The 230,686-nt window shown below is 55.5% G+C and carries 218 protein-coding genes, 1 tRNA gene, 3 pseudogenes and 1 riboswitch (2 of these 223 only partly in view); of the genes and pseudogenes, 106 read left to right on the top strand and 116 right to left on the bottom strand.

Going from position 1 to position 230,686, the window contains the following annotated elements; translation table 11 throughout:
• The 7 genes from paaK to paaZ form a co-directional block, all read left to right on the top strand.
• Window positions 1-878 carry the 3' portion of a phenylacetate--CoA ligase PaaK gene (gene paaK / locus FFI95_RS04500; RefSeq protein WP_144821181.1) on the top strand. 430 nt of this gene lie to the left of the window's left edge, so 878 of the gene's 1,308 nt are visible here — the last part of the coding sequence; the start codon falls outside the window, past its left edge; its stop codon occupies window positions 876-878.
• A gap of 282 nt (window positions 879-1,160) precedes the next feature.
• Complete coding sequence (gene paaA, locus FFI95_RS04495; RefSeq protein ID WP_144821180.1) at window positions 1,161-2,150, top strand: 1,2-phenylacetyl-CoA epoxidase subunit PaaA; 990 nt, start codon at window positions 1,161-1,163, stop codon at window positions 2,148-2,150.
• 14 nt (window positions 2,151-2,164) lie between these two features.
• A complete protein-coding gene (gene paaB / locus FFI95_RS04490; protein ID WP_144821179.1) occupies window positions 2,165-2,446 on the top strand; it encodes a 1,2-phenylacetyl-CoA epoxidase subunit PaaB in 282 nt (93 codons plus the stop codon).
• 10 nt (window positions 2,447-2,456) lie between these two features.
• Window positions 2,457-3,221, top strand: a complete 765-nt coding sequence (paaC, locus tag FFI95_RS04485; protein ID WP_144821178.1) for a 1,2-phenylacetyl-CoA epoxidase subunit PaaC — start codon at window positions 2,457-2,459, stop codon at window positions 3,219-3,221.
• A 32-nt stretch (window positions 3,222-3,253) separates the two neighbouring features.
• Entirely contained in the window at window positions 3,254-3,811 is a 558-nt protein-coding gene (gene paaD / locus FFI95_RS04480; RefSeq protein ID WP_144821177.1) for a 1,2-phenylacetyl-CoA epoxidase subunit PaaD, read from the top strand.
• A gap of 13 nt (window positions 3,812-3,824) precedes the next feature.
• A complete protein-coding gene (gene paaE / locus FFI95_RS04475) occupies window positions 3,825-4,901 on the top strand; it encodes a 1,2-phenylacetyl-CoA epoxidase subunit PaaE (protein WP_144821176.1) in 1,077 nt (358 codons plus the stop codon).
• A 20-nt stretch (window positions 4,902-4,921) separates the two neighbouring features.
• Window positions 4,922-6,967, top strand: a complete 2,046-nt coding sequence (paaZ, locus tag FFI95_RS04470) for a phenylacetic acid degradation bifunctional protein PaaZ (protein ID WP_144821175.1) — start codon at window positions 4,922-4,924, stop codon at window positions 6,965-6,967.
• 65 nt (window positions 6,968-7,032) lie between these two features.
• Here paaZ and FFI95_RS15450 read toward each other — a convergent pair whose 3' ends face one another.
• From FFI95_RS15450 to FFI95_RS04445, 6 genes and pseudogenes are all read right to left on the bottom strand, one after another.
• Window positions 7,033-7,737 carry an ABC transporter ATP-binding protein gene (locus FFI95_RS15450; protein WP_246069420.1) on the bottom strand — a complete coding sequence of 235 codons (705 nt, stop codon included), beginning with the start codon at window positions 7,735-7,737 and terminating at the stop codon, window positions 7,033-7,035.
• A gap of 210 nt (window positions 7,738-7,947) precedes the next feature.
• Window positions 7,948-8,397, bottom strand: a pseudogene (locus FFI95_RS15445) (hemerythrin domain-containing protein); the annotation flags it as partial.
• A 22-nt stretch (window positions 8,398-8,419) separates the two neighbouring features.
• Window positions 8,420-9,178 carry an ABC transporter ATP-binding protein gene (locus FFI95_RS04460; RefSeq protein ID WP_144821173.1) on the bottom strand — a complete coding sequence of 253 codons (759 nt, stop codon included), beginning with the start codon at window positions 9,176-9,178 and terminating at the stop codon, window positions 8,420-8,422.
• On the bottom strand, window positions 9,175-10,179 hold the full coding sequence (locus FFI95_RS04455; RefSeq protein WP_246069384.1) for a branched-chain amino acid ABC transporter permease: 1,005 nt from the start codon (window positions 10,177-10,179) through the stop codon (window positions 9,175-9,177). The genes FFI95_RS04460 and FFI95_RS04455 overlap by 4 nt, the downstream gene beginning before the upstream one ends.
• A gap of 2 nt (window positions 10,180-10,181) precedes the next feature.
• Window positions 10,182-11,057 carry a branched-chain amino acid ABC transporter permease gene (locus FFI95_RS04450; protein ID WP_144821172.1) on the bottom strand — a complete coding sequence of 292 codons (876 nt, stop codon included), beginning with the start codon at window positions 11,055-11,057 and terminating at the stop codon, window positions 10,182-10,184.
• Window positions 11,058-11,134: 77 nt separating this feature from the next.
• A complete protein-coding gene (locus FFI95_RS04445) occupies window positions 11,135-12,295 on the bottom strand; it encodes an ABC transporter substrate-binding protein (protein WP_144821171.1) in 1,161 nt (386 codons plus the stop codon).
• A 449-nt stretch (window positions 12,296-12,744) separates the two neighbouring features.
• On the opposite strand from FFI95_RS04445, the gene paaX reads away from it, so the two are divergent.
• The 5 genes from paaX (at window position 12,745) to FFI95_RS04420 (ending at window position 19,070) form a co-directional block, all read left to right on the top strand.
• Window positions 12,745-13,722 carry a phenylacetic acid degradation operon negative regulatory protein PaaX gene (gene paaX / locus FFI95_RS04440; RefSeq protein WP_144821170.1) on the top strand — a complete coding sequence of 326 codons (978 nt, stop codon included), beginning with the start codon at window positions 12,745-12,747 and terminating at the stop codon, window positions 13,720-13,722.
• Between the two features lie 222 nt (window positions 13,723-13,944).
• Window positions 13,945-15,561 carry a cbb3-type cytochrome c oxidase subunit I gene (locus FFI95_RS04435; RefSeq protein ID WP_144821169.1) on the top strand — a complete coding sequence of 539 codons (1,617 nt, stop codon included), beginning with the start codon at window positions 13,945-13,947 and terminating at the stop codon, window positions 15,559-15,561.
• Complete coding sequence (locus tag FFI95_RS04430; protein ID WP_144821168.1) at window positions 15,558-16,163, top strand: cbb3-type cytochrome c oxidase subunit II; 606 nt, start codon at window positions 15,558-15,560, stop codon at window positions 16,161-16,163. The genes FFI95_RS04435 and FFI95_RS04430 overlap by 4 nt, the downstream gene beginning before the upstream one ends.
• A gap of 8 nt (window positions 16,164-16,171) precedes the next feature.
• A complete protein-coding gene (locus FFI95_RS04425) occupies window positions 16,172-16,828 on the top strand; it encodes a c-type cytochrome (protein ID WP_144821167.1) in 657 nt (218 codons plus the stop codon).
• A 55-nt stretch (window positions 16,829-16,883) separates the two neighbouring features.
• On the top strand, window positions 16,884-19,070 hold the full coding sequence (locus FFI95_RS04420) for a heavy metal translocating P-type ATPase (RefSeq protein WP_246069383.1): 2,187 nt from the start codon (window positions 16,884-16,886) through the stop codon (window positions 19,068-19,070).
• Here the strand turns inward: FFI95_RS04420 and FFI95_RS04415 are convergent.
• Window positions 19,045-20,070 (bottom strand): tellurite resistance/C4-dicarboxylate transporter family protein, encoded by a 1,026-nt coding sequence (locus tag FFI95_RS04415; protein ID WP_144821165.1) that lies wholly within the window; start codon window positions 20,068-20,070, stop codon window positions 19,045-19,047. The genes FFI95_RS04420 and FFI95_RS04415 overlap by 26 nt on opposite strands.
• A gap of 238 nt (window positions 20,071-20,308) precedes the next feature.
• Between FFI95_RS04415 and FFI95_RS04410 the strand changes: the two genes are divergently transcribed.
• A complete protein-coding gene (locus tag FFI95_RS04410) occupies window positions 20,309-20,650 on the top strand; it encodes a GreA/GreB family elongation factor (RefSeq protein ID WP_144821164.1) in 342 nt (113 codons plus the stop codon).
• Window positions 20,651-20,710: 60 nt separating this feature from the next.
• Here FFI95_RS04410 and FFI95_RS04405 read toward each other — a convergent pair whose 3' ends face one another.
• Window positions 20,711-21,220: a hypothetical protein gene (locus FFI95_RS04405; RefSeq protein WP_246069381.1), complete on the bottom strand. Its 510-nt coding sequence runs from the start codon at window positions 21,218-21,220 to the stop codon at window positions 20,711-20,713.
• 188 nt (window positions 21,221-21,408) lie between these two features.
• Here FFI95_RS04405 and FFI95_RS04400 point away from each other — a divergent pair, with 188 nt between their 5' ends.
• A complete protein-coding gene (locus tag FFI95_RS04400) occupies window positions 21,409-22,116 on the top strand; it encodes an EAL domain-containing protein (protein ID WP_281288513.1) in 708 nt (235 codons plus the stop codon).
• Window positions 22,117-22,147: 31 nt separating this feature from the next.
• On the opposite strand, the gene nhaD is transcribed toward FFI95_RS04400, so the two are convergent.
• Both nhaD and FFI95_RS04390 read right to left on the bottom strand, forming a co-directional pair.
• Window positions 22,148-23,470: a sodium:proton antiporter NhaD gene (gene nhaD, locus FFI95_RS04395; RefSeq protein WP_246069380.1), complete on the bottom strand. Its 1,323-nt coding sequence runs from the start codon at window positions 23,468-23,470 to the stop codon at window positions 22,148-22,150.
• A gap of 351 nt (window positions 23,471-23,821) precedes the next feature.
• Window positions 23,822-24,580 (bottom strand): putative 4-mercaptohistidine N1-methyltransferase, encoded by a 759-nt coding sequence (locus tag FFI95_RS04390; protein ID WP_144821161.1) that lies wholly within the window; start codon window positions 24,578-24,580, stop codon window positions 23,822-23,824.
• A gap of 71 nt (window positions 24,581-24,651) precedes the next feature.
• Here FFI95_RS04390 and FFI95_RS04385 point away from each other — a divergent pair, with 71 nt between their 5' ends.
• The 5 genes from FFI95_RS04385 to FFI95_RS04365 all read left to right on the top strand — a co-directional run bounded on the left by FFI95_RS04385 (window position 24,652) and on the right by FFI95_RS04365 (window position 28,991).
• A complete protein-coding gene (locus FFI95_RS04385; protein WP_144821160.1) occupies window positions 24,652-25,281 on the top strand; it encodes a metallophosphatase domain-containing protein in 630 nt (209 codons plus the stop codon).
• Between the two features lie 32 nt (window positions 25,282-25,313).
• On the top strand, window positions 25,314-26,306 hold the full coding sequence (locus FFI95_RS04380) for an LLM class flavin-dependent oxidoreductase (RefSeq protein WP_144821159.1): 993 nt from the start codon (window positions 25,314-25,316) through the stop codon (window positions 26,304-26,306).
• A 6-nt stretch (window positions 26,307-26,312) separates the two neighbouring features.
• On the top strand, window positions 26,313-26,858 hold the full coding sequence (locus FFI95_RS04375; RefSeq protein ID WP_144821158.1) for an alpha/beta fold hydrolase: 546 nt from the start codon (window positions 26,313-26,315) through the stop codon (window positions 26,856-26,858).
• Window positions 26,859-27,011: 153 nt separating this feature from the next.
• Window positions 27,012-27,644, top strand: a complete 633-nt coding sequence (locus tag FFI95_RS04370) for a TRAP transporter small permease (protein ID WP_144821157.1) — start codon at window positions 27,012-27,014, stop codon at window positions 27,642-27,644.
• Window positions 27,645-27,707: 63 nt separating this feature from the next.
• Window positions 27,708-28,991, top strand: coding sequence for a TRAP transporter large permease (locus FFI95_RS04365; RefSeq protein WP_144821156.1), 1,284 nt, complete (start codon window positions 27,708-27,710; stop codon window positions 28,989-28,991).
• 111 nt (window positions 28,992-29,102) lie between these two features.
• Here the strand turns inward: FFI95_RS04365 and dctP are convergent, their stop codons facing one another.
• The 9 genes from dctP to FFI95_RS04320 all read right to left on the bottom strand — a co-directional run bounded on the left by dctP (window position 29,103) and on the right by FFI95_RS04320 (window position 38,346).
• The gene (dctP, locus tag FFI95_RS04360) at window positions 29,103-30,119 is read right to left on the bottom strand and encodes a TRAP transporter substrate-binding protein DctP (protein ID WP_144821155.1); all 1,017 of its coding nucleotides are present in this window, start codon (window positions 30,117-30,119) and stop codon (window positions 29,103-29,105) included.
• 254 nt (window positions 30,120-30,373) lie between these two features.
• Entirely contained in the window at window positions 30,374-31,414 is a 1,041-nt protein-coding gene (locus FFI95_RS04355) for an extracellular solute-binding protein (RefSeq protein WP_144821154.1), read from the bottom strand.
• On the bottom strand, window positions 31,411-32,178 hold the full coding sequence (potC, locus tag FFI95_RS04350; RefSeq protein WP_144821153.1) for a spermidine/putrescine ABC transporter permease PotC: 768 nt from the start codon (window positions 32,176-32,178) through the stop codon (window positions 31,411-31,413). Before potC ends, FFI95_RS04355 begins: the two co-directional genes overlap by 4 nt.
• The gene (gene potB, locus FFI95_RS04345) at window positions 32,178-33,038 is read right to left on the bottom strand and encodes a spermidine/putrescine ABC transporter permease PotB (RefSeq protein WP_144821152.1); all 861 of its coding nucleotides are present in this window, start codon (window positions 33,036-33,038) and stop codon (window positions 32,178-32,180) included. Before potB ends, potC begins: the two co-directional genes overlap by 1 nt.
• Complete coding sequence (gene potA / locus FFI95_RS04340; RefSeq protein WP_144821151.1) at window positions 33,022-34,158, bottom strand: spermidine/putrescine ABC transporter ATP-binding protein PotA; 1,137 nt, start codon at window positions 34,156-34,158, stop codon at window positions 33,022-33,024. The genes potB and potA overlap by 17 nt, the downstream gene beginning before the upstream one ends.
• 150 nt (window positions 34,159-34,308) lie before the next feature.
• Entirely contained in the window at window positions 34,309-35,376 is a 1,068-nt protein-coding gene (locus FFI95_RS04335) for a TRAP transporter substrate-binding protein (RefSeq protein ID WP_144821150.1), read from the bottom strand.
• A gap of 118 nt (window positions 35,377-35,494) precedes the next feature.
• Window positions 35,495-37,171, bottom strand: a complete 1,677-nt coding sequence (locus tag FFI95_RS04330) for a methyl-accepting chemotaxis protein (RefSeq protein ID WP_144821149.1) — start codon at window positions 37,169-37,171, stop codon at window positions 35,495-35,497.
• A gap of 94 nt (window positions 37,172-37,265) precedes the next feature.
• Complete coding sequence (locus FFI95_RS04325) at window positions 37,266-37,466, bottom strand: DUF3565 domain-containing protein (RefSeq protein ID WP_144821148.1); 201 nt, start codon at window positions 37,464-37,466, stop codon at window positions 37,266-37,268.
• Between the two features lie 10 nt (window positions 37,467-37,476).
• A complete protein-coding gene (locus FFI95_RS04320; RefSeq protein WP_144821147.1) occupies window positions 37,477-38,346 on the bottom strand; it encodes a cation efflux transmembrane domain-containing protein in 870 nt (289 codons plus the stop codon).
• A 95-nt stretch (window positions 38,347-38,441) separates the two neighbouring features.
• Between FFI95_RS04320 and FFI95_RS04315 the strand changes: the two genes are divergently transcribed.
• Window positions 38,442-39,323, top strand: coding sequence for a LysR family transcriptional regulator (locus tag FFI95_RS04315; RefSeq protein ID WP_144821146.1), 882 nt, complete (start codon window positions 38,442-38,444; stop codon window positions 39,321-39,323).
• A 3-nt stretch (window positions 39,324-39,326) separates the two neighbouring features.
• Here FFI95_RS04315 and rarD read toward each other — a convergent pair whose 3' ends face one another.
• Window positions 39,327-40,217, bottom strand: coding sequence for an EamA family transporter RarD (gene rarD, locus FFI95_RS04310; protein WP_144821145.1), 891 nt, complete (start codon window positions 40,215-40,217; stop codon window positions 39,327-39,329).
• A gap of 112 nt (window positions 40,218-40,329) precedes the next feature.
• On the opposite strand from rarD, the gene FFI95_RS04305 reads away from it, so the two are divergent.
• The gene (locus FFI95_RS04305) at window positions 40,330-40,710 is read left to right on the top strand and encodes a rhodanese-like domain-containing protein (protein ID WP_144821144.1); all 381 of its coding nucleotides are present in this window, start codon (window positions 40,330-40,332) and stop codon (window positions 40,708-40,710) included.
• Window positions 40,711-40,770: 60 nt separating this feature from the next.
• On the opposite strand, the gene FFI95_RS04300 is transcribed toward FFI95_RS04305, so the two are convergent.
• Entirely contained in the window at window positions 40,771-41,196 is a 426-nt protein-coding gene (locus FFI95_RS04300) for a hotdog fold thioesterase (RefSeq protein ID WP_144821143.1), read from the bottom strand.
• A gap of 112 nt (window positions 41,197-41,308) precedes the next feature.
• Here FFI95_RS04300 and FFI95_RS04295 point away from each other — a divergent pair, with 112 nt between their 5' ends.
• Together FFI95_RS04295 and FFI95_RS04290 are read left to right on the top strand one after the other, a co-directional pair.
• Window positions 41,309-41,992, top strand: a complete 684-nt coding sequence (locus FFI95_RS04295) for a type 1 glutamine amidotransferase domain-containing protein (protein WP_144821142.1) — start codon at window positions 41,309-41,311, stop codon at window positions 41,990-41,992.
• 186 nt (window positions 41,993-42,178) lie between these two features.
• The gene (locus FFI95_RS04290) at window positions 42,179-43,078 is read left to right on the top strand and encodes an aspartyl/asparaginyl beta-hydroxylase domain-containing protein (RefSeq protein ID WP_144821141.1); all 900 of its coding nucleotides are present in this window, start codon (window positions 42,179-42,181) and stop codon (window positions 43,076-43,078) included.
• Window positions 43,079-43,142: 64 nt separating this feature from the next.
• Here the strand turns inward: FFI95_RS04290 and FFI95_RS04285 are convergent, their stop codons facing one another.
• On the bottom strand, window positions 43,143-44,255 hold the full coding sequence (locus FFI95_RS04285; RefSeq protein WP_144821140.1) for an S-(hydroxymethyl)glutathione dehydrogenase/class III alcohol dehydrogenase: 1,113 nt from the start codon (window positions 44,253-44,255) through the stop codon (window positions 43,143-43,145).
• A 125-nt stretch (window positions 44,256-44,380) separates the two neighbouring features.
• Here FFI95_RS04285 and FFI95_RS04280 point away from each other — a divergent pair, with 125 nt between their 5' ends.
• A complete protein-coding gene (locus tag FFI95_RS04280; protein ID WP_144821139.1) occupies window positions 44,381-44,800 on the top strand; it encodes a YkvA family protein in 420 nt (139 codons plus the stop codon).
• On the opposite strand, the gene FFI95_RS04275 is transcribed toward FFI95_RS04280, so the two are convergent.
• From FFI95_RS04275 to FFI95_RS04250, 6 genes are all read right to left on the bottom strand, one after another.
• On the bottom strand, window positions 44,788-45,885 hold the full coding sequence (locus FFI95_RS04275; protein ID WP_186311957.1) for a lipocalin-like domain-containing protein: 1,098 nt from the start codon (window positions 45,883-45,885) through the stop codon (window positions 44,788-44,790). The two genes, FFI95_RS04280 and FFI95_RS04275, sit on opposite strands and share 13 nt — an antisense overlap.
• Window positions 45,882-48,197 (bottom strand): FtsX-like permease family protein, encoded by a 2,316-nt coding sequence (locus tag FFI95_RS04270; protein ID WP_144821138.1) that lies wholly within the window; start codon window positions 48,195-48,197, stop codon window positions 45,882-45,884. The genes FFI95_RS04275 and FFI95_RS04270 overlap by 4 nt, the downstream gene beginning before the upstream one ends.
• Window positions 48,194-48,874 carry an ABC transporter ATP-binding protein gene (locus tag FFI95_RS04265; protein WP_144821137.1) on the bottom strand — a complete coding sequence of 227 codons (681 nt, stop codon included), beginning with the start codon at window positions 48,872-48,874 and terminating at the stop codon, window positions 48,194-48,196. The genes FFI95_RS04270 and FFI95_RS04265 overlap by 4 nt, the downstream gene beginning before the upstream one ends.
• 30 nt (window positions 48,875-48,904) lie before the next feature.
• The gene (locus tag FFI95_RS04260) at window positions 48,905-52,135 is read right to left on the bottom strand and encodes an efflux RND transporter permease subunit (protein ID WP_144821136.1); all 3,231 of its coding nucleotides are present in this window, start codon (window positions 52,133-52,135) and stop codon (window positions 48,905-48,907) included.
• On the bottom strand, window positions 52,132-53,220 hold the full coding sequence (locus tag FFI95_RS04255; RefSeq protein WP_246069378.1) for an efflux RND transporter periplasmic adaptor subunit: 1,089 nt from the start codon (window positions 53,218-53,220) through the stop codon (window positions 52,132-52,134). The genes FFI95_RS04260 and FFI95_RS04255 overlap by 4 nt, the downstream gene beginning before the upstream one ends.
• A 182-nt stretch (window positions 53,221-53,402) precedes the next feature.
• Window positions 53,403-55,397, bottom strand: a complete 1,995-nt coding sequence (locus FFI95_RS04250; protein WP_144821135.1) for a TonB-dependent receptor domain-containing protein — start codon at window positions 55,395-55,397, stop codon at window positions 53,403-53,405.
• 236 nt (window positions 55,398-55,633) lie between these two features.
• Between FFI95_RS04250 and gdhA the strand changes: the two genes are divergently transcribed.
• From gdhA to FFI95_RS04230, 4 genes are all read left to right on the top strand, one after another.
• Entirely contained in the window at window positions 55,634-56,983 is a 1,350-nt protein-coding gene (gene gdhA / locus FFI95_RS04245; RefSeq protein ID WP_144821134.1) for an NADP-specific glutamate dehydrogenase, read from the top strand.
• A 69-nt stretch (window positions 56,984-57,052) separates the two neighbouring features.
• On the top strand, window positions 57,053-58,303 hold the full coding sequence (locus FFI95_RS04240; protein WP_144821133.1) for a sensor histidine kinase: 1,251 nt from the start codon (window positions 57,053-57,055) through the stop codon (window positions 58,301-58,303).
• Entirely contained in the window at window positions 58,290-58,823 is a 534-nt protein-coding gene (locus FFI95_RS04235) for a response regulator transcription factor (protein WP_144821132.1), read from the top strand. The genes FFI95_RS04240 and FFI95_RS04235 overlap by 14 nt, the downstream gene beginning before the upstream one ends.
• A 90-nt stretch (window positions 58,824-58,913) precedes the next feature.
• Window positions 58,914-61,043 (top strand): sensor domain-containing protein, encoded by a 2,130-nt coding sequence (locus FFI95_RS04230; protein ID WP_144821131.1) that lies wholly within the window; start codon window positions 58,914-58,916, stop codon window positions 61,041-61,043.
• Here FFI95_RS04230 and FFI95_RS04225 read toward each other — a convergent pair.
• From FFI95_RS04225 to FFI95_RS04215, 3 genes are read right to left on the bottom strand one after another with little or no spacing between them, the layout of a single operon-like run.
• Window positions 60,979-61,638 (bottom strand): energy-coupling factor ABC transporter permease, encoded by a 660-nt coding sequence (locus tag FFI95_RS04225; RefSeq protein ID WP_144821130.1) that lies wholly within the window; start codon window positions 61,636-61,638, stop codon window positions 60,979-60,981. The two genes, FFI95_RS04230 and FFI95_RS04225, sit on opposite strands and share 65 nt — an antisense overlap.
• 58 nt (window positions 61,639-61,696) lie before the next feature.
• A complete protein-coding gene (locus FFI95_RS04220) occupies window positions 61,697-63,430 on the bottom strand; it encodes a SulP family inorganic anion transporter (RefSeq protein ID WP_144821129.1) in 1,734 nt (577 codons plus the stop codon).
• Between the two features lie 7 nt (window positions 63,431-63,437).
• Complete coding sequence (locus tag FFI95_RS04215) at window positions 63,438-64,304, bottom strand: MBL fold metallo-hydrolase (RefSeq protein WP_144821128.1); 867 nt, start codon at window positions 64,302-64,304, stop codon at window positions 63,438-63,440.
• Window positions 64,305-64,508: 204 nt separating this feature from the next.
• On the opposite strand from FFI95_RS04215, the gene cobS reads away from it, so the two are divergent.
• Entirely contained in the window at window positions 64,509-65,279 is a 771-nt protein-coding gene (gene cobS / locus FFI95_RS04210; protein ID WP_144821127.1) for an adenosylcobinamide-GDP ribazoletransferase, read from the top strand.
• A 25-nt stretch (window positions 65,280-65,304) separates the two neighbouring features.
• Here cobS and FFI95_RS04205 read toward each other — a convergent pair whose 3' ends face one another.
• Window positions 65,305-65,973 carry a DNA-3-methyladenine glycosylase I gene (locus FFI95_RS04205; protein ID WP_144821126.1) on the bottom strand — a complete coding sequence of 223 codons (669 nt, stop codon included), beginning with the start codon at window positions 65,971-65,973 and terminating at the stop codon, window positions 65,305-65,307.
• A gap of 227 nt (window positions 65,974-66,200) precedes the next feature.
• Here FFI95_RS04205 and FFI95_RS04200 point away from each other — a divergent pair, with 227 nt between their 5' ends.
• The 13 genes from FFI95_RS04200 to FFI95_RS04140 are packed head-to-tail and all read left to right on the top strand — an operon-like array spanning window position 66,201 to window position 77,533.
• Window positions 66,201-67,685: a YfcC family protein gene (locus FFI95_RS04200; protein ID WP_144821125.1), complete on the top strand. Its 1,485-nt coding sequence runs from the start codon at window positions 66,201-66,203 to the stop codon at window positions 67,683-67,685.
• A gap of 14 nt (window positions 67,686-67,699) precedes the next feature.
• On the top strand, window positions 67,700-68,929 hold the full coding sequence (locus FFI95_RS04195) for an arginine deiminase (protein WP_144821124.1): 1,230 nt from the start codon (window positions 67,700-67,702) through the stop codon (window positions 68,927-68,929).
• 18 nt (window positions 68,930-68,947) lie between these two features.
• The gene (locus FFI95_RS04190; RefSeq protein WP_144821123.1) at window positions 68,948-69,949 is read left to right on the top strand and encodes an ornithine carbamoyltransferase; all 1,002 of its coding nucleotides are present in this window, start codon (window positions 68,948-68,950) and stop codon (window positions 69,947-69,949) included.
• A gap of 35 nt (window positions 69,950-69,984) precedes the next feature.
• A complete protein-coding gene (arcC, locus tag FFI95_RS04185) occupies window positions 69,985-70,908 on the top strand; it encodes a carbamate kinase (RefSeq protein ID WP_144821122.1) in 924 nt (307 codons plus the stop codon).
• 34 nt (window positions 70,909-70,942) lie between these two features.
• Window positions 70,943-72,304 carry a F0F1 ATP synthase subunit beta gene (atpD, locus tag FFI95_RS04180; protein WP_246069417.1) on the top strand — a complete coding sequence of 454 codons (1,362 nt, stop codon included), beginning with the start codon at window positions 70,943-70,945 and terminating at the stop codon, window positions 72,302-72,304.
• Window positions 72,301-72,711, top strand: coding sequence for an ATPase (locus FFI95_RS04175; protein ID WP_144821120.1), 411 nt, complete (start codon window positions 72,301-72,303; stop codon window positions 72,709-72,711). The genes atpD and FFI95_RS04175 overlap by 4 nt, the downstream gene beginning before the upstream one ends.
• Window positions 72,708-73,010 (top strand): AtpZ/AtpI family protein, encoded by a 303-nt coding sequence (locus FFI95_RS04170; protein WP_144821119.1) that lies wholly within the window; start codon window positions 72,708-72,710, stop codon window positions 73,008-73,010. Before FFI95_RS04175 ends, FFI95_RS04170 begins: the two co-directional genes overlap by 4 nt.
• Entirely contained in the window at window positions 73,007-73,321 is a 315-nt protein-coding gene (locus tag FFI95_RS04165) for an N-ATPase subunit AtpR (RefSeq protein WP_246069376.1), read from the top strand. The genes FFI95_RS04170 and FFI95_RS04165 overlap by 4 nt, the downstream gene beginning before the upstream one ends.
• Window positions 73,321-74,019 carry a F0F1 ATP synthase subunit A gene (locus tag FFI95_RS04160; protein ID WP_144821118.1) on the top strand — a complete coding sequence of 233 codons (699 nt, stop codon included), beginning with the start codon at window positions 73,321-73,323 and terminating at the stop codon, window positions 74,017-74,019. The genes FFI95_RS04165 and FFI95_RS04160 overlap by 1 nt, the downstream gene beginning before the upstream one ends.
• Window positions 74,016-74,294 (top strand): F0F1 ATP synthase subunit C, encoded by a 279-nt coding sequence (locus FFI95_RS04155; RefSeq protein WP_144821117.1) that lies wholly within the window; start codon window positions 74,016-74,018, stop codon window positions 74,292-74,294. Before FFI95_RS04160 ends, FFI95_RS04155 begins: the two co-directional genes overlap by 4 nt.
• An 8-nt stretch (window positions 74,295-74,302) precedes the next feature.
• Entirely contained in the window at window positions 74,303-75,058 is a 756-nt protein-coding gene (locus FFI95_RS04150) for a F0F1 ATP synthase subunit B family protein (protein ID WP_144821116.1), read from the top strand.
• 47 nt (window positions 75,059-75,105) lie between these two features.
• Entirely contained in the window at window positions 75,106-76,659 is a 1,554-nt protein-coding gene (locus tag FFI95_RS04145) for a F0F1 ATP synthase subunit alpha (protein ID WP_144821115.1), read from the top strand.
• Window positions 76,643-77,533, top strand: a complete 891-nt coding sequence (locus tag FFI95_RS04140; protein ID WP_144821114.1) for a F0F1 ATP synthase subunit gamma — start codon at window positions 76,643-76,645, stop codon at window positions 77,531-77,533. The genes FFI95_RS04145 and FFI95_RS04140 overlap by 17 nt, the downstream gene beginning before the upstream one ends.
• Window positions 77,534-77,576: 43 nt before the next feature.
• Here FFI95_RS04140 and FFI95_RS04135 read toward each other — a convergent pair whose 3' ends face one another.
• From FFI95_RS04135 to cbiB, 15 genes are all read right to left on the bottom strand, one after another.
• Window positions 77,577-78,560: a hypothetical protein gene (locus FFI95_RS04135; RefSeq protein WP_144821113.1), complete on the bottom strand. Its 984-nt coding sequence runs from the start codon at window positions 78,558-78,560 to the stop codon at window positions 77,577-77,579.
• A 45-nt stretch (window positions 78,561-78,605) separates the two neighbouring features.
• Window positions 78,606-79,616 carry an LPP20 family lipoprotein gene (locus FFI95_RS04130; protein ID WP_186311956.1) on the bottom strand — a complete coding sequence of 337 codons (1,011 nt, stop codon included), beginning with the start codon at window positions 79,614-79,616 and terminating at the stop codon, window positions 78,606-78,608.
• Entirely contained in the window at window positions 79,609-81,003 is a 1,395-nt protein-coding gene (locus FFI95_RS04125) for a transglycosylase SLT domain-containing protein (RefSeq protein WP_144821111.1), read from the bottom strand. The genes FFI95_RS04130 and FFI95_RS04125 overlap by 8 nt, the downstream gene beginning before the upstream one ends.
• Before the next feature lie 3 nt (window positions 81,004-81,006).
• On the bottom strand, window positions 81,007-81,594 hold the full coding sequence (locus tag FFI95_RS04120; protein WP_144821110.1) for a hypothetical protein: 588 nt from the start codon (window positions 81,592-81,594) through the stop codon (window positions 81,007-81,009).
• 25 nt (window positions 81,595-81,619) lie between these two features.
• On the bottom strand, window positions 81,620-82,378 hold the full coding sequence (locus FFI95_RS04115; RefSeq protein ID WP_144821109.1) for an ETEC_3214 domain-containing protein: 759 nt from the start codon (window positions 82,376-82,378) through the stop codon (window positions 81,620-81,622).
• A gap of 263 nt (window positions 82,379-82,641) precedes the next feature.
• Entirely contained in the window at window positions 82,642-83,340 is a 699-nt protein-coding gene (gene bluB, locus FFI95_RS04110) for a 5,6-dimethylbenzimidazole synthase (protein WP_144821108.1), read from the bottom strand.
• A 27-nt stretch (window positions 83,341-83,367) separates the two neighbouring features.
• Window positions 83,368-84,837, bottom strand: coding sequence for a cobyric acid synthase (locus FFI95_RS04105; RefSeq protein WP_144821107.1), 1,470 nt, complete (start codon window positions 84,835-84,837; stop codon window positions 83,368-83,370).
• A gap of 3 nt (window positions 84,838-84,840) precedes the next feature.
• Complete coding sequence (cobO, locus tag FFI95_RS04100; RefSeq protein WP_144821106.1) at window positions 84,841-85,452, bottom strand: cob(I)yrinic acid a,c-diamide adenosyltransferase; 612 nt, start codon at window positions 85,450-85,452, stop codon at window positions 84,841-84,843.
• Window positions 85,449-86,774, bottom strand: coding sequence for a cobyrinic acid a,c-diamide synthase CobB (locus tag FFI95_RS04095; protein ID WP_144821105.1), 1,326 nt, complete (start codon window positions 86,772-86,774; stop codon window positions 85,449-85,451). The genes cobO and FFI95_RS04095 overlap by 4 nt, the downstream gene beginning before the upstream one ends.
• 27 nt (window positions 86,775-86,801) lie before the next feature.
• Complete coding sequence (locus tag FFI95_RS04090) at window positions 86,802-87,569, bottom strand: ABC transporter ATP-binding protein (RefSeq protein WP_144821104.1); 768 nt, start codon at window positions 87,567-87,569, stop codon at window positions 86,802-86,804.
• Window positions 87,569-88,528 carry a FecCD family ABC transporter permease gene (locus FFI95_RS04085; RefSeq protein WP_144821103.1) on the bottom strand — a complete coding sequence of 320 codons (960 nt, stop codon included), beginning with the start codon at window positions 88,526-88,528 and terminating at the stop codon, window positions 87,569-87,571. The genes FFI95_RS04090 and FFI95_RS04085 overlap by 1 nt, the downstream gene beginning before the upstream one ends.
• A gap of 33 nt (window positions 88,529-88,561) precedes the next feature.
• Window positions 88,562-89,422, bottom strand: a complete 861-nt coding sequence (locus FFI95_RS04080; RefSeq protein WP_144821459.1) for a cobalamin-binding protein — start codon at window positions 89,420-89,422, stop codon at window positions 88,562-88,564.
• Window positions 89,423-89,487: 65 nt separating this feature from the next.
• Complete coding sequence (locus tag FFI95_RS04075; protein ID WP_144821458.1) at window positions 89,488-91,308, bottom strand: TonB-dependent receptor domain-containing protein; 1,821 nt, start codon at window positions 91,306-91,308, stop codon at window positions 89,488-89,490.
• Between the two features lie 162 nt (window positions 91,309-91,470).
• Window positions 91,471-91,678: riboswitch (cobalamin riboswitch) on the bottom strand.
• Between the two features lie 29 nt (window positions 91,679-91,707).
• Window positions 91,708-92,730, bottom strand: a complete 1,023-nt coding sequence (cobD, locus tag FFI95_RS04070) for a threonine-phosphate decarboxylase CobD (protein ID WP_246069372.1) — start codon at window positions 92,728-92,730, stop codon at window positions 91,708-91,710.
• Between the two features lie 2 nt (window positions 92,731-92,732).
• Complete coding sequence (gene cbiB / locus FFI95_RS04065; RefSeq protein WP_144821457.1) at window positions 92,733-93,668, bottom strand: adenosylcobinamide-phosphate synthase CbiB; 936 nt, start codon at window positions 93,666-93,668, stop codon at window positions 92,733-92,735.
• A 126-nt stretch (window positions 93,669-93,794) separates the two neighbouring features.
• On the opposite strand from cbiB, the gene cobT reads away from it, so the two are divergent.
• Entirely contained in the window at window positions 93,795-94,874 is a 1,080-nt protein-coding gene (gene cobT / locus FFI95_RS04060) for a nicotinate-nucleotide--dimethylbenzimidazole phosphoribosyltransferase (RefSeq protein WP_144821101.1), read from the top strand.
• Window positions 94,867-95,490, top strand: coding sequence for a histidine phosphatase family protein (locus FFI95_RS04055; RefSeq protein ID WP_144821100.1), 624 nt, complete (start codon window positions 94,867-94,869; stop codon window positions 95,488-95,490). The genes cobT and FFI95_RS04055 overlap by 8 nt, the downstream gene beginning before the upstream one ends.
• Here the strand turns inward: FFI95_RS04055 and cobU are convergent.
• Window positions 95,471-95,986, bottom strand: coding sequence for a bifunctional adenosylcobinamide kinase/adenosylcobinamide-phosphate guanylyltransferase (gene cobU, locus FFI95_RS04050; protein ID WP_144821099.1), 516 nt, complete (start codon window positions 95,984-95,986; stop codon window positions 95,471-95,473). The genes FFI95_RS04055 and cobU overlap by 20 nt on opposite strands.
• 112 nt (window positions 95,987-96,098) lie before the next feature.
• On the bottom strand, window positions 96,099-97,217 hold the full coding sequence (locus FFI95_RS04045) for a porin (protein WP_178975797.1): 1,119 nt from the start codon (window positions 97,215-97,217) through the stop codon (window positions 96,099-96,101).
• Window positions 97,218-97,420: 203 nt separating this feature from the next.
• Between FFI95_RS04045 and FFI95_RS04040 the strand changes: the two genes are divergently transcribed.
• A complete protein-coding gene (locus FFI95_RS04040; RefSeq protein ID WP_144821097.1) occupies window positions 97,421-99,295 on the top strand; it encodes a putative nucleotidyltransferase substrate binding domain-containing protein in 1,875 nt (624 codons plus the stop codon).
• The gene (locus FFI95_RS04035) at window positions 99,288-100,016 is read left to right on the top strand and encodes a 3'-5' exonuclease (RefSeq protein WP_144821096.1); all 729 of its coding nucleotides are present in this window, start codon (window positions 99,288-99,290) and stop codon (window positions 100,014-100,016) included. The genes FFI95_RS04040 and FFI95_RS04035 overlap by 8 nt, the downstream gene beginning before the upstream one ends.
• Window positions 100,017-100,024: 8 nt before the next feature.
• Here the strand turns inward: FFI95_RS04035 and msrB are convergent, their stop codons facing one another.
• The 3 genes from msrB to FFI95_RS04020 all read right to left on the bottom strand — a co-directional run bounded on the left by msrB (window position 100,025) and on the right by FFI95_RS04020 (window position 103,724).
• Window positions 100,025-101,188, bottom strand: coding sequence for a peptide-methionine (R)-S-oxide reductase MsrB (gene msrB, locus FFI95_RS04030; RefSeq protein WP_144821095.1), 1,164 nt, complete (start codon window positions 101,186-101,188; stop codon window positions 100,025-100,027).
• A gap of 111 nt (window positions 101,189-101,299) precedes the next feature.
• Window positions 101,300-102,697, bottom strand: coding sequence for a sodium-dependent transporter (locus FFI95_RS04025; protein WP_144821094.1), 1,398 nt, complete (start codon window positions 102,695-102,697; stop codon window positions 101,300-101,302).
• 154 nt (window positions 102,698-102,851) lie between these two features.
• On the bottom strand, window positions 102,852-103,724 hold the full coding sequence (locus FFI95_RS04020; RefSeq protein WP_144821093.1) for a carboxylate/amino acid/amine transporter: 873 nt from the start codon (window positions 103,722-103,724) through the stop codon (window positions 102,852-102,854).
• A 142-nt stretch (window positions 103,725-103,866) separates the two neighbouring features.
• Here FFI95_RS04020 and FFI95_RS04015 point away from each other — a divergent pair, with 142 nt between their 5' ends.
• Window positions 103,867-105,258: an MATE family efflux transporter gene (locus FFI95_RS04015; RefSeq protein WP_144821092.1), complete on the top strand. Its 1,392-nt coding sequence runs from the start codon at window positions 103,867-103,869 to the stop codon at window positions 105,256-105,258.
• Between the two features lie 34 nt (window positions 105,259-105,292).
• On the opposite strand, the gene fghA is transcribed toward FFI95_RS04015, so the two are convergent.
• Both fghA and FFI95_RS04005 read right to left on the bottom strand, forming a co-directional pair.
• Window positions 105,293-106,138: an S-formylglutathione hydrolase gene (gene fghA / locus FFI95_RS04010; RefSeq protein ID WP_144821091.1), complete on the bottom strand. Its 846-nt coding sequence runs from the start codon at window positions 106,136-106,138 to the stop codon at window positions 105,293-105,295.
• A 29-nt stretch (window positions 106,139-106,167) separates the two neighbouring features.
• Window positions 106,168-106,599: a CBS domain-containing protein gene (locus FFI95_RS04005; RefSeq protein WP_144821090.1), complete on the bottom strand. Its 432-nt coding sequence runs from the start codon at window positions 106,597-106,599 to the stop codon at window positions 106,168-106,170.
• A gap of 213 nt (window positions 106,600-106,812) precedes the next feature.
• Between FFI95_RS04005 and FFI95_RS04000 the strand changes: the two genes are divergently transcribed.
• Both FFI95_RS04000 and FFI95_RS03995 read left to right on the top strand, forming a co-directional pair.
• Window positions 106,813-108,165: an alanine/glycine:cation symporter family protein gene (locus FFI95_RS04000; protein WP_144821089.1), complete on the top strand. Its 1,353-nt coding sequence runs from the start codon at window positions 106,813-106,815 to the stop codon at window positions 108,163-108,165.
• Between the two features lie 140 nt (window positions 108,166-108,305).
• Window positions 108,306-108,959 (top strand): peroxiredoxin, encoded by a 654-nt coding sequence (locus FFI95_RS03995; protein WP_144821088.1) that lies wholly within the window; start codon window positions 108,306-108,308, stop codon window positions 108,957-108,959.
• Between the two features lie 85 nt (window positions 108,960-109,044).
• On the opposite strand, the gene FFI95_RS03990 is transcribed toward FFI95_RS03995, so the two are convergent.
• The 5 genes from FFI95_RS03990 to FFI95_RS03970 form a co-directional block, all read right to left on the bottom strand.
• Entirely contained in the window at window positions 109,045-109,827 is a 783-nt protein-coding gene (locus tag FFI95_RS03990; RefSeq protein ID WP_144821087.1) for a MetQ/NlpA family ABC transporter substrate-binding protein, read from the bottom strand.
• 24 nt (window positions 109,828-109,851) lie between these two features.
• Window positions 109,852-110,517 (bottom strand): methionine ABC transporter permease, encoded by a 666-nt coding sequence (locus tag FFI95_RS03985; RefSeq protein WP_144821086.1) that lies wholly within the window; start codon window positions 110,515-110,517, stop codon window positions 109,852-109,854.
• Complete coding sequence (locus FFI95_RS03980; RefSeq protein ID WP_144821085.1) at window positions 110,517-111,524, bottom strand: methionine ABC transporter ATP-binding protein; 1,008 nt, start codon at window positions 111,522-111,524, stop codon at window positions 110,517-110,519. The genes FFI95_RS03985 and FFI95_RS03980 overlap by 1 nt, the downstream gene beginning before the upstream one ends.
• Window positions 111,525-111,635: 111 nt before the next feature.
• The gene (locus FFI95_RS03975; protein WP_144821084.1) at window positions 111,636-112,250 is read right to left on the bottom strand and encodes a hypothetical protein; all 615 of its coding nucleotides are present in this window, start codon (window positions 112,248-112,250) and stop codon (window positions 111,636-111,638) included.
• Between the two features lie 107 nt (window positions 112,251-112,357).
• A complete protein-coding gene (locus FFI95_RS03970; RefSeq protein WP_186311955.1) occupies window positions 112,358-113,860 on the bottom strand; it encodes an amidase in 1,503 nt (500 codons plus the stop codon).
• Window positions 113,861-113,903: 43 nt separating this feature from the next.
• Here FFI95_RS03970 and FFI95_RS03965 point away from each other — a divergent pair, with 43 nt between their 5' ends.
• Window positions 113,904-115,052: a lysozyme family protein gene (locus tag FFI95_RS03965; RefSeq protein ID WP_306821735.1), complete on the top strand. Its 1,149-nt coding sequence runs from the start codon at window positions 113,904-113,906 to the stop codon at window positions 115,050-115,052.
• Between the two features lie 2 nt (window positions 115,053-115,054).
• Here the strand turns inward: FFI95_RS03965 and FFI95_RS03960 are convergent, their stop codons facing one another.
• A complete protein-coding gene (locus FFI95_RS03960; protein WP_144821455.1) occupies window positions 115,055-117,400 on the bottom strand; it encodes a sensor domain-containing diguanylate cyclase in 2,346 nt (781 codons plus the stop codon).
• Between the two features lie 165 nt (window positions 117,401-117,565).
• Here FFI95_RS03960 and FFI95_RS03955 point away from each other — a divergent pair, with 165 nt between their 5' ends.
• The 7 genes from FFI95_RS03955 (at window position 117,566) to FFI95_RS03925 (ending at window position 121,608) form a co-directional block, all read left to right on the top strand.
• Window positions 117,566-118,396 (top strand): MotA/TolQ/ExbB proton channel family protein, encoded by an 831-nt coding sequence (locus FFI95_RS03955; protein ID WP_246069370.1) that lies wholly within the window; start codon window positions 117,566-117,568, stop codon window positions 118,394-118,396.
• Window positions 118,383-118,778: an ExbD/TolR family protein gene (locus FFI95_RS03950; RefSeq protein ID WP_144821454.1), complete on the top strand. Its 396-nt coding sequence runs from the start codon at window positions 118,383-118,385 to the stop codon at window positions 118,776-118,778. The genes FFI95_RS03955 and FFI95_RS03950 overlap by 14 nt, the downstream gene beginning before the upstream one ends.
• Window positions 118,775-119,185, top strand: a complete 411-nt coding sequence (locus FFI95_RS03945; protein WP_144821082.1) for an ExbD/TolR family protein — start codon at window positions 118,775-118,777, stop codon at window positions 119,183-119,185. Before FFI95_RS03950 ends, FFI95_RS03945 begins: the two co-directional genes overlap by 4 nt.
• Window positions 119,182-119,994 (top strand): energy transducer TonB, encoded by an 813-nt coding sequence (locus tag FFI95_RS03940; protein ID WP_144821081.1) that lies wholly within the window; start codon window positions 119,182-119,184, stop codon window positions 119,992-119,994. The genes FFI95_RS03945 and FFI95_RS03940 overlap by 4 nt, the downstream gene beginning before the upstream one ends.
• Before the next feature lie 212 nt (window positions 119,995-120,206).
• The gene (locus FFI95_RS03935; protein ID WP_144821080.1) at window positions 120,207-120,725 is read left to right on the top strand and encodes an Hcp family type VI secretion system effector; all 519 of its coding nucleotides are present in this window, start codon (window positions 120,207-120,209) and stop codon (window positions 120,723-120,725) included.
• A gap of 74 nt (window positions 120,726-120,799) precedes the next feature.
• The gene (locus FFI95_RS03930) at window positions 120,800-121,150 is read left to right on the top strand and encodes a hypothetical protein (protein ID WP_144821079.1); all 351 of its coding nucleotides are present in this window, start codon (window positions 120,800-120,802) and stop codon (window positions 121,148-121,150) included.
• A 20-nt stretch (window positions 121,151-121,170) separates the two neighbouring features.
• Window positions 121,171-121,608: a hypothetical protein gene (locus tag FFI95_RS03925; RefSeq protein ID WP_144821078.1), complete on the top strand. Its 438-nt coding sequence runs from the start codon at window positions 121,171-121,173 to the stop codon at window positions 121,606-121,608.
• 216 nt (window positions 121,609-121,824) lie between these two features.
• On the opposite strand, the gene FFI95_RS03920 is transcribed toward FFI95_RS03925, so the two are convergent.
• Both FFI95_RS03920 and FFI95_RS03915 read right to left on the bottom strand, forming a co-directional pair.
• Window positions 121,825-122,475, bottom strand: coding sequence for a nucleotidyl transferase AbiEii/AbiGii toxin family protein (locus tag FFI95_RS03920; protein ID WP_246069368.1), 651 nt, complete (start codon window positions 122,473-122,475; stop codon window positions 121,825-121,827).
• Window positions 122,476-123,096 (bottom strand): type IV toxin-antitoxin system AbiEi family antitoxin domain-containing protein, encoded by a 621-nt coding sequence (locus FFI95_RS03915; protein WP_246069361.1) that lies wholly within the window; start codon window positions 123,094-123,096, stop codon window positions 122,476-122,478. It lies immediately after the preceding gene.
• A gap of 255 nt (window positions 123,097-123,351) precedes the next feature.
• On the opposite strand from FFI95_RS03915, the gene FFI95_RS03910 reads away from it, so the two are divergent.
• Window positions 123,352-124,056: a hypothetical protein gene (locus FFI95_RS03910; protein ID WP_144821077.1), complete on the top strand. Its 705-nt coding sequence runs from the start codon at window positions 123,352-123,354 to the stop codon at window positions 124,054-124,056.
• On the opposite strand, the gene FFI95_RS03905 is transcribed toward FFI95_RS03910, so the two are convergent.
• From FFI95_RS03905 to FFI95_RS03890, 4 genes are read right to left on the bottom strand one after another with little or no spacing between them, the layout of a single operon-like run.
• Window positions 124,049-124,456 carry an NINE protein gene (locus tag FFI95_RS03905; protein ID WP_144821076.1) on the bottom strand — a complete coding sequence of 136 codons (408 nt, stop codon included), beginning with the start codon at window positions 124,454-124,456 and terminating at the stop codon, window positions 124,049-124,051. The two genes, FFI95_RS03910 and FFI95_RS03905, sit on opposite strands and share 8 nt — an antisense overlap.
• A 42-nt stretch (window positions 124,457-124,498) precedes the next feature.
• The gene (locus FFI95_RS03900) at window positions 124,499-125,266 is read right to left on the bottom strand and encodes a class II glutamine amidotransferase (RefSeq protein ID WP_144821075.1); all 768 of its coding nucleotides are present in this window, start codon (window positions 125,264-125,266) and stop codon (window positions 124,499-124,501) included.
• Window positions 125,267-125,309: 43 nt separating this feature from the next.
• The gene (yfbR, locus tag FFI95_RS03895) at window positions 125,310-125,903 is read right to left on the bottom strand and encodes a 5'-deoxynucleotidase (protein WP_144821451.1); all 594 of its coding nucleotides are present in this window, start codon (window positions 125,901-125,903) and stop codon (window positions 125,310-125,312) included.
• Window positions 125,904-125,908: 5 nt separating this feature from the next.
• Complete coding sequence (locus tag FFI95_RS03890; protein WP_144821074.1) at window positions 125,909-128,737, bottom strand: DUF748 domain-containing protein; 2,829 nt, start codon at window positions 128,735-128,737, stop codon at window positions 125,909-125,911.
• Between the two features lie 203 nt (window positions 128,738-128,940).
• Between FFI95_RS03890 and pdxH the strand changes: the two genes are divergently transcribed.
• The 3 genes from pdxH to FFI95_RS03875 are packed head-to-tail and all read left to right on the top strand — an operon-like array spanning window position 128,941 to window position 130,956.
• Window positions 128,941-129,576, top strand: coding sequence for a pyridoxamine 5'-phosphate oxidase (gene pdxH, locus FFI95_RS03885; protein ID WP_144821450.1), 636 nt, complete (start codon window positions 128,941-128,943; stop codon window positions 129,574-129,576).
• Complete coding sequence (locus FFI95_RS03880) at window positions 129,545-130,336, top strand: 4'-phosphopantetheinyl transferase family protein (protein ID WP_144821073.1); 792 nt, start codon at window positions 129,545-129,547, stop codon at window positions 130,334-130,336. The genes pdxH and FFI95_RS03880 overlap by 32 nt, the downstream gene beginning before the upstream one ends.
• A gap of 14 nt (window positions 130,337-130,350) precedes the next feature.
• Entirely contained in the window at window positions 130,351-130,956 is a 606-nt protein-coding gene (locus FFI95_RS03875; protein ID WP_144821072.1) for a DNA-3-methyladenine glycosylase I, read from the top strand.
• 27 nt (window positions 130,957-130,983) lie between these two features.
• On the opposite strand, the gene FFI95_RS03870 is transcribed toward FFI95_RS03875, so the two are convergent.
• The 3 genes from FFI95_RS03870 to ectA all read right to left on the bottom strand — a co-directional run bounded on the left by FFI95_RS03870 (window position 130,984) and on the right by ectA (window position 134,386).
• Window positions 130,984-132,450, bottom strand: coding sequence for an aspartate kinase (locus FFI95_RS03870; RefSeq protein WP_144821071.1), 1,467 nt, complete (start codon window positions 132,448-132,450; stop codon window positions 130,984-130,986).
• Between the two features lie 51 nt (window positions 132,451-132,501).
• Window positions 132,502-133,770 (bottom strand): diaminobutyrate--2-oxoglutarate transaminase, encoded by a 1,269-nt coding sequence (ectB, locus tag FFI95_RS03865; protein WP_144821070.1) that lies wholly within the window; start codon window positions 133,768-133,770, stop codon window positions 132,502-132,504.
• 100 nt (window positions 133,771-133,870) lie between these two features.
• Window positions 133,871-134,386, bottom strand: coding sequence for a diaminobutyrate acetyltransferase (gene ectA, locus FFI95_RS03860; RefSeq protein ID WP_144821069.1), 516 nt, complete (start codon window positions 134,384-134,386; stop codon window positions 133,871-133,873).
• Between the two features lie 307 nt (window positions 134,387-134,693).
• Between ectA and FFI95_RS03855 the strand changes: the two genes are divergently transcribed.
• Window positions 134,694-135,449 (top strand): C40 family peptidase, encoded by a 756-nt coding sequence (locus FFI95_RS03855; RefSeq protein WP_144821068.1) that lies wholly within the window; start codon window positions 134,694-134,696, stop codon window positions 135,447-135,449.
• A 6-nt stretch (window positions 135,450-135,455) separates the two neighbouring features.
• On the opposite strand, the gene FFI95_RS03850 is transcribed toward FFI95_RS03855, so the two are convergent.
• Both FFI95_RS03850 and FFI95_RS03845 read right to left on the bottom strand, forming a co-directional pair.
• Complete coding sequence (locus tag FFI95_RS03850) at window positions 135,456-135,650, bottom strand: hypothetical protein (RefSeq protein ID WP_144821067.1); 195 nt, start codon at window positions 135,648-135,650, stop codon at window positions 135,456-135,458.
• A 115-nt stretch (window positions 135,651-135,765) separates the two neighbouring features.
• On the bottom strand, window positions 135,766-136,389 hold the full coding sequence (locus FFI95_RS03845; RefSeq protein WP_144821066.1) for a YbhB/YbcL family Raf kinase inhibitor-like protein: 624 nt from the start codon (window positions 136,387-136,389) through the stop codon (window positions 135,766-135,768).
• A gap of 142 nt (window positions 136,390-136,531) precedes the next feature.
• Here FFI95_RS03845 and FFI95_RS03840 point away from each other — a divergent pair, with 142 nt between their 5' ends.
• From FFI95_RS03840 to FFI95_RS03795, 10 genes are all read left to right on the top strand, one after another.
• Entirely contained in the window at window positions 136,532-136,864 is a 333-nt protein-coding gene (locus FFI95_RS03840) for an ankyrin repeat domain-containing protein (RefSeq protein ID WP_144821065.1), read from the top strand.
• Between the two features lie 24 nt (window positions 136,865-136,888).
• The gene (locus FFI95_RS03835) at window positions 136,889-137,629 is read left to right on the top strand and encodes a spermidine synthase (RefSeq protein ID WP_144821064.1); all 741 of its coding nucleotides are present in this window, start codon (window positions 136,889-136,891) and stop codon (window positions 137,627-137,629) included.
• Between the two features lie 163 nt (window positions 137,630-137,792).
• A complete protein-coding gene (locus FFI95_RS03830) occupies window positions 137,793-139,103 on the top strand; it encodes an NAD(P)/FAD-dependent oxidoreductase (protein ID WP_144821063.1) in 1,311 nt (436 codons plus the stop codon).
• A gap of 177 nt (window positions 139,104-139,280) precedes the next feature.
• The gene (locus tag FFI95_RS03825; RefSeq protein WP_144821062.1) at window positions 139,281-139,688 is read left to right on the top strand and encodes a hypothetical protein; all 408 of its coding nucleotides are present in this window, start codon (window positions 139,281-139,283) and stop codon (window positions 139,686-139,688) included.
• 274 nt (window positions 139,689-139,962) lie between these two features.
• Window positions 139,963-141,318, top strand: coding sequence for a DNA (cytosine-5-)-methyltransferase (dcm, locus tag FFI95_RS03820; RefSeq protein WP_144821061.1), 1,356 nt, complete (start codon window positions 139,963-139,965; stop codon window positions 141,316-141,318).
• 2 nt (window positions 141,319-141,320) lie between these two features.
• Complete coding sequence (locus FFI95_RS03815) at window positions 141,321-141,794, top strand: very short patch repair endonuclease (protein ID WP_144821060.1); 474 nt, start codon at window positions 141,321-141,323, stop codon at window positions 141,792-141,794.
• A 143-nt stretch (window positions 141,795-141,937) separates the two neighbouring features.
• On the top strand, window positions 141,938-143,842 hold the full coding sequence (locus tag FFI95_RS03810; RefSeq protein ID WP_144821059.1) for a hypothetical protein: 1,905 nt from the start codon (window positions 141,938-141,940) through the stop codon (window positions 143,840-143,842).
• Entirely contained in the window at window positions 143,826-144,656 is an 831-nt protein-coding gene (locus tag FFI95_RS03805) for a hypothetical protein (RefSeq protein ID WP_144821058.1), read from the top strand. Before FFI95_RS03810 ends, FFI95_RS03805 begins: the two co-directional genes overlap by 17 nt.
• Window positions 144,656-145,402, top strand: coding sequence for a DUF6339 family protein (locus tag FFI95_RS03800; protein ID WP_144821057.1), 747 nt, complete (start codon window positions 144,656-144,658; stop codon window positions 145,400-145,402). Before FFI95_RS03805 ends, FFI95_RS03800 begins: the two co-directional genes overlap by 1 nt.
• A 66-nt stretch (window positions 145,403-145,468) precedes the next feature.
• Window positions 145,469-146,695: a type II restriction endonuclease gene (locus tag FFI95_RS03795; protein WP_144821056.1), complete on the top strand. Its 1,227-nt coding sequence runs from the start codon at window positions 145,469-145,471 to the stop codon at window positions 146,693-146,695.
• Window positions 146,696-146,810: 115 nt separating this feature from the next.
• Here the strand turns inward: FFI95_RS03795 and FFI95_RS03790 are convergent, their stop codons facing one another.
• The 4 genes and pseudogenes from FFI95_RS03790 to FFI95_RS15355 form a co-directional block, all read right to left on the bottom strand.
• Window positions 146,811-147,056: a formate dehydrogenase subunit delta gene (locus tag FFI95_RS03790; RefSeq protein WP_144821055.1), complete on the bottom strand. Its 246-nt coding sequence runs from the start codon at window positions 147,054-147,056 to the stop codon at window positions 146,811-146,813.
• A complete protein-coding gene (gene fdhD, locus FFI95_RS03785; RefSeq protein WP_144821054.1) occupies window positions 147,056-147,928 on the bottom strand; it encodes a formate dehydrogenase accessory sulfurtransferase FdhD in 873 nt (290 codons plus the stop codon). Before fdhD ends, FFI95_RS03790 begins: the two co-directional genes overlap by 1 nt.
• Window positions 147,909-149,095 (bottom strand): annotated as a pseudogene (locus tag FFI95_RS03780) (molybdopterin oxidoreductase family protein); the annotation flags it as partial. The gene fdhD and the pseudogene FFI95_RS03780, both read right to left, overlap by 20 nt.
• A pseudogene (locus FFI95_RS15355) lies at window positions 149,071-149,439 on the bottom strand (hypothetical protein); the annotation flags it as partial. The pseudogenes FFI95_RS03780 and FFI95_RS15355, both read right to left, overlap by 25 nt.
• Between FFI95_RS15355 and FFI95_RS03775 the strand changes: the two are divergent.
• The 4 genes from FFI95_RS03775 to FFI95_RS03760 all read left to right on the top strand — a co-directional run bounded on the left by FFI95_RS03775 (window position 149,379) and on the right by FFI95_RS03760 (window position 152,733).
• Window positions 149,379-149,771 (top strand): substrate-binding domain-containing protein, encoded by a 393-nt coding sequence (locus tag FFI95_RS03775; protein ID WP_144821053.1) that lies wholly within the window; start codon window positions 149,379-149,381, stop codon window positions 149,769-149,771. The pseudogene FFI95_RS15355 and the gene FFI95_RS03775 sit on opposite strands and share 61 nt — an antisense overlap.
• Window positions 149,772-149,869: 98 nt before the next feature.
• The gene (locus tag FFI95_RS03770) at window positions 149,870-151,582 is read left to right on the top strand and encodes a potassium/proton antiporter (protein ID WP_144821052.1); all 1,713 of its coding nucleotides are present in this window, start codon (window positions 149,870-149,872) and stop codon (window positions 151,580-151,582) included.
• 103 nt (window positions 151,583-151,685) lie between these two features.
• Window positions 151,686-152,246: a L,D-transpeptidase family protein gene (locus FFI95_RS03765; RefSeq protein WP_144821051.1), complete on the top strand. Its 561-nt coding sequence runs from the start codon at window positions 151,686-151,688 to the stop codon at window positions 152,244-152,246.
• A 205-nt stretch (window positions 152,247-152,451) separates the two neighbouring features.
• Window positions 152,452-152,733 carry an Lpp/OprI family alanine-zipper lipoprotein gene (locus FFI95_RS03760; protein ID WP_144821050.1) on the top strand — a complete coding sequence of 94 codons (282 nt, stop codon included), beginning with the start codon at window positions 152,452-152,454 and terminating at the stop codon, window positions 152,731-152,733.
• A 43-nt stretch (window positions 152,734-152,776) separates the two neighbouring features.
• Here FFI95_RS03760 and FFI95_RS03755 read toward each other — a convergent pair whose 3' ends face one another.
• From FFI95_RS03755 to FFI95_RS03735, 5 genes are all read right to left on the bottom strand, one after another.
• On the bottom strand, window positions 152,777-153,577 hold the full coding sequence (locus tag FFI95_RS03755; protein WP_144821049.1) for a slipin family protein: 801 nt from the start codon (window positions 153,575-153,577) through the stop codon (window positions 152,777-152,779).
• Window positions 153,574-155,034 carry an NfeD family protein gene (locus tag FFI95_RS03750; RefSeq protein WP_144821048.1) on the bottom strand — a complete coding sequence of 487 codons (1,461 nt, stop codon included), beginning with the start codon at window positions 155,032-155,034 and terminating at the stop codon, window positions 153,574-153,576. Before FFI95_RS03750 ends, FFI95_RS03755 begins: the two co-directional genes overlap by 4 nt.
• A gap of 33 nt (window positions 155,035-155,067) precedes the next feature.
• A complete protein-coding gene (locus FFI95_RS03745) occupies window positions 155,068-156,120 on the bottom strand; it encodes a L,D-transpeptidase family protein (RefSeq protein WP_144821047.1) in 1,053 nt (350 codons plus the stop codon).
• Window positions 156,121-156,206: 86 nt separating this feature from the next.
• The gene (locus FFI95_RS03740; RefSeq protein ID WP_144821046.1) at window positions 156,207-156,632 is read right to left on the bottom strand and encodes a MarR family transcriptional regulator; all 426 of its coding nucleotides are present in this window, start codon (window positions 156,630-156,632) and stop codon (window positions 156,207-156,209) included.
• Window positions 156,633-156,767: 135 nt separating this feature from the next.
• Window positions 156,768-158,042 carry an MFS transporter gene (locus FFI95_RS03735; protein WP_144821045.1) on the bottom strand — a complete coding sequence of 425 codons (1,275 nt, stop codon included), beginning with the start codon at window positions 158,040-158,042 and terminating at the stop codon, window positions 156,768-156,770.
• Between the two features lie 206 nt (window positions 158,043-158,248).
• On the opposite strand from FFI95_RS03735, the gene FFI95_RS03730 reads away from it, so the two are divergent.
• From FFI95_RS03730 to FFI95_RS03720, 3 genes are all read left to right on the top strand, one after another.
• Window positions 158,249-159,151, top strand: coding sequence for a helix-turn-helix transcriptional regulator (locus FFI95_RS03730; protein WP_144821044.1), 903 nt, complete (start codon window positions 158,249-158,251; stop codon window positions 159,149-159,151).
• A gap of 16 nt (window positions 159,152-159,167) precedes the next feature.
• Entirely contained in the window at window positions 159,168-160,931 is a 1,764-nt protein-coding gene (locus tag FFI95_RS03725) for an ExeM/NucH family extracellular endonuclease (protein WP_246069359.1), read from the top strand.
• Window positions 160,932-161,057: 126 nt separating this feature from the next.
• On the top strand, window positions 161,058-162,083 hold the full coding sequence (locus tag FFI95_RS03720) for an AraC family transcriptional regulator (RefSeq protein WP_144821043.1): 1,026 nt from the start codon (window positions 161,058-161,060) through the stop codon (window positions 162,081-162,083).
• Here FFI95_RS03720 and queE read toward each other — a convergent pair whose 3' ends face one another.
• The 3 genes from queE to FFI95_RS03705 all read right to left on the bottom strand — a co-directional run bounded on the left by queE (window position 162,084) and on the right by FFI95_RS03705 (window position 163,733).
• Window positions 162,084-162,743: a 7-carboxy-7-deazaguanine synthase gene (queE, locus tag FFI95_RS03715; protein ID WP_144821042.1), complete on the bottom strand. Its 660-nt coding sequence runs from the start codon at window positions 162,741-162,743 to the stop codon at window positions 162,084-162,086.
• Window positions 162,743-163,408 (bottom strand): 7-cyano-7-deazaguanine synthase QueC, encoded by a 666-nt coding sequence (gene queC, locus FFI95_RS03710; protein WP_144821041.1) that lies wholly within the window; start codon window positions 163,406-163,408, stop codon window positions 162,743-162,745. The genes queE and queC overlap by 1 nt, the downstream gene beginning before the upstream one ends.
• A 70-nt stretch (window positions 163,409-163,478) precedes the next feature.
• Window positions 163,479-163,733 carry a hypothetical protein gene (locus tag FFI95_RS03705; RefSeq protein WP_246069357.1) on the bottom strand — a complete coding sequence of 85 codons (255 nt, stop codon included), beginning with the start codon at window positions 163,731-163,733 and terminating at the stop codon, window positions 163,479-163,481.
• A 533-nt stretch (window positions 163,734-164,266) separates the two neighbouring features.
• On the opposite strand from FFI95_RS03705, the gene FFI95_RS03700 reads away from it, so the two are divergent.
• Window positions 164,267-164,539: a hypothetical protein gene (locus tag FFI95_RS03700; RefSeq protein WP_144821040.1), complete on the top strand. Its 273-nt coding sequence runs from the start codon at window positions 164,267-164,269 to the stop codon at window positions 164,537-164,539.
• A gap of 37 nt (window positions 164,540-164,576) precedes the next feature.
• On the opposite strand, the gene FFI95_RS03695 is transcribed toward FFI95_RS03700, so the two are convergent.
• The 3 genes from FFI95_RS03695 to FFI95_RS03685 are packed head-to-tail and all read right to left on the bottom strand — an operon-like array spanning window position 164,577 to window position 169,057.
• Complete coding sequence (locus tag FFI95_RS03695) at window positions 164,577-164,987, bottom strand: response regulator (RefSeq protein WP_144821039.1); 411 nt, start codon at window positions 164,985-164,987, stop codon at window positions 164,577-164,579.
• 34 nt (window positions 164,988-165,021) lie between these two features.
• Complete coding sequence (locus tag FFI95_RS03690; protein WP_144821038.1) at window positions 165,022-165,564, bottom strand: hypothetical protein; 543 nt, start codon at window positions 165,562-165,564, stop codon at window positions 165,022-165,024.
• Window positions 165,565-165,568: 4 nt separating this feature from the next.
• The gene (locus FFI95_RS03685) at window positions 165,569-169,057 is read right to left on the bottom strand and encodes a response regulator (protein ID WP_144821037.1); all 3,489 of its coding nucleotides are present in this window, start codon (window positions 169,055-169,057) and stop codon (window positions 165,569-165,571) included.
• Window positions 169,058-169,220: 163 nt separating this feature from the next.
• On the opposite strand from FFI95_RS03685, the gene FFI95_RS03680 reads away from it, so the two are divergent.
• Window positions 169,221-170,186 carry a hypothetical protein gene (locus FFI95_RS03680; protein ID WP_144821036.1) on the top strand — a complete coding sequence of 322 codons (966 nt, stop codon included), beginning with the start codon at window positions 169,221-169,223 and terminating at the stop codon, window positions 170,184-170,186.
• Window positions 170,187-170,291: 105 nt separating this feature from the next.
• Window positions 170,292-170,636, top strand: coding sequence for a hypothetical protein (locus FFI95_RS03675; RefSeq protein WP_144821035.1), 345 nt, complete (start codon window positions 170,292-170,294; stop codon window positions 170,634-170,636).
• 9 nt (window positions 170,637-170,645) lie between these two features.
• Here the strand turns inward: FFI95_RS03675 and FFI95_RS03670 are convergent, their stop codons facing one another.
• Complete coding sequence (locus tag FFI95_RS03670) at window positions 170,646-171,932, bottom strand: serine hydrolase domain-containing protein (RefSeq protein WP_144821447.1); 1,287 nt, start codon at window positions 171,930-171,932, stop codon at window positions 170,646-170,648.
• An 87-nt stretch (window positions 171,933-172,019) separates the two neighbouring features.
• Here FFI95_RS03670 and ybaK point away from each other — a divergent pair, with 87 nt between their 5' ends.
• Window positions 172,020-172,490, top strand: coding sequence for a Cys-tRNA(Pro) deacylase (gene ybaK, locus FFI95_RS03665; protein WP_144821034.1), 471 nt, complete (start codon window positions 172,020-172,022; stop codon window positions 172,488-172,490).
• Window positions 172,491-172,570: 80 nt separating this feature from the next.
• On the opposite strand, the gene FFI95_RS03660 is transcribed toward ybaK, so the two are convergent.
• The 3 genes from FFI95_RS03660 to FFI95_RS03650 all read right to left on the bottom strand — a co-directional run bounded on the left by FFI95_RS03660 (window position 172,571) and on the right by FFI95_RS03650 (window position 177,715).
• Window positions 172,571-174,814 carry an NADP-dependent isocitrate dehydrogenase gene (locus FFI95_RS03660; RefSeq protein ID WP_144821033.1) on the bottom strand — a complete coding sequence of 748 codons (2,244 nt, stop codon included), beginning with the start codon at window positions 174,812-174,814 and terminating at the stop codon, window positions 172,571-172,573.
• 428 nt (window positions 174,815-175,242) lie between these two features.
• A complete protein-coding gene (locus FFI95_RS03655; RefSeq protein ID WP_425463051.1) occupies window positions 175,243-177,243 on the bottom strand; it encodes an acetoacetate--CoA ligase in 2,001 nt (666 codons plus the stop codon).
• Between the two features lie 109 nt (window positions 177,244-177,352).
• Complete coding sequence (locus FFI95_RS03650) at window positions 177,353-177,715, bottom strand: DUF6164 family protein (protein ID WP_144821032.1); 363 nt, start codon at window positions 177,713-177,715, stop codon at window positions 177,353-177,355.
• Between the two features lie 87 nt (window positions 177,716-177,802).
• On the opposite strand from FFI95_RS03650, the gene FFI95_RS03645 reads away from it, so the two are divergent.
• From FFI95_RS03645 to FFI95_RS03630, 4 genes are read left to right on the top strand one after another with little or no spacing between them, the layout of a single operon-like run.
• Complete coding sequence (locus FFI95_RS03645) at window positions 177,803-179,215, top strand: DUF2868 domain-containing protein (protein WP_144821031.1); 1,413 nt, start codon at window positions 177,803-177,805, stop codon at window positions 179,213-179,215.
• Window positions 179,212-180,642, top strand: a complete 1,431-nt coding sequence (locus FFI95_RS03640; protein ID WP_144821030.1) for a GTPase/DUF3482 domain-containing protein — start codon at window positions 179,212-179,214, stop codon at window positions 180,640-180,642. Before FFI95_RS03645 ends, FFI95_RS03640 begins: the two co-directional genes overlap by 4 nt.
• Before the next feature lie 51 nt (window positions 180,643-180,693).
• The gene (locus tag FFI95_RS03635) at window positions 180,694-181,089 is read left to right on the top strand and encodes an ectoine synthase (RefSeq protein ID WP_144821029.1); all 396 of its coding nucleotides are present in this window, start codon (window positions 180,694-180,696) and stop codon (window positions 181,087-181,089) included.
• A 6-nt stretch (window positions 181,090-181,095) separates the two neighbouring features.
• A complete protein-coding gene (locus FFI95_RS03630; protein WP_144821028.1) occupies window positions 181,096-182,286 on the top strand; it encodes an MFS transporter in 1,191 nt (396 codons plus the stop codon).
• Here FFI95_RS03630 and FFI95_RS03625 read toward each other — a convergent pair.
• Window positions 182,261-183,100, bottom strand: a complete 840-nt coding sequence (locus FFI95_RS03625) for an ATP-grasp domain-containing protein (RefSeq protein WP_144821027.1) — start codon at window positions 183,098-183,100, stop codon at window positions 182,261-182,263. The two genes, FFI95_RS03630 and FFI95_RS03625, sit on opposite strands and share 26 nt — an antisense overlap.
• Window positions 183,101-183,259: 159 nt before the next feature.
• Between FFI95_RS03625 and FFI95_RS03620 the strand changes: the two genes are divergently transcribed.
• Window positions 183,260-183,628 carry a DUF6746 family protein gene (locus tag FFI95_RS03620; protein ID WP_144821026.1) on the top strand — a complete coding sequence of 123 codons (369 nt, stop codon included), beginning with the start codon at window positions 183,260-183,262 and terminating at the stop codon, window positions 183,626-183,628.
• Between the two features lie 3 nt (window positions 183,629-183,631).
• Here the strand turns inward: FFI95_RS03620 and hrpB are convergent, their stop codons facing one another.
• The 7 genes from hrpB to FFI95_RS03585 all read right to left on the bottom strand — a co-directional run bounded on the left by hrpB (window position 183,632) and on the right by FFI95_RS03585 (window position 191,517).
• Window positions 183,632-186,127, bottom strand: coding sequence for an ATP-dependent helicase HrpB (hrpB, locus tag FFI95_RS03615; protein WP_144821025.1), 2,496 nt, complete (start codon window positions 186,125-186,127; stop codon window positions 183,632-183,634).
• Window positions 186,128-186,133: 6 nt separating this feature from the next.
• Window positions 186,134-187,348: a YbfB/YjiJ family MFS transporter gene (locus tag FFI95_RS03610; RefSeq protein ID WP_144821024.1), complete on the bottom strand. Its 1,215-nt coding sequence runs from the start codon at window positions 187,346-187,348 to the stop codon at window positions 186,134-186,136.
• Between the two features lie 13 nt (window positions 187,349-187,361).
• The gene (locus FFI95_RS03605; protein WP_144821023.1) at window positions 187,362-188,027 is read right to left on the bottom strand and encodes an SCO family protein; all 666 of its coding nucleotides are present in this window, start codon (window positions 188,025-188,027) and stop codon (window positions 187,362-187,364) included.
• A 48-nt stretch (window positions 188,028-188,075) separates the two neighbouring features.
• Entirely contained in the window at window positions 188,076-188,996 is a 921-nt protein-coding gene (cyoE, locus tag FFI95_RS03600) for a heme o synthase (RefSeq protein ID WP_144821022.1), read from the bottom strand.
• Window positions 188,993-190,084 carry a COX15/CtaA family protein gene (locus FFI95_RS03595; RefSeq protein ID WP_144821021.1) on the bottom strand — a complete coding sequence of 364 codons (1,092 nt, stop codon included), beginning with the start codon at window positions 190,082-190,084 and terminating at the stop codon, window positions 188,993-188,995. The genes cyoE and FFI95_RS03595 overlap by 4 nt, the downstream gene beginning before the upstream one ends.
• A 64-nt stretch (window positions 190,085-190,148) precedes the next feature.
• Entirely contained in the window at window positions 190,149-190,799 is a 651-nt protein-coding gene (locus FFI95_RS03590; protein ID WP_246069355.1) for a hypothetical protein, read from the bottom strand.
• Window positions 190,780-191,517, bottom strand: a complete 738-nt coding sequence (locus FFI95_RS03585; RefSeq protein WP_144821020.1) for an SURF1 family protein — start codon at window positions 191,515-191,517, stop codon at window positions 190,780-190,782. The genes FFI95_RS03590 and FFI95_RS03585 overlap by 20 nt, the downstream gene beginning before the upstream one ends.
• 53 nt (window positions 191,518-191,570) lie before the next feature.
• On the opposite strand from FFI95_RS03585, the gene FFI95_RS03580 reads away from it, so the two are divergent.
• Window positions 191,571-191,774 carry a twin transmembrane helix small protein gene (locus FFI95_RS03580; protein ID WP_144821019.1) on the top strand — a complete coding sequence of 68 codons (204 nt, stop codon included), beginning with the start codon at window positions 191,571-191,573 and terminating at the stop codon, window positions 191,772-191,774.
• A 22-nt stretch (window positions 191,775-191,796) separates the two neighbouring features.
• On the opposite strand, the gene FFI95_RS03575 is transcribed toward FFI95_RS03580, so the two are convergent.
• The 4 genes from FFI95_RS03575 to coxB are packed head-to-tail and all read right to left on the bottom strand — an operon-like array spanning window position 191,797 to window position 196,070.
• Window positions 191,797-192,684 (bottom strand): cytochrome c oxidase subunit 3, encoded by an 888-nt coding sequence (locus tag FFI95_RS03575; protein ID WP_144821018.1) that lies wholly within the window; start codon window positions 192,682-192,684, stop codon window positions 191,797-191,799.
• Window positions 192,685-192,700: 16 nt separating this feature from the next.
• Window positions 192,701-193,291 (bottom strand): cytochrome c oxidase assembly protein, encoded by a 591-nt coding sequence (locus FFI95_RS03570; protein ID WP_144821017.1) that lies wholly within the window; start codon window positions 193,289-193,291, stop codon window positions 192,701-192,703.
• Window positions 193,292-193,304: 13 nt separating this feature from the next.
• Entirely contained in the window at window positions 193,305-194,888 is a 1,584-nt protein-coding gene (ctaD, locus tag FFI95_RS03565; RefSeq protein WP_144821016.1) for a cytochrome c oxidase subunit I, read from the bottom strand.
• Window positions 194,889-194,945: 57 nt separating this feature from the next.
• Window positions 194,946-196,070: a cytochrome c oxidase subunit II gene (gene coxB / locus FFI95_RS03560; protein ID WP_144821015.1), complete on the bottom strand. Its 1,125-nt coding sequence runs from the start codon at window positions 196,068-196,070 to the stop codon at window positions 194,946-194,948.
• A gap of 205 nt (window positions 196,071-196,275) precedes the next feature.
• Here coxB and FFI95_RS03555 point away from each other — a divergent pair, with 205 nt between their 5' ends.
• From FFI95_RS03555 to FFI95_RS03540, 4 genes are all read left to right on the top strand, one after another.
• On the top strand, window positions 196,276-197,604 hold the full coding sequence (locus FFI95_RS03555) for an MATE family efflux transporter (protein WP_144821014.1): 1,329 nt from the start codon (window positions 196,276-196,278) through the stop codon (window positions 197,602-197,604).
• Between the two features lie 199 nt (window positions 197,605-197,803).
• Window positions 197,804-198,457, top strand: coding sequence for a hypothetical protein (locus FFI95_RS03550; RefSeq protein ID WP_144821013.1), 654 nt, complete (start codon window positions 197,804-197,806; stop codon window positions 198,455-198,457).
• A gap of 39 nt (window positions 198,458-198,496) precedes the next feature.
• Window positions 198,497-198,724 (top strand): DUF1653 domain-containing protein, encoded by a 228-nt coding sequence (locus FFI95_RS03545; RefSeq protein ID WP_144821012.1) that lies wholly within the window; start codon window positions 198,497-198,499, stop codon window positions 198,722-198,724.
• Window positions 198,725-198,841: 117 nt separating this feature from the next.
• On the top strand, window positions 198,842-200,164 hold the full coding sequence (locus tag FFI95_RS03540) for a Na+/H+ antiporter family protein (RefSeq protein ID WP_144821011.1): 1,323 nt from the start codon (window positions 198,842-198,844) through the stop codon (window positions 200,162-200,164).
• Window positions 200,165-200,198: 34 nt separating this feature from the next.
• Here the strand turns inward: FFI95_RS03540 and FFI95_RS03535 are convergent, their stop codons facing one another.
• Together FFI95_RS03535 and prlC are read right to left on the bottom strand one after the other, a co-directional pair.
• Window positions 200,199-200,450 (bottom strand): YheV family putative zinc ribbon protein, encoded by a 252-nt coding sequence (locus FFI95_RS03535; protein WP_144821010.1) that lies wholly within the window; start codon window positions 200,448-200,450, stop codon window positions 200,199-200,201.
• 57 nt (window positions 200,451-200,507) lie between these two features.
• Window positions 200,508-202,553, bottom strand: a complete 2,046-nt coding sequence (gene prlC, locus FFI95_RS03530) for an oligopeptidase A (protein ID WP_144821009.1) — start codon at window positions 202,551-202,553, stop codon at window positions 200,508-200,510.
• Window positions 202,554-202,765: 212 nt separating this feature from the next.
• Between prlC and FFI95_RS03525 the strand changes: the two genes are divergently transcribed.
• Both FFI95_RS03525 and FFI95_RS03520 read left to right on the top strand, forming a co-directional pair.
• The gene (locus tag FFI95_RS03525; RefSeq protein ID WP_144821008.1) at window positions 202,766-203,305 is read left to right on the top strand and encodes a gamma carbonic anhydrase family protein; all 540 of its coding nucleotides are present in this window, start codon (window positions 202,766-202,768) and stop codon (window positions 203,303-203,305) included.
• 164 nt (window positions 203,306-203,469) lie between these two features.
• Window positions 203,470-203,919 (top strand): Hsp20/alpha crystallin family protein, encoded by a 450-nt coding sequence (locus FFI95_RS03520; RefSeq protein WP_144821007.1) that lies wholly within the window; start codon window positions 203,470-203,472, stop codon window positions 203,917-203,919.
• An 83-nt stretch (window positions 203,920-204,002) separates the two neighbouring features.
• On the opposite strand, the gene FFI95_RS03515 is transcribed toward FFI95_RS03520, so the two are convergent.
• The 7 genes from FFI95_RS03515 to FFI95_RS03485 all read right to left on the bottom strand — a co-directional run bounded on the left by FFI95_RS03515 (window position 204,003) and on the right by FFI95_RS03485 (window position 210,277).
• The gene (locus tag FFI95_RS03515; protein ID WP_246069354.1) at window positions 204,003-204,776 is read right to left on the bottom strand and encodes an OmpA family protein; all 774 of its coding nucleotides are present in this window, start codon (window positions 204,774-204,776) and stop codon (window positions 204,003-204,005) included.
• A 64-nt stretch (window positions 204,777-204,840) separates the two neighbouring features.
• Window positions 204,841-205,614 carry a MotA/TolQ/ExbB proton channel family protein gene (locus FFI95_RS03510; protein WP_144821005.1) on the bottom strand — a complete coding sequence of 258 codons (774 nt, stop codon included), beginning with the start codon at window positions 205,612-205,614 and terminating at the stop codon, window positions 204,841-204,843.
• A 62-nt stretch (window positions 205,615-205,676) separates the two neighbouring features.
• Entirely contained in the window at window positions 205,677-206,504 is an 828-nt protein-coding gene (gene aroE, locus FFI95_RS03505) for a shikimate dehydrogenase (protein ID WP_144821004.1), read from the bottom strand.
• Between the two features lie 13 nt (window positions 206,505-206,517).
• Window positions 206,518-207,444: an oxygen-dependent coproporphyrinogen oxidase gene (gene hemF / locus FFI95_RS03500; protein WP_144821003.1), complete on the bottom strand. Its 927-nt coding sequence runs from the start codon at window positions 207,442-207,444 to the stop codon at window positions 206,518-206,520.
• Window positions 207,445-207,452: 8 nt separating this feature from the next.
• Window positions 207,453-208,025, bottom strand: coding sequence for an L-threonylcarbamoyladenylate synthase type 1 TsaC (gene tsaC / locus FFI95_RS03495; RefSeq protein WP_144821002.1), 573 nt, complete (start codon window positions 208,023-208,025; stop codon window positions 207,453-207,455).
• Between the two features lie 45 nt (window positions 208,026-208,070).
• On the bottom strand, window positions 208,071-209,195 hold the full coding sequence (gene dprA, locus FFI95_RS03490) for a DNA-processing protein DprA (RefSeq protein WP_144821001.1): 1,125 nt from the start codon (window positions 209,193-209,195) through the stop codon (window positions 208,071-208,073).
• Window positions 209,196-209,257: 62 nt separating this feature from the next.
• A complete protein-coding gene (locus FFI95_RS03485) occupies window positions 209,258-210,277 on the bottom strand; it encodes a LysM peptidoglycan-binding domain-containing protein (protein WP_144821000.1) in 1,020 nt (339 codons plus the stop codon).
• Window positions 210,278-210,605: 328 nt separating this feature from the next.
• Between FFI95_RS03485 and def the strand changes: the two genes are divergently transcribed.
• The 7 genes from def (at window position 210,606) to FFI95_RS03450 (ending at window position 218,309) form a co-directional block, all read left to right on the top strand.
• A complete protein-coding gene (gene def / locus FFI95_RS03480) occupies window positions 210,606-211,109 on the top strand; it encodes a peptide deformylase (protein WP_144820999.1) in 504 nt (167 codons plus the stop codon).
• Between the two features lie 94 nt (window positions 211,110-211,203).
• On the top strand, window positions 211,204-212,139 hold the full coding sequence (gene fmt, locus FFI95_RS03475) for a methionyl-tRNA formyltransferase (protein WP_144820998.1): 936 nt from the start codon (window positions 211,204-211,206) through the stop codon (window positions 212,137-212,139).
• Between the two features lies 1 nt (window position 212,140).
• The gene (gene rsmB / locus FFI95_RS03470; protein ID WP_144820997.1) at window positions 212,141-213,442 is read left to right on the top strand and encodes a 16S rRNA (cytosine(967)-C(5))-methyltransferase RsmB; all 1,302 of its coding nucleotides are present in this window, start codon (window positions 212,141-212,143) and stop codon (window positions 213,440-213,442) included.
• Window positions 213,439-214,815 (top strand): Trk system potassium transporter TrkA, encoded by a 1,377-nt coding sequence (gene trkA / locus FFI95_RS03465; RefSeq protein ID WP_144820996.1) that lies wholly within the window; start codon window positions 213,439-213,441, stop codon window positions 214,813-214,815. Before rsmB ends, trkA begins: the two co-directional genes overlap by 4 nt.
• A gap of 158 nt (window positions 214,816-214,973) precedes the next feature.
• Complete coding sequence (gene glyQ / locus FFI95_RS03460; RefSeq protein WP_144820995.1) at window positions 214,974-216,011, top strand: glycine--tRNA ligase subunit alpha; 1,038 nt, start codon at window positions 214,974-214,976, stop codon at window positions 216,009-216,011.
• Window positions 216,012-216,013: 2 nt separating this feature from the next.
• Entirely contained in the window at window positions 216,014-218,095 is a 2,082-nt protein-coding gene (glyS, locus tag FFI95_RS03455; protein WP_144820994.1) for a glycine--tRNA ligase subunit beta, read from the top strand.
• A gap of 137 nt (window positions 218,096-218,232) precedes the next feature.
• Window positions 218,233-218,309: transfer RNA gene (locus FFI95_RS03450), tRNA-Pro, on the top strand.
• A gap of 75 nt (window positions 218,310-218,384) precedes the next feature.
• Here FFI95_RS03450 and FFI95_RS03445 read toward each other — a convergent pair.
• The 4 genes from FFI95_RS03445 to FFI95_RS03430 form a co-directional block, all read right to left on the bottom strand.
• Window positions 218,385-219,503 carry an ABC transporter permease gene (locus tag FFI95_RS03445; RefSeq protein WP_144821444.1) on the bottom strand — a complete coding sequence of 373 codons (1,119 nt, stop codon included), beginning with the start codon at window positions 219,501-219,503 and terminating at the stop codon, window positions 218,385-218,387.
• 2 nt (window positions 219,504-219,505) lie between these two features.
• Complete coding sequence (gene rbbA, locus FFI95_RS03440; RefSeq protein ID WP_144820993.1) at window positions 219,506-222,286, bottom strand: ribosome-associated ATPase/putative transporter RbbA; 2,781 nt, start codon at window positions 222,284-222,286, stop codon at window positions 219,506-219,508.
• Window positions 222,279-223,277 carry an HlyD family secretion protein gene (locus FFI95_RS03435; RefSeq protein ID WP_144820992.1) on the bottom strand — a complete coding sequence of 333 codons (999 nt, stop codon included), beginning with the start codon at window positions 223,275-223,277 and terminating at the stop codon, window positions 222,279-222,281. The genes rbbA and FFI95_RS03435 overlap by 8 nt, the downstream gene beginning before the upstream one ends.
• Before the next feature lie 111 nt (window positions 223,278-223,388).
• On the bottom strand, window positions 223,389-224,954 hold the full coding sequence (locus FFI95_RS03430) for a phospholipase D family protein (RefSeq protein ID WP_246069352.1): 1,566 nt from the start codon (window positions 224,952-224,954) through the stop codon (window positions 223,389-223,391).
• A gap of 164 nt (window positions 224,955-225,118) precedes the next feature.
• Here FFI95_RS03430 and FFI95_RS03425 point away from each other — a divergent pair, with 164 nt between their 5' ends.
• From FFI95_RS03425 to FFI95_RS03415, 3 genes are all read left to right on the top strand, one after another.
• Window positions 225,119-225,667: a rhodanese-like domain-containing protein gene (locus FFI95_RS03425; protein WP_144820991.1), complete on the top strand. Its 549-nt coding sequence runs from the start codon at window positions 225,119-225,121 to the stop codon at window positions 225,665-225,667.
• Window positions 225,668-225,730: 63 nt separating this feature from the next.
• Window positions 225,731-227,341, top strand: a complete 1,611-nt coding sequence (locus FFI95_RS03420; protein WP_144820990.1) for a tetrathionate reductase family octaheme c-type cytochrome — start codon at window positions 225,731-225,733, stop codon at window positions 227,339-227,341.
• Complete coding sequence (locus FFI95_RS03415; RefSeq protein WP_144820989.1) at window positions 227,338-227,949, top strand: cytochrome b/b6 domain-containing protein; 612 nt, start codon at window positions 227,338-227,340, stop codon at window positions 227,947-227,949. Before FFI95_RS03420 ends, FFI95_RS03415 begins: the two co-directional genes overlap by 4 nt.
• Before the next feature lie 84 nt (window positions 227,950-228,033).
• Here the strand turns inward: FFI95_RS03415 and FFI95_RS03410 are convergent, their stop codons facing one another.
• Window positions 228,034-228,477 (bottom strand): DsrE family protein, encoded by a 444-nt coding sequence (locus FFI95_RS03410; protein WP_144820988.1) that lies wholly within the window; start codon window positions 228,475-228,477, stop codon window positions 228,034-228,036.
• 181 nt (window positions 228,478-228,658) lie between these two features.
• Between FFI95_RS03410 and FFI95_RS03405 the strand changes: the two genes are divergently transcribed.
• Window positions 228,659-230,686 carry the 5' portion of a sensor domain-containing phosphodiesterase gene (locus tag FFI95_RS03405; RefSeq protein WP_144820987.1) on the top strand. The gene runs 324 nt beyond the window's last position, so only the first 2,028 of its 2,352 coding nucleotides appear in the window; it begins with the start codon at window positions 228,659-228,661; its stop codon lies off the right edge, out of view.

The raw sequence follows: 230,686 nt of genomic DNA, 5'->3' as shown, positions 1-230,686 counted from the left end.
TGTTCACGGGTGGCCTGGGTGCCCACTATGGCGCTGAGCGCCTCGGCTGCACGGTTATTCCCATGTCAGGTGGACAGACGGAAAAGCAGGTACAGTTGATCAGTGATTTTGAGCCCGACCTTATTATGGTCACGCCTTCCTATATGCTGAACATTGCCGACGAGCTGGACCGCCAGGGCATTGACCCCAAAAAACTGCCATTGCGGCTGGGTATTTTTGGTGCTGAGCCCTGGACCGACAGCATGCGTTCGGAGCTTGAAGAGCGCCTGGGTATCCAGGCACTGGATATCTATGGCCTGTCCGAAGTCATGGGCCCGGGTGTGGGTATGGAATGCCTGGAAACCAAAGACGGTCCTACCATCTGGGAAGACCACTTCTACCCGGAAATCATCAATCCGGACACGGGCGAAGTATTGCCCGATGGTGAGTACGGCGAACTGGTATTCACCTCACTCACCAAGGTAGCCATGCCGGTTCTGCGCTACCGTACCCGCGATCTTACCCGTTTGCTGCCGGGCACTGCCCGCCCGATGCGCCGCATCGACAAAATCACAGGTCGCAGCGACGACATGCTGATTGTTCGCGGGGTCAACCTGTTCCCCAGCCAGATTGAAGAACAGGTACTGAAGTGCCGTGCCCTGGCACCTTACTATGAAATTGAAGTGTACAAGAAAGGCAACCTGGACTTCGTGGATATCCGGGTTGAACTGAAGCCGGGAGCAGAGGGCGAAATCACCAAAGAGAATGCGGCCAAAGAGTTGAGCCATCACATCAAATCCTACATTGGCATCAGCACCCGCGTGCAGGTTATGGACTCAGGGACCCTGAGCCGCTCTGAGGGCAAGGCCAAGCACGTATTTGACCGTCGTAAAGACTAAAGCCTTCAGCTGGTAAGGGGTGTACACAACACCTCTTACCAACGATTTATTTTTTCTTCCCTTTTAGAAAACTCAAAAGCATTTCTTAATACCATAACCAGTTTGTTTAATTTTCAATCACTTAAAGATACGACAAAAGTCTTAAACCTCAACATGATACAGAATAGCTTTCATTGATATTTATTCAGTATCATATACTATGAAGTTAATGCCTGTGACAGTTCACAGTGCACTGCTATGCGCCTAGAGCAGATTAAAAACAAGCCAGACTCGGAGAGAGTTATGTACGCACAAATGGTTGATACCGGTACAAAGCGCCTCAAAACCCTGGAAGAAATGTCTCCCGAAGAGAGAGATTTCCAGGAGAAAATTGATGCCGAAACGAAAATTGAAGCCAAGAACTGGATGCCGGAAGGCTACCGCAAAACACTGGTTCGCCAGATCTCCCAGCATGCCCACTCAGAAATTGTCGGCATGCTGCCGGAAGGCAACTGGGTTACCCGTGCGCCTACCCTGAAGCGCAAACTGCAGCTGATGGCCAAGATCCAGGACGAAGCAGGCCACGGCCTGTACCTGTACAGCGCCATGGAAACTCTGGGCGCCGATCGCGACGAAGAAATCCAGAAGCTGCACGATGGCAAAGCCAAGTACTCAAGCATCTTTAACTATCCGACGCTCAACTGGGCCGACATGGGCGCAGTGGGCTGGCTGGTTGATGGCGCAGCCATTGTGAACCAGGTGGTACTGCAGCGTACTTCCTATGGCCCCTATTCCCGCGCCATGGTCCGCATCTGTAAGGAAGAGAGCTTCCACCAGCGCCAGGGTTACCAGATTCTTCTGGACATGATGCGTGAAGGCACGCAGGAGCAGAAGGATATGGTACAGGATGCCATTAACCGTCTTTGGTGGCCGGCGCTGATGATGTTCGGTCCCCATGATGACGAGTCCCCCAACTCGCAACAGTCCATGGTCTGGAAAATCAAGCGCAAGAGTAACGACGAGCTGCGCCAGATGTTTATTGACCAGACAGTACCTCAGCTGGAGTTCCTGGGCTGCACAGCACCAGACCCGGATCTGAAGTGGAACGAAGAAACCGGCCACTACGACTTTGGCGAGATCAACTGGAAAGAGTTTTACGACGTTCTTAAAGGCAACGGCCCCTGTAACCGTGAACGTATCGGTACTCGCCGCAAAGCCATTGATGAAGGTGCTTGGGTACGGGATGCAGCCGTTGCCTATGCCGCCAAAAAACAACAGCGCGACGCCGCATAACAGGAGAGAGAGCAATGTCTGAATGGCGCCTTTACGAAGTTTTCGTTCGCAGTAAGCACGGCCTTAACCACAAACATGTCGGCAGCGTACACGCTGCCGACAACGAAATGGCCATGGAGAACGCCCGTGAGCTGTACACCCGTCGTAACGAAGGGGTAAGTATCTGGGTTGTCCCTTCCGAAACCATTACGGCCTCGGCGTCGGATGAGAAAGAAATCCTGTTCGATCCATCCGAAGACAAAATTTACCGGCACGCTTCGTTCTACAAGCTGCCTGACGAAGTCGGGCACATGTAAGGAGCACCCAATGACACAGCAACAAGCATTACAGGAATATCTGCTCCGCCTTGCCGACTCCGACATCATTCTGGGTCAGCGCCTGAGTGAGCTGGTTGGCAAGGCCCCGGCCCTGGAAGAAGAGCTGGCGTCAACCAACGTAGCGCTTGACCTGATCGGTCAGGCGCGGAACTGGTATGAGTACGCCGCCGAACTGATCAACGACGGCCGCGATGCGGACAACCTGGTTTTTCTGCGGGATGCGCACGAGTATCGCAACCTGTTGATGGTAGAACAGCCTAATGAAGACTACGCCGTTACGATCGCGCGCCAGTTTTTCTTTGATGTCTGGCACTACTTCACCCTGAAAGCTCTGGTGAACGCCAGTGATGAGCGTATCGCTACCATTGCTGCCAAGGCCGTTAAAGAAGCCACTTACCATCTGCGCCGCTCTTCCGAGTGGGTCAAGCGTATGGGTGACGGCACAGAAGAAAGTCACCGTCGCATGCAGGATGCCTTCGATATTCTGTGGCGTTTCACCGGCGAACTGATTACTCCGGATGAGGTTGACCACGCCATGTTCAAGGCGGGTATCGGCCCGGATCCTGAGCAACTGAAACAGGATTGGCTCGGCATGGTGCGTGAAGTCGCCGCTCAGGCCACCGTCACACCTGGCGCTGAAGACGCCTGGATGTATATGGGTGGTAAGCGTGGTGAGCACACCGAACACCTGGGCCACCTCCTGGCCGTGATGCAGTTTCTGCCTCGCGCCTATCCGGATGCGACAACCTGGTAAGCCGGTCTGACTGATATAGAGGAGTACCTCCGGTGATTGAACGTGAACCATCGTCTGTAGACATACTGATCGCCAGCGACCGGGTACCGGCAAACGCCCGGCCCGAACTGCTGACAGAGGAAGCAATCTGGGAATTGCTGGATAACGTCAAAGACCCGGAGGTGCCCGCCGTCAGTGTGGTCGAGCTTGGCATTATTCGCCGCGTGGACTGGGACGGCAAACATCTGACCATAGACGTTACGCCTACCTACTCCGGCTGCCCGGCAACCGAGCTTATTGAAGAGCTGGTTGTCGAAGCCATGCGTGCTGCCGGCATCCGCGACCCACAGATTAACCGGGTGCTGACGCCGGCCTGGACCACAGACTGGATAACCGAAGAAGGCCGGGAAAAACTCCGGGCATTTGGCATAGCTCCGCCCAAGGGCAATGCCAGCAAAATGAGCCTGCTGGGTGTCGATGAGGTCATCGCCTGCCCACTCTGCGGCAGCGAACACACTGAACGCATCAGCGAATTCGGCTCAACTGCCTGTAAGGCGCTTTATCGCTGCCTTGATTGCCGGGAGCCTTTCGACTACTTCAAATGCATATAGAGCCGATACGATCATGAACAAATTCTACTCGCTGCCTCTCAAAGAGGTTACGCCAGAAACAAGAAACGCCGTATCCCTGTGCTTTGATCTGCCCGAAGATGTGGCAGATAAATTCAAGTACAAGCAAGGTCAGCACATTGTGGTGCGGACCAAGATGGACGGTGAAGAGGTGCGTCGCACCTATTCCATTTGCTCCAGTGTGAATGATGAAGAACTGCGCATTGCTGTTAAGCGTGTACCAGGTGGCGTCTTCTCCAATTTTGCCAACGAACAGCTGAAGCCCGGGGCCACGCTCGAAGTGATGCCGCCCCAGGGCACCTTCGGAATTGACCTGGATCCTGAGCGTGAAGGTCACTACCTGGCTGTGGCAGCCGGCAGTGGGATCACTCCGATTCTGTCGATTATAAAAACCACGCTGGAAACCGAACCCAAAAGCCAGTTCACCCTGTTCTACGGCAACAAGGGTACTGCCAGCACCATGTTCCGCGACCAGCTGCAGGACCTGAAGAACGAATACATGACCCGCTTCAACCTGGTGTACATATTTACCCGGGAAGAGCAGGACATCGATTTGTACAACGGTCGTATCGACGCCGAAAAATGTGATCAGCTGTTTGATCACTGGATCGATGCCAAAAATCTGACCAGCGCCTTTTTGTGCGGCCCGCAGATGCTGACAGAAACCGTGCGTGACTCTCTGGTCCGCCACGGCCTGGACAAGTCAAAGGTTCACTACGAACTCTTTACCCCCGCCGGGGGTGTACCTCAGTCCCGTAAAGACCGCGCAGAAACCAAGGTTGACCCGCAGGCTGTCAGTGTCGTCACGGTCAAAGCCGACGGCCGGTCAATGACCTTCGACCTGGTACGAGATACCAAGAGCATCCTTGATGCCGGTAATGAAGAAGGGGCCGACCTGCCCTTCTCCTGCAAGGCCGGCGTATGCTCTACCTGCCGTGCCAAAGTGGTGGAAGGGGAAGTGGAAATGGACCAGAACTTTGCGCTGGAAGACTACGAAGTGGAAGCAGGCTATGTACTGTCATGCCAGTGCTACCCCGTCAGTGACAAGGTAACCCTCGACTACGACGAATAGTAATACTGGAGTTTTTGTAGATGTCAGTTCTTAAAAGCTTTATTGCCGGTGAATGGATTGGCGAGCAGCAGGCAAAAGCGCTGCCCAGTGCCATCAACGGCGAGATCGTTGCGCATACCCACGACGATACTCTGGATTTCAAAAAGGCCGTTGAATACGGCCGCACGGTTGGCGGCAAAAACCTGAAAGACATGGATTTTCAGGAACGTGCCCTGGCACTGAAAGCCATGGCCATCTATCTGCAGGAGCACAAGAAAGAGCTCTACGCTCTTTCAATGCATACAGGCTCCAGCAAATCCGATAATGGTATCGACATCGATGGTGGCTTCGGCACACTGTTCTCCTACTCCAGCATGGGGCGTCGGGAACTGCCCTCAGGCAACGTGGTACACGAAGGCCCCGTCCTGCCACTGGGTAAAAACAATCACTTTGCGGGTACCCACATCATGGTGCCCCGCAACGGTGTAGCCATTCATATCGACGCCTATAACTTCCCGGTGTGGGGTATGCTGGAAAAGTTCGCCCCCACCTTCCTGGCGGGTATGCCTTCGATTGTGAAGCCTGCTACGTCCACCAGTTATGTGACAGAACTGGCCGTACGCCTCATGCACGAATCAGGTGCCCTGCCAGAAGGCAGTCTGCAGCTGATTATCGGTAGCACCGGCGACCTGTTTGACCATCTGGAAGAGCAGGACGTGGTTACCTTCACTGGCTCAGCCAAAACCGCACGGATGCTGCGCAACCATCCCAACATCGTTCATCGCTCCATACCGTTCAACGCCGAGGCCGACTCACTGAACAGTGCGGTTCTGGCACCGGACGTGACCCCGGATCATGAAGAGTTTGATCTTTTTGTGCGAGAAATCGGCCGCGAAATGGTTGCCAAGGCGGGTCAGAAGTGTACAGCGATCCGCCGGGTGATGGTGCCGCAGGAGCAGGTTGAGGCTGTGTGCGACAAGCTCAAGGCGCGACTGAGCAAAATCACCACCGGTGATCCGTCTGTTGAAGGCGTTCGCATGGGGGCACTTGCATCCATCGATCAGCTGGAAGACGTCAAGGGAAGTATCCAGGAACTGCTGAAAACCAGTGAGCTGGTCTTTGGGGGTGACGGTACCTTCAAGCCCACCGGCGAAGGCACCGAGAACGGCGCATTCATCGAGCCGCATCTTCTGCTATGCCGCAATCCCGAGAACGGCTGCGGCGCCCACGACATCGAGGCCTTTGGCCCGGTGGCCACAATCATTCCTTACAACACGCTGGACGAAGCCGTTGAGCTTGTTGCCAAAGGTCGTGGCTCACTGGTAACCACAGTGACTACCCGTGATCCGGCTATTGTTGCCGAACTGGCACCGGCGCTGGCGTCTTACCACGGTCGTCTGCATCTGCTGGATGCGGAAGCTGCCAAAGAGTCTACCGGCCATGGTTCTCCCCTGCCGATGCTGAAGCACGGTGGCCCGGGTCGCGCCGGTGGTGGCGAAGAGCTGGGTGGTATCCGTGCGGTATTCCATTACCTGCAGCGCACGGCTATCCAGGGCTCACCCACCATGCTGGCTGCGGTTACCCGTGAGTATGTCCGCGGCGCCAAAGTCTTCGAGACAGATAAGCACCCGTTCCGTTATCACTTTGAAGACCTGCAGATTAACCAGTCATTGCTGACGCACCGCCGTACGGTGACCGAGGCAGACCTGGTGAACTTTGGCTGCCTCTCAGGCGACCATTTCTACATGCACTTTGATGAAATTGCTGCGCAAAACAGTCAGTTCGGCAAGCGCATTGCCCACGGCTATTTCGTGCTGTCTGCAGCCGCCGGCATGTTCATCCACCCTGCCGAAGGGCCGGTACTGGCCAACTACGGTCTGGACACACTGCGCTTTATCGAGCCGGTCGCACCGGGGGACACCATCCGTGCCCGCCTGACCTGTAAGCGCAAGATTGACCAGGGCCGGACATCGCCGGACGGTCATCCACAGGGCGTTGTGGCCTGGGATGTTGAAGTCACCAACCAGCACGACGAGCTGGTTGCCAGCTACGACATTCTGACACTGGTTGCCAAGAAGCCGGAATAATTTTTCCGGCCATAAAAAAACCGCCAGCAGCTTAGGCCCTGGCGGTTTTTTTGTATCTGGTGTTTTTACATGCCCAGATACGCCTCGCGCACCTTCTCATTGCTCAGCAGTTCACGGCCAGAACCTTCCACGACCACATTGCCCGTTTCCAGTACATAGCCACGATCGGCAAGAGCCAGGGCCTGTGACGCATTCTGTTCCACCAGAAATATCGTCATCCCTTCGTTTTTCAATTCTTTGATGATGTTGAAAATTTCTTCAATTATCAGGGGGGCCAGCCCCATACTGGGCTCATCCAGTAGCAACAGCCGGGGCCTGGCCATCAGGGCGCGCCCCATAGCCAGCATCTGTTGCTGACCACCGGATAACTCACCTGCCAGGTTACGGCGCTTTTGCCTCAATATGGGGAACTTCTCGTACATACGGTCGAGATCGTCTTCCACTTCCGGGCCGCGCCCGCGTGTGTAAGCCCCCAGCAACAGGTTGTCCTCCACACTCAGGTCCTTGAAGACCTGTCGGCCCTCTGGCACCTGTACAATGCCTTTGGCAACCCTCTGGTCGGCACTGACCTTCTTCAGGTCCTTACCTTCAAAGGTAATGCTGCCGCTGTCGACGGGCTGCAGGCCAGAGATGGTCATCAGCAGGGTCGACTTTCCCGCGCCGTTGGCTCCCACCAGGGACACAATTTCCCCGCTATTGATCTGGATATCCACGCCATGAAGCGCTTCGATCTGTCCATAAGACGTCGTCAGCCCACTGATAGTGAGCATCTCTTCTGTTGCATGGGGGGCCGTCCTGCGCGGTGCATGCTGAAGGCCCAGCCCTCCGAGGCGCTCAGGGGTGAAGCTGACAATCCGGTGCCGTAGCTCACGGAACTCATCCCGCACGCGTTCGCCAAACAGCGGGTCATTGGCGAGGTCACGGGATTCCGTGATTAACTGCCAGTCGTCTTCACTCAGGCATTTTCTGGCCCGGGGAATCACCACCCCCTCTTCCTTTTTAATGTGCTTGCGCAAAGCTTCCGTAAAGCGCGCCAGGGCATGGCTCAGCTCTTCCCGTCCATCCGGCCAGTGCTCCATGCATAGCCGGAGGAGTTCACGCAATTCATTGATCTTCTGGTCACCAATTTCATATCCGTGCGCCAGTTTGTCCAGCAACGGTTTTGTTTCCGGAGACTTTTCTCCCAGCAGGCGGTACAGCACAATCTCATCCGGTGAGCTGTGTACACTCCGCGCAAAGTGCTGAATGTAATCGAATATTGTGCTGTACAGCGTTTCATCGGGCTGCTGTTCATTGATGTTCATATCATGCTGGAGCTGATCCAGCAGATCGAGTACGCGCCAAAGCGCCTGGTGCTCCTGAACGATGGTACTGATGGCTTGCGAGCTATAGCTGTCTTCAGGCGCTACGTTGGTCGGTGTCTGTGTCATTGTCGTTATTTCCTCACTCCGTTTAACCGCCCAGGTAGGCTGCAATCACATCCGGGTTTGAGCGAATCTGTTCCGGCGTGCCTTCCGCCAGTACCCGCCCGTAATTGAGCACCAGCAAACGATCGGAGATTCCCATCACCAGCTTCATATCGTGCTCCACCAGCATGACGGTAATACCCTGTGCTGCAATCTTGCGGATCAGCTCTTCCAGAGCTGCGGTTTCTACCGCGTTCAGGCCGGCTGCCGGCTCATCCAGCAATACAATTTTAGGCTCTGCAGCCAGCGCCCGGGCGATCTCCAGGCGCTTCAGGGCGCCATAAGACATGGCCGAGGCTTCCGCATTGAGGTACTCCCCACAGCCCACAAACTCCATCAGCTCGGTGGCTTTTTCTCTGGCCGCCTTTTCATCCCGTGTGAGTGCAGGCAAACGGAACAACGTGGTTAATAGATTGCTCTTCAGCGTCAGGTGCCGGCCAAGCATGACGTTTTCCATGGCCGTCATGTTCATGCAGATCTGCATCTGCTGGAACGTCCGGCACATGCCCCGCTCCGCAAGCTCATTCGGCTGCAGCCTGACCGTGCTTTCGCCGTTCAGCTTCACGTCACCACTGGTGGGGGTATAAAGACCGGTAATCAGATTAAACAGTGTGGTTTTGCCAGCGCCGTTCGGCCCGATCACCGAGTACACCTGCCCGGCCTCCACTGAAAAACTGACGTCCTCAACTGCGTGTACGCCGCCGAAGGCCTTGGACAGATTGTTAACTTCCACCAGAGCAGTCATACGTCACCTCCGGCGGATTTCTTGCGTCGTTTGGCCAGCAGGTTAGCTGCAGTAGGCAACAACCCTTTAGGCATAAAAATCATGGTCAGCATCAGAATCAACCCGAACAGCACCATCTCCATATCCTGAAAATCCGCCAGCAATTGCGGCAGAAGCTCCAGCACAACGGCACCAATAATGACGCCAATGGTCGAACCCATTCCTCCGAGAACAACCATGGTTATCAATATGATGGAGAAGTCAAAACCGGCGATAGCAGGGGTTACAAATCCCTGATAGTGCGCGTAGAGCGCCCCCATCACACTGGCGTAGACTGCAGAAATCACAAAAACCAGGCTTTTATACTTTGCTGTGTTCACACCAACCACACTGGCGGCCACCTCGGAACCATGCACAGAGCGCAACGCCCGGCCAATGGGCGAGTCAATCAGGTTCTGTGCCAGCCACACAGCCACCAGGAGGATAACCCCGGCAAACAGATACCAGGCCAGGTCACCGCTGATTTCCATGCCAAACAAGGTGTACTGACCGAAGGGGCTGAGCTCCCAGCCAAAGACATCAAAGGGCACGACAGGCATACCGTCCGGCCCGCCCGTAATTTCCCGCTCATTATTGAGAATAATCGCGATGATGAAGCCCACCGCCAGGGTGGCCATGGAGAGGTAATGCCCCTTCAGACGCAAGATCGGGCGTCCCACAACCCAGGCAATGATCGCCACGCCTATGGCACCCACGACCAGGGCGGGTATGGCAGACCAGCCATAAGTACTGGTTGTGATGGCGCTGAAATACGCACCCAGCCCGAAAAAGCCGGCATGCCCCAGACTGATCTGACCGGCAAAACCCACCAACAGATTAAGACCGACCACAGCGCCGGCGATCAACGCTATTTGGGTCGCCAGGCCATAGTGAAAAGGGTTGGTAATAAACAGCGGCACAGCGAATATCACAATGGCCAGAATAAGCAGGCCTTTAAGACGAAACTGAGAAAGTTGAGCCATGATCACACCCGCTCCACAACTTTGGCGCCAAACAGGCCCCGGGGCAGGAAGAACAACACCAGCAGAATCATTGAAAAGGCCACTGCATCTTTGTAATCCGAAGACAGGTAGCCGGCGGCCATGGCCTCAACAACCCCGAGTGCCAGGCCACCTACGACAGCACCCATGCCGCTGCCCAGGCCACCAATGGCGGCAGCAACAAACCCTTTAAGGCCCAGAATGATGCCAATGTCATAGGAGGTAAAAGTAATAGGCGCCACCACAATTCCGGCGATTGACCCCAGCAGTGCCGACACCATGAACGCCAGCATCAGTACAACCTGGGTCCGGATACCTACAAGTCGGGCAGCGTCTTTATTCATCGAGGTGGCAAGAATGGCCTTGCCGGTCAGTGTGCGCGTAAAGAAGTACACCAGTACTGCAACGAGAATGGCCCCCACACCCAACACCCAGAGACTTTGGGTATTCAGTACGGCTCCGAACACCTGTATGGGCTCATCGCTGCTGAAGTTGGCCATAACGTGGTATTCCTTGCCCCAGACCAGCTGAGCCAGACCACGAATGAAAATGGACGCACCAATCGTGATTATGATCAGCGTTACGACATCCGCATTTTTAGCCGGCGCGATGGCCAGACGCTGAAGGGCAATGCCCAGCACACCCGCCAGAATGACAGCAAGCACAACCGCAAGCAGCATGGGAACACCCATTGCTGTCAGAGAAACCGTTGCCATACCGCCAACCATCAGGAATTCGCCCTGAGCAAAGTTGATGACGTGGCTGGCGTTATAAATAAGAGTAAAGCCCAGGGCGATCAGGGCATAAGTGGCACCAATGGTGATGCCGGTAAACAGGTACTGCAGAAATTCAGAGAACATAATCAGGTCCGCTCGCGCAGGGGCCGGCAGCAGTCTCTAGTTCCTGCTGCCGGCCTGTGGTACGGATGGGTACAGGCTTAGTTAATCAGCTTCCAGCTACCATCCCGGACTTCCAGGATGCGGAAAGAGTCCGCTTTCAGGCCATTGTGATCATCGGCCGACATGTTAAAGGTGCCGGTAACACCTACATGTCCCTGAATGCTTTCCAGAGCCTCGCGGACTGCGGCTTTGTCAGTTGTGCCTGCTTTTTCGATAGCCGCAACTGCCAGCATCAGGCCGTCATAAGCGTAGGCACCAAAGGTGGACACCTTGGCGTCCCAGCGCTCTTCATACTCACTCTTGTAAGCTTCGACCACTGGCTTCTGGGGATCAGACTCCGGCAGTGACTCGGGGACCAGCAACGGTGACGCAGGCAACCTGAGACCTTCGGCACTGTCACCGGCCAGTTCCAGAAAGCCGTCGGAGGCTACGCCGTGGGACTGGTAAAACGGAAGCTCGATACCCAGCTGATCATAGTTGCGGGTAACAATCGCCGGCCCCTGACCAAAACCGAAGTTAAGAATGGTATCGACACCCTTAACATTCCGCAGGTTGGTCAGCTGTGCCGTCATATCGGTGTCAGAACCGCTGTAGGTTTCATCCCCGACAACCTCGATACCACCAATTTCCTTGACCGCTTTAAGCGTTTGTTCACGCCCGGAGCTGCCAAAACCACCGGTACCGGAAATCAGGCCAACCTTACTCAGCCCCTGGGTCTTCATGTCATTAAGGATACGCACGGCCGCCATATAATCCGATTGCGGTGTTTTGAAAACCCATTCTTTTACCGGCGTGGTTATGACGACCGCACCGGCCAGTGATATGAAGGGAATCCGCGCCTGCTCAACCATTGGTACCGCTGCCATGGTGGCGCCTGTGGTACTGCCGCCGACTATAATGTCGACCCGGTCTGAACGAATCAGCCGGCTGGCAAAGTTTCGGGCTTTGGACGCATTTCCAGCATCATCGTAGTGGACAAGTTCAAGCTGGCGGCCGAGTACACCGCCTTTTTCGTTGATTTTCTCAACGTACATTTGCAGGGTTTTCAGTTCCGGATCACCCAGAAACGAGGCCGGCCCGGTGACTGAAAGAAAGGATCCGATGCGTATGGGGTCAGCAGCATGGACGTTCATTGCGAGCAGACTAACCGCCGCAATGGCCACAAACTTGCTGGCGCAGCGCGTGATTGTTTTGAACATTGTTGTTGTTCTCCCGGTTGTAATCAGGGTGTTTTGGTTTTATTGACCTTTGAACTTCCAAAAACAGAACGCTTTTTCAGCAAAGGCTTATTTTTTTGTGTCACGTTACCTTTTACCGCATTCTGCCTTTAGCGCAGTGTGACAGACATTAGTCTATCTGAGCCATTACTGGCTATCCGTCAAGCCAATAATACGATACCGTTGACAGATATCAACGAAAAATATTGTATCACCAGCCCAGTGTCAACACAGAGAGGCTTCAGGTCTACCGGTTTCAGCGCAATCCATACCAATGTCTTAGTACATTTTTATGGCAGCGCCACAACCACCGGCCTATTGTCTCGTTGGCAAGCGGCTTTACCCGGTGGCTGTAACAAGGATAATGGCGCCCGTGCGCCGCAGCTTCAGTTTACTGATACTGCGAAACCCTGATAGAGAACAAGAGTGTTATGTCTGCAAAACATCAGCTTGAGAGCCTGGTTCAGGATTTCCAGAAGAAACGCCCTTTGCGGGCCGGATCTCTGATCATTACCACCTATGGCGACATTCTTCACCCCCGCGGCGGTAATGTGTGGCTGGGCAGTCTGATGAAACTGCTGAAGCCCATGGGCATAAGTGAGCGACTGGTGCGCACCTCGGTTTACCGGCTGGTTCAGGAAGGCTGGCTACAGACAGAAAAGGTTGGAAGATGCAGCTATTACAGCATCACCGGCTCAGGCCTCAGACGCTTCCAGCAGGCATTCGAACACGTATACTCGCTTGGTACCGATGACTGGAACGGCAGCTGGTGCCTGGTCTTTCTCAACCAGCTGGACCCGGACACTCGCAGCCGGGTACGCGAAGAGCTCAAGTGGCTGAGTTTCGGCAGCATGGCCACCGGTGTCATGGAGCACCCGCGTTTCACTTACCATGAGCTGGTGCCACTGTTACAGGAGTGGGGTGCCCTGGACGACACCATTGTGATGCAGACCCAGCCTCTGGCACAACGAAGTCCAAAGGCCCTGCGCAGGCAGGTGAAAGAGAGCTGGAATCTGGATGAGCTGGGCTTTCGCTACAAACGTTTTCTGGAGCAGTTCCGGCCCTTGTGGCGGGAGCTCGAAACCAACGACAACCTGAGCCCCCAGGACTGTATTTCAGCGCGTATTCTGCTCATTCATGAATACCGGAAAATACTCCTTCGGGACCCTTTGCTACCTGACGAACTGCTTCCAGGCGACTGGGAGGGCCGTAGTGCAAAACAACTCTGCCGTAACCTCTATCGGGTGATATACAGCCGTGCAGATGAGCACCTGGCAACACTGCTGGAAAACGCCTCCGGCCCCTTACCCGGACCCAGCCAGGGTTTTTACCGCCGCTTTGGAGGCCTGCTTGATGACGCCCCGGCATTCACTGCCCCTGCCTCAACCCCTGCCATAGAAACCGCTTGATACAACGCAGCCACAAAAGCTGGCTGCGTTATCACTTTTACGCCCGGACTTGACTTAGAACAACGACAACCATCGTCCAATCAGGTCTGTCGCGTTACTGTATTGTGACTTCTCGTAATCTTCCAAACGAATACAAATACTGCTTTAAAGGACCAACACTCTTTTGTGCACTAACATGGCCTTGTCAGAAGATGTATTTGTAATAAACCAACAGGATGAACTATGACGCCTACCATCGCCATCCTCCTGATCATAACCTTCGTGCTTTCTACCGTTGGTTTGCTGTTGCTGATCTGGTCTATTGCCAACAATCAGTTCAGCCATGGCCAGGCTGCGGCACGCACTATTTTTACTCCTGGTGAGGAGGGTCACAGTGAGGACCCGGCACGCCCGGACGACCAGACCTTCACCGGCGATAACCATGAACAGGCTGCCGCCATAAAAGCCCGGTGGACAGCCGACCAGTCGTCCCGGGCCGCTGTCCTCACCTGGATCAGTTCCTCGGTTTTCTGGCTACTTCTGGGCTCGTTGTTCGGCCTTATGTCTTCGCTGAAAATGCACCTGCCAGAGTTTCTGGTTGCCAGTGAGTTTCTCACATTTGGCCGGGTGCGCCCGGTGCACCTGAACGCCGTCACCTACGGCTGGGCGTCCATGGCAGGTATTGGCGTAGCGTTATTCCTGATTCCGAGACTGTTTAAAACCTCACTCGTCGGCGGCACCTACGCCGTTCTTGGCAGCGTTATCTGGAATATCGGTCTGATTCTAGGGCTGGGAGCCATTACCCTGGGGCTGTCCGATGGTGAGGAATGGCTGGAGTTCCCATGGCAGATCGACCTTCTGTTTGTTGCGGGCGGTGCTCTTTGCGCGATTCCATTACTGTTAACCGCCGCTAACCGGAAAGTTGAACATCTTTATGTCACAAGCTGGTACCTGATGGCGGCGCTGGTGTGGTTTCCGATCCTGTTCCTTATTGCCAATCTGCCCTTTGTTTTCCCCGGCGCCTCCGGCGCGACGGTTAACTGGTGGTTTGCTCATAACGTACTTGGCCTCTGGGTAACGCCCATCGGCATTGGTATTGCCTATTACATGATTCCGAAAATCCTCGGCAAACCGATTATTTCCTATCAGCTATCGCTGATCGGCTTCTGGTCACTGGCGCTGTTTTACAGCCAGGTAGGCATTCACCATCTGGTCGGTGGGCCGGTCCCGACCTGGCTGGTCACTCTTTCCATTGTCCACAGTGTGATGATGTCGGTGCCTGTGATTACCGTTGCCATCAACCACCACGGCACCATGGTAGGCAACTTCGGACGCCTGAAAGACTCACCCACCCTGCGCTTTGTGTGGATTGGTGCACTCATGTACACAGTGTCGTCACTGCAGGGCTCGATGGAGGCCCTGCGCAGCGTTAACGTGATCACCCACTTTACCCATTACACCGTGGGCCATGCGCATCTGGGTATGTACGCCTTCCTCAGCTTCATCCTGTTTGGTGCGGTTTACTTTATTATGCCGCGCCTCACTAATCTGGAATGGCCCTGGCGTAAGCTGATCAGCCTCCACTTCTGGCTGGTAAGCGCCGGCATCCTGATCTATGTGGTAGCGCTGACCGTTGGTGGCTGGAAGCAGGGTCTGGCATTGCTCGATGCGGAAATGCCCTTTATGGACATTGTTCGCATGACACTCCCGGCACTACAGGCCCGGACCGTCGGCGGCGCCCTGATGACACTGGGGCACGTGGTGTTTGCTTTCCACTTTATCGTCATGCTGCTGCATCGCGGTAAAGCCAGCGACCAACCAACACTCTTTCGCCCTGCTGCCAAGGAGGCCTCACAATGAAACGCGCACTCGCAATTATGGTCGGCGCGGCGCTTATTCTGCTGCTGGCCACTCTGACCCTGGTAGTGATGCCCTATCTGCAAATGTCAGCAGAGCAGGTTCCGGCCGACCTTGAACCCTACACGGAACAGCAGCAGCGCGGCCGGCAGGTGTACATAGCCAACGGTTGTGTTTACTGCCACAGCCAGCAACCCAGGGATCCGGGGTTTGCCCCCGGCGATAAAGACCGGGGCTGGGGCCGCCCGTCCGTACCCGGTGATTACGCCTACGACCAGCCACACCTGCTGGGCACCATGCGTACCGGTCCGGATCTGTTCAACATAGGGGCGCGCCAGCCCAGTATCGACTGGCAACTGATGCACCTTTATAACCCGAGGGCCATTATCAAAGGCAGCATCATGCCGTCGTACCCCTTCCTGTTCCGCCATGTGGATGAACCGGAAGAGGGCGATAAAGTGGTAAACGTACCACCGCCGTATGGTCCGGAATCCGGAAAAATTGTGGCCACAGACGATGCGCTTGCACTTGCTGAATACATGCTGGCGCTCGACCACACGTATCCGGCCCCTACCCTGCCGAAAACTGACAAACCCGAGGAGTAATGTGCGCCATGAACCCGACTGATCATCGCGCTCAGCACCGAGAAGCGCCTGAACCCGAAGAAGGCACACGTGCCACTCCGAAAATCGTCCTGGCCTGGATTGTCATACTGATTATCTGGGGGGTAGGCTATTACGCCTGGCAGGTTGGTAAGCCCTTGCTGGGTGGTGACAGCCGCACACCCGTGGCAGAAGCATCGGCGCCGCAGACCTCTGTGTCTGAAGACAGCTCCGGCTCCGAGACCTCCGGCACTGCCGGCGGGTCTGACACAGGAGGCTCGGAGGCCAAACCGGATGGGGCCAGCATTTACAGTGCTCAGTGCAGCACCTGCCATCAGGCTAATGGACAAGGAGTGCCAGGCGCTTTCCCGCCACTGGCCGGTAGTGAATGGCTGCAGGCAGATGCTGAAATTCCGGTGGCTATCGTCCATGATGGCCTGCAGGGTCAGATTGAAGTAGCCGGCAACACCTTTGAAGGTGTTATGCCTGGCCTCGGTGCCCAGCTCTCTGACGCCGAACTGGCGGCTGTCCTGAGTTACGCCCGCAGCCAATGGGGTAATGATGCCAGCGAGATCAGCCCTGAAACCGTAAGCGAACACAAAGAGCGCTTCGGCGAGCGTGGAAGCTGGACAGCCGAAGAGCTGACGGAGGTTTTCGGAGAACCCTGAGATGCCCGGCAATCATGAGAGTACAGCGCAGGAGTCCCCACATCAGGAAATTCTGATGATCGAGGGGATGCGCTGTGGCAGTTGTGCGATTGCCGTTGAAGCTCTGCTGAAAAAACAGCCGGGCGTTACAGACGCTGCGGTTAATTTTGCAGCCGATGTGGCCATGATCTGCTGGGACAAGGACAAGCCCCGGCTTGCCAGTCTCCAACAGGCGGTCGCCCGTTTGGGGTATCGCCTGCACGACTCTGTCGACCCGGACCGGAGCCAGCACCAGGCAGACATGGCTCGCAAACTCCTGCAAAGACGCCTGGCAGTCGCTGTTGTCTTTGGTATGTGGAGCATGATGCCGGCCTTGCTGCTTTATCTGGCCCCCCTCGGAGCCGTTGAGCCGGGAATGCTCTGGCCGCTGGCAGTTGCAAGCGGCCTGTTCGCGGTGCCGGTGCTGGCTTACTCTGGCTCCCACTTCTACCGCGTGGGCTGGCGCACACTTATAGCCGGCGCCCCCGGCCTCGACAGCCTGATATTTCTGGCAGTATTTGCCGCTGCCATGATCTCGGTTTGGCAACTTGCCTCAGGCAACCACCATGTTTACTTTGATGCGGCCGTTATGCTGATCACCTTTCAGCTGGTGGCACGACTGCTGGATACCACGGTACGTCGCCGCGCCTCGGAGATTGTGCGCCGTTATCTTCAGGAAGTGCCCGATGAAGTCACTCTTAAAACGCCTGATGGCACCCTGGAAACCTGTGCTGCCCGTGACATCCAAACCGGCGACCGCATTGTCCTCCGGGCCGGTGAACAAGTGGCTCTGGATGGCCAGGTTATACACGGCCAGGGCCAGGCCGACTTATCGATGCTCACCGGAGAGCACCTGCCCCAGCCCCTCAAGCCAGGTGCAGAGTTACTTGCGGGTTGCCAGCTGGTGGAAGGTGAAGTAGAGCTGGCAATAACCGCGGGAATCGGCCAGCGGCGCATCGACAGTCTGTCACGATCGATAAGCGCCCTGCTCAGCCGTAAAACGACATTGCAACGGTTGACCGACCGCATTGCCCGGATTCTTTTGCCTGTCATTCTGGTGGCGGCTGCCATAGCTACATGCCTTGCCCTTTTCCAGGGCGCTCCAGTGCCCGAAGCCGCCGCCCGTGGGCTGGCGGTGATGATTATCAGTTGCCCCTGTGCGCTCAGTCTCGCCATTCCACTGGTTATTACCATGGGTCATGCCCACATGGTTAATCACGGTATTGTCCTGCGCGACCCGGCGGCCATGGAAGCCGCAGCCGAAGTGGGGGCGGTTATTTTCGATAAAACCGGAACTCTGACCACAGGCACGCCCACCGTGAGCTCTGTCGCCCCTAAAGCTCCATGGCACAACAACACCCTGTTGCAACTGGCCCGGACCATTCTCGGGGAGTCCTCACACCCAGTCGCCCAGGGACTGTGGGCGCAGGGTTCTGAGCAGTTGCCCGGTACGACCGGAGGCACCTGGGAAAGCATTCCCGGTGCCGGAACCCGCTGGGTACGCGGCGCCGATACCGCGTTAGCCGGACGGGCGGAGTGGCTGCGCGAGCAAGGAATTAACGTGCCTGTTACAGAAGATACAGGCATGAACATTCACATCGCTCACAATGGCCAGTACGCCGGGAAAGTCAGCTTTGAGGAATCCCTGAGGCCTGAAGCTGGCCCGACGGTGCGCACGCTGATTCATCAGGGTTACGCGGTGTATCTGCTCAGTGGCGACACCCGCAATGCGTGCCTGAAACTGGCAGAACGTCTGGGTATACCCGGAAAACACGTGCTCTCGGGCTATTCCCCGGAAGCAAAGCAACGCTTTGTTGAGACCCTTGAAAAGCAGGTGAATGCGGTATTCGTGGGTGACGGCCTGAACGACGGCCTGGCGCTGGCAGGCGCCAGACTCGGTATCGCCGTCGGCAGTGCCGCACCAGCCACTGGTGAAGCGGCGGCGGTTTACCTGACCGAAAGCATTGCCGCCGTACCGGCGACCCTGCAACTGGCGCAGCGGGCGCGCAAGCTGATGCACCAGAACCTGTTCTGGGCAATCAGTTACAACACCCTGGTGATACCTCTGGCTGTGATGGGCTGGATTCAGCCGGTTATAGCAGCCATTGCGATGTCTCTGAGCAGCCTCTGCGTGCTGCTCAACAGCCTGCGCATTCAAAACAAAATTCCCGGGACTGTCGCCGAAGATTCTGAAAACATTACCCCTTCAGTTGCGACGGCCTGAGGGATCGCAGGAGCCCGAAAAAGGTCACCGCCCAGGCCACAAGCGCCAGATAGAAGAAACTGACCGGGAGGAAATCGAGAAAGTGAAAGCCCAGGGCTTTGGCCATTTCGTGGGTGCAGGCCGCATACATACCTAAGGGAAACACCGCCCCCCAATATAATGGATCGTATTCCAGCGGAAAACGCTTATACACATGCCGCCAGATACCCAGAATGAACAGCATGGGTATCCACCAGGTTCCGGTTGCCCAGTAAAACACTGAAAAACCTTTCAGAAACGGCAGCAACGAATCCAGAAAAGGTGCGTCCTTTACGTTCATAATAAGCAAGGAGCCGGCCAGGGTGGAAATGGCCATAGCCCCCATATTAATCCAGTAAGGAGGCGCCAGATCGCCTGGCGAGAACCTGAAAAAGGTATAGCGGTAAAAAATCAGCGACATCATCCATATATACAGCATGCCGCCCCAGAGCCACATGGAGAGCGCCAGAAAGTTCACCCCCAGTTTATAGGGCTGCGGCATGTCTAGCGCAACCAGCGCACTCAGTACGGCAATCGATTGAGTGGCCACCACTGCCAGTAACCACCCTCCGGTAATGCCTTTATCCAGAGACGGCTTCTCTTCTTTTACCGTAAATGCTGTAAAAATGGTGTAGGTCAGTGCCAGCCAGAGCACAATGGCAAGAACCCAGAGGGCCCGGCCCAGCGTGGTGTAATCAGTCAGTATAATAAACTGACTGCCGAGAACACTGGAGCCCGCCGGAAGGGTGAAAAACCCCGGGCCCCGGAGATGATCGATAACATCAAGCAGAAATTCGCGCCGGTATAACCAGAACCGAGCCACTGTGGCGACCCACAACAGCACATAAAAGGCCAGATTCAGATAAAACAGACCCTTCTCAATACCATCAAAACCCAGCAGGTGGGCAGTAATAGAGATGATTCCGGTCGCCATCACCATGCCGAAGTAAGCCGGTGATAAACTCTCCAGATTATGCGTCATACCCACCCCGTTATGGCTTTCTTTCTAAGAGTAGCCGCCCTCTTTACCTTTCACAGCCACCGTCCAAAAATCAGATTGCAGTTTAGTCTGCCGTAGCGCCTCTTCATAGGTAACGACTTGCGCTGGCTCATGTGCAGATAAGCGCCTTCAGGCCCTGCTTGTCTTTATTTACAAAGGTGCTATGGTGCCGGCGATTCAAGCGAAGGGGCTGTTTATCTAACCAGACTGAGTAAATGACATGATGATGAATGCGGGCTTTAACCTGGGTTCACGTGATATCGATACGCTTAATGCCAAACTGGGAAGAATTTACAGAGATCCCGTTGCGCCACTGGAAAATACAGCCAGGATCAACAGTACGGTCACACTGATCAACTGCCTGGACTCTTCAGTGCTTACATTCCGACTGACAGACAACAGCGCCTGCCCCGAGGCGGGCAAAGAAGACGTGTGCATTGGCTCGCCCTTCGGGCTTGTGTTGCTGGGCACCAAGCCAGGTAGTGTGGTAAAGCTTGGAGCCAGCAACGAAGAAGGCCATGCCGTAGTGCTGAAAGTCTCGAACGCCGCTCGCCCGGTTTAACCGGGCGAGCAACCTGCCGCAGGCAAAAGATCAATCCAGTTGTTGATCAACGCGACTCCCTCATGGTGCTGGGTGTTCCGGGCAAGCTCCGGCATCTTGTGGCGACTGTCTATCGTTTTCATGCGGAACAACAGATACGAGTCGTCCGGATTGCCAGGGATCACTGGCAAAGTCCCGGTTATACTCTAACTGCACACCATTGCTGCCTGCCGGTCCGGCATAGTCCGCTGGAAGCGTCAGATCTGACCCGCGATGGCAATGGGCACAGTTGATGTCCAGATACGCCCGCGCGGCGTCATTCAACTCGTCAGCACTGAGAGCTGCAAGTGACACTTCATCATTGAACACTGGCGTTTTTTCAATTCGCTGAAAGTCAGAAGGCAAGCCCGCCAGCAAGCCACCTTCTGCCATGTATTGCAGCTGGTTGTATACGGTGCCGTTCGCATACGTATGGTCTTTGTTGAGATAGCGCGCCTTGGGGCCGATGGGGAGAAAGATCTGCCCGCGGGTATCATCTCCGCCTTCCAGATCAGGAGGAACGGGTCTTTCGCGATGACAGTCTGGGCACACACGCTGCCTTCGGCGACACTGGAGTATTCCGTAATCTCAATAAAAGCCCGGGGCAGGTCCTGTCTCCAACCACGGTTTACTCTGAGGCATGCAGCAACACCACACCCTACTGCGCGGGTACAGAAACACGGCTTCCAGATGTCATTAGTCGCAACATTGGAGTTGTCACCTTTCTGGTTCTGATTGGGTTGGCGCTAGCTGCTGGTTCCGGCCTTGTCGCCTGGCTGATCCTGACAAATCGGCTCACCCCGCAATTCCGAATCCGCAAAGGTCTTGTGCAAAACGCTTTCTACCCTTTGTACCAACCCATTGTGGATCTGGAGAGTGGTAAGGTAGTCGGATGCGAAGTGCTGGCTAGATTTCGGGACTCAAATGGTGACCTGCCTAACGGCTTCAAGGTAAGTATTAACCTGTTCCCTTCCGATATTGCTCAGAGCCGGTTACAAAACGCGGATAGCACCCTGAATCTCGCTGCCTCCCGGTTCCACATTGTGCTTGAAGTGACCGAAAGCGAGGAGCTGGATACCAGGGCTGCAAAGGAATGCATTGATTGGCTATGCGAACAGGGCTTTGAGCTGGCCATTGACGACTTTGGCACCGGCTACTCCAACCTATCCAAAGTCCGGGATTTAGGCGCCGGTATTCTGAAAATCGATCAGGCATTTATCTTTGATATTGAAACCGGTGGCCTAGGAGCCACCCTGGTTCCATTGATGATACAAATCGCGAACGAGCTAGGCATGAGAGTGGTTGCTGAGGGTGTGGAAACAACCGCTCAGGCATCTGTTGTACGATCAATGGGAATCAAGAGAGCCCAGGGATGGGCTTTCGGAAAGCCTATGCCTGCAAAGGCGTTGCAAAACCTTTTCCACTCCACGAATCAGCCAGCACCATAATGCTGGCTGAATTGCAGGAGCGGGCAAATGGTTAGAACAGACCCGCGTTAAGCCACATATGCGCAGCGATTGAGGCCACATACCCAAGAGCAATAACCGGCGTCCAGCGCAGATGCGACATCATAGTGTAATAACCCCGGGCCTGCCCCATAAGAGCCACACCAGCAGCAGAGCCTACAGACAACATTGAGCCACCCACACCGGCTGTCAGTGTGACCAACAACCACTGCCCATGAGACATGTCGGGCTCCATGGAAAGTACGGCAAACATCACCGGAATGTTGTCGACAATGGCCGATAGCACCCCAACCACAATATTGGCTCCGGTTGCGTTCCAGTCGTTATACAGAATCTGAGATACTTCCGACAAATAGCCGATATAGCCAAGCCCGCCGACACACAACACAATGCCATAGAAAAACAACAGAGTGTCCCACTCGGCGCGGGCCATAGGGTTGAACACGTCAAAGGGGACAGCAGTGTCAAGCCGCTTAAGCAGACGGGTGTTTTGATGGCTTTCTGCCCACACCCGCTCACGGGCCACGCCACGCTTGAAGCTGACGCGCAGGTAATATCCCAGAAACTGCAGGTATGCCAGCCCCATCATCATGCCAACCACCGCAGGAAGGTGCAGGAAATTATGCCCCAGAACTGCTGTGGTGATGGTTAGCAGAAACAGTGCCACCGTGCGGCGGGCGCCGCGTTTCATAACCACTGGCTCAGAGGCTTTCTTCGGGGGCACGTTTGGAATGGCGAAGCTCATGATAATAGCAGGTACAAGGTAGTTGACGGCTGAGGGAACAAACAGCCGGAAGAACTCGGTAAACTCCACCACACCCTTCTGCCAGACCATCAGGGTGGTAATATCACCAAACGGTGAAAAAGCGCCTCCGGCGTTTGCTGCAACGACAATATTAATACAGCCAAGACCAATAAAACGGGGGGTGTTCTCGCCCACTTTCATCAGTACCGCACACATCAATAAAGCGGTGGTCAGGTTATCGGCAATGGGGGAGATAAAGAATGCCAGTATGCCGGTAATCCAGAACAGGCTGAGGTAGCTGAAGCCTTTACTCACCAACCAGGCGCGCAGTGCATCAAAAAGCTGTCGCTCCTCCATAGCATTTATATACGTCATGGCAACCAGCAAAAACAACAGAAGCTCAGAATACTCGAGTAAGTTATGCTGTAGCGCTGCGTTTGCGCTTTCCGTATCACCAGTCATAGCGGCTGCACCCGCCACCAGAAACCAGATCAGACCCGCTGCCAGTAATACAGGTTTTGATTTGCGCAGATGCAACTTTTCCTCAAGCATTACAAACAGATAGGCAATTACGAATATCGTAAGGGCCATGTAGCCAACCGGGTGGTGGATAAATCGCTGAACAGTGGATTCAGCAGCACTTGCAAAGGGACTGAATCCAGCTATGAATATTGCGAAAAGGCTCATTATTACTGTTGTGAGGATCCCCTTGGGGATAACGGCGGGCTTGTGGTTTCGCCGGACGGGTAATTTTTCCGAACTGCTGTTTTCTGTCATGGTTCCTGCTCAAAAGTTTGGGGGAAAGTATTATTAATCGGGATAGGTACAGCAGAACATACTTTTGGTCAGAGGGACTTGATCCAGATCTGCCGCAAGCCATTATTGTTCAATAATTACCCGTACTTCCGGCTATTCAAGCCTTCCCCCGCCAGCTTTCCCTGACTAACCCGCTCGTCTTTTCTCCCAGACTGTCAGCTCAGAAAAGCTGTACTGAAATTTGTTGCGGGTTTCCCGAATCACAAAAGGCAGTGTTCGGGGCTCTATCAGCAACGTAAAGTGAGGCGCCAGCAGATCACACAGGCCATCAAATGTGGTGTAATCCTCACCCTCCTTCTGAAAGCCGCCTACCCATTTCTCCCGCGGCGTATACTCTTCCAGCCACGTATAGGGAGAGGCGACCAATAGTAACCCGTCATCGTTCAAACGCTCATGAATACGGGTCAGAAAAAGTGAAGGGTCGTAAAGCCGGTCAATAAGGTTGCCGGCAAGCACCAGGTCATAACCGGTAAACTCAGCCCCGAGGTCGCAGGCATCGCCCTGATGAAAAGCTACCCGCTCGGCCGTGTGCTCCAGACCCAGGGACTCCAGCGAACGCTCCTGGGGGGTTACCAGCGCGCCCTCTTCAGTTCGCGCGTAGCGAACCATCTTGTCCCGGGCCATTTTCTGGCACTGCTCTATAAATTTGCCGGAGAAATCGATGCCATCAACCTGCGCAAATGCCCGGGCAAGCTCAAAACTGCTGCGGCCACAACCACAGCCGATATCCAAAGCCCGGTTCAGCGCCCGGCCATCCATGGCATCGATTGCCGCCAGGGCCAGCGCTCTCGGGAAGTTAGCTTCACCATGCCACTGCTCACCATAATGGAACTCCAGGTACTGGGTCAGGGTTCCATCGTCTTCATAAAAGGCGCTTTTCTGCACAATGGTTTCCTTTATAGTCGTGTTCGTTATCATAACATGCCACAGAGACACCGAAAGCCGGGTACCCAACTATGAGAATAGTCTGCATTTCCGACACCCACAGTATGCACCGACAGGTTGATGTACCGGATGGAGATCTGCTGATACACGCCGGAGACAGCCTCGGCACTGGCAGCCTGAGAGAGCTGGAAGACCTGGACCAGTGGTTTGCGGAATTGCCCCATGCCAACAAAATTCTGATCGCCGGCAATCATGATTGGTGCTTTGAGGACGACCCCGAAGAGGCTCGCTCCCGGGTGCGTCATGCCCACTACCTTGAAGACAGCGCCATTGAGCTGGAAGGCCTGACCTTCTGGGGCAGCCCCTGGACCCCGGTGTTCTTCAACTGGGCTTTTAACCTGAAGCGTGGCAAACCTCTGGCTAAACGCTGGGCGAAAATTCCGGAGGCGACCGATATACTGATCACCCACGGGCCTCCGGCAGGAATTCTCGACCGGGTCGACACCCAAAAAGGAACCCTGAGGCCCGGCTGTGAAGATCTGGCGGCAAAGGTTGAAACTCTGGAGCTTAAACTCCATATTTTCGGACATATACACGAAGGTCACGGCCAGGAGATCATCGATGACTGCCGGTACATCAATGCCAGTACCTGTAATGGCCAATTCAAACCTCTGAACCCTCCGATTGTTGTTGATCTCTGAGCAGCAACACGAGGGCGTACTTCTGGAGCACCATGTCCAACTATCCTGAATTCTCATTACTGGAACTCGCTTCGGTTCGCGAAGGTGACTCGGTAGGCACGACGCTGGCCAACAGCGTGGCCTATGCCCAGCACGCCGAGAAACTTGGCTTCACCCGGTTCTGGCTGGCTGAGCACCACAATATGGAAGGCATCAGCAGCTCGGCCACGTCGGTTCTTATCGGCCACATCGCCGGCAATACGCACAGCATGCGGGTCGGCTCCGGTGGCGTGATGCTGCCTAACCATCCGCCATTGGTAATCGCAGAGCAATTCGGAACCCTGGAAAGTCTCTACCCGGGCCGTATTGATCTGGGCCTGGGGCGGGCCCCTGGTACCGACCAGGTTACCGCTCGTGCCCTGCGCCGTGATGGACTGGGGGCAGAACAGTTTCCCGACGACGTAGCACGCCTGCAATCCCTGCTGGGACCTTTACAGCCCGGGCAGCCTGTAAAAGCGATTCCCGGCGCCGGCACCAATGTACCTGTATGGTTGCTCGGCTCCAGTCTGTACAGTGCACAACTGGCCGCCATGCGTGGCCTGCCCTACTCCTTTGCCGGGCACTTTGCACCGCGGCTGTATCGCGAAGCCATCAAGGTTTACCAGGATAACTTTCAGCCCTCAGCGCAATTAAAACAGCCCTATACCATGCTGGCCGTTCCGGCTGTCGCTGCCGATTCGGTGCCTGAAGCTGAATATCTGGCGACAACCAGTTACCAGCGCATATTGTCACTCTTCCGGGGACAACCTCTGTGGATGAAGCCCCCCGTAGACTCCATGGACGGACTCTGGAGCGCGGGAGAGAAAGCGACTGTGCAGGACTTTCTGGGTCTGCAGCTACTCGGCGACGCAGCCACCATTAAAAGCCAGCTTGATGAACTACTGGCAAGCGTCAGTGTCGACGAGCTGATGTTCACTGTGGATATCTACGACCCTGAAAAGCGCCGCCACGCCCTGGATATTCTCAACCAGGCCCGGCAGGACTGACAGACCATGAGCCAGGTAACAACGCATATTTTTCTCTCCCATGGCCTTGAGAGTGGCCCCGGCGGCACCAAGGTTCAGGCTTTAAAGACTCTGGCCGAACGGTTTGATAACGTTCAGGCGCACGCCATTGACCACAGAAGCACCAAGGACCCTTCAGTGCGCCTTGCCCAGATGGAAGAAGCCATCCGTCAAAGCGGCGCCGCGCCGGAAAACGTGATTCTGGCGGGGTCGAGCATGGGCGGCTGGGTATGCGCGCAAGCCAGTGCAAACACCCCGGTTCTCGGATGTTTCCTCCTGGCGCCGGCCCTGGCTATGCCGGCTTACCCTCAATCCAGCCCGCATATTCAGGCTACACATACACAGCTTGTGCACGGCTGGGATGACGACGTTGTCCCCCCAGGGCCGGTTATAGAGCTGGCTCAACAGCAGGCAATCCCGATGTTGCTGCTGCCTGATGGTCATCGCCTGGCAGACAGTCTGGACAGGGTTCTGGATGAGTTTGCGGCGTTCCTCTCCAGAGCTGGCATTGGCCAGCAGGCGTACTATCATTAAATGCAAGGTGGCGAAGGGATCCGGATGCCTGTACCCTAAAAGTACGTACAAGCCGAAGCCGGGGCTATTGCTCAGCCCTGCCCTTGGCTTCCTTAGCGGCGCAGCCCGCCACAATGGCAGCGCTAATGGCCGTCGAACAAAACGGGACGAGACATGGTGGAAACGGACAAAGCCGGTCAGCAAGACACACCCAAGAAACACAACGCTTTCCTTTCAGCACTTAACTCCATTGACAAGAGCCTTGGCTGGATAGAAAAAACCGTCATATCCGTATGCGTTCTGGCAATGGCGTTGCTCATGAGTGCGCACGTGGTAGGGAGCCTCCTGTTCAACCGGGGAATTCCAGGCACCTACGAAGTCACGGAGATGCTCATTATCATCATCACCTTTGTGGGGGTCGGATACGCCGCTCGTTGCGCACGGCATATCCGGATGTCGGCGATTTACGACATGCTCGGCGATCGCCCACGTAAGATCCTGATGATTACCCTGTGTATAGGCACAGCTATTCTCATGTTCTACTTTGCCTATAAATCAGCCCAATACGATATGGCGCTGTACGGGCGAGGACGTGTCAGCTCTTCTCTGAATATCCCCCTCTGGACCATTAACCTGGCTCTGCCTATTGGTTTTACGCTTGCCGGTATTCAGTATGTTCTCACTACGTTGCGCAACCTGTTCAGCGAAGGTATTTACCGCTCGTTCAGTGAAAAAGAAGAGTTTTCTGAACTGCCGCTGGATGACAGTGGTGAAACCCATACGCCCGACGGCCCGATGGGTCCCTGACGGTCTGGTTATCAATAACCACTATGTATATTAAGCGCACAAAGGACTGATCCGGGGGAGATAATGCTGACTCTGCTAATAATAACGATGGTTGTACTGCTGCTTCTGGGGTTTCCGATGATGGTCCCCCTTGCAGTCGGCACACTGTTCATGATGTTTACGGACATGACGTTTTTCGGCCCGGACCAGGCCATCAGCTGGATGGTGTCGGGCGTAGGAAGCTGGGTGCTTGCAGCAGTGCCCATGTTCATATTCGCCGCCGACATTCTGACAAAAGGTCACACAGCCAACCGGTTGCTTGATCTGGTTGATTCATTTACACGTCACGTACGTGGCGGCCTGCCTATAACAACCGCTGCCTCCTGCGCCCTTTTTGGTGCGGTTTCCGGCTCCACTCAGGCGACAGTGGTTGCCATGGGCGGGCCCATGCGTCCGCGATTACTGGCAAAAGGCTATTCCGACAGTTTTGCGCTGGCCCTGATTATTAACGCCAGTGATATCGCTTTGCTGATTCCGCCCAGTATCGGATTTATTATTTATGGCGTGGTGATGAAAGCCTCAATCGGCGACCTGTTTCTTGCAGGGATCCTGCCAGGCATTCTTATTCTCCTGATGTTTTCAATCTACTGCTATATTGGTGCACGCATCAAAGGCATTGAGCCGGATCCCCGTGCTTCCTGGGGAGAGCGCTTCCGCGCTCTGCGTAAAGCCATTCTGCCTATGGGCTTCCCGGTTCTTGTGGTTGGCGGCATTTATGGCGGCTATTTCAGTGCGGTTGAAGCGTCAGCGGTGGCCGTGGCCTACGCCCTGCTCCTCGAGGTAGTGATTTATCGTAAGGTCGCCATCAGTGAACTCCCGGGCCTGGCCTTGTCTACCGGGCTGATTACTGCTGTTGTGTTCATACTGGTGTCGATCGGTGCCGCGTTTTCTCAGGCACTGGGAACAGCCGGTGTTCCCGAGCAGCTTCTTGGGCCGGTTATCGAAAGTGTCGGTGACAACCAGATCCTTGCACTGCTGCTGATTGCGCTCGCGTTCTTTGTGGGCTGCATGTTTGTGGACCCGATCGTCGTGATTCTCATCCTGGTGCCTATCTTTAAGCCCCTGGTGGTTTCTACCGGCCTGGACCCGATTCATGTGGGTGTGATCGTAACCCTGCAGGCCGCCATTGGCTCTGCAACACCACCTTTTGGCTGTGATATCTTCACCGCCATCGCCGTGTTCCGCCGTCCTTATCTGGATGTGATTCGTGGCACTCCGCCTTTCGTGTTCATTCTGCTGCTGGCCACGTTCCTGCTGATCTGGTTCCCGCAGATATCGTTGTTCCTGCCGTCAATCGGTGGTGATTGACGGCCAGCAAACTGCCTGAACGCCAGCAATAAAAAAACCCCGGCATGAATAACCGGGGTTTTTATTTAACGGCTCCAGCTGTCTGTAGGCGCGGGAGCCTTGGGGGTATTATTAAGACTCGGCGTCGCCGTAGGCCTCCAGAAGAATGTCCAGGGACTTCTTGGCGTTCTCCCCGACTTCATCAATAAAGGTCTGACGAACCGGCTTCACCAGTTCACGGAATTTTTCCCGCTGCTCGTCTGTGAGCTCAACAATCTTGATATCACTATCCGCCTTGATCTTATCCAGGCGCTTTTCGTTAAACTCGCTCTGGATCTCGTGGCCTGTTTCGACCAGATCAGCGGTCACTTCCTTGATCATCTCACGGTGTTCATCCGAAAGACCTTCGTACCAGTCGAGGTTGCCCATCATGGTAGCGACAAACTGGGCCTGCTTGGCAAAGATCATGTAATCCTGAACTTCATAGAAGCCCATTTCTTCATGCGCAAACACCGGCTGGATGTTGGCATCGGCCTGACCCTGCTGCAACGCGCTGTAGAGCTCGCCATAAGCAATTGTGATCGGTGAGGCGCCATACGCCTGGTAAGTTGAACGCAGCAGGCTGTTATCCATTACACGAATATTGAGGTTGTCCATGTCTTCAGGCGTCTCAATGGACTGGTTCGATGTCCACACCTGGTAACCCTCGGCCAGCTCTGACAGTGGCACCAGACCGCGCTGGCGGAATGATTGCTGCCACGCGTCACTCTCCAGGAACTCGGGCGAGTTCAGCACCTTAACCGCTTCAAGCTGGTCTGCCGGCATTACAAAGTTCAGGCTGAGTAGCTGGCTTTCCGGCACAGTGCCGCCCAAAGCGCCCGACCCGAAGGCAAGCTGCAGTGACCCGCTCTGTACGGCGTCATACAGGACGGAGTAAGAAGACCCCCACTTACCGTATGGAAGCAGTTGCACCGTCACGTCGCCGTCTGTTTTGTCTTCAATGGCTTCTTTGAATGCTTCTGCATACCTGGCCTGCACACTGCCCTCGATTTCTTCGAGGCCAAAGCGCCAGGTTTCTGCGTTTGCAGCCGTTGCCGCTGACGCAAGACCTACTGCGGTTGCAAGACACAATGTTTTATAGAGTTTCATAGTTGCTCCTTCTGGAAACCGGGATAGTTATTATTGATACAGAACGTCAGCACACTCCGCGTGGCTCTCTTTCCATTTCCGTATCCCCGTTGGCCCCGTTTTACCCCGCCCATTAAGAGTCAGGCCATGTCCGGTCTGTATTTTGGGCTCATTGGCCGCCGTCTGTGGGCGGCTGTCCTGTTAGCATAGCACTAACAAAAGGCTACACACTGTTTACAATGGCAAAAGCTGCCACGTATGGCAAGAAAGACACATTAGCGGCCAGACTTGAGCTTTTCCCAATACTTTGCATAAACCTGCAGGGCATCGTCGCCAATGTCTGTCTGGAACTCAGCATTCACCATGTCGTCCCGCGTGGGGTAACTGGCGCGGTCATCCGCCACATCCTCACCAAGCAGCTCTCTCGCCGGCAGGACCGGTGTGGCGTAACCAATGTCTTCGCTGATCAGTGCGGCAATCTCAGGCTGAAGTATAAAACTGATGAACTGGTGCGCAGCGTCCGGATTTTTGGCATTCTTCGGGATCACAAAGCTGTCCAGCCAGGCAATCACGCCTTCTTCCGGGTATACGTACTCCAGGGATTCCATGCTGTCCTTTCCCATAACGGCTTCGCCGTTCCAGATCATGCCGACGTCTGCCTCACCTTCGAGAAACGGCATGCGTGGCGCGTCGGAATTAAAGGTGCGCACTGAGGGCATCAGCTCGGTCAGTTTTTCATAGGCTTCTTCAATTTGCTGCGGATCCGTACTGTTGCCGGGGTACCCCAGTACTCGCAGGCTCATGTGGAATACTTCCCGCATATCATTGGTGAGGTTCACCCGGCCCTCAAAACGCTCGTCCCAGAGATCTTTCCAGGCGGTTACCGGATCCCCTTCTATATCGGCTGTATCTACCCCTATGCCGGTTGTGCCCCAGAGAAAAGGCACGCTGTACTGGTTATCCGGATCGATATCCAGAGATGTCAGTTCAGGATCCAGCTGGTCAAAGCCACTGATTTTGCTCTGATCAATCGGCATCAGCAGGCCTTCGTTTCGCATTTTGCTCACGTAATAGGTAGACGGCACGGCAAGATCATAGGCTGCACTTTCGTCCAGCAATTTCAGCCGCGCATACATGGCCTCATTACTGTCGTAGGTGGTGTAGACCACCTCGATACCTGTTTCTTCCTGGAAACGGGTCAGTACCTCCTGGGGCATATACTCCGACCAGTTATAGAGGTTCAGTACCTGTGAATCCTCTGAGCTGCAGCCCGTCAGTCCCAGGGCCAAAAGGCCCGCCAGTGCGATTTTCTTCATTGTTTGCTCCTTGAAAGAATCCATTGCGACAGCATCAGCATCACCAGTGAAAACACCAGCAACAGGGAACCCAATGCGTTAACTTCGGGTTTAAGCCCTACACGCACCATTGAGTAAATGCGCAGAGGAAGAATCTCATAACCGGGACCACTGACAAATGTGCTCACCACAACATCGTCCATGGAAAGCGTAAAGCCCAGCAACCAGCCTGCCATTAATGCCGGCATAATAACGGGGATCAGAACTGTGCGGGTTACGGTGAACTCACTGGCACCCAGATCCCGCGCCGCCTCCGGCAAGCGCTCATCAAAGCCGCTCAGTCGTGCCATAACGGTGATCACTACGAAGGGGAGACAAAAGGTAACGTGGGCCAGCAGCAGCGATACATACCCAAGCTTCAACCCTACCAGCATAAACAGCCCCAGCAGTGAAATTGCCAGTACAATTTCCGGCGACATCATCACCACGAACAGCATGCCGTTCAACACCTTCTTGCCCCGGAAACGATAGCGGTGCAGTGCCAGGGCAGTGAGTGCCCCGATGATGGTCGATACCGTCGCCGCGGTCAGCGCCAGCCACAGTGAATTCCACATGGCCTGCACCATAGCGTGGTTACTGAACAGCGACTCGTACCAGCGCAGACTGAACCCGCCCCAATTGTAGCCGGTACGGGAGTCGTTGAATGAAAACACCACAAGCACCAGTATGGGCACATACAAGAGCAGATAGACCAGCGCAAGATAGCTGCGGGAAAGCCAGCGCATTACGCCCCCTCCTCGCCCAGATGACGTTTGCTCAGACGATGGGCAAAAATCAGCAGTGCCATGGTGAGGGTCAGAACAATACTGGCCGCCGCACCAAAGGGCCAGTTACGGGCATCCAGAAACTGATTCTTGATGACATTGCCCACCAGCAGGTTTCGGGAACCGCCCAGTATATCCGGGACAAAAAACAGCCCCATAGCCGGCAGCAAAACCAGCATAACCCCGGCCAGCACACCTGGCAGAGTCAGGGGAACAATCACATTTTTAAAGGTGGCCAGACGGCCGGCGCCCAGGTCGTGGGACGCAAGCAGAACGTCCTGGCGCAAATCCTCGAACACGGAATACAACGGCAGAATCATGAAGGGTAGCAGCAAATACACCAGCCCGATGATAACGGCACCTTCTGTGTACAAAAGCCGGGCCGGCTCATCAATGACCCCCAGCGACATAAGCGCGCTGTTGAGCAGGCCATTGGTTGCCAGGATCAGTTTGAGGGCGTAGGTACGTACCAGTGAATTGGTCCAGAAAGGTACAATCAACAGAAAAATCAGCAAGGTCTGACGGCGCTTTCCGACGTGAGACAACGCCCAGGCGAACGGGTAGCCAATCAGCAAACAGACCAGGGTGGTCATGGCTGCCATGTACAGCGAATGCAGAAATACATCCAGGTACAAAGGGTTAAACAGTTGTCGGTAAGCGTCCAGGTTCAGGGGCAGGGAAATGAAGGTTGAAGGATCCCGTGTCATCACACTGGCGCCCACCACCAGCATGTTGGGAGCAAGCACAAGGAACAGCAGCCAGCCCCATACCAGCATCAGAACAGCTGCCCGGAAGGGCTGTTGCTTAATGCTCTGCAACATCAGCCGCAAGCTCCTCTTCGTCGGTCAAGGGCTCATCGCTCTCTTCTGCCAGTAACCATTCCCAGCCATCAACCCAGCTTACCCGCACACGCTCGCCCAGACTGTAATCAAAAGCCGGATCGTCCTCGTCAAAGAACTCACTGGCCATTACTTCCCGACCATCTTCAAGTTCAATTACCGAATCCAGAGTACTGCCCTTATAGTTACGCTCGATAATTTTTCCAGGCACACCTTCAGTATCCTCCGGCGCCAGCACCCGTATGTCTTCCGGGCGCAGCAAAACATGCAGTAACTGGTTCACTGAAACACGAAAAGACGGCGTATTCAGCTCCCGATTCAGGCCAAGTACATCCACGCTGATACGCTTGCCATCAACCCTGGTTACCCGGCCCGGGAAAAAGTTGGTCTGCCCGATGAAACGAGCCGTAAATACGTTCGCCGGGCGCTCATAAACTTCTCTGGGTGTGCCCAGCTGCTGAATATACCCATCCTTGAGCACAACAATGCGGTCCGACATGGACAACGCCTCTTCCTGATCGTGGGTCACAAACACAAACGTGATTCCCAACTCCCGCTGCAGCCGCTTGAGTTCTACCTGCATGGTGCGGCGCAGTTTGTAGTCGAGTGCAGACAGAGGCTCATCCAGCAAAAGCATCTTTGGTCGCTTGACAACGGCCCGGGCGATTGCAACCCGCTGCTGCTGACCACCCGAAAGCTGATGCGGCTTACGTCCGGAAAAATCCTCGAGCTGCACCATGGCAAGCGCTTCTTCAACCCGTTCGCGTATTTCCGTTTTGGGCCGCTTTTCCATCTTCAGGCCATACGCTACATTGTCGAACACAGACATGTGAGGAAACAGCGCATAGTTCTGAAACACCGTATTGAGCGGGCGCCTCTCCGGCGGGGTCTGCGTAATATCTGTGCCGGACAATGTCACCGAGCCCCGGTCCGGGTGCTCAAAACCCGCCATCATCCGCAACAAGGTGGTTTTCCCGCAGCCGGACGGCCCCAGAAGCGTAATAAACTCACCATCACCAATCGTAAGGCTGAGCTCATTCAGTATGGTTTTACCATCAAACTGCTTACTGATCCCGCTCAGCGTTAAGAGTGCTTTAGTCATCAGCTCTGCCCAAAGAGTAAGCGGCGTATTTTTTCAGAAAGCGCGCTGCATAAAAAGAGTTATGCAGGGTTTCTACGCGATAATATTGAAGGTTTTTTGCGATGGATGCACCCCGGCTAAATCAATAGCCGGGGTGCAAGTAGCGGGGACTCAATCGTTCGCAATGCTGTTCAGGTAGGCTTTATCTGAAATATTGGTCCACTGACGCACCTGTTTCAGATAGTCATGCTGGGAGTTGATGATTTCTTTAGCCAGATCATCTTCTTCAGCCGCCTCGGCCAACAGTTTGCTGGTCGCGTCACGCATGGCATCGATTACATCCGGCGGGAACGTCTTGTGGGTCACGTCCGGGTAATTCTCTTTCATACGATCCCAGGCCGCACCGCTTTCGTGGGTAATCTGAATGTACATATCATAGGCCGCCGTTCGCATGGCAACGCGCAGGATTGCCTGCAGGTCTTCAGGCAGCTCTTCCCAGGACTTCTGATTAATCAGGAACTGAACCTCGGCTCCCGGCTCCTGCCAGCCTGAGTAGTAATATTTGGCAATCTGGTGGAAACCCATGGGGAAGTCGAGGGCCGGACCAACCCACTCCACCGCATCAACGGTGCCACGCTCCAGCGCTGTATACAGCTCCCCGGGGGGCAGGTTGGTCACCGCAGCGCCCAGTTCAGACATGACCTCGCCCGCGAATCCGGGGGTACGTATTTTCAGGCCTTTAAGGTCGTCTACCGAGTTGATTTCCTTGTTGAACCAGCCACCCATCTGGTTGCCCGTGTTGCCTCCTGGAAACGACAACAGACCGAAAGGCTCATACACTTTCTGCATCAGCTCCATGCCTTCGTCATGGTAAAACCAGGCGTACATTTCCGGTGCAATCATGCCAAAGGGAATGGTGGTGAAGTACATGGCATTGGGGATGGTGCCCTTGTAGTAATAAGAGGCGGTATGTCCCATATCGTACTGACCGTTACGTACCAGGTCGAAAATGCCAAACGGCGCCTTGTGTTTATTGGAGCTGTCGATACGGATCCTCAGACGGCCGTCGGACATCTCTTTAACCATTTGCGCCAGATTTTCCGTGGTTTCACCCAGAACCGGCGCGTTAGGGCCCCAGGTCTGTGCCAGCCGCAACGTATATTTTTCTGCCGCCACGCCGGACGTGCTGATAGCAAACAGCAGCGTCAATGCAGCCATTCTGAACAGGCGAGTTGTCATAGTTCGCACCATCTATGGTTTTTGTATCGGGTTGTTTTGTTATACGTGCGTAATAGTAGCCTGCTGCCAGCTTAACGCCAACAGCGGCCTGAAAATAAGGGTAAGGGCGCTTGCGCCCTCACACTTTGAACTGACCGACCAGACCCCGCAGGCTCTCGCCCAGCCTGGCCAGTTCCTGGCTGGCCTCGTTGGTCTGAGTAACACTGGTATTGCTGTGCTGGGCTGCATCAACAATGCGCACCACGTTCTGGTTAATCTCTTCAGCCACCTGGCTTTGCTGCTCCGCAGCTGTTGCGATCTGGGCCACCTGGTCGTGTATCTGCCCAACAGATGTTTCTATGGTTGTCAGCGCATCAGTTGCATGGTTTATCCGCTCTACAGTCTCCGTTGACCCCTCACGAGAGCTATTCATACGATCAACCGCCAGCCTGGACTCGCTTACAAACCCTTCAATCATTTCACGAATCTGGTCCGCAGACTCGGCACTGCGCTGAGCTAACTGGCGCACCTCATCGGCCACCACTGAGAATCCCCGTCCATGTTCTCCGGCACGAGCCGCTTCAATTGCAGCGTTCAGTGCCAGCAAATTCGTTTGCTCTGTCACGGCATGAATAACATCCAGAATTTTCTGGATATCATCGGACTTCTCTGCAAGTGCATTAATACTGTGGGCACTTTCCTGTATCTCATCAGAAAGCCGGTTAACCGCGCCCTGTGCGTTGGCAATGGTCTGGCCACCATCTTTAGCCATGCGATCAGCATCTGAAGCCGCCCCTTCCACTTCGCTGGCGTTGCCCGAAATCTGCTGAACCGTTGCCGCCATTTCGTTGATGGCCGAAGCGATCTGATCGGTTTCTGTACCTTGTGCCTGTACTGAGGCATGGGTATCACTGGCTACCCGACTCAGTTCTTCAGCTGCAGATGCAACCTGGTCTGTCGTTGAGCCCACTTCACGGATTGTCTCCTGTATTTTGATGACAAACCCATTAAAACGACGCCCAAGCTCTGATAGCTCATCATTGCCATCTTCCGGAAGGCGCTGACGCAAGTCACCATCTCCATCAGCAATCTCCTGCATCATATTACTGACATTATCCAGTGGGCGCGTCACTGTTCGCCCGGCAAATACGCCGATCAATACTGAAGCGACCACCACAACAAGGGTCACCAGAATGCTAAACCGGAGGGTATCAGCGATGCTCTCTTCAATGTTTGTACGAGCAGAAGCCACCTGCTGCTGTATGTCGGTTACATAAACACCTGCAGAGATCACCCAGTCCCATTCCGGTATAACGGTCGCATAACTCACTTTGGGCTCCTCATTGCCCGAGGCCGGATTGGGCCAGTCATAGGCGTAATAGCCATCCGACTCTGCTGCACGGAACAGTTGCCTCAATACTCTGATGAACTCAGGTCCGGCGCTTTTGCCTTCGATAGATGGATCCGGCGAGTAGGAAACAGCCTCCCCTGACCGGTGGAAAGCAAACACATAGTTAGTTCCTTCAAAGCGGATGGTCCGCAGCCTGTCCGCAGCCGCCTTTTTGGCCTGGCGCTCTGTCAGTCCGGGATTATTCCTGGCCTCCACCGCTACAGCTTTCGCTGCTTCAACCAGGTTTTTGAGGCCATCTTTGCGGGACTCCATAAGACTTGATTCAAGGCGTTCCAGCTCGGCTTCCCCGCCTGCTTTTATCTGCGCTACAGAAACCCAGGAAACGATGACGGCCGTTACCAACACAGGGATCAAAACCGCTAATAGCAGCCGGGTCCGTATACGCAGGCGATTTATAATATTCATTGTTGCAGATCCTTGGGGGCTCTTTGGTTTCGTGTTCTATCTTTATCGACAGGCCGCCTGATATCTTGAACACAAATTCATGTGCGGCACGCCGTTAGTCAACAGGCGCCCCCTCATCACACTTAACGCAATCAAGCTCAAACCCCAGCATGGAGCGTCTCCCGGCTTCCGTTGTTACCCAGGGTCGGTTAACCCAGGGTGGAGTGTGGCGTACATGCTGATTGTGACCACAGGCAAGCCGGGCTACCCAGTGGTCTTCTTCGTCTTTATGGTAAGCAATAATTGGCTGTTTCATGCCGCCCAAGTTAACCGACCAGGCTGCGAATGAAAATCGCCGGCCGCACGGGCAGGCCAGTAAGCTGCCTTAAAAGGCGCCATTTCAGACGCTGGGTACCTCCAGTCCAGTCAGCCGGCAGGCTCACTTCCATCATCAGATCCGGGCCCAGCTTGACCATCCTCACCTGCTCCGGCACAAGCCCTACTGCGTGCAAGGCCCGATGAACCTCCTCTGTGACCTCCGCCGAAGGGGCCGCAAGCATCAACTCGCGCACCGCGCCAACGGTCATTTTTACCGGTACAACTATGAAGTAAACGGAAATGGCAATCATCATGGCCGGGTCGGCATAAACAGCCCAGCCAGACCAGGTGCTCTGTTCCATTCCCCAGGCCACTCCAAACCCCAGCAAAACCGCAGCGCTAAGAACAGAGTCCATAAACCACTGGCGCTGCTCTGCAACCACAAGGCCAGAGGGCTCACGCCCCTCCGCCCACTTCAGATACAGCCACACCAGAGCACAGCCCAGAACACTGACACCGGCAAACACCAGAGCTTTATCGGCACTGACCGCACGGCCGCCCTCAAGCACGGCTGCAACGGCAGACGCCAGAGACAGCACACACACCAGAGTAATCACCATCCCTTTAACGGCAATCACCAGAGGCTGAACCGCGCCACGACCAAGCGGGTATTTCTCGTTCGCCGGGCGCCGGACAATCCTCGCCGCGTACAGTGACAATAGCGATAACAACAGGCTTACCAGTGAATACGCACCGTCAAACAGAATAACCAGTGAATCAATCCACAACCCCCAGGTTATCCCAGCGACAGCGAACAGAGCGGCAGCAACCGCAGACACACCCAGCGCCATATTTTCCCGCGCTATCAACTTGAACATTTTAAACCCCCGTGAATTACCGGCATATTATCGCTGTATACTGAGCAGGACGAGTCGGTGAGCGACGGAAAACCCGTCACCAGAGGAGGTCTTTTATGAAAACGTCACAGATCCGGGTGTTCCTGGCGGTGGTGCGCCATGGCACGATTGCTGCCGCCGCACGGGAGCTGGGAAGAAGCCGGACAACCATCAGTACCGCTCTGGCAGCACTGGAAGATCAGCTAGGCGTCGCGTTGTTTGAACGCAGCGGCAATCAGCTTCAGCTGACGACCATCGGCCATGCCATTGTGACTGATTGCCGGCGCTTTGATCAGGTAGCAGGGCAGATTTTTGCCCGATGCCAGCACCACCTCAGCGGCGCTGAATCTGTACTTCGGATCGCCCGGGATGATTCCATTCCAGAACCTGTGTGGCGAGATCTACTGCGCCGGCTTAAAATCCGGTTCCCGCAAACCAGCCTCTCCGTGTACCTGGGCACACCCCGCGAGCTTCCAACGCTGGTCCGGAACCAATCGGTCGATGTCGCTTATGGCCTGATGCCGGAACCCCTGAGCGAAGGCTATCACTGGTTTCGTGAACTTGCGGATGTGCGCATGCTCACTGTTGCTGCGCCGGATCACCCTCTGAGCCAGTTGAAACGGGTAACTCAGGACGACCTCATCGGCTATACAGAAGTCACACTGGCTTTTTTGCAGAACGACCGGCTGGAAGCCGAGTCCCCGGAAACGGCCAATTACCTGGCCTTCACCCTCTATGAACTGATCCGGGATGCAGTGATTGATGGCGCCGGCTGGGCTGACCTGCCATTACCGCTAATTGCAGAGGCCCTGGAACAGGAGAAACTCAGCATTGTCCACCATCGCAGCGCTCGCTGGTGGAAGGTGTTCAGCGCTCTGGAATCTGAACAGGCACAGGGCGGTGCGGTTGTGGGCTGGCTGGCAGAGGAGCTTGAGCAGTACCTTACAACGGTAGAATAAGTCTTATTGTGCCGCTGTCTTACTGCGACCATTCCAGGCTGACCATGAATAAATCGCCAGAGCGGTCCATATCATGATGAAGCTCGTCAGTTTTTCCGGGCTCAGAGGCTCACTGAACACCAGCAGCGCAATCAGGAACTGGATCGTCGGGTTGATATACATAAGAAACCCCACAGTCGACAGACGCAGTCTGCGGGCAGCCCCTGCAAACGCCAGCAGAGGAATCGCCGTGACAATGCCGGAAGAAATCAGCAAGAGCATGGTGGCTGTGTTTTCTGTGAAATGAGAAAGGCCGGCATAGCTTAACGCTGCCAGTGCAAGCATGCCCACCGGGAACAAAAGCAGCGTTTCTACAAATAAACCGGAAAGGCCGTCCAGAGCCACCTTTTTGCGGAGCAATCCGTAGGTTCCAAAACTGAATGCCAGTACCAGGGTTATCCAGGGCACAACACCCAGCAAAAATAACTGGTAAAGAATGGCGATGGTAGCCAGTGTTACCGCAACTATCTGCAACCGGCTGATCGTCTCTTTCAGAACCAGCATTCCCAGACCCACGTTTACCAAAGGCGTCAGGAAATAGCCCAGGCTGGCCTGAAGCACCTGCCGGCTTTCCACGGCGTAAATATAAACACCCCAGTTCACCGCAATCAGCACCGCACACCCCAACACAAATCCCAGCTTTTCCGGATGCGCCAGAGCCATTTTCACCGGCTGCCAGCGCTTAAGAAACGTTATAACAATCGCCAGAAAAACACTTGACCAGAGCACCCGGTGAATCAACACTTCCCAGGCCGGCACCCCGTCAAACAAGGCAAAATACAACGGGAAGCAGCCCCACATAATATAGGCGGACAAGCCATACATAACGCCCTTACGGGCTTCCTGCTGGGCCATTTACAAGCTTCCTTCTTACGCGGTGAGTTAAACGTGGCGCACCTGGCAGGTGACGCGCCCGGGCAATATGGCTTAATCTGGGCAAACATCCATAAACAACGGAGCATCACACATGAAAACAGTCCAGGATTTTGTTGCCGATGCGAAGCAGCATATTCAGGAAGTCCCGCTGGAAAAGGCTGAGAGTGCCATTCAGGCCGCGGACCTGCTACTGGATGTTCGTGATGGAGACGAGTATCGCCAGAGCCACATTCCCCAGGCCACTAATATTTCACGCGGCCTGCTGGAATTCAAATTCAGTAACGATCCGGCTCTGGCAGACCGGAGCATGAATATTGTGCTTTACTGCAAAAACTCGGGTCGCTCAGCACTGAGTGCGAAGGCCTTGCAGGAGATGGGCTATCAACACGTCCAGTCAATTGAAGGCGGCTTCGACGCCTGGCAGGAAGCTGGCAAACCAGTAACAAAGCGGGAACTGCCACCGTTCGGATAAATCTTCTAAAACGTCCGGAAACCGGGCCGGACAGGTTTTACCCCCCGGCCCGGCCAAAAGCTATGGACGCTTTGTCACGGCCATAGTCAAGCGGGAGATGCAGGTCGTTTTACCTTCCTCATTTTCAACTCGGATTTCCCACACCTGGGTGGCACTGCCAATATGAATGGGCCTGGCTGTTCCGTACACCCAGCCCTTGGTAGCCGGCCGGATGTGGTTCGCATTAACTTCCAGCCCCACAGCAACTGTGCCCGGATCTTTCAGGCAGCAGTTTGCCGCCATACTGCCCAGGGTTTCTGCGAGAACGACAGAAGCACCGCCATGGAGGATGCCAAAAGGCTGAACCGTGCGTTCATCAACCGGCATACGACCTGTTACGTAATCATCACCGATTTCAGTGTACTCAATGCCCAAATGGTTAACGGCCGTATTCTCACTGGCTTTGGCCAGGTTCTCAAGATCCGGTTTACGGGTCCAGATTGTCATGTCGGAAAAACTCCCTGTGAGGTTGAATTAATGCGCAAACAGCACCAGAGAGAATAACAGGTCTGGTAAAAACAGGTGACCCTCATTTCCCAACGACAGAAGGACAGGCACTATGAAGATCCTGATGGTTCTTACTTCCCACGACCAAATGGGCGATACCGGACAAAAAACCGGCTTCTGGCTGGAAGAGTTTACTGCACCTTACTATGTGTTCCTCGATGCCGGGGCGAATATAACCATTGCCTCGCCTAAGGGTGGCCAGCCTCCGGTTGATCCGAACAGCGAGGCCAACGAGGCTCTGACAGAGACCACGCGCCGTTTTGAGTCAGACGCCCACGCCCGGGAAGCACTCGCCAGCACTAAAAAACTGGCGGATGTTGATATGAATGAATTTGATGCCGTGTTCTATCCGGGTGGCCACGGACCGCTGTGGGATCTGGTTAACAACGACACATCCATGGCGCTGATCAAAGCCGCTTACGAGCAAGACAAGGTGATTGGTGCCGTGTGTCACGCACCCGCTGTTTTCAAAAATGTTGAAATCAAACCAGGTCAGAACCTGGTTGGTGGCCGCGAAGTCACCGGCTTCAGTAACAGTGAGGAGGAAGCTGCCGGCCTTACACAGATCGTCCCTTTCCTGCTTGAGGACATGCTAAAGGACAACACTGCCACTTACTCAAAGGGCAACGACTGGGAACCTCATATTGTGGTGGATGGCAGGCTGATAACCGGTCAGAACCCCGCATCATCAGAAGGTACAGCTAAAGCCGTTCTGCAGGCCTTGCAACAAGACTAACCAGCGCTCCTGCTACCTCGGCCGGGCTTTCTTATCTGGCCGAGGAAACTCTTTCCCGTATTTCTGACGACCATGGCGGCATTTCTGTATTTGAATCACCCTAACGCCTTCCATATACTTCGCCTCCTATTTTAATAGCGCCATCAGCGGCAAATCATTAGCCAGACATTGGAGGAACATCCCGCTATGGGGCCCGTCGTACTTTTAATTTTTATCGTGTGTGCCGTTTACGTTCAAAATCGTGGCGAACTCCACCATGAACGGCTAACGCGCAAGATCACGGATCACTCCAACCTGCTTGCACCAGTTAATTGTCTGTTTTATCTCTTCTCCGATGTTGGCAATAAACCGTTTATCAATACTCGTCAGTTTTCCCAGCTAAAAGTGTTTGAGGATCATTGGGAGGAGATACGCGATGAAGCTGTCAGCCTGAATGCTCAGACTCACATCAAAGCATCTGACGAGCTGGACGACCTGGGCTTCAACTCGTTCTTCAAAACCGGTTGGAAGCGCTTTTATCTAAAATGGTATGGCGCCAGTCTGCCCTCGGCAAACCTACTTTGCCCACGAACGGTGGAATTGATCAATGAGGTACCGGATGTAAAAGGGGCCATGTTTACCATGCTGCCGCCCGGTGCCAAACTGGTCAGGCATCGCGACCCTTATGCAGGTTCGTTGCGTTACCATCTGGGACTGGTGACGCCCAACTCTGACAACTGTTATATCAATGTAGATGGCCAGAAGTATGCCTGGCGCGACGGCGAGGCTGTAATGTTTGATGAGACCTATCTGCATTATGCCGCCAATAATACCGACAGCAATCGCATCATTTTGTTTCTTGATATCCGTCGTCCAGTCACCTTTGCTCCAGTCGACTGGTTTAATCAGCTGTTTTCAAAGATAGTACTGGCAGCATCAGCAACAAAAAACATCGAGGGCGACAAGGTAGGCCTGCTCAATCGCATGTTTGCCAGCGTGCAAAAAGTACGCAACCAGGGTAAGAAGCTGAAACGCTTTAACCGCACGCTGTATTATGCAGTGCAATACATTCTGTATCTGCTACTGATTTACTGGATCTTTTTCTGATAGATGCCTGCAGGGACGCGGTGGAACCTGTGCCCCTGCAGGGTTTGAAATTGTGCCAACAACCTCAGTAGTGCACCACAGACCGAATGCTCTTACCCTCATCCATCAGATCAAACGCCTCGTTGATGTCTTCCAGCTTCATTTCGTGGGTAATGAACACATCCAGCGGAATCTCACCCTTCTCGGCTTTTTCCACATAACCCGGCAACTCTGTACGGCCTTTCACACCGCCGAACGCAGAGCCTTTCCAGACCCGACCGGTCACCAGCTGGAATGGACGTGTGCTGATTTCTTCGCCAGCACCTGCAACCCCGATAATGATGGATTCACCCCAGCCCTTGTGGCAGCACTCCAGTGCTGAACGCATAAGCTGAACGTTGCCCACACACTCGAACGAGTAATCCACACCGCCGTCGGTCATGTCGACAATAACTTCCTGAATCGGCTTATCATAGTCGTTCGGGTTAACTACGTCGGTGGCACCCAGCTGCTCGGCAATCTCGAATTTACCCGGGTTTATGTCGATGGCAATGATACGGCCGGCCTTGGCCATTTTGGCGCCAATGATCGCGGCCAGCCCGATACCACCCAGGCCAAAGATAGCAACGGTTGCGCCTTCTTCGACTTTAGCAGTGTTCAGGACGGCGCCAATACCCGTGGTGACGCCACAGCCCAACAGGCACACTTTATCCAGGGGTGCTTCTTTCGGGATTTTTGCCAGAGAAACTTCGGGCAGAACCGTGTATTCAGAGAAGGTGGAACACCCCATGTAGTGGTACAGCGGCTCGCCTTTGTATGAAAACCGTGATGTGCCATCCGGCATCACACCCTTACCCTGGGTTTCACGCACAGAGCCGCACAGGTTGGTCTTTCCGGAGGTACAGAATTTACACTTGCCACATTCAGCGGTATACAGTGGAATGACGTGATCCCCGACCTCAAGGCCGGTGACACCTTCACCCAGGGCTTCAACAATGCCGCCCCCTTCATGCCCGAGAATGGTTGGGAAAAGGCCTTCCGGATCGGCACCGGACAGGGTGTAGGCGTCTGTATGGCAGACGCCCGTTGCCACAATGCGAACCAAAACTTCACCCTTCTGGGGCGGTGCGACATCAACCTCAACGATTTCCAGCGGTTTGTTGGCTTCAAAAGCTACGGCAGCACGGGATTTAATCATTCTGAATCTCCTCTGATTCGTTTTGGCAAAGGCGTTACAGGCCTTATAATCGTTACTGTATCATTGAACAACAGCGCCGGCCTGCCTGCCGCCTGACCTGTTTCATCAAGAGAGGACACTGGTTTATGGCCTTTTTCAGCCAAAAGTATGCCCGGAAACAGTTAAGCGCTGAAGCAGCCAGAGTAAGCCCTGCCGACCTGAAAACACTGCTGGAACGGCAACAGGCTATTGAGGACAAGGTCAAAGGCAGCGGCAAACTGAAACGCTTCAGTGCCGATATAAAGCTGATGTTCTCCATGCTCCGGGATTACTGGAATGGCAGCTACAGGGACATCCCCTGGAAAAGCATTGCCGCCGTGGCGGGCACACTTATTTATGTAATGAACCCTCTGGATTTAATCCCCGACCTGATTATTGGCGTGGGTTTTCTGGACGATGCCGGTGTGGTTGCCCTGTGTCTGAAATGGGTTGAATCCGACCTGCACCGGTATGCGGCCTGGAAAGAACTGGAAGAGTCGAAGAGACAAACCGCTCAGTCACTGTAGCCGGTCAGTTCCATATAGCCGACACCCTGATGACTGCCGGAAATGTCGACAGCACTCTCCCAGTACGGGTATAGCCCCGGGTTGGTGTAATTACCCGGGGGTGCCAGCAACTCCAGGTTGACCTGATACGCAGGGACCCGTAGCTGCCAGCGCACAGGTACACCCTCCCGTGTTTCCAGCATTTTCAGATTCAGCTTGTCTGCCGTTAAAGGCGCCGGAGTGCCTTCTGCCGGAATCCAGGTACCAGACCGGAAGCTGCCGCTGTCATCCCGCAGACGAAACGCCATCAGTTTATCGCCACTGTCCAGGTGCAGCGCAAACCAGTCCCAGCCCTTCTGCCCGGTTTTCAACAGCTGGCTGCTCCACTCCCGGTCAAACCAGCCTTTGCCGCTGACGGCCAGGGTTTCATTATTCATTGTTACCTCACCGGTAATGGCGATATCGACCAGGCTGAAGTACATCGAGCCTTCGCCACCGGCAGACTTGGCACTGAACCCCTGCTCCCCATGGCCTATGGGCGCGCCTTTGATCCGCAGGGTCAGGTCGTAGCTCAAATCATCATCGCTGACCTGAAGCCGCCAAAGGTTGCTGTCGGGTTGTCCGCTCAGGCGCCAGTTATCCAGCCACACCTGAAACGGAACGGCCGTGGCACCTGCATGTCCTATATCGCCACGGGCCAGCTTTTCGGCAAAGTGATGGCTTCCTCTCCAGCTCACGGCTGCGTGCGCCATCCAGGCAGCCTGCAGTGGCCAGTCTGCGGCCGCAGGGGCAGATTCGGCTTTGGCTCTGGGCTGAAGCGCCTGACGGAATTGTGTCCACTGTAATCCTAGGGGCTCTCCCGACTCGGTTTTCAGGTTTGCCGTGAGGTACCACCATTCAATGCGGTGCTGGGGGTGTGGACCGAAATCCTCAGGAAAATTCAACGACGTTTCCGGGCCCGGCTGCAAATAGTCCACTTCGGCGGAAGCGTTTGCTCCACCCCCTCGCTCAAGTCCCGCCAGACCGGCAAAACCGTCATCTCCGGCATCGCCGGAGCAGCCTGCGAGCAGGCCTGAAAGCAGTATGAAACCCATGTACCGGATCATCGCTCACCTCCAGCCAGAGTGTTGGCAGACACAGGGGCAACGCCTGGCCGGCCAAGCTGCCGGCGCATAAGTACAGCAATACTTAGCCCGATAATCAGGCTGAGAAGGCCAAGCTCAAGCCAGAATACCGGGTACACCGCCATGGGTAACGACCAGCCAAACGCCAGAGGGTTAATCCGGTGTACCAACACCCAGGTCAACCAGATACCCAAAGGCAGTGCCAGCACGGCAATACCACCTGTCAGCATCAGCGATAACCGTACCAGTTGAGCTGCAACCTGAGGTTTTGGCATTCCCCAAACCTCAAGCAGCCGGAAATACCAGGCCCGGGCAGAGAAAAACACCCATCCCATCATCAGCAAGGACGATGCTGCCAGCACCAGGGTCAGCAGCGTCATTGCACGTGTGAGTGCAAATGTCTGGTCAAACACACCAGTAGCCAGCTCCCGGACCGTATCACTGTCGCGCATGGGTAAGCTCTGTACACCCCAGATCTGATGAAATGCCTCGACCACCGGGCCGATGCCGGGCACCCCCGGCGTTATGGCGTAACTTTCTGAACGGGGGGTGAATTGGTCGGGCAAGCTGTCAGCATTCAGCAGGACCTCGCCCACTGGGCGACCATAGTCCGGATAAACACCCACCACCGGCAGGGTTAAGGACTGCCCGCCAAAGTCCAGCTGTATGGTGCGGCCCGCCCCGACCTCTTCCCGGCGCGCCAGCTGCTCATTAATCAGCGCCCCCTCACCGGCAGCCAGGTGTTCCCAGGGCCGTGCTGTTGCCTCCAGAAACTCCCACCCGCGAACCAGTGAACTGACCGGGGCGAGCGCATATACGTCGACTTGCTGACCATCCGCCTTGCCAGCGTCGACAAAATCCGCGTGGCCACGAACAACCCGATGCCACTCCATGCCGGGCGTCTCTGTTTGCTGGCCTGCAAGCCAGTTGGCAACTTCATCGCTGTCGCTGCCTGCAGGCACATCAATGTAATAGGCAGCTGCGAGCCGTTGCTCCAGCCAGTGATCAAAGGTGTCTTCAAATGTGGTGACCAGCGCCTGAACCGCCAGCACCATGGCTAAAGCAAACTGCAGGGCGACCAGCGGTAGGGTCAGGCGCCGGACCAGAACCGCAAGCTCCCGGTATCGCCACCGCACGAGAGGCGCCTCTGAGCGAAACGCCTGCCAGTGCGCAAGACGCGCAACGGCCACCGGAGTCAGCCAGCCAACCCCGGCAAACACCAGAGCAACGGCTGCAAATACCCAGAACAGGGACGGACCCAGCCACGCCAGAACCAGGCCCGCCAGCAACAGCATCGCTGCCACACCCGCCCATACAGGTGCCGGGACAAAAAGGCGCTGGCGAAATCTGAGCCATAGCCAATCCCCCAGAGAGGCGACCTTCACCACCGCCAGCATAACCAAGGCCGGCGTTAACCAACTCTGACCCTGGCCGGCATAAAGAGGAATATCAAACAGGTTGTCCAGGGCTTCTCCGAAACCACTGCCCAGTCCCGCAGCCAGCCAGCGCCCCAGCCAGACGCCAGGCACAACGCATATCAGCGCCAGCACAAACGTCTCGAGCATTAGCCAACGCTGGACCCGATCCGGCGACACACCAAAACGGTGCAACAAGGCAAAACTGTTCCGGCGCTGCGTCAGACCCAGCAGGTACACACTCCGCAATAGCAGCGCTGCGATCAGTAACACCAGTATGCCCAGGGCTTCGAGATTGAGCAGAAAACTGTCTCCCAGTTCGCCGGTATCCGGACCTGCGGAAAAACGTCGCAACTGGTAAGCCGGGGGAAGAGCTTCCGCCCGGGTGGTGTCGGACACCAGCAGAGATAGCTGGCTTTCCCTGATTCCGTCAGTAGTGGCGGCAGCGTGAATATCCACAAAGGGTCTGCCATCCAGAGGCTGCTCCCAGCTGCCCGGCGCTTCGGCCCCGTCACCAAAACAGCGGGCGGCCAGTGGGTCTATCCCAATCAGGCGGTTTCCGGCTTCCGGCGTAACCTCCAGCCAGGGCATAACACACACGCCCGCCAGGCGCAGTGACACAAAATCGTCTGTTCGCAGCGCCTGACCATCATGCCGGACCACCTGTTGCCGCTCCGCGACGGCCTGCTCACTCTGATCCAGGCTTGCCCGGGCCTGACTGGTCAGGTGGCTTACTCCGGTCCACAACATGGTGGCAACAAGGATCATGACGGCCAGCGCAGCCAGCTGCCAGGGATGCCGACGGTAATGACTGAGTAAGGCCCAGGGCAATAACAACGTACGGCAGAAGCGCTGATAAAGTGACCGGATACCCGTCATACGCCACTCAGGTGGCCAAGATCCAGGTGGTGCTGGCAGCTGTCCGCCAGCTCGGCATCGTGAGTTGCCAGAACCAGACTGCAGCCATAGCGGACCTGAAGACTGAACAGCTCCCGGATAACCTCATCGGATGTGTGGCGATCAAGACTCCCGGTAGGTTCGTCTGCCAGAATCAACGCCGGTTCCATGGCAAACACCATTGCCAGCGCCGCACGCTGACGCTGGCCCCCGGATACCTGGTCCGGATAACGCCCGGCCAGCTCACTTATATCCAGGCGCGTAAGCCAGTCTTCGCTGTTTTTCGGGTCCCGGCCTGCAAGCCGGGCCCGGAACCGCACATTGTCCAGCAGCGACAGGGCGGGCATCAGGTTCGCTTCCTGAAATACCACACCAATATGTTGCCGGCGCAAGGCCGACCAGGCCTCGGTGGTGCCTCGCCCTCGCGCGCGGCCAGCATCAAACACCTGCTCCTGCATAACAATGGTGCCGGTATCCGGCCACTCAAGACCACACAGCAGATTCAGCAGCGTGCTTTTCCCGGAGCCGGAACGGCCAGTCAGTGCCAGTGACTGGCCCTGTCCGAGCGTAAACGACAGCTTCTCAATTACCGGAACCGTCTCATTGCCACTGATAAAATGCTTGCTCAGGCCACGCACAGCCAGTAGTGAATCTGTCACTTATGCGCCCTCCTTTTGGTACTGGTGATACTAGACCCATTTCCGCCGGGCAAGCGAGTAATACAGCAATGGCACCACTACAACAGTCAGCAGTGTAGAGAGAGCTAGCCCGAACACCAGCGAGATGGCAAGGCCGTTGAAGATCGGGTCGTCCAGAATAAAGTAAGCGCCTACCATTGCCGACACAGCCGTCAGAGCTATCGGCTTGATACGCACAGCAGCCGCCAGAACCACCGCACGGTCCAGCTCAACACCCTCTTCCAGAAGCTGTCGGATAAAAACCACCAGCAAAATGGAGTTACGCACGATAATGCCTGCCAGAGCAATCATGCCAATCATGCTGGTCGCGGTAAACTCCCGGCCAAGCAGCGCATGCCCGGGCATAATACCAATCAGGGTCAACGGAATAGGTGCCATAATGACCAATGGCAGGATGTATGAGCGGAACTGCGCCACCAGCAATACAAATATCATGAAGACTCCCACACTGTAGGCGGCGCCCATGTCGCGGAAAGTCTCATAGGTAATCTGCCACTCGCCGTCCCATTTGAGTGTACCTTTCTCGGGTACCGGCGGCTGATCAATAAAGTACTGCTCCGGCGCGCTTTCCTGTTGCTTCAGGCGTGAAACCATGGCGAACATGCCGTACAGGGGCGAATCCACCTCACCCGCCATATCAGCGGTTACGTAAGTCACCGGCAGCAGGTTCTTGTGGTAAATGGCCCCCATCCAGTCCGCTTCACGTACCCGGGCAATACTGGCCAGAGAGACCAGATTACCGTTGCGGCTGCGCACCTTCAAAGACATAAGTACCGATGGCTGAGCCTTGCCTGCATCATCAAGCGTGACCCGGATAGGCACCGGGTATTTAGCGTGATCATCGTGCAGAAAGCTGACATTCATGCCCCCGAGCGCCATCTGTAAAGCGTCTACAACCTGGGCCTGAGAGACGCCAAAGCGAGCTGCCCGGGCGCGATCCACTTCAATTTCCCATTGCCGGGTAGGCGCTTCCAGCGTGGTATCAATGTCCACCAGCCCCTGCACCTCAGCCATCCCGGCCGCGACCGAGCGCGCCAGGCTGGCTCGCTGCTCTGCATCTGCACCGTAAATTTCCGCCACCACAGGTGACAATACCGGCGGCCCGGGCGGCACTTCGACAATTTTAACGCTGGCATCGTAACGATTACCGATGGCAGTCAGCGGAGCCCGTAATGCCTGAGCTATGTCGTGGGATGGCCGGGATCTGTTTTCTTCACTGCTGAGATTGATCTGGATATCGCCCTGATACGGATCACTGCGCAGGTAATACTGGCGCACCAGGCCATTGAAGTTTATAGGCGCAGCAGTACCGGCATAGGTCTGCCAGCTGGTTACCTCTTCAACGCTTTCCAGATAATGCCCCATTTCCATCAGCACCCGCTGAGTCTGCTCAACCGGTGCCCGCTCCGGCATATCCACTACAACCTGCATTTCCGATTTATTATCAAAAGGCAGCATTTTCATGATAACTGCCTGAAACACCGGCAAAGAGGCGGCTGCCAGCGTCAGCAGGAGTACACCCAGCGCAAGCACGCGGCGACGCCAGCGGTGATCGCCTAAAAATGGCGTAATGATGCTCCCGAAAATTTTCAGCGGTATGGAGCCGACGCCATCTGCAGAGCTGCCTGCTTCGTCTGACTCAGTGGCCGCTTCACCCTTTCTTCGCTTCAGCAGCCGGAATGCCAGCCAGGGCGCAACGACAAAGGCAACGATCTGGGACCACACCATGCCAGCGGAGGCGTTGATGGGTATCGGGCTCATGTAGGGACCCATAAGGCCGGTTACAAAAGCCATGGGTAGCAGAGCCGCCATTATTGTAAGGCTGGCCATGATCGTAGGGGTACCTACTTCATCTACAGCAACCGGAATAATGTCTTTCAAAGCGTGGCTGGAAGTACGAATCCGGCGGTTGATGTTCTCGGTAATCACAATGCCGTCATCCACCAGAATGCCGATGGAGAAAATCAATGCGAAAAGCGATACCCGGTTTAATGTAAAGCCCCAGGCCCATGAGAACACCAGTGTCAGCAGCAGTGTTATCAATACGGCGATGCCGACAATCAGGGCCTGGCGCCACCCCATTGCCAACAGCACCAGCAACACAACGCTCAGTGTGGCGGATATCAGGTCGGTAATAAGCTTGCGGGCCTTGGCAGAGGCTGTGTCGCCGTAATCCCGGGTCACGATCACCTCTATACCTTCCGGCAGAGCACGGTTGCGAATCTGCTCCAGCCGCTCCGCAATTGCTGTGGTAATATCCACAGCGTTTTGTCCGGACTTTTTCGCCACGGCCAGCGTCACCGCCGGAAACACTTCTCCGGGCCTGCCGGCGCCTTCTGCCTTTGCCGCTGGCCCGAAACCCGTCATTACACTCTGGTCGGGTGCCGTGCCGCCGCGGCGGACCCGGGCCACATCATCCAGATAAACGGCCGCGCCGTTCTGCATGCCTACAACCAGCTGGCGAACATCTTCGACGCTTTCCAGCAACGTTCCCGCCTGAACCGGGATAGAGAGGTTATCGCGAGTAACGCGGACTTCCTGACTGCTTGCATTTGCCGCTTTCAGGGCATCACGAATATCACTCAGGGTCAGGTTGAATCCTGCCAGCAGAGCCGGGTCAAACTGAATATCCACCCGATCCGGAATACCACCCACGGTGTAAACATCCCGGGTTCCGGGCACCCGTTTAAGTGCCACCTCAAGCATATGGGCCAACCGGGTCAGCTCTTCTCCGGTATGCCCGTTAACCGGATCATATAAAGTCAGTGTCATAACCGGCACATCATCAATGCCCTTGGGCTTGACGACCGGTTGCGTAGCGCCAAGATCCCGGGGCAGCCAATCCTGATTGGAATACACCTGGTTATAAAGTCGCACAAGCGCTTCCTGCCGCGGAATGCCGACTTCAAACTGCACGGTAATCACCGCCTGCCCCTGACGGGATACAGAAAATACGTGCTCAACCCCGGAAATCTCACTCATCACCTGCTCAGCCGGGGTGCTAATAGCGCTTTCCACTTCCTGGGTACTGGCTCCGGGAAAGGCCACCATGATATCCGCCATGGTCACGTCGATCTGTGGCTCTTCTTCTTTCGGTGTTACAACCACGGCAAGCACACCAAGAATAATGGCCAGCAGAGCCAACAGAGGCGTTAAATGATTATCCTGAAAAACCCGGGCAATAGCACCAGAGGGGCCGACCGGAGGCAGTTTACGACTCAATTCCCTGCCTCCTCATCCGAATGACCATCCGCTTCTGAGGCAGCTGAAAGGTTCAGGCGTTCTGAACCGACCAGTTTGCCCGGGTAAAGAACCACTTTTTCGCCCTCGTTCAGGCCAGCCAGCACTTCCAGCCGGCCGTCCTGATGCGTTCCGGTACGCACCTGGCGCAGTCGTGGCTGGCCGTTGTCATCCAGCACAAACACCGCCCTCAGCTCACTGCGCTGCACCAGACTGCCTTCTGGTATCCAGAGTGCCTCCCGCCAGGCAACCGGAATGTCGACTTTCACCAACATGCCCGGAAACAAGGATCCGTTTGGTTCATTGAGGCGCATTCGTAACCGGAAGGTATGGGTGGCAGGGTCGGCGTACGGGTAAAACGTCATCGCACCCGTTTGCAGTACCCGGCCATCGGCTAGGGTAACTTTCGCCTGACGGTCACGCCGGGCAAGGTCCGCGTATTGTTGCGGCAAATCCACAACAACGCGAAGCTGCTCCAGGGTCAGACCACTGAGCAAAGGCTGCCCCGGACTGACAGACTCGCCAAGTTCCACGTGGCGCTCAGTCAGTATGCCGCCATAGGGTGCAACTATCCGGGTATAGCTCAGCTGCTCTCTGGCTTCTGCCAGAGCCGCTTCTGCACGCTCAAGACGCGCCCTGGCACCCGCCAGGTTATTCCGGGCACGGTCAAGCTCCTGCCGGGAAACCAGTGCACGCTCATGTAACGTGCTCACCCGTTCAAACTGCTGCCGGGCATCGTCAAGAGAGGCCTGCGCTTCATCCCGGCCACCCTGTGCCTGGTTAACCCGGGAGCGCTGTTCACTGCTTTCCAGCTGAACAATCAGATCTCCTGCGGCTACCGAATCATCTACATCGAACGGCAGTTTCTGCACTGTGCCACTGGTCTGGGCGGACACGGTGCTCTGCTGAACTGCCTCGATCAGGCCATCAAGAACCAGCGTTTCCGGTAATGCCAGGCGCTCAACAGACACAGTTTCCGGGGTGACTGCTGCCTCTGTTGCCAATGCTGGTTCCGAAAAAATAACCAGGAGCAGGAGCGCACCCAGCACAGCCTTAGGTTTCATCATCAGTCACCCCCGAAAAACAGTTATTAGTTAATAACACCAGATTATCAATATACCCTGGTGTAAGACAGACCAACGCGAGCACCCTGAAAACAAAAAAACCCTGTGCAGGGATGTAATCCTGCACAGGGCAAAGTGCTACCCGCCGGCTATGAGAAGCGGGCAACCGCTATTACAGGGTTTGCTTACCACCTGGCCGTCAGTGCCGCGCGCAGCATGCGCCCCGGCTCATTGACGCGCACCGCATCTGCATTAAACGGATCCGTATTTCTGCGGCTCACATGGGGCGCCCAGGTATTATCAAACAGGTTTTCCAGTGCCCAGCTGAAGGTGAAGTATTCCATCAGCGGGTGGCTGCCAGACAGGTTGAACACACCATATCCAGGTGAAGTCCCTGCATCGAGCCCGGATTGTGGATCAATCCGGTCCTGGCGGCGGGCCAGCTGCCACTCTGCCTCAACCTGGTGGCCGCGGCGCTGCCAGCCCAGTGTCTGTACAAACTGCACAGGAGGAATCTGCGGCAGCGCCTTGTCATCATCACGGTTCTCGCCACGAACAGTGGCCAGCGCACTGCTGCTGTTCCATGTGCCATCTGTCCAGCCGATCTTCACCTCAACACCCAGCAGCCGCGCGTCAATATTCTTGTGGCGAGTATCCGTCGGTGTTTCTTTATAGCGCAGCACAAAATCATCCACCTGATCGACCCAGACCGTCGGCTTCCAGCTCCACTGATCCCTACTACCACTCAGGGCAAGCTCCAACTTGTGGTGTTTTTCGGTCTCCAGACCGGGGTTACCAATCCAGCTATCATTCATGGTGTTCCGTGCCAGGTAGCGCTCAGTGACCGCCGGGCTGCGCACGCTGCGGCTGGCTGTGAACGTCAGCGCCTTATTCTGCGGCAGGCGCCACTCACCGGTGACAAATCCGCTGATATTGTTATCTTCTGTTTCTACATCTGTGCTCCCGTACGCACTCCGATAAAGCATGGCCGGGGTCATGCTCATGCTCGCGGCTTCACCTGCCTTGGTGGCGTCCATTTCCACACGGTCATACCGCAGGCCAGCTCCAACTTTTACGTCGCGACCCAGGCGCCGGAAAACCTCGGCAAAAAACCCGGCACGCTCACGTTCCACACCTGGCCACATGAGTGAAACGGCCATTGGCATAGGGTTGGTGACGTTGAATAATGTGGCATCCCAGTCGTTGGTCTCCACATCGGCACCTATGGCCCAATCCGTTGAACTGTTTGGGCTCTGATCGAGCGTAAAACGCAGGCCACGGGTTTCGGTAATGGAATCTGTCTGCATTTTCATCATGCCTGCCGGGCGCAGGCTGAAGTTGTCCATAATGTGATCCACATCCGCCTGCCAGGCCAGCAGGCTCCACTCGCCCCTGGCCACCGGAGAGCCAATCTCCATGCGGTAAATATCCGTGTCGGTTTGTGGTGCGTCCATACCAGAACCGGCGTATTTGACATCACTTTCTTCCTGGCGACTGATCATGCCTTTGATGAAAAGCCCGTTCTCCGCCGTCCAGGCAGCGTCAACACGGCCTTCCGCATTTTCATAGGCGCTGCGCACTTTATTACCGTCGCCGTCTTCATAATCGTTAGCTTCGTCATAGCCGCCAGATAACCTTAACCAGGCCGCCTCACTTCCGACAGCCGCCGCAGCATTCACCAGTTTACCGTTACCGTTATCGGATCCACTCATCGTCACCTGGCCAGTGGTTGCATTACCGTTGAATTGCGGATCAGCTGTGGTGGCAATCACCTGCCCACCTGCAATGGGCCCCCAGCGCAGGGTGCGGTTATTGGTTCTGACTTCCAGAGCTGGCACCAACGCACTGCTCAAACGGCTGGTTGGTGGATCCATCCGGTTGGGGCAAGCGCCCTCCACACGGATACCATCCAGTAATACGTCCACTCTTTCCTGACTTTGCCCGCGTACCACAGGCTCAAGGCCACGACCGCCCATCCGGGACAGGGAGACCGAAGGATCAGACGCCAGCCGGCTGACCGGCTCACTGGCCAGCACCGCTTCAGGGTTGCCTGTCACGCGCCCTTCCGTTACCCGAATGAACACACTTTCTTCAGCAGCCTGAGCGGATACCAATGCAGGCAACCCTGCAAGACCAAAAACAGCAGCGCGTGCACAGCCGGTTAATATTTGCTCTTTCATGCCACTTTTTTCTCCGGGGCGGAAATATCTGAACTTCAACACCCGTGAATGATAAACAGCACGGCACCAGCGCGCGTGAGACACAATGCCGCATCTCTACCGGGGTAGCTCTGCAGGCATTGACAGACAGTATCTCTTGCCAAACTGGCCACAATGTGCTCAAATCACCGCCCCATTTTTGCAAGCACCCTTTTCACTGTCCTGCAATAAGCAAGATCCGAAACGAGGAAGACCCTATGGCTGCCCGACTTGATGAGAAACTGGAACTGATTTACGACGATGTTCTGCACCGCAATCCGGGTGAAACCGAGTTCCACCAGGCCGTACACGAGGTTCTGGAAACCCTGGGGCCCGTTCTGGTGAAGTACCCTGAGTTTGCCGAAAAGAAAATTATTCAGCGCATTTGCGAACCCGAGCGCCAGATTATTTTCCGGGTACCCTGGCAGGATGATAATGGTGAGATACACATCAACCGCGCCTTCCGGGTGGAGTTCAACAGCGCCCTTGGCCCCTACAAAGGCGGCATGCGCTTTCATCCATCCGTCTATCTGGGCATCATCAAGTTTCTGGGCTTTGAGCAGATCTTTAAAAACGCCCTGACCGGCCTACCCATCGGCGGCGGCAAGGGCGGCAGCGACTTTGATCCCAAAGGCCGCTCCGACGATGAAATCATGCGCTTCTGTCAAAGCCTGATGACCGAGCTGAGTCGCCACATTGGCGAATACACCGATGTTCCGGCCGGCGATATTGGCGTAGGGCAACGGGAAATTGGCTATATGTTCGGCCAGTACAAGCGCATTACCAATCGCTACGAATCCGGCGTACTCACCGGCAAAGGCCTGGACTGGGGGGGCAGCCGTGCCCGTACCGAGGCCACCGGCTACGGCACCGTGTTCTTCACCAACGAGATGCTGAAAGCCAGGGGCGATTCCATCGAGGGCAAGAAGGTGGTTGTTTCCGGTTCGGGCAATGTGGCCATATACGCCATCGCCAAGGCCCATGAGCTCGGCGCTACCGTGATTGCCTGCTCAGATTCTGCCGGCTTTATTATTGATGAAAAAGGCATTGATCTGGCAGCCCTCAAACAAATCAAGCTGACCGAGCGTCGTCGCATCTGTGACTACACAGAGTTCCACAAAGACGCCAAATACGTCGAAGGCGGAAGCTTGTGGTCTATTCCCTGCGATATCGCACTGCCCTGCGCTACCCAGAATGAACTGAATGCCAACGACGCCAAGGCACTGATTGAGAATGGATGCATTGCCGTAGCCGAGGGTGCAAACATGCCAACCACCCCGGAAGGCATTGCGCTGTTCCAGCAATCAAGCCTGCTCTATGCGCCAGGGAAAGCCGCCAACGCCGGCGGTGTGGCAACCTCGGCGCTGGAAATGCAACAAAATGCCAGCCGTGATTCCTGGACATTCGACTACACCCAGAAACGCCTTGAAGACATCATGATTGATATTCATAAGAGCTGCTACGAAACGGCGGCTGAGTTTGGTGCTGAAGGCAACTACGTGCTGGGCGCCAACGTCACCGGCTTCATCAAAGTCGCACGCGCCATGGAGGCTATGGGCGTTATCTGATTACCAGAGGCCAATGAAAACCGGCAGAAATTTCCCCTCTGCCGGTACCTCCCTGCTAATATCCGTGCCATGGAATGGCTCACACACTCACAAACCGGTTTTCAACAGGCTGCCCGTTATCTTCTGGGGATGCGGCTGGCTATTGCCGGCCTCCAGCTTATAGCCATCGCTGCTGCAGAGATGGTTGTCACCCTGGCTTACCGCGCGGAAGCCCTGCTTCTTTGCTTACTTTACGGCATTCTTGCAGCTTTGGGCTGGCTCTGGTTTACCCGGCGGCCACCGCGCTTCCCCATCAGTGTCAGCGTTGGCCTCGCACTTGACCTTGCCCTGATAGGCGCCTGGCTGTTCCTCACCGGAGGCTACACCAACCCACTGGTTTCCTTATTACTCCTGCCGATTTCCGTGGCAATCATTCTGGTTCCACTGCGCCAGAGTATTGCTCTGACCCTGACCGGCATTGGCGTATACACCGCCCTGGTCATCTGGCATACCCCCGTAACCCGGGGCGGACATGATGCCAACCTGGCCCAGTTACACCTGGCTGGCATGTGGGTTACGTTTGCGATGACCGCTGTTATTCTGCTTCTGGTTGTGGGCGCACTCGCGCGACGGATACACCTGCAACAGTCACAACTATCCACGATCCGTGAAACCCGGCTGCGCGATGAACAGATTATTGCGCTTGGGCTTTCGGCGGCGGCTGTGGCCCACCGTCTGGGCACCCCCCTCAATACCATGACTCTGCTTGTTGATGAAATACGCTCCGCCTTTCCCGACCCTGAGCTGGCTGAAGACCTGAATTTGATGGACCAGCAGCTTGATCTGTGCAGCCAGCACCTGCAGCAGTTATCCAGTGCGGCAACACAGGCAAAAACGGCACAACTGGAAGACCTCCCGCTTCGGGACTGGATTGCACGCCTGAGAGAATCAGCAACGTTGCTGTGGCCATCCGCTCCCATTCAGTGGTCGGCTGAGGCGCCGGATTGCCGGCTTGCGGTAGACGCCACCCTGGACCAGGCCATTCTGAACCTTTTGGCCAATGCCTTGACCGCCAGCCCGTCCTGGGTCGCTGTCAGTGTACGAAGAGCAGAAAGCAGCCGCATAGAAGTCATTGTGGAAGACCATGGTGACGGGCTGGAAGATGCTTTCCAGGCCACTCCGGGTGAGCAGATTGTCGGATCGGAGCATGGTCTGGGCGTTGGCCTTTTCCTGTCCAACGCAACCATTCAGCGGCTTGGCGGCACCCTCAAAGCACGTGTTGACCACCAAGGAACAACCATGATCATCGACTTGCCGGAGGTTACAAGTGACGACCCATGAACACTGGCTGCTTATCGACGACGACGCGGCTTTTCTGGATGTGCTTCAACGCGCATTGAGTCGCCGGGATATAGAAGCAACAGGGGTATACAGCCAACGTGAAGCGCTTGAGGCTCTGCATGCTGAACGGTTCAGGAAGTGTGTTCTGGATCTTAACCTTGCAGGTGAAAGCGGCCTGCAGCTTCTGCCGGAACTGCTTGCTCTGCAGCCGGACATGGAGATTCTGGTACTCACAGGTTATGGCAGCATCGCCACCGCCGTTGAAGCTATGCGCCGTGGTGCCGTCAATTATCTGTGTAAACCCGTAACGGTTCACCAGCTCATCAATGGTTTTGAAGCCCTGGCCACAATGCCCGAGCTTCGGCCGGAACCGCCTTCTGTCGAAGAAATGGAATGGGAACATATCCAGCGGGTACTGAGCGAGCACGAAGGCAATGTGTCGGCAACAGCCAGGGCTTTGCACATGCACCGGCGCACGCTTCAGCGCAAGCTGCAGAAACACTCCCGCTGGCGAGAGTAATAACACACAGAAAATTGATTCTGGTCAAGTCTGAGCTTTTCAGGTCGTATACTTTAACTCGCCGCGCCAGCAGCCTCAGGATAGCAATGGATGGAACGTAAAACGCCAGCTACGCAGATCAGCCTCAAACAATTATCCCTGGTGGCACGTGTTACCCGCAACATGATCCTGGTTCTTGATGAGACCGGAGCCATCCAATGGACCAATCCCGGCTTTGAAAAGCACACCGGATACCATCTACGGGATATATATCAAAGCAGACCCAAAGCCCTCCTAAGCGGCCCTGGCACAGACCCGAAAACACTAAGCCGGATAACGCAAAAGCTCTATCAGACAGAACAGTTCAATGAAGAGATCCTGCTTTACACTCGCGCGGGCAACCCTTTCTGGGCACACCTCACTTGCATACCGACGGGTACCGAGCAAGACATGGAACCCGGATTTGTCTGTATCATGTCGAATATCTCAGACACCAAGGAGAACGAGCGCAACCTGCGCATTGCTGCAAGCGTCTTCGATCGCAGCCACGAAGCCATCCTGATTTCAGACCAATGCAACCGGATACTGGATGTAAACCCTGCATTTTCCCGCATTACTGGCTACAGTCGCAGCGACGTTCTGGGGCTCACCCCGTCTATTCTCAGCTCAGGCCGCCACTCCCCTGCATTTTACCAATCCATGTGGCGAAGCCTTGAAGAGTCAGACTACTGGCGTGGCGAAATCTTTAATAAACGCAAAAATGGTGAAGAGTTCATTCAACTACAGACCATCACACGGGTACATACGGATGAACCCGGCAAATACCATCACGTTGCTACATTCACCGATATAACAGAACTGAAAAACCACGCAAAAGAACTGGACCTCGCAGCCAACTATGATGAACTCACAGGGCTACCCAACCTTTACTTACTGAAAGAGCGCCTGCACCAGGCACAGCTACATGCGGACCGCCAACGCACCACCCTGTCCGTGTGCTACCTTGACCTGGATGGTTTCAGCTATGTTAACCGGGATCTGAGTCGCGATGCCGGCAATCAGGCTCTTCAAATTCTGGCCAGACGCCTGACACAGAATTTGCACAGTGGTGATATTGCCGCCCGGGTAGGAGGTGATGAGTTTGTCATTGTTCTGCATGATAAAGACTGCGTGCAAGCCTACGAGCGGATGCAGTCGACCATCAGTCAACCCGTTAACCTTGGGCCCGGCACAACTCCGTTGGCCATCACAGCAAGTCTTGGCGTTACCCGATACCCTGAAGACAGATCAGAAGCAGAAGCCCTGATTCGCCATGCGGACCAGGCCATGTACGCTGCCAAAGAAAAAGGAAGGAACCAGATACATTTTTTTGATCCGGAACTGAGCCGGCACAGGCAGCAAAAACGCGAGCAACTGACGGAAATCTCAAAGGCGCTGGAGCGAGGAGAGTTTGAGCTTCATTTTCAGCCGCAGGTAAAGATGGCAGACTGCAAAGTCACTGGCGTTGAAGCACTCATTCGCTGGAATCACCCTCATAAAGGAATGCTTTATCCGGATTCGTTTCTTCCCGCACTAAAAGACAGCCACCTGGAGGCGCCCCTTGGTGAGTGGGTTTTACAAAACGCCATTAACCAGATCAACCTGTGGCAAAGCGCTGGAGAGGAGCTTTCTGTCAGCGTAAACATCAGTGCCCGGCACCTTATGAGCCCGGGTTTTACGCATTTTCTTGAGCGCCAGCTGCGGGACACTGCAACCGTCCAACCGGAAAAGATCACTCTGGAGGTGCTTGAGTCAACTGCGCTCGAAGACGTTCGCCATGCGGGCAGTGTGCTTGCCAAGTGTCAGGCTCTCGGGGTTCAGGTTGCGCTGGACGATTTCGGCACAGGTTTTTCATCACTCACCTATCTTCGCACCTTACCGGTTGACCTGGTCAAAATTGATAAAAGCTTTGTTATCAGAATGCTGGAAGATCCCAGCGACAGGGCCATTGTCGAGAGCATCATTTTCCTGGGCCAGAGGTTTGAATACCCGGTTCTGGCAGAAGGTGTCGAAACCATGGCACATGCCCGGGCCATGCATGAGCTGGGCTGCGAGTTTATCCAGGGTTACGGGGTTGCCCGGCCGATGCCTGCCAGCGAGGTACCAGGCTGGCTGAAGCAGTGGCGCAAGAAGGTAACTACCGATAACGACGCTGATCCAGCGTTGTCAGTCTGTCCGGGTGAAACACCATCATCCCGGTAACAAAAACGCCGTTCACAAAGCCTTCAGGAAGCATGAACAAGGGCAGATAACGCAAGTAATCATGCACCAGTTCTGAAAACTCATAGGCGCCACTGAACCAGAGCATCAGGCACATCACCAGGCCTGCAGCCGCCACCGAAATACCTGCGCCGAAGAAACCACAAAAAAAGATATAGGCAAAGAAATTGCTGAAGTTCCGATGCCGCTCCCAAAGCATGATGCCCTGAGTGACAAGGGCAGGAATCATCACGGTCACCAGCCCATTAGCGGCGAACATGGTAACCGGTTCACGGCCGGTGATTACAGTCAGAACCAGTGCCAGGAGACCAGCGAATACTGCCAGCCCCCAGCCCAGCATCAAAGTGGCTGCGGTTATGCCAAAGATGTGTATGGCCAGACCGGGATAGATACCCGCACGCAACTGCCAGATAAAGCCCAACGCAACGGCAGCACCAAAAAAAGAGTGCTGTAACGCATTGTCCGCAAACAGTGCATGCCAGCGCACGGTGCGGGCTGCCTGTAGCAACACAAGCAAAAACAGCACAAATGTTAAAAGCCACTGGCCGGTTGATAACAGGTTATCGGTCATTCCCATGTTTAAAGGCACTCATGAAGCCTGAAAAGGACTACATGATAGCGAGGTTACCTGCCCCTCAGGCAAGCCCTTTTGATAGCTCGCAGTCACCGGCAAGCACCTGCCAGGCCTCATAGGTGCTGAGAAAAACCTGCCCGCCGAGATGGGAAAGAAACTCGGTACGTTGCAAACGATCCATTACCGGCCCTTTTACTTCTGAGAGATGCAGGCGCACACCCGCATCCTGCAGGCGTTCGTTAATAGCTTCCAGGCTTTCAAGAGCCGACGCATCCACCAGGTTAACCGCCGGGCATACCAGCACAAAATCGGTCAGCTCGGGTTCACAGGCAGCCAGGTCCATCACTGTCTCTTCAAGAAAACGGGCATTGGCAAAATACAGGCTTTCATCGACACGTAAAAAAGCAACCTGTGGGCAGATCTCAACCTTGTGCCGACGTATATTACGAAAATGCTCAGTGCCCGGAACCCGGCCGACAACCGCACTGTGCGGGCGGCTTGTGCGGTAGAGAAACAGCCCTAAAGACAGTACTACTCCCGCGATAATGCCCGCTTCCACGCTGTGTGCGAGCGTAAGCACAATAGTGGCCAGCATGGCCCCGAAGTCAGGCCGGGAGTACCGCCACGTGCGGCCCAGTGCCGGCAAATCAACCAAGGAACTCACCGCAACAATAATCGTCGCGGCGAGCGTTGCCTGCGGCAAATACGCAATCGCCGGTGTCAGAAACAACGTTGCCAGAGCAATTCCAACCGCTGTGTAGGCGCCTGCAGCCGGTGTTTCAGCGCCCGCATCAAAGTTCACAACCGAGCGGGAAAACCCGCCTGTGACCGGCATGCCGCCGGAGAGGCCGGCGCCCAGGTTAGCTGTCCCCAGACCAATCAGTTCCTGATCGGGGTCAATCCTCTGGCGTCGTTTGGCGGCCAGTGTCTGGCCTACCGACACAGATTCCACGAAGCCAACAACACTGATCAACAAGGCGCTCACCGCCAGTTGCTGCCACAGTTCCCAGTCCAGGGACGGCAGGGTCAGGTCCGGAAGACCGGATGGCACAATGCCAACCAGGCGCACCCCTTGCTGATCAAGCTGAAACTGCCAGGCCACCAGCGTCGTGACCAGAACGGCCAGAATCGGGGCTGTTTTAGTCAGAATATCGGCGATTCCTGAACTCACGCCAAACCGCACCAGCAGCGGCTTTAGTTGTTTCCGGGCAAACACCAGGAACAGGAGCGCCCCTGCACCAATGGCCAGCGTCGGCAGGTTTATGTCACTTGCGGACCGAATCAATGACTGGCCGATTGTCAGAAGGTTCTGACCGGACGCCTGCACCCCCAACACATGCTTGAGCTGACTGGCCGCGATAACAATCCCGGAGGCACTGATAAAACCCGAGATAACCGGATGACTGAGAAAATTGGCCAGAAACCCCAGCCGCAAAAACCCCATCAACGTCAGCATGAGTCCGGATATAACCGCCAACAAAACAGCGCCGGCCATATATTCCGGGCTTCCGGCATCTGCCAGCGGTGCCAGGGCAGCCGCAGTCATCAAAGAGACAACGGCGACAGGCCCCACAGAGAGTGTCCGGCTGGTACCAAAAACGGCATAGATCACCAGCGGCAGAATACTGGCATACAGGCCCACCTGCGCAGGCAGGCCCGCCAGCAGCGCATACGCCAGCGACTGGGGAATCAGCATTACGGTGACAATAACCGCGGCTACCAGGTCACTGGTGGCCTGGCTACGACCGTACTGAGGCGCCCACTGAAGAATGGGCAAATAGCGTTTCAGGTTCATGCAGTGCTCAGAACAGGTTGACCGGTATTTTCAGGTATACCTGGCCATTGTTTTCTGCTGGTGGCATTTCACCGGCACGCATATTCACCTGCACCGAAGGCAGAATCAGCCGCGGCATACCAAGCGTTGCATCCCGCTCGGTGCGCATCTTTACAAACGCCTCTTCGCTGACGCCTTCGTGTACATGAACATTCGCCTCACGCTGCTGTGCAACCGTGGTCTGATGCTCATACTCCTCTCGCCCCGGGGCCTTGTAGTCATGGCACAGGAACAGGCGAGTTTCCGGAGGCAATGCCAGCACCTTCTGGATTGACTGATAAAGCACCCGGGCATCCCCCCCCGGAAAGTCGCAGCGTGCGGTGCCGTAATCCGGCATGAACAAGGTATCACCCACAAAGGCTGCGTCACCGATTACATAGGTCAGGCAGGCCGGGGTATGACCCGGAGTGTGCATTACGCGACATTCAAGCCCGCCAATAGTGAACACATCACCGTCTCTGAAAAGACGATCAAACTGGCTGCCATCACGGGCAAACTCTGTGCCGGCATTGAACGCCTTGCCGAAAATCTCCTGCACATCGCGGATGTAGGCACCAATGCCGGTTTTACCCCCCAGTTTTTCATGCAGATAAGGCGCCGCTGATAAATGGTCTGCATGCACATGGGTCTCCAGCACCCACTCAACCTTCAGGTCATTGGCGTGTACGTATTCGATAATCTCATCTGCCGAACGCACATCCGTCGCACCGGAGGCATAATCAAAATCCAGTACGGAATCAACAATTGCACATGCCTGACTGGCTGGGTCGCGCACCACATAGCTGAATGTATTGGTGGGCTCATCAAAAAAATGCTGAACGATCGGATTGCTCATCGCACTCACCTCCCCTGGGGTGGAAACTCAATTTAATTCTAAGGATATACCAAAACAGAATATAAGGTGAAATTCTCTTTTAAAATATGGGCGAGCCTTCTTTAGTACACTCATCACTTTCTTCGCTTTATTATTGCGAATGACTGTGACCATTATGGCACCAGGTTCGACTCTAAACATTATTGGTATAAGGAACACACAAGAATGAACGGAGAACACACCAGCACTACTGTGTCCCGTGAATGGCAGGCATTCTGGCTGGCAGTGGGCTTTCTTACCCGCATTCCCATGCTGGCGCAAATTGACTATTCCCAAAAACTGATGAACCAATGCAGCCTGTACTTCCCGGTGGTGGGCCTGCTGCTGGGCGTCCTCTATGCGGCCCTGTTTGCTTTGTTGGGCCTGGCCTGGAATCCACTGGTCTGTGTGCTGCTGGTGCTGTGTTTTCATTTGTTTATTACCGGCGCCTTTCATGAGGATGGTCTGGCTGACAGCGTGGATGCCCTGGGTGGGGGCTACACGGTTGAAAAACGTCTGGCGATCATGAAAGACAGCCGTATAGGCACCTACGGCACAGTCGCTCTGGTGCTGGCGCTAGGCCTGAAAGTGGCTCTGTTGATGGACGCGAAAAACATCGGACTGGCATTGCTGATAGCACCTGCGGTCAGCCGCCTGACGCCGTTGCTACTGATGGCTTACATGCCCTATGTGACCGACCCGGATACAAGTAAAAGCAAACCGGTAGCTGAGGCTTTCTCTCGCCATAGGCTGCTGGTGAGCGTCCTGTTCACGGCATTGGTCTCACTGGCTTTCAGCCTTTGGGTGCCGGGCCTGTGGTTGGCAGCACTCACTGCAACCATTGCTGTTGCGCTATTGTGGGGCGGATATTTACAGCGGCAATTGGGCGGTTACACCGGTGATGCCCTGGGGGCGAGCGTGGTATTCAGTGAACTGGTTTTTCTGATGATGCTGTAACGTCATCAAACTCACTCACACCGCCTTACCCTTCTATTGAACACGACAGAATCCGCGACAGCTGGCTGTATGCCAGCCCGGTTTCCTGGTGCCAGGCGGTAAAGGCTGCCTGCGCCTGCTGCAGTCCCTTTTTGCTCCCAGGCGATGCATCCAGAAGCCCGGCGAGGCGCAAACCGGCGACCACATCGTGAGACATAATAAAACCATCCCAGCCGACACGGCGCAGGAAATACTGGGCACTGTTTCCGCCCAGACGGGAGCCATTACGCTTAAGCCACAGTAACAGCCCGACCTGATCTTCCGACGGCCACTGATTCAGAAACCTGCCAAAACTGCCGTACTCCCGGGCTGCATCCATAATCATGCGGGCGTTCTCCGGAACGGTACGAATTTTCTGCATGTTGCGCACAATTCGCTCATCACTGGCCAGTTCTTCCAGAACCTCCGGTGACACCTGCTGCCAGTAGGCGGGCACAAACCCGTGAAAGGCCGCCTCAAAACCCGCCCATTTATTGTCAATAACCCGCCAGACAAAGCCGGCCTTGAACACACAGCGGGTAATCTCGGCAAGATAACGATCATCGGTTCTTGCTTCCAGCTCACTGCGTGGGGGCAATTGCGGCAGCAGGGCGTTCAGCTCTTCAATACCGCCTTTGCGGACAATTGCACGTTCATGAATGTCTGAAAAACGCATAGTACCTCTTAATTGGAGTGTTGCCCGGGCCGGTGAACACCCTGATAGTTTCCTTACGAATAGTGATATAGCTCAATTGTAACCTGATACTTATCAACTACACTCGAAAACAACGATCTGGAAATCGTGCCCCTATTCCGACCAAGCAAAAATACAATTCCAAGTCGGAGTTGGAACCTTTCACTAGCTATCAGCTTAGCTGTGAGTGCGAATCAAGGAGAAGCGCAGTGGACGAAAGCAACCGTTCCCCCAACACCCAACCAGAACACCCTTCAGATAACACATCCGACAACCCTGAACACGATTTGGCAACGCGGTTTCCCACCGCTTATACCATTCTCTTTCTGCTGATCATTCTTGTTGCAGCTCTGACCTGGATTATACCCGCCGGCCAGTACGACCGGGCAATGAATGAGGAGGTCGGGCGTGAGGTCGCTGTGCCCGGCACCTACCAGGCGGTTGACCCTAACCCTCAAGGTTTCATGGATATCCTGCTCGCGCCTACCGCCGGGTTTTATGATCCTGACAGCTATGTGGCTAATGCTATCGATGTGGCCTTGTTTGTGCTCTTTCTCGGCGGTTTTCTGGGGGTCATGAATGCGACGGGGGCCATAGATACCGGAATACGCAGCGCCATGCGACACCTCAAGGGTCGAGAGGTCTGGATGATCCCGATCCTGATGAGTTTATTTGCCATCGGCGGTACCACCTATGGCATGGCTGAGGAGACCCTGGCTTTTTATGCCATTCTGATTCCGGTCATGATGGCCGCCGGGTACGATGTCATAACCGGCGTGGCCATTATCCTGATCGGGGCCGGCATTGGCGTTCTGGGCTCTACCATCAACCCGTTTGCGACAGTTATCGCCGCCAACGCAGCGCAAATTCCGTTTACAGACGGTATTGTCGTGCGCTTTATTCTGCTCATTGGCGGCCTGCTGATTTGCGCGGGCTACGTTATGCGTTATGCCGTTCGCGTAAAGTCAGACCCATCTCACTCTGTCGTCTCCAAACAATGGGATGCACATCGCCGGCTATTTCTGGGCAAGCATGCCGACGAGGTTCAGGCTTCCACTCTGACCAGAACACAGATTGTCGCGCTGCTGATCTTTGCTGCCACCTTCGTTGTGATGATCTGGGGCGTATCGTCTCAGGACTGGTGGATGGCGCGCATGGGGGCACTGTTCTTTGGCTCTGCGCTTGTCATCGGCATCATTGCCCGCCTGGGCGAGAAAGAGCTGACCGGCAGCTTTGTGGATGGTGCCCGTGATCTCCTGGGCGTTGCTCTGGTAGTAGGGCTTGCAAGAGGCATCGTGGTGATCATGGATCAGGGCATGATTGCAGACACCATTTTGCACAGCGCCGAAACGTCCCTGGGTGGATTACCTGAGCTGGCATTCATCAACCTGATGTTCTGGATCGAGGTAGGCATGAGTTTCTTTGTGCCATCGTCATCCGGACTGGCAGTTCTGTCGATGCCAATTCTGGCACCACTCGCAGACTTCGCTCATGTAGGCCGGGATCTGGTGGTCACCGCGTACCAGTCAGCCAACGGGCTCGTAAACCTGATCAACCCGACGTTTGCAGTCGTCGTCGGTGGTTTGGCAATTGGTCGCGTGTCTTATGACCGCTGGATCGCGTTTATCTGGCCTTTGCTTCTGATCCTGACCATCTTCATTTCAATCGTTATCAGCATAGCTGCACTCATTTAACGGAGGTTTAAACCATGTCCGAACAAAAGCTTGGCGTACATTCAGAAACCGGAAAACTGCGGCAGGTGGTTGTATGCCGACCTGGCCTGGCCCACCGCAGACTCACTCCATCCAACTGCGACGCCCTGTTGTTTGACGACGTTTTCTGGGTCAAACAGGCTCAGAAAGATCACGATGTGTTTGCCAGCGTGATGCGGGATCGAGGGGTCGAGGTGGTGGATGTCAACGATTTGCTGGCCGAAACCCTCGACATTCCGGAAGCCCGCAAGTGGATCCTGGATCACCGGATTACCTGGAACGATATAGGCGTAGGAATGATCTCTGACCTGCGTGCCTGGATGGACGAACTGCCAGGCAACAAGTTGTCGGAGTACCTGATTGGTGGCCTGGAAGTAGGCGACCTGCCATTTGATCCCACCGGGCTTTTCGGCAACCAGCTGGGGCACTACGGCTTTGTACTGCCACCATTGCCGAACTACCTGTTTACCCGGGATAACAGCTCCTGGATTTACGGTGGTGTCACCCTTAACCCCATGTACTGGGCCGCGCGCAAGCCCGAAACCCTGTTGATGGCCGCTGTGTATAACTTTCACCCGAAGTTCGCCGGCAAGGTGGATGTCCTCTGGGGCGCCCCCACAAAAGACCACAGCCTTGCCACACTGGAAGGCGGTGATGTCATGCCTGTCGGCAACGGCACGGTTCTTGTTGGCATGGGCGAGCGCTCCTCACCCCAGGCCGTGGGACAGCTGGCCAATGCTCTGTTCAAGAGGGGCACTGCAGAGCGGGTCATTGCCTGCCAGATCCCAAAATCCCGAGCAGCCATGCACCTGGATACCTTCTTTACCTTCTGCGGTGGCAACGTCGTTACAGCCTTCAAAGAAGTCGCAGAGGAGCTGATTTGCTACGACCTGCGCCCGGGTGAAGGCGGGAAACACCTGTCTTTCCGGCAGGACCCCAGACCCTTGTTCGATGTGGTCGCAGACGTGCTTGGCTATAAATCCCTGGAGGTTGTTCCAACCGGAGGCGATAACCCGGCCGAACGTGAGCGGGAACAGTGGAACGACGGCAACAACGTACTGGCCCTGAGCCCGGGTGTGGTTATCGGCTACGACCGCAACGACGACACCAACGCCGCTCTTGAGGCAGCCGGTATCGAAGTGCTGGCGATTCCCGGCGCCGAACTGGGCCGTGGCCGCGGTGGTGGGCGTTGCATGAGCTGCCCCACAATGCGTGATCCCGTTTGACCGGAGAGGGTCCAGACCATGGCTTTTAATCTGAAAAATCGTCATTTCCTCACCTTGCGGGACTTTTCGCCGCAAGAGATCAGTTTTCTGCTGAAGCTGGCCAAAGACCTGAAAGCGGCCAAATACGCCGGCACTGAAGTGCCCCAGCTAACCGGCAAGGAACTCGCGCTGATCTTTGAAAAGAACTCCACCCGGACACGGGTGGGGTTCGAGGTGGCCGCTTACGATCAGGGGGCCCGGGTGACCTACCTGGGACCCTCAGGCACCCATATTGGCCACAAAGAATCGGTAAAAGATACCGCCCGGGTGCTGGGCCGTGTTTATGACGGCATTGAGTACCGGGGCTTCGGCCAGAAAATTGTTGAGGAACTGGCAGAGTTTGCAGGTGTACCGGTTTTTAACGGCCTGACCGATGAGTTCCACCCAACCCAGATTCTTGCCGACTTTCTGACTATGCAGGAACACGTTGAAAAGCCACTGCATGAGGTGGCTTATATCTATCTCGGCGATGCCGCTAACAACATGGGCGACAGCCTGTTGATCGGGGGCGCCAAAATGGGCATGGATGTACGCCTGTGTGCCCCAAAGACCTGCTGGCCAGATCAGTCTGTACAGAAGGAGGCTCAGGCTATTGCCTCAGAAACCGGCGCCCGGATCACCATTACTGAAGACATTGACGCTGCTGTAGCAGGGGTCGACTTCGTCTACACCGATGTGTGGGTGTCCATGGGTGAGCCGAAAGAAAAATGGGATGAGCGAATCAAGTTATTGATGCCTTATCAGGTAAACGCTGCCCTGATGGAAAAAACCGGCAACCCGCGAGCGCGCTTTATGCATTGTCTGCCGGCCTTTCATAACACTGAGACCACAGTGGGCAAGGAAATAGAAGCCGAGTTCGGCATTACTGCGATGGAGGTGACGGACGACGTTTTCGAAAGCCCTGCATCCATCGTGTTTGATCAGGCGGAAAACCGCATGCACACCATCAAGGCGGTGCTGGTAGCCACACTCGGAGCCTGATACTGGCTCCGACTGCTGAAAAAAGGATGCACAGGATGCTGATTGTTGCAGCTCTGGGCGGTAACGCCCTTTTAAAACGCGGCGAGCCGTTAACCGCCAAAACCCAGCGCACCAATGTGAAAATCGCTGCGAAATCACTGGCTAAACTGGTAGAGGCCGGACATGAGCTGGTGATTACTCACGGCAACGGCCCCCAGGTGGGGTTGCTGGCATTGCAAGGCGCGGCATACAAGCCTGAGGAAGCCTACCCGCTGGATGTGCTGGGTGCGGAAACCGGCGGCATGATCGGGTACATGATCGAACAGGAGATGGAAAACGCCCTCAACCATAGCCGCCCTGTGGCAACACTGCTCACCCAGGTGGTGGTTGACCGGGAGGATCCTGCCTTCAAAAACCCCACCAAGTTTATCGGCCCGGTCTACGATAAGGCAGAAGCCGAATCCCGGGCAGCGGCAGCCGGATGGCACATTGCGGCTGACGGCGATAAATGGCGCAGAGTCGTTCCCTCGCCTGCACCCAAAGAAATACCCGATATGCGGGTGCTGAAGCTGCTGCTGGATCAGGGGGTAGTTGTCATCTGTACCGGAGGTGGCGGTATTCCGGTGCTACGCCGTAACGACGGCAGTATGACCGGTGTAGAAGCCGTGATCGACAAGGATGCGGCCAGTGCCTTACTGGCACAAGAGCTGCGGGCTGATGCACTACTGCTGTTAACCGATGTGGACGCGGTATATCGTGACTTTGGTACACCTGCTGCCGCACCTGTTCGAAAAGTAACCCCCGAACAAGGACGGAAGCTGGATGTTCCTGCCGGCTCCATGGGACCAAAGGTGGCGGCAGCCTGCGATTTCGCCGACACCGGAGGTGTCAGTGGCATTGGCCGGCTGGAAGATGCACTCGATATTCTGGATGGGCGCGCAGGCACACTCATCAGCAAAGGCGCTACTCATAACTCTTAATCACTCGGGCCCGTTATTCATGTCAAATCAGGTCATTGATATTGGGCAGGTTGTAGGCATTCGCGGCGGCGTTGTGGACGTACAGTTTCCGGCCACCTCGCCCCGTATTCAGGATCTGGTTTACGCGGGTAACCTGGCACTGGAGGTAACCTCTCTTCTGGATAATGGCGCCGTGCGCTGTATGGCGCTGGCGCCGGTGCGTGGGCTGGGGCTGGGAATGCCAGTGCAAGCCACCAGCGCGCCCATTCAGGTGCCGGTGGGCGATACTGTGCTGGGGCGGATGCTCAATGTGTTTGGCGAACCTATTGATGACAAACCAGCCCCTGCCGCTAAAGTGCGGCGCTCTATCCACCAACCACCTCCGGCTCTGGAAGACCGCGTTATACACAGCGACATTCTGGAAACCGGCATCAAGGCCATCGATCTGCTCTCACCTATTGAGCGCGGCGGCAAAACCGGGCTATTCGGTGGTGCTGGCGTGGGTAAAACCGTGCTGATTACAGAACTGATCAACAATACAGTTCAGCACTACCAGGGCGTGAGCCTGTTCTGCGGCATTGGTGAGCGCTCGCGGGAAGCTGAAGAGCTCTACCGCGAGATGGGCGACGCCGGTGTGCGGGACAAGACAGTGATGCTGTTCGGACAGATGAACGAAGCCCCGGGAGTGCGGTTTCTGGTGGGAAAGACCGCACTCACCATGGCCGAATATTTCCGCGATGAGCAAAAACAGGATGTATTGCTGCTCATCGACAATATTTTCCGCTTCGTGCAGGCGGGTTCAGAGGTCTCCGGATTGATGGGGCGCATGCCCTCCCGGGTTGGCTATCAGCCGACGCTGGCCACGGAGCTGGCGACACTGCAGGAGCGCATTACCTCCACGCGCAACGGCGCCATCACCTCTATTCAGGCGGTTTACGTGCCAGCCGATGATTTTACTGACCCCGCCGCAGCCCATATTTTTTCACACCTTTCCGCCTCGGTGGTGCTCTCGCGCAAGCGCGCCAGTGAGGGTCTCTATCCGGCAGTAGACCCGCTGGGCTCTGCCTCCGTAATGCTGACCCCCGCAATTGTCGGGCAGCGCCATTACGACATTGCCCGGGCGGTAAGGCGCACCCTGGCCGAATACGAAGATCTGCGCGATATTATTGCCATGCTGGGCATGGAAGAGCTCTCAGCCGCAGACCGGGCTACAGTGGCGCGGGCACGGCGGCTTGAACGCTTCCTCACTCAGCCGTTTTTCACCGTCGATGCCCTGACCGGCGACAGCGGCAGGCGCGTGTCCATCAAGGATACGCTGGACGGTTGCGAAACCATCCTGAACCAGATGGAATTTCACGATAACGAAACCGACTACTACATGATTGGTTCCTTGCAGGATCTGGAGAAAAAACCATGAGCCTCGCCGAATCCATGCAGGTAACGCTGCGACTGCCCACTCGTACACTGTTCGAAGGCAGCGTGCAGCGGTTGTTTGCCACCGCGCAAAACGGCGCTTTCGGCATGCTTCCGAACCACACGGATTTCGTTACCGCGTTGGTACCCTCGGTTTTGATTCTCACCTCAACCGACGGCACTGAAACATTTTTTGGCGTCGACGAAGGCATGCTGATGAAAACCGGCCACCAGGTCGATATCGCCATACGCCGCGGTGTTCAGGGCAAAGACCTGGAAACCCTGAACGAAACCATACAAGCCGCGTTTATCGAAGTGGACGAAGAAGAACGGGTGGCTCGCTCAGCCCTGTCCCGCCTGGAAGCGGGCATAGTGCGGCGTTTTGGCGACTTAAGGAAACCCACGGTATGAGCACGAATAATGATCGCTCTGCAGAAAACATCCGGCGCAGTGCCGAGCGTATGAAGCGCGCGCGCAATGAGCCAGGCGTCAGTCCCCTGCGTGGGCTGGGCGCATTCGGCATCATCGGCTGGTCGATCGCTGTGCCCACTGTGGGTGGTGCCTTCCTGGGATTATGGTTGAACAAGGTGGCACCTCAGAACTTTTCCTGGCCCATTGCGTTGATTCTGGGCGGGGTCGTTGTAGGAGGCATCATTGCCTGGAGCTGGATCGAACGAGAAGGCCCGGATCACAAGGAGGATAAGCGGTGATAACAGTCGACTGGCATGCGGTACTGCTGGGGTTTTCGTTTGGCTTACCCGTCAGCGCGTTATTTTTTCTGGGGCTGGCCTGGGGCATGGGGCGCGCTTTGCGTTCTGGTCGCCCCGGTCTCTGGTTGATGGCCAGCTCTTTTTGCCGGATGGCAATACTGCTTGGCATTGGCGCTCTGGTAACCGCTTACGCGAGCAGTAACTGGGCCATAGCTGGCTACGCTCTGGCGTTTTTCCTGGCACGGCTTATTGCCGTGCTCTGGGCAAGAATCGGCAAAACACCCACCACGGCCACGCAGGAGGGCACATAATGCAGCTGACCCCCGATGACATTGTTGTGTTCACACTGGCAGGCTGGGAGGTCAACGCCACCATCGTCAACACCTGGATTGTAATGGCACTTCTGGTGGGTATTTCCATGCTGATTACCCGCAACCTGCGCCCGGACGTGCCGCCCAACCGCTGGCGCACCACGCTGGAGGTAATCGTAAAACTGATTCAGGGCCAGATTGAGGAAGTTACCCGCAACTCGGCGCGCCATGTCATGTACTTTGCCGGTACCCTGTTCCTGTTCATAGCTTTGTCGAACCTGATGCTGGTAATCCCCGGGTTTTCGCCGCCCACATCGTCACTATCCACTACGGCAGCACTGGCGTTATCTGTGCTGGTGGCGGTACCGATTTTCGGCATAGCCAGCGGCGGCGTCGGGCATTACCTGAAAACCTTTATCGAGCCCTCGATCATCATGTTGCCGTTCAATATTATCGGCGAGTTCTCCCGGGGTATTTCGCTGGCTATTCGCCTTTATGGCAACGTAATGAGTGGGGCCGTCATAGCGGCCATTCTGCTGACGGTCGCACCGTTTTTCTTCCCGGTCATCATGGACATGCTCGGCTTACTGACCGGCATGATCCAGGCCTACATATTTGCCATTCTCGCCACTGTTTATATTTCATCTGCCACCGCAGAACCAGACCACCCAGTGCTCAAGAAAGAGGATAAACCATGACCGATCTTGCCATTATTGCGGCCATTTCCATATTTACCGCCGGCTTGACCATTGCTATTGGTGCTATCGGCCCGGCATTAGGCGAAGGGCGGGCTGCCGCAGCTGCGATTGCCGCGATTGCACAGCAACCCGACGCGGCACCAACCCTGTCACGAACCCTGTTTGTGAGTCTGGCGATGATCGAATCCACCGCCATTTACTGCTTTGTGGTGGCGATGATTCTTATTTTCGCCAACCCGTTCTGGGATACCATGCAGGTTGCCGCAGGAGGCTAGAACCAATCATGTCCATTGACTGGGTTACTGTTATTGCGCAGATTGCCAACTTTCTGGTTCTGGTGTGGCTGTTGAAGCGTTTTCTCTACCGCCCGATTCTTGAGGGCATTGATGCCCGTGAGGCAGAAATCACCCGCCGCATGGCCGAGGCCGGGGAAGCCGAGAAAAAAGCCCAGGCCGCCGAAGCGGAATTCCGCCAACAGAAAAAACAACTGTTGTCTGACCAGGATGCCATGGTCAAACAGGCGTTAAAGGAATCGCAAGACCAGCGCGACAACATTCTGGCCGAGGCCCGGGCAAGACTGGAGCAGGAACAGCAAGACTGGCACAAACACCTTGAGCGTGAGCACCAGAAGTTCACCACCCGACTGCAGCGGGCAGGCGAAGAAACCCTGCTGGAGCTCACCCGCAAAGCCCTGCGGGATCTCGCGGACGAGCCCCTGGAAGAAGCCATTGCTCGCCACGTCAGCGCACGCCTACGGCCCATTGCCAGTGAGCTCACAGACGCGGCGGGCGACAGTAAAAAGGCTGTTGCAACCACTCGCGACCCTTTGCCCGAGCCGGCACAAGCACTGATGCGAGCCGATATTAAAGATCTGCTCCCCGCCATCAGCCTGGACTTTGAAACTGATCCACAGCAGGCGCCAGGCCTGGTTTTGCGGATCGGCGGCGCCCAGGTGGCCTGGACAGTGGACAGTTATACTGACGAATTTGACGCTTTATTAAGTGAGCGCATGGCGACCGGTACCTCCGGGCGAATATAGCCCGGCGGTATATAAATCCGATTGTGTGAAAGGATAAATAAAACACTATGTTGCATTCAGCCGAGCAGTTCGAGGCATGGCGGGAATCCCTGCTGGCAACACCTGCACCAACGCCGGTAATAACCGAAGTGGGCAAGGTAACCGAAGTCGGCGACGGTGTGGCAGTGGTCACCGGCCTCGCCCGCGCCCTGGCGGATGAACTGCTGTTGTTCGAGAGCGGTGTGCGCGGCATAGTGCTGGATCTGGAACCTGGCAGGCTCGGTGTGATTCTGCTCGGTCCCTCGGAGCGCATTTCTCTGGGGGAAGATGTACGCCGCACCCGCAAGGTGGTGAGCGTGCCCGTTGGCCCGGCCTTGCTCGGGCGGGTAGTGGATGCCATGGGCCGCCCGAGAGACGGCCTTGGGGACATCGCCGCGGTGGCTGAAACCCCCATTGAAGCAGAAGCTCCAGGCGTTCTCAGCCGCTCAGCCATATTCCGCCCCCTGGCGACCGGCATCAAAGCCATAGACGCCGCCGTACCCGTAGGCCTCGGCCAGCGTGAGTTGATCATAGGTGATCGGCAAACCGGCAAAACCTCTATCGCCATAGACACCATGCTTAATCAGGCACGATCAGACGTGACCTGTATCTATTGCGCCATTGGCCAGCGTGGTGATGCGGTCTCACGAGTCATCGCTGCCCTGAAAAAAGACAACATGCTGGACCGCTGTATCGTGATGTCGGCGGGAGACGAAGAAACACCGGGGCTGGCTTACATTGCACCTTATGCCGCCATGGCCATGGCAGAGTATTTTTCCGATCAGGGCCGGGATGTGTTGGTGATTTTTGATGACCTTACCCACCACGCCCGCTCTTACCGGGAGCTGTCATTACTTTTGCGCCGGCCACCGGGGCGAGAAGCCTTCCCCGGGGATATCTTTTACGTTCATGCCCGCCTTCTCGAGCGGGCCGGCCAGTTTACCCGGGAAACCGGGGGCGGCTCGATCACCGCCTTGCCGGTGGTGGAAACCCAGGCGGAAAACCTGTCGGCTTACATTCCTACCAACCTGATCTCCATCACCGATGGGCAAATCTACCTGTCGCCACGGCTGGTGCGCCGAAATCAGTTTCCGGCCGTGGATCTGGGTTTGTCCGTTTCCCGCGTGGGCGGTAAAGCGCAGAGCCGCACCCTGCGGGAAGTCGCCGGTAACTTGCGGGTTACCCTGTCGCAGTTTGAAGAGCTGGAAGACTTTGCACGCTTCGGCACACGGTTGGACGACACCACCCGCGCCCGCCTCACCCGTGGTGCTGCGGTTCGCACCGCGTTACGTCAGGCCGAGCGTGATCCCATGCCTGCCGCCGAACAACTGGCAGTTTTGATTGCCGCAATGGAAGGGCTTTTCGACGCCTTGTCTGAAGAACAACTGGGCGATGCAATGGACCGCATTCGTGCTGCTGCCCGCAAGCATTTCCAGTTTATCGATGAACGCATCAGTGAAAACAAGGCGCTGAGCCAGGAAGATCGCGCACAGATTATTACAACTGCCCGCACCGCAGTATCTGCAAACAACAGGGGGCAGGTGCCAGGCTCTGACGAGGACAGCCATGGCCCAGACGCTTGAAGCACTCACCCGGCAGAGCGATACCCTGACCAGTATTCGTGGCATCGTTCACACTATGAAAACCCTGTCGGCGATAAACGCAACGCCTTATGAACACGCAGCCCGCTCAATCGAAGCCTATCATCAGGCCATACTGCGGGGCTTTGCAGCCTTCGCTTATCGAACCGGTGGTATCAGCCTGCACCAGGAAGAGGCGCTTGAGCACCTGGTGATTGTATTCGGCTCCGACCATGGCCTCTGCGGCAACTATAATGAAGTGCTCGCCGAAGTGGTGCAGCAGCACTGCCAAAGCCAGGGTAAAGGCAAACACCGTCTGCTCTGCATCGGCGCACAAATGAACGATGCCCTGGATGATCAGGGGCTGATGCCAGAAGCAGTTCTGCTGCCACCTGCCTCAGCTGATGGCATAGGTCGCCTCGCTGGCGATATTGTTACCCGCATCGACCGCTTTAGCCGGGGCCAGCCGCTGCATCACCTGGCCGTTACCCTCGCCTTTACCAGGCGCGGTGACCACGGCGCCCGGGAGCCAACGATACAGGGACTTCTCCCGCTGTCATCTTCCCTGCTTCAACCAGCGAAGAACTGGAGTTCACGCTCACTTCCGGATTACACCATGGAGGCGGATGCCCTGCTGTCGTCCCTGATCCGCAGCCATATCTTCGCCAGTGTGTTCCGCGCCTCCGCAGAAGCCATGGTGACCGAAAACTCCGCTCGACTGGCGCTGATGCAACAGGCTGAGCAGTCAGTAGATGAGCGTATTGAGGGGGTGGAAGGCGAACTGAGATCGGTACGGCAGGATGAAATCACCAACGAACTGATGGATGTGATTATTGGGTTTGAGGCGTTGAAGAAGCGGCGAAAACCGCAGCCCTGAGGCTGCGGCAATAATAACTTTTATAGGATGACTTATTGAATTCTCAATTCAGCCCAAGGACAGCATCCATATTACAGCCCATAAATGAACAGCTATGATCAATACGCACTTCATCGCCGATGCGAACTCTTGAAATCACTTCATCGTCTACAACAACAAAAGCGCCACTGCGAACAACCGGGTCACCGATTCTGCCTTTGCCAATCGGATAGCGGTCGCCATCTTTGGTCACATTAACCAGGTTAACATTACCACCTGCCTTTGCGCCCAGATCGGCTGTTAAAGAGGTTTTCAATACAAACTTGCCTTCAGAGGTTTCATAGCCTTCAAGGACATAACCGGTCGGCGAGAAGAATGCTTTCAACTCTTCCTGAACTTCATAAACGGAGTCTTTGGCAGCTGCCCGGACCAGGTTACCGCCGTTCGCCGGACAGTTGGAGTTGCGGGTTTCTTCAGAGCTGCTCGCACTTCCCTGACTGCGAAATGATTTGACACGGGTTAGCTCCGGAACCGTGTAAACATCGATGCTGATATCAACCTTGCTGGCATAGCTGCACTTCGGAGGTGTGGTATGCCGCTTGCCATCGTCGTCTACCCAACTACTGGCCTCACTGAAACTTGAACCGAAGCTTGCCTGTGCCACTGTGGTTTTAATAGCATAATCAGCGATCGGAGCACCTTTGTAAGCGCCAGCTCCACCCATTTCCGCACGCTCTACTTCGTCTTTCAGCTGAGCCGCCAGTGCACGGTCAACCATTTCTGCACCTGCATCGTTAAGATAGCCATCGATAGCATAGCGAATTGGCTCCCCAGCCTGGGCCTTGTCCGCCGTGACCGATTTCGATGTATCGATATCAAAAATAACAACTTTACTAACATCAGCGCCGCGCGGAGCCGGGTTCGACTCGGAAACCGGCAACTCCATCATATTTGTCAGATGTTCCTGTGTTACCTTTGGCGTTGATGCGCAACCTGCAGCCAACAAACCAGCAGCAACAACACCCAGCGTTAATGTTTTTCTTAGCATGAAACTCTCTCCCAGTTTTCCTGTGTTTAAATCATCGCCCCGTAATCAGGGCTCTTCGTGCATATTCAAAGCACGCCAAATACCGCGCTCACGAATGTCCTCAGCAACCAACCGGTTTGTCGTCTTTAATGCCAGGTCAAAGCTGGTCAGCGAGCTGGCAGCCGCGTTGTAACGCGCAGACGAGATCTCATTACCTTTACTGTCCTGAAGCGAAATCATGGTTTTCAGCTGAACATGATACTCGTTGAACATCTCACGTTCCGAAGGCGCGCCCGTCACTGCAATCACGCCATCGTAATGCCCGCCGGGGCGGCCAGCTTCCGCGCGCAAACCCAGCTCCAGCAGCATTGTTAAAAGCTTTTCACCCACGCCTGAGGTGTAAGGGTCCCAGGTTACCGCCAGGTTCAGGGATTGCTGCATTCGCTCTCCCTCTTCCAGTAATGATTGGTAACGAGCTAAAGCCCTCTGCCTCAGGCTGTCGCTCTGGCCCGCCGACTGCACCAATAAGATCTTATCGATAGCCTCTGTAATCTGGCTTCGGGCAAGAGTAAGGCGATACAGGTATTTCACGCGGGTGCTGCTTTCGGCATCCGCCAGGCGGGCTTCAATGTCCCGTCCCAACTGGTCAATATCCTTAAGGAGTGAGTCAACCAGGGTTTGACGGTTCACAGACAAAAGCACGAATAACCGATTACCAGCCTGGGCGCTGCTGACTGTCCGAAATTCTGATAATTTCAGTGAGTCTGTGGTGGTGCGGACGCGGTTTCGCGTTTTGGATGTCTCCTGGCCGTCCGCCAGCACGGTTTCGGTTTGAACATCAGACGTTACGCGGGTTTCAAGCTTTCCCGCGATCACTGCCAGAGCATCATCCCGAGCCCCGCGCAGGGCGACGCCTTCACCCACACCGTAAATTGTTGACTCCGTATCCTCAGGAGGGCTGAGTACCCACTCAGGCAGCACCCCCGATGCACTGTTGCTTGTTGCACAGCCACTTAACACAAAACTCAGTAAAAAAATTATTAGCAGAGCCGGCTTCTCAAGATGAACATTACTCACTTGATAACGCCTCCTCATACTTGGCTAAACGACTGGTCACTTTGCGCAGATAGTTAACGGTTTCCTCATAAGGTAAGTTGCTCATCAAGTGGGAGTGAACTTCTGAGGGAGACATGGTGTTGGCTATGCGCGTAGCCGGGCGCAGAGCCATGGAATTACCGGTCAGTGCCTTGGATACGTTGCCTGGCCCGGTGTTATAGGCTGCAATGGAGCAGTACAGACGGGAAAGCGGGTTCTCAATCCCACGGAAATACCGGTAGTAAAGAATATTGAAGTAGGCTGCGCCAACCTGGATATTGTTTTCAGGGTTGTATAGATAAGAGGGTGCCAGCAACCGCGGCTTGCCAAACAGCTTTTCAGTCGCATCTTGTCCTGCGCTGGCCGGTACTATTTGCATAAGGCCAAAGGCGGGAATCGGTGACTTTGCCATCGGGTTAAACGCCGATTCAGTCTCCATGATGGCCAGCAACAGCTCTGCTGAAAGATCGAACTTTACGTTTTCACGATTAATGGATGAAACGAATGGGCGAGCCCGGGCAGGAAGACGGTCAAACCGGTCAGCTTCGATAGATTTTGTCTTCCATACTTCCCCCGTGCCTACCACAGGTGCCGGGGCCACCTTGGGTTCGGGCATGGGCGCCGGCTTAGCCTTCGGTTTTGCCGTAGGCTCAGGCTCAGGCACTGCAACCACTGGCGGCTCGACTGCGCCCTCATCAATAGCCATCGGGAAAGTCCAGACAACAATCGTTTGTCCCTTCTGGCTAACTTTGCTCTTCTCAGCCGAGGCAAGCATGGCTTGCATTACCCCATCAACCCGCGACTGGGTCACCGTGCTTTCGCCAAACAGGAAGGCAGGCAAAACAGGTTTATTATCCAACTCCGCCGTTTCCAGGTGATCGAACCGGGCCCGACTCCTGGATTCAATTTCACTGGCCACTTCGTCCTGCTCAAAGGCTTGCCGGCGGGTGAGCGACATTAATTCCGCAAGCATCGCTTTGGCGCCAGACAGATCAAAGCCAGAATCCACATAGTGTTCAGGCGTAGACCACTGGATAACGCCCTTCTCAAAATCCACAACGCGTTTGCGTTTATACTCGTCTTCGTAAAGCACCCAGCGGGTTTGAGACGACTGCTCGGGGCTGGCCCAGACATCAGCGATCCGGTTTTCATAACCCGCCGACACCTGTTCATGAAGCGCTGCGAACTCACGCGCCTCTTTCTGCACCTCATCCCGGTAGGACACGTAGCCCTGCTGCACCTCTTTTTTGTAAGCTGCAAAACCCGAGTCACTGGATTTATACTCGGTTTTTGCAGCCAGGTGGTAACTGCCCAGTGCAAGCGGGGAACCGATGACCAGTACCGTTATCGCTCTACGAAGACGACTCATTTCTTATCCTTCCAGGGCTTCGTCTAACTCTTCAGCCGCACGCTTTGCACGATATTCCTGATACAGCAGGGCTTCGTTATTGGGATTCAGCTGACGGTTGGATTTGTCGATTATTTGCTCGAAAATCTTGCGATTTTTTTCCGGAGCCAACACCACCATGCTGCAGAACAACATCTTGTCGCCCGGGCCTTTCAGATAATCAACACGCTCAGGAATCGCACCATTGAGCATTTGCTCTGTTACCTGCTTCGAGACGCTCTCAAATGTGGAGCCCGATCCCGCCTCATCACCATTCTCGGTGAGTGTCTGATAGGTCTTGTCCATCGCCTGAACGTTCACCCGGATCTGCTGAGCCAGCCCCGCGCGCGCCAGGGCAACCGATTTGGCCTTGAGAATGCTCATGTTGGCGTTATCAGGTACACATTCGGTGGCGGCGAGGGCGCCTTCTCCGGCCAGGCTGGACGGAGTCATCACCCAGGCTGGCAGGCCACTGTCAGAACTTGGCTGTTCGGGAGACTGGTTACTGGCACAACCAGCCACCAGACCTGCAGCCAGTACGGCAGTGATTAATTTAATCTTTGAATGGATCATTCTTCGCTCCTTGATTGTCGTTTTATTACTGATAGGCAGAAAGATAATGTCCCAAGTCTATCGGGCTCAGGATGGAGGCCGTCAGGTCGCTCAGGGGGAGGTCTCCCCAGCCGTAAAAATTGGGTTTGGTCGAGCCACGCAAGGTCTTGCGTATGGTTTCGGAATCGCCATCCTGCAAAACGCTCTGGTAAAGTTTTGCCAACCCATGCACGCTGCTGCCATCGCCATAGTTAACCCAGCCGGCAAAGGCTTTCTGGTTCAGCGATCCGCCTCCGAGATTGACGGACTCAAGGTAAGACGCACTGTTTTTAGTCCAGTCCGCAACAAAGTCACCGGGTATGCCCTTGAGTTCCGAAAAGGTAAATTCGCCAAGATTGCCGCCCCACTTTCCAAAAACCGGCGGAGCAAAGCCCTCCTGAAGGCTGATCACGGTATACCCCATGACTTCACCTGACCTGACAAGCAACGTCAGAAGATACTTTTCATCAAAAAAATACTCAGCGCTTAACCCTTGTTCCAGGTTCCGGCTAACCTGCGGCATCCCGAATATTTCGCGGGCAAAATCCAGGTTAATACCAGACCTGAGGTAGCCCAGATCTTTATATTCCGGAATGTTCGTGAAGGTTGATATTGCCCGGTCAATCGCGCTTTCAACAATCATGACCGCTTCAGAAAAATTACCCAGAGCAATGACAGGCAAGGTAATTGCAGCGACCCAGCTCACAGTCTTTTGACGAAAAGTGAAGCTTTTCTCACGGGCATTCTGAACGCTGGCGTCAGTCACAATTTAAGGCTCACAATGTTTTATTTGCGGTATTATCAGGGTTGGACGCCTTGCCCCGGCCAAGTTAATAAACGCGGTCGATGACTAAAAGCAATCGCAATTTCGGAGCGGATAGTCGCAACATTAACTTGTGTTAACAACCCCAAGATTGTAAATCTTCGTCAATTCTTCAACCGCTAACGATGCAACAGAGGGCTGGCCGTGAGCCAGGAAGATGGAGTGAGATAAATGTGGGGTGGGGAAAATACGAAAAAACTGCAGATTCAGCGCCTTAACTGCTCCAGCAAAGCCTCGTCGTCCGGATTGGCGCCCCAACGATTACTGTGCACCAGATCCTCCAGTGGCAGCCGTGAGCGCCAGCCTTTGGTCTCCAGCTCAGGCTTGTCGAGAAACTCACTGACGTAACCGAGGCACAGGTAAGCCAGCGGATAGACGTTCTCCGGCAAGTTGAGGATGCTCGCCAGTCTGGACTGGTCAATGATACTCACCCAACCCACGCCAATACCCTCGGCCCGCGCTGCCAGCCACAAATTCTGCACCGCCAGGCAGGTACTGAACAGGTCCATTTCCACAACCGAATTACGGCCCAGTACATGGTCACCACCGCGGCTGCGGTTACAGGTGATACACAGATTCATCGGACTTTCGGTAATGCCCTGCAGTTTCAAACTACGATAGGTCTGTTGACGCTCACCCGTATAATTCTTCGCCGCTTTGGCGTTCTCTTCATTAAAACTGGCCAACACCTGCTCACGGATCTCGGGGCTGTCGATCAGTATGAAATCCCAGGGCTGCATAAAGCCTACTGAAGGCGCATGGTGGGCTGCATTCAGAAGGCGCGCCAGCACGGGACGTGGAATAGGATCTGGCAGGAATTGCGAGCGCACATCGCGGCGCTCGTATATAGCCCGATAGAGACCTGCACGCTCGTCGTCACTGAAGTCATGTCCCGAATTATGCATGATGTTTGATGCCTCCTGAGTTGGCTGTTAATACTCTAGCAGCTCACGCAGCCAGTCTGTGTCCAGGCACTGCTCAACCTGATCTGCCAGCCGCTCGAGCTGTTCAAGACGATGCTGTTGGTAGTCCACTGCTGTGCCTGCGTGATCGAGCCCGGCCCATTCAAGAAGAGCGTCGCATGCCGCAGGTTCGTCGAAAATTCCGTGTACATAGGTGCCTGCAATCTGCCTGTCGGCACTTATCGCACCTTCGGGCTTGCCGTCTATCTGCCCGAGAGGCCTTGCGAAGGCTTCGCCCTGGCTCACGCCGTTGTGCATTTCATAACCGCTGAAAACTGCACCATCGCCGCCCGCCCTGTCTGTCTGAAAGGCGAGAGTGCCTTTGACGTTCCTCAGCTGTTTACCAGCCACCATGGTGGTGGTCATTTCCAACAAACCCAGACCGCCTGCAGAACCGGCATCGCCTTCCAGTCCGTCAGGATCATCCACCTGCTCGCCCAGCATCTGGAAACCACCGCATAGACCAAACACTTTACCGCCGTAACGCAGGTGTTTACGAATGGCCTGCGCCCACCCCTGAGAATGTAGCCAGACTATGTCGGTACGGGTGCTTTTGCTACCGGGCAGAATAATAAGATCTGCCGCCGGAATGGGCTGATCCGGGCCAACAAACCGAAGGTTTACGCCCGGGTGCAGGCGCAAAGGATCAAAGTCATTGTGATTGCTGATGCGGGGTAAAACGGGAACAATCACGTTGAGGGCGCCGGCCTCACTAGTGCCAGACGTACCTATACTGTCCTCGGAATCCACAACCAGGCCATGCAGATAAGGCAATACGCCCATCACCGGTTTGCCAGTACGCTCAGTTAGCCAGTCCAGACCCGGTTCCAGCAAACTGATATCGCCACGGAAACGATTGATAATAAACCCTGCTGTGCGCGTTTGTTCGCTGTGGGAGATCAGCTCCAGAGTGCCTACAAGCTGGGCAAACACGCCGCCCCGGTCGATATCCCCAACCAACAGCACCGGGCAATCTGCCGCTTCAGCAAAGCCCATGTTGGCGATATCATTAGCCCGCAGATTCACCTCCGCCGGGCTGCCGGCGCCCTCCGCAATGATTACATCATAACGCTCGCTGAGTGAGCGCCAGGCTTCCATTACTGCGCTCATGGCCTCGGCTTTATAGGCATGATAATCCAGCGCCTCCATATTGCCGTGCACCTGGCCGCGCAGAATAACCTGAGCGCCACAGTCGCTTTGAGGCTTCAGCAATACCGGATTCATGTCGCTGTGGGGTTCAACACCACAGGCCAGCGCTTGCAGTGCCGTGGAGCGACCAATTTCACCGCCATCCACGGTAATGGCGCTGTTCAATGCCATGTTCTGGGGCTTGAACGGCGCGACGGATACACCCTGGCGCGCCAGCCAGCGACACAGGGCAGCGACAACCGTGGTTTTCCCGGCGTCGGAGGTGGTGCCCTGAATCATCAGCGTGGTCATGGCTTAAAGCTCAACACCCTTCTGAGCCTTGATACCCTGATCCGCAAAGGCGTGTTTTACTACGCCCATTTCAGTCACTGTGTCTGCGATATCAACCAGCTCTTTTGGGGCGCTTCTGCCAGTGACAACCACGTGCTGCATTTCCGGCCGGGCCTGCAGGTCGTCCAGAACACGATCCAGATCTATGTAGTCGTACTTCAATGCGATATTGAGTTCATCCAATAAAATCAAATCGTAGCTGTCGTCTTGCAGCATGCCTGCAACAATGTCCCAGGCCGCATTGGCGGATTCCACATCCTGCTCCCGGTTCTGGGTCTCCCAGGTGTACCCTTCCCCCATCACGTGGTAATCCACATTGGGCAGATCCCGGAAGAAGGCTTCTTCGCCGGTGCTGAATGCACCTTTGATAAACTGCACAATGCCTACTTTCATGCCATGACCCAGGGAGCGCGCCACCATGCCAAAGCCAGAGCTGCTTTTGCCTTTGCCCGGGCCGGTCAGCACCAATAATACGCCCTGCTCTTTCTGGGCATTGGCGATGCGTTCCTGCATGATTTTCTGTTTGGCAGCCATGCGCTTGGCATGGCGTTCAGGGTCTTTTGCGCGTTCCTTCATGATGTACCCTCGTCGTCATTATGGAATGTCAGCGGCTGGCCTTTGAAAATAGCGGCAACAACGCTCGGTGCTGATGGAAAATAGCTGTAAAACAGGCTGGCGACCAAGCCTTTGTCACCAAACACAAGCTCACTACCGGTGCCTGCCTGTTTTTTGGTGTGGGCCACGGCCTCCCAGTGTGTGCCAAGGGTAAACCGATGGAATGTATGGCCTCGCAGTTCACCCTGTGTTGTCGCAAGGCTGTGCATGCCGATGCCCTGAAGGCGCCTGGCAATAGTTGCCTGCCCCGGCACGATCCCGAATAGCGGGTGGGTTATGCCGTCTTTATCCGTGAACTCCTCCATGCAAGCGATTAAGCCACCACATTCCGCAAGTATTGGCTTGCCGGAGTTGTAAAACGCCTTGATAGCTGTCCTCATGGACTCATTCCCTGCGAGGATGCCGCCATGAAGATCAGGGTAGCCACCCGGAATCCACAGGGCGTCGGCTGATGGTATCTCTGCATCTTCGAGGGGCGAGAAATAGTGCAGCTCCGCCCCCATAGCACGAAGCAACTCCATGTTTGCACGGTAAATAAAACTGAAGGCAGCATCCCGGGCAATTGCAATGCGCACTCCGGCCAGCAACGCTTCCGGCCTGGCCGGCTCGGTTGTCCTGACAGTCACCGCTTTTGGTAGCTCTTCAAGGCCAGCAGCTTTGAGAACTTCGGCGGCTTTATCCAACTGCCGGTCAAGATTCTCCAACTCTGCCGGCTGAACCAGCCCAAGGTGCCTATCAGGAATGCTCATTGCCTCATCACGGGGGATGGCACCCAGCAGGCTGATACCTTCAGGCAACCCGTCGCGCAGCATGTCGCCGTGGCGCGGGCTACCAATTTTGTTCGCAACAACTTGATATACAGCGAGCCCAGGATCAAAGTTAGCCAGTCCCAAGGCGACAGCACCAAAGGTTTGCGCCATGCCTCCGGCGTCAATCACCGGCAACGCCGGAATACCCATCAGCTTGGCCAAGTCGGCGCTTGATGGATCGCCGTCGAACAACCCCATAGCGCCTTCGATCAGAACAAGGTCTGCCGTTTTCGCGGCCTCTGCCAATCGCCACCGACACTCATCTTCGCCGGTCATCCAGGGGTGGAGTTGGTAAACAGGGTTCCCTGAGGCAACCTCCAGCACCATCGGGTCCAGATAGTCCGGGCCATGTTTGAACACCCGAACCTCACGCCCGGCATTGCGGTGCAAGCGTGCCAGTGCTGCCGTTACCATGGATTTCCCCTGCCCGGAGGCGGGAGCGGTAATCATTACTGCGGGGACAGATCTATTCATAACTTAGCCATTTAAACAACGAAATTATTAGCGCACCGGTATAAAAACAGGGGCGCCATCTGCTTCCACTGTAATCAGCCTCTGGTTGTATAATTGCTCCAGAGCCGTTGGCTCCAGCATGGCGTCAACCGCCCCCCAGCATGCGTCGCCATTGGTATAAAGAAGCAACACATGACTACACCAACGGGCCGCCAGATTCAGGTCGTGCAGGCACATAAAAACAGCTTTCCCTGCAGTCGCTTGATCCCGAAGCAAGTTCATAACACTGACTTGATGATGCAGGTCGAGGTGGTTGGTAGGCTCATCCAGCAGCCATACACTTGGGTCCTGGGTCATTAACGTAGCGATAGCAACACGTTGCCGTTCCCCGCCAGAAAGCGTGTTCAACAGGCGGTCCGACAGATGATCAACATCCAGCATGGCAAGAGCACTCCGGGCACGAGCCTGATCCTCACTTTGCTCGCTCTCCCACGGCGATAACCATGGATGCCTGCCGATCAGTGCAGTTTCCAGGACGGTTGCCGGAAAACTGTCCTGACGCTCCTGAAAGACCAGGCCAAGATGCTGAGCTATCTCGCGGCGCTTCATGAGTTTTAAAGGCTGTTCGTTTAACAGCACCTGGCCGTTACGGGGACGGAGCAGCCCTGCAAGTGTGTGGAGCAATGTAGTTTTACCCGCACCGTTCGGGCCGAGAACCCCCCAGGTCTGGCCAGGCTCTATTTCTATATTCAGTGGGTAGCCATCCGGCCTTCCTGGCACATTGATCACCAAATCCCGGGTACGCAGCCTGCTCATCAACGGCTCCGGTGTAACAAAAAGAGAAATGTGGGCACACCCAACAAAGCCGTAATCACGCCAACCGGCAATTGCTCAGGCGCAATCACGGTTCGAGCCAGTGTATCCGCCAGCACCAGCAGCGTACCGCCTGCCAAAGCGCAGGCGGGAAGAATGATGCGCTGATCATTACCCAGCACCAGCCGAAGCATGTGAGGCACAATCAGGCCAACGAAACCAACGCTGCCGGCGGTGGTCACTGCGGTCGCTGTTAACAGGCTGGCCAGAACGTAGATCGTCCACTCCAGCGGTCGCACAGACACCCCAAGAGCTGCAGCCTGCATGGGTCCGCGCGCCAGCACATTCAGGTTACGGGCAAGAGGTAGAATAAAAAGAACCGAAAGCCCCAGAATAATTAGTGGCGGCCAGGGTGTTCGGGCATAGGAAACGTCACCCATAAGCCAGTAAAGCATACCCGGGAGCTTGTGCGATGGCGTAATGGCCAGCATAAGCGTAATGACAGCGCCCCAGCCAGCCGCGACTACCACCCCTGTCAGCAAAAGGCGCGATGGAGTCCAACTGCCCGTGCCGTGCGCAAGTCCGAATACCAGAACAGTAGCCAACATTGCGCCCGCAAAAGCAGAACCTGAAACCAGCAGGGTTCCCAACCCGGTCAGCATGGCCAGAAGTGCGCCTACAGCAGCACCCCCAGATAAGCCCAGTACGTACGGATCAGCCAATGGATTACGCAGCAGGATCTGCATAAGAGCACCCGCTACGGCCAAAAGCCCTCCTGTCGCGAATGCAGACAGCGTGCGCGGCATACGCAGATCCCAAAGCAGTGTCCGATGCAAAGAAGTGCCGTCGCCTTGTACCGCCTCCAAAAGACCAAGGGGCGGAATGGTCACGCTTCCCATAGCCAATGCCAGCAATATGGCAGCAAGAGCTGCTATTCCCAATCCGAGCAAAGAGCGAATCATTGATTATTGATCCACAAATATAAGCTTTTATTATTAGCGGGCACGGGCAGTATCCAGCTTTTGACAGATTGATTTGCTGGCTTCAAGAAGCCTGGGAGTGGGTCTGGAAATGGGGGAGGCTGGAATAAAAAATAAATTATTACGGGCGACAGCACTGAGTTCCGGATACTTTTTCCAATGATCCAGCTCATCATCTGCTGTACCCTCAACACTGCCGGTCAGGATGGCATGAGGGTCAGCCTCCAGAACAACCTCAGCGCTGATTCGCGGGACCAGTCGTGGCATGTCACCAAACACGTTCACCCCGCCACACAGCTGCAAAACCTTGCCAATCAGGTGTTCGTTATTAATTGTCATTAAAGGTGTTTCCCACACCTGATAAAAAACCGGTATGGGTTCAGCATGTTGATACTGCTTCGAAACCTTCGCCATACCTTTTCGGAAGCGCTCCGCTTCTGCGTAACCTTGGTTTTCGGTTCCTGCCAGCCTGGATAACAGTTCAATGGTGCGTGAAACCCCTTCAAACGTTCGGGGCTCAATGGCAAACGTAGGCAACCCAAGCTCCTGCAACATTTCTATCTGCGCAGGTGGATTGCCCGTCACCCAGGTGATCACCAAGTCCGGCTTTAAAGCCAGCAATGCCTCAAGATCAATGCGTGTGTGATTACCCACTAGTGGCAATTCCAATGCTTCTGGCGGGTAGTCGCTGTGATTAACCACAGCGACTACTTTATCGCCGGCGCCAGCGGCAAACATAAGCTCGGTTGCACCGGGCGAAAGAGTGGCTATACGCTTGGCCGGAGCATGCAGGCACAGTTCGTCACCGGTACCGTCGGTAACACAGCGTTGCGCCTCGCCGGCTGACAAAGGGGAGACCGCAAGCAGTGCCAACATCGCCCACAGCGCAAAACCTAAAGACAGCCGGCATGAAACCACGCTAGCCCTCCTGTTTCTTCAAGTTATTGAATATCATAACGAACCGTCAGCATGGCAGTCCGGCCGGCAGCAATATAATTTCGGCCATCGAAATATTTCGCGGTCGAATATTTCTTGTCGGTCACATTAGCCAGCGTCAGACGGCTGCTCCAGTTTGGCGCAAAGTGCCAGCCGGCGCGAAGATCCAGTGTTCCGAATCCAGCCAGACGATCGACTTCGTCAGCCTTGTCATAACGATGGCCTTCCGCGATTACCGAACCGCCGAACACAAAATTACTGATCGTTTTGTCCAGATCAAAGCTGGCCGTCTGCCGGGGTCGGCGTGCCAATTGATTCTTTGTGTCACGATCTTCCGGATCCATGTACGTTAACGTAATGCCCGTCCGCCAACCGTTATGTTCATAACCACCGGCAAACTCCGCTCCACGGATTCGCGCTTCATCTACGTTAACGGGCATATCAACACCGCCGACACTTCCGGAACTGATCAGGTTATCAATCTCCATCTGGTACAGTGCCAGATCCCAGAACCATCTTTCGTAGTTCCCGCTGGCACCCAGTTCGTAGCTTTTGGATTCCTCAGCGTCCAGGTCCGGGTTGCCCTGATAGTTGAATGATAACGGCCAATAAAGATCATTAAACGTCGGCGCCCGGAAAGCGGTACCGTAGCTGGCACGGATACGGTGTGAACGGTCAAAACTGTAACCCAATGCCACACCACCTGTTTCTTTGTTGCCATAGGCTTCGTTGTCATCACTGCGGAGACTCAGCTGCACATCCGTTGGGCCAAAATTCAGACGCAACTGACTGAAAACGGCGGTATTGGTACGACTGTTTTCACTGTAATCCTGGGTACTGCTGACCTCATCTTGCTGTAGTTCAGCGCCAACAACCATTTCATGAACGCTGTAAGAGAAAGTGTTTTCCCACCGGGCCTGGCGCAGCCGCGTATTGTAAGTGGAGTCACCAGTGTCGGCGAATGTATCCGACTCATCCCTTGATTCCGAAAACTGAATACCCGTTTGCCAGTTATCATTGACTGGCGTCACCAGCCCAAGCCCCACAGTACGAAGCATGTAATCAATATTGCCGCCCTCGTATTCGGTATTTCCCTCCGACTGCATCAGCACAACACTGGCTTCACCACCATTGTCCAGATCATGCACAATCCGCCCGAGTCCGGCAGTATTGCGGAAGCCCTTGTCGTCACCATTCTCGACAATCGCGGTGCCATCGGTGTCTTTGTGCAGACCGCTCAGGCTGAAACGTGTGTTGCCAACCGAGCCGGAAGCACCCGCGCTGGCCTTCTGGGTATCAAAACTACCGGCTCCCGCCTCGACCCAGCCGCGGTTTCCGTATTTCGGATCCAGCGTAAACGCCTGCACCACACCGCCCATGGCATCGGCGCCATAAAGCGAGCTGCGGGGGCCGCGCACAATTTCAACACGCTCGATGAGCTCAGTCGGAAAGTACTGCCAGGAAGCGCCACCGCCGGTTGCCGAATGCAGCTTTATACCGTCGACCAGAAAAACGGTTCCCGCATTTTTGACACCACGGGTATACACACTCGTAGTTTTCCCAAAAGAGCCGTTGCCTGTGACGTTAATACCTGGCTGACCACGCAAAAGCTCAGAAAACTCAGCTGGGGCCTTTGAGCGAATATCTTCCTCTTCAATAACCGTAACGGACGCCAGACTCTCACCCACAGTTTTCGGGCCAAGTGTGGCAGTGACAACAATAGGGTCTAGCTGCGAGGTTTCTGCATCTTGTGCAAAAGCAATAGAGAGGGGGCTGAGGGCAAAAGGAACAACCAGAGCTCGGGTAACTGACCGGGAAACTTTCATTAAACGCACTCACATACACTCCATGCGCACCCGCACGGAAAGTTTTCAGGTACTGCAGAGGGAGGCAGGTTTTGGCGCGATACCAAACCGGGGTATTTTAAAATGGTGGGAAAATTCCGTAAGGCAGGCCGGCTCTTTACCCACCGCAACTGCCCTCCGCAGCGTTCGGTGTGTTTACAGGCCGGTCTCCGGACTCATGAGCGTATACTGATCGGCGTAAACCTTCCCATGCTTATGCACAGTGGCATCTTTCTTCGCCAATCACTCACTTACCGTTGCGGGGGCAGTGCCGGACTTTAACCGGCTTCCCGTTTCACTGTTGTAACGTTGATGATGACGCGACAACAACACCTGCAAACGCGGAGCAAGGCTAACAACGGGTTAATGTCCGGTCAATGACTAATCACAAGTCCTTTCCGCTAATGCAGCCGCCAACCTGCGCCAACCGTCCTCATCTTTCGCCAGACCAAAGCGCAGCATTCCCGGTTGCTCAAAGGCTCTGACCAGGACCGCCCGGACAGCCAGCTGGCCCTGTAATGACGATGGATTATCAAGGCGAACGGTCTGGAAAAGTGCGCTGCCACCCACAAGTGTTAACCCTGCTGAGTGCAACAGTTCATGTAGCCTGGTCACACTGTCTGAAAGGCGTATGCGGGTTTGCTGCTGCCACGCTGTATCTTTTAACGCCTGAGCCATCACATAACGAGCCGGCCCACTTAGCGGCCAGGGGCCAAGCACTGCCTTTAATGACTCTGCAACAACCCGATCTGAAAGCACTGCTCCCGCTCGCACACCCGCCAGACCAAAAAACTTTCCCAGGGAGCGAAGAACGACCAGTCCCGGGCGCCCGGTATGGGTGCACAGACTGAATGCCGGTGTGGCATCCATAAAGGCCTCATCAACAATCAACCAGCCACCACGTTTTTGCAGCCGCTGATGCCAACGCAGCAGAGTAGAAGGTGGGATTATCTCTCCCGTGGGGTTGTTGGGATTGATCCAGACCAGCACATCCAGCTGATCCAGCCAACGATCATCGTAGCCAGACGCCCCACCACCGGTTTGCTCCGGCCCAACAGGAGCAACCGTATGGCCCGCTTCACGCCAGCTGTGCCCATGCTCACGATAACCAGGCACAGGTATACCAACACGGCAGGGTTTGCGTAATCGCGGCAGCGCCATAATGGCCGCCTGACTGCCCGGCACGGGTATACACGCCGCTAATGGTGGCGCCCCGGCCCACTGACGGATAATTGTTTCCAGCCCGTCATCAGCTTCAGGCAACCGTTGCCAGACTTCCGTCGGTATTTCCGGCACCGGCCAGCCGATCGGGTTTATGCCGGTAGACAAATCCAGCCATTCCGAACGGGGAATACCCCAGTGTTCTGCCGCTTTGTTCAAGCGCCCGCCATGCTCTAACGTCACAATTAATTCACCACCAAAGATAAAAGCACTGCTCCCATCAGGACAACGCCAAGCCACAGCCAAACTCCCCGCCATACCAGCCTGATCGCCGCCTCCACACTGGCCGAACCGGCTGCCTGAAAGCCTCCCAGAACCGGGCGATGCTTCAACCCGGAAGGATAAGGCGAGGGCCCACCAATGCGCACACCCAACGCTCCTGCTCCCGCTGCCATAACCGGCCCTGCGTTCGGGCTGTCCCATTGTGGCGCCTGGTTTCGCCAGCACCGCCAGGCCAGTTTGCGGTCGCCCAGCAACATGTAGGTGAGCGCTGTCAGTCGGGCAGGCACCCATCCCATCAGGTCGTCCAGTCGCGCGGCGGCCCGGCCAAAATACAGGAACCGCGGGTTGCGGTAGCCCCACATGGCATCCAGCGTGTTTATCATTCGATGCAGCACCACCCCCGGAATGCCGGCCACCAGAAACCAGAACAGGCTGGCAAACACTGCATCTGCGCCATTCTCTAGCATAGATTCAGTGGCCGCAGCGGCCACGCCTTGCTCATCCAGTGCACTGGCCTCTCGACTGACAATACGGCTAACCTGCTCCTGAGCGACTTCAAGATCGCCTTTACGTAATGGTTCGGCCACAGCTCTGCCGTGTTCTGTCAGGCCTCGAAGCGAGATGGCCAGCCAGAGTGTTATTGCCTCTGCAGCCACCCTCAATACGCCATTGAGGGTGGCAGAAACCCATAGTGCAACGCCCAGCACAGGCGCCATGAGCAGGAGTACGGAAAACCAGCCTGTGAACAAGCTTTTCCAGGCCTTGTCTGGCGCGGTGTTGAACCTCTTTTCCACAGCCGTGGCTAACTGACCAAACCCGACAACCGGATGCAGACGGCCTGGCTCGCCCAGCACATAATCAAGCACAAGAGCCAGTACACAGGCCATCCAGAGAGTTATTAAAGACACACGCGATTCCAGGTCAGTCAGAAAGTGAAGCCGTCAAGCCTACCTGATTCCCTCCAGTCGGAGTATGATCCTGCTCCACGCTGCATTACAGTCTTTTGATGTATTAAGGTAGGTAACATGTCGTTTCCCAGTAGTTGGATCACCCCACCCCGGCAACCCGATGCCCGTTTTTTTGGGCAGGCTGCGCGACGGCAGAGTGTGCTGACAAAACCCGCTGGGTCTCTGGGTCGGCTGGAAAATGTGGCGATTCAGCTTGCCGGGCTGCAAGGCACCGATAAACCAACACTCAAACGCATTCATATCAGTGTGTTTGTGGGCGATCATGGTATTTGTGAAGAAGGCATCTCTGCCTACCCCCAGTCGGTCACCGCCCAGATGATAGCCAACTTTGCCAACGGCGGTGCGGCGATCAGTGTGCTGGCAAAATCCATGGGGGCAGCGCTGGAAGTTGTTAACCTGGGCACAGTTGCCGACATTGCACCGGATTTGCCCGGTGTTATCGATGCTCGCATCGCGCCCTGCACCCGTAATTTTGCGGAAGAAGATGCTATGACCACAGAGCAGGTGAGTACAGCACTTGCACATGGGGATGCCGCTGCGCAGCGGGCGGCGGATTCTGGCTGTCAGTTATTCATTGGCGGTGAAATGGGCATAGGCAACACCACCTCAGCAACGGCCATTGCCTGTTCCCTGATGGGCAAAAACCCGTTGAAACTGGCTGGCCCCGGCACAGGCCTGAGTATGGCGGGCGTACGCCACAAGGCAGAGGTGATTATCAGCGCTGTGCAACGCCACGATAACGATGACGACGGCGAGGATGCGCTGGCCGTTCTCAAAGCCTTTGGCGGCTTTGAAATTGCGGCTCTGGCCGGGGCCATTGCCGGCTGTGCGGCACGCTCCATTCCAGTGCTGATTGATGGTTATATCGTATCTGTAGCCGCCTTGATTGCCGTCACTCACCAGCCGGACATCCGGCCCTGGCTGCTGTTTGCGCACCGCTCCGCCGAGCCCGGTCACCAGGCCATTCTGGCGGCGCTTAACGCCGAGCCGCTGCTGGATCTGGGCATGCATCTCGGTGAAGGCAGTGGTGCCGCTGCTGCGGTTCCCTTGCTTAAAATGGCTTGTGAACTGCACAACGGCATGGCCAGCTTTGAAGACGCTGGTGTCAGCACCCGTGAGGAGCATCGGGATGAGTGATCAAACAACGGTGTTCGACCTTATCCGCCATGGCGAGCCCGAAGGCGGTCCTATGTACCGGGGCAGCAAAGACGACCCTCTGAGTGCTGCTGGCTGGCAGCAAATGCGTGATGCTGTCGCCGAAACGGATCACTGGGATGCCATCGTCACCTCTCCCATGCTGCGCTGCGTCCATTTTGCCCGGGAGCTGGCAGATCGCTACGGAGTCCCCCTGCATAAGGACGAACGTTTACGGGAAATCAATTTTGGAAAATGGGAAGGACGCACCGCTGAAGACGTAATGGCCAGCGATGGCGAACGGCTCAGCCAGTTCTGGGCAAACCCGGCAGCCAACACTCCACCCGGCGGCGAAGCAACCCGGGATTTCAACAATCGTGTGGTTGAGAGCTGGCATCACTGGCAACATGAGCTTGCGGGCCAGAATGTACTCATTGTGTGCCATGGCGGGGTTATCAGGATGATCGTGGCGGATGTCATGAACATCCCGCTGGAACACGCGTTTGCAGGGCTCATGACACCTTACGCATGCCGCAGCAGAATACAGGTCAACACCTCAGAACACGGGCGCTTTCAGAGCCTTGCCGCACACGGAACACTCAGGGCTTTAACGTCATAGGCAAGCCAGCAACACTCATCACCACCTTGTCACTCACAGCTGCCAGAGCCTGATTCAGCCAGCCCAGCTCATCCGCAAAGCGACGGGTGAGCGGGTCCATTCCAATGGTGCCCAAGCCGACTTCATTACTGACGATCACCAGTTCGCCGGGATAATGGCTTATCTGAACCAAAAACGCTTCCCGCTCGCGGTTAAAGACCTCATCCCCTGCGTGCAACAGATTGCTCAGCCACAGGCTCATGCAGTCAATCAGAATGCAGGGCGGATGCTCGACCTTTGCCTGGCGGGCAAGCACCTGAGCCAGAGCCAGAGGCTCTTCCGCAAGCCCCCAGCCAGACGGGCGCTGTTGCTGGTGACGCTGAATACGTGCCCGCATCTCATCGTCCCCGGCTGTGGCGGTAGCCAGATACACTACGGGGCTGCTCGTATCTGAAGCCAGGCTCTCTGCCAGCGCAGTTTTACCGGAGCGGATACCACCAAGAACCAAAGTATGCATGTCGTTTTGTCTCCGGGACTCAAGGACTGCATGCTAACTGGCGGCCCGACTGAAAAGCAAAAAAGCCCCGCGAACGGGGCAAAGTCGGAGAGAGTGACTTCCGAAGTACAGATCAGAACTTGACGCGTGCACCGGTCATGGCAATGTCTACGTTATCGTAGTTGCGCTCTTTTGCGCTCAACTGATAATTGTTGAACGACGCGTACATGTCCAGCCATTTGGCCGGTGCGTATACGTAGCTGATACCGTAGGCCTTAACCTCACTGTCGGTTATTGCTGCCGGAGTGTATTCAGTGCGGTCTTCACCCATGGCATGGTGAATGGCAACAGAATGCTTGCCGGTTTTATAGCCGGTTTTCACCATGAAAAAATCCGATGCAGTCCTGCCACTGCTATCCTGATTGGAATACACACCAGTCAGGTTAAAGCCGCTGGTGTGCAGCCAGGATGCAGAACCACCAAACACTTCAACCTTGTCCGCAACACCGCCCACATCCTTGCGCGAGTATCCAACGCCGGCAACCAGTTTACCAGCCAGCGGCAGGCTTACTTTTGCGGCCAACTCACTGACGTCATCACTGCCGTTACCACTGGCTTTGTCTTTGTATCCCTGACTCACTGAGAATGTCATCGGACCGAAGCTGGGGCTGTCATAGCGCACCCGGTCGTACCTCTGTTCAAAGTCCTGATTATGCAGGGCCTGAATCAGCTTCACATCGTTACCTGAGCCATCTTTCGCCACAAACGGCAGCGCGCCGCCCATCAGCCCCAGGTTGGAGAACGCCGCTACCTTGGTGCCAGAAATATCAATTTCCGTATAGCCATCCGCAGCGCCGGAACCCTGCCCGATCGAAACCTGGCCAAAATCACCGGCAACAAACAGGTTGATATGGCGCTCTTCCAGCTCGCCGTCTTCGGAACGATTATCAGGAGTTACAACGTTTGAGGGGTTGTGCTGATACTCAAACTCAACATGGGTACCGATCCGCACCCCCAGATCTTCCACCTCTTTACTGATCTTTGCGCCAAGACGGCTGGAGGCGTATTTGTTGTCCACAATGTAGGTTTCAGAGCCATTACCTGTATCGCCATACATGGCCGCCATGTTTACCCAGCCGTAGGTATTAATATCCAGATCCGGCACTTCAACCGTTTTGGCCTGCACGGGCGCGGCGGCCAGGCTGCCACTGACCAACGCAATAGCGAGATAGAGTTTGTGTTTTTGCGTCATAAAGGATGCTCCTGCATAGCGATGACCGAAAGTAGGTTCATTCTGAATAAGTACTAAACTAACTTTATCGGGATCCGCTGATTGAGGTTTGATCCTTATCAAGTTGTGATGGCTTAATGGCATTTGAACCGGGAATGCCCGCGCAACCCCGGGTTTCTGCTATAGTTTTGCGAAGGTATTATTTATTCCATTCGGGAGACAGCATGCAGGCTGAACTGATCGATATCCGTAACCATCTGGTCCAGCATCCGCCGTTCAAGGACATGCCGGAGGAGCTGGTTAATCAGCTCACCGCCAGCATAGAGATTGTCTACGTCCGGGCCGGAACCCAGGTGCTGGAAATCGGACAGCCCAGCACTGAGATGTACTACATTCGCAGTGGCGCGGCCGAGATTTACCGGCGCTCCGGCGAACTCTACAACCGGGTGGGTGAAGGTGAAATATTTGGCCAGTTTGGCCTTCTGATGCAGCGCCCGGTGCGTTTCCCCGCGAAGGCCCTGGAGGACAGTCTGCTTTACCGTGTGCCAGCCGAAACATTTCATTATCTGTTTGAGCAGGATGAAAACTTTGCTGATTTTGTAGAGATAGAAGACCGCAGTCGTTTACGCTCGGCACTCTCCCGCCGGGAAAAATCCAACGCACTAATGACGTCCCGCGTGACCCGGCTGATTTCCCGCAAAACCGTGTCAGCCCCCACAACTGTAAGGCTGCAGGAAGCGGCGCGTATTATGACTGACAACGGCGTATCGGCTTTATTGCTGATGGAAGGTGAAGGCGACAATGCGCGTCTTAAAGGCATTATCACCGACCGTGACTTGCGCACACGGGCAGTTATTGACGCACTGCCTTCCGAGACCCCTGTCCGGGAAATCATGACGGAAGACCTGACCACTATTCGTGCCAGCAGTTATATTTTTGAAGCCATGCTCTCAATGCTGCACAACAATGTTCACCATCTTCCGGTTATGGACGGTCATGAAGTGCGGGGTGTGGTTGCGCTTTCTGACATTGTTAAATACGAAAGCCAGAGCAGCCTGTACCTGGTGAGTAACATTTATCACCAACAGCATGTACATGGTCTGAAGAAAATCAGTTACGACGTGCGCGACAGCTTTGTGCGCATGGTTAATGAAGACGCCAACTCACACATGATCGGCAGTGCTATGGCCGGCATTGGCCGCAGTTTCACCCATCGCTTACTGGAGCTGGGAGAGGAGAAACTGGGTCCGCCGCCCGTGCCTTACTGCTTTATGGCACTGGGTTCCATGGCCCGTGACGAGCAGCTCGTAGTAACCGACCAGGACAATGCTATGATCCTGGACGACAGCTTCGTACCCGAAGAGCACGATGAATACTTTCTGGCACTGGCCAAATTCGTGTCCGACGGGCTTGCCGAGTGTGGCTATACGTACTGCACCGGTGACATCATGGCCACCAACCCGAAATGGCGACAGCCCCTGAGAGTATGGCGGGACTACTTTACCGACTGGATTGAGAACCCCAAGGCCGAAGCTCTGCTGAACAGCAGTATTTTCTTTGATCTTGATGGTATCTACGGTCGTACTGATTTTGCGGAGGAGCTCAAGACACTGGTGGCGGAAAAAGCCAGCCACAGCCAACACTTCCTGACGCTGATGGCGCGTAATGCGCTCAACCGCACACCGCCTCTTGGTTTTTTCCGAACCTTTGTCCTTGAGGAAGACGGTAAGCATAAAAAAACATTTAACCTGAAACGCCGGGGCACCGCGCCCTTGTCCGATCTCATCCGGGTCCATGCACTGGCTTCGGGCTCACGGGCGCAAAACTCCTTTGAGCGCCTGAAGAGCATTGCCAAGACCAGTCTCATCGTCGAAGACGATCTGGACAACCTGCGGGATGCGCTTGAGTTTATCTCAATCGTTCGTATCCGCCACCAGGCTCTGTCGCTCCAGGCCGGGCAAGAGCCTGATAACAACGTGCGCCCACAGGATCTGTCACCGTTTGAGCGCAGCCACCTTAAAGATGCTTTTCAGGTAGTCAGCAACGCCCAGAAGTTTTTGCGCTTCCGCTACTATAACCAGGCTGCGCGGTATGTCTGAAACCTCTCCCGTTACCGACGCCATAAAACAACTGCCCTGGCCCGAGCAATATCAGGCTCTGGCCGACACCGCCAAAGCCCCCGTTCTGGCTGCCTTTTACCAGGCCGGCTGCGTGCCTGCGGAAACCCCGATTTCCAGAGTGCCTTTGGTGGCACTGGACTTTGAAACAACCGGTCTGGATGTCGACGCGCACTCAATCGTGAGTATCGGGCTGGTTCCTTTTACTCTGGATGGCATTCAGCTCGGTCAGGCAAAACACTGGGTTGTCCGTCCGAGATTACCATTGCATCAGGAGTCAGTTACCTTCCACGGCATCACCCATGCGGATATCCATGAAGCTCCGGATTTGTCCGACATACTCGAAGACGTGTTTGCCAGCCTGAACGGCCGTATTCCTGTGGTGCATTTCCGGTATATCGAGCGCCCGTTCCTGAATACGGCACTCAAGGCCAGGCTTGATGAGGGCATTCGCTTTCCCGTAATCGACACCATGGCCATTGAAGCGCACCTGCACCCTGACCGGAAACCGTCGTTCCTGCAGCGCCTGATGGGTAAAAGGCCGGTTTCCATTCGTTTGCCGGACAGCAGAAGGCGCTATGGCCTGCCTCACTATGCATCCCATAACGCGCTGATTGATTCCATTGCCACTGCCGAGCTACTGCAAGCCCAGATACACCATCACTTCAGCCCGGACACGCCGATCGGGGACTTATGGCTTTGAGTGTGGCGTCACTGAGACGCCTTTACCTCTGAAACCCAGTCGCCGTAACCTGCCGCCGCCATTTCTTCCAGTGGAATAAACCTGAGCGCGGCAGAGTTCATGCAGTAACGCTGCCCAGTGGGGTCCGGACCATCATTAAAGACATGCCCTAAGTGAGAATCGGCAAAGCGACTGCGAATCTCGGTACGGGTCACAAAGAAGCCCTTGTCTTCTTTTTCAACAACCATATCGGAGCTCAGCGGGCGGGTAAAACTCGGCCACCCGGTCCCCGACTTGTACTGGTCGCGGGACGAAAACAGGGGCTCGCCCGACACAATGTCCACATAGATGCCAGGACGGGTGTTGTCCCAATACGCATTGCTGAAGGCACGCTCGGTGTCGTCTTTCTGCGTAACCTCATACTGAATGCTGCTCAGGCGTTTTTTAAGCGTGGCCGGATCCGGTTTGGTGAAGGCGTCCGGATCAAAGCCTTTGCTGGCGCTGGCCTGATCATCCACCGGTGGTTTGAACTGGCTGAAATCCAGCTCGTAGTCGTCGCCGTAAACCTCTTCGATAAACTGGTAACGGCCAGAGTTGAAGGTATAGAACTTGTAGCGCAGCGGGTTTTTCCTGTAATAATCCTGATGGTATTTTTCGGCCGCATAAAAAGTATCCAGCGGCACAATTTCAATCACCACCGGTTTGCTGTAGATACCCGACGCCTGCAGCTGCTTTTTGGCGGTTTGCGCCAGCCGTTTTTGTGCGGCGTTGTGATAAAAAATGGCAGGACGATACTGCTTGCCCCGATCCACAAACTGGCCGTCTGCGTCGGTTGGGTCCATCATTCGCCACAGCCCCTGTAGCAAACCTTCATAGGTGATCCTTTCCGGATCATAGTAAACCTGTACGGCCTCGGTATGGCCGGTTTTACCAGCCGACACCTGATCGTAGGTGGGGTCCGGCTCATCGCCCCCGGCGTAGCCGGAAACAGCCTCCACCACTCCGGGGATTTTTTCAAACCCGGCTTCCACACACCAGAAACAGCCGCCAGCAACGGTCGCAACCTCCAGGCCTGGGTCAGAAGGCGCGTACTCACTTGCGCTGTCTGTACCTGCCATGGCACTAACACTATAGAAAGTACTGAGCACTGCAAAAAGCACAGTGGTAACCATCGCTGATATTTTTCGACTCATCCTCTCTCTCCCGGAAGGTCAGGCTGTTTTGACAGCTTATCTGTTTTCCGGTTCCATAAAAAAAGCCCGGAGTGCAGTGGTGCACTCCGGGCTTTTTTGTTTAGCCGTGATTTATACAAGCAGGTTGTACAGAAAGACAATAACAACCGCGACCGGAGTGATAAAGCGCAGCATGTTCAGCCACAGGCTGAAGGCGCCACTGCTCAGCTTCAGATCATCCTTCAGGGACTCTTTAGCAACAAACCAGCCGACAAAAATTGCCGTTAACAGGCCAGACAGCGGCAGCATGATGTTGGCGGTAAAGAAGTCCAGAAGATCGAAGATTGTTTGCCCTTCAAAGCGCTCAAACATAGCCAGCGGAGTAACGTCGGACCAGACGTTCAGCGATAGTATTGTGGTAATACCCAGCAGCCAGCACAAAAAGCCAACCGAAAGAGCGCTGCCGGAACGGCCCATACTTGTGTTTTCCTCTACCCACTCTACAACCGGCTCCAGCAATGAAATACCGGATGTCCAGGCCGCAAACACAAGAAGTATGAAGAACAGAGTGCCAAACAGGCTGCCCATGGGCATATTGCCGAAGGCCAGTGGCAAAGTCTGGAAAATCAACCCTGGTCCGGCTCCGGCCTCGAGCCCGTTGGCAAATACCACCGGAAAAATGGCGAGACCGGCAAGCAGGGCAACAACGGTATCCATCAGGCCAATGCTGACAGCCGTGCGCCCGACGGCAATATCACGCCCCAGATACGAGCCGTACGCCATCATAATAGCCATACCCAGGCTCAGCGTGAAAAACGCGTGGCCGAGCGCAACCAGGACACCATTAATTGTCAGCGCGCTGAAATCGGGGGTAAACAGGAAGCTCACCGCCTCACCAAAATGGCCGGTGGTGGTAGCGTAACCCACGGTGATTAACAACAGCACAAACAGTGCCGGCATAAGAATGGTCACAGCCCGCTCCAGGCCATGTTTGAGACCTCGGGATACCACCAGTACCACCAGGGCCATAAACAATGTGTGCCAGGCCAGCAGCTGCATAGGGCTTGCCAGCAGGCCACTGAACAGGTTGCCGACAGACTCGGCTGTACCGCCGGTAAAGTCTCCCATGGCGGCATGGCTTACATAGGATGCCGCCCAGCCGCCGATAACGGAGTAAAAGGACAAAATTGCAAAGGCAGCGAGCATACCGATCACAGCGGAAATCCGCCACGCTGGCGACCTGAGGTTGCGCTCAGCTACCAGCTTCATACTGCCGATGGGGTTATGCCGGCCACTGCGGCCGATGAATATTTCCGCCATCATGATCGGCACGCCAATAATAGCGATACACAGGAGATACACCAGAACGAAGGCTCCGCCCCCGTTTTCACCGGTTACATAAGGGAATTTCCAGATGTTGCCGAGGCCGACAGCTGAACCTGTGGCCGCTAGAATAAACGCAAAACGGGAAGACCAGAGGCCTCGCGCTCTCCCAGGGTCTTGGTCCGGGGCAGGGTTATACTGAGTCATTTTATTGTTCCTGTGCTTTTGGCTGAGGAATCACAAGTTGAGGATGCCACAGACATTTTCCGGGCAACTGGGTGAGGATTCTGCCAGTACTGGCGCCGGGATGCCAGCCGTAAGGGCAGTCTCCTGTACCATCCGACCGGAGCGCACCTGTGGGTCAGGCTGCTCCCGCCAGCCGGGCCCGGGGGTGAAGGCGGGCATTGATCCAGAGTGAAAAGGCGATAACCGCACCACCTGTAGCCAGTCGCTGCAGGTCTGCATCCTGATTCCAGATCAGAAGATTCACTAACAACCCCGCCGGGACCAGGACATTATTCATAATGGCCAGTGTGCCGGCATCGACTTTACAACCTCCCCGGTTCCACAAAAACAAACCAAGCCCGGAGGCGGCTACGCCCAGCCACGTCAGTATGCCCCATTGCAAAGCGGTTGTTGGCAGGCGCTCTGCGCTGCCAAAAATCATGAAGGAAGGCAGGGCAATCAACAGTCCCCCCATAAAGAAATACCCGAAGGTGCGGTGCGCAGGTATATCCACCGGGTAACGACCCATAACGTGCTTATAACCCACCTGGCCGCCAGCAAACGCAAGGTTGGCCACCTGCAGTAACAGGAAGCCGGTAATAAAATCTTCGCTCAGGCCATCATAACGAATAATGCCCGCACCAAAGGTGGCGATGGCGGCAGCCACAAGCGCAATGGGAGAAAACCGCCGGGACAGGGCATCGTCAATCAGAGTGACATAAAGTGGCGTAAATATAGTGAATAACAACACTTCCGGCACGGTCAGATAACTGAAAGAACGGTAAAGGCACAGATAGGTCACCCCGAACTGCAGCATGCCTGCCACTAAAATCCCCAGCCGGAGGCCTCCGGGCACACCCCGCCAGCGTGTAAACGGCAGGAAAATGAGCGTTGCCAGCAGGACCCGGCTCAAAACGGCGAAGTCACTGTCTACCTGTCCGGCGAGAAACTCGCCAATCAGACTGAAAGAAAAAGCCCAGAGTACGGTTACAAAAACCAGTAGTCCCATATGCACTGCCACCCGGAAAATTGGACGAATACTGTAGCGGTTTTCAGTGCTGTTTTCAGTATCTTTGCGCGCAATTCCCTATGACGTACTCCATCACACTCAGGTAAGCTGTTCTGCGCCCTGCAACCCGGATCAGTATTTTATGGATGAAGTTCACCAGCCTTTGCCCGAAGTTCGTAAATCTCTGGTTTCACGAACTCTGACCGAGTGGAAAACCCTGGCTATTCTTGGCGGACCAATCCTGATTGCCCAGATCGCCCAGATAGCCAATGGCGTGATCGATACGGTGATGTCTGGCCATGCCAGCGCAGAAGACCTGGCCGGCGTAGGCATAGGCAGCAGTCTCTGGACGCCCCTGTTCCTGTTTTTTATGGGCACACTGGGGGCGTTGCAGCCCATTATTTCTGGTTACAATGGCGCCCGCAGAACAGAAAAAGTAATGCCTGCTACCTGGCAGGGCCTGTACATTGCCGGTACTGGCTCCATTATTATGATTCTGCTACTCACCAATGTGCACCCGATTCTGAAAGGGCTGAACCTCGAAGCCGATACGGCACGCATCACCCAGGGTTACCTGAATGCGTTTGTCTGGGGGATTCCGGCTCTGCTTTTAATGGCTGCGCTCCGGGGCCTGACCGACGGCCTGGGGCATACACGGGTGATTATGGTGTTTGCCGTACTGAGCACCTTGTTAAACCTGCCGCTGAATTATATTTTTATTTACGGAAAACTCGGGCTCCCGGCCATGGGCGGTGTTGGCTGTGGCTGGGCAACGTCTCTTTCCAACGGGGTTGCGGCCATCGCAATGCTCATCTATCTGAGCCGCAGCAAACTGTACAAACAGTTTAATCTGATTGCAGCCCGTGCCAGGCCGGACACAGCCCTGATTCGCTATATCCTGAGCGTTGGTCTGCCCATCGGGTCCACCATTTTTGTGGAAGTCAGCGTTTTTTCCGTAATTGCATTATTTCTTGCGCCGCTTGGCCCTGTTGTGGTGGCGGGCCACCAGATTGCGCTGAACGTGGTCTCCCTGCTGTTCATGCTGCCCCTGAGTATCGGAATGGCGCTGACATTAAGAGTCAGTTTTCTTATGGGGGCGGGTGCTCCTGACACGGCTCGCCTGATTGCCCGCAGCTCTCTGATTCTTTCTGCGGCGACAGCGCTGGTGTTTGCCACCTTCCTGTTCACCTTTTCGCACAGTATCTCCGCCTTATACACCAGCGACACAGAGGTACAGGCAGTGACCGTAAGCCTGTTGATGTTTGCGGCTCTCTTTCAGGTTGCCGATGTGATCCAGGTTACCTGCATCAGCGCACTGAGAGGCTATAAAGATACAGGCATCCCTATGGTGATCATGCTGTTCTCATTCTGGGGCGTGGGGTTACCGCTGGGCTATACGCTCACGTTCACTGACCTGCTTGCCCCTGCCATGGGGGCCGCAGGGTTCTGGGTAGGACTGACCGGAGGGCTGGTCTGTGCCAGCGTGTTGCTGGGGTGGAGACTGTTTCATTACCGCCCGGAGACAGGCCTTTAGCGCAATCGCCGGCCGGTGTCAGGCGGTAAAGCACTCAGCTCTGGCCCAAAGCCCGGGAGTGGTGGTTCAGATGATCATCGATAAACGAAGCGATAAAGAAATAGCTATGATCGTAGCCCTTTTGCATTCGCAGATTTATCGGATGGTCATGCTGCTTACAGGCCTCCACCAACGCATCCGGATTCAGCTGGGTTTCCAGAAACTGATCCTCCGTACCCTGATCAATCAGCAGAGGCAGACGCTCTGTAGCTTTCGGGATCAGCAGGGTTGCATCCCATTCTTCCCACTTTGCCGTATCATCACCCAGGTAGCCCTTGAATGCCTTCTGGCCCCAGGGGCATTCAGTCGGATGTGCAACGGGCGCAAACGCAGATACAGACGCATAGCGTCCCGGATTGTGAAGCGCACAGATCAGTGCTCCATGACCGCCCATGGAGTGGCCGCTGATGCTGCGTTTGTCGGTTAGCGGCAACTCATTCTCAAGCAACTGGGGCAACTCCTTAACCACATAATCGTACATGCGATAATGAGGCGCCCAGGGTTGCTCGGTGGCATTGACATAAAAACCGGCGCCACTGCCGAAGTCGTAGCTGTCGTCCTCTCCGGGCAGGTTAACGCCGCGGGGGCTGGTGTCCGGACATATAATCGCGATGCCCAGTTCCGCTGCCTTTTTATGGGCGCCCGCTTTTTCCATAAAGTTTTTATCGGTGCAGGTAAGCCCTGACAGCCACCACAGAGCCGGCACGCGTTGGGGGTTTGCTCCCACTGCAACCGGCGGCAGGTACACAGCAAACTCCATTGTGCACTCAAGCGTCGCAGATGTGTGGCGGTAGCGACGATGCTCTCCGTCAAAACTGACGTTAGTGGATAACAGTTCCATAGCGCCCTCTCAAGAAAGTAACGGCTTGATCAGTTATTGGCACCGCTGCGCTTTGAAAGCTCCAGCCCGCAACCAATCCGGGCAAGCTCAGCCAGCACGGCGGTGCGCGTGACAATGCCAATGAGTTTTTCGTTTTCAACCACAGGATACACTTTTGGCTTACCAGAGCCGAGCTTCTGGGCCAGGTCCACGATCGCCATGTCGGGATCAACCGGTAAGGGTTCGTGGAACATAACATCGTCTACCACCGGGTCACCTTCGCAGTGATAGTTACTGACCAGAAGTGCGTGGATGCAGTCCTGCTCAGACACAAACCCCACCACATGTCGTTTGTCATCAACCACCGGCAGCCCGGTGATATGGTTTTCCAGTAATGTCCGGACCACTTCCGTAAGTGGTGTTCCACACCTCAGTGGCGCAATATGATTGGACATTATATCGGACACTCTGAGCGCACTCATCGCTGACTCCTCGACTGGTTGATCAACCCGGCAACCATAGCCGGGCCAGAAAGCCTTACTGTACTCTAAAACAATAGGCAATCGGCCCCGTTTCCTCAATTTCCTTTATCAGACAGTTTACACATGCTCAGATCTGACTAAACTCGTTCCGCTGAACCCCTTACCTGAATCAACACCGCATCAGGGCCAGGCACACACAAAGAAAGGAAGCCCATGGAAGCCATTGAAAACATCATAGGTACAGTCAACGAACTGGTCTGGGGCCCTCCCATGCTGGTCCTTATTCTTGGCGTAGGACTGTTTCTGAGCCTGGGTCTGAAACTGATGCCGATGCTGAACATCGGGTCCGGTTTCCGGCAGATGTGGAAAGGCCGCAGCGGCGCCGGCTCAGAGGGCGAGATTCCGCCCTTCCAGGCACTGATGACCGCCCTGTCCGCCACAGTCGGAACCGGCAACATTGCCGGCGTGGCAACGGCGGTTTTCTTAGGCGGCCCCGGCGCCTTGTTCTGGATGTGGCTCACGGCACTGGTGGGTATGGCCACAAAATACTCAGAAGCTGTGCTTGCGGTGCGCTTCCGGGAAATTGGCGAGGGCGGCTCCTACGTGGGCGGCCCCATGTATTACATCCGTAACGGCCTTGGTAAAAAATGGGCGTGGCTGGGCATATTGTTTGCGACCTTCGCCGCCATTGCCGGCTTCGGTATCGGCAATACCGTTCAGGCCAACTCGGTTGCCGACGTTATGGAAGCCACGTTTGGCCTGCCACACTGGATTACCGGTATTATTCTGATGGTGCTGGTCGCGCTGGTTCTGATCGGCGGCATTCGACGCATCGGACAGGTGGCCAGTGCCCTTGTACCGCTGATGGCCATCTCCTATCTGATTGCCGGGCTCGCGGTTCTGGCGGTGAACCTCACCAGCATCCCTGAAGCCTTTACCCTGATCTTCAGACATGCCTTCAGCTCTGCCGCCGCCGAAGGCGGGTTTGCCGGCGCGGCCGTCTGGGCCGCTATCCGGTTTGGTGTAGCCCGGGGGATCTTCTCCAACGAAGCAGGTCTGGGCTCTGCGCCAATCGCCCATGCCGCTGCCCAGACCCAAAACCCGATCCATCAGGGTATGGTTGCCATGCTGGGTACGTTTATTGACACCATTATCATTTGCACCATCACCGGACTAGTCATTATAACATCGGGGGTCTGGACCTCCGGTGAGTCCGGCGCGGCACTCACCTCCATGGCCTTCTCAGAGACCCTGCCAGGTGTTGGAGGCTACGTGGTTACTATCGCTCTGGCCGTGTTCGCATTTACAACCCTGCTCGGCTGGTCTTTTTATGGCGAACGTAGTGTTGAGTTTCTGTTCGGAGGCAAGGCCATTGTGCCTTACCGGGTTGCGTGGATCCTCGCCATTCCGCTGGGTGCTACGGTAAACCTCGGGCTGATCTGGCTTGTGGCTGACACCCTGAACGCCATGATGGCTCTGCCTAACCTGATCGCTCTTATGCTCCTCAGTCCGGTTGTGTTCAGACTGACCAAAATCCATTTTGAACAGAGTAAAGCGGCGGGTTAAATGAGCTGGGTCAACACCCCCCTTGTAATACTGTGGTTTGGCACCAATGATTCTTGTATATACTCATTAAACTGGCCCGGTAGCATGACTGCCGGATAATCAAATAAGATCGTAAAAAGCAGCATCAAAGGAGAGTAAATATGACTTTACGACTAGGCGATACCGCACCGGACTTCGAACAGGATTCCAGTGCAGGCAGGATTTCCTTCCACGACTGGCTGGGTGATGGCTGGGGAGTGTTGTTTTCCCACCCGGCAGACTTTACGCCTGTGTGCACAACCGAACTGGGGCTGACAGCAAAGCTCAAAGACGAATTTGCCCAGCGCAACGTTAAAGCACTGGCATTAAGCGTCGACCCGGTTGACTCCCACCATGAGTGGATCAAGGACATCAACGAAACCCAGGGTTGCACGGTGAACTTTCCGATTATTGCAGACCACGACGGAAAAGTTGCCGAACTGTACGACATGATCCACCCCAATGCCGACAGCACACTTACGGTACGCTCGCTGTTCGTGATTGATCCGAACAAAAAAGTTCGCCTGATCATCACCTATCCGGCCAGCACCGGCCGTAATTTCAATGAAATTCTGCGGGTGATTGATTCTCTGCAGCTGACCGATGACCACAAAGTCGCCACCCCGGGCAACTGGGAACGCGGCGGGGATGTGGTAATTGTGCCGTCGCTGCAGGACGAAGATGAAATCAAGCAGCGCTTCCCGAAAGGCTACAAAGAGGTGAAGTCTTACCTGCGGATGACACCAGACCCGAGTACCAACTGGGGCGGTGACTGATAAACCACAGGCACTGAATGCAAAAGCCGGACAGTTGCGAGCAACTGTCCGGCTTTTTTCGTTTTATATGTCTGCCTGACTGTGATCAGAAGGCCGGGACAACCGCACCTTCATACTTCTCTTTGATAAAGTCCCGCACAGCATCAGACTTCAGCGTCTGGGCCAGTTTCTGCATAGCCTCGCTGTCCTTGTTGTCAGGCCGCGCGACCAGAATGTTCACATACGGTGACTCGGAGCCTTCAATGATCAGAGCGTCTTCAGACGGATTCAATCCGGCTTCCAGGGCATAGTTGGTGTTGATAAGGGCCACATCTACCTGACCGAGAATCCGGGGCAGTGTTGCCGCTTCCAGCTCTTTAAAGTCGAGGTTTTTGGGGTTCTCGGCAATGTCACGGGGAGTTGCCGTAATCTTGCTGTCTTCTTTCAGGGTAATCAGCCCTGCTTTTTGTAGCAGCAACAGCGCCCGGCCACCGTTGGTGGGATCATTGGGAATAGCGATAACCGCGCCTTCCTGAAGCTCATCCAGAGAATCTACCTTGTTGGAGTAGGCACCAAACGGTTCAATATGAATACCGGCAACGGTCACCAGGTTTGTGCCCCGGCCTTCATTGAACTCGTCCAGGTACGGCTGGTGCTGGAAGAAGTTGGCATCCATACGCTTCTGGTCTACCTGAACGTTTGGCTGAATATAGTCGGTGAAGACTTTCACATCCAGCTCCACGCCCTGCTCTGCCAGCTTTGGCTTCACAAATTCCAGCAGTTCCGCATGGGGTACAGGTGTTGCGGCGACCGATAGGTTCTCTGCGGACACTGCGGCAGAGAAAACGGAGGCGGCAGCGAGTGCTACCAGGGCTTTCTTGAGGTTCATTCAATTCTCTCCTGTTAATTTCTGTTATTTGCGGCTGAAATACAGCACAAGACGGTCACCAATCATCTGCAGTACCTGCACGAAAATCACCAGCAGCGCGACCGTGATGACCATGACATCGGTCTGAAAGCGCTGGTAACCAAACCGGATCGCCAGATCACCCAGACCACCGCCGCCGATAACACCCGACATGGCTGCATAAGACACCAGCGTGATCGCCGTAACCGTTATACCGGCGATAATGCCCGGAAGCGCCTCGGGCAGCAAGGCACCGAAGACAATCTGCCGCACATTGGCGCCCATGGCCTGAGTCGCTTCAATGATACCCCGGTCGACTTCCCGCAGAGAGGTTTCCACCAAGCGGGCAAAAAAGGGCGCCCCGCCGGCAACCAGGGGAGGAATGGCACCCGCAACGCCCAGAGACGTGCCAATCAGCATCACGGTAAACGGTATCATCACGATCAGCAAAATAATAAAAGGTATGGAGCGCAGTACGTTGACCACAAACGACAGTACTGCATAGGCAACCGGCTGCTCCAGCAGCTGACGCTTGCCGGTCAGAAACAGCAACACACCGACAGGCAAGCCTGCCAGAACACTGAACAGCAGCGACATGCCGACCATCACAAGGGTGTCCCAGCTTGCAACGCCGATTTCCGGCCAGTCCACGTTACTCAGTAAAATATCCATCAGCGCACCACCTCTACGTGAACATCGGCTGCTTCCAGAGCCTCCATGGCAACCTCAAGGTCACCACCAACCAGCGACAGGGTCAGCTGACCATAGGGCGTGTCCTTGATGTGATCAATACGGCCGGAAAGAATGCTGAAATCAACACCCGAAGCGCGAGCTACACTGCCCAGCAACGGCTGGTAGGTGGACTCGCCCCTGAATGTCAGTCGCAGGATACGACCGCTGGCTTTTTGCAGGTCTTGCTGACGTTCCTGGCTGTCGACGCTCTCGCTCTCAAACACAAAATCCCGGGTGGTCGGGTGCTGGGGATGCAGAAACACATCGCTGACCGCGCCCATTTCCACTACCCGGCCCCCGTCCATAACCGCAACCCGGTCGCACACCCGGCGCACGACATCCATCTCATGGGTGATCAGCACAATGGTAAGGCCAAGCTCTTTGTTGAGGTCGCCAAGCAGGCGTAAGACAGACTGTGTGGTTTGCGGATCCAGGGCGCTGGTCGCTTCATCGCACAAGAGGATTGTGGGCCGGCAGGCCAATGCCCGCGCAATCCCAACTCGCTGCTTCTGGCCACCGGAAAGCTGGGACGGGTACTTATCGGCCTGATCGGTCAGGCTCACACGGGCAAGCAACTCTTGCACACGCTCGCGGATCTCAGCTTTGCTGTAAATGCCCGCCAGTTTCATCGGGAAGGCAATGTTGTCAGCAACGGTTTTCGAAGACAGCAGATTGAAGTGCTGGAAGATCATTCCGACTTTGCGGCGAAAGGCCCGAAGTTCCGCGGCGCTGTAGCCGGTAATATTCTCATCATCAATCAGAATGTCGCCGCCGGTAGGGGGCTCCAGCAAGTTGATCAGGCGCACCAGGGTGGACTTTCCCGCCCCTGAGTGCCCGACAATACCGAACACTTCGCCGGTTTCAATGGTCATATCTGTCGGAAGCAGCGCGGGGATCGCCCGGCCGCCTACCTGATACGACTTCTGTACCTGGTTAAATACAATCACGGTCAGCGCCTTGTGGGTGCAGGAATAAAGCAGGCGATTATAAACTATTCGCCTGCCAAACCCGAATCCGGGTTTTCCTCAGACCCCAGGGTTATGACCGCTCGGGCAAACTCAGTGCAGAGCCCGCAGTTGCCGTGGGTACAACGCGGCACTGACCTCCGGCTCTTCAAGAAGATCAGCCAGCTCCATGTCTACCGCTGTTTCCTCGCCATGCTCCGGCAAAGGCTCAAACAACGTGCTTAGCCAGGATGCAATCGACGGTTCTTCATCGCGCTTGTAGTCCGTAGACAGCGCCTTGATACGACGAAAGCCGACAATACGCCGGTGCTTCGGATCCCGGATCTGCTCAAACCCGCGCCAATACACATGATCCCGGGTATGCAGCTGCACGAACAGTGTGTCTATAGGGTGGGTGGTGTCCTCCTCGGTACTGTCTTCTACGGTCTCGATACTGCGTTCGTCTTCTTCGGCGTCGGCCTTTTTCTCCCGGATGGTGGTCCAGGCGGGGTAGAGCACCGCCACCGCATCTGCTTCAACATGCTCACGGGCAGCGCGTATGATCAGCCCCCAGCGCGCCTTGTCGGCATCGGTTTCAAGTGAGTTGATGGGCAAGTCGTAGCTTTGTTCACTGGCCAGAACAATCGCCATCATCGGAGCGTCAAGCTCTCCCATGGCTTCTGCCTGTGCTACGGATACCAGTTCATCGATTGCCATCGGTTGGTTCATAATACGCTCGCCTCCTCGATGCCATCAGGGTATATCAGGGAAATGCCCCTGATATACAGCATAGCCTGTTACGCGTTGAAAGATAAACGTGGGGCTGAATCAGCGAATCACAAGCCCTGTCCCGGGAATGCCGCATCAAGGCGCTGGTAATGACCCTGCCAGGGAGAAGCCGCTTCAAGCTGCGCTGCCAGCTGAAGCAATACACCCTCACCGCCGTGCGCTGCACCGAACTGTACCCCCACAGGTAAGCCTTCGGTTGTCCAGTGAACGGGCACTGACATGGCGGGTGTACCGGTCAGGTTGGCCAGCTGGGTAAACGGTGTCCGGGCCAGGCTTTCCAGAGCCATCTGATCCGCCTGGCCACTGCGATGCACCGTTTTTCCAGCCTTCAGAGCCAGCATTATTTTTGCCGCTATTTTCAGGTGCGCGGGTGTTTCCAGCTCGCCTATCCGGGCAGGCATCTGGCCGGTCGTGGGGCTGAGGTATAAATCATAATCCGTGAAGAACGCCCCCAGTGCCCGGGCAAATTCGTTCCACTGCTGGCGCAGGAGCACATAATCCGACAACGGCAGAGTCTCTCCCAGCATGCCCAGCAGGCGGGTATCCAGCTCAAAATCCCGATCACTCGCTCCCTGTTCTTTCCGGGCTTTAGCAATCATGGCAGACACTTCGCCAAAATAAAGGCCAAGATAACAGCGCGCCATCGCCATCCCGTCGAACTCCGGCTGGGCGTACTCAACAGTGTGTCCCAGGTTTTCCAGTATTCGCGCGGTTTCCTCAACAGCTGCGACGCACTCGGGCGCCACGTCTGTGTCATAAGGGGATGACGTAAACATACCAATTTTCAGGTGGCCAGGTGCTTTGTGCACCAGGCTGGCATAGGGTTCGGCGGGCGCCGGAATCACAAAAGGATCACCCGAAGCGGGCCCGCTAAGTAAGTCAAGCATGGCAGCGCTGTCCCGCACGGTGCGGGTAACCACATGGTCCGATGAGGCCCCTGTCCAGGCCTCGCCCAGCATAGGGCCACTGGGAATACGCCCACGGGATGGCTTAAGCCCGAACAGTCCGTTATACGCGGCCGGGATACGGATTGAGCCTCCACCGTCATTGGCGCCTGCCATGGGGACAACGCCCGCAGCCGTCGCCGCACCCGAGCCTCCACTGGAGCCTCCGGGCGTCAGGCTGGTATCCCAGGGGTTACGTGTGGGCCCCCAGAGTTCAGACTCGGTAATTGCCTTAAGGCCGAATTCCGGTGTTGCCGTCCGCCCCAGAAAAACCAGTCCACCCTCACGGGCGCGGTGTACAAACTCTGAATCCCGGGCTGCTATGTTGTTGCGAAAGCCACGGCTGCCATAGGTGCAGGGTTGCCCCGCCTGCTCCTGAGCCAGATCCTTGAGAAGCAAGGGAACACCGGCAAACGTGCCCTGCTCTGGGAACTCTTGGGCCAGGGCTTCGGAAAACCGGGGAAGGCAGATGGCATTGAGGGAAGCATTCACAGAGCTTGCCCGTTCCACGGCTGCCTCGCATACTTCTCTGGAACTTACCTCACCACGGCGGATAAGATCTGCCAGTGCAGTGGCGTCATAACGAAGATATTCAGATTGCTTCATAAAGGCGTCCATTTGTTATTGTAATGCCCGGAGTGCCGCGGACATGTCGCTTATGATTTCAAGATTTGCCAGCTTACGTCAGCTTACCCTGTTTTTCATCCTGACCGTCCTGGCTCAACCCTCTGCTTTGGCAGAGGAAAACCAGGCAGAGAGTGAAACGGCTGAATCCGAAGGCTGGAAGGCTATCGTGCGAAGCTCGCCGTACTGGGTCAGCCAGGGCGTTTACCGGAACATCCTGACTATTCGCCGCTGGGTGCTGGCCGAAAACGGTTACTGCTCAAATCCCGAGCGCCACATTCTGTTTGATATGCGCGGGCAGTTTCTGGGCTGGATCAGCAACGACGCCGACCGGGAAGTCACCCAGAAACGCCTGAACGACACCCGTCAGTCCCTTTACCAGGAAGAGCGCGCCCAGGAGTGGATTGCCGGTGACGCCGGTACCAGGGGCTACCCCTTCGCTCTTGCCTGCGATCAGCCCCATGTGGACCTTGATGCCTCCATCAGTCGCTATCTGGGCAAAAGTGACGAAGATCGCCTGTGGGGAGCCTGGGACGACCTTTCCTTCGGCAGCAAAGAACGCCCGGGGTCGCTGCATGAAGCGCTGATGCATGTCACTGAAACCCGCCAACAGCAGGGCCGTCTGACACTGCCTGATAATCTGCCAAGGTACCTGGCCGGGCAACTTTTGATTGAAAGTGGCGCCCGGGTTCGGGCGCATTCCAGCGCCAATGCCAGGGGGATCCTTCAGCTGTCACCGCCCGCCCTGAAAGACTGCCGGATCCGGCCCAGAAATTACTGGAACCGGCTGGCGCAATTTGATTGCGCCTTGCGCCTGACGCATCAGAATGCCCGCAACCTGCAACCCGTTTTCGACGAGCGCTTTGGGCACCTGCCTGAAAGCAAGCAGAATGAGCTTTTTCTGCTTTTACTGGTTCAGGCCTATCATGGGGGTGCCGGCCGTGTGCAGGCACTTCTCGATGACGAAACTCTGGCAAAACCGGCGGAGTATTTTGCAGTACATCACGAACGCTATTCAGCAGGTGATATCGCGTTCGGCATGGTCTTCCACAATCTGGGCCGGGACAGGCTTGGGCTGGCGTCATTGTATTACGTGGCCGATGTGCAACTGGCAACGGAGGCCCTGTGCCAGACAGCTGGGCTCAAGTCCACGGCGCTTTGCGACCGGGAGTAGTCCTACACCGGGTTGCCAGGAGGGGGCATTACCACAACCTGGTTACGCCCTTGTGATTTCGCAAGGTAGGTGCCCTCATCGGCCCTTGCGACCACGTGTTTGGAATCATGATCTTCAGGCACCAACTCCGTCACACCAATACTGACCGTAACGCCGAATTTCCGGCCCTTCTGCTCCAGCTTGCACGCTTCAACACGGGCCCGGATTCCCTCTGCCAGGGTTATTGCCCGGTCTAGCCCGCACCCGGGGAGTATAATCCCGAACTCGTCACCGCCTATACGAGCAACAGTATCGGACTGGCGCACCGATTCTTTGAACACTCCCGCAAGGCACTGCAACAACTCGTCGCCGAGCAGGTGACCGCCCTCATCATTCACCGGTTTAAAGCCATCAAGATCAATCATCAACAGCACAGAACGCGTATCTTCATCCGCCGGCTCTGTCAGGCATTTAGTCAATGCAGCATTGAATGCGCGACGGTTCAGCAGTTGTGTCAGGGGGTCGTGGGCCGCTTCCCAGGATAGCCGCTCCTTCTCACGCCGGCGCTCAGTATCGTCCCGCAGCACAAGCACCAGGCGCTCGTTTTCTTTGCCATGGCGAATGTGAATCATGCTCAGATCCACATCCAGAATCTCGCCGCTGTGATTACGGAGGGTGGCATAAAGGCTGTACAGCCGGTCCTGCTCCAGAAACCACTCCCTGGGAAGTACCTTCTCTTCATGCTCAATAGCGATCAGTTCAAACACATTTTCACCCAGAAACTCTTCGCTGGTGCCCAGAAACCGCCCCACGGCGTGATTCGCATACCGGATACGACCGCTGGTATCTGCCATCAACACCCCTTCCCGAATCACTTCAAGTATGCTTTCTGCGCGCCTTTGCTCATCCCGGAGTGTTGCCTCCACTTCCAGTTCCCGGGAAATGTCGCGCACAATGGTGATGGTTCCCATGACCTTTTCCGGCGTGGCCATTGGCGCAGTGGTTATCTGACACCAGACCGGATGATCAATATCCACACCCTGCAACCGGAACCGGTTCCTGAAAACCTTCTGTTTCTGGCGGGCCTGCTGCCAGCCTTTAATCACCGCATCACGATCGTCGGGCAAGATACAATCGAACAGGTGCGAACCACTCACCTCCTCCTGTGTCAGGCCGCTGATACTTTCGAACGCCGGGTTTACAAACTCAATACGACCCAGCACATCGGCCTGGACAATACCCACAGGTGCACCCTGGGTAAGCGAGCGGAAAAACGCCTCTCTTTCAGCCAGAATACTCATCGCATGGTCGCGTTCATCCATGACCGTGTTGAATATATCAGCCACCTGGTTAATTTCTGACCATCCGGAACTGCCTACAGGGTCACTTCTCAGGCCCAGGTGACGTTCATACACCTGTGTTCCCAGTGTCTGCAGGGGCGCCATAAGACGCCGGAAGCGCCACATGGCAACCGGAACAACCAACAGAAGCACTGCCAGCAAGACCCACAGAAACGCATCTTTAATCCGGATTGTGGAGGCGTAGGCTTCACGGGCTGGCCAGACAGCGGCTACAAACCAGGGTACCTGCGCCATCTGCCTGATCGACAGAATAATTTTTTCCCCTTGGCTGTTGCGTGTCTGAGCCGTTCCCTCAAAGCCGTCCATAGCATCAGCCACAATCGGATTGGCGCCTCTCAGTGGCTGCATAACTTCACCATTCCGACCATTAGCCAGTACGGTGCCATCGTGGGTGACAACAGCGATATACCCGGTGTCACCGATGCGGATACGTAAAAGCTCTTCAATCAAATGGTCGCCTGCAAGGGAAATAACGCCCCCGAGCACTCCGATAAACCGCTGTTTATGATCAAACACGGGAACAGCCAACATAACCGAGGGTGAACCCTGGTAATGCGAACGATAGGGCTCACTGATAACCGGAGTTAATTGTGTTGATGCTTTCTGGAAATACAGACGATTACTGACATCGGTACCAATCATTCCCCGGGTGCCCGGGTACCCGGCAATGGCTTTGCCCTGCTCATCAATGAGATAAACCGCATCAAACAGCTGGGATAATGCCCCCTGTCGACGCATACGCGCCTTTGCCTGCACCCCGAATGAATCCCGGCTCATGGATAACTCCTGCGCCACATAACTCAACGTTTCCAGGCGTTGTGACAACGTGTCGTCCAGATCACTGGCGGCAAGCCGGGCTATGGTTGTCACCTGATCTGCTGCCTGCTGTTCGAGTTCCGAACGGCTGAGCAATGTCCCGGCGACTACAACCAGCAGTGCCGTTACAACGACAACTCCTACAACAAACAGCACAGCCCGGTTAACCAGGCTATCAAGCCAGCGCCTCATCAACACAACAGCAACGCTTCCTCTTTTTATCAATTGCGAATTAATAATAACGCCCCGAGTTATCGTCAATACACGCGTGGAATGTATTCCACAACGATAGGAATCTTAACAGGCTTCTGCCTTTGAGAGGGTTACAGGCTTGCAAACACAATGAGAATCATTATCATGACGCATCACATTCAAAGCACAGTGGTTACCGCCATGATGAATTTCCTGGCCCCGTCCAGCTCCGGGGTGGCTGACAGCCCTCTCCATCAACTTCTAGCCATGGGTGGCCCCGTCATGGTGGTGTTGCTCGTAATGGCAATACTGGGCTTTATCACCTTTATTTATTTGATGCTCCTTGGCGCTCTTTACGCACCAAGGCTGTCCGGGAAGCTTAAGAAGGTGATTACACTTTGGCAACGGGACCCTTCCAGCGTTAACCCGCAGACACTGCGCCAGCAGGCCGGCGCGTGGACCAAGCTGAACCCTCTGCATCACCTGGTCACCAATACCATTGAAGCGCAACAAAGCGGCGAGAGTGACCAACAGACCCGGGAAACCCTGAGCCGGGATGCGCAACAGGGACTTGAGCCGTTTGAAGCCCCGCTGAAAATCATTGAAGTCATTGCCGCCCTGGCCCCGTTACTCGGTCTGCTGGGGACAGTTTTGGGCATGATGGAAGCCTTCAGCGCAATGGCCGCCACAGAAGGCCGCGCCAATGCGTCGCAACTAAGTGGCGGGATCTATGAAGCACTGACCACTACCGCGGCAGGCCTGGTTGTCGCCATTCCCTTCGCCGCTCTGGCGGCCTGGATTGAATTCCGGTTGCGACGCATTCACTCCGTCGTTAACAACACTCTGGTGACTGTACTGAGCGTCAAGCCTGACGCCATTGCCCAGCAGCCCGAACCTGTTTCAACGCCGGATGCTCGCCGCCAACAGGCGGAGCCCGGGAATGCGCAGGATTCTGAAAACTACGGCACTCAGCGCTTCGCCCATGCAACTGGTTAAACCCCGGCCCAGCCGGCCCATGCCTATACGTCTGACACCACTGATCGATGTGGTGTTCATTCTGTTGGTCTTTTTTATGCTCACCAGCCGACTTTTGCCTGTCGACCACCTGGAGCTGGCGAACAACACGGACAACCGGAGCAGGGTTACAGGTGAGCCTTTGCCCCTGCTGCTTGTTACTGAAAGTGGCAAGATAGAGTGGCAAGACCTTACTCTGCCGCTCGACCAGCTGTTACCCCGGCTTCGTAGCGAGGGCATTTCCGAGGTGAACCTGACAACCGCATCAGACACCCGGCTGAGTCTGTTCACGGCCACTCTGAGCGAGCTGTCTGGCAGTGGCATTCAGGCCCACTGGAAACGTGCGACCGAAGAAACACCATGACTGATCTGGTTCCACCACCGTCTGCCTCTGGCAAGTCCCTCATGGAGCGCGTCGAGGACGCACTTCTGCCCCTGATCAACCTGGTTTTTCTGTTGTTGATGTTTTTTATTGTGGCAGGCCAGCTCGCAGATGACCCTTTGCCCGAACTGCCGGCCACCTCTGCAAGCACGGAGCAACAGCCGCCCCACGCGGATATTCTGGTCAACGCCCAGGGAACCTGGCGAGTTGACAGTAAAACCGTGGATGCACAGTCCTTGCTTCAGCAGTTGCCCGAACCGGACACCCAGAGCCCTCTGAAAATCGCTGCCGCCAGCAGTATTAGCATGGCAGATCTTGAGACGCTGCTTCGTACCCTGGAACAAGGGGGTTATGAAGACATTCTGCTGCTGACGGAGCCGGAAACATGACGGTTTCGGGAAAAGGTGCTCGCCTGTGCCTGCTGGCGATTGCTGTGGTACTGGCTGCAGGCATTCTCGTGGCGGCTGTCCCTGACACCCCTGTAAAAATCACGCAACCCGGTAATGCCGAGGTCACCACTGCGCCTGCTATCAGGATTTCCCTTGCAGACGCTCCCGCCCCGGCGGAGAACGCAAACCCGGAACCTGCACCAAAGCCTGAAAAAGAACAGCCACCCGAGCCTGAGCCCGAGCCTGAGCCTGAGCCTGAGCCTGAGCCTGAGCCTGAGCCTGAGCCTGAGCCTGAGCCTGAGCCTGAGCCTGAGCCTGAGCCTGAGCCTGAGCCTGAGCCTGAGCCTGAGCCTGAGCCTGAAACACGGTCGCAACCTGAAGAGCCGACTGCAACTCCCGAAGTACAGACACAGGACTCTACAGCAGAAACAGACGTCAACGAGCAGCCTGAACCCGCAAATGAAAATGCAGAAGCAGAGGCACAATCATCCGTGCCCCTGCAGAAGGCCGGTAACCCATCTGCCGTTGATGATTACCTGGCCCGACTCAGCCGACACTTGTCCCGCTTTTATGAGTACCCGCGCCGGGCCCGCAGGCTGAGGCAGGAAGGCACACCGGTCATCACCTTCGAGTTCCGCCGGGATGGCTCACTGGTCGGCCACAGCCTGCGCGAAGAATCTGGCCACACACTGCTGGACAAGGCGGCCCTGGCCATGCTCAAACAAGCAGCGCCGTTACCCCCCGTGCCCGATGATATGGCCGGTCGCACCTTCAGCTACGCATTACCCGTCAGATTTAACCTGCGCTGACCCCGGCTGGCTAAGCAAGTTTTTGCCCGGCCAGCCATTCCTCGCCCGAAACTTGGGCAAGGGCTTGCCCACAGCATGCCCCACCTTTCGGGAAAACCTTTAACCACTTGTTTATTCTTGTATTTTAATACTTGGCATGGGCTTTGTTTATACATAGCTGTCCAGGGACGTACCCAGGGACATTTACTCATTCAAACGTCACGGAGCAGACTATGCCAACTCCTTGTTATATCGCGATCGAAGGCCAGACCCAGGGGAACATCACCGCGGGTGCATTCACTTCCGATTCCGTCGGCAACATCTATGTCGAAGGTCATGAAGACGAAGTACTGGTTCAGGAATTCAGTCACGTAGTGACCGTTCCCACCGACCCCCAGTCCGGCCAGCCCTCCGGCCAGCGTGTCCACAAGCCGTTCAAGTTCACCTCTGCACTGAACAAAGCTACACCGCTGATGTACAACGCCCTGGCATCTGGCGAAATGCTGCCCAAGGTTGAGCTTAAGTGGTACCGCACGTCTGTTGAAGGCAAGCAGGAGCATTTCTTCTCCACCATCCTGGAAGATGCCACCATCATCGATATCAACTGCACCATGCCCCACTGTCAGGACGCCGCCAGCGCGGATTTCACCCAGCTGGTTACTGTTTCCCTGTCCTACCGCAAGGTCACCTGGGAGCATGCCGTTGCGGGTACTTCCGGTGCTGATGACTGGCGTTCGCCGATCGAGGCGTAATTTACCGCTTTGATGTCAAAAAGAGGGGTCAAGACCCCTCTTTCGCCATTCAATCTATCAAAAGGAATTTGATAGTGAGCAACATTAATTTAACTGAGGAAGAAGTTGCGGCCGTTCAGGCGATCATCACTGCGTTTTACAATGAGCGCATCGCAAGCCGATTTCATACCGGCAGCATAACGCCAGAGACATTAGAGCTTATTGCGCAGCTGATTACCGAGAGCGATGAATGCAGTCGTTGGATAGATGCTGTGCCAAACCCCAAAGACCTGCTCGCGCCGGCAAATGGTATCCGAAAATGGGCAATCAGAGTGATCCGTGCCGCAGGAGAACCTTTTGTTCGAGGCTCGGTTAAACTCAGCCTTACCTGCAAGATGACTCGTGGGCTACAATTCAGAAGCCCACTGGAAGCTTCACTGAGATAAGATAAGGACACATAAAGCCAATGAAGTTCATTGCAATAGCGACACTCATTTTTGCTCTTTCTGGCTGCGCATCTACCAAATCAATATCATTGTCACCCAGCCAAGAGTACGCGGTGTCAGTGCAATCATCCTTATTTGATACTTTGCGCATCGACAGCAACGAAACAAGCCTCTTTCGTAACGGGAAGTTCATCGGATTCATCCGAGTCGAGCCCGTACCCAGGGAAATTCCTTCAACCTCTGATTTCCTGAGCAAACTCAGATCCGACTCGGAATCAGAGACCGTTGAAACAAACTCGCTCAGCTTTTCCTCAGGGTTCAAAGGGTTCTCTGCGAAGTACCGTAATTATCTGACCGGCTATTTGGTCAATGAGGAGCACCCCGATTCCATCCTTATTTTCAGCTTTCCAGAAGAGGAATTTGATAAAATTGCTGGATCGATATCACCCGGTATCTAACGATTTTTTTGTGATTTCTTGTTGTGGGTGGTGACTTGAACAGATTGTCCGCCGCTACGCGACCCACTTCCTACCATTGGCTGCAAACTCCACCACTAAGTCGAAAACATTTTACTCGACAGGGAAAACCATATCCCGCTTGTCAGCGCGTTGAAGCCTCGTACATGCTGCAGTCGCTGCAACAGCGCCTGCTCAATGTTGTCTTCCGAAATAAAATTAGCCATCGGCCTGCCGACTCCATGGACCGGGTGGGTGCCAGATTTCCCTGGGGGCATCCTTTGCGCTGCGCGCCATCACAGGACTGAGAAACTCAACCACCGCTTCTACAACTTCCGAAAATGCCTCTGGCACATGGTCTTGGCCAAGGCGTTTACGGAAAGCCTGCCATTGTGGCTGCTTGCTGTCCATGAAGGCGTCAGAAAAGGGACTGTTATCAGGAATTTCCGTGCCTCGTTTCCGAAAAGTCGCTTCAACCGCACCCATCAGGTGCTCCATCCGGAATTCGTGCTGACGCGAGAGCAGCCAGATATCGTAAAAGTCCTTCATGCGACTGTTCAGTTCACCCAGGTTCACCATTGCCTGGAACTTCTCCGCAATAGACGATTCCGGCGTGTAACACTTGATTCGTGCCTTGGGGAAATCCAGCAGGGCCGGAAACTCCAGCCAGGACGGAAAGGGAAATATAGGATCGCCAAAGCCGATATCCAATTGCATCAATATCCTGGCCTTGTCGAGAAAGCCGGTGAATGTCACCCGCAATCCCTGGTAGTCCGCGTCCTCAGTAATAGCCTCAGCCTTCAGGGTACCCGAATCGAAGCGCAAGCCATCGTCCGTCACCTCGGTCGTGATTCCGTTGATTGATTCCATTCACAGCTTGGCTTCCACATAGGGTGCCATCACATTACCGACCCGGCAGATTCGGGCGTACTCCATCAGCTTGCCGGGACGAAACGTTTTCCGGGTGCGATAAAGCTCCAGCGCCTCCAGCACGACATCCATGCCAATACGGTTGCGGAACTTGAAGCAGTCCGCCAGGGTTTTCTCCGGGTTGTAGACGTTCAGAGTAATGCCATCCACGTCCACCTTTTCAATGCCTGCACTAAAAGCCGGCCCGGAGAATCGGTACCCGGCCACCGGCGGATAATCCAGCACTGGCAGGCGGGCATCCCGCTCCACCGCCAGATGCACCTGATGGGGAATCTGTGTGGTGATGCTATGCCAGTCCAGCGCGGAAATCAGGCAAAGCACCGCATTCGGAAAACGGGTAACGGCAGCCACCAGATCCGGGTTTTCAATGGGTGGCAGTTCTGCTAGCCGGTACAACCCACGGCTGACTGGCTCAATCAGCCCTTCGTCCCGAAGCTGATAGAACTGGTACCGGCTAAAACCTTGAGCCAGCGCTTCGCTCAGGCGTAGCTGGCCGCCGTGCTGTCGAAACAGGGTTTGGAGTTGTGCTCGAGAGAATCGGGCAGAACCAGAATCAGACAAACCGTCACCACTTATTGGTATCTGGTGACAGTTTGTCTGACTACCATCAGGAGTTCAAGCGGCGGATTCGTCGGCGCTATCCGACTCGTCATTCTGCATGGAAGGCGGAAGCTGGATATTCAGGTTTTCCACGGGGGGCATCGGAGCGACTCTAAACAAAATTGCACCTTTGAGCCATAGCAAACCTGCCAGCCCAACGTTATTCTGGTGCAAACCCATTATTCGTGCCTGCAGACACTCTGCCCAGTAACATCCATGAGCAATTCCAACGATTACGCCCGAAAACTCGGCAAGCTGATGTGCAATGCCACAGAACAGGTTTTGTGGCCAGCTGCCGCAAGCCGGGTTCAGCAGCGCTTACCTGGCAGCACCCTGGCGTGCCGGGTGGGTTCCGGTCAGGCTACCTATCACCGTTTTGACCCACAGCGAAAGCAGCATACGATTACCTACGGTCTGCGCATGATTCAGGCTAAACACCACCCTCATACAGCAGAGGGCTGGCTTTCCAGCCGGGAAGTTCATCAGCGGGGGTACTTTGGTGGACAGCTGAGCACGCTGAATTTACTGGCGCACACCTGTTGTCACGAGTTTGCCCACCTGCTGCAACAAAACGCCGGGAAGCGTTATCGGGGCTCGGTACACAACCGGCACTTCTACGGTATTCTGGATGAATTGCATAACAACGGCAGTGCCCATGAGGTGCGGCAGATACTGGCGGAACACAGCAAACAGTCTGGCGTGTCACTGCCTTCGCGACCGTTTGAGCTGCCTGACCCGGATGTTCAACGAGCCCGCTGGCGTGTTGGCGAGGCTGTGCTTTTTGCCCAGGGGCTGCAGGAATTCCAGGGCAGGATCACCCGAGTCAACCGTAAAACCTGCACTGTTGCCGGCACTGGCCAGTTCCGCGGCAGACGTTACCGGGTGCCGCTACAAATGCTGAAGCAGGCCAACCTCAGTTAAACTTTATGTACTGATTGCGTTCGGAGATCTGGTCATTCAGTGTCCAGAAATCATAAAGGACACCAATCAGGAAGAGGCCGCCGGTTAACAGGTAAATAATCCCGGTGATCCACTTGCCCATATACATCCTGTGCAAACCGAACACGCCGGTGAAGGTCAGCAGCAGCCAGCCAATGTTGTAGCTTACTTCGCCTTCGCGAAACCGGTGATCGGCCTGCTCATCCATGGCAGGTATCAGAAAGAAGTCGATAATCCAGCCAATCAGGAACAGGCCAAACGTAAAGAACCAGAGGGTTCCCGTGATCGGTTTGCCGTAATAAAAACGGTGAGACCCTAAGAACCCGAAGATCCAGAGCAGGTAACCAAACAATTTACTGTGGGTATCCGGTCGGATAGTCATATCGGTTTCCAGATGCTGCTGAATTCAATGCTTAATATGAAGCTAGCCCTGTAATTCCACAACCCCTTGCCGCCACAATCGCCATTCTCCGGGCTTGTAGATGTCCCACTGCTCATCACTGGTCAGTGGCTCGGTTACTATCACGCTGACGATATCGTTGGGCGTGGTTTCCGCTTCAAAGTCCACAATCACGTCGGCATCTTTCAGTCTCGCGGGGCCAAAGGGAGCGCGGCGCGTAATGCTGGCCATTTTCGTGGTGCAGTAGGTAAACAGCCAGTCGCCGTTACTCAGAAGCAGGTTGAAAACACCCTGGGCGGCAAATGACCGGGAGAGCTGAACCAGATGTTCTGTGATGGTTTCTGCAGAGTCCTCCCGATCACAATGTGTGCGCAGGTGATTGAGCATCTCGCAGAACAGCCCCTCGCTGTCGGTGTCGCCTACCGGTTCATAAAACCCTGGCGCAGGCCGGAATCCGGAAAGCTGTCCATTATGGGCAAATACCCAGTACCTGCCCCAGAGCTCGCGCCTGAAGGGGTGGGTATTGGCCAGGCTGGTCCCGCCCACATTGGCCTGGCGAATATGGCAGATAGCCACTTCGCTTTTGATTGGGTGGGTCTGCACCACTTCCGCAAGCCGGGAGTTTGAGCTGGCATCCACATCGTGGAACGCTCGCACACCTTTGCCTTCATAAAATGCCACACCCCAGCCGTCCTTGTGGGGACCGGTGTCGCCACCCCGACGCGTCAGCCCGGTGAAGCTGAAGCAAAGATCCGTGGGCGTGTTGGCGCTCATCGCCAGAAGCTCGCACATAACAGTATTCGGCTCCGTACCGAGTGAATTTCCCTAATGGTATTTAACCCAGCAGGTTATCCAGAGGTTCTTCGTAGCTGGGCGCGAAGACCTTCATAAAATAGACAACCTCGGGCAATCCCTCCTGCTCAAGCCGTTGCCGGATTTGCTTTTCAGCCGGCTCAAACTCACGGTTACCCGCCCGCACTTCGGCCTGGCACTTCAGCCAGGCGGACAAACGGTCTGCCGCCTTGATCAACTCGCGATCCTCAGCCGACTGCCGGGACTCCTGAAGGTACGGTGAGAAGTCATCACGCAGGTCGGGTGGCAGTAACGCCAGCAACTCTGCCTCTGCCTTGTGCTCAATATCGCCAAAGGCCTCTCGCATCACCTGTGAATGATATTTTACCGGGGTGGGCATATCACCGGTAATCACTTCCGTTGCATCATGGTAAAGCGCCGCCGCTGCAATGCGGTCCACATTGACCCGGCCATCAAAATGCCGGTTCCGGATAATGGCCAGTGCATGGGCCAGTGTCGCCACTTCCCAGGAATGCGTGGCCACGTTTTCCTCAATGGCATTACGCATCAGGCCCCAGCGCTTGATCCAGCGCAGACGGGACACATACGCGAAAAAATGACTCACAGGGTTTGGCATTCGCATTAACGGGCATCCAGTGTAAATTCAACCACCACTTTACCATTGTCCGATACCCGGGCATCCCGTGAAGGATCCAGCAAGAACAACTGGGCCGCAGGTACGTCGTGAGTGTTGCGAAGGATGTCCTGAACAGCAACTGCTCTGGCGCTGGCAAGTTTGCCGAGCGCTTCTGCTGCCAGTGTACGCTCACCCGCCAGATAAGCCTCGCGGGCTTCTTCCCATGCCTGCTCCGTCGGCGCCCCGTTTCCGCTTGCGGCCAGCTCCTCTCGCAGCAGCACCACGCCATCGGTCACCCGGGATACTCCGCCCCGTATATTCAGTAACAGATCCGGCCGGTTACGCAGGGCCTCAGCCAGGGCTGCCAGTTTTTCTGCCTCGCCGGGAGCCAGTCGGGCATTACCCGGCTCAAAGTATACCTGCCCGAGCTCTTCACCGCTGAGGCCGGCAAAATCAGCAAGCGAGCCCAGAATGCTGAATGGCGATGTAGCAGCCTTGGCCAGCAGGTTCACAAACGTGTTCATAACCACCTGGCCAACGCTGAACTCGGGGTTATCCAGGTCGCCACTGATGGGCAGGTTAATCTCTATTACACCGTCGTTGTTCCGCAACAACGCCAGCCCCAGCTTAACCGGCACATCGACTGCCTGCTCACTGGCAATGCTGGCTCCAAGCCCGAGACGGTCTGCAACGATAAGGTTGGAAGCCTCTATCTGGCTGCCGGTAATCTCATAATCCAGATCCAGTGCCAGTTTTCCACTCTCTACTCCATAGCCCAGGTAACGGCCAATGTATGGCGACAGCGCCGGCAGCGAAAGATCCTGCATAGCAAGCGTCAAATGACTGGTTTCCTCCGTCCCCAGGGGACCTACTGTCCCTTCAAGCTCCACACGGCCGCTGCCTCCCACACGACCGGTTATCGCAACCTTACCCTGCTGGGGTGAGACATTACTGAGCCCGGTGACTGTGCCATTAAGCTGATCGAGTGTGGTGGTAAACACCGGGTCCAGAGTCCGGTCTGTGTAATCAAGCACACCGTTTTCAAGCATCAACTGGCCCACACGGACGATAAACTGTGTCTGTTCACCAGCCTCTGCTTCCGGCGCCGTGGCAGTTGCTTCCGGATCAGTAGCCGGGGAGGCCATGATCTGTTCAATGTTATGCACATTGCCGGTATGGCGCACCAGGTTGATCGCCGGCCGGACAAGGTTGACGGTCCCGATCTCAAGCCTGGCCGGATGTACATTGTACTCAATGGGCGCCAGGCGCAGTGTCTGCCAGGAGACAAGCTGTTCATTGCTTTCCGGCAGTTTGAGGTCCAGCCCTGAAACCTCGGCTGTGCCGCTGAACGTGCCGGTTAAAGGCGCCTCCTGGTTATCAAGGTCCAGGTTTCCGTCCAGCCCCAGAGTACCGCCTGCAATGGCCAGATTCGCCGATTCCTGCAGGTAGGGCTCAAAGGCAGACAGCACAACGCCCGAGCCGGAGATGGCAGCCTCCAGCGTAAAAGGTTGGGGGGTAATCTGCCCATTAAGGGAAAGAGTGCCGCCACTTCCCAGCACTGATTGCAGCCGGTATGAGGTTGGATCTTCCATGGCACTGCGAATATCACCGGTCACCAGTGACAACTGCTCCAGTGTTACTTCTGCAGGCGAGTCCGGCTGTTGATCCTGCCAGAGAACCCGGCCCTCAGACACACGGATGCCCGCCAGTGACCAGCGGAAAGGCCGCTCCGCTTTGGCAGCTGCATCCGGGGCCGGCTCCTGAGCGTCACTGTCCCCGGAAAAAGTATCCAATGCCGCCAGCCAGTCAATCTCGCCTTCCTGGTTACGCGCCAGGGCGATATCCGGCTGCTCCAGACTAATCTCGCCGACACTGGCTTTTCGGGCATTAAGGTCAAAGCCTATGTTGTTAACGGCAATGGCAGCTGTCGTCAGGCGCGGCTCCGCACTCTGTGTGCCTGGCGCTACGGCGAGATCTTCCACTGACACGCTGCCATTGCGGGTGAGCAGATGCAGAACATCGCCTGCCTGAAGCTCATAATCGGAGCGCACGGTCACTTTGCCGCTGCGCAGATCATAGGGAAGGTAAGGTGCGAGAAAGTGCCCCAACGTATTGTGATCCACACCGGTGATGGCGAGGCTTCCGTTGGAATAAAGCGGCGTAACACTGAGCTTGCCCTGCCATTCAAGTGACTGAGTGCCCAGAGACGCCTGCAGGTGATAGCCACTGCGGCGATCCTCCCGCTGCCAGGTGGCCAGATCGTTCAGTGTCAGATCCAGTGGCGTAATCCGGAACTCCGCCATTTCCTCCTGGGTGAAGTCCCGGAACAACACTTCACCCCCGTTGATTGCGAGCTGCTGAAAATACAGTGAAGGCAATCCACCCTCGTCTTCTGTTCCGGACTGCTCTGCTTCCCCATCGTCCTGTTCTGCACGGGCAGCCTGGAAGTCCCGGGCAAAGTTCACACTGTAATCTTCAAGCAGATCGAGCCGGATAAACGGCTCATCAAGTTCAATAGCTTCAAATCCGACAATGCCCCGAACCAGCTCAAAGAAGTTCAGATTGATATACAGGCGGTCGAATGCCACAACCTTCTCATTGTCGCTGTCCTGAGCCGACAGGTTCCGTGCTTCCAGGCTAAGCGTAAACGGATTACTGCGAACATCACTGATCTCTGTCTGCCACCCCATGCGTTGCTCCAGCTGATCAGGCAACGTCCGCTTCAGCCACCAGGGCAGCAACAGAAAGCCCGCCAGGCTGTACAATAGGAGAAGTATGAGCGCACCAATAAACAGGTTTCGAAAAAGATGACTGCGCTGGGGGGCTTGGGCCACTGTTTTTACCTTCTGAAATAATGGAAGTTTTGTAGGGTGACAGTATATAAGGATAGTAGGCCAGGTATGTGTTTGTCAGCCACTGTCACGCAACCGCAGACAGGAGAAACCGAACTCTATATCCTGCACACTGTTTTTCAGGTCTCTTAACCCGTGTTTTTTAACTCTGATTAATGGCTTTCTTCGAACGAGGGCAAATGTTTATGGACATAGGCGATATGCGTCGCGATTTTGAGAGCGAAGGGCTGGATCGCGAAGCGCTGAGCAACAACCCGATACAACAGTTTGAAACCTGGTTCGGGGATGCCCGCAAAGCCGGTATTCTTGAGCCCAACGCCATGTCTCTGGCGACCACTGGTGCCGACGGTATGCCTGATTTGCGGACGGTACTGTTGAAATATTTCGATGACCACGGCTTTGTTTTCTACACTAACTATGAAAGCCGCAAGGCCCATGATATTGCAGAAAACCCCAAAGCCGCGCTGCTGTTCCCATGGATTGGCCTGAATCGTCAGGTGCGTATTCAGGGCGGGGTAGAAAAGGTGAGCAAAACCGAATCCCTTCGATACTTTGCCTCACGCCCGCGAGGCAGCCAGATTGGTGCCTGGGTTTCAGAGCAGAGCAAAGCCATCACATCCCGCGGCCTGCTGGAACAGAAGGTGGCCGATATGAAACGCAAATTCAGCGAGGGCGAAATACCATTGCCCGGGTTCTGGGGTGGTTACCGTATTGTTCCCGAGCGGATTGAGTTCTGGCAGGGCCGGCCCAGCCGCCTTCACGACCGGTTTGAGTATGTAAGGGAAGGTGATGGCTGGCTCATCCAACGACTTCAGCCCTGACCCCGGCGCGGCCGGCACACAGCAAACGCCGGTCATCAAACTGTGCCATCAGACCGGCCAGTTACCGCAACTGGCGCCTGACTGGCTCACCACGGATGAGCAAATGCGGTATCGCAAGCTCCATGGTGCCCGCGCTGCCGAGTTCCTCACCAGTCGCTGGCTGATGCGTCAGGCACTAAGTAGAGCCGGAGCTGTATCACCCGCATCCTGCTGGCCGGTAAAAGGGCGCCCGACTGAGTCTGCCAGCCCGCCAGGCTGGCACCTCTCTCTCAGCCATAGCCACGGCCTGTCTGCCTGCAGCGTTCAATACGGATCAGCGCTGGGCATAGACATTGAACCCAGCAAGCGCCATCCACAATGGCAAAAAGTGGTTAAGCGCTGGTTCTCGTCGGTTGAGCAGGAGTGGCTGTTTCAGGAGGACGACCCACTGGCCTTTCTCAGAGCCTGGACCCTGAAAGAAGCCTGGCTGAAAGCAACCGGACGTGGCATTGCCGGCAACCTGCAAACGCTGGAAGTCCGTCGTAATTTTGAACTCTATGGCGACCGGCCAGATCAGAACTGGCAGGCCTGTGCTTTTTATGCAGAAGGATTTCTGTGCACTCTGGTTTACCGACAGAACGCATCTGACCTGCCTGGCCCCTGGCCGGCTATCACCTTGCTGGAGCCACCCCCTGACGACTACAGCCTGGTCCGGGTGCCGTCACTGGATACCGACTGGGAGCCCCTGTTTCAACGCCGTATCCGTTCAATGTCTTTATAAGCTACGCTAGAGCCATGACAAGCAACCGTAACAATACTCCGGAGACCCATGAACGCTGCCCCTGGTGTGGCACCGACCCCTTGTATGTGCATTACCACGATACCGTGTGGGGGCGCCCGGAATACGATGACCTGGCATTGTTCGAAAAACTCTGTCTGGATGGCCAGCAGGCAGGGCTGAGCTGGATTACGATTCTTCGCAAACAGGCAGGCTACCGTTCAGCTTATGACAACTTTAACCCTGAAAGAATTGCCAGCTACAACGATGCCAAAATCGCCGAACTGCTGACAGATCCGGGCATTGTCAGAAACAAGCTGAAAGTGCAGTCAATTATTAAAAATGCGAGGGGATTTCTGAGCTTGCAGGAAGCACGCGCAGGTTTTTCAGACTTTCTCTGGCAGTTTGTGAATGGCGCCCCGATACAGAACCACTGGCGCAACACCGAAGAGGTGCCGGTTACCACCCCGGAATCCGAGGCAATGTCCCGGGCGCTCAAGAGCGCCGGGTTTACCTTTGTAGGGCCAACCATTGTCTATGCCTTCATGCAGGCCACCGGAATGGTTAACGACCACCTGGTCTGTTGCCCTCAGCACGAACAGTGCCGCCTGCTGGCGTACTGATCGTGCCTTTCGCTCCGAGGGCCCGGGTTATTCTCCAAGCTCCAGCGTACTCTCAGCTGCAACGATAGCGTACTCATGGTTGTGAGGCTCGATAAGCACACCATGCAAGGCAATGACGGCTTTTTCGTAGTCCTCTTCATCAATCACAAACTGGATGTCCACCTGACGCATACTCTGGTGCAGAGCCAATACACTGATTTCTTTATCAGCCAGTGACTTTACCGAGCGCGATAAAATTCCAGGCACCTTCATATCACTGCCGATCGCCGAAACAACCGCCACTTTACGGGTGGTGACCTCCCCCGTGCTGAACTCTTCTTTCAGCGTATTCACCACGCGCTTCACATGCTTGAGCGTGCTGCCTACGTAGTGGGTAATTGTGTTGGCGTTGGTATCCTTGGCCAGAAAGCGCACCTTAAAGCGGCTCAGTACATCGAGAATACGACGATCAGACCCAGGCTCTCCCTGCATATCCTGATCGAACACCTCAATGGCAAACACGCCTTTTGCGCCGGCAATAATTTCCACCTGGGGTTTTTCACTGATGTAGTCGCCCGTGATCAGGGTACCTGTATGCTCAGGCTCGAAGGTGTTCATCACCCGCAGAGGAATCTCCGCCTGACGCAACCCTTTACCTGCACGGGGGTGGATTGCTTCCATTCCCAGGTTCGCCAGCTGATCGGCCACGTCGTAGTTGGTACGGCCCAGAGGAACCACCTTGTCAGCACCCACAATATTGGGGTCGGCAGAACTGAGGTGAAACTCTTTGTGGATGACCGCCTCGCGGGCATCGGTAATGACTGCCACACGGCTGAATGTCATCTCGCTGTAACCGCGGTCGAACGTACGCATCAGGCCTTCTTTGCACTGGGCGTAACCGGTCACGATGGGCAGCTCACGGGTCAGGTCAACTGCGTCAAAGGCCTGCTTCAGCTTCTCGTCAAGAGGTAGCAGCTCCGTGTCGCGCCAGCCGGTCAGGTCCACAAAACGTGCATTGATACCTTCCTGCTGAAGCTTCAGTGCTGTATTGAACGCACTGTGCGCTTCGCCAATACCAGCGAGCATTTCGCGAACGGTCAGCAGGTGCTCTTCAAGCTGGAACTGACCATAGGAGCACAGGCGCTGAAGATCTATCAGGCAACCACGAACACCTTCAATGCGATCCGTAATGAACTGGTCGGCCTGCTGTTTCAGCATCGGGTCTTCAAACAGATCACCGTTAATGTCGGTGAGAAACTTTATCAGCTTCGTGAGGTCGTCACCCCAGGCCCAGTCCGACTCAGCATCGGCAAACAATGCATACACGCCTGGCTCGCCGGTCTTTTTGTGCTCCAGTAGTTCGTCAGTCACTCCGGCGTAGGCAGATACAACAAAAATACGTTGATAGAGGTCTTCATGACTACGATCCGCAACGATAACGTTATCGCGCACGGCCTCGTAGTTGCTCATTGAAGTACCACCGATCTTCTCGACGGTGTGTAGTTGGCTACTCATATCTATACCCTGGCTAACTTGCTGAATGAATATCGGGAGTGACGGGGCGTCTTAAGACGCCTCCGTTACTTCCTCCTGCATGATTTCATCCACACTTTTACCCAGCAGTTCAGCACCCATCTTCAGGTCTTCCTTGCTGGTTGTCAGCGGCATCAGGCACTTGATAACTTCATCGTTCGGACCACTGGTCTCAATGATCAGGCCATGCTCAAAGGCGCGCCTGGTGATCGGATCTGTGAGCTCCGCGCGGGTTGCTTCAATGCCGCGCATCAAACCACGCCCTTTCAGTTTGAACTGACCCGGGTACTTATCGCAAATCGCCTGCAGTGCATCACCCAGAACCTGGGTCTTTTCCTTCACTTCATTGGCGAACTTGTCGTCTTTCCAGTAGGTTTCCAGGGCAGCACGGGCGGTTACAAAGGCCATGTTGTTGCCACGGAACGTGCCGTTGTGCTCACCCGGACCCCAGATATCCAGCTCTGGCTTAAATAGCACCAGCGCCATGGGCAGACCATAACCACTCAGTGACTTGGACACGGTTACGATATCTGGCGTAATACCCGCAAACTCGAAACTGAAGAACTCGCCGGTACGACCATTACCAGCCTGGATATCATCCAGAATCAGCAGCATGTCGTGCTTCTTACACAGGGTTTCCAGACCTTTAAGCCATTCGGCGCGAGCTGCGTTCAGACCACCTTCACCCTGAACGGCTTCCACGATCACAGCGGCAGGTACTTCAATCCCGGAAGAACTGTCGGACAGCAGTTTGTCCATAATTTCGAGGGTATCAACATTTTCCCCGAGGTAGCCGTCGTAGAACATAAAGTCAACGTTGCTCAGTGGCGCGCCAACGCCACCACGGTGATGCTTGTTACCTGTCGCGGCAACGGCCCCGGTGGTTACACCGTGAAACCCGTTGGTAAACGAGATAATGCCAGTACGGCCTTTGACTTTACGAGCCAGCTTCAGAGCGGCTTCAACGCAGTTTGTGCCTGTGGGCCCGGTGAACTGCATTTTGTAGTCCAGACCACGCGGATCAAGAATGTACTTCTTATAAGCATCAATAAAGTCGTGCTTGGCGGAGGTGAACAGGTCCAGGCCCTGGCTCACACCGTCTGATTCAATATACTCAAGCAGCGCTTTTTTCAGCGTATCGTTGTTATGGCCATAGTTCAGTGAACCGGCGCCGGCGAGAAAGTCCAGGTACTGCTTGCCGTCTTCCGCATAAATGTGCGCGTTTTTGGCACGGTTAAAAATAACCGGAAATGCACGGCTGTATACACGAACTTCGGATTCCATGGACTTGATAGTTTCCATTATCTTACCTCTTAGCCTGTTCGGCTTTTTCAATAGGATTCTTTAAGGATGATCTTGAGACTCGGGCGCACGTTACGGCAGTGCGCCTCTGCAAAAATTCTCAGGGCTTGCTGGTAAACGGCCCGATGCGCAGTAAAAACTCGGAATCGTGCCTGCCACCAAAGTGAGCTTCTTTCTCAAAGTGCTCGTGGTGTTCAAGTTCGGCACCCAGATCGCGCGCAAATGAGCGGAACAAAGCCCATGATGCTTCGTTGTCAGCGGTGATCGTGGTTTCCATGTGCGTGACGTTTTTGCATGCATCACGCGCCACAATCTCTTTCAGCATCCGCTTTGCAAGGCCCTGCCCACGACCTTTCTCGTGAACAGCAACCTGCCAGACAAATACGGTTTCGGGCTTGTTGGGGGGGATGTATCCGGAGATGAAGCCGACCAGATCGCCGTCTTTCTCCGCAGCAACACCGGTATCGGCGAAGTCGCTGCACTGCAACAGATTGCAGTAAATTGAATTAGTGTCCAGTGGGGGACACTCTGCTACCAGCTGGTGGAGCCTGAAGCCATCATCCTTGGAGGGTGTACGAAGGGTGATGGCGGTGGTATTCGAATCTTCTGAAGACATAATCTAAGTAGTTCACCTTACAAAAGTTAGTGCTGAATTATATAGACCACCAAGCATATTTCAAGTAAACCGGGGCAGCATTTCGCTATGGGCATCTCTGATTTTCTTGAAGAAACTAATCAAGTCACTTGCAGCCATCCGAAAACATCAACTAAAGCAGAGGGATAAGCCGATAACGGAGGCGCCCAATCTTTAGGCCTCCAAATAAAAACAATCTGTGTGTGCGGAAATCATTCGGGTTCCGAAGAGCTGCTTCGCTTGCCTGTTCTGTGCTATCAATACAAAAACGCTGAAACCGGAGGACTGCATGTTTCTGGACTGGCTATCGGGACACCTGGCCGCCTACCTGTCCAGGCAGGTTGCACAGCACTCTGTGCCCACCTCAACCTATGAAGCTCTGGAAAAAGTGATCAGACCCGGAGATATTCTGCTGGTAGAGGGGAATACCCGCATCAGTGTCGCCATAAAGTATCTCACCCAGTCCACCTGGTCCCATGCTGCTCTCTATCTGGGTCCGGATGCAGGCTTTGGTACGTCAGAAAACGGTGACTGTCATACACTGGTTGAGGCGGATCTGGAGTTCGGCATTCGTACACTGCCGCTTAACTTTTACCGCAACAGCCATACCCGCATATGCCGGCCCGTGGGGCTTGATAAGGGGAACCTGCACATGCTCACCGATTATGCGCTGAGCAGGCTGGGCCAGCGATACGACATGAAGAATGTCTTTGACCTGGCGCGTTACCTTATCCGGACGCCACCCGTACCTGCCCGACACAGGCACAAGTTGCTGTCACTGGGAAGCGGCGACCCGACCCGGGCCATATGCTCCACATTCATCGCAGAAGGGTTTCAGCGCCTGCGGTATCCGATACTTCCAACCATTGACTCAATTCCGGCGGACGATCCGAATTGCGCGCACTGTATTCGTGAGCATTACCGGATCCGGCAAACCTCTTTATTCACGCCCCGTGACTTTGATGCCTCGCCTTACTTCCGGATTATCAAGCCAACGCTGGAAAACAATTTCGATTTCAGGGCCATTAACTGGGCCGACCTTTAACCTGTCTTAATCCCGGGTTGAAGGGCAGGGCGCTCCACAAGGCGCACACGCGGTTTCATCCTTCTGGTTCAGTGCCGTTTGTACGTTGCCCTGTCCGGAATTAAAGGCAAAGGTCGGGCTCCTCAGGTGGTCGGCCATAATGAGTACCAGAATAACCCCGAGCATCACCAGGATTCGGCTGCGGCTATACGCTCGATTCATGCTTTCCTCCCCCATCAGTTTGGCAACCGGAACCAGGGCCGCAGACGAATGCCAAGCAAAGAGCCGGCAAAAGCGCAGGCAAACCAGATCCAGGCATGCAGGCTGGCGTAAGAGGTTAGCGGAGATCCGGGTTCAGCGTATAAGTGCCGGTTACTCTGGCGCTGGCCAGAACATGGCCGGCCATGGCGTTACGTACCGCCTCTCCATCAAACTCTCCGGAAAGCTCCAGGGACTCCACATCCAGTGCATGCACTTCGTAATGATAATGATGCACGATCTCGTCGTTCCAGGGAGGGCAAGGGCCGTCATAGCCGCTGTATGTGCCCGCCATATCGGGGTTGCCCGCCAAAAACTGGGTAAAGTTGTTTACCCCGCGCACACCGACCGGGCCCGGGCCGCCTTCTTTACCCTTGGGCGTTACCCCATCACTGTCTTCGCCTTCCGGAATCCGGCTGACGCTGGCAGGAATATCCACCAAAAGCCAGTGGAAGAAGTCCACCCGTGGAATGTCTTTTGAAATGGTCTTGCCTTCCTGGTTTGCATCGTCCGCTATGCTGGGCACATCCGGATCAAACATCATAACAACAAAGCTTTTTGTACCTTCCGGCGCACCCTCCCAGGACATTTCAGGGTTCCGGTTAGGGCCAAAGCTCATATGATCTTCCGGGTGATAGACGCCGAACGCGAACTTTTCCGGGACCGGCTTGCCCTCTTCAATGCCTTCAACGTTCAGTTTCATGGTATTTTCTCCTGTGAGTGATTACAGCGGTCAGCTGGACTCTTTTTTCTGTCATTGTGCCAGAAACCTCGCCGCTCTGTGATAATAGGTGTAACAGCGGTATCGTATGCCTGTCCATACCCACCTGAGCAAAGGAGCTTCAATGAGCGAACGCAACCCCGACCGGCCGCAACAACCCGAAAGCCAGCAGGATGAAGATGCGATTGCCTTTGCCCAGGGGCTCTTCGAACTGGCACGCAACGGCGGCACCCAAATGCTCCGTCCCATGCTGGACGCCGGGGTACCCCCAGACATGCGCACCACCAACGGCGACAGTCTGCTGATGCTTGCCGCCGGTAACGGCCATGCTGAAACTGTGCAGCTGTTACTGGAGAAGGGCGCCAACCCGGAACTGCAGAACGCAGAGGGCGATACTGCCCTCAGCCTTGCCCGCGCCGCAGGTGCGGATAACGTTATCAGGCACCTGGAGCCCTAGCTCCCGCTTTTACCAAGGGCTTCCATGTTCAACAGAGGCGAGATTATTCACCACAGCCGGGACAAACTCGGCAGCATTCTGGTGGTCGATTACCGTAAACACCGGGTGCTCACGTTCAATACCATATTCGAGCAAAGCAAAATCGACCGCCGATACCCCTACCTGCCCGTACACGAATACAGTCGTGCGATGTTACTGCCCGCAGCGTTCAGCAACCCGCAGCATATCACGCTGCTCGGACTTGGCGGTGGCGTAATGGCCAGTGCCTTTCTTCACCTTTATCCCGAGTGCCGTGTACATGCTGTGGAGCTTCGGGAAGCTGTACTGGAGGTGGCCAGAGAGTACTTCGAGTTACCTGACAACGAGCGCCTGACCGTGACCATTGCCGATGCCCGCCATGCCCTGAGCGGCCTTCCCGGCGCCAGTACCGACATGATTCTGGCAGACCTGTACAGTGCAGATCGTATGAGCCCGGCACAGGCTCAACAGCAGTTTGTAGATCTCTGCAGCCGGGCATTAAGCTCGGATGGCTGGCTGGTTCTGAACTTTCATCGCGCCCCCGACCCGGATGGCCCCTACGTCCGGCAGCTGCGCCGACTCTTTGCCGATCTGCTGGTGTTCAAAAGCAAAACCAACAACATTGTTATCTACGCCAGCAAAAAGCCCGTTGCACCCCTGCACTGGAAAGACCCTTTACTTGCCGGCCTTGAGGAGCAGCTTCCGATCGACTGGAGCCGGTTAATGCGCAGAGTCCGCCGGCTTTGAGCTCATCAGCCGCCTGCTCCAGGCAATTGTATCCACAGCCTGCTGCGCGTTAGTATAGCGCCGCCAGATCCGCACCCCTCTCTGTAACCGGATTCCAGTGACGACAGCCAAGTGCTTTTACTGAAAGAGCCTTTGGCTTTCATTACTTACAGGCCTGATTGTCATGGATAACCTTCACCATATTGTTGTGGTCGGCGGCGGCGCCGGCGGTCTTGAGCTCGTTACCCGCCTGGGCAGAAAACTCGGAAAAAAGGGCAAAGCCCGCATTACCCTTGTGGATGCCGGGCTGACCCATGTGTGGAAACCCCTGCTCCACGAAGTGGCCTCCGGTTCACTGGACGCCAACTCGAACGAAATCAACTACCGCGCCCATGCCCGCAAACATCACTACGAATTCCAGCTCGGGCGCATGAACGGCCTCAACCGCGAACATAAAGAGCTTACCATCGCGCCGTTTCTGGATGATGAAGGAAACGAAGTGGTCCCCGAGCGTTACCTGAAGTACGACACACTGGTTATAGCAGTGGGCAGTACCGCGAACGACTTTGGCACGCCCGGCGCACAGGATAACTGCCTGTTTCTGGACAGCCTCAAACAGGCACGCCGCTTCCACAACCTGATGCTCAATGCCTTTTTGCGCAAGAACCACGAAGCCAGACAGGGCCGGGACCACGATCTCAATATCAGCATTATAGGTGCCGGAGCGACCGGCGTTGAGCTGGCAGCCGAATTACGGCACGCTTCCCGCGAACTGCCCGTGTATGGCATGAACCACCTGAAAGCCTCTGATGTCTCCATAAACGTCATTGAGGCGGCGGACCGTATCCTGCCTGCTCTGCCGGGGCGATTGTCAGCCGCTGCTACCAAAGAGCTTTGCCACCAGGACATAAGCGTTCTCACGGGCCAGCCCGTCAGCGAAATACGTCCCGGGCTTGTGGTGTTGCAGGATGGCACGGAGCTGCCTTCGGAAATGACCATCTGGGCCGCCGGCATTAAAGCACCGGCATTCCTGGCCAACCTCGATGGCCTGGAATCCAACCGTGGCAATCAGCTGGTCGTACACCAGACCCTGCAAACAACCAAAGACGACAACATTTTTGCCTTTGGCGATTGCGCCGCCTGCCCGCAACCCGGCTCTGACAGGCCCGTCGCGCCCCGGGCCCAGGCTGCCCACCAGCAGGCCGACACCCTGTTTAAAACCCTGCGTAACCGCCTGGAAGGCAAGGCTGCGGTACCCTTTGAATACAATGACTATGGCTCGCTGATCAACTTCAGCCACTACACCACGGTTGGCAACCTGATGGGCAATCTCTCGGGCCGCAGCATGTTTATTGAAGGCAAGGTAGCCCGGCTGTTTTACGTATCGCTATACCGTATGCACCAGGTGGCTTTGCATGGTTTCCTGAGGACAGGCGTAATCTGGCTTATGGATAAGATCAGCCGGGCGATGCAGCCCAGGTTGAAGTTGCATTGATGGGGCTCAGCTACTCTTCCGGAAGTGAGACCGCTGGTATGCACTGTATTTTAACCGGCTGTGTTCTATGAAAACGACTGCCCGGCTTTTTGATCAGAGTCCTACTTTTTAAGCTTGCAAATAAAGCCTTCCCAGACTACTGTATATAAACACAGTAACTGCTGGCGAGGTGCCCTGATGAATAAGGATATTCAATCTAAAAAAAGCATTCTGGAACAAGGCGCAGACAAAACACTGCGCCTGAATATTCCGATCCCTGATCCTGAGACAGCTCGACCGGAAGAAGTTATTCATTATCGGGTGCTCGTAGGTCAGGCCTGGATAGAGCGCGATATTGAACAGAATTTCTTGCCCTCCGATATATCCAGCTTCCCCGAGGTTGGCACCTATTGCGACCACAATATGTACCTGATCGACGACGACCTGAGGGGCTCCAAAATTGGTAGCTTTTACGAATGGGGCTGGAACGTTCAGAAAATATGCGATCACTTCAATGCTGTTGCGGATGCACTTGATGGCTGGTTGAGATCAGGAAGAGAAGGAAGCGCTGCGAACTATATCGATATCAAGGCATCTTTTAGCTGACGAAGTTCAAGGCTGAGCCGGGCTGGTTTCACCAAAGCAGCCCGAGCCGATAATCCAGTCTGATAGATCGTCAATGACTGGAGCAATGGCTTCGGTGCGAGCGTTCTTTATGGAACACTCGCATAAAATAAAAACCCGACAGTTTTGCTCCAATTATATGTTGGGATTTTCGCTAGTTTCTTCCAGTAATTCCTGGATTGGCTTTCGAAAACTGATTAAAATGGAACAACTATGTGATGAATCATCACAGGATTGACCCAGAGAGGAGCGGGTAATGAAGGATAAAGAAGGTTTGGCGCTTTTAAACCAGCTGCTTGAAATTTATGACCAAGGTTATATCGCTGAAACCCTTGATGGTCTGGGATTTGATTCATGGTGTCGCGAAACTATTAACCGCTGGGTCAGGGGTAAGGTGGACAGAAAGCTCAGCCACGGTGAGTTTGAACATCTTCAGGCGCTGCTCCCCAAGCCTTTTCAGAATTCCGGGCATGAGTTCAGGTTTATAGACCTGTTTGCCGGCATCGGCGGAATCAGAAGAGGCTTTGAAGAAGCCGGCGGAAAGTGTGTATTCACCAGCGAGTGGAATAAATACGCCGTCCGCACCTATAAGGCGAACCATTACAACGACGATGAGCATGTCTTCAATGAAGATATCCGCGAAGTAACCCTCTCTGATCGCCCCGAGATTTCAGAGGAAGAAGCGTACGCCCATATAGACAAGCTCATTCCTGACCACGACGTTTTACTGGCCGGCTTTCCCTGTCAGCCGTTCTCTATCGCAGGTGTCTCCAAGAAGAACTCTCTGGGCAGAGTCCACGGCTTCGAGTGCAACACCCAGGGTACGCTTTTCTTTGACGTAGCCCGTATTATCGAGGCAAAACGCCCATCCGCCTTTCTTCTGGAAAACGTAAAAAACCTGAAGAGCCACGATAAGGGTAAGACCTTCAAGGTGATTCTGCAGACACTCGACGAACTTGGCTACGAGGTCGCCGATGTACATTACGATGGTTCCCACGACCCGAAAATCATTGATGCGAGGCACTTCGTTCCACAGCACAGGGAGCGCATCGTGCTGGTGGGCTTCCGCCGTGATCTGAATGTCCACCATGGCTTTACGCTGAAGGATATCAGCAAGCATTTCCCGGAGCGGGTACCATCATTTGGCGACATTCTCGATCCTGAAGACGAGGTCGACGATAAGTACATCCTTACTCCTAAACTGTGGAAGTACCTGTACGACTACGCAGCCAAGCACAAAGCAAAAGGGAATGGGTTCGGGTTTGGTCTTACCGGGGCTCACGATGTGGCGAGAACACTTTCCGCAAGGTACTACAAGGACGGATCAGAGATTCTTGTTGATCGTGGCTGGGATACGGATGCCGGCTTTGACGATATGATCAACCAGAGTAATCGCCCGCGGCGACTCACGCCTGCCGAATGTGCAAGGCTGATGGGATTTGACGGCCCCGGGGAATCTAATTTCAAGGTTCCGGTGTCTGACACGCAGGCTTATAAGCAGTTCGGCAATTCCGTCGCCGTTCCTGTATTCCGGGCTGTAGCTAAAATGATGAAACCGCGCGTACTGGAGGCCCGCATCAGAAATGAAGGGCGCAGAACAGAAGCAGCCTGACGATGGCTGACGTTCACGATCCCGCTACCCGCAGCCGCAACATGGCGGCTATCAAAGGGAAAAATACGAAGCCGGAAGTCTTGCTGAGAAAGAGTCTGTTCAGCAGAGGCTTCCGGTTTCGCATCCACCGCAAAGACCTTCCGGGCAAACCTGATATCGTCCTCCCCAAGTATCGTGCCGCCATATTTGTTCAGGGGTGCTTCTGGCACGGTCATACAGGGTGTCCGATGTTTCGCCTGCCAGCTACCCGCCGGGAGTTCTGGGAAGACAAGATAACCGCTAATAAAGACCGTGATCAGCGGAATATAGCCGCCCTCAGAGAGATGGGCTGGCGTGTGCTTGAAGTCTGGGAATGTGCTTTTAAGGGGCCGGGGCGGCTGAACCATGAGTCAATGTCGGATCTGGTAGCAGAATGGATCCTTAACGGTACTGACTTCGGACAGATAGAGGGGCACTCAATCACTACTCCCGCCTGACCCGTGGTGGTCTGTTAATCCTTCCCCTTCAGCTGCTCCACCTACTCGCATCAGCCCCCCTTAGCCTGGACTGGCGGTAATATAAATGCGACATTAAATCCCTGAAAGATCCAACGCCGGGCATAAAGGGAGGCCATCGCATTATGGCATTGCTGTGGAAGTTTTTGCGGAATGAGGCGGGAGAAGATGAGGGACTTGCAGATGCAGGTATTGAGACTTTCAGAGATGCGCCCTTCGCCGGCCTCGCCCGCGAATGTGGCCAAAACAGTATCGATGCTGCCCGGCGCTCCGGACCGGATGGAAATGTCGAACGGGTAATTATCCGCTTCTGGAAAGAAACTGTACCGACTGAGACTGTGCCTGATATCGCTGGATTCAGAGCGACTATCGATGCCTGCCTGAGTCGTGCAAGAAACAGGCGAGACGATAAAGAAATTCAGTTCTTTGAGCGGGCCAGACGAATTGCCAGCGCCACGGAAATAGACCTGCTGCACGTGATCGATGAGGGGACCACGGGGCTCATTGGCCCATGCGAACCTGGTACACCTTATCACGCTCTCATCAAAGCCAAAGGCGTGAGTAAGAAAGGCGATGATACCTCAGGAGGCTCCTTCGGTATCGGGAAGAACGCTGCGTACGCAGTCTCAGCCCTGAGAAGCGTCTTCTATTCAACGGTCTACGAAGATTCATCTGGTAACAATCAGTTCCTGGCGCAGGCCAAAGCTATTCTCGTTTCCCACAGCAAAGGCCCCGGCCAGGAGCACAGCGCAACGGGATACTGGGGCGAAGCCGAAAATTATATGCCCGCCACAAACGTATCAGGGTTGCCTGAATGGCTGCAGAGAACCGAGCCAGGGACTACAGTGACAGCGCTTGGTTTTTTGTCAGAGGAACAGTGGGACTGGCGTATCGCTGAATCTCTGGTGCGTAATTTTTTCACCGCTGTCCACAACGGGAAAGTGATTTTTGAGGTTGGGGATGAGCTCGTTATTAACCGCGATACTCTGCCAGGACTGTTTGCAAACGAAACACTCCGTGAAGTCGCCTCCAGCCGCGGCTCTGACGAAGATCTGAAGTTCAGTCATAACCTCTATCGCTGCCTCACAAGTCCTGAGAGCGCTCGTTACGAGGAGACCATTCACGGACTGGGCAGAGTTAAGCTGTCTATCCTGATTGAAGACCGGCTTGAGAAGCAGGTTGGTCTGATCCGGAATGGCATGTTCATCACGTCCCGCTTCAGGCATTTCAGAGAGAAACTTGCCCGGTTTCCCCTGCAGAAAGACTTCATCGCAGTGATTGAGCCAATTGATGACAGCGCCTCCGCCAACATCAGGGCTCTTGAGAATCCAAGACATGATGAGCTTTCTCCCGAGCGGATTGAAGACCCCCAGCTGAGTCGCTCTCTGAGAGCAGCCGTCAACAAAATGAACTCCTGGATCCGGGAAAAGATAAAAAGTCACACCACGCTCCCGCCGGATGACGAAATTCAGCTGGATGATCTCAATGACTTTTTCTCAGCTCCGGAAGATAAAACCGACAGAATGCAGAACACGGGCAACAGCGAAAAAGACCCCGCATCGATTAAAGTGAAGATGCGGAAGAAACCGGAGAGCTCAGGTGCATCTGTGTCTGGTGGATCAGAAGGCGGAAGCGGCGGCGAGAAACCGGGAGGAAGCGGAGGAGCTACCAGCGGACCCGGAGCCGGTGGAGGAAAGGGTGGAGCATCTGGCCCCCGTGGAGGGCCGGTCCCTATAAAGGGATTGCGCAATACCGTCCAGGGAGGTGATACCCGGTCCAGAATGATCTTTTTTACGCCAGAGAAGTCGGGCCCGGCAAGCCTGGAGGTCATTGCCGCTGGTATTGCCGATGAAGAAAACCTGCCTATAGTCGCAGCAACGGGACATAAGGTAACTAAGGGTGCATGTGAGATTGAGCTGAAAGAAGGGGAGCGGATAGCGATTTCGGTTGAACTGGCTGAACCATATGAAGGGCCAATTGAAGTCTCGCTCAGACTGAAAGAGGAAAATGATCATGAAGCTCAAGGGTGATACCCGTTTCCCGTACCCGGTACTGGCCAGCTTTACGGATGATTATCCAGCAGCAAAGTTCAGTCTGGAAGTTGAGCCCGTCCGGGAAGTAACTGAAACCGGTGAAGTCGAGATTCGGGGAGAGCTCCGGCCAGGCGAACAGTTTCTCGATCATGCGCTTGCTGAGGGAATGCTTGAGTGCGGATTATACATCACCTGCGAACATACCTACTTTTCAGAGTTTCTTGCCATCTCCCCCGGCAACTGGAAGGTAACCGTTGCCGGCGGGAATCTCAGGGGCGTGGTTAAGCTTAGAGCCATTATCTATGTTGCTGCAGAAACCTTGTCGGTGCCCGCAGGCTTGATACATGAAGAGTTCGGAGAACAGGATTTTCTGCTAAGGAAATACTCTCTCGCTGGCGTGAGTGACGAGTTCGAATTTGAGGCTGGGCTGGATAAGCTGGTCCCGATGGAATCTGTATTCCGTCTTGAATCGACGAGCAGTGTTGAGAACGGCTTGTTCAGGGTAGGTACAGATACCCAGGCGATCGTTATTCAGGTTCATCCAACGCTATACAACTCACTTAATCAGGTCCGGAACAGCGGCCATGGACGTCAGATACTGCTGTCATCGTTGTACCTCCCGTGCCTTATTGAGGTGCTTGATGTCGCTTCCAGGGATAAGTGTGATCATCTCAGGTGGTACCGGGCAATCGAATCCCGTTGCCGTCAGGTAGGAGTAGAACTCGACGGAAAAGACCTCCTGAGAAAAGCGCAGTTATTACTCGACTGCCCGGTCGGCAAGGTACATGAAGCGGTGGAGGCGCTGAGTTAATGAGCCTGAACAAAGTACTTTATGTTGGTCAGGCGGTTGCCGATCAACTGATCGATTCAATAGATGAAAACGTGGATCGATATTGCTCGGAAGGATTTCAGGATCTGGCAGAGCAGGGAAACTGGGAAATTGCTACCAATCTCACCTACGATCCTGGCCCTCTGAAGGAGCTGGACCCGGCGAGGACCGCTGAAGCGGAGATTAATAACTCAATACTTGTATGGCGGTCACTCAGCAGCCTCACGCCTTCTCTGGCAACTGAAAACAGAATCTGGATCCGGTTTACTCACCTTGAATGCCTCGGATTCTCTCAAAAGCGCTGGCTTGAAGGGAAAACAGGAGAGGCTCTTACTAAGGCGATCCGTGCTCATTTTTTTGCTGATACCCGGACGAGATGGAGAGATGATAATGCTGTTTCGCGGCTCTGGTGGAACTACTGGATTGCGCAGAGACTGATGCCTGAGGATCCTGAGAAGGCACTGAGTATTATATTCCGATCAACCGACATGCGGCTCAACACCGTTGAGCGTCCCGGACTGTTTATCCGCCCTGCAATTTCCGCCGGTATACTCAGGACTTTCGCTTCGGATGAATGGGTTCTCGCGCGTGAGGAACGCTGGCGCAAATTCATGACTGAGCTCAATAAAGCTGGAGCTGGTAAGGTCTTCGAGGCAATGAAAGAAACGGAGATAGACCAGTTGATGAATAGGTGTCTGGATCGCACCAAGTCAGCCTTTGCATTCTGATCCAACTCCCAAGCTCACCATTGTAATTTCTAACGTTTTCAGAATTTTCCGAGTGGAGGTATTGCAGTGTTCGATTCGGTAAATGAAATTTTTGAGGGCGCGGCAGCAAAGTATCTGAGCGCTGTAGATGCTGACCCGGCCAGGTCTAACCAACATGAAATTGGCGGGTTGCCCAGTGTCGGATTCAAAGGCTATCTTGGGACTCCCGGAAAGTCTGACAGGTCCCACTTCCCGGGGACGATGGCATACCTTACGGACGAAAAAAATACTGAGTTCTGCCGGGATGAAGTCACTTGGTACGACGCGCGCTGGAAAAACCCGAAACGCTCACCGGAATACCGGCTTTACTACAAATCCAACCCTGTAACGGAACTGATCCAGCCGACGGATTTCTTCCTCGTAGCCAAGAAGCGCGACGGAAGCCTCCTCCTTCTTTTTACTCCGGCCGGCTCATCCGTAGAATTTCAGCTACGCCACCTTTTTGGGTTGTCGGATATTGACCAAGACTTCACCTCTGCATCCATGCCGCCGCAGACTCTCATCCTTCCGATTAAATTGCTGCTTGAAGACCTTGGTGTCAAAGCATTCGACGAGAGGGAGGTTCAGAATGACCTTGATATGCTATTGACGAGATTTCCCGACAAATTTCCCAAAACAGCAGAGTTCTCCGCTCTAGCCAGAGAAGTAACCGACTTTGATTGTATCGCAGATTCCGATGAAGCCCTGATAGGTTGGATGGAGCGTGAGGAGGCGCTATTCAGAGCATACGAACGGCATGTAGTATCTGAAAGAATTCGCTCAGGTTTCGGCGCTTCAGGAGACGATGTAGATGAGTTCATTGCATTCTCTCTGAGCGTTCAGAACCGCCGGAAATCCCGGGCCGGTCATGCTTTTGAGAATCATCTAGGGTTTATTTTTCAGCATAACAACCTCCCATTCCAGAAGGGCGGCGGTACGAACGTAACTGAAAACAAGGCGAAGCCTGACTTTCTGTTTCCCAGCTTTAGCGCTTATCACGACCCAAAGTATCCAAGGGAAAAGATCTTTCTTCTCGGTGCAAAAACAACGTGTAAAGATCGGTGGAGACAGGTTCTGTCAGAAGGTGACCTTCAGGACCGAAAATTTTTGGCAACACTAGAGGCTGGTATCAGTTCGCCCCAGACCGACGAGATGAGCGCTAATAATCTGCAGTTGGTCATACCGAAAGCCATCCATGGGAGCTTCACTGAAGCACAACAAAACTGGTTATACTCGATAGCGGATTTTATCAAAATGGTTAGGCAGGCAGTGTAGATTACCTTTTCATTGATCTGATCAGATACCTAGGCCTGATCCTCTGCGGCAGCCAGATCATTACCGAAGCAATCTTCAAATAGTGTTCGGCATTACCCGTTGCCACAACCCGATATCAGGCCCGGGCAGTATTTTCCCAGTTTTCCGCCAGCTTATTGATCGCCTGCCGCGACAACTCCGATAGCCCTGCCGGGTTCTCGTTGGCATAGGCAATCACTTGTTGCTTCATGCTTCGGGCCCAGAACTTTTGCAGATGGTCAGCGGCGACGTCGGTTACTTTATCGTCGTCGCCATGGTGCAGGTTGTTGGCAATAATCTGATCGAGCATTTTGATCAGGTTGTTTAATTGCTGTTCGCTCACTACAGATTCTCCTGAGCTGTGTCATCACCGCTGGTATAAATTACGTGCCGCCCGGGGCGGGCAAAGCCGATGAGGTTCATGCCGCTTTCACGGGCCTCCCGAATGGCCAAAGCCGTAGGGGCAGATACCGCCACCAGATTCCCTATACCCACGCTGGCGCTTTTCTGTACCATTTCAAAACTGGCCCGGCTGGAGATCAGCGCAAAGCCGTTACTGAAGGCTTGTTCGCCATGCTCCCGTATGTGGGCGCCAATCAGTTTATCCAGGGCGTTATGTCGGCCGACATCTTCCCTGGCCCGAACGATTCTGCCCCGTGAATCGCACCAGGCCGCACCATGGGTAGCGCCGGTTTGCAGTTGCAGGGGCTGACTTTTTTTCAGGTTTTTCAGTGCATCCTGCACAGCCATGTCACTGGGCAGAGGCTGTGGGGCGACCCGCTCAAGGGTTCGCACCACGTGGGCCAGTGACTCTGTACCGCAGAGCCCGCAACCGGTTCGCCCCGCCATGTTGCGGCGCTGCTCCCGCAGGCGGGCATAGCAATCGCCGGCAATGTGCATGTCCACTTCTATGCCGTCTTCGCCCGGCTTTATCTCAACACTGAACAGCTGGTCAGGCCGTTGCAGAATGCCTTCGCTCAGGCTGAAGCCCAGAGCAAAATCTTCGAGATCACAGGGCGAGGCCATCATTACCGCATGGGACACGCCGTTATAAACCATGGCTACCGGAACTTCTTCCGCAACCAGATCCCGGGAGCGGGCACCTTCGATACCCCCACGCACGCTTACCCGGGTTTCACTCATTGGTGAGCGTGAATGGCTGGCGAATGAGTCTTCCATAGCAGCCATTGCCTGGCTACTTGAGTGTGTCTGCATGACTCTCTTCCTGCTTACCCATGGCCGGCTTCAGCAGTGCCTGCTGGCGCTTGTCGAAATCCACAAAGTCGCGCTGCCACTCCGATGGCCGGGACACTTTCTCGACCTGCACGGCTGTGACCTTGTACTCGGGGCAGTTGGTGGCCCAGTCGCTGTTGCTGGTGCGACGGGTCTGAGCGCCGACGTTATACTGGGAGAGAATTCGCCCTGTGGTCAGCAGCAACGGGAAGCGGCGGTTGGCGCGCTCTTCGCTGGCCAGATACTCGGTCACAGCAAACCGGCCCTTGCCGATGGGGAAATCCACCGTGTGCATGGTGGGCGTGCCTTCCGGGTAGTCTTCGTTACAGGACCACTGAATGCTGCCCAACTGCCCCAGCTTGTTGTAGTTCACGCCGGTAAATGTGGGGGTTAATGAGGCGATTTCATCCATGATTTCAGAGGGATGGTTGTAGTGCATGGGATAACCCCATGGGCAAACTTGGCGGTTTCGTTGAGGAAGATGTCCTGCACAATCAGGCAATCCAGCGCTTTCAGCGCCGATTCCACGTGCTGGGTATTAGGGTCTGACTAGGCAATGTCTTCGCCCTGCACGTTGTTCTGTCCCCGTAACGGGTTAACACCCCCGCCTTCTTTGCCAATGTTGCCGGTGGCCAGCGCCAGGTTGGTTTTCAGGCCATAGCCGGTAGGGGAATGGCATACCCGGGCACAGGTATCCGTATTGTTGTTGCCAAAGGCCGCACGCACCAGTTTCTGCACCAGATAGGTTTCTTCGTTGGTGCAGCGTGAGGAGGTAATGCCGCCGATGCTTTCACGGCCGTATTGGGCTTGAATGCCTTTGAGCTTTTTCGCCGAAAATGCCAGCGCTTCGTCCCAGGACACAACTTTCCAGGGGTCGTTGATGGAATCGCGGATCATCGGCTCCCGAATGCGATCCTCGTGGGTGGCATAGCCAAAGGCAAAGCGACCTTTCACGCAGGAATGGCCGTGGTTGGCCTCGCCGCCTTTGTAGGGAACCATGCGAAGTACCTGGCCGCCTTTCATCTCCGCCTTGAATGAGCAACCGACGCCGCAATAGGCGCAGGTGGTCACAACGCTGTGGTCGGGCAGGCCTTCTTCAATTACGGTTTTTTCCATCAGCGTGGAGGGGGGCAGGCCTGCACAGCTTTGATGGGCCTGCCGGTAAAGGTGCCGGCCCCAAAATCTTCCAGAACTTTGCGCAGGGTTACGCCAAAGGCCAGCTCAATCAGGCCACCCTGTTTGATGTTGCCTGCCAGCTGGATGGGCAGGGTGCCCAGGGAATGGCCCATGCCGTAATCGGCGTTGCACACCACGTATTTTTGCTGGCCGTGAGGCTCATCCAGCACCGTCTGCCATTTGATGCCTGCGGGGAAGGCTGCGCCGCCACGACCGCGAAGACCGGAGGCTTTTACTTCATCCACAATGTTCTGAGGTGTCAGCGCAGCGGCTTTCTCCAAACCGGCGAAGCCATCATGAGCAATATAATCATCAATACAAACAGAACCAGCTGGACAGCCACGAACACCGCCTGGTGCGTTTTGTTACCCGGTGCGAAGGCCTGATGATGCGCAAGGGTGAGCACCCGAATATCCGCAGCCTCAGAGACCTGAGTGATTCGGGCCTTCCCTTTATCAGCCGTGATCGCCATTCCGGCACACGCATTCTGTTTAACCTGCTACTGAAACAGCAGGGGCTGGCTGAAGCCAGCATTAATCGCAGTGCTCAGCCGGAGTTCACACACACGGCCATTGCCGCTTTTGTAGCTTCCGGCATGGCAGACGTGGGCTTTGGTGGGAACACACCTACTTGTCTATCAGGCCAGTGATGGGCAAACTTGGTAAAATCGCTGGGCGGGCTGCAAAAATGTGACACAAGCGCCGCCAACCGCCCCTCTCCGGCATGCATTCTTTAAATGGAGTTCTGATGGATCCAATGCTCACCCTGGTCGGCGCCCTGATGCTTGTCATCAGTATCGTGCTGAGCCCGCTCTCAAGCCGCGTCGGCTTGCCGGTTCTGCTGATTTTTCTGGTGGTCGGCATGATGATGGGCAAAGACGGGCCAGGTGGCATTGAGTTTGATGACTTTCAGCTATCTTTTCTGGTCGCCAATCTGGCACTGGGCGTTATTCTGCTTGATGGCGGCATGCGCACCCGGGCGGAAACCTTCCGGGTGGGCCTCAGGCCGGCACTGATTCTGGCCACTGTGGGCGTCGCAATGACCGCCCTGGGTGCAGCTGTGGTTGCCTGGCTGGTGTTTGACCTGCACTGGATGACGGCCCTGCTGGTTGGCTCCATTATTTCATCAACCGACGCAGCGGCTGTATTTTCGCTGTTACAGGGGCGCGGACTGCACCTGAACGAGCGGGTGAGTGCCACGCTGGAGATCGAATCCGGCAGTAACGACCCCATGGCTATTTTCCTGACACTGATGATGGTCACTCTCATTGGCAGCAATGGCGACCATGCGATTCAGGATTCACTGATTCTGCTTCTCAAGCAATTCAGCATCGGCGGTGCCGGCGGCATCATAGGCGGCTACCTGATTGCCGAACTGGCTAACCGGATACGTTTGACGCCATCCCTGTATCCTTTGCTGGTCGGGGCGGCCGGTATTTCTGTGTTCTCGGCGATCAACGCTCTGGGCGGCAGTGGCTTTCTGGCTATTTATCTGAGCGGGGTCGTCATTGGCAACCGGGATGTGCGCATGATGCCCATGATTCTGCAGGTGCATGATGGCCTCGCCTGGCTGGCGCAACTGTGCCTGTTCCTGATTCTTGGTTTGCTGGTTAATCCCTCAGACCTGCTTCCTCTTGCTGGCAGCGGTCTGGTGCTGGCCCTGGCGCTGATCTTTGTTATTCGTCCGATAACCGTTCTGGCGACGATATGGCCATTTGGTTTCAATGCCCGGGAGCTTGGCTTTATCAGCTGGGTAGGCCTGCGAGGCGCAGTGCCTATTGTGTTGGCGCTGTTCCCGATTATTGCCAACCTGCCTGAAGCGCAAGTGGTTTTCCACGCAGCCTTCTTCATTGTGCTGGTTTCCCTGCTGGTGCAGGGCACTACCCTGACACCGCTTGCGCGTCTGCTGCGGCTGGAAATCCCCACCGATGGCGAGCCCTACCGGCGCCTGCCGCTGGATGCCCCGGCAACCGGCGACCATGAACTGATGCTGTTCCCCCTGCGAGGCAAGAACTGGGAGACGCCCAGATTGCTGGGCCAGTTGCGTTTTCCCAAAAATACGGCGGTTGCCGGAGTGTTCCGTAACCGGGTTTGCCTGCAGCCCAAAGCGGACCTGAAAGTGTCCAGCGGAGATATGGTCGCCATGTTTGCCACGCCTGATGTGCTGAAAGAGCTGGGCAAGTCCCTGAGTGGGCGGGAAGCGCCCAGATACCTTGCCGACCGAACGTTTTTCGGGGACTTTGTCCTTAATGGGGATGCCTTACTCGGGGACGTAGAGCAGGTTTATGGCATTGAGTTCAAAGAGCTGTCGCCGGAGATGTCTCTGGCAGAATGCTTTGCCAAACGCACCAAAGGGCACCCGGTTATCGGCGACAAAGTTGTCCTTGGTCCGGTAACGCTGGTGGCCAGAGATACCCGGGCTGACCAGGTAACAAAGGTTGGCCTGAAAATGGACGCCTGAGTCCGCATCACTATAAAAATTAACAAACTCATACACCAATTAATCTGTCAGATTGTGCTATAAACTCATCTGCACAAAGATTAATTATTGGTAAGTTAGTTTTATGGTTATATCCCGTTTATTAATCCAGTGTTTTTTCGCGCTTTTTCTTATCGTAAATATTCCAGCCTATGGCTCTGAGTTGCTGGCCAAAGCAGATGCCCGCATGCCTTCAGCCACGGATACACCATCTGAACCCCTGGTGATTAACAAGGTATTGGTAAAAAAAGCAAAACGCCGGCTTTACTTAATGAGCGGTGAGGAAGTTATCCGGAGTTATCGCATTTCCCTTGGAGATAACCCTGAGGGACACAAACTCTACGAAGGCGACGAGCGCACGCCGGAAGGCAACTACACACTGGACTGGCGCAACCCGGGAAGTGATTTTTATAAGTCTATCCATATCTCTTATCCAAGCGCAAAAGACCGTAAAATGGCCGAAAACTGGGGACAGAATCCGGGCGGCAGCATTATGATTCATGGCCTGCCTAACGGTTCCGAAGATATGGCATTTGCGTTCAGAGGGCTGGACTGGACCAATGGCTGCATCGCCGTTAACAATCAGGAAATGGATGAAATCTGGCAACTGGTCAACGATGGCACGCCGATTCAGATTACCCCCTGATCCCCCTACACTAATGACATGTTTATTACGTTGTCGTCATACCTTGAGAAAATTTACGTATAGTTAGTTAACATTTTCTTTGATAGTGTTTTACACTGTTTAGTGACTCCGGTAGTCAATGCCTATCAGGCTTTAGCTGACAGGACGTTGTCTGAACTGACTTTCGGGTCAACAGGAAGTAACTCGACTAATAAGGGGATTTATAATGCGTAAACTGACGATCGCCGGAATCGCACTGGCTGCTGCTGTTACTGCAGGCTGTGCAACAACCGACCAAGGCGCTCTGGACGAAGCTAATGCAACTGCCACCTCTGCCGAGCAGACAGCAGACAAGGCAATGAACACCGCTAACAGCGCCGCCAGCTCTGCGCGCTCTGCACAGCAGACAGCAGATCAGGCACTGGCCGCGGCGAAAGCAGCGCAGAAGTCTGCTGACGAAGCTAACGAGCGTGCAAAGCGTATGCTCCAGCGTGCAAGCCAGAAGTAAGGCTTAATCGCAGTAAAAAAAGGCCGGGATTCCCGGCCTTTTTTTATGTGTCTGTGTTTTCTGATTCAGGTTGTTTTGGTTGATTGCCAGCCTGGCCTTTGTCCATGAACGTTTTGATCATGTCCATCGGTAGTGGAAAAACAATTGTGGATGAGTTGGTATTGCTCATATCTGACAGAGTTTGCATATAGCGCAGCTGCATGGATCCCGGATCTGCGGACATCACCGTAGCCGCCTCCACCAGCTTTTTCGATGCCTGCAACTCACCTTCCGCATGAATCACCTTGGCCCGCCGCTCACGCTCTGCTTCAGCCTGGCGTGCAATCGCCCGGATCATTGATTCATCAAGGTCTACATGTTTGATTTCAACATTCGCAACCTTAATGCCCCATTCTTCAGTCTGAGCATCAATAATCTCCTGAATATCAGCATTCAGTTTATCCCGCTCCGAAAGCATCTCATCCAGATCATGCTTGCCCAGCACCGAGCGCAGCGTCGTCTGGGATAGCTGGCTGGTGGCGGAATTGAAGTCCTCAACACGAATGATGGCGCGCTCCGGGTCCACCACCCGGAAGTAGAGCACGGCATTCACCCGTACCGTTACGTTGTCCCGGGAAATCACATCCTGGCTGGGCACATCCAGCGTGATAACCCGAAGGTCCACCCGCACAATCTGCTGAATGCCGGGAATAACGAAAATCAGTCCAGGGCCCTTAACACCCTGAAAACGCCCCAGAAAGAACACCACTCCTCGTTGGTACTCGGGAAGGATTTTAATGGCGGCCCCAAGTATCAATAGCAAGACTACTGCGGGTGCCAGCCAGGAAATAAAGTTACCAGTCATACGGCCTCCTTTACGCTCACAGTCAGGCCATCAATTCCGGTGACCTGTAATACATCATTCCGACGGACGGGTTGGCGGCTGACAGCTTTCCAGCGCTCACCGCTCAGTCGGACATGCCCCTGATACCCCTCACCCGTTTTCTGGAAATCATCCAGAGCAACGGCCTGCTCCCGGAGTATCTGCTCGCTACCGCTTACCGGAGCTTTTTTACGCAATCTGACAAGCCGGGTGACCATCCACAGGATGAAGCCAGCCGCTACAGCCGCAACCCCGCCAATGGCAGGCAAAGAGACCGCCCGGTGGTTGCCATCCATCAGAATGACCGATCCGGCAATAAAAGCCACTATGCCACCCACACCAAGAATGCCAAAACTGGGCACCAGGGACTCACCAACGATAAACCCCAGCCCCAGAAATATCAGCGCCAGACCGGCGTAGTTCACAGACAATACCTGAAACGCGAACATGGCCAGTATCAGACAGATTGCACCCACGACCCCTGGCACCACGGCGCCCGGATTGGCCAGTTCAAAAATGATGCCGTAAAACCCGATAATCATGAGGAAGTAGGCAACATTGGGGTTGGTAATGACAGAAAGCAGGCTGGTACGCCAGTCTGGCGGCATGCGGATTATCTCAAGCTCCGCGGTCTGCAAGGTGGTATCGCCTGAGGCCAGCTGTACTGTGTGGCCATCAAGCTGAGACAGAAGGTCCGGCAAGTCTGCCGCCACAACATCCACAACGTTGATCTCAAGCGCCTCACGAGCCCCAAGGTTTACGGCTTCACGAACCGCCTCTTCCGCCCAATCGGCGTTTCTGTCGTGGCGCTCCGCCAGACCGCGTATGTAGCTGACAGCATCCTCCAGCACCTTGCGTTCCATGGCTGTTTCGCCACGACGTTTATCGGCCTGTGACTCGTTTTCACTGCCGGACTCTTCGCTTTGTTTATTTTTAGCTGGCTCCTGTTCCGGCTGAGAGTCGGCGGGTGGCTCCTGGCTTCCGGGAAGCCCGCCCATCTGCACCGGTGTTGCAGATCCCAGATGGGTAGCAGGGGCCATAGCGGCAACATGGCTGCCGTAGAGGATATAGGTTCCGGCACTGGCGGCCCGTGCGCCCTGAGGTGTCACGTAGGTGACAACCGGCACATCCGACCCAAGAATGGTTTTGATGATTCCCCGAGTGGACTCCATGAGTCCGCCGGGCGTATCAATCTCGAGAACGATGAGCTCCGCACCGTCGGCCTCTGCCGTTTCAATCCCGCGCACCACATAATCCATGGTGGCAGGGCCAATAGCACCTTCCACGGTAAGTACCAGCGCAGCCCCCGGGCTCTTCTGCTGAGCAAACACCTGGTGCCCCAGTGACGCCACAGCAAGCAGTGTGCCGACCAGAAAAACCACAGCCCATACCCTGAGCCAGGTCTTCCTGCCTGAATTTACGGAATGATAGGACTGCATATTGCCTCCAGTGCCAACCAGGCACCAACAGAGTCAGAAATACAGTGTCTGGCCCTGCTCTTCCGGTGCCGGGTTATTTTTGTCCTTCGGTGTTTCGTCTGAGGCCACCTGTGAAACCTGCTCGCCGACCAGAGCCGGAATGCCGTCCGCCTGATCTACCGCCAGCTCAATCGCCCGGCGCTGTATCTCGACACCCGGGTGCTGCTGACGGAAGGCATCCACTTCTTTGCTGACTTCCTGCCAGAGGCGGTCTCTGTCCTCCTGGCTGTAGTCTTCATCAGGGCGGTGCACTTCAAGCCAGACCTCGCCTCCGGAAATCCCCATTTTTACCGGATCATTCACAACCTGAACCGGGGTGCCTTTCTCCACCTGGTAAACAAAGCGGGATATATCTTCGTTATACATACGGAAACAGCCGTGACTGACGCCCATCCCCACACCAAACTTCTTGTTGGTTCCATGAATCAGGTAGCCCTTCTCACTCAGCATCAGCGCATGACTGCCCAGGGGGTTGCCAGGGCCGGGTGGTATCATCCGGGGCAGGGAATCACCGGAAGCCTCGTATTCTGCACGTATACTGGCAGGGGGATACCATGCGGGCGACTCCAGAGGCATGGTTACCTCAGCGTCAGTCACAGGCGAAGGGTTCTCTGTGGTGCCTACACCCACGGGATAAACCTGCACACTATCTTCAGTAAAGTAGTAAAGCCGGTACTCAGCCAGGTTAATCACGATCCCCTCGCGGCGTGCATCCGGCATCACATACTGGCGCGGCAGGGTGATTCTGGTGCCGTCACCCGGTAACCAGGGGTCCACGCCGGGGTTGGCTTTCGCCAGCTCCAGATAACCCAGAGCAAGCTGGTTGCCTATTTCTGCAAACGTGTCTTCATACCGGGTCGTATAGACACCCAGCTCACCCGCCAGATCACCGTGAATTCTGAAGGTTGGTACCCGAGGATCCCGGTCTGTTTCCTGCTCTTCGGAGGCCGAAGAATCAGAAGCGCTGCTTGCCTCAGCAGCCCACAAGGGCTGGAAAACAAACCCACACACCAGCAATATCAGCGCGGAATAATTTTTAAACCCCATATATCCTGTTCCAAAAAGCCACCTCATGGACACCCATGATAACCGGTATATTGACGGGTAACAGTATGCTATTGCCGCTCCATAGCTTATTTCTGCTTTTCCGCATTCTCCATGATTGTATGGAAAACCGTCAGCGCTGTATCCATGTCTTCATCGCTGATGCCTGCAAGCATTTCATCACGCAACGTATTAGCCCGGTCTGTTAAAACCTCCATGAACTCCCGACCCTCATCTGTCAGGTGCAGGCGCCGTGCCCGGCGATCGTGGGGACAGGCCCGGCGCTCAATCAGATTCTGTTGTTCCAGGCTGTCCAGCAGACGCACAAGTGTCGGGTTTTCAATAGCCATAAGGGCCGCCAGCTCACGCTGGGTCAGACCCTCACCACCTTGTTGCAGGTAGACCATCGTTGTCCAGCGAGCCTGGGTAACCCCCAGATCTTTCAGGCGCTCATCCAGCAGCTTACGCCAGCGTCTGGTGACTCGGGCAACGGCAAAGGGAAATTCATCTTTCATCTTTATTACTCCGGTCCGGCGCCAGTTTACGGCCCCGCTAATCAAACAGTATCAATCAACAAGCTTACATTACACAAAACATACCACTAGTAAGCTATTTATTGATATAAAAACATGCACTCGTTATGTGAGCGATTACCCGGTTTTTTCGTTTAGTTCTCCAGACTCGGGAGATTCCTGGAATTCTGTGTTCCGTGGATCCAGTTCAGCCAGCACCGCTGATGAGTCTGGCATTGCGGGTACATAATGTTCCTGATCTTCCACGGCAATATCGTCTGTGTAGTTGATACGAAGCGACGTAACAATCGCAAGAATGATCAAAAATCCGGCACTGCCCATAAACAGACCTTCCGGACCCACAAGACTGATTAGCTCAGCCATGACAACCGGGCCAATTACGCTGCCTATGCCATAACTGAGAAGCAGAGTAGCACTGGCGGCGACAATGCGCGTGCTTTCCATGCGGTCATTCGTGATCGCAACAGAGATAGGGTAAATAGTAGAGGAAAGACCAATAAACACGCCTGTAAGCAGCATAAGCTGCCACAGGTTGCCGGCCCCGAAGAGAGCAACAGCGACAGCGGCAAGGGAGGCCAGAAGTGCAACCCAGAACATCACACGCCGACGATCAAAACGGTCGCATATTATCCCCAAAGGCCAGGCGAGAAGCGTGGCCGCTATGATTGCGCTGAACATGAATACAGAGGTTTTTGCAACATCCAGCCCGACCAACGTGGCGTAAACCGGACCAAGGGCATAAAAACCTCCGATCAAAGCACCGCAAACCAAAGACCCTGCTACTCCGGAGAACGATTCACGGGCCAGGGTGAAAAAAGAGATCCGCCGGGCCTTCCCTGCTGCTGGCGCTTCCATGCGGGTCAGAGACAAGGGTATTAAAGCCAGCGTTAACAGAATTGCGGCCAGGGAAAATGGCAGAAAGCCGGACGGATCGCCCACATTCACGATCAGTTGGCCGCCGGCAATCGAGAGAAAGAAAACAACCTGGTATACCGCAAACAGGGCTGCCCGGTTACTGTTACTGGCACGACTGGAGAACCAGCTTTCAATGATCAGCAGCACACCCGCAACCGTAAAGCCTGATACCGCCCGCAATAGCGCCCAGAAAAGCATCGATACCGCGATCGGGTACAACAGAGCGGTAACAGCTGCAATCGCTGCAAGTATGGCAAATGCCCGTATATGCCCCACTCGCTTGATGATGTGATACACATAAAGCGTACCCAGAACAAAGCCCACCGAGTAACACACCAGCACCCAGCCAATAACATCCGGTGAGACCGACTCAATACTTAAACGAATGCCCAGCAACGTCATCAGAAAAGCGTTTCCGCTGATCAGCAATATGACACTTAAAAGGAGGGCTGAAAGAGAAGTGACCATTCGGGTCATAATGGCAACTCCGGAGTTTGCTGGTATGTTATTACATCAGGCCCTGAAGATTTCGCCTACTAAGCATTTCCCGCAACAATCCGGAGGTCGTGTGGCCATACAGGGATGTTTTACACTGTTTTACATTAATGCGCCGTAACAGACCTGAAAAGCCATAACCGGTAGTATAAATAGTCATTACTCAATAAACCCGTGAGCGTTCGGTTATGAAAAAAACGGATTGGCCCATACGCTGGGACCTGTTGCTTCGTTACCGTCTCATTGAGACGATCGCGTTGTGGGAAGGTCGTCTGACGACCAACCATATCTGTCACAGCTTTGGCATCGGCCGGCAACAGGCATCCAAGGACATTAATACCTATTTGCGCGAGCTTGCACCGGGCAACCTTGTCTATGATCGCCATCTCAAAGGTTATGTGCCTTCATCCGATTTTCAGCCAGTCGTTACCCGCGGGCACGCCGAAGAATACCTGGATCTTCTGGCACGCCAGCAAAACCTCAGCAGCACGTTTGAAGCCCTTGAGGTTGGCCTGCCCGGCAGCCAGGTTGTAAACGCGCCTAACCGTGTTGTCGCACCCGAAACCATGCGCGCAGTTGTCGCCGCCACCCGGGCGGGCAGGCAACTCCAGGCCAGTTACGCCTCTTTGAGCCGTCCCGAAGCTATAGAAAATATTCTTGAGCCTCACACTCTGGTCTGCACGGGTAATAACTGGCATTTACGAGCCTGGTGTAATTCCAGCCGGGAGTTCCGGGATTTTGCACTCAGCCGCTTCCACAGCGCACCCACCGTTCTGCGCCAGAAAGCCAGGCACAGCAGCGAGCAGGACGATGACTGGAACCGCAGTGTCGTTATGGTCATTTCACCCGACCACCGCCTGACCGAAGCCCAGCAAAATATTATAGCGCTGGATTACGGCATGGAGAATAACCGTCTGGACATAGAGACACGGGCCGCCCTGACGCCTTATGTATTGTCACAACTGGGAATTACCCTCGACAGCCGTCACCCCGACCCGCTCGTTCAGCAGCTTGAGCTGACAAACCCCGATCACCTGGGCTTCGGCAGCAAACGCGAACGTGCCCTGAAAGCAGCTGCAGGCCTTCGTTAACCCTTAAGAGGCTGACGTGAGCCCAAGCCCCTGGCACGCTCGTGCCTTCCTTGCTGTCCTGCTATTACTTCCTGCGTTTCAGGCATCCGCAGCACAATCCTGTGGGCAGCCGGCAACGCCGATCTCTGAGGTGCAGGGCCAAGGCGATACTTCCCCACTGGTCGGCCAACAGGTAACGGTTGAGGGCGTTCTTACCCTCGATTCCCGCATGGACGGCGGGTTTTCCGGCTTTTATCTGCAGCAGGCGGATGGCGAAACCGACAACAACCCCGACACCTCGGAAGCCGTATTCGTTTATACTCGCAGGAGTGCCGGTACGCCAGGTGATCGCCTGCGTATAACCGGTACCGTAAAAGAATTTCATGGCCTGACGGAACTGACAGACATCCGTGCGCTCACAGCCTGTGGTTCCGCACCTGTCCCGAAAGCCCGGGAGCTAAAGCAACTGCACCCGGACGCGCTGGAAGCACTCGAAAATATGCGCGTGCGCACAACCCGGCCGTTAACCGTCATCAGTTCCTGGAACCTGGCCCGCTATGGTGAGCTCACACTGGCGCCCGACGATCAGGTTATACCTACGGAATACCTTGAACCCGGACCACAGGCCAGGCAGGCAGCGAAACAAAACCGACAACACAGAATACGGCTGGATGATGCCCGCAGTGTTCGCCAACCAGACCCGATTCCCTGGCCTCCGGGCGGCCTGACCGGGTCCAGCACCGTCCGCAATGGCGATACCGTTCATGGTATTTCCGGCATCCTTGATTACCGTTTCGGCGCCTGGCGGTTGCAGCCAGACGAGCCACCCGTTTTTAAATCTGCCAATCCACGTGCGCCGGCACCTTCCCGCCCCGAAGGCCCGCATGTTCGCATTATGACTATGAACCTTGAGAATTACTTTAATGGCGACGGCCGGGGTAACGGTTTTCCCACATCCCGCGGGGCCCCCACACCGGGCTTGTTTCGAATCCAGAGCCAGAAGCTGACAGCCGCCCTGCGCCGTCCCGATCCGGATATTATTGCTGTCACGGAACTGGAAAACGATGGTTATGATGATACGAGCGCAATCGCACAACTGACCGCTGCGATGGGACCCGAGTGGGAGTTTGTTGCAACCCCGGGCGCAGACGGCAACGACAAGATCCGCACGGCTTTGCTCTACCGACAGGACCGCGTTGATGTCGAAGGGGCACCCCGGCGCCTGAGCTCCGGCCCTTTTCGCAAGCAAGGCCGGCCACCTCTGGCACAGACATTCCGGCCAAAGAACCAGGGCCTTGCCATCCGGGTTGTGGTGCCGCACCTGAAATCAAAATCCTGCCGCAATGCTAACGCTGCCAACCGCGACAGAAACGATGGCCAGGGCTGCTATGCTCAGCGCCGGTCAAAAAGCGCCCGGGCTCTGGTGAGTTGGCTTGAGCAACAACCCGAAGCAGACGGCTTTGCCGGCACACTAATAACGGGTGATTTCAACAGTTATTTCCGGGAAGCCCCGCTGCAACCTCTCAAACGCGCTGGCTTTACAAGCATGGTCCATCACTTTCACCCCTGCAAAGCACACACCTGCAATCACCACACCTTCCGATACAAAGGCCAGAAAGGATCCCTGGATTACGCCTTTGCGTCCGCCCCTCTTGTTTCCAGGGTTATTGGTGCCAGAACCTGGGCGATTAATGCGGATGAACCACCGGCGCTGGGGTATAAGGCAAACCTGCCGGGCATCCAGACATCACCATGGCGCGCATCGGATCATGATCCTGTCATTACTGACATTCAACTCTGAACCGGTCTATTGGCCTGCCGGGCCTGTTACCGCGTCACCACAGTCCTGGGGTCGTAAAGCAGCAAGGGCCATAATCAGTATCAGCGCTCAAAAGATATACAAAAACTGCTGATAACAAGGATTCCCATGCAAACCACGGCTTCGGTTACACAAGATCTGGGCATGCCGGCCATCTACCTGCATTTACTGGCCGGCGTACTGCGCACTGTCGGTCTTGACGAACGCGACCTGCTTCGCAGGGTCGGACTGGATCCGGTCCGGCTGCAATGCACTGACGCCCGGGTGAGCCAGGCGCAGGCCAGTGAGTTTGTGATTCGCGCCCTGATTGAGAGCGGCGAGCCCGGGCTCGGTATGATGCTGGCGAGGGAGTTAAAACTGCCCCTGCACGGGGCTTTGGGGGTGGCGGTGATGAGCAGCCACACCTTGCAGGACGCACTGGATCTTATGACCCGGTACCTCACTTTAAGGGCACCGCACCTGCGTGTGCGCCGTCAGCGTCATGCTGACGCTGTACATTACGCTATTTTCTGCGATGACAACCCCGGCCCTATGCAAAACTTTATTATGGATGCCGTGTTGTTTGGCTGTGCCTTCATGGGGGAGCAGCTTATCCACACGCCCGTGACCGGAGTCGGCATTCTCCGTAAAGGGCCTGAACCAGCTCATTTTCACCGCTTTCGTCCGTCGATAAACGCGCCGGTAACTTACAATGCACCCGAAGACGCTCTGGTGATCCCCCGTGACGCACTGGCAGCCCCCATTCGTTTCCGTGATGCCCGGCTGGCCGAGTCATCCCGCGCCCAGTGCGAACAGACCCTGAAACAACTCACGGGAGATACCGGATTCAGCGGCCGGGTGCGGCGGGTCATTGAAACCAGTTACCCCTTTCCCCCAAAGCTGGCACGGGTGGCTGCAACCCTGCGTGTCTCCGAGCGCACGCTGAAGCGCCGGTTGCAGGAAGAAAACGCCAGTTTCCAGGCAATGGTGGATCAGGTACGGCTGGAGCGAGCCCGGGAGTTGCTCACCGGTTCTGCCATGAACCTGGGCCAGATAGCCGATATTCTGGGTTACGCAGATGCTGCAAACTTTACCCGGGCTTTCAAACGCTGGACCGGGTGCAATCCGAGCCAGTACCGAATGGCCCCGGCGTAATCAGTCGATACCGACTATTTTGTGCATCTGCAGCGTCAGACGCCAGCGGGGGTGCGCCAGGCAGTATTCTGTCGCCTTGCGGGTGTTACTTTGCTTGATGGGGTCCGCACCGTCTTCCGGAGCCGAAGGAGAAGCCATGGGTGACAGAAAAAAGTGCCGGGCTTTGATGTGAGTAAACTGTTCCGGTCTGGCGTCCGGCTGCGGATACACAAGCTTGAGCTCATCGCAGGTTTCAATGACCACCGGTGCCTGGGCTTTGGGGCTCACACACAGCCAGTCAATCCCGGACGGTGCCGGCAACGTACCGTTGGTTTCTACGCCCACTTCAAAACCCAGCGTGTGGAAGGCTTCGATTAACGTTTCGTCCAGTTGCAGCAATGGCTCACCGCCGGTACACACCACATACGGCTCGCCTCCCGGTGCCTCTGGCCAAAGGCTGTGGATATGTGCCGCCAGGGCCTCTGCGGTTTCAAACTTGCCACCATTCTGACCGTCTGTGCCGACAAAATCCGTGTCGCAAAAATTGCAGACGGCATGTGCGCGGTCCTTCTCACGGCCGGTCCAGAGGTTGCACTTGCTGAACCGACAGAATACCGCTGCACGGCCGGCCTGGGCCCCTTCGCCCTGGAGGGTATAGAAGGCTTCTTTAACCCGGTACATCAGCACTCAACCTCATAATCCAACGGATCCGCAAGGCCATTTTCAGCAAAAGCCTCGAGCCGTTCCAGACAGGAGCCACAGAGTCCACAGGCCTTTTCACGCCCGTTGTAGCACGTCCAGGTGTGGGCATAGTCAAGGTTCAGCTTCAGACCTTCAGCCAGTATTTCACCTTTGTTCATGTGCATAAACGGCGCTTCAATGCCTACCGGCTCATAATTGGCTATCCGGCATACTGAATCCATTTTCTCGACAAACTCGGGGCGGCAATCAGGATAAATAGCATGATCACCCCCGTGAGCACCGTACCAGACCGCCCCGGCCCCGACCGTAACCGCATAACCGGTAGCCAGCGAAAGCAGGATCATATTGCGGTTCGGCACCACGGTTGCTTTCATGTTGTCTTCTTCGTAATGCCCTTCAGGTATCTCGCCGCCGGAGGTCAGGGCAGAGCCAGACATAACCTCATTCATGGCGCGAATATCAATAACCTTGTGGGGAATTTCCAAGGCAGAGCAAACCGAGCGCGCAACATCAAGCTCCCGGACATGGCGTTGGCCATAGTTGAAAGATAGCGCATGCACGCGATACCCCCTGGCCCGTGCCAGATGCAGCAGGGTGAACGAGTCCATACCGCCGGAATAGATTACAACCACGGTGTAAGTCATGCAGGCTCCTGGTGAAAAGTTGAATAGTTCTTTCAGACTGGGTCATCAAGGAGCGGGTATTGTAACAGTGTCAGTGCTTCAGGGTACGCGCCCTGAGGACAAGCATATTGAGCCCGTCTCTGAGGGTGGACAGCGTCCAATAGGTCACCAGCGCCATAAGTCCGGCGCCAATCACGGTAAACACAAGGTCGTCGCCAACGACCCGTCCTTTCGCCAGCATCATATAGATGGCCAGCACAGCTACCAGGACAATTTCTACAGCAAAATGGAAACGGAACTTTTTTCGGGCAGATCCGGCTTCTTTGGGCATTTTCTTGGGTTTCAACCTCTGGGTATCTTTCTGTATGAGTGATTATTTAGTGTTCTAATTATCACCCAAACGCCCCCGAATATCTGTACGAACTAATGTCTAGGGGTTTTCCACAGGCAAAAAAAACGCAGCCATAAAGACTGCGAAAAAAGGAGAGATCCATCAAATATCTGGCTGCCAGATATCCTGGATTGCACAACGTAAAAAACACGTGACAAGTGAATTATGAGGACACTTCCTTTCCGGGTCTGTACGCGTTTGCCGAAGCGGCCCCGGACTGTTGCAAACCCCCGGTTAACGGATACACTGGATAATCAAACCGTTCCGAAAAGCTGAAGACGATGCAAATGATTTCACAGTTCACGATTAACGCCGCCGCATACGGCTCGAAAGAGCATTGTGTGCGTGCGCTGGTAAACGATATCTAACGGCTTTCGGTCAGTTCCCGGGAGCCTTTGCAGCGACCGGGTCAGCGTCTCCGACAAACCCCGGTTGCTTCTGGCTCCGGGGTTTTGTTTTTGCAAGGGCAAAACGACAAGGAGATCACCATGAGAAGACACCAGACAAGACGCGCTGCCAACCAGCCAATGAGTAACCGTTCCGGCGCCATCCGCCGCCCGGGAAAGTTGCCATTTCTGGACGCCATCTGCAAAAAACTCAACCAGCGCGTTGACCTTGATGATGAACAAAGAGTCCTGGGGGTTTATGAGCGGGGCTGGATATTTAACGGTGTTCTGGCCACCCTGGACGGTGCGGAAGCCCGCTATGTCCGCGCACTGGCCAACCGTTATGATTCCTGGATTGCCCGCCAGGTAGCCTGAGACTTGAAAACAGTGCCTGAAGCAGAGTCTGAACTGGTCAATGGTGCCGGTTCAGACCCGGTCCTGTGGATGCGCCACCATGCACTACTGCATAGTTATTGACCACATCGTGTATCTTTTCCTGGGAGTAGGGCTTGACCACATAACCGTTGGCACCGGCGCTGATTGCCCTCTGTATGCTTTCGATGGAGTCATCTGCAGTAACCAGGACAATGTGCTGTCCATCCCGGGCCTCCTTGAACGTTTTCATCAGCTCATGACCGTTGCCATCCGGTAAACCCAGGTCCAGCAGAATGATATCAAACTGCGCACTCTCGAAGGCCTCACGGCCTGTTGCCGCATTTTCACATCCGGTTACCCGTGTCGCCCCGGCCTTGTAAAGCATCTCAACCAGCCGTTCACGCATCACTGGCTCGTCTTCTACCACCAGCACTGTCAGTTTATTCATCGTTACCTCCTGTTACCGCCGGCTCTGGGAGTGTTCAGCTGCCTGTATGACGGGGCAGATCCAGCGGGGCATGTGTTGCCTGATCCCGGCTGGCTGCCTCCACCGGTGGCGCGTCTGCACTTGCCGCTGGCTCTGCCCCGGTGAGATCCCGGGTGAGAATGTTGCTGATACTGACCGCTGTCGAGTATAGAGAGATTGCGATAATCAGCAGGATCGGCTGCACAAATGCGACAAAGCCCGGTACCTCGGAGCCTCCCATAATACTCAGTATCAGGATGATGGCCGGCCCCAGCACAACGAACAGTGTCAGAGCAATAAAGAATACAATACGCTCCTTATACCGGCCAAGATCCTGATTGCTGACCAGGCCCAGCACAAACTTGCCGATGGCGAGCCCTGCAAGAATAGCCGCTGCAATGCTCAGGTCGGTATGCTTCAGCATCTCGTAGAGGTTGCCATCCCAGAGGCGCTGCATACCAATAACCAGAAACGGAAACAGTACGAACAGGATATCGGCATAGGTGCCGTACATCATGCTCATTGACTGGTGTTCGCGCTGTAAGGGTTGCTCACTCATCGGTTCAGTCCTGTGTATCCTTTGTCCGTTCACGCTCAATCATCTCGTCCAGTATCGCAAATTCGCGGCGGACTTCGGTCCACTGCGGCTCAGCCACCTTAACCAGAGCTTCTACAACACCTGCCTGGCGAGTCATATCAGGGTAGCCCATGGCGCCGGCGGCCCCTTTTATCTGATGGGTCTCGGATTCAAGCACGTCCGCATTCCGGGTGGCAGCCGCCTGCCTCATTCGTTGCTGGCGCGCACCCAGTCCGGCCAGAAACCGGGCCACCAGATGTACCATGGCATCATCTTCTCCGGAGCCCTTCGAAGAAGCGGGCTCGAGAAAGCGCTCCAGTACCGCTTGCAGCCGGCGCTCATCTATCGGCTTTTCCAGCACACCATCGCAACCGGCATCCCGCAGCGCATCAATTTCTTTCTGGTCACCTGCGGTGAATGCAATAATTGGCCGCCGGAAACCAGCTTGCCTGAGCAACCGGGTCGCTTCAACGCCCCCCATGGCTGGCATATGCCTGTCCATAAGCACTAATTGCACAGACTCAGACAAAGCTTTGCGCACCGCATGGTCACCTGCCTGAACAGCAATCACCTTCAGGCCCAGACGGCCCAGCATCCGTTCTACCAGCTGCCGGTTTTCAGCACTGTCCTCAGCCACCAGCACCGTGCCGTGATATTTCTGCACGGGCGTTCCGGCGCTGTCAGGCTGAACCTCCAGGTAGCGGGCTAAAACCTCATAGAACTTTTGTTTATCAATGGGTTTGGCCAGATGCTCGTTGCAGCCCGCCCGCCGGTAGTCCGCAATATCCTCAGCCATAACATTGGCGGTCAAAGCAACCACCGGTGTGTTCACCCCGGCTTCCCTCAGTGCCACTGTGGCATCACGGCCATTCATGACCGGCATCTGAATGTCCATAAGAATCAGGTCAAATGGCTCGCGCACAGCAACCTCCAGGGCTTCGGCGCCATTGTTCACGTGCACCAGCTCAGCTCCAGTGCGGCCAACCAATAGCGAAACCAGTCCACGGTTCACATCGTTATCTTCTGCACAGAGTATGCGTCCGGACAACCGGGGAGCGACGGCCATGGACATGATCTGGCTGTGCTGGCTAAGCTCCGATGCGTCCCGGAGGAAATGTACCTGTTCCAGCGTACCTGTGCATATCGACAACTCAAACTCACTGCCTTCGCCATAGGTGCTGTTTACCTGAATGCTACCGCCCAGCATTTCCGCCAGCCGCCGCGAAATACTCAACCCGAGCCCTGTACCGCCATACTGGCGGGATATGGCCGCGCTGCCCTGGGCAAAAGGATCAAACAGCCGTGCCGTCTGCTCCGGTTTCATACCAATGCCGGTGTCCACAACCCGGGCAACTAAGCGCTCCTGCTCCCGGTCACAACGGACAGACAGGGAAATTGAGCCTTTTTCGGTAAACTTAAGCGCATTACCACACAGGTTGATGATGATCTGGCGCAGCCGTGTGGGGTCTGTCTGAATCTGCTCTGGCAGAGGAAACTCGCACAGAATATTAAAATCCAGCCCCTTCTCCCGGGCCCGGGGCGCAAAGAATGACCGCACCTCATTCAGTAGCTCCGGCAGGTTAACCCAGACAATATCCACATCCAGTTTATTAGCATCGATTTTGGAGTGATCCAGAATGTCATTCACCAGGTCCAGCAGATGCCGGCCACTGCGCACAACGGTTTCAGCACTGTTGTGCTTTTCATTGTCATCCAGATCAGGGTCAATCAGGTTTTCACCATAGCCAATGATGGCCGCCAGAGGTGTCCGGATCTCATGACTCATGTTGGCAAGGAACTGGCTCTTGGCTTCGGCGGAGTTGCGGGCCAGCTCTTTTTCCAGTCGCTCCTGTTCCCGCTCACGCTCAATGCTCTGGCGCCGGTGGCTTTCGGTGGAGTCAACACAGGTACCTTCCAGATGTGTAGGCATACCCTCGCTGTCATACACCGTATGTAAGGAAATAATGACCCAGCGTTCCTCCCCTGACCGGGTCAGATAGCGTGCCTCCACCCCTTTTATGGTGCCGCGCTGTTCAAGCTGTTCAACCACGCGCGCCCGCAGCTCATCATCTGCAATACAGGTTTCCAGAGCATCGGGATTGTGTTGCATCAGCTCCCGACTACTGCTGAACCCCATCAGCTGTGCCATAGCCGGATTTGCCGCAATAAACTGACGCCGGACTGACATCTGGAAAATGCCCTCAACGGCATTATCAAACAGTGCCTGGTAACGCTGCAGATTGGCTAAGGCTCGCCGGCTCCAGCTCAGGGCTTCGCCCTGCACTTGTTTAATGCGGTCGGCCAGTGCAAAGGAAAACAGGATAATCTGTGCCGTGAGGCCAATCTGCGGGGCATAGCTGGTAAACCTGTTAAGAGGCAAATACCCCATAACGGTCAGCGCGTATATGCCAAAACCGATCAGCGCCAGCGTCCAGGCAAAAAAGTACGAGCGGGCCGCCGGGTTGTAGTAACGCCAGGACAGATAGCTGACTGCAATCAGAATGAGGCAGAGCACCACCGACCCGATCACTATCCACTCCATGGCACTGTGATAGGGCACAAACAGAGACAACACAAAGGTAATTAGCACAGAGTACAGGCACACCTTTATAACCCGGTCCAGGTCTTTTGAACGGGCGCGTGTTTCCAGCAACGCCCTGGCCATCAATAGCCCCCAGAACCAGGTCATGATTATCTGAAAGGGCAGGTATTCCTTGTTAAACAGGGCCGGGCGACTGTCCAGGATCTGGATACCATGAACCTGCTCGGTCGCAATAAATACGGCTGCCGAGATCAGGTAGAGAACGTAATAAATATTGCTGCGCTCGCGGACAGAGACCGCCACAAACAGGTTATAGGCAAGAATGGCAACCAGGCTTCCCAGCAGCGCGCCCCTGACCACTTCATCAACGGACACCTTTTCAATGTAACTGTCCGGGCTCCAGAGGCTGACGGGCAGGCGGAAAGTGTTGGTGTTGATAATGCGTAGATACACAGACGTAACACTGTCCGGCTCAAGGTGCAGCCGGAAGGTGGGGTTGGGCACCGCCAGATCACGCTCTGACCAGTCGTCCTGATAGCCCGCCCGGCGCTGAGCAATCAGCTCGCCGTCGCGCACCAGATACAGCACAACTTCGTCGACCAGTGGCAAAGCCAGTTCCAGAATCCATTCTGTATCTGCTACGCCCGTCTCTGTGCGCAAATCAAACCGGGTCCAGTAAGCTGACTCGGTGTAGCCAAAATTCAGCACACCGTTTTCATGACGGGTAAACCGGTCAGCGTCCATGGTAAGAATATCCGGCAAGCGATACAGCCGGCCCGCATCCTCCAGATAAGAGATGCAGCCCCCGAATTCCCGGACACTTTCTGTGCTGTTTTTCAGGACAATCTCGCCATCCTGGCATTGTTCCTGGGCCAGTGCCGCTACCGGCATCAGAACCATCAATACTAATATCGCGACAAGCAGCCACCGCATTGCGTTACCTGACGCCGGGTTACACCGTTGCTGCAAAATGTGATCTCCGCGCGGGCAGAAGCCTGTTTTATCGTTTATTCTCAGCAGTCGGACCGGGGGAACGCCCCCGAGGCTAAACACTTTAGCCGTTTACGGCTGATTTCGCATCCCGGAGCCTTCTGAAATGAGACACGCCTGCTTTTTTATCGTCATGTCACTCATGTTGCTGAGCGGTTGCGGAATGGAAGATACGGGCTCATCCGCCCCGATTAACCCGGCAACCGATGTAGATTACCCCCTTTCCACGTTTACACTGAAAAATCAGGAAGGTCTGGAACCGGTTTTACCCTATACAGTTTTCTACGATGTTTACCTTGGTGCCACTCCCCAAGAGCCCGGGGATGATAACGGCTTCGCTGCAGAACTCAGAGCACACCTTGATACCTTCCTGCAGGCTTCCTCCGATGAAACCGGCTACAAAAGCGTCCGCAATCCGATTGACCTGATGCACGAAGTGATCCGGTCCGGGCGTGTGGACAACTTTAACGAGGGCCGGCAGCTTATGGTTTCGAGCGTCACAGAGAATAGGGCAGCAACCTATAACACCCCCGCAAACAATGCGCTGATCCGTTTCTCGGAACTCCACAGTGGTGAGAGTACACCTGCAGAAGACCAGACATGGCTCTACCCGATGCTGGACTGGACTTATAATCGCGATAAGGGAAAAGTGTACCGGGCAATGCAGTTTTCTGCTTCCAGCCCCGAGCAGCCCGACGACTTAACCGCGGAAATCGCCAGTGCGTCCTCAAGTAGCCAGTATGCCAAAGAGGCTTTCGGTGCCAGCGGGTTTAATCAGCCAGAGTACGCAGCAACCAGCATGACAGGCCGTACGCGGGGGAAAGTCGAGCTTTTGCAGGAATTTGTGGGCCTTCAAAGAGACACACTGACGCTGACACAAGCCTCCGGCATGACTCTCAATGGCAGTGACCCTGACTGTGTAAAGGCCGTGTTTCAATACAGCACCTCACGGGTGACTGTGTTTACCTCAAAGGGCAAACAAACAAACGACCCCGACCACTGCGGCAATCAAGAAAAGGATGCATGGACCTTTGCTTATGATGCTGAGACGATCAGTCATCGCCAGCAATAACCCGGCCATCAAAACCCCGGGTGCTCATGGAAAGCATTTTTGTGCTCAACTGTCCGCTGCTATAGTTCTCTTTTACTGTTCCTTTTTCAGCCACAGGAATTATTTATGAGCGAGACAACAGTTGCCGATACGCTCCGGGAATACCTTTCTCTGTATGAGCTGCTGGACGACGCTTACTGGGAGGCCGCCAGCATTCAGCACAAGGACATGCTGTACGACATCATCAGCATTTTCAGTCAGGAAATATTCGAGATCAACAAGCTCAGCACTCAGGATCACCACTACCCCTATGAGGTATTAACGGAAGGCATCCGCCGGGTTGTGCCCAAACTGGAGCAGCTGGATGAAATACGTGAGGACGTGGTTCAGCGCACCCAAACCCTGACTGATTTCCGGGACATTCTGTCATCGGTTCTGGGCATTCTCGAGAACCAGCTTCGGACCCTCTAAGCCACAACGTCAGGTCGTAATCACCGGGCGTTCGCTTTCGGGGCGTAGCGGAAATTCCCGGGCAATGGTGTAGACAAACTTGCCGAGTGCGGGAATGTGGTGCCCCACTATCGGAAACCCTGTGTTAAGAAGGCTTACCGAGATATCCCGGGCAGCATCTGCCCAGCAGAACTTGTTAATCAGCCCCACGTGCCCGAAGGCATAGCGACTTTTTTGTCCCCATAAACCAACCGGGTTACCGCCCAGCATCATGCCGGCACTGAAGCGCATGGGGAGCATCATGGTGCGATCAATCTGTAGCGAGCCGAACTGCTGTATGGCACGGCGAACGGTAATCTCACTGCAAATGCGCTTGCCCTTCCAGGTCCCGCCGTTCAACATCATCTGATAAAACCGCCCCATTTCTTCTGCCGTTCCGCACAGATTTCCTGCAGGAATCACTGCCTCCTGAAAGCGGGGGTCGTTGGTTACTTTTTCAACAGTGGCCAGATCCCCACCCAGTGCGCGGTTAACGATCCAGGATACAGGAAAGCGCGGCGTCGGCCCGGTGGCGTAGCTGGTGGCAAGCTTATGCAGATCTTCCGGCTGAAGGCCATAGGTGAACCATTTCATACCCATGGGCTGGCGCAGATGCTTATCAAGGTAGTTTTCAATGCTGTCGCCCGTCACCTTTTCCAGCACCCTCTGCAACACATAGCCACCGGTTATGGCGTGATACGCTATTCTGGTTCCATCCACCTCAATGGCCCGGGCTTCACACAGAAGCCTCCAGATCTCCTCCGGGTTCCATAACACCTCTATGGGCGTGTCTTTCGGAATAGCCGGGATGCCGCCCCTGTGAGACAGGATCTGATGCATGGTGATGGTGCGCTTGCCATTGGTGGCAAACTCAGGGCAGTAATAGGACACAGGGTCCATCAGGTTTACCAGCCCCTGTTCTACCAACATGTGAATCAGCAGCGCAGTGACAGCTTTAGAGGCGGAGAAATAACACACGGGTGTATCCGTGGTCATCGCGACTCTGGGCGTGTCAGCTGGGTCGTTCGGGCCGTTGCCACTGGCATGGCCGATGGCACGGTGCAATATCTGCTCTCCCCGGTGGCGCACCGAGAGTTGAATACCCGGATGAACACCGGTGCGGTACAAGGCTTCCACGCTTTTCCAGATTTTGTCTAAGGTACCAGGGTCAACCCCGGCGGCTTCTGGTTTTTCGCCACGGATATCACGGTAAGTAACGGCAGCCAGGTTTTTGGGAACCTTACAACTGTGCAGTGCGCGGCGGGCGATCGGGTTCATCGGATAAGCCTTGATGTAGGTGACTGTCTCTGGAGTTATCATAGTCTTTTAACCATGAAAAAAACCAATGTTTCCAGGAGCAGTTTTATGACGCCGGGTATCGATGCGGCCAGAAAAGCCGGCATTTCTCACACCATCCATGAATATGAGCATGATTCCGCCAGTGCCGGGTATGGCGATGAGGCGGCCGAAAAACTGGGGATAGACCCGGCCCGGGTCTTCAAGACTCTGGTGGTATTGGTTGATGGCAAAAACCTGGTCGTTGGTCTGGTTCCGGTTACCAGTATGCTGAGCATGAAGCTTATCGCCAAAGCGGCAGGGGGTAAAAAGGCGGTCATGGCTGACCCGCAGGACGTTCAGCGCCGTACCGGCTATGTATTGGGCGGGGTCAGCCCCCTCGGCCAGAAGACCCGGCTGAAGACAGTGATAGACGCCTCTGCACAGGCCCTCGACACCATTTACATCAGTGCCGGCCGCCGCGGCCTGGAGATTGAACTTGCCCCGGACGATCTGGCGCACTTAACCGGCGCGAAGCTGGCGCCATTGCAGCAGGCATAAAAAAACCCGGGGAGCTGCTTCAAAGCTCTCCGGGTTTTTGTTTCAGACAACCAGGCAAAAAACCTGGCGGCTATCCGGTATTACTTCACGGATGCGCGGGCATCTTCCATAATCCGGTTCAGGGTTTCACTGGGCTGCATGACAGCCTTCACCTTGTCTGCAGGCGGATGGTAGTAGCCGCCAATATCCGCAGGATTTCCCTGGATAACACTCATTTCTTCCAGGATCGTATCCTTCTTCTCTTCCAGCTGTGCTGATAGCTTGGCGAAGAACTCCTTCAGTTCTTTGTCACTGTCCTGGCTGGCCAGTTCTTCTGCCCAGTAGCGCGCCAGATGGAAATGGCTGCCACGGTTATCCAGCTCGCCCGTCACGCGCGAAGGCGACTGGTTGTTCTCAAGCAGGCGCCCGGTTGCCTTGTCGAGAGTCTGGCCCAGCAGGCGTGCACGGTTATTATCATGCTTTTCGCCAAGCTCTTCCAGAGAGACAGCAATGGCCAGGAACTCGCCCAGCGAATCCCAGCGCAGGTGGTTTTCCTGCAGCAGCTGCTGTACATGCTTGGGCGCAGAGCCGCCAGCACCGGTTTCATACAGACCACCGCCGTTAAGCAGCGGAACGATTGAGAGCATTTTGGCACTGGTGCCCAGCTCCAGAATCGGGAACAGGTCGGTGAGATAGTCACGCAGTACGTTACCGGTTACCGAGATGGTGTCCAGGCCACGAATCAGGCGCTCCATGGTCCAGCGGATCGCCCGAACCGGCGACTCGGTACGAATGTGGAGGCCTTCGGTGTCATGATCTTTAAGGTAGGTATTCACCTTCTTGATCAGTTCGGCATCGTGAGCACGCTCATCATCGAGCCAGAAGACGGCCGGCATGCCAGTAGCACGGGCACGGTTAACGGCCAGCTTGACCCAGTCACGGATGGGCAGGTCTTTGGTCTGACACGCACGCCAGATATCGCCTTCTTCCACATTGTGTTCCGTCAGCACTGTGCCGTCTTCAGCCAGCACGCGTACGATACCGTCTTCCGGAATTTCAAAGGTTTTATCGTGTGAGCCGTACTCCTCGGCCTTCTGTGCCATCAGCCCGACGTTGGGTACCGTGCCCATGGTGGTGGGATCAAACGCGCCATGGGTTTTGCAGAAGTTGATCACTTCCTGGTAAATGGTGGCGTAGGTAGACTCAGGCATAACGGCCTTGGTGTCTTTAAGCTTGCCATCACGGGCCCACATTTTACCCGAGTTGCGGATCATTGCCGGCATGGAGGCGTCGACAATCACATCACTCGGTACGTGCAGGTTGGTAACGCCCTTAACAGAGTCCACCATGGCGATTTCCGCGCGGTGCTCATAGGTCTTGTGCAGCGTTTCCTGGATTTCTTCCTGCTTGGATTCCGGCAGTTGCGTGATTTTCTCCATAACGGATGACAGTCCGTTATTCGGATTCACTCCGATTTCGTCAAACAGGTCGCCGTACTTTTCGAAAAGCTCTTTGTAGTAAACCTTCACCGCATGGCCGAACACAATCGGGTGAGAGATTTTCATCATGGTGGCTTTGACGTGAAGCGAGAACATCACCCCGGTCTTCTCGCAATCCGCGATGGCGTCTTCGAAGAACTTCACCAGCGCTTTCTTGCTCATGAACATGCCGTCAAGCACTTCACCTTCCAGCAAGGGCAGCTCAGGCTTCAGTACCGTCTGCTCGCCTTTCTTGTTCTCGAAAACAATGCGGGCGTTGGTTGCCTTGTCGAGGGTTACCGACTGCTCGTTGGAGTAAAAGTCGCCTCCGCGCATGTGTGCCACGTGAGTACGTGAAGCCGGGCTCCACTCACCCATGCTGTGCGGGTATTTACGGGCGAAAGCTTTCACAGCCGCAGGGGCGCGGCGGTCGGAGTTGCCTTCACGCAGTACCGGGTTCACGGCGCTGCCAAGTACTTTGGCATAGCGGGCCGTGACTTCTTTCTCTTCGTCGGTTTGCGGATCTTCCTTGTATTCGGGAACCTTGTAGCCCTGCTCGTTCAGTTCTTTAATGGCTGCGCGCAACTGCGGAATGGAGGCAGAGATGTTTGGCAGCTTGATGATGTTGGCGTCCGGGTCCTTGGTATATTCACCCAGCTCGGCCAGTGAGTCGGGAACGCGCTGATCTTCTTCAAGGTAGTCCGGGAAGTTTGCCAGAATACGGGCTGCAAGGGAGATGTCGCTGGTGCCAAATTCAATGCCGGCCGGCTTGGCGTAGGTTTCCAGAATCGGTAGCAGGGAGCGGGTGGCGAGGGCTGGAGCCTCATCCGTAAGGGTATAGGTGATCTTTGCTTTGGATGATGTCATTTTCGTCCTCAGGCTGATAGGTGGGTTCAGGACGGTCAAAGCCGGACCGGGCGTCTTGTGAACGGCTGATCCGGACAATGACTGATTTTAGAACTTTTGATAGACCTACTAAGATAGCATCTTTTTGTAACCTCTGGTTGCGATCTTAGTATAAGAACGGACTCAAAACCCCTGATCTTCAGGGTCCGGGCAAAAAAATGGCGGGATTTTACGAAACTTTCTAACATTTTGGGCATTCGACTGGTTAGCTTGAGAGTACCGCAGCGGGTGCACCTCTTTCCAAAACACGCTCCTCAGCGCTTATTGCTCCTGCGTCGCACTGAGGGTCCTGGGCAAGCCGTCCTTGGCTTGCCCGTGAAGTGCTTCGCACTCCACCCATGGCTCCGCACAGTTTTGGGAGGCCTTAACCCCAGCGCTTCGCGAACCTTTCAATGGCCTGCCGGCATTAAGTTCTCCTCAGCAAGCCGCTCCCGTATCTGATCCAGAGCTTCCGGATTACCCAATGCATCCCGGTTATCCGCTTTGGTGGAGCCGTTGATCAGGCGGGCGACGGCCAGTTCCACCTTTTTGCCACTGCGGGTGTAGGGGATATCTGGCACCTGGACGATGTGCCTGGGTACGTGGCGGGGGCTGGCGCCCTGGCGGATTCGGGTTCTGAGCTGTTTGAGCAGGTCGTCGGTAAGCTCCTGATTATCTGCGGGCACTACGAGCAAGACAACTTCCACATCGCCGTCGATTTGCCGCCCGACAACCAGGCTGTCTTTGATGGCCGCTTCGGTTTCGACCTGGCGGTAGATTTCGGCGGTGCCGATTCTCACGCCACCAGGGTTGAGTGTGGCGTCAGAGCGGCCGTAGATGATGGCGCCGCCGTGTTCGGTGAATTCAATGAAGTCACCGTGCGCCCAGACGCCCGGGAAGGTGTCGAAGTAGGCTGCGTGGTAACGCTCGCCGTTTGGGTCATCCCAGAAGGCGACAGGCATGGAGGGCAGTGGCTGGCGACAGACGAGTTCGCCGCGGCCTTTATCGACGGGCCGCCCGTCGTCGTCGTAGGCAACTGCATCGACACCCAGTAAGCGGCACTGGATTTCACCGCGGCGCACAGGCAGCAGTGGGGTAGAGCCTACAAAACAGCCACAGATGTCTGTGCCTCCTGCAATGGAACCCAGTAGAACATCGGGCGCACCCTGGTTGTAAATCCAGTCATAATCTTCCGGAAGCAGGGGGGAGCCGGTTGAGAAGATGATTCTCAGAGGGCTGAGGTCCAGGGTTTCAGCCGGAGCCATGCCTGCCTTACGACAGCCCGCAATAAACTTTGCACTGGTGCCAAAGTGGGTAACACGCTCTTCGGCCACTGTGTTCCAGAGATAGCCGAGATCCGGGTAGCCCGGGGAGCCATCCACGGTAATCACCGCCGCCCCGGTCAGTAATGCTGACGCCTGCCAGTTCCACATCATCCAGCCGCAGGTGGTGAAATAGAGGAAACGATCCCGGGAGCCTGTATCGCCGTGCAGTATGAGTTCTTTGGCGTGATTAACCAGCAAACCCGCCGTTCCATGCACAATGCATTTGGGTTTGCCGGTTGTGCCGGAGGAATACAGGATATACACCGGATGGTCAGGATCTACCGGCGTGAATGAGGGAGCCTGACCACTGCCAGCTGCAAGAGCTTCGTCCCAGGTAGTCACCAACTCACCCGGAACCGCCGCCTCTCCGGGAAGCTGTTCGACGCTGATTACACATTTAAGTGCCGGCAGCTCCGCAATCAGTTCGGCGAAATCCTGTTGGCGCGCAAAGGTTTTACCGCCATAACCATAACCATTCACCACAATCAGTGCCGCAGGCTCTATCTGACCAAACCGGTCCAGAATCGCTCCAACACCAAAGTCGGGAGAAGCCGAGCTCCAGATGGCCCCCAGGCTGGTGGCTGCCAGCATACCGGCGAGCGCTTCGTAGCCGTTGGTGACCACACCCGCAATCCGGTCCCCTTTGTCGATGCCTTTGCTGCGTAAAAAGGCTTCCAGAGCGCCCACGTCGGCCTTCAGCTCGCCATAAGTACGGCGTAACACCGGACGGGTTTCACAGTAGGCTACAACCGCTTCCTGACTGGCATGTTCCCCTTCTGCAAGGCGCAACAGGTTAGCGGCAAAGTTCAGCTTCATACCCGGAAACCACTCAGCCCCGGGCATTTGCCGTTTGCCCAGAACTTCGCTGGCCGGCGTGTCGCAAACCAGCCCGCAATAATCCCAGACTTTGCCCCAGAACGTCTCCAGATCATCCACAGACCATTGATGCAGGGCATGGTAATCGGCAAAGGGTCCGTATCCCTGGCTTTCCAGCCAGGCTTTGAAGCCGCCCATACGGGAGCCCGTTAAAACCTCTTCCGAGGGAGACCAGACAATAGGGGACTCTTCTTGTTTTATAATGCTCATCCTTCACTCCTGATTGTTTTCGCTTACGTAAACGGAAACCAAAATATATAAGCCATCTTCCAGCGTGAAACGCACTCTGTCCACCGGGTTCCGGAAATTACTCTGTGATTCAGCCTATCCGGATAAACGGCAACAGGCTTAACCCGGCGATCACGACAATGGCCAGGCAGGCCGCCAGTGTGCGCACGGGTTTGTCCCGAAGCATCTGCCAGATACCCCCGGTTTCGCCACTCGCCCGTCGTGCTTCATAGACACGTCGCTGATTCTCCATCCGTTGGCGCTGATACTCCTCAAGCAACGCCCTGGCTCTTTCGGCCTCATCGTCATCGTGTACCCAAAAGCCGCCCATGCTGATGCCCCATCGGCTGGGCGGGGTCTCATAAAAGCGTACCTCGTGCTCATCAAATAAAGCCCGTATTTCTTCGGCTTCATCGTCAGGCACATGGCGCAGATTCATCAGATGGTGGGGCATGAGAGCTCGTTGTCTGGTATCGGACAGGGTAATGCCGATATCCTAACACCAAAGACCCACAGACCGAATTCATAACCGGAACCGTTCATGACCGACCACCCGCTCCGCCTGCTGCTCGATTTTGATGCCTGCGTCCAGAGAGACAAGGGGCAGGCCCCGGCATTTCTGCACCGGCGGGACCGCAAGTTTGCACTGTCCTGCGAGCAGCAAGGGATTCCTCCCACACCAGAACGCTGGCTTGCCCACATCAACCACCTCAGTGGCCCGGGCGCCGGGGCAGGTCCGGCATCGCACACCCTGCGCGTATGGCGGCGCATAAACCGCGGTTTTATGGTTGCCGGCATGCTGCTTGGCGTACTGACCATGCTCGGATTGTTATTTTACGATGGCGGCCAACGCATCAACGTCACGATTATTATTGCCTTTGTGGCTCTTCAGCTTTTGCTTGCTTTACTGACGACCGCCCAGTCACTGGCGGGCTGGCAACCCTGGCGCCCTTTGCTTCGACGCTTTGGCAACAACCGTGAATCTGGCCTTTTGCCCAGGCTTCAGCCGGTGCTTACGGCAAAGGCCGCACAGCTTGGCGGGCTCTGCTTTGCTCTTTCCGGCCTGGCCACCATGCTGCTTATGGTCGTACTTCAGGACCTCGCCTTTGGCTGGAGTACAACACTGGAAACTGATGCCACCCGTTATCACAGCCTGGTCACCGCCATCGCTGCACCCTGGGCCTGGCTGTGGCCGGCCGCCGTACCGGATTTTGCACTGGTAGAGGCAACGCGGTTCTTTCGCGCCAGCCCCCGGGATGCCGGCATGAGCCCGGCCCGATGGGGCGACTGGTGGCCCTTCATCGCTATGCTCTGGACCATCTGGATATTAGTACCCAGGGCCGTTCTGACGCTGGTAGCCACTCTGTTGATCCACAGAAAAGCCCGGCAATTACTGGCTTCCCACCCAGGCATGCGCGCCTTGATGTACCGTATGGAAACCCCCGCTCTCGATACTGGTAACGCCTATAACGACGCATCAGACTTGCCGGATACAGAAACGCAGCTGGATCTGCAGCCCTTGCCGGATGCGTCCATTCTCCTGTGCTGGGCAGGGGCCGGCGATCCGGAGCTGCCGGATGCCCTCAGCAGCGGCAAAAGCCTGATTGCCCGGGCGGGCGGCAGAATGCCCCTGGCTCAGGACCGGCAAACCCTCGAGCAGGCAGCCTCTGAGTTGTCACAGGCGACCGACCGCTCCGTACTGTTGCTGACCCGCAGCTGGGAGCCACCAACCGGCGAGCTGGAGGACTTTCTGGCCACAGCGAAAAACCTCTGGCCCAAGGGTTCAAAGATTGCTTTGGTACCCCTGGCAGCCCAGCCGGACCGCAAGCCGGATACCCACCAGGTTCAGCAGTGGCTCAGGTTTGCCCGACGCACCTGGCCGGATTTTGTTACGGTTAGCCTGATGCCGGTTCACGAAACCCTTCCTGATGTGGACAGGGGAGTTATGGAATGAATACTGCACCTGTTTTCGCGGTTGTGGGTCACCCGAACAAGGGTAAGTCCAGCGTGGTGGCTACCCTCTCCCAAAACGATGCCATTGCCATTGCCCTGGAGCCGGGTACCACCCGTAAGCGCCAGTCTTACCCGCTGAGCGTTGATGGCAAAACCCTCTACACCCTGGTGGACACACCCGGCTTCCAGCGTCCCCGGCGTGTCCTGGAGTGGCTGGAGGCACACAGTGTGTCGGCCTCGGATCACAACGACACTGTGCGCGCGTTTGTACAGCAACATCAGGGCGATGGCCGCTTTACCGATGAGTGTGAATTGCTGGCACCCCTGCTAGACGGCGCAGGCATTATTTATGTCGTTGACGGCTCGGTTCCGTACAGCGCCGAGCATGAAGCCGAAATGACCATTCTGCGCTGGACCGGCCAGCCCAGTCTGGCGCTGATTAATAGCATAGGCCCTGATGACCACAGCGAGACCTGGCAGGCGGCGCTGGGACAATTCTTTCAGGTTGTGCGCAAGTTTGATGCTGTTCGCGCCCCGTTTGAGCAACATTTAAGCCTTTTACGTGCATTCGGACAGCTTGAGCCCGACTGGGAGCAGGCGCTGGATCAGGCCACACACTTTCTTTCTGAACAACGTAAACAACGGCGCGCGTTAGCCGCGGGGATGATCGCCAGAGCGCTGAAGGACATGATGTCGTTTCAGGCAAAGCGCACCCTGACGCTGGAGCAGGTTTCCGGAACCAGCGACCACACCCTTGCGGATGAACTGCGCCAACGCTGGTACCAGTATCAACGCCAGCGGGAACAGGCACTTCGGATAGAAATTGAGCACCTGTACCAGCACCAGCACATCCGCCGCCAGGAAGCGGAACTGGAGTGGCACAGCGATCATGACCTGTTTTCGGAAGATACCCGCAAACACTGGGCGGTGAGCAAACGTTATCTGGCCACCGCCGGCTTCGGGGCAGGCGCTGTGAGCGGCGCGGGGCTGGACGCCCTGACTCTGGGCTCCTCACTGGGTGCTGGCGCGCTGGTGGGCGGACTGATTGGCGCTGCCGGGAGCTACCTGTACGGCGACAGGTTCACCTTGCCCGCATTAAACATTGGCCTGGTCCGGGACGGTCTGAAAACGGCCACGTTCGGCCCGGTTCAGGACAGCCAGTTCGGCTACGTGGTCCTGGGCCGGGCGGTGGATCACTGGTGGCATATCAATCATCGCAACCACGCCGGCAGAGGGCTGCTTGATCTGGAGCCTGCCGACCATCACTGGCTGGAACGTCTCGATAAAAAGAGCCGTCAGACCATTCAGAGAACACTGGATAAATGCCGCAAACAACAGCCTCTGGATGCCAGCCAGACCCATAAATTTAACGATGCCATAGAGCTGTGCCTGTCGGTTTACGATGATTGGCGGTTGAATCGGACCTGACATGAGTGTTTATACTATAATGCTTTACTAACACCATAATGAGGAAAGCTCATGAAAATCGTACGAGTTCAGGACATCATCGGCACTGAGCGTGAAGTCAGCGCTCAGCAGTGGACCAGTCGCCGCCTGCTGCTGAAAAAAGACGGTATGGGTTTCTCGTTCCACGAGACCATCATTCCCGCTAACACCGAGCACACCTTCCACTACAAGCACCACCTGGAAGCGGTTTATTGCGTTGCCGGTAACGGCTCCATTACCGATGTGGCTACCGGTGAGACCCATGAAATCAGCGACGGTACGCTGTACGCTCTTGACCAGCACGACAAGCATATCCTGCGTGGTGGTACCGAAGACATGCGCCTGATCTGTGCGTTCAACCCGCCGGTAACCGGCCAGGAAGTACACGACGAAGACGGCGCCTACCTGCCGGACACCAGCGAAGACTGAGCAGCATTGTCCGTAGCTGAAAACCCGGCGAGTCAGACACCGCCACCGGCAGCCAGATTGCTGCCGGTGGCGGTATTGCTTTGGCTGGCCGGAGTTTATTTGCGCATCCCGATACTGGTTGCGCCACCGCTGGCACCGTTTATCGGTAATGAGCTGGCACTCTCCCAGGCCTTGAGCGGCGCCCTGACCACTCTGCCTATTCTGATGCTTGCCATAGGCGCCATGCCTGGCTCTCTGTCCATAGCGCGTATCGGCCCGCGCAATACCCTGGCGCTTGCCATGGTAATCATGGTCGCCGGCTCCGCAGGCCGGGGACTGGCGCCTGATACAACCATGCTGCTGCTCACCAGTGCTGTCATGGGGCTTGGCGTTGCCATGATGCAGCCTGCTCTGCCGGCACTGCTGCCACGCTGGCTGGAGCCAAAACACCTGGCCCTGGGGTCGGCTATCTACATGAACGGCATGCTGATGGGGGAGTTTATCGGCGCCGGCATCACACTGCCGGTGATCATGCCGTTGCTGGACAACAGCTGGCGCGCAACCATGCTGGTCTGGTCATTGCCTGCGCTGCTGATTGCCGCGGCCCTGTTCCTGCCCAAACGTGACCAGGCCCGGCCAGTGCGCAAAGCAGCGTGGCTACCGGACTGGAAAAACCCGCTTACTCTCAAACTCGGCTTATTACTTGGCGTTTCCAGTGCGCTGTTTTTTGGCGTAAACGCCTATCTGGGCGCCTTGCTGGAGCAGCGGGGCGAGTTTGAAGACCTCACTGAAGCTCTGTTCTGGTTCAACTTTGCCCAGGTTGTTGCGTCTTTAATGATGCTGAAAATGGCCCGTTACTGGGTGGGTAAAAAAGCCCCACTGATCATCCTGTTGATATTCAGCCTGCTGGGCACACTGGGCCTTCTGGTCTTTACCGGATGGTGGGCGATTGCCAGCGCAACCTTCATGAGCTTCACAGCCGGCGTACTGCTGATTATGCTGGTGGCCCTGCCGCCTCTGCTGGTCAGTGCCAGCGAGACGGGCCGTCTTTCAGCCGGCAATTTCCTGGTTGGCTACACCATGGCCTTCGCCGTGCCTATGCTGGGCGGCTTGCTCTCTGACTGGACCGGCGATGTCAGGCACGCGATCATCGTCATGATCGTCTACGGCGTCCTGGCAACGCCCCTGGCCATCAGGCTAAACCTGCAACGCCAGTAAAGCGGCTACCCATGGAAGAATCCGTCGGGCCGGAACCATCCGGGTCCCGGGGCTCACTCTGTTGCTGCAGATAGTCCAGGATAGCGTGTTTCAGGTCACTGCCCTGGCCCAGTCCCTGATTGCCAAATAAACGGTTAAACTCGAGCACATAGGGATAGCCTTCAACCAGAGCAATATCAAAACCTGCGTGGTCCACCTCCAGCTCCCGTGCGAGCCTCAGGGCAAGGTCTGTTGCTACCGGGGGCACAGGGCTGTGGTCGATCCCGCCACCCCGGGAAACGTTGTTATAAAACCCCTGGGGCGCCTGGGTTCGCCAGTAGGCCGTGACAACCTTGCCACCCACCACCACAACGCGAGCATCGCGATCCAGCGGCAGGTATTCCTGAACATACAGAACCTGGGTTCGCTCGCAGTACCTGCGCCAGTCATCACGGGTTTCAATCAGCCACACGCCTTCGCCCATACTGGCCTTGGGTAACTTCGCCACAAAGGGCAGCGCCATAACGCTCCAGATATGCTCACGCTCGTGCGGTCCGTTGGCCTCAATGAGAGTCCAGGGGATATGTTCAGGTGCTACTGCCTGAAAGGCCCGGGTCATTTCGACTTTGTCGTGGCCAATGTGATAGCTGGCAACGCTGGGAAATACCCGGCACTTCAGGCCGTACACCAGGGCATTGAGCTGCCAGTATTCGGGGAACAACACCCAGTCTGCATTACGGAGTAATTCCTTGTGGCGCAGGTAGTCCTCCGGCTTCAAAACGGTGGTGCCCGGAAAGCCAAGCGTGCGAAATACGTTAAATGATATAAGGTTCATGGGGCAGGGTCGCGCTGATCAGAACGGACGATTTTTAAACAGCTTTGCTCTGGACACAAGCTTTTTCTGCGTTTAATTGATCATGGTCATGGCTTTCAGTATTGTTAGTGATAATAATTCGCATTACATTGTTCATTAACAGACAACCGGAGCCATTCCATGACCCTTTTCCGTCAACTTTCGTTTGCTACCGCCTCACTGCTGATTGCGGCACCTGCATTGGCCAGTGATAACGACCACTTCAAAGGTCAGCCTGCTGATACGCTTGAGCAGGCCGTCAGCAACTTTTCTGAGTACAACCAAAAACTGGAAAATGTACTGGCCGGCGACCTCACTCCGGAAACCATGAACGAAGTACACCAGCTGACCTACACTCTTGAAAATGCTCTGGAAAAGCTGGATGACGAGATAGATGATCTTGCGGATACGCTTGAACATGTCCATAAGGCTTCTGAACGGGCCGATACGGATACCGTGCGCTCTGCCGGCGAGCAATACCTGAACAACAGCCGGAAAATAATCAAGTAATCACTAGCGGTGACGTTTCTTGGTACCCTGCCGGGCGACGGCGGTTAGTGGGTCTTCAGGCCAGGGATGTTTGGGGTAGCGGCCCCGGGTGTCTTTACGCACCTGGGGGTAAACGTTCGTCCAGAAGCTGGCCAGATCTGCCGTAACCGCCAGTGGCCTTTGGGCCGGGGAAAGCAGGTGTATCAGAACAGGCATCTTGCCACCCGCCACGACCGGCGTTTCTGTCCAGCCGAACAATGCCTGTAATTTGGCGGCCAGAACCGGGCCGTTCCCGGCCGTGTAATCCAGAGTAACGGTACTGCCGGTGGGTATGGTCAGACTGGCCGGGGCCAGCTCTGACAGCTTCTGCTGTTGGGGGTAGTCCAGCAGGCTGTTCAGGGCGCTGTGTAGGCTCAGCTTCGCCAGCTCAGACCAGCGGGTGATGCCAACGAGGAAGGGCGCTAACCAGTGCTCCAGAGATTCTGCCAGGGCCTGATCCCTGACATCCGGCCACTGGCCGGGAAAGTGCCTGGCCAGCATCGTGACTCGTGCCTGCCACTGTCGGGCGGCAGGTGTCCAGGGCAGGCTTTCCAGCCCCTTGCGCCGTATGGCGGCCAGCAGGCCCTGCTGAATCAGCTCGGGTGAGACTTTTGTCAGAGGTTTCTCGGCCAGCAGCAATGCGCCCAAACGACGGGTTTTGCGAGCCACTACCATCCCACGCTTGTCATCCCATTCAGCTTCGTCTTGTTCATGAATACGGGCTGCCAGATCCATTTCCAGAGTGGGCAGGTCTACCGGTGCCGCCAGATAAATTCCTGCTTCTCTCGCCTTGCCATCCAGGTCCGCAGCCACCAGCCATTTGTACTGTGCCAGTCCATCATCCTCACGCAGAAGGGCGCCTTTGCCATTGCTGAGCTGATAGCGTGGTGCGTTTCCGGGCCGGCGCCTGGCAATGCGATCGGGGTAAGCAAGCGCTAACAAGCGCCCGGCTTCCGTTGCCGTTGGCAGGGCGTCCTGCCCGTTTTTTCCACTCGCCCCGGGCTCTGACAGACGCTTTGCCTGTTGGCGCAGCGCCTGCAAGCGATTCGGATCAATGCGCTGAGAACCGCGTTCGCCTCTCAGTATGCGGATGCGCTCATGCATATCGGCCCCTGCCCCAGGACTCAGCAAATCCCGGTCTTCCAGCAGCGCAGCCAGTTCAGCCGCCAGCCGGCCCAACCCCAGCGACCGCCCCAGTATGACCATGTGCGCCAACCGGGGGTGAATACCCAAAGCTCGGGCGGATTTACCATGTTCGGTAATGGCACCTTCCTCGTCCAGCATGTCCAGCCACTGCAACAGCTCCACGGCTTGTTGCCAGTGAGCGGGAGGCGGAGGGTCGATCCAGGCCAGTTTGTCCGGCGTCCGGGCGCCCCACTGGGCCAGTTCAAGTACCAGTGGGGCCAGATCTGCTTCGCGTATCTCCGGTGGCGTATAATCCGCCAGCCCGAACTGTTCGGATTCGCTCCATAACCGGTAACACACACCCGGTTCAACCCGCCCCGCGCGACCTTTACGTTGCTCAGCTGAGGCTTTCGAGACGCGACCGGTGGTCAGCCGCGTCATACCACTGTTGGGATCAAACACGGCACGGCGTTGCTGACCGCTATCAACCACCACGCGCACGCCTTCAATAGTGAGGCTGGTTTCCGCAATGGCAGTGGCCAGTACCACTTTACGGGTGCCTGCAGCCGCGGGAGCGATAGCCTGATCCTGTTCAGCAGCCCTGAGGTCGCCAAACAAGGGTGCGATTATCACATTCGCGGCTACCTGACCGGCCAAGGCGTGAGCTACACGATGAATCTCCCCGGCACCTGGCAGAAACACCAACAGGGAGCCGGGCTGGTGCGCCAGGGCTTCGGTAATTACAGCCACCACCTGGTCTGTCAGCCGCGGACGGCGCTGCGTGGCAGGCACCGGGCGGTAAAAAACCTCCACCGGGAATGCGCGCCCTTCGCTGCTTAATACGGGCACATCCCCGAGCAAGCGGGCAATAGGTGCGGTGTCCAGTGTGGCGGACATTACCAGAACCCGCAGATCCTCCCGCAGTGCTTCCTGCGACTCCCGCACCAGTGCCAGCCCCAGATCCGCTTGCAACGAGCGTTCGTGGAACTCATCAAACAGCACAGCGGCGTAGTCTTCCAGCATGGGGTCGTTCTGGATCAGCCGGGTAAGAATGCCTTCAGTGACAACTTCTATACGCGTTGCATCAGACACCCTGGTGTCCAGCCGCGTGCGGTAGCCGACGGTGCGCCCGGGCTTCTCCCCCAGTTGCGAAGCCATAAACCTGGCGGCAGACCGGGCGGCCAGCCGCCTTGGCTCGAGCATCAGGATTTTACGGCCCTGTCGCCAGGTCGCATCCAGCAGCGCCAAAGGCACCCTCGTGGTTTTGCCGGCACCCGGGGGCGCCTGCAACAGGGCTGTGGACGTTTGTTCCAGGGTTTGTTTCAGCTCTGGGAGAATCTGTTCTATCGGAAGCACGGTTTGCTAGTCAGTCCGGATTGTTCTTGCGTGCCAGGCTTCCGGACGGGGCACAAAGAAGACGAAGATGAGGCCAAAGGCCAGAGCGCCTACCCCGATCCCGAATGCGGACAACAAGGTGCCGCCTGCATCCAGCCATTGCTTGGTGAGCCAGGGTCCGACCATCTGGGTAAAACCGTAAAGTGCCACCATGGCCGCAGACAACCGGGGGCCCTGGTGAGGATGCAGCGCCCGGCCAAGGCGCTGAGTGAGCAACACCGTGCCCAGAAATGTACTTCCTACCAGCGCAGCGCACAACATCAGGCCCATGGCGCCGGGCCAGAGCACAGCCGCCAGCACCCCCACCAGCTGGATCAGGAAGTTGAGCTTCAGTGCAGGAATATCGCCCAGTTTTGTGCCCAGCTTGTTCCACATCCAGGCTGCCGGAATGGTAAACAGGGCAACAATGAGCCAGGTTCCATCCAGCAACCAGTGGCCGGGTTCAAGCTGAAGCTTTGCCAGCAGCGGCAGAAAGGTCATGGGGAGTATGTAGCCCAGTCCGGCCCCGCCGTATGACAAAAACAGCGGAATGCTGGCGCGATCGATGAGCGGTGTCGTGGTTACGACCCGGCCGTCGTTATCAGGCGCCTGATCCGGCACTTCGAGCCGATACAGCCGAAGGCCGCCCCATATGGCCAAAGGAATGGAAGCCAGCGCTACTGGCCACCAGCGGGCGGCGCCTTCCAGCCAGCCGGCACTGCCGGTGACCAGCCCGCTGGACACCAGCAGACCAAGGCCCACCCCGATATACACAAGCCCGCTCATGCTTGAGCGATTGCGCAACACCAGCCACTCCAGAATCAGCGCCGGTGCCTGTACAAATACCACTCCGTTTGCAACTCCATTCAGCCACCGACTGGCTGAGATGGCAGTCAGGTTGTCCGTCTGGGTAACAAACAGGGTCGTGATCACATGTATTGTCAGAAAAACAGGTAGCAGCACGCGGATATGACCCACCCGGTGCCAGCGAATCGCCAGCATGGCACCCACAAGGTAACCAAAGTAATTCCAGGTAGCGATTGCTGCGCCTTCGGGCGCCGTAAGCTGGCCGTCACCTATCAGATAAGGCAACAATGGCGTGTATACGAAACGACCAAGTGTGTGCACAACCAGAAGCACAATGGCTCCGGCGGCCAGAACGCCAAAAAGCTCTCTTGGAGTAGCGGTGCTTTGTTGATACATGCGGAACGCCGCCTCAGGTGCGGGTGTTGTTACGATTGGACTCAGCCCACCGGTAAATGCGCTCAAAGGCCTCTGCAAGATGCTCAGGATTGTGCGGTGGCTGAATCAGTGCAGCCAACTGACCGTCCGGATTCACTAATGCAAAGTGGCCGCTGTGGTCCACCAGAAGCTCTCCATCCACATCTCGATGCACGAACACGGCACTCAGGCTTTTGGCCAGGGCTCTGAGTGTGTCCAGATCCCCGGTAAGACCGTGAAAGTTCTCACCGAAAAACGCCGTATAATCTTTCAGCTTGCCGGGCGTATCATGCTCCGGATCCGCACTGACCAGCAGATAATCCGGTTGTGGCAGCTCGGGCGACAACAGCTTGTCGGTGCGTCTCAGGTTGGCCATGGCGGCCGGACAGATATCGGGGCAATTCGTGTAGCCCACAAACGCAAATGTCCACCGTCCCCGCAGGCTTTCCCGGGTAACGGTTTCTCCGTTTTCATCGGTGAGCGTGAACTCTGCCAGTGGCCGCGGCTGATCATAAACATAGGTATTCATTTCCGCAAGATCCGGGGCGGGCGCAGGTTCCTGATTACCCACCATAAACACCTGCCGTCCTACTGCCAGGCCAAACACCAGAACCACGAGCAGCAGCAACACAAACAATGTCATCCGAACGGAACGATTCATCATAACTCCAGTCAGCGAACTCTGGGTTAATGCAGCAACAGCACCACGTCAGAAGAACACATAATGATCCACAAGAAGTACCACAAACAGCGCCATCAGGTAAGTGATGGAGTATTTGAAGGTGTTGAGTGCGACACGGCGATCATCACCTTTCAACAGCCGGATAGCGTAGTTGAGGAAGCGTAACCCAAGCGCCAGGGCACCGGCCAGGTATATCCAGCCGGACATACCTGTGACAAAAGGAAGCAGGCTGACCGCCAGCAACATGAGAGTGTACAGCAGGATGTGCAGTTCGGTGAATTTGTTGCCGTGGGTGACCGGCAGCATCGGAATGCCGGCTTTGGCGTAGTCTTCCTTCCGATGAATGGCCAGCGCCCAGAAGTGGGGCGGCGTCCAGGCAAAGATGATCAGGACCAGCAGCAGCGCATGCCCGTCTACCTGGCCGGTGACAGCTGTCCAGCCCAGCAACGGCGGCATGGCGCCGGCAAGCCCGCCGATGGTTATGTTCTGGGGCGTTGCACGCTTCAGGAACAATGTGTAAACCCCTGCATAACCCACCAGGGATGCCAGGGTAAGCCATGCTGTCAGGTGGTTCACCTGCCACATCAGCACAACCATACCCACACTGGCCAGCAGCGCCGCGAACACGACCGCCTCTGCCGGAGCAACCCGGCCTGTGGCAACCGGGCGCCTGCGGGTGCGGGCCATAACCGTGTCTATTTTCTGGTCAACAACATGGTTGACCACAGCAGCGGCACCGGCCAGAAACGCAATGCCAAGGTTACCCCAGATCAGCACTCCCAGACTGGGCAGGCCGGAGGTGGCCAGCAGCATGCCGATGACCGAGGTCAGGATCATCAGCGCCACCACTCTCGGTTTCGTCAGTTCCAGATAATCCCGCCAGGAAATCCTGCGCCTGACCTGACTGGAAACTTGCCGGTTCGTCAGTACGTCCACTTGCTCACTCATGCCGTGGCCTCCTGATGTATTGTTTTTATATGTGTTGCGCCTGCAGCCTGTGCCCGGGGCAACAAATGATGCCGCCAGATCAGATATATCACCGACAGCAAGAGCCCGGCGCCCATGGCGTTGTGAGCCACCGCCACCGGCAGTGGAATGTGAAGAAGAATGTTGGCGAGGCCCAGGATGATCTGCGCTACCAGTGTGACGGCAACCAGTCGCACCGGGCCGCGTAAGGCCTGATTAACATCGCGCAAGCGGATGCAGGCCAATAGCCCGGTTAAATACACCAGCACGGCAAGAGCCCCGGCCCTGTGGCTTATATGAATAGCGGTCCGGCCATCACCGGTGAGTTGCCCGCCCAGATAGTTGGGCCCAACCTGTTGAGTAATATCAAAGCCGTGCCGAAAGTCCATGTCTTCTGGCCACCATTGCCCCTGACAGGTAGGCAGATCGGTGCAGGCAACGGCGGCATAATTTGCTGCAGTCCAGGCACCCAGAGCAATCTGCAGAACCACGAGAAGCAACCCCCCGTAGAGCCATGGCCGGAGATTCGCCAGACGAGAGTCCGACCCCGCCGGCTTTACAATCGCGTCCGACGCTCCCCTGACAGGGAGTGCCGGAGTTGCCGATAATTTCCGTAACCGCAGCAGCAGTAAGGTAAGCAGGCTCACGGTAGTAAAACCGCCCAGCAGGTGCAGAGCAACCACCTGGGGCCAGAGCTTGAGGGTAACCGTCCACATGCCAAAGGCACCCTGCAGTAAAATAAAGCCGGCAATGAACAGGGGAAGACGGAAAGGCATACCCTGTCTGCGCTGGCGTACGGCGCTGGCTGCCAGGCCGAACACCACCAGCCCAAGCGTCCCGGCAGCGTATCGATGGATCATTTCCGGCCAGCCTTTGGCCACATCAACCGGTGTCCCGGGAAAACGGGCATTGGCTATGGCAATGCTTGATTCACTCTGGGGCACAGTTATAAAACCGTAACATCCAGGCCAGTCCGGGCAACCAAGCCCGGCATCAACCAGCCGTGTCCAGGCACCCAGCATAATGACCAGAACCGCCAGGCACACTGAAAACACTGTCCAGTTAATCATGGCTCGGGTTCTTGGTTGCTGATCCGCAGGCCGTTTTTTCAAGGCAGATCCTCCAGGCTGAAGCTCAACCTACCTGTGACAGTTTCAGAAGGTGCTTCAGATCCTTGAGCATGTCCTGGCCTGAATTTTCAGGGCCATAATGCATCATTACGTTTCCAAACGGGTCAACCAGCAATAGGCGTGGCTCGTTTTCCGGGCTGATTCCTGAAGGCCAGTCGGGGGTTGTGCCGGTTATCGGCCTCAGACGCTCCATCAGCCGGTATTCTGTGGGCCAGCGCGCGGCCAGATCTCCGGTGATACTGCCCACAACAGCCGCTCTGGATACCCGGTTGGCATTTTTCCCCAGCGCAATGTTGGCTTGCCGCGCAAGATAAAGCAGATCTTCACAACTGCGGCCACACTCACCTGCGGCGACCACCATCAACCATTGTGGATCCGCCTGGCCTGCAGCAAAGCGCTCAGCCAGGGGCTCTCCCGAAAGTGTTTCAAGGTTAAGAGAGGCCACGGGCACGGGCGGCTGAATCAGCTGCCCCTGATTGGTATGCCCCGCAGGGTTAAGCCAGCCGGTATAGAACATGAGAGTGGCCAGAATCATGGGCCCGAACCCAAGTGCGAACAGCAGAAACGCCATGCGCCTCCCTCTTCGGGCTTGTTCGGGTGTCGGGCCGTCTGCCTGTTCGTGTTCTGGTAACCGCTTAGCCATCATTATTGTCATTATCAGGTCCTGTCTTTCGATAACTCGCCACTACACTCAATATAGCCAGCACGACGGCAAGCGCAAACCATTGTGTCGCATATCCATAATGGGTTTGCGGTCCCATAAGGTCGGGTTTCCAGTCAGCACGGTAAGCACCCGGCTGCTCGCTGCCCTGAAGCCGGATCACAGCACCGGGGAGTTGTGAAATTTCAGCCTTCGCTACTGCACCCGGAAGTGCCTGCACCCGCCGCGGCCAGCCTTCTGCCGGGCCGGGGTTTGCGGATAACACCGGCGGCTCCGGGTATGGGCTTATACGTCCGGTCAGGCTGAAGATGCCCTCGGGGGGAGCCACATCCGGCAACCTGTCCCGCGTTCTCGGGGCTGCTACCCAGCCCCGGTTTATTACAACCGGCGGGCCCTTAAGCGGGTAGAAATCCGTTAATACTTCATAGCCGGCCATACCATCACGTGTCCGGTTATCCAGCAGCCAGCTGTGCTCGCCGAACACCCCGGTCACGGTCACAGGCCTGCCGTTAACCAGGCCGCTGGCCACTTGCTCCGGCCAGTCGGGATCTCCGGCCTCCTGTTGCCACTGCTCAATCAGCACCTGTTTTTCTTCGGCCCGGTTCAGCTGCCAGATTCCCAGCCCCAGCAACAGTGGCAGAAGCGCACCCGCAAACACCATCAGCCGCCAGTCTGCGTGAAATTTTTTCGGGTTTCTCTTGGCTTCAGCCATGGTCTGCTATAGTGATTCTGGCTGCAGACAAAACAAAAACCAAAGAGTTATTTATGCTCAAAGCCCTTATCATCTTTCTCATGCTCGCCGTTATCGTCAGTCTTTTCAGCGGTCTGTTCTTTCTCATCAGAGACGGCGGCAAAACCAACCGGGTGTTGAATTCTCTCGCTCTGCGCGTAGCCCTGAGTGTGCTTCTGCTGATTATTATTATCGTGTCATTATGGCAAGGGAGCCTGACCCTGCATCCGACTCCCTGAAAACAGCCACCTGCTTATTGCCTCAGATCACATACACAAATATGAACAGGCCCAGCCAGACTACATCCACAAAGTGCCAGTACCACGACGTTGCCTCAAACCCGAAGTGGTTGTCGGCAGTAAAGTGCCCTTTTTGTATGCGTATCAGCATGATAATCAACATCAGCGTGCCCAGCATCACGTGAAAACCGTGAAAGCCGGTAAGCATGAAGAACGTGCTGCCGTATATCCCGGATTCCAGTGTCAGATTAAGCTCCTGATACGCGTGCATGTACTCTTCCGCCTGAAAGAAGAGGAAAACCAGCGCCAGCAAAATGGTGGCTCCCAGCCAGATTTTTGCTTTCGTGCGCTTATCTGCCTTAAGGGCGTGGTGAGCGATTGTTACTGTAAATGAGGAAGTAACCAGCAGGATGGTGTTTACCAATGGCAGACCCCAGGCGCCAATAACCGATTCTGGCGCCGGAAACGCTTCCGGATCGGGATTGTTGATCAGTGGCCAGGTGGCCTGAAAACCTTCCCACAACATATTGGAACTGCCGCGATCCCCCTCGCCGCCAAGCCAGGGCACCGCAAACACGCGAGCGTAGAACAATGCTCCGAAAAAGGCCCCGAAGAACATGACTTCGGAAAAAATAAACCAGCTCATACCCCAACGGAATGAACGGTCCATTTGCGGGCTGTACAAACCGGAGCGACTTTCCTTGATAACACTGCCAAACCAGCCAAACAGCATGTAAATCATGATCAGTATGCCAGCCCAGAATACAAACCAGGCGCTGCTTGTACTCGCCCCCTGGGTACTGTTAACCATGATCGACGCCGCACCGTAGAGAGTCACCCCCAGGCCAACCGTGGCAATGATGGGCCATTTACTCTGTTCAGGAACGTAATAACTCTGATAGTCCGCCATAGCACTCTCCGATGGCTTATCCGTTATCGACTGTTGTTTTGGTTATCGCTGCCGCCTGCGGCTCTCCCTGATCATAAAGCGTGTATGACAGCGTCAGTTTGGTAATGTGGTCGGGCAGGTCCGGGTCCACAATAAACACCAGTGGCATCTCCGTACTCTGGCCCGCTGCCAGAGGCTGCTGGTTGAAACAGAAGCATTCGGTTTTATGGAAATACAGTGTGCCCTCTGAAGGTGACAGGCTGGGCACTGCCTGCCCCACCATATCCTGGCCGGTGGGATTCTTTGCATAGAAGTTCACCGTGGTTGCCTCACCCGGGTGGACTTCAATACTGCGCGCCACAGGCCGGAACACCCAGGGCATTCCGGGTCCGTTCTGCGCCAGAAACTGAACTTTGACCGAACGCTCCATGTCAGCGACAGAGCCTTCGGTCGACTCATAGCGGCCATTAGTCTTACCGTTAATGCCGGTGATATCGCAGAAAACGTCGTACAGCGGCACCAGCGCAAAGCCAAAGGCAAACATTCCGACCACACCCGAAAGGCACCAGCCGATAACCCGCAGGTTACTGCGCCGGGGAGTGGGTGTGTTCGCGGGTTGCTCAGCCATTTCTGCCAGCCTCCTATTTCACTTCAGGGGGAGTGGAGAAGGTGTGATAAGGCGCCGGCGAAGGCAGGGTCCACTCCAGCCCTTCGGCCCCGTCCCAAGGCTTGGCAGGTGCTTTTTCACCGCCTTTCACGCACTTCACAACAATCAGCACGAACAGCAGCTGGGTAGCGCCGAACATAAAGGCACCGATGCTTGAAACCATATTAAAGTCGGCAAACTGCAGTGCGTAGTCAGGTATGCGACGGGGCATTCCGGCAAGCCCCAGGAAATGCATCGGGAAAAATGCCAGGTTCATCCCGATAAATGACAGCCAGAAGTGGGTTTTGCCCAGGGTTTCGTCGTACATATGGCCGGTCCATTTTGGCAGCCAGAAGTAAGCCGATGCGAAAATACCGAAGATGGCACCCGGCACCAGCACATAATGGAAGTGGGCAACCACAAAATAAGTGTCGTGGTACTGGAAGTCCGCGGGGGCAATCGCCAGCATCACACCCGAGAAACCACCGATGGAAAACAGGATGACAAACGCGACGGCAAACAGCATGGGCGTCTCAAATGAGAGCGCCCCCCGGAACATGGTCGCCACCCAGTTAAACACTTTAACCCCCGTCGGCACGGCGATCAGCAAAGTGGCGTACATAAAGAATAACTGACCGGCAACCGGCACCCCCACGGTGAACATGTGGTGCGCCCATACCAGGAATGACAACATGGCGATGGCACCGGTGGCATAAACCATGGAGGAGTAGCCGAACAAACGCTTACGGGAAAACGCCGGGATGATCTGGGAAATGGCCCCGAATGCGGGAAGAATCATGATATACACTTCCGGGTGACCGAAGAACCAGAACACATGCTGAAACAGCACCGGGTCACCGCCGCCGGCGGCATTGAAGAAGCTGGTGCCAAAGTTGATATCCATAAGCACCATGGTGACCACGCCCGCCAGTACCGGCATGACGGCAATCAGCAGGAACGCAGTGATCAACCAGGTCCAGACAAACATGGGCATTTTCATCAGGGTCATGCCGGGGGCGCGCATGTTCAGCACGGTGGCTATCACGTTAATGGCGCCCATAATGGAAGAGACACCCATAATGTGAATGGCAAACACAAAGAAGGTCGTGCTGGGCGGACCATAGGTTGTGGACAGGGGTGCGTAGAAGGTCCAGCCAAAATTGGGCGCACCGCCTTCCATGAACAGCGTGGATACCAGGATAAGAAACGCACAGGGCAACAACCAGAAGCTCCAGTTATTCATCCTGGGTAACGCCATATCCGGTGCCCCGATCATCAGCGGTATCATCCAGTTTGCCAGCCCCACAAAGGCCGGCATAACCGCGCCGAACACCATGATCAGGCCATGCATTGTGGTCATCTGGTTAAAAAATTCGGGCTGAACAATCTGCAGCCCGGGCTGAAATAATTCGGCCCGGATAACCATCGCCATGGTCCCTCCAAGAAGGAACATGGTGAAGCTGAATATCAGGTACATGGACCCGATATCCTTATGGTTGGTCGTCAGCAGCCAGCGGCTGAAACCACGAGCCGGGCCGTGATGTTGATCCTGTGCGTGGGTACCTGCAACCGCACTCATGAAACCTCCCGTTACCGCCAATTGTTGTGGCTGGTGATCGCTGTTATCTGGCGTCGATTATTGTTCATTCTTGTAATCGAAGATTTCTTTTGGCGTAACCATGTCCCCGACATTATTACCCCAGGCGTTACGCTCATACGTAATGATGGCGGCCAGGTCAGCCTCACTCAGCTGGCTGCCAAATGCCTGCATTGCCGTGCCTGATACGCCGTTTACAACCACATCAATGTGTGCAGCCATATCGCCGGTGGCAATGGCACTACCTTTCAGTGCCGGGAAGGCCGGCGGTGCACCACTGCCATCTGCCTGGTGACAGGCAACACAATTGGTGGCATAGGTGGTTTCACCCCGCTCCATCAGCTCCTCCATGGTCCAGTCCTTCTCCGTCAGCTGGCGCTCTTTCTCTGCGGCCTCTTTCTGCTCGGCTACCCAAGTGTTGTATTCCTCTTCCGGAACCGCTTTTACCACCACCGGCATAAACCCATGATCCTTGCCACACAGCTCGGCGCACTGTCCACGGTAGATTCCCGGTTTATCCACCCGGGTCCAGGCTTCATTAATGAAGCCGGGAATGGCATCTTTCTTGAAACCGAAATCCGGTACCCACCAGGAATGGATGACATCGTTTGCCGTCAGCAGAAAGCGAATTTTTTTGCCCACCGGCACAACCATCGGCTTATCCACTTCCAGCAAGTAGTTCTCGCCTTTGGCCTGCCGGTTGTTGATCTGGTCGGCCGGTGTTGTCAGGCTGGAAAAATAGCCAAAGTCGTCGTTGATATATTCGTACTGCCACCGCCACTGGTAACCGGTTACCTTGATGTCTATGTCGGACTCAGTGGTGTCGTACATATCGACCAGAGTGGCCGTGGCCGGAATGGCCATGATGACGAGAATGACAAGCGGGATGAGCGTCCAGAGCACCTCAACCATTGTATTCTCATGGAAATTGGCAGGTTTCGCGCCCTGGGACTTGCGGTGGGCGATGATAGACCAGAACATTACCCCGAACACCACGACACCAATGGCGACGCAGATCCAGAAAATGGTCATGTGCAGATTGAAAATGTCGTTACTGGTACCGGTCACCCCAGGCGTCATGTTTACGCCCCAGTCCGCCATGGACAGGGCCGGAAACAGTAAACCGCCTGAAAGAACGCCTACCCGTTGAGCATACACGCGCATACTGTGTCTCCACAGAGTGTTATTCTTGTCGGATTTTGCGCAACCCCTCTGTTCCCGACCGGCGCTCGCATTCATCGGCCAAGTCCAGGGTGAAAGCCTGCTTACAGATACAATCACGTTGAGTATAGACAGGGATCAAAAAAAGACTAAAAAGCCCATTAAATCTATATCATCTAAAACTGGTTTTTTAGGAATTTAATCGCATATGACATTCAAACTGTCGGTCACAGACCGGCGCTTATGGGCCCTGGCCTGGCCATTGATGCTTACCAACCTGACCGTGCCATTGCTGGGTCTGGTGGATACCGCCGTACTGGGACACCTGGAAAGCCCTGAGTACCTGGGGGCCGTAGCGGTTGGCGCTAACCTGTTCAGCATTCTGTACTGGACATTCGGTTTCATGCGCATGGGAACAACAGGGCTTGCTGCTCAGGCATGGGGCAGGCGCGACAGCTTTAATCAGGTTGCTCTGTTATTACGCTCAGTGGTTTTGGCGGTCGGCATTGGCCTGTTGCTGATTCTCGCCCATCAACCTCTGATCCGCATCGGGCTGACCCTTATGGACCCAAGCGCGGGGGTAACGGAGCTTGCGGCCGAGTACGCCGCCATTCGCATCTGGAGCGCCCCCGCCGTGCTGTGTCAGTACACCCTGGTTGGCTGGCTGATCGGCACCCAGTTCCCTCGCGGGCCCATGATCATGCTGATTGTGGCCAATGGCCTGAATATCGTGCTGGATGTTTTGTTTGTGACCGTGTTGGGGTGGAACAGCCGGGGTGTGGCGATTGCAACGGTGATCGCTGAATATGGTGCTGCCATTATCGGCTTTGCCATCGTCCTGAACCGTATGCCCGAAGGGCAGCGCCTGACCCGGGCGCTGATCGGTACCCTGGCAGACTATCTGGCGATCCTGCAGGTGAATCGCTACATAATGGTGCGCACCATAGCCCTGCTGCTGGTGCTCGCATTTTTTACCGCCCAGGGGGCTCGTCAGGGCGATACCATACTGGCCGCTAATGCGGTTCTGATTACGTTTCTGCTGTTGATTTCGAATGCGCTCGACGGTTTTGCCAATGCTGCAGAAGCACTGATTGGTGAGTCCATCGGCAAAGGCAGCCGCAAACGTTTCCTCGTGGTGTTCCGCTGCGCCTTGCGCTGGTCGCTCCTCGGCTCCCTGTTGCTGACCATTCTGTTCGTTGCCGGTGGCCGTGGTCTGGTTGCGCTGCTGACCGGTATTGAAGAAGTGCGCACCACTGCCTGGCAGTACCTGCCTTGGTTATGGTTACTGCCTTTTGCTTCTGTGTGGGGATTTTTGTTTGACGGGGTATTCATTGGCGCTACCCGTACCCGTGATATGCAGAACACCATGCTTTTCTCGGCTCTGGTGGTGTTTGCCCCTGTCTGGTGGCTGACCACAGGCTGGGGCAACCACGGCTTATGGTTTTCTCTCATCTGTCTGATGCTGGCCCGCGCTCTGAGCATGGGCTGGCTCTGCTGGTCACATACTCGTCACGACCGTTGGTTCAGTGCCCGATAGTCACGATTCACTTGGTTACATTAACTGACAGATGGTAAATCGCAGCATGAAGAATCTCGTCTACACTTGTCAGAAATGACGGGCGTTTTCTGATGGCAAGTGTCAGTGGCCAGCCGCAGTACCAGTGCCCGGCTAAACTCTGCCCTCTACAGGAGACGCCTTGCGACCTCAATTTTTTCAGACACCGGCAAGCCATCAAATGACTCCACAGGCAGTTCTAGAGATCATTGATCACGCGCGGCGCAAGGAGGCACGCTCGGGAACGTTTCTGAAGCAGCTGCATGACAAGGCAGCTTCGTTGCCTTCGGCCATTCATTTTGAAGGGGACGGGCGTCCGGCCGCCTGTCTGTTCCAGTTTGCCATCGAATACATAGAGATGGCACCCCGGCTCATTGAATGCGTCGACACCTGTGCCCGGGAAGCCGGCACGGCGCAGCTGTTCGATCCGTTTGTCAAAGCTGCAATCGGTTATTTCACCAGGCCATCGGCACTGCTGTTACACTATGCAGGCCTTGATGGTCTGCTCATACGCGCCTATCTTTGCCACCGTTTGATGGAGGAAATGCACGAAAACAACCACTCCATCCGCAGCGGCGGGCTCGTAGACATAGAGGCAACCCGCGCAAACCTGCTGGTACATGAGCTGATTGGTGAGCCTTTTGCAAACGAGCTGGATGACTCAATCACGGTCACCGTGCTACAGATAGCCGGCACACCGGATTATTACGAACTCAACCTCAACCCCTTCGTGGAACAGGTGAATAATGACACCTGGGACTGGATGCGTCGCTACTGGGAAAACCTGCTGGTGCGCAATCATATCCGGTTTTCCCTGGGGTCAGGCAGGGCCTGATCTGACTGCAAAAACCACTCACAAACCCAGAGATTTCCCATGAAAGAATCTGCAACCGTCCAGCCAGGCCGATACCGGCACTACAAAGGCAACGATTACGAGGTTATAGGCACCGCCCGCCACAGTGAGACGGAAGAAAAACTCGTAGTCTACCGCTGCCTGTACGGCGACTACAGCTTATGGGTACGCCCTCTGAGCATGTTTTGCGAAAGCGTTAACATAGCGGGAGAACAGGTTCCACGGTTTGCGCGCATTGACGAGAACTGACGGCAGGCACAAGCCCTTTGACTAAAGTGGCCAATTACTGCACATTACCGCGTTTTTAAACAGCCCGACTTCGAAAGAAGACCGGATAACCCAAAACCTGTGCCCGGAGTTTTTCCAATGAATGCCGTCGTTGCCGCGGTGCTGATCATGCTCGTTCTGAGTCTGGCTCGCATCCACGTAGTTGTAGCTCTTATTGTAGGTGCCGTCTCGGGCGGCCTGATTGCCGGATTATCACTGGAGGCGACCATTGAGGCGTTCAATAACGGCCTGGGTGGAGGCGCAACCGTCGCATTGTCCTACGCTACTCTGGGCGCTTTCGCCGTTGCGATCGGAAAATCCGGTCTGGCCCATGCGCTGGCAGACAAGACCCTGACCATGGTGGGGCAGCAGAAAAACAATACGGCCGCCAAGGGCGTACGTTACATGATCATCGGCGCTCTGGTACTCATTGCCCTGTCTTCACAGAATATTCTGCCGATTCACATCGCATTTATACCGCTGGTCGTGCCGCCCATGCTCTATGTGATGGCGAAACTGAAAATGGATCGCCGTCTTGTCGCCTGTGCACTCACATTCGGCCTTATTACGCCGTATATGTTCCTGCCCATTGGCTTTGGTGGCATTTATCTGAACGAAATCCTGATGGCTAAAATCAGTGCCAACGGCGGCGAAACGGAAGGCCTGAGTGTTATGCACGCTATGGCACTGCCGGCACTGGGCATGCTCTGCGGTCTGCTGGTCGCAATCTTCTTTACCTATCGCGGCAACCGTGAATACGACCTCGACACCATCACCCGCACAGAACGGGTCAATGTGTCCTACAGTCCCGGTACCCTGATCATGGCGCTGGCCGCTATTGTGGTCGCTTTCGTGGTTCAGCTGTGGCTGGGCTCAATGATTCTCGGGGCACTGGCAGGCTTTCTGCTTTTCAACCTTTCCGGAGTGGTAAAATGGAAAGAGGCGGACGACCTGTTCACGGAAGGCATGAAAATGCTGGCCATGATCGGGTTTATCATGATCACCGCCTCCGGTTTTGCAGAAGTCATGCGTGAAACCGGCGAGATTACCACCCTGGTACAAAGCTCTGTCGATCTTATTGGCAGCAATAAGCCCATGGCGGCCCTGCTGATGCTTCTGGTGGGCCTGATGATTACTCTGGGTATCGGCTCTTCATTCTCAACCATCCCCATCATTGCGGCCCTGTACGTACCACTGGCACTGGAAATGGGCTTCAGCTCACTTGCGATTGTTGCCCTGGTCGGTACTGCAGGCGCACTGGGGGACGCCGGCTCTCCGGCCTCTGATTCCACCCTCGGCCCCACCGCCGGTCTGAACGTAGATGGCCAGCACAACCACATCTGGGATTCTGTGGTGCCCACGTTCCTGCACTACAACCTGCCGTTGCTTGGCTTTGGGTGGCTGGCCGCTATGGTTCTCTGAGTACAGCCAGGCCCCGGGGGCTTCGAGGGCGTGGTTAGTCCTCACCCCCAGCCTTAAAAAAAACAACCTGCTTCACTGTATGGTCGTCTTTGTTATCACGCTGATTAACCCGGGTATCCAGCTCCGGATTTACCGGCTGTCCGCTATCGGACATGGCATCGGTAAAACCACAGGCCACACACTCGCGAATCTGCTCACCCTCATCGTCGGTAAACATCATGATTTTGTCCATCTCCGCACAGCGGGGACAAACTGCACCGGCTATAAATCGTTTCGGGGTCGCCATACTATAACTCCAGAATAAATGGCTCCGGTGGCGGTCACCACCACCGGAGCGGTTAAATCAGGCCGCTTCGTCCGTGATGCCGGTCTGTCTCAGCAAAGCATCCACCGCCGGCTCACGGCCGCGGAACGCTTTGAACAGCTCCATAGGCTCCTGTGACCCGCCTTTTTCCAGAATGTTCTGCAAAAACGCCTTACCGGTTTCGGAATCAAAAATCCCGTTTTCCTCAAAAAGCGAGAAGGCATCCGCCGCCAGCACCTCCGCCCACTTGTAACTGTAGTAGCCGGCAGCGTAGCCGCCTGCGAAGATGTGCGCGAACGCATTCGGGAAGCGGTTGAACTCGGGCGCATCCACCACCGCAATAGATTCACGGACTTTCCGATGCATCTCCAGCGGATTAGTCGGCGCCTCTTCGGTGAACTCCGCATGCAGGCGGAAATCGAACAGCGAAAACTCCAGCTGTCGCACCATAGCCATACCCGACTGAAAGTTTTTCGCCGCAAGCAGTTTCTGCAGCAGATCCTCTGGCAACGGCTCTCCGGTTTCATGGTGGCTGGCAATCAGCGCCAGGGAGTCACGGTTCCAGCACCAGTTCTCCAGGAACTGGCTGGGCAGCTCGACAGCATCCCAGGCCACACCGTTAATGCCGGAAACGTCCATAACATCAACCTGGGTCAGCATATGATGCAGCCCGTGACCAAACTCATGGAACAGGGTGGTCACTTCGTCATGGGTCAGAAGTGAGGGCTTGTTGTTCACCGGCGGTGTGAAGTTGCAGGTAAGGAAAGCAACCGGCAGCTGCAACTGGCCACGCAGGTTGCGCCAGCGCACCCGGCAATCCGCCATCCAGGCTCCACCGCGCTTGCCCTGCCGGGCAAACAGATCAAGGTAGAACCAGGCGATCGGCTCACCGTTACGGCTGATGCAGTAGGCTGTTGCATCTTCGTGCCAGGTTTCAACCTCCGGCCTGGCCTCAATCTGAATACCGAACAGTTTTTCAGCCACCCTGAACAGACCCGGTACCACTTTATCCACAGGGAACCAGGGGCGAAGGGTTTCCGGCGAAATATCGTAGCGCTTCTGGCGCAGTTTCTCGCTGTAATACCCTATATCCCAGGCCTGCATCTCATCGAGGCCATGTTCATCTTTTGCGAAGGCTTTGAGTTCGGCGAACTCGTTGAGGGCTACAGGCCTGGACTTGGCGGCCAGTTCATTCAGGAAACCCATGACCTCGTCGGTATCCCGGGCCATTTTTTCGGCCAGCGAACGCTCGGCGTAGTTATTAAAGCCCAGCAGTTTCGCCATGGTATGCCGGCGCTTGAGTATCTCTGCCATGACTTGGGTGTTATCCCAGGTGCCCGCGTCCGGGCCTACATCAGACGCGCGGGTAACAAAGGCCTCATAGACTTCCCGACGCAGTTCCCGGTTGTCGCAGTATGTCATAACCGGGAAAAAGCTGGGAAAGTCCAGGGTGATCACGTAACCATCCAGCTCCTTTTCGTGCGCGGCCTGCTTTGCCCCCTCAATGGCGGTTTCCGGCACACCTGCGAGCTCATCCGGGTCGGTTATGTGCTTGTACCAGTTCTGGGTCGCATCCAGCACGTTATCACTGAATTTGTTGGACAACTCTGCCAACTCACGGGACAGGGCAGCATACTGTTTTTTCTCATCCTCGGGCAGGTCTACACCCCCAAGGTGAAAGTCTCTCAGCGTGTTTTCCACAGCCTTGCGCTGGGCCTGGCTCAGTTCCTTGTAATCATCCCTGGCGGCGAGCTTTTTGTAGGCATCACACAGGGCAGTGTTCTGACTGATTTCAGTGCTGTAAACAGTCAGTTTTTCCAGGCAGTTTTTGTAAACCTTACGCAAGTCATCGTTGTTCATGACGCCGTTAAGGTGGGAGATAACTGACCAGGCATTGCTCAGGCGGTTTTCCAGCGCTTGCATGGGCTGTACCAGAGTATCCCAGTCCGGGTCTTCATTCTGGGCCAGGCTCTCTATTTTCACGCGGTTTTCGCTGAGAATCTGGTCAATGGCGGTTTCCATGTGCTCGGTACGCACATGATCAAACCTGGGTAGCAGGTCATCGGTCAGTAGCGGGTTGTTCATTTCGTTCCCTTCTCAGCAGTTCAAATGTCAGGTAACTTCGTTTATATCAAACATTGGGGGAAGGCGTCTGCGTAGAGGCTTTGCCAAAACACGCTCCTTGCGGCACATCCGTGTGACGCTTGGGCTCCGCCATCCCTGGCTCCGCACAGTTTTGGCAAAGCCTCTACGCAGACGCCACCAACTCATGTGAAAATGCAACTAAGGTATATGTAATGACGAATGTACGTTCTCACAAGGGTACCACGCCAGATTTAGGTGCGCGCACTCTGGTGGATCCCAGTGCAGTGGTGATCGGTGATGTTAAAACCGGTGACGATTGCTCCATATGGCCGATGACGGTGGTGCGGGGCGATATGCACACAATCCGCATCGGCGATCGTTGCAGCATTCAGGACGGTTCGGTGCTGCATATTACCCATGCCAGTGACTATAACCCCGGTGGCTACCCGCTTACCCTGGGCGACGATGTCACCGTGGGGCACAAGGCTTTGCTGCATGGCTGCACCATTGGTAGCCGTGTGCTGGTGGGCATGGGCTGCATCATTATGGATGGGGCAGTGGTCGAAGATGAAGTGATTGTGGCTGCAGGCTGCCTGGTACCGCCAGGAAAGACACTGGAGTCCGGCCATCTTTACGTGGGGTCCCCATGCAAGAAGGCTCGGGCTTTGACGGACAATGAGCGCTCTTTTTTCGCATACACTGCAGCCAACTATGTAAAGCTCAAGGATGACTACCTGGCGGATCTCAAATAATAATTCCTGCAGGTAGCAGGACTTGAAAATCTATCAAGCGCTCATATATTCAAAAATAGCGGATGTTCACGGATATCCGGCCGGCATAAGCCGGAGCACGGAGCAGTTCCGGGAACGAAGCTGATTTTCAGGTTTCGTTTTCTATAAGAAAAGGAGGAGTTCTTATGAGCAATATTACCCGCTGGAACCCACTCAATGAGCTTGAAGAGTTGATGGGACGCTATAACCGGATGCTGGGTATGCCGCGCGCTGCCGGAGAGGGCAAAGACCTGTTCAGTCGCAGTGACTGGGCACCCGCCGTTGACATCAAGGAAACGGATGATGCTTTTACCATTGAGGCTGAACTGCCCGGCATGGAAAAGAAAGACGTAAAAGTAAGTGTGCACGAAGGCGTTTTGTCTATTGAAGGTGAGCGCAAGCACGAAGAAGAGTCCAAGGACAAGAAAGTGCACCGTGTTGAACGCTATTACGGCAGCTTTGTGCGACGTTTCACGCTGCCCGATAATGTCGATGAAAACAGTGTAAAAGCTAACTTCAAGGATGGCCTTCTGACACTGACACTGCAAAAGGCCGAACCCAAAGAGCCGAAAGCTATTGAGGTTGATATCGAGTAATTCTGCGCGATCCTCGGAAGCGCTTTAATTCAGGCCGGGAGTCAGCTCCCGGCCGACATGGCCTCAGCATTCAAAGATGTAAGTCAGGGCAAAATCTCAACCGGCAGATCACTGGCCGGGACCGACGCATTGCACTTTGGGTCTCGAATCGCTATCTCTACGCGGCGGTTCAAGGCGCGGTTCTCGGCTGAATCATTCGGGGCCAGCGGGTTGGTCTCCGCACGACCAGCGGCGACCACACGCTCTGCAGGTACCTGCCGACTCATAACCAATTCATGCACGACAGACACGGCACGGGCCGCAGAAAGATCCCAGTTTGACCGGTACCGGCTGCTGGAAATAGGCCGGTCGTCTGTGTAGCCGGAAACCAGCACATCCCCCGTACAGCCGGCCAGTACATTCACAACACGCTCAACAATGGGGATCATTTCCGGCTTGATTGCTGCTTTTCCCGACTCGAAGGTGGCTTCCTCGGAAAACCGGATCACCACTTGTTTCCGGTCGTAATTGATACTGAGCATTCCCGACGCGACTTCACTTTCCAGCTCCCGGATCATCCGGCTGCTCAACTCTATAACGCCTTCAGAAACCGCTGTTTCGTCAGGCGTTACTGGCTGTTCCTCGATAAACTCCGGCTCCCGGGCCTGGGACTCCGTTGGTTCCGGCAGGGAGACGGTGTCTGACTCCACCAGGGTAATGGGCGAGCCCCCGATACCCTCCGCCAGGACATTGGAGGACCCAAGCGCCACAGACATGGAATTAGCCATTGCCTTGTATTTTTCAATGTCCGTTTCCGCAAAGGACAGCAGCAGTATGAAAAACGTCAACAGCAGCGTGGTGAGGTCCGCAAAGGTCACGATCCACGCCGGTGTCTGCCTTTTCTGCCGCGGCTTTCGGCCTTGGGACGTAACTCGCAAAGCCTCAGGTCTCCCGCTCCGGTGTGAGCCGGGTACGCTGGTCAGGCGTTACAAAGGAGGAGAGTAACTCGGTCATTACTTTGGGATTTTCTCCACCCATAATACTGCGCATGGAGGTCGTAATCAGAACCTGGTTACGGCTTTCATCTTCTGCCTTGAGCTGAAGCTTGTCTGCCAGTGGTAAGGCAATCAGTTGCGCAATAAACGCGCCATAAAGGGTTGTTAATAGTGCAACGGCCATTGCCGGCCCAATCGACGCCGGATCATCCAGAGAGTTGAGCATCTGCACAAGACCGACCAATGTGCCCAGCATCCCGATAGCAGGCGCAGACTCGCCAATGCCCCGAAACACCCTTTCTGCTACTTCATAGCGCTCTGCCATCTGCCTGGAATCCTGCGCCAGTGCCTCTTCAACAAGCTCCGGCATATGGCCATCCACACACAGGTTAATGGCTTTTTGCAGAAACGCATTACTGGTCTGGTGGTTTTCCAGCCCCAGAATTCCTTCTTTGCGCACTACCTGTGCCAGCTCCCCTACCTCGCGAATCAGTGCTTCAGGGCGCTCAACCCTATCCGTAAAGGCTGCGCTCAGTGCCAACCGAAAGGCGCTGGTCACAGAGGACATCCGGAACTTTACGAGTGTGACAGCGAAAGTGCCGCCCAGAACAATCGCAAGCCCCGGAAGGTTCAGGAAGGTTATAAGTGAGGCGTTCGCCAGCATTGCCATAATGACAATAAATATGCCGGCGACAAGCCCTACCAAGGTTAGAATATCCATGCTCAGCCCTTACGGATTGCCTTTATAAATGCTGGCCTCCAAAGCACGCCGGCGCCAGATTTTCAGTCATTACGCAGCATCTCTATGACCGGTATGGTTTCCGGACGCACGCCACGCCATATCCGGAACGATTCCGCGGCCTGTTCAACCAGCATGCCCAGGCCATCAACCACGCGCACCGCTCCGTTATCCAGGGCCCACTGGTTGAACGTGGTTGTCTGCAATGAATACATCATGTCATAAACCACTGTATCAGCAGAAATGATCCCGGCATTCAGAGGTGGCAGGTCTCCCTGCAGACTGGCACTGGTACCATTGATCACGACATCGAACGGCTGATCCGGCTCATCAAACCCACAGGCGCTCAGCTGTGTGGTTCCGGCTTCATCCGCAAACAGGGCGGCCAGGGCATTGGCTTTAGCCTCGGTGCGGTTTGCGATCGTCAGACTGGCGGGCTCCTGGGCAAGCAGGGGGCCAAGTACGCCCCGTACTGCACCACCGGCCCCCAGAATCAGTATCCGGGCGTTTTTGAGCTGAACGCCATGGCTAACAGACAGGTCCTGAACCAGCCCCTGACCATCGGTATTGTCAGCCACCAGCAGGCCCTGATCGTTCAGGTACAGGGTGTTGGCTGCACCGGCTTTCTCTGCCCTGTCAGCGCGCTGATCTGCCAGCTGCCAGGCCTGCTCCTTGAAAGGAACGGTCACGTTCAGCCCTTTGCCACCCTTGCGGAAAAACCGGTGCACCGTTTCAGCAAACCCATCCAGTGGCGCCTGTATCGCTGTATACTCCACAGACTCACCCGTCTGGCTTGCAAATACGCTGTGGATTCTGGGCGACTTGCTGTGGCTTATGGGATGGCCCACCACGGCATAAAGTTCATTGCTCATTACGTTCCCCTGTTTACTCCGGCTCACCGGCCAGCCAGTCGCGCCCGGTGAGAAAGTGCTCTGTAAGCCGCGCTTCTTCGCTGCCGGCTTCCGGTACCCGGTTATAATCCCAGCGCACCAGAGGCGGTAGAGACATCAGAATGGACTCGGTGCGCCCTCCCGATTGCAGGCCGAACAGAGTGCCCCGGTCATACACCAGGTTAAACTCAACATACCGCCCGCGCCGGTACAACTGAAAGTCCCTCTCGCGCTCACCATAGGCGCAGTCCATTCGACGCCGCACAATGGGCTCATACGCTTCGATATAACTGTCACCAACGGATTTCATGAACCCGAAATCCTGCTCAAAATCTCCGGTATTGTGGTCATCGAAGAACAGCCCGCCGACCCCCCGGGGTTCATCCCGGTGGCGCAGGTAAAAATAGTCATCGCACCAGTCTTTATACCGGCGATACACTTCCTCACCAAATGGCTCACAAGCGGATCTGGCGGTTTTGTGCCAGTGTACGCAATCCTCATCAAAGCCATAATAGGGGGTCAGGTCATACCCCCCACCAAACCAGTAAACCGGCTTGCCATCCTCCGGCGTGGCGATGAAAAACCTTACGTTAGCGTGTGAGGTAGGCACATACGGATTGTTCGGGTGAATCACCAGGGAGACGCCCATCGCTTGCCAGGATGCACCCGCCAGGTGAGGGCGGTGTGCGGTGGCTGAGGCTGGCATAGTCGCGCCCATCACATGGGAAAAATTGACGCCGCCTTTTTCAAAGAGACGACCATCACTGATCACCCGGCTGATACCACCGCCACCTTCCGGGCGATCCCATGAATCACGGGCAAACTGTGCACCGTCTTCCAGCGCTTCCAGGCGCTGGCATATGGTCTCCTGCAAGCCGAGCAGGTATTGCTTAACCGCCTGGCTGTCGGGTTGCTGTGGCATGAACTCTCCTAACGAAGCTGTTTACCGCTGACAATATCAATAATACGACTGGGTTTGTGATTACCACCCAACTCGCCCGGCACAATATAATCAAGCTGATTATTAAAATAGCAGCGAACCTGTGCAGCATCACGTGCCGGTTCTTGCCCGGCTGGATTGCAGGAAGTGGAAACCAGAGGCATACCGGCGCTGTCACACAAGGCTTTGACCACAGGGTGCTCACTGACCCTTACCGCAATCGAGTTGTGGCTGCCGCGCACCCAGTCAGGCGTCTGCCGGTTGATGTCCGGTATCAGGCAGGTAACCGGGCCAGGCCAGTGACTCAGTGCCTGCTGCTGCAACTCTTCGGGCAATGGCGTCAGCAGAAAGCGGACCTGCTCAATGGAGGCGGCGACCAGAATTAACCCCTTATGCACAGGACGGCTCTTGAGCTCCAGAATGCGCCTCACTGCCTCGGAATTCCAGGGGTCACACCCCAGCCCCCAGACAGCCTCGGTCGGATAGGCGATAACGCCCCCTTTCTGAATAATGTTACGGACAAGCTCTCGTTGCTGGCGGTTTAGCGGATCAGGCGCTGCCATGTTGATGTTGTCAAACCATAAACGGGATGAATTAGCACACCGGGCTCAGGCGATTTTCAGGTAACCTCCGGGGGCAGAGCTCACCAACCCTTCAAGCTCAAGAAGCAGAAGCGACTGGACAAGCTGGTCGGCCGGAAGGCCGGTTGCCAGAGACAGTGCGTCAGTTGACTGGGGATCATACCCTAATGCCTCAAGCACCGCGATTTCCCGGCTGCCCAGCATGCTCTCCGGACCGGCTTCTGAAGCCGCCGACACTGTGTCTGAAGGCTGTGACCAGGCGGCGCCCAGCTCTTCCAGAATATCATCTACCCGGTCTACCAGCTGCGCTCCCTGCTTGATCAGGTAATGACACCCACGTGCGACCGGGCTGTGAATGGAGCCGGGAATGGCAAACACCTCACGCCCCTGTTCCAGCGCCATACGGGCCGTGATCAGGGAGCCGCTTTTCAGACCAGCTTCAACCACCAGGATCCCACGGCCCAGGCCACTGATGATGCGATTACGCTGGGGAAAATGAGCCGCTTTGGCGGGCGTTCCGGGTGGGTACTCGGAAACCATCAGGCCGTTTGCGATCACTCGCTCTCCGAGCCGGCGATGCTGGTTCGGATACATACGGTCAAGGCCACAACCTACAACCGCAATGGTTGCATGTCCGCTATCCAGAGCGCCGGCGTGGGCTGCACCGTCTATTCCTAAAGCCAGGCCACTGGTTATCAGCAGTCCCCACTCGCTGAGTTCTGCAGCAAAGCGACGGGCATGGTCGAGCCCCGCCGGCGTCGCGTTACGGCTGCCGATAATTCCTATTTGTTCGCGGCTCAACAAGCGAGTCTCACCCCGGGCGTACAGCACCAGAGGCGCATCGTGAATATGCCGGAGCACGTCCGGATAATCCGGGTGCTGCCAGTCAACAACAACAATCGAATGGCGCTTGCAGGCCTGCAGTACCTGCCGGGTGGCCTCGACACTGGTATTATTTTCATCCCGCCGCTGCCAGGCCAGAATGGAAGCTACGGCTTCACCACCCAACCCGAGCGCGCGCAGGGTCGCTGGATTTTTATCAAGCAGCTCCGTGAGATCCGGTACGGATTCGAGCAGAGCCCGTCGCCGGACACGACCGAAGCCGGGCAGACAGGTCAGAAATACCCATTGTGCAGAAGAGGAAGAGTACACAGCATCATCCTTGAAAACAGCCGCCCGGGCCCTCCTGGCCCGGACTCTGGTGGGTCGGTGGTTCAGGGGTTGGTAATTTTGTCGCCGACAGAAAGCGGGCGGGTTGCCTGTAGGATCAGGCCATAGCTCATTTTTTCATACACCTGGAAAACCATCAGCAACCCGGCTCGCTCAGAGGGCAGCTCGATGGTTTCACTGGTTACCGGATCACGCACCAGGTTGCCGCGCTTGAGCACGGCCATTACATTACCTGCCTTCAGGTTTTCCCGGCTGCCGCGGTTGATTGCGACCACATCGTACTGCCCGATCTGGGTGACACCGCCCTCAACAGATAGCATCTGGCCCTCAATCTCCTTATCCGGGGAGCTGGGCACAAAACTTGTCGTCAGACCGCGGTCTTCACTCACCAGTAAACGATCACCTATGCGTACTTCCTCACTGGAACTGGTCAGTTGGACTGTGAGCACATCCCCGTTTTCGGCGGCCACATCGCCACGGGCAATGCTGCGGGCTTCAAGACCAAGAAACTCTCCGGTCTCCGGATCAACAAACTCCTGGCTACGACGAAAGACGCCTACCTTTCTGGCAGGCTTTTCACCGCGGGCATACACTTTGTCACCGGCACCATTGATAATCCGGCTGTCTTCACCCTCAAGAATATAAGGCGCTTTGCTGATCAGCTCAGGGCTGACAATACGGGTATCGGACAGGAAACTGCTGATTGCATCCAGAGGGATAGCCGGAATAGGGGTATCGATACGCTCAGAGCGCACCTTTGGAGAAAGCTTCACAACCCCGCTAGTTGAGGCCACCTTGGTAATCCGGGGCTTACCGTCGATGTAAACCAGAGCAAGGCGGTCACCCGGATAAATCAGATGAGGGTTAGAAACCTGTGGATTCACATGCCAGATTTCCGGCCAGTACCAGGGGTTATCCAGAAAGCGCCCGGATATGTCCCAGAGTGTATCACCCTTCACTACCGTATAACGTTCAGGATGACCCTCCCGCAGTTCTGGTTCAGCGTGAGCCCAGGAAGCCGTTAGCAGCATGGTAGCTGCCAGAGCGTACAGCAGTTTCCTCATTATCTAAGTCCTTGATCCCGTGCCTTGATTCCAGGCATTCTGGTAAAAATATTAGCAGCCAGATGCAGCTTGTTGCGCAATTATGTGGGTTACTATAAAAGAATCTTCGCAGCTTGTGGTGTTATCTTTTGTTTTCATGGCCATTTGCAGGGCACTATTGATAGTTTCAGACAATCACCTGATCAGTTTGTAATCAATCACCAAATTGTTGGATAATGTACTTACAGAAACACACGGCTGCTTATCATAGTGTGAAAGGAACAATTTGCGCTCTACGCTGTCGCATTTCAGAGATAAGCCGCACACAGTTACAAAACAGAACCTATATATGATACTAGACATTCTCGAATACCCGGACCCTCGTCTGCGCACCATTGCCAGACCGGTTGAGGAAGTGACAGACGCCGACCGTACATTGATCGACGACATGTTCGAGACTATGTACGATGCGCCCGGTATTGGCCTGGCTGCTACTCAGGTGAACGTCCACAAACAGATCATCGTTATGGATCTGTCCGAGGACAAGAGTGAGCCAAGGGTGTTCATCAACCCCGAAGTCGAAGTACTGGATGGCGAACTCGAAGCCATGCAGGAAGGCTGCCTGTCGGTCCCCGGTTTTTACGAGGACGTGGAACGGGTTGAACACTGCATTGTCAGGGCGCTCGATCGCGATGGCAAACCGTTTGAGCTGGAAGCGCGCGGGCTACTGGCCGTGTGTATCCAGCACGAGATGGATCACCTGAATGGTAAGCTGTTCGTGGACTACCTGAGCAACCTCAAGCGCAACCGCATCCGCAAGAAGCTGGGTAAACTCCAGAAACAAACTGCATAATGAGTGCCCGCCAGGCGGGTAACGATTTGCAGCAGGCACAGGACCGGGCAAGGGCCCGGTCTTTTCGTATTCAACGAGACAGAGAACCAACACCGTGCGACTCGTTTTTGCCGGCACTCCGGATTTCGCAGCGACCGCTCTGAGAGCGCTTCTGAACACACACCACACCCTCGTAGGCGTGTACTCTCAGCCAGACCGGCCAGCTGGCAGAGGGCGCAAGCTCCAGCCCAGCCCTGTCAAACAGGTGGCACTGGATCATGGTATCCCGGTTTTTCAGCCCGAAAGCCTGAAAACCCCGGAGGCTCAACAAGAGCTCGCGAGCCTTCAGCCGGATGTCATGATTGTGGCGGCCTACGGGCTGATCCTGCCCCAGGCTATACTGGATATACCTGTCCACGGCTGCCTCAACATCCACGCATCGCTGCTACCACGCTGGCGCGGGGCTGCGCCTATCCAGCGCGCTATCGCCGCAGGCGATACTGAAACCGGCATTACCATCATGCAGATGGACAAAGGCCTGGATACCGGCGACATGCTGCTCAAGTCTGCAACCACCATTGATGCCAGCGATACCGGCGGCAGCCTTCACGACCGTCTGTCCATGCTGGGTGGCAACGCCATTATTAAAGCCCTGCGCCTGCTCGAGAAAGGCGAACTCCGGGGAGAAGCGCAGGATGATGCGCTCGCCTGTTACGCTCACAAACTGTCCAAGGAAGACGGGCATATCGACTGGTCACAGAGTGCGGTGACCATTGAGCGTATTATCCGTGCATTTAACCCCTGGCCCGGCACCTACACAAATCTTGAGCAACAACGCGTGCGGATTCTTGATGCCGTAACAACAGAAGAGCAAAGCCAGACACCGGCAGGGACTGTCATACGGCGGGAGCGGGAAGGTATTGATATTGCCTGTGGCGCCGGCACGCTACGGGTCACCCGGGTGCAACTGCCCGGATCCCGGGCCCAGAGCGTAAATGACCTGATAAACGGGGGTAAGCAACTGCTGCTTCCCGGACAGGAGCTGCACTGATATGGGCGACCACCAACAGCCCATGCGAGCCATTGCCGCCAGCGTCATGCTGGCGGTGGAAAGCGGCGACTCCCTGTCGCAATGCCTGCCTCCGGCTCTCCAGCGTCTGGAACTTAACGAACGCCCGGCGCTGCAGGCACTGTGCTACGGTACATGCCGCTGGTTTCACCGCCTTGATGGTGAGCTGGCCGGGCGTCTTAAAAAACCGCTCAAACGTTCTGACCGCATTGTTCACCATCTTATGCTGGTCGCCCTGTTTCAACTGAGGTTCAGCCAGCAAGCCAGCTACGCCATCCTCAATGAAACAGTAGAGGCGTGTCGCGCGCTTGGCAAACCTCACCTTACCGGTCTGGTCAACGGCGTTCTGCGTGCTGCCGAGCGTGAAGGTGCCCCGGAGCCGGCAAATGCCGCCAGCCGCTACAGTCACCCGGACTGGATGGTGGAAAAGCTGCGCCACAACTGGCCTGAAAGCTGGAAAGAAATCCTGGATGCCAATAACGCCCAGGCGCCAATGACACTGAGAGTGAACGCCTTGCGTTTCAGCCGCGAGACGTATCTGACCCTCTTGCAAGAGGCCGGAATAGAAGCCGCCCCTACCCGCTTTGCACCCCAGGGCATCCAGCTCAACCGCCCGGTACAGGTTGACCAGTTGCCCTGGTTTGCGGACGGTGCCGTCAGTGTTCAGGATGAAGCGGCGCAACTGTGTACAGGCTTACTGGACCTGGCTCCGGGGCAACGGGTTCTGGATGCCTGTGCCGCTCCCGGGGGCAAAACCTGCGCCATACTGGAAAGCCAGGCCGGACTGGCGGAGGTTGTGGCGATTGATGAGTCTGCCGCACGTCTGCCCCGGGTGCAGGAAAACCTGGACCGGCTCGACCTGAATGCCAGCCTGGTGCAGGCCGATGCCGCCGATACCGGACAGTGGTGGGATGGCCAGCTTTTTGACCGCATTCTGCTTGATGTCCCCTGCAGTGCCAGTGGTGTGATCCGTCGTAATCCGGACATAAAGCTGCTGCGTCGTGAAACCGATATTGTACCTCTGGCCGGTATACAGCTCGGGCTCCTGAAGGCCATGTGGGCCATTCTGCGACCGGGTGGGCGCCTGGTTTATGCAACCTGTTCTGTGTTCCCTCAGGAAAACCATCGTATAATTGAGAGGTTTCTTAAACATCAGGACGGTGCCATGCTTAATGAACCAGAGGTTCAATGGGGCAGAGATATGGGTGCGGGGCGCCAGCTTCTACCAGACCCGGGCAGCCATGACGGCTTTTTCTACGCCGTACTGGAGAAACCTGAGCTATGAAAATCCTGATCCTCGGTGCCGGCCAGGTGGGTGGCACACTGGCTGAAAACCTCGCCAGCGAAGCCAACGACATCACCGTTGTCGACACAGATGCTGTGCGCCTGCGAGAGCTACAGGACAGGCTTGATATCCGCACGGTTCAGGGCAAGGCATCCTATCCTACCGTACTGGATCAGGCAGATGCCGACGATGCTGACATGCTGATCGCTGTGACCAACAGTGATGAAACCAATATGGTCGCGTGTCAGATCGCCGCCATTCTGTACAGCACCCCCACCAAAATCAGCCGGGTCCGGGCCAGTGCCTATATCTCCAACCACAAGCTGTTTGGCAAGGAAGGCGGCTTTCCCATTGATGTGATGATCAGCCCGGAGCACCTGGTTACCCGGCACATAACGCGTCTGGTCGAGTACCCGGGGGCTTTACAGGTGCTGGAGTTTTCCAAGGGCCTGGTCAAGCTTGTCGCTATACGTGCAACCGAAGGCGGCCCTCTGGTTGGCCGTGAACTGTCTTATCTGCGCACCCACATGCCCCGGATTGAAACCCGCGTCGCCGCGATTTTCCGTAAAGACCGGGCCATCATGCCCCACGGCGATACCGTGCTTGAGGACGGTGACGAAGTGTTTTTTATCGCCGGCGCCAACCACATCCGCTCGGTGATGAGCGAGCTCCAGCCTCTGGTGAAAAACTATAAACGCGTGTTTATCTGTGGCGGCGGCAACATTGGCCAGCGCCTGGCACACACGCTGGAAAACCGCTATCAGGTTAAGCTTCTGGAGCGCAATCATGAGCGTTGCGTGCTGCTTTCCGAGAACCTGCGCAAAACCGTTGTGCTTGAAGGCAATGCGGCCGACAAGGATATCCTGCTGGAAGAGAACATCGAAAACACCGATGTGTTCTGTGCGGTTACCAACGATGATGAAGCCAACATTATGGCCTCTTTGCTGGCCAAGCGCCTGGGTGCCCGCAAGGTGTTCACCCTGATCAACAACCCCGATTATGTAGACCTGATTCAGGGGGGGGAGATTGATGTTGCAATATCACCGCAGCAAACCACCATCGGCAGTTTGCTCACGCATGTGCGCCGTGGCGACGTCGTAAACGTTCACTCACTGCGCAGAGGCGCGGCGGAAGCCATAGAAGCCATTGCCCATGGTGACCAGAAGTCCTCAAAAGTGGTTGGCAGGCGACTGGATGAAATCAACCTGCCCCAGGGCACAACCATTGGCGCCATCGTTCGCCATAACGAGGTACTGATTGCCCACAACCGCTTACGCATACAACCGGATGACCACGTTATCCTGTTCCTGGTAGACAAGTCCCGGGTACGGGAAGTGGAAAAGCTCTTCTCCGTAGGGCTGACTTTCTTCTAGTTCATTACCAATATCATGAAGGCTGCTTAGAAATACCGCCCGTGCGCGCGTATAATACAGCTTTTTTCCGAATGACCCTCTCGCGAGCGGCGTGCAGAACTTGCCCGATTTTAACACGCAGAGTGGCCACACACAGACCGAACAAGCAGGCAGACGTTGTGACAGAGAAGGCGACAGACAAGGCAACGAACAGCACCACCCCGGATATCAAGACATTTCAGGGCCTGATCCTGGCCCTGCAGAATTTCTGGGCGCAGCGAGGCTGCGTCGTACTCCAGCCACTGGATATGGAAGTCGGCGCCGGGACCTTTCACCCGGCTACTTTCCTGCGCGCCATAGGCCCGGAAACCTGGAACTCTGCCTATGTGCAGCCCAGCCGCCGCCCGACAGATGGCCGTTACGGTGAAAACCCGAACCGTCTGCAGCATTATTATCAGTTTCAGGTGGTACTCAAGCCTTCGCCCGATAACATCCAGGAAGTCTATCTTGACTCACTGAAAGCTCTGGGGCTTGACCCGCTGGTGCACGATATCCGATTTGTGGAAGATAACTGGGAATCGCCGACCCTTGGGGCCTGGGGCCTGGGCTGGGAGATCTGGCTGAACGGCATGGAAGTCACCCAGTTTACCTACTTCCAGCAGGTGGGTGGTATTGAGTGTTACCCGGTCACCGGTGAGCTTACCTATGGGCTGGAGCGCATTGCCATGTACCTGCAGGGTGTGGACAGTGTTTACGATCTGGTCTGGACAGAAGGCCCGGAAGGCGTCGTCACCTACGGCGATGTTTTTCTCCAGCAGGAAGTGGAAATGTCTACGTACAACTTTGAGTATGCAGACACAGAATTCCTGTTCCACAGCTTTGATGTGCACGAACGTGAAAGCACCCGGCTGATCGAGGCCGGCCTGGCACTGCCTGCCTACGAACAGGTTCTGAAAGCCTCGCACACGTTTAACCTTCTGGACGCCCGCCAGGCAATCTCGGTCACCGAGCGTCAGCGCTTTATTCTGCGTGTGCGCACACTGGCCCGGGCTGTGGCCCAGGCGTATTTCGACAGTCGCCGCAAAGCCGGTTTCCCACTTGCTCCGGAGGCTCTGCGTCAGGAAGTACTGGCAGCGGCCGAGGCCAGTGATAAAAAAGCCAGGGGCAAGAAAGGTAAAAAAGCCAAGCAGGAACAACAGGTAAAGGGGAACGCATAACCATGACAACTCAGGACTTTCTCGTCGAACTGGGCGTTGAAGAGCTGCCTCCGAAAGCGCTCAAATCACTGTCTGATGCGTTCACACAGGGTATTACCGCAGGGCTGAAAGACGCCGGCATTGCCTTCACCAAAGCCGAAGCCTTTGCAGCGCCACGGCGCCTGGCTGTGCGCATTCGTGACCTTGCAGATGCGCAGCCGGACAAACCCGTAGAAAAGCGCGGCCCGGCGGTTAAAGCCGCCTTTGATGACGCGGGCAACCCGACACGGGCCCTGACCGGCTTTGCGAGCTCACTGGGTGTCACACCCGATCAGCTGGATACCCTTGAAACTGACAAGGGTGCCTGGCTGGTGTACCGCACCATTGAACAGGGCAAGCCAACCGTTGATCTGGTCTCCGGACTGGTTGAACAATCACTGGCCGCACTGCCGGTTGCCAAGCGTATGCGCTGGGGGGCTCACAGAACCGAGTTTGTCCGCCCTGTGCATTGGCTGATCATGCTCTATGGCAACAAGGTTATTGATAAGCCCATCATGGAACTGACTCCGGGCAATACCACCCGTGGACACCGTTTCCATTGCCCCAAAGAACTGATCATCCCGACACCGGCTGATTACGAGGTTGTGCTCGAAGAAGAAGGTTATGTTATTGCCGACTTCTCTAAACGCCGGGAACTGATCCGCTCGGGTGTCAGCACGCTTGCAGAAACGGAAGCCGGCGGCCATGCAGTAATAGACGATAACCTGCTGGATGAAGTCACTGGCCTGAACGAATGGCCGGTACCGCTGCTGGGGCGCTTTGAAGAGCGTTTTCTCAAGGTACCGCCGGAGGCTCTGATTTCCTCGATGGAGGAGCATCAGAAATACTTTCACCTGGTGGATGCCGACGGTGAAATGCTGCCCCAGTTCATTACCGTTGCCAACATAGAGAGTAAAGACCCGTCTCAGGTTATCTCCGGTAATGAGAAGGTGATTCGCCCCCGCCTCGCGGATGCTGCGTTTTTCTATGAAGCGGACCGTAAGACCCGGCTGGAAGACCGCATTGAGCGGCTCAAGCCGATCATTTTCCAGGAGAAGCTCGGCAGCGTCTATGACAAGTCCGTTCGGGTAGCGGCGCTGGCAAAGAAAATTGCCACAGCCATTGGCAGTGACCCGGCTCTGGCCGAGCGCGCAGCCATGCTGGCAAAGACCGACCTGGTGACCGAAATGGTGCTGGAGTTCAGCGATCTTCAGGGCATTATGGGTCAGTACTACGCCACCGATGACGGTGAACCGGCAGATGTGGCCAAAGCTCTGAATGAGCAGTACATGCCACGCTTTTCCAAAGACAGCCTGCCCACAACCCTGACCAGCTGCGCGCTGGCCATAGCCGACCGTGTGGATTCGCTGGTGGGGCTGTTCGGAATTGGCCAGCCTCCGTCCGGCACCCGGGATCCGTTTGCGCTGCGCCGGGCCTCTCTGGGGGTATTACGCATTATCATCGAGCGGGAGCTGCCTCTGGATCTGCAGACCTGCTGTGAATGGGCAGAAGAGAACTTTACCAGCCTGACCGAAGACGGCACCGCCTCCAGCGTTGTCGACTATATGCTGGAAAGGTTCCGTGCCTATTACGATGAGCAGGGCATTGGCGCCGAAGTGTATCTTGCGGTACATGCCCGGCGCCCGACCTGCCCGCGGGACTTTGACCGCAGAATCAAAGCCGTGGAAGCGTTCCGGCAGCTGCCTGAGGCGCAGGCGCTGGCCGGCGCTAACAAGCGGGTGTCCAACATTCTGTCGAAGCAGGGCGGCGAAAGCATTGGTGAGACCGTTGATGAGGATCTGCTGCAGGACGCGGCTGAAAAAGACCTGGCGGTAAAGATTGAGCAGCAGGCCGCAAAAACAGGCCCACTGTTTGAGCAGGGTGACTACGCCAGTGCACTGCAGTCTCTGGCCAGCCTGCAGGAGCCCGTAGACGCCTTCTTCAGCGATGTTATGGTAATGGCAGACGATAAAGCCGTGCAAAACAACCGTCTTGCACTGTTGAACCGCCTGCACAACCTGTTCTTGCGGGTTGCGGATATCTCTCTGTTACCTACCTCTGGCTGAACAACACTGCCCACCCTCTGCGCCGGTAAAGGGCTCTTAACACGTGCGATAAGGCATGTGTGAAGACCTGGATTAGCCGGCGCCAGAGGAGGGGGCTGGTAAAAAGCCCGCAAATCCGTATAATACCGGCCGTTGATCGGCGTGTGGCGCAGCTTGGTAGCGCACTTCGTTCGGGACGAAGGGGTCGCAGGTTCGAATCCTGCCACGCCGACCATTTATCCCGCTCTTTCCTCCCTTTCCCACTCAAGTATACGTCCAGACCAAGTCCTTTTTCTGTCCATACCTGGCATCAGATCGATAGATGGCGCCTGAACAGCGCTAGCGCAATACTGAAAAAAACCACTCCAATTCCAGCCAGTGCCAGCATTTCCGGCCACACCACACTCATTCCTGCACCACGGTATAAAATCGACTGGGCCATGCTGACAAAGTGGGTTGTGGGGGCCGCAAGCATAATATCCTGAACCAGACCGGGCATGCTTTCCCTGGGGGTAATGCCGCCAGAGAGTAGCTGCAGAGGGACGATAGTCAGGATCAGCAGAAGACCAAACTGGGGCATAGTGCGAGCTACAGTGCCAATAAGAATGCCAATGGCTGTGGTGGAAAATAGATGAATCAGCGCTCCGATGAAAAACAATACCAAAGAACCCCGTATCGGGACCGCGAGCACTCCCTGGATAATGACCGTTACCGAAAAAATGGCCGCCAGAATCACAACCAGGCCATTGGCCCACACCTTGGACGCCATGATTTCAAACGGTTTAACGGGCATCACCATCAAATGCTCCACCGTACCGTGCTCCCGCTCCCGAATCAGCGCCGCGCCGGACAGAATAATACTGATCAGAGTGATCATGGTGATCAGCTCCATGACTCCACCGAACCAGGTCCCCTCAAGGTTTGGGTTAAAACTTGCACGGACCGTAAGATTAATCGGTAGCACGCCGGTGACACTGTCTTTTCGCAGAAATTCAGCCACCTCCATTGTCACCATTCTTTCGATATAACCGGAACCAATGAATGCCTGGGTCATCCGGGTCGCATCAATGTTCAGTTGCAGACGGACAGGACGCCCACTGCGTATATCACGCTCGAAGCCCTGAGGAATCACCAGTGCGAAGGTGTGGCTGCCACTGTCCAGGACCGAATCAACCTGCTCCAGATCAACAGGATCGGGTTCAAGAAACCAGGGCGCTTGCAAAGAATCGATAACATGCCCCGATAATGCAGTCTGGTCTTCATCCACCACAGCGACGGGCGTGTTGTTCAACTCCATCGAACCGGCCGACCCGGCAGTATATATAACCAGGCTGAAAGCAAGTATTACGAACAAAAACAGCACCTTATCACGCCAGATGCTGCGCAGCTCCTTCATTCCAAGGTTCCAGATATTGACCATAGATCTCATCATTACCGCCCCTGTTTACGAAGCAGAAATACCGACATCAGCGTCAGTACCGGAATAAAGGCTGCCAGCACCAGAAATGCATGCTGCATATCCCCCAGACTCAACCCTTTAGTGAAGACACCGCGGCTGATCTGCAGGAACCAGGTCACCGGCCAGAACTGGCCAATCAGTGCGCCAGCCCCTTCCAGAGACGACACTGGCTCGGTAACCCCCGAAAACTGTATGGTCGGGAGTATAGTGACGACAGCCGTAGCGGCCAGCGCCGCCGTCTGAGTAGAAGCGAAAGCTGAAATAACCAGCCCGAGGCCGGTTGTGGCCGTTACGAACAGCAGAGCGCCCAGAGTCAGCGTCAACACACCACCTTTAACAGGCACCTCAAAAAGGAAGATCGCCAGCAGTACCAGACTGAAATAGCTCACCATGCTGAAAGCAATATAAGGCAGCTGCTTACCTAACAGGAACTCCAGCCGGTTCACCGGAGTTACATACAGATTGGTGATTGATCCCAACTCTTTTTCACGCACAACACCCAATGCCATCAGGATAGCCGGAATAAACACAAGCAAAATCGGGATAACCGCGGGCACCATGGCATCCAGGCTACGAAAGCCCTGGTTATAGCGGTAGCGGGACTCAATGGTAACCAGGCTAATATCGGGTACGGAGCCGTAGGTACGCATAGCCAGGTCTTTCATATAGTTCAGGTGCAAACCCTGTATGTACCCCTGAATCGTTTCGCCCCGAAACGGCATGGCGCCATCCACCCATACTGCAATATCTGCCGGACGGCCACGCTTGAGATCCTGACCAAACCCGGGGGGTATCACCAGAACCAGACTGAGCTCGCCTGACTGCATCCGACGCTCCAGATCTGCCATATCGGCAACAGCCGGTTGCTCGATAAAATAACGGGATCCGGATACGGCCGTTATATAGTCACGGCTCTGGGTGGTCTGATCCTGATCAAGAACGGAAAACGGAAGGTCTTCTACATCCAGAGTAATGCCGTAACCCAGAATAACCATCAATAAGGCAGAACCTATGAAGGCAAACGACATGCGGACAGGATCACGCAGTAACTCCCGGACTTCACGCCGGGCATATGCCATAAGCCTTCTTGGACTGAACAGCTTCCAGCGTGGTTGTGCGGTATTATCAGTTGGCAACCTGCCGCCACTTTTGCTTTCAGGCTCTTTGTAGACAGTTTCGAGCGTCTGAATGAAAGCACCTTCCAGATTTTCTGTACCTGCCTGCTGCACCAGAGCTGCAGGGGTATCGCAGGCCAGAACTTCACCAGCATGCATCAGCGATATCCGGTCGCAGCGCTCACCTTCGTTCATGAAGTGGGTGGAAATAAAGATAGTAACGCCATCTTCCCGGGACAGTCGCAACAGTAAATCCCAAAAGCGATTGCGGGCATCAGGGTCCACGCCCGAGGTGGGCTCATCCAGAATCAGTAATTCCGGCGAGTGCACGACTGCCACTGCCAAAGACAAACGCTGACGAACACCCAGCGGTAAATCACCGGCGAGCTGATCCATCACATCGGCTAAACCGAACTCCTCAACCAGCTCGTCAACTCTGGGCTGAATACTCTCTGGCGGAAGGTGGAACAACTTGGCATGAAGCACCAGGTTCTGGTGCACGGTCAGCTCACTGTACAGCGAAAAGGACTGGGTCATGTAACCCACCCGTCGACGGGTATCCAGATCCCGGGAGTCCAGTGGTGAGCCAAACAGGAATACTTCGCCTTCAGAAGGCGGGAGCAGGCCTGTCAGCATTTTCATGGTGGTGGTTTTGCCGCACCCATTGGAGCCCAGAAAACCGAAAATTTCACCTTTGGGAATGGTGAAACTGACATCTTTCACTGCTGTGAAGTCGCCAAAGCGAAGGGTCAGGTTATGGGCTTCTATGGCAGGAACGCCATCATTTTTTGTTGCAGGTGCGGCTTCCGCTTTGGCTTTACGGCGACTGTCTGTGGTTTCCTTACCATCTTCATCCTCCTGACTGCCCCGGGGGGACAAGGCCGTAAACGCGTCATCCAGAGTATCTGTGCCGGTTTCCTGTTTCAGTTCCTGTGGTGAACCAGTGGCCAGTACAGTGCCGTGATTCATAGCAATCAGCCAGTCGTAGCGCTCAGCTTCTTCCATGTAGGCCGTGGCAACAAGCACACTCATGCCTGACTGCTGGTGCCGGATCGAGTCGATCAGATCCCAGAAGTGCGCGCGTGCGAGTGGATCTACACCGGTGGTTGGTTCATCCAGAATCAGAAGCTCAGGACTGTGAATCAGGGCACAACAAAGACCCAGTTTCTGTTTCATGCCACCAGAGAGCTTACCGGCGGGTCGATCCCTAAAGTCCAGCAGGCCTGTTGCGTCCAGCAAGCGATCAATCTGCTGGGTGCGAGCCTCTCCTTTTAGTCCGAACAGGTCGGCAAAAAACTCAATGTTCTCATCTATCGTAAGAGTGTGATAAAGATTGCCACCCAATCCCTGAGGCATATAGGCGATGCGCGGAGCGGCTTCACTGCGAAAGCGCGTATCGGCCATATTGCCACCCAATACCTGCAACTGGCCTTGCTGCAACTCCCGAGCACCTGCCACCAGCCCCAACAAGGTGGATTTGCCCACACCGTCTGGCCCGATCAGGCCCACCATACACCCGGCGGGTAAGTCCAGACAGACATTTTCCAGGGCGGTACGGGCGCCATAGTAGTGGCTTATGGACGTCAGCCGGGCAACCGGACCTGCACCCGAAGTCTCGACATTACGCTGATTACTCATTGGGCAGGTTCACCTGCAACTGTTCCGGCCAGGGCTGGCTTTCATCGGTACGAACGTAGGCCTCACCCGGTACGCCTGTTTTTACCCGGTCACGGTAGGCATTCAGCAATTCCGGATTGATACGAATACGCACGCGAAACATAAGCTTCTCCCGCTCGCTGCGGGTTTCCACTGCTTTCGGTGTGAACTGCGCCTCGGCAGCCACAAAACTTACCTCGGCCGGGACCACATAATCAGGCAAGGCATCCAGGATAATACGCGCCTCGGAGCCAACCCGGACCCTGCCGGCCTGAGCAGTAGGCAGGAAAATGGTGAGATAAACATCGGTTACATCGATGACCGTTGCAACCTTGCCTCCGGCCGCCAGCACCTCGCCCGGCTCAGCCAGCCGGTATAACACTCGACCACCGACCGGGCTGTTCAGGTGACTGTCGTCAATGGTGGATTGCACCTTGCGGATACTGGCTCTTGCAGCCTCAATACCGGCGCGCGCCGAAGCCACCTGAACACGGGAGGCCTGCAATGCCGCCTGGCTGGTTTCCAGTGCGGTCCGGGCACGGTCAAGCTGCTCCCGGGAAACATGTCCTTTGTCCACCAAAGCTTCGATCCGGCCCAGCTCAGCCCGGGCCAGCCGGAGTTCACTTTCACGCTGAACAACAACCGCTTCGGCCAGATGACGGGCTTCAATTGCCTGGTTCAGGTTGGCCTCGGCCGACGCCAGGGTCGCCTGTAATTCATCGGTGTCCATCTCAGCCACCGGGTTGCCGGCATCAATCAAGTCACCCTCAGCTACAAACAGACTCTCCAGGCGGCCTGGGATACGCGTAGCAATGTCTACCTGGGTTGCTTCGATACGGCCATTACCAGAGGCAACATACTCCGGAAGGCTGTCACTATCAGGAAGGAACTGCCACGCAAGAATGGCAGCCGCAGCGATAACACCAAGAGCAATCAGTAGTTTCTGGCGATTTCTGGAGCTTGAACCGGACATTTTTCTTCCTTGATGGGGGATGAGTGTCAATGTGAATAATAGTTAGGTTGTTACCAGTATAGCAATCGTTTTTACTGCGCGACTGACCCGCATCAAAAGCCTGTATAACGGTTACAACAGAGCTTCTATGGGCAGCAGAGCAAAAAATGAAACCAGCAGCCGTTTGAGCGGCCCGGTTCCCGGGTCGTGGCTGTGTCGCGTTACCTCGTCCCCGTTATACTCCAGCCACTGCAGATCGCCGTTATCATCCAGAACCAGTTCATAGGCCGTATCGCGGGTTTGCTCCCGGACCCTTGCCTCCATTTCCTGAGCCAGCTCCGGGTTTTCAATAATAAAGCCCAGTTCGGTGTTGGTATGCACTGATCGGGGGTCGAAGTTAAACGAACCGACAAACAGCCTTTCACCGTCAATTGCGAAGGTTTTTGCATGCAGACTGGAGGAGGAGCTGCCCATCAGGCTGTTTTGTAACTGACGCTCTACAGACTCGGTTCCAGGCAGCTTACGCCGCTCAAACAATTGCACACCGGCCTCCAGCAGAGGCTTGCGGTACTTTGCATAACCAGAGTGCACCATGGCCACATCGTTGGCTTCCAGCGAGTTGGTCAGCACGCGCACCTCAATACCCTGGCGCTCCAGATTACGGAACATTTCCACACCGGCTTTGGTCGGAATAAAGTAAGGAGACACCAGAGTGACTGAATGCTCAGGGGTTCCCATTGCCTCTGCCAGCTGCCGGCTCATAAGGCCGTTTTTTGGCTTCTTTCCCAGCACTTTGGCCGGATCATCACTGACCATGGAGACCGGCGCCCAGGTAAACTCCAGGGTGCCGTCCAGTAACGTTTTCAGGAATTCGGATTCCGCTACGGCGCACACATACCGGCTGGCCTCAGTACGGGTGCTGCATTCTCTCGCTGTATCCACAACCCAGGCCAGATCCGGCTCTTCCGGTTCAGGCAGAATGGCTGCGGCCGGGTATGCCGAAGCGCTCGACCAATAGCGGTCAAAATCATCAGAAAGCTCATTCACCACGGGCCCGATAGCCAGAACATCAAGGTCGGCAAACAATGCGCCCTGCGCAGCACCAAAGTACTCATCAGCAACATTCCGCCCACCAATAATGGTTGCCTGGTTATCAGCCGTGAAGGATTTGTTATGCATGCGGTGATTCAGGCGTGGGAAACTGGTCAGAAAACCAATCCATTTGGGACTACGCACAACAAACGGATTGAACAGACGTACCTCTATATTCGCGTGGGTATCCAGGGCGGCAAGGGGCTTATCAAGCCCGGCGATGCCATTATCGTCCAGCAGAAGCCGCACACGCACTCCACGCTCTGCGGCCCGGTAAAGTACATCAAGCAGCATTATGCCGGTGATATCGTACCGCCATATGTAGTACTGCACATCCAGTGTGGCCTCTGCCCCTTCAGCCAACAACATCCGCGCTGCAAAGGCATCATAGGCATCTTCAAGCAGTACAACCCCACTCTTGTCCGGATGTGCCTGCACGAGGGGCGTAATGGCACGCCCGATACGGGTATTTGCCGCTTGCTCAGCCGACAACGCCCGGCTTTGTGTACGGTCTGAGATAGAGGGCAATGCACACCCACTGATCGCCAGTACAACAACAAGAATGGATACTACGCCCGGACAACGCCAGTTGGGCCAGATTAACACGTGAAAAATTCCCCCTGATCAGAAAGCGCTAGTGTAGCAGCTCTTGCACCGCTCTATTGACCCCGATCAAACCCGTTATTATAAGCTTATTCATTTAATTGATACCTTTACCTCTTCAGGAGTATGGTAGGGACTGTATCGCACCCTTTTTTCAGGAGAAAACGATGAAACTTTTATTGGCGGCCCTTCTCATAACCCTGGGACTGAGCGCTCACGCTTCAGCAGATGAAGCGCTATCCCTGACTGCACAGGAAACCTACAACCTGGTCCAGGAAAAAGGCGATCAGATCCTGTTTGTTGATGTGCGTGACCCCGTGGAAATCATGTTCATTGGCTTTACCGATGTTGTCGACATAAACATCCCGTTTATGCTTGCAGACCGGACCTCTTTTCTGGCGGACAAAGGCCGGTTTGCCATGAGCCGCAACCCGGAGTTTGCTGCGGGTATTGAGCAGGCGCTGAAGGATAAAGGCCTGAGTAGTGATGCTCTGATTATCACCATGTGTCGTTCCGGCTCCAGCCGTGGGAAGCCCAGTGCGGACTACCTGCTGGAAAACGGTTTCAGTAATGTGAAATACATCGATCATGGCTTTCAGGGCAGTGGTGCCAAAGATGGTAAAAAAGCGGGCATGCGGATTGTAAATGGCTGGCAGAATGCGGGGCTGCCCTGGTCCATGAAGCTGAACCCGGAAAAAATCTACCTGCCGGAATAAACGTAGCACTGGCAAGACGTGAATAGTGACTTAAACTGACAATAAAACAATCAGGAGAGCGTCATGATCAGGCTGATCACAACCCGGCCGTGCCGGATTCCGGTGATGAGTTTTCTGGGAGCCCTGTTACTTCTCACAGGCGGCCCTGGAACGGCTGCCATTGAGCGCTCTCCGGCCACTGCGGATCACAGCAAATTTGAATCCCTCAAAGGTCCTTTTGACACTGCCAGTGACGTAACCAGCGCCTGCCTGGAATGCCATACTGAAGCGGCGGGCCAGATCAAGGAAACCACCCACTGGACCTGGCTCTACAAACATGCAGAAACCGGGCAGACACTGGGAAAAAACCAGGTAATTAACAGCTTTTGTGGCATGGCGGTTACCAACGAGCCCAGATGTACATCCTGCCACGTCGGCTACGGCTGGAAAGACATGCGACAGCCGCCACCGGAAGTTGACTCTGCTGTGGACTGCCTTGTATGCCACGATACAACCGGCGGTTACAAGAAGTTCCCCACTCTGGCGGGTGACCCCACCTATATCCCCAGGGAGTGGCCCAAAGGCAGTGGCAACATGGTTCAGCCGCCGGACTTGCCGGATATTGCCCGTAACGTTGGGGCTACAGGCCGTGCTAACTGTGGCAGTTGCCACTTTTACGGCGGCGGAGGCGACGGTGTAAAACACGGTGACCTCGATTCCTCCCTGGTATCACCCGAAACCTCCCTGGACGTACACATGTCTCCCGACGGTGCGGATTTCAGCTGCTCCGACTGCCACACCACCTGGGGCCACAGTGTTTCCGGCAGTCGCTATCAGGTAAACGCAAAAGATACCCTGGGGATTGATACGCCCGGTCACACCGATCTGAGCCGGGCAAGCTGTGAGTCCTGTCATGGTGACCAGCCCCACAACAAGACAAAACTGAACGATCATGTAGACAAGCTGGCCTGCCAGACCTGTCATGTCCCGGCCTTCGCCCGGGGCGGCGTACCAACCAAGATGTGGTGGGACTGGTCGACTGCCGGCAAGCTCGATGAAAACAAAAAACCAATCACGACCTATGATGAAGCGGGCCATGTGAGCTACCTGAGCGAAAAGGGTGATTTCCGCCACGGTGAAAATGTGGTGCCTTACTACGCCTGGTTTGATGGCACCGTTGAATACACCATGGTTGATGAGCAGTTCGATATTGATAACCCGCCGCTGGAAATCAACCGGCTGGACGGCGAACCGGGTGATCCTGCATCGCGCATCTGGCCCTTCAAGCAGATGCGTGGCAAACAGCCTTTTGATACCGAATATAAAACGCTGTTGGCCACTCACGTCTTTGGTGCCGATGATTCCTCGCTCTGGAGTAACTACGACTGGCCTAAAGCCCTGCAGTTCGCCAGTGAAAAGTCCGGTCTGCCGTTCAGTGGCAACTTCGACTTTATTGAAACCAGGATGTACTGGCCGATTACTCATATGGTACCAACGGCGGATCAGGCCCTGCGCTGCAGCTCATGCCATTCAGAGAAAAGTCGCCTGGCGGGTATTGGCGGTATTTATATGCCAGGACATAGCAGTAACGCCTGGCTGAATCGTATCGGGTGGCTGGTAGTGGCACTGACCCTGGCCGGAGTTGTCATCCACGCCCTTGCCCGAGTGCTATTCAGAAGGAGGAAACAGTCATGAGCCGGGTAATGATATTCAAGCGCTTTGAGCGTTTCTGGCACTGGTTTCAGGCTTTACTGATTTTCAGCCTGCTGATTACCGGCTTTGAAATCCACGGCAGCTATTCGCTACTGGGCTTTGGTGATGCCACACGGTTGCACACCATCGCAGCCTGGTCACTGATCGTACTCTGGCTATTTGCCATCTTCTGGCATATTACTACCGGGGAATGGCGCCAGTATGTGCCCACTCGCGATGGCCTGTTTGCGGTAATGCATTACTACCTGATTGGCACTTTTACCGGTGCTGAACACCCGTATCGTAAAACCAGCAAAGCCAAGCACAACCCGCTGCAGCGGTTGGCTTACCTGTTTTTCAAACTGATAATTTCACCCATTATCTGGGTGAGTGGCCTGTTGTATCTTTTTTATAGCGACTGGCCGGCGATGCTGGCAGGCGCGCTCAACCTTGAAACCGTCGCACTGGTGCATACGGCTGCGGCCTTTGCCATGCTGGTTTTCATTATTGCCCACGTGTATATGACAACAATGGGCCATACGCTGACCAGTCACATTAAACCTATGGTGACAGGCTACGAAGACCTGGATGAGCCTGCTGGAAAGTCCTGAAAACGGACCAGACGCCCACAAAAAAGCCGGCCCTCAAATGCAAGAGGGCCGGCTTTTTATCGCTTATCAGACTGCGAAAGCGTTTCAGAAGGTAAAGGTACGCATATCCGGGTTAAGCATCTGACCTGCCATTTCTGGTGGCATGGCGACACCCACACCGTCAATCAGATCGTCTTTACTGTAATCACTGTTGGGCAGATAAAGAGCGCAAACATTGGCAGTACCACCCTGTTTCAGCAGGCCACGCAACATTTGACCGGGGGTAAGGTCCTTTGGCTTGAGAGGACTGGCTTCGTAGTTTTTCAACGCCAGATCGCCTGCTTTGTCACATAGCAGAACGTTCACCTTTGCGCCCTGCTGGGCCATGGTATTAGAAAGAACCATTGCCATGCCCTGGGTTTGCAGGGAGTCGCTTGAAAGAATTACCAGTACTTCCTCAACCATGTCCTGATCTCCTGAAGCCTGAACGCTGATGGGAGCAACGGCAACCAGCGCCGCCGCTATAAGTGCCTTGAATGTTCTGATCATAGCAGGTGCCCTTTGTCATTTAACCTTGAATGCTCTCACACTGTAGACTTGGCATATGCTTTATTCAGTGACAAAGTCACCTTCAGATAAATCTGATCGAAAACCGTGATTCACCAAATGTCACAAATTATTAAATCACGATCTGTTAGCATCTCATTGCTGGCCCCACCAAGGACCCCGAATGAGTGACACGGACACTGAAAACAAGCGACTTGCATCCCTGAAACGCCTCGGGCTTCTTGACACACCTCCCGAAGAGCGTTTTGAGCGACTGACCCGCATTGCCCAACAGCATTATCAGGTAAGAACAGCCTTATTCACATTGCTGGATGACGACCGCCAATGGTTCAAATCAAGGCAGGGGCTGGATGTAGCGGAAACTCCAAGGTCTGTCGCTTTCTGCGACCATACCATACGTCAGGACCAGGTCTTTATTGTAGAAAATGCCTCACAGGATCCACGTTTTCGCAACAACCCGTTTGTTCTGGAAAATCCTGGTGTGCGATTCTACGCGGGCGTCCCCGTGCGGGAACCCAGTGGTTTTAAAATCGGAACCCTATGCATTATTGACGATAAACCACGGCAGTTCGGTGAAAAAGACCTCGATGTGCTGCGCACGCTGGCCGTTATGGTAGAAGACGAACTGGAACGCTCATGGCTCCGGTCGGATAACAGTGAGCAGGTGTCCGTTTCCCACCTGAACCGGGCCATCCATCAGGCTCAGAACGTGTTTCTTACCAGTGATAATGAGCGTTCAGCCTTTGAGTATATGCTCAACGACCTTCTGGCCCTGACCGGCAGTCAGTTCGGCTTTATTGGAGAAATTCTGTACGACGACAAGGGCTCTCCCTTCCTGAAAGTGGGTGCTATTACCAACATTGCCTGGAATCCGGAAGCACAGGCCCTGTACCAGGAGGTGGAACGTCAGGGCATGATTTTCAGAAATCTCGATAATATCCTCGGGAAATCCATGCTCACCGGAGACCTTGTTATCTCCAACAACCTGCCCGAGGATCCCCGGCGAGGGGGTCTGCCGGTGGGGCACCCGGCAATCAACACCTATATCGGTATTCCGGTTTACTCCGGAACCACACTACTCGGGCTGATCGGTCTGGCCAACCGCTCTGAAGGCTATAACCGGAGTCTGGCAGATGAGCTGGCCCCCCTGTCCCAGACACTGGGCCACCTTATTGAGCGCAAACGTTTATACGAAGAACAAAGAACGCACCGGAAAGATATTGAGCTGGCCACTCATTACGATGCCCTGACCGGTCTGCCCAACCGTTACCTTCTTACCCAGCTGCTTGAGCAGGAACTGTTCGAGGCTGAGCTGAGAAACGGCCAGGTATCCGTATGCCTTATCGATCTTGATGGCTTCAAAGCCATCAACGACAAACACGGCCATCTGGTCGGTGATGCAGTTCTGAAGTCCGTCGCTGACCGGCTGAAAGTGGCTGTGAAGCCTCACGATATCATTGCTCGCTCCGGTGGGGATGAGTTTGTTCTGATCCTCAGGGATGTGGCTGATGAGCGAGCCTACGCCGGTATACTGGATGCCATGCGACGGCCTATCAACTTTCAGCACCATGTTCTCCAGGTTTCCGGCAGCATGGGGGTGACCCTCTACCCGGAAGACGATGTGAGCACAGATCTGCTGCTCCGCCATGCGGATCAGGCGATGTACGCCGCTAAAGAAACCGGAAAGAACGGTTTCAAGATATTTGATCTTGAATACCACTCATCCAGGAAAGCACGCTGGAGAGTGCTGGAGCAGATAGGAGACGGCCTGAACCAGGGCCAGATGGAATTGTACTATCAACCCAAAATCTGCTTTCGCAGCCGGACGGTGGACGGTTTTGAAGCTCTGATCCGCTGGAACCACCCAGAGGAAGGTCTCCTTGCGCCCGGAGATTTCCTGCAGCATATTGAATACACGGAGTATGCCCGCACTCTGGGAAACTTTGTCATCCGGGAGGCTGTAAAGCAGATTTTGGCATTTTCGCACCAGGGCCTGCCTTATACTCTGAGCATCAACCTCAGTCCTTCCCACTTCCTCTGCCGCGAATTCCGTCATGATTTAGCAGACGCACTGGAAGACTGCCCGAGGGAGCTGCGTGCCCGGCTTATTCTGGAAATCCTTGAAACCACAACCATGGACAATACCGACGCCGTTCAGGAAAACCTGAAGGCCTGCCGTGAGCTGGGTGTG

Source organism: Marinobacter piscis (assembly GCF_007671655.1).
Taxonomy (GTDB): Bacteria; Pseudomonadota; Gammaproteobacteria; order Pseudomonadales; family Oleiphilaceae; genus Marinobacter; species Marinobacter piscensis.
Note: the sequence above shows the minus strand (reverse complement) of the source record. Positions and strands in the feature narration are given on the sequence as shown.

Bases quoted from the DNA above. Each gene is read 5' to 3' on its own strand.
- potB (WP_144821152.1), bottom strand. From the start codon at position 33,038: ATGTTGCAGAGCATTAAGCAACAGCCCTTCCGGGCAGCTGTTCTGATG.
- FFI95_RS04020 (WP_144821093.1), bottom strand. From the start codon at position 103,724: ATGGGACTACTGGTTTTTGTAACCGTACTCTGGGCTTTTTCTTTCAGT.
- FFI95_RS03590 (WP_246069355.1), bottom strand. From the start codon at position 190,799: ATGACAATAATGATGGCTAAGCGGTTACCAGAACACGAACAGGCAGAC.
- FFI95_RS04325 (WP_144821148.1), bottom strand. From the start codon at position 37,466: ATGAAACAGCCAATTATTGCTTACCATAAAGACGAAGAAGACCACTGG.
- FFI95_RS03815 (WP_144821060.1), top strand. From the start codon at position 141,321: ATGGCTGACGTTCACGATCCCGCTACCCGCAGCCGCAACATGGCGGCT.
- FFI95_RS03555 (WP_144821014.1), top strand. From the start codon at position 196,276: ATGACATTCAAACTGTCGGTCACAGACCGGCGCTTATGGGCCCTGGCC.
- FFI95_RS04125 (WP_144821111.1), bottom strand. From the start codon at position 81,003: ATGAGTCGTCTTCGTAGAGCGATAACGGTACTGGTCATCGGTTCCCCG.
- fghA (WP_144821091.1), bottom strand. From the start codon at position 106,138: ATGGAACTGTTATCCACTAACGTCAGTTTTGACGGAGAGCATCGTCGC.
- FFI95_RS03670 (WP_144821447.1), bottom strand. From the start codon at position 171,932: ATGAACCCGATCGCCCGCCGCGCACTGCACAGTTGTAAGGTTCCCAAA.
- FFI95_RS03570 (WP_144821017.1), bottom strand. From the start codon at position 193,291: ATGGCTGAGCAACCCGCGAACACACCCACTCCCCGGCGCAGTAACCTG.
- FFI95_RS03875 (WP_144821072.1), top strand. From the start codon at position 130,351: ATGACAAGCAACCGTAACAATACTCCGGAGACCCATGAACGCTGCCCC.
- queC (WP_144821041.1), bottom strand. From the start codon at position 163,408: ATGACTTACACCGTGGTTGTAATCTATTCCGGCGGTATGGACTCGTTC.
- FFI95_RS03955 (WP_246069370.1), top strand. From the start codon at position 117,566: ATGACGCATCACATTCAAAGCACAGTGGTTACCGCCATGATGAATTTC.
- FFI95_RS03445 (WP_144821444.1), bottom strand. From the start codon at position 219,503: ATGAGATCTATGGTCAATATCTGGAACCTTGGAATGAAGGAGCTGCGC.
- FFI95_RS04045 (WP_178975797.1), bottom strand. From the start codon at position 97,217: ATGACGCAAAAACACAAACTCTATCTCGCTATTGCGTTGGTCAGTGGC.
- FFI95_RS03660 (WP_144821033.1), bottom strand. From the start codon at position 174,814: ATGACATCATCCAAAGCAAAGATCACCTATACCCTTACGGATGAGGCT.
- cobT (WP_144821101.1), top strand. From the start codon at position 93,795: ATGTCGTTTCCCAGTAGTTGGATCACCCCACCCCGGCAACCCGATGCC.
- FFI95_RS03720 (WP_144821043.1), top strand. From the start codon at position 161,058: ATGCAAACCACGGCTTCGGTTACACAAGATCTGGGCATGCCGGCCATC.
- FFI95_RS03770 (WP_144821052.1), top strand. From the start codon at position 149,870: ATGGATCCAATGCTCACCCTGGTCGGCGCCCTGATGCTTGTCATCAGT.
- arcC (WP_144821122.1), top strand. From the start codon at position 69,985: ATGCTGATTGTTGCAGCTCTGGGCGGTAACGCCCTTTTAAAACGCGGC.
- FFI95_RS04285 (WP_144821140.1), bottom strand. From the start codon at position 44,255: ATGATTAAATCCCGTGCTGCCGTAGCTTTTGAAGCCAACAAACCGCTG.
- potC (WP_144821153.1), bottom strand. From the start codon at position 32,178: ATGCGCTGGCTTTCCCGCAGCTATCTTGCGCTGGTCTATCTGCTCTTG.
- FFI95_RS04155 (WP_144821117.1), top strand. From the start codon at position 74,016: ATGACCGATCTTGCCATTATTGCGGCCATTTCCATATTTACCGCCGGC.
- pdxH (WP_144821450.1), top strand. From the start codon at position 128,941: ATGGACATAGGCGATATGCGTCGCGATTTTGAGAGCGAAGGGCTGGAT.
- FFI95_RS04370 (WP_144821157.1), top strand. From the start codon at position 27,012: ATGGTGGAAACGGACAAAGCCGGTCAGCAAGACACACCCAAGAAACAC.
- FFI95_RS04385 (WP_144821160.1), top strand. From the start codon at position 24,652: ATGAGAATAGTCTGCATTTCCGACACCCACAGTATGCACCGACAGGTT.
- FFI95_RS04365 (WP_144821156.1), top strand. From the start codon at position 27,708: ATGCTGACTCTGCTAATAATAACGATGGTTGTACTGCTGCTTCTGGGG.
- FFI95_RS04425 (WP_144821167.1), top strand. From the start codon at position 16,172: ATGAACCCGACTGATCATCGCGCTCAGCACCGAGAAGCGCCTGAACCC.
- FFI95_RS03750 (WP_144821048.1), bottom strand. From the start codon at position 155,034: ATGCAGTCCTATCATTCCGTAAATTCAGGCAGGAAGACCTGGCTCAGG.
- FFI95_RS03625 (WP_144821027.1), bottom strand. From the start codon at position 183,100: ATGAACCTTATATCATTTAACGTATTTCGCACGCTTGGCTTTCCGGGC.
- FFI95_RS04445 (WP_144821171.1), bottom strand. From the start codon at position 12,295: ATGTTCAAAACAATCACGCGCTGCGCCAGCAAGTTTGTGGCCATTGCG.
- FFI95_RS03680 (WP_144821036.1), top strand. From the start codon at position 169,221: ATGAGACACGCCTGCTTTTTTATCGTCATGTCACTCATGTTGCTGAGC.
- FFI95_RS04095 (WP_144821105.1), bottom strand. From the start codon at position 86,774: ATGAATAGATCTGTCCCCGCAGTAATGATTACCGCTCCCGCCTCCGGG.
- FFI95_RS03605 (WP_144821023.1), bottom strand. From the start codon at position 188,027: ATGAATCGTTCCGTTCGGATGACATTGTTTGTGTTGCTGCTGCTCGTG.
- glyS (WP_144820994.1), top strand. From the start codon at position 216,014: ATGACAACTCAGGACTTTCTCGTCGAACTGGGCGTTGAAGAGCTGCCT.
- rsmB (WP_144820997.1), top strand. From the start codon at position 212,141: ATGGGCGACCACCAACAGCCCATGCGAGCCATTGCCGCCAGCGTCATG.
- FFI95_RS04335 (WP_144821150.1), bottom strand. From the start codon at position 35,376: ATGACAACTCGCCTGTTCAGAATGGCTGCATTGACGCTGCTGTTTGCT.
- FFI95_RS04140 (WP_144821114.1), top strand. From the start codon at position 76,643: ATGGCCCAGACGCTTGAAGCACTCACCCGGCAGAGCGATACCCTGACC.
- FFI95_RS04090 (WP_144821104.1), bottom strand. From the start codon at position 87,569: ATGAGCAGGCTGCGTACCCGGGATTTGGTGATCAATGTGCCAGGAAGG.
- FFI95_RS04255 (WP_246069378.1), bottom strand. From the start codon at position 53,220: ATGATGAAACCTAAGGCTGTGCTGGGTGCGCTCCTGCTCCTGGTTATT.
- tsaC (WP_144821002.1), bottom strand. From the start codon at position 208,025: ATGGCAGCGCCTGATCCGCTAAACCGCCAGCAACGAGAGCTTGTCCGT.
- FFI95_RS03805 (WP_144821058.1), top strand. From the start codon at position 143,826: ATGAAGCTCAAGGGTGATACCCGTTTCCCGTACCCGGTACTGGCCAGC.
- cobS (WP_144821127.1), top strand. From the start codon at position 64,509: ATGAACGGAGAACACACCAGCACTACTGTGTCCCGTGAATGGCAGGCA.
- FFI95_RS03825 (WP_144821062.1), top strand. From the start codon at position 139,281: ATGAATAAGGATATTCAATCTAAAAAAAGCATTCTGGAACAAGGCGCA.
- gdhA (WP_144821134.1), top strand. From the start codon at position 55,634: ATGGCTGCCCGACTTGATGAGAAACTGGAACTGATTTACGACGATGTT.
- ectA (WP_144821069.1), bottom strand. From the start codon at position 134,386: ATGTCTTCAGAAGATTCGAATACCACCGCCATCACCCTTCGTACACCC.
- FFI95_RS03745 (WP_144821047.1), bottom strand. From the start codon at position 156,120: ATGGGGTTTAAAAATTATTCCGCGCTGATATTGCTGGTGTGTGGGTTT.
- FFI95_RS04105 (WP_144821107.1), bottom strand. From the start codon at position 84,837: ATGACCACGCTGATGATTCAGGGCACCACCTCCGACGCCGGGAAAACC.
- FFI95_RS03655 (WP_425463051.1), bottom strand. From the start codon at position 177,243: ATGAGCATTATAAAACAAGAAGAGTCCCCTATTGTCTGGTCTCCCTCG.
- FFI95_RS03690 (WP_144821038.1), bottom strand. From the start codon at position 165,564: ATGAGTGAGCAACCCTTACAGCGCGAACACCAGTCAATGAGCATGATG.
- FFI95_RS03970 (WP_186311955.1), bottom strand. From the start codon at position 113,860: ATGAAGCAATCTGAATATCTTCGTTATGACGCCACTGCACTGGCAGAT.
- FFI95_RS04055 (WP_144821100.1), top strand. From the start codon at position 94,867: ATGAGTGATCAAACAACGGTGTTCGACCTTATCCGCCATGGCGAGCCC.
- FFI95_RS03510 (WP_144821005.1), bottom strand. From the start codon at position 205,614: ATGGATATTCTAACCTTGGTAGGGCTTGTCGCCGGCATATTTATTGTC.
- FFI95_RS03595 (WP_144821021.1), bottom strand. From the start codon at position 190,084: ATGATTAACTGGACAGTGTTTTCAGTGTGCCTGGCGGTTCTGGTCATT.
- paaA (WP_144821180.1), top strand. From the start codon at position 1,161: ATGTACGCACAAATGGTTGATACCGGTACAAAGCGCCTCAAAACCCTG.
- FFI95_RS03835 (WP_144821064.1), top strand. From the start codon at position 136,889: ATGTTCAACAGAGGCGAGATTATTCACCACAGCCGGGACAAACTCGGC.
- FFI95_RS04190 (WP_144821123.1), top strand. From the start codon at position 68,948: ATGGCTTTTAATCTGAAAAATCGTCATTTCCTCACCTTGCGGGACTTT.
- paaZ (WP_144821175.1), top strand. From the start codon at position 4,922: ATGTCAGTTCTTAAAAGCTTTATTGCCGGTGAATGGATTGGCGAGCAG.
- FFI95_RS04000 (WP_144821089.1), top strand. From the start codon at position 106,813: ATGGAAGCCATTGAAAACATCATAGGTACAGTCAACGAACTGGTCTGG.
- rarD (WP_144821145.1), bottom strand. From the start codon at position 40,217: ATGGCCCAGCAGGAAGCCCGTAAGGGCGTTATGTATGGCTTGTCCGCC.
- FFI95_RS03935 (WP_144821080.1), top strand. From the start codon at position 120,207: ATGCCAACTCCTTGTTATATCGCGATCGAAGGCCAGACCCAGGGGAAC.
- FFI95_RS03925 (WP_144821078.1), top strand. From the start codon at position 121,171: ATGAAGTTCATTGCAATAGCGACACTCATTTTTGCTCTTTCTGGCTGC.
- FFI95_RS04080 (WP_144821459.1), bottom strand. From the start codon at position 89,422: ATGTTGGCACTGCTTGCGGTCTCCCCTTTGTCAGCCGGCGAGGCGCAA.
- ectB (WP_144821070.1), bottom strand. From the start codon at position 133,770: ATGGAAACTATCAAGTCCATGGAATCCGAAGTTCGTGTATACAGCCGT.
- paaB (WP_144821179.1), top strand. From the start codon at position 2,165: ATGTCTGAATGGCGCCTTTACGAAGTTTTCGTTCGCAGTAAGCACGGC.
- FFI95_RS04415 (WP_144821165.1), bottom strand. From the start codon at position 20,070: ATGACGCATAATCTGGAGAGTTTATCACCGGCTTACTTCGGCATGGTG.
- FFI95_RS03900 (WP_144821075.1), bottom strand. From the start codon at position 125,266: ATGTGCGAGCTTCTGGCGATGAGCGCCAACACGCCCACGGATCTTTGC.
- FFI95_RS04025 (WP_144821094.1), bottom strand. From the start codon at position 102,697: ATGACTCAGTATAACCCTGCCCCGGACCAAGACCCTGGGAGAGCGCGA.
- FFI95_RS04170 (WP_144821119.1), top strand. From the start codon at position 72,708: ATGAGCACGAATAATGATCGCTCTGCAGAAAACATCCGGCGCAGTGCC.
- FFI95_RS03585 (WP_144821020.1), bottom strand. From the start codon at position 191,517: ATGGCTGAAGCCAAGAGAAACCCGAAAAAATTTCACGCAGACTGGCGG.
- FFI95_RS04450 (WP_144821172.1), bottom strand. From the start codon at position 11,057: ATGTTCTCTGAATTTCTGCAGTACCTGTTTACCGGCATCACCATTGGT.
- trkA (WP_144820996.1), top strand. From the start codon at position 213,439: ATGAAAATCCTGATCCTCGGTGCCGGCCAGGTGGGTGGCACACTGGCT.
- bluB (WP_144821108.1), bottom strand. From the start codon at position 83,340: ATGCATAATTCGGGACATGACTTCAGTGACGACGAGCGTGCAGGTCTC.
- FFI95_RS03640 (WP_144821030.1), top strand. From the start codon at position 179,212: ATGAATACTGCACCTGTTTTCGCGGTTGTGGGTCACCCGAACAAGGGT.
- FFI95_RS03520 (WP_144821007.1), top strand. From the start codon at position 203,470: ATGAGCAATATTACCCGCTGGAACCCACTCAATGAGCTTGAAGAGTTG.
- ybaK (WP_144821034.1), top strand. From the start codon at position 172,020: ATGACGCCGGGTATCGATGCGGCCAGAAAAGCCGGCATTTCTCACACC.
- FFI95_RS03960 (WP_144821455.1), bottom strand. From the start codon at position 117,400: ATGAGGCGCTGGCTTGATAGCCTGGTTAACCGGGCTGTGCTGTTTGTT.
- FFI95_RS04230 (WP_144821131.1), top strand. From the start codon at position 58,914: ATGGAACGTAAAACGCCAGCTACGCAGATCAGCCTCAAACAATTATCC.
- rbbA (WP_144820993.1), bottom strand. From the start codon at position 222,286: ATGAGTAATCAGCGTAATGTCGAGACTTCGGGTGCAGGTCCGGTTGCC.
- FFI95_RS03485 (WP_144821000.1), bottom strand. From the start codon at position 210,277: ATGAGGAAACTGCTGTACGCTCTGGCAGCTACCATGCTGCTAACGGCT.
- FFI95_RS03580 (WP_144821019.1), top strand. From the start codon at position 191,571: ATGCTCAAAGCCCTTATCATCTTTCTCATGCTCGCCGTTATCGTCAGT.
- FFI95_RS04435 (WP_144821169.1), top strand. From the start codon at position 13,945: ATGACGCCTACCATCGCCATCCTCCTGATCATAACCTTCGTGCTTTCT.
- FFI95_RS03975 (WP_144821084.1), bottom strand. From the start codon at position 112,250: ATGAACCAACCGATGGCAATCGATGAACTGGTATCCGTAGCACAGGCA.
- ctaD (WP_144821016.1), bottom strand. From the start codon at position 194,888: ATGAGTGCGGTTGCAGGTACCCACGCACAGGATCAACATCACGGCCCG.
- FFI95_RS03435 (WP_144820992.1), bottom strand. From the start codon at position 223,277: ATGTCCGGTTCAAGCTCCAGAAATCGCCAGAAACTACTGATTGCTCTT.
- FFI95_RS04455 (WP_246069384.1), bottom strand. From the start codon at position 10,179: ATGGCTCAACTTTCTCAGTTTCGTCTTAAAGGCCTGCTTATTCTGGCC.
- dctP (WP_144821155.1), bottom strand. From the start codon at position 30,119: ATGAAACTCTATAAAACATTGTGTCTTGCAACCGCAGTAGGTCTTGCG.
- FFI95_RS04120 (WP_144821110.1), bottom strand. From the start codon at position 81,594: ATGATCCATTCAAAGATTAAATTAATCACTGCCGTACTGGCTGCAGGT.
- FFI95_RS03845 (WP_144821066.1), bottom strand. From the start codon at position 136,389: ATGAAACTGAACGTTGAAGGCATTGAAGAGGGCAAGCCGGTCCCGGAA.
- FFI95_RS03755 (WP_144821049.1), bottom strand. From the start codon at position 153,577: ATGACTGGTAACTTTATTTCCTGGCTGGCACCCGCAGTAGTCTTGCTA.
- FFI95_RS04240 (WP_144821133.1), top strand. From the start codon at position 57,053: ATGGAATGGCTCACACACTCACAAACCGGTTTTCAACAGGCTGCCCGT.
- FFI95_RS04410 (WP_144821164.1), top strand. From the start codon at position 20,309: ATGATGATGAATGCGGGCTTTAACCTGGGTTCACGTGATATCGATACG.
- FFI95_RS03620 (WP_144821026.1), top strand. From the start codon at position 183,260: ATGACCCTTTTCCGTCAACTTTCGTTTGCTACCGCCTCACTGCTGATT.
- FFI95_RS03635 (WP_144821029.1), top strand. From the start codon at position 180,694: ATGAAAATCGTACGAGTTCAGGACATCATCGGCACTGAGCGTGAAGTC.
- paaX (WP_144821170.1), top strand. From the start codon at position 12,745: ATGTCTGCAAAACATCAGCTTGAGAGCCTGGTTCAGGATTTCCAGAAG.
- FFI95_RS03850 (WP_144821067.1), bottom strand. From the start codon at position 135,650: ATGAATCGAGCGTATAGCCGCAGCCGAATCCTGGTGATGCTCGGGGTT.
- FFI95_RS03730 (WP_144821044.1), top strand. From the start codon at position 158,249: ATGAAAAAAACGGATTGGCCCATACGCTGGGACCTGTTGCTTCGTTAC.
- FFI95_RS04330 (WP_144821149.1), bottom strand. From the start codon at position 37,171: ATGAATATTATAAATCGCCTGCGTATACGGACCCGGCTGCTATTAGCG.
- FFI95_RS03995 (WP_144821088.1), top strand. From the start codon at position 108,306: ATGACTTTACGACTAGGCGATACCGCACCGGACTTCGAACAGGATTCC.
- FFI95_RS04225 (WP_144821130.1), bottom strand. From the start codon at position 61,638: ATGGGAATGACCGATAACCTGTTATCAACCGGCCAGTGGCTTTTAACA.
- FFI95_RS03855 (WP_144821068.1), top strand. From the start codon at position 134,694: ATGTTTCTGGACTGGCTATCGGGACACCTGGCCGCCTACCTGTCCAGG.
- FFI95_RS03545 (WP_144821012.1), top strand. From the start codon at position 198,497: ATGAAAGAATCTGCAACCGTCCAGCCAGGCCGATACCGGCACTACAAA.
- FFI95_RS04375 (WP_144821158.1), top strand. From the start codon at position 26,313: ATGAGCCAGGTAACAACGCATATTTTTCTCTCCCATGGCCTTGAGAGT.
- FFI95_RS04295 (WP_144821142.1), top strand. From the start codon at position 41,309: ATGAAGATCCTGATGGTTCTTACTTCCCACGACCAAATGGGCGATACC.
- FFI95_RS04380 (WP_144821159.1), top strand. From the start codon at position 25,314: ATGTCCAACTATCCTGAATTCTCATTACTGGAACTCGCTTCGGTTCGC.
- FFI95_RS04250 (WP_144821135.1), bottom strand. From the start codon at position 55,397: ATGAAAGAGCAAATATTAACCGGCTGTGCACGCGCTGCTGTTTTTGGT.
- cobO (WP_144821106.1), bottom strand. From the start codon at position 85,452: ATGAAGGAACGCGCAAAAGACCCTGAACGCCATGCCAAGCGCATGGCT.
- aroE (WP_144821004.1), bottom strand. From the start codon at position 206,504: ATGAGCAATGAACTTTATGCCGTGGTGGGCCATCCCATAAGCCACAGC.
- FFI95_RS04075 (WP_144821458.1), bottom strand. From the start codon at position 91,308: ATGAAAGTTTCCCGGTCAGTTACCCGAGCTCTGGTTGTTCCTTTTGCC.
- FFI95_RS03940 (WP_144821081.1), top strand. From the start codon at position 119,182: ATGACGGTTTCGGGAAAAGGTGCTCGCCTGTGCCTGCTGGCGATTGCT.
- FFI95_RS04135 (WP_144821113.1), bottom strand. From the start codon at position 78,560: ATGCTAAGAAAAACATTAACGCTGGGTGTTGTTGCTGCTGGTTTGTTG.
- FFI95_RS03425 (WP_144820991.1), top strand. From the start codon at position 225,119: ATGAAACTTTTATTGGCGGCCCTTCTCATAACCCTGGGACTGAGCGCT.
- FFI95_RS03410 (WP_144820988.1), bottom strand. From the start codon at position 228,477: ATGATCAGAACATTCAAGGCACTTATAGCGGCGGCGCTGGTTGCCGTT.
- FFI95_RS03985 (WP_144821086.1), bottom strand. From the start codon at position 110,517: ATGGATATTTTACTGAGTAACGTGGACTGGCCGGAAATCGGCGTTGCA.
- FFI95_RS03840 (WP_144821065.1), top strand. From the start codon at position 136,532: ATGAGCGAACGCAACCCCGACCGGCCGCAACAACCCGAAAGCCAGCAG.
- msrB (WP_144821095.1), bottom strand. From the start codon at position 101,188: ATGAGTCGAAAAATATCAGCGATGGTTACCACTGTGCTTTTTGCAGTG.
- FFI95_RS03880 (WP_144821073.1), top strand. From the start codon at position 129,545: ATGGCTGGCTCATCCAACGACTTCAGCCCTGACCCCGGCGCGGCCGGC.
- FFI95_RS03950 (WP_144821454.1), top strand. From the start codon at position 118,383: ATGCAACTGGTTAAACCCCGGCCCAGCCGGCCCATGCCTATACGTCTG.
- FFI95_RS04145 (WP_144821115.1), top strand. From the start codon at position 75,106: ATGTTGCATTCAGCCGAGCAGTTCGAGGCATGGCGGGAATCCCTGCTG.
- FFI95_RS03870 (WP_144821071.1), bottom strand. From the start codon at position 132,450: ATGAGTAGCCAACTACACACCGTCGAGAAGATCGGTGGTACTTCAATG.
- prlC (WP_144821009.1), bottom strand. From the start codon at position 202,553: ATGAACAACCCGCTACTGACCGATGACCTGCTACCCAGGTTTGATCAT.
- FFI95_RS15450 (WP_246069420.1), bottom strand. From the start codon at position 7,737: ATGCTCACTATCAGTGGGCTGACGACGTCTTATGGACAGATCGAAGCG.
- def (WP_144820999.1), top strand. From the start codon at position 210,606: ATGATACTAGACATTCTCGAATACCCGGACCCTCGTCTGCGCACCATT.
- FFI95_RS04275 (WP_186311957.1), bottom strand. From the start codon at position 45,885: ATGATCCGGTACATGGGTTTCATACTGCTTTCAGGCCTGCTCGCAGGC.
- FFI95_RS04160 (WP_144821118.1), top strand. From the start codon at position 73,321: ATGCAGCTGACCCCCGATGACATTGTTGTGTTCACACTGGCAGGCTGG.
- FFI95_RS03695 (WP_144821039.1), bottom strand. From the start codon at position 164,987: ATGAATAAACTGACAGTGCTGGTGGTAGAAGACGAGCCAGTGATGCGT.
- FFI95_RS03575 (WP_144821018.1), bottom strand. From the start codon at position 192,684: ATGGCGGACTATCAGAGTTATTACGTTCCTGAACAGAGTAAATGGCCC.
- FFI95_RS04355 (WP_144821154.1), bottom strand. From the start codon at position 31,414: ATGAAGAAAATCGCACTGGCGGGCCTTTTGGCCCTGGGACTGACGGGC.
- FFI95_RS04040 (WP_144821097.1), top strand. From the start codon at position 97,421: ATGCAGGCTGAACTGATCGATATCCGTAACCATCTGGTCCAGCATCCG.
- FFI95_RS03765 (WP_144821051.1), top strand. From the start codon at position 151,686: ATGGTTATATCCCGTTTATTAATCCAGTGTTTTTTCGCGCTTTTTCTT.
- FFI95_RS04175 (WP_144821120.1), top strand. From the start codon at position 72,301: ATGAGCCTCGCCGAATCCATGCAGGTAACGCTGCGACTGCCCACTCGT.
- FFI95_RS04430 (WP_144821168.1), top strand. From the start codon at position 15,558: ATGAAACGCGCACTCGCAATTATGGTCGGCGCGGCGCTTATTCTGCTG.
- FFI95_RS03525 (WP_144821008.1), top strand. From the start codon at position 202,766: ATGACGAATGTACGTTCTCACAAGGGTACCACGCCAGATTTAGGTGCG.
- FFI95_RS04015 (WP_144821092.1), top strand. From the start codon at position 103,867: ATGGATGAAGTTCACCAGCCTTTGCCCGAAGTTCGTAAATCTCTGGTT.
- FFI95_RS04215 (WP_144821128.1), bottom strand. From the start codon at position 64,304: ATGAGCAATCCGATCGTTCAGCATTTTTTTGATGAGCCCACCAATACA.
- FFI95_RS03675 (WP_144821035.1), top strand. From the start codon at position 170,292: ATGAGCGAGACAACAGTTGCCGATACGCTCCGGGAATACCTTTCTCTG.
- queE (WP_144821042.1), bottom strand. From the start codon at position 162,743: ATGTACCGGGTTAAAGAAGCCTTCTATACCCTCCAGGGCGAAGGGGCC.
- fdhD (WP_144821054.1), bottom strand. From the start codon at position 147,928: ATGCAGACACACTCAAGTAGCCAGGCAATGGCTGCTATGGAAGACTCA.
- FFI95_RS03610 (WP_144821024.1), bottom strand. From the start codon at position 187,348: ATGTATCAACAAAGCACCGCTACTCCAAGAGAGCTTTTTGGCGTTCTG.
- FFI95_RS04035 (WP_144821096.1), top strand. From the start codon at position 99,288: ATGTCTGAAACCTCTCCCGTTACCGACGCCATAAAACAACTGCCCTGG.
- FFI95_RS04150 (WP_144821116.1), top strand. From the start codon at position 74,303: ATGTCCATTGACTGGGTTACTGTTATTGCGCAGATTGCCAACTTTCTG.
- coxB (WP_144821015.1), bottom strand. From the start codon at position 196,070: ATGCGCGTGTATGCTCAACGGGTAGGCGTTCTTTCAGGCGGTTTACTG.
- FFI95_RS04195 (WP_144821124.1), top strand. From the start codon at position 67,700: ATGTCCGAACAAAAGCTTGGCGTACATTCAGAAACCGGAAAACTGCGG.
- FFI95_RS03540 (WP_144821011.1), top strand. From the start codon at position 198,842: ATGAATGCCGTCGTTGCCGCGGTGCTGATCATGCTCGTTCTGAGTCTG.
- FFI95_RS04305 (WP_144821144.1), top strand. From the start codon at position 40,330: ATGAAAACAGTCCAGGATTTTGTTGCCGATGCGAAGCAGCATATTCAG.
- FFI95_RS03760 (WP_144821050.1), top strand. From the start codon at position 152,452: ATGCGTAAACTGACGATCGCCGGAATCGCACTGGCTGCTGCTGTTACT.
- FFI95_RS04205 (WP_144821126.1), bottom strand. From the start codon at position 65,973: ATGCGTTTTTCAGACATTCATGAACGTGCAATTGTCCGCAAAGGCGGT.
- FFI95_RS03945 (WP_144821082.1), top strand. From the start codon at position 118,775: ATGACTGATCTGGTTCCACCACCGTCTGCCTCTGGCAAGTCCCTCATG.
- FFI95_RS03920 (WP_246069368.1), bottom strand. From the start codon at position 122,475: ATGGAATCAATCAACGGAATCACGACCGAGGTGACGGACGATGGCTTG.
- FFI95_RS04290 (WP_144821141.1), top strand. From the start codon at position 42,179: ATGGGGCCCGTCGTACTTTTAATTTTTATCGTGTGTGCCGTTTACGTT.
- FFI95_RS04085 (WP_144821103.1), bottom strand. From the start codon at position 88,528: ATGATTCGCTCTTTGCTCGGATTGGGAATAGCAGCTCTTGCTGCCATA.
- nhaD (WP_246069380.1), bottom strand. From the start codon at position 23,470: ATGGCCCTTACGATATTCGTAATTGCCTATCTGTTTGTAATGCTTGAG.
- FFI95_RS03800 (WP_144821057.1), top strand. From the start codon at position 144,656: ATGAGCCTGAACAAAGTACTTTATGTTGGTCAGGCGGTTGCCGATCAA.
- FFI95_RS03965 (WP_306821735.1), top strand. From the start codon at position 113,904: ATGTCGCTTATGATTTCAAGATTTGCCAGCTTACGTCAGCTTACCCTG.
- hemF (WP_144821003.1), bottom strand. From the start codon at position 207,444: ATGCCACAGCAACCCGACAGCCAGGCGGTTAAGCAATACCTGCTCGGC.
- FFI95_RS04300 (WP_144821143.1), bottom strand. From the start codon at position 41,196: ATGACAATCTGGACCCGTAAACCGGATCTTGAGAACCTGGCCAAAGCC.
- FFI95_RS03535 (WP_144821010.1), bottom strand. From the start codon at position 200,450: ATGGCGACCCCGAAACGATTTATAGCCGGTGCAGTTTGTCCCCGCTGT.
- FFI95_RS03645 (WP_144821031.1), top strand. From the start codon at position 177,803: ATGACCGACCACCCGCTCCGCCTGCTGCTCGATTTTGATGCCTGCGTC.
- FFI95_RS04320 (WP_144821147.1), bottom strand. From the start codon at position 38,346: ATGTTCAAGTTGATAGCGCGGGAAAATATGGCGCTGGGTGTGTCTGCG.
- FFI95_RS03990 (WP_144821087.1), bottom strand. From the start codon at position 109,827: ATGAACCTCAAGAAAGCCCTGGTAGCACTCGCTGCCGCCTCCGTTTTC.
- FFI95_RS03740 (WP_144821046.1), bottom strand. From the start codon at position 156,632: ATGAAAGATGAATTTCCCTTTGCCGTTGCCCGAGTCACCAGACGCTGG.
- FFI95_RS03415 (WP_144820989.1), top strand. From the start codon at position 227,338: ATGAGCCGGGTAATGATATTCAAGCGCTTTGAGCGTTTCTGGCACTGG.
- FFI95_RS04420 (WP_246069383.1), top strand. From the start codon at position 16,884: ATGATCGAGGGGATGCGCTGTGGCAGTTGTGCGATTGCCGTTGAAGCT.
- yfbR (WP_144821451.1), bottom strand. From the start codon at position 125,903: ATGCCAAACCCTGTGAGTCATTTTTTCGCGTATGTGTCCCGTCTGCGC.
- FFI95_RS03830 (WP_144821063.1), top strand. From the start codon at position 137,793: ATGGATAACCTTCACCATATTGTTGTGGTCGGCGGCGGCGCCGGCGGT.
- FFI95_RS03550 (WP_144821013.1), top strand. From the start codon at position 197,804: ATGACTCCACAGGCAGTTCTAGAGATCATTGATCACGCGCGGCGCAAG.
- FFI95_RS03735 (WP_144821045.1), bottom strand. From the start codon at position 158,042: ATGACCCGAATGGTCACTTCTCTTTCAGCCCTCCTTTTAAGTGTCATA.
- FFI95_RS03905 (WP_144821076.1), bottom strand. From the start codon at position 124,456: ATGACTATCCGACCGGATACCCACAGTAAATTGTTTGGTTACCTGCTC.
- FFI95_RS03420 (WP_144820990.1), top strand. From the start codon at position 225,731: ATGATCAGGCTGATCACAACCCGGCCGTGCCGGATTCCGGTGATGAGT.
- FFI95_RS04270 (WP_144821138.1), bottom strand. From the start codon at position 48,197: ATGACGGGTATCCGGTCACTTTATCAGCGCTTCTGCCGTACGTTGTTA.
- FFI95_RS03700 (WP_144821040.1), top strand. From the start codon at position 164,267: ATGAGAAGACACCAGACAAGACGCGCTGCCAACCAGCCAATGAGTAAC.
- FFI95_RS04220 (WP_144821129.1), bottom strand. From the start codon at position 63,430: ATGAACCTGAAACGCTATTTGCCCATTCTTCAGTGGGCGCCTCAGTAC.
- FFI95_RS04005 (WP_144821090.1), bottom strand. From the start codon at position 106,599: ATGAGTGCGCTCAGAGTGTCCGATATAATGTCCAATCATATTGCGCCA.
- FFI95_RS03810 (WP_144821059.1), top strand. From the start codon at position 141,938: ATGGCATTGCTGTGGAAGTTTTTGCGGAATGAGGCGGGAGAAGATGAG.
- FFI95_RS03685 (WP_144821037.1), bottom strand. From the start codon at position 169,057: ATGCGGTGGCTGCTTGTCGCGATATTAGTATTGATGGTTCTGATGCCG.
- FFI95_RS03650 (WP_144821032.1), bottom strand. From the start codon at position 177,715: ATGCCCCACCATCTGATGAATCTGCGCCATGTGCCTGACGATGAAGCC.
- cobU (WP_144821099.1), bottom strand. From the start codon at position 95,986: ATGCATACTTTGGTTCTTGGTGGTATCCGCTCCGGTAAAACTGCGCTG.
- FFI95_RS04460 (WP_144821173.1), bottom strand. From the start codon at position 9,178: ATGACTGCTCTGGTGGAAGTTAACAATCTGTCCAAGGCCTTCGGCGGC.
- FFI95_RS03910 (WP_144821077.1), top strand. From the start codon at position 123,352: ATGAGCAATTCCAACGATTACGCCCGAAAACTCGGCAAGCTGATGTGC.
- cyoE (WP_144821022.1), bottom strand. From the start codon at position 188,996: ATGAGTGAGCAAGTGGACGTACTGACGAACCGGCAAGTTTCCAGTCAG.
- dcm (WP_144821061.1), top strand. From the start codon at position 139,963: ATGAAGGATAAAGAAGGTTTGGCGCTTTTAAACCAGCTGCTTGAAATT.
- potA (WP_144821151.1), bottom strand. From the start codon at position 34,158: ATGACTAAAGCACTCTTAACGCTGAGCGGGATCAGTAAGCAGTTTGAT.
- FFI95_RS04315 (WP_144821146.1), top strand. From the start codon at position 38,442: ATGAAAACGTCACAGATCCGGGTGTTCCTGGCGGTGGTGCGCCATGGC.
- paaC (WP_144821178.1), top strand. From the start codon at position 2,457: ATGACACAGCAACAAGCATTACAGGAATATCTGCTCCGCCTTGCCGAC.
- paaE (WP_144821176.1), top strand. From the start codon at position 3,825: ATGAACAAATTCTACTCGCTGCCTCTCAAAGAGGTTACGCCAGAAACA.
- FFI95_RS04280 (WP_144821139.1), top strand. From the start codon at position 44,381: ATGGCCTTTTTCAGCCAAAAGTATGCCCGGAAACAGTTAAGCGCTGAA.